The 223,963-nt window shown below is 61.6% G+C and carries 215 protein-coding genes, 4 tRNA genes, 1 other RNA gene and 3 pseudogenes (2 of these 223 only partly in view); 113 read left to right on the top strand and 110 right to left on the bottom strand.

Annotated features, from left to right (window positions below):
• A protein-coding gene (locus RPE78_RS02940; RefSeq protein WP_406721202.1) for an ATP-dependent RecD-like DNA helicase crosses the window boundary here: on the top strand, positions 1 to 1,400 show its 3' portion. It extends 154 nt beyond the left edge of the window; only the last 1,400 of its 1,554 coding nucleotides appear in the window; its start codon lies beyond the left edge, outside the window; it ends in the stop codon at positions 1,398 to 1,400.
• Between the two features lie 17 nt (positions 1,401 to 1,417).
• Here RPE78_RS02940 and RPE78_RS02935 read toward each other — a convergent pair whose 3' ends face one another.
• The 14 genes from RPE78_RS02935 to RPE78_RS02870 all read right to left on the bottom strand — a co-directional run bounded on the left by RPE78_RS02935 (position 1,418) and on the right by RPE78_RS02870 (position 13,967).
• Complete coding sequence (locus RPE78_RS02935; RefSeq protein WP_406721201.1) at positions 1,418 to 2,179, bottom strand: TIGR02186 family protein; 762 nt, start codon at positions 2,177 to 2,179, stop codon at positions 1,418 to 1,420.
• Positions 2,176 to 3,096 carry a sulfite exporter TauE/SafE family protein gene (locus RPE78_RS02930; protein ID WP_406721200.1) on the bottom strand — a complete coding sequence of 307 codons (921 nt, stop codon included), beginning with the start codon at positions 3,094 to 3,096 and terminating at the stop codon, positions 2,176 to 2,178. The genes RPE78_RS02935 and RPE78_RS02930 overlap by 4 nt, the downstream gene beginning before the upstream one ends.
• 74 nt (positions 3,097 to 3,170) lie before the next feature.
• The gene (locus RPE78_RS02925; RefSeq protein ID WP_406721199.1) at positions 3,171 to 3,974 is read right to left on the bottom strand and encodes a purine-nucleoside phosphorylase; all 804 of its coding nucleotides are present in this window, start codon (positions 3,972 to 3,974) and stop codon (positions 3,171 to 3,173) included.
• A complete protein-coding gene (locus RPE78_RS02920; protein WP_406721198.1) occupies positions 3,958 to 4,926 on the bottom strand; it encodes an ABC transporter permease in 969 nt (322 codons plus the stop codon). Before RPE78_RS02920 ends, RPE78_RS02925 begins: the two co-directional genes overlap by 17 nt.
• Positions 4,926 to 6,014 (bottom strand): ABC transporter permease, encoded by a 1,089-nt coding sequence (locus RPE78_RS02915; protein WP_406721197.1) that lies wholly within the window; start codon positions 6,012 to 6,014, stop codon positions 4,926 to 4,928. Before RPE78_RS02915 ends, RPE78_RS02920 begins: the two co-directional genes overlap by 1 nt.
• Positions 6,014 to 7,666, bottom strand: a complete 1,653-nt coding sequence (locus RPE78_RS02910) for an ABC transporter ATP-binding protein (protein ID WP_406721196.1) — start codon at positions 7,664 to 7,666, stop codon at positions 6,014 to 6,016. The genes RPE78_RS02915 and RPE78_RS02910 overlap by 1 nt, the downstream gene beginning before the upstream one ends.
• 4 nt (positions 7,667 to 7,670) lie before the next feature.
• Positions 7,671 to 8,660 carry a BMP family ABC transporter substrate-binding protein gene (locus RPE78_RS02905; RefSeq protein WP_339107997.1) on the bottom strand — a complete coding sequence of 330 codons (990 nt, stop codon included), beginning with the start codon at positions 8,658 to 8,660 and terminating at the stop codon, positions 7,671 to 7,673.
• A 156-nt stretch (positions 8,661 to 8,816) separates the two neighbouring features.
• Entirely contained in the window at positions 8,817 to 9,242 is a 426-nt protein-coding gene (locus tag RPE78_RS02900) for a GNAT family N-acetyltransferase (protein WP_339107996.1), read from the bottom strand.
• A gap of 11 nt (positions 9,243 to 9,253) precedes the next feature.
• Positions 9,254 to 9,931, bottom strand: a complete 678-nt coding sequence (tsaB, locus tag RPE78_RS02895; RefSeq protein WP_406721195.1) for a tRNA (adenosine(37)-N6)-threonylcarbamoyltransferase complex dimerization subunit type 1 TsaB — start codon at positions 9,929 to 9,931, stop codon at positions 9,254 to 9,256.
• Positions 9,921 to 10,490: a NifU family protein gene (locus tag RPE78_RS02890; RefSeq protein ID WP_339107994.1), complete on the bottom strand. Its 570-nt coding sequence runs from the start codon at positions 10,488 to 10,490 to the stop codon at positions 9,921 to 9,923. Before RPE78_RS02890 ends, tsaB begins: the two co-directional genes overlap by 11 nt.
• Before the next feature lie 389 nt (positions 10,491 to 10,879).
• Positions 10,880 to 11,314, bottom strand: a complete 435-nt coding sequence (locus RPE78_RS02885) for a hypothetical protein (RefSeq protein ID WP_406721194.1) — start codon at positions 11,312 to 11,314, stop codon at positions 10,880 to 10,882.
• A gap of 15 nt (positions 11,315 to 11,329) precedes the next feature.
• Positions 11,330 to 11,785: a universal stress protein gene (locus tag RPE78_RS02880; protein ID WP_339107992.1), complete on the bottom strand. Its 456-nt coding sequence runs from the start codon at positions 11,783 to 11,785 to the stop codon at positions 11,330 to 11,332.
• A gap of 109 nt (positions 11,786 to 11,894) precedes the next feature.
• Positions 11,895 to 12,761 carry a branched-chain amino acid aminotransferase gene (locus RPE78_RS02875; protein WP_406721193.1) on the bottom strand — a complete coding sequence of 289 codons (867 nt, stop codon included), beginning with the start codon at positions 12,759 to 12,761 and terminating at the stop codon, positions 11,895 to 11,897.
• 177 nt (positions 12,762 to 12,938) lie between these two features.
• Positions 12,939 to 13,967 (bottom strand): polysaccharide biosynthesis/export family protein, encoded by a 1,029-nt coding sequence (locus RPE78_RS02870; RefSeq protein WP_339107990.1) that lies wholly within the window; start codon positions 13,965 to 13,967, stop codon positions 12,939 to 12,941.
• A 192-nt stretch (positions 13,968 to 14,159) separates the two neighbouring features.
• Here RPE78_RS02870 and RPE78_RS02865 point away from each other — a divergent pair, with 192 nt between their 5' ends.
• The 3 genes from RPE78_RS02865 (at position 14,160) to RPE78_RS02855 (ending at position 17,702) form a co-directional block, all read left to right on the top strand.
• Positions 14,160 to 15,074, top strand: coding sequence for an NAD-dependent epimerase/dehydratase family protein (locus tag RPE78_RS02865; protein WP_406721192.1), 915 nt, complete (start codon positions 14,160 to 14,162; stop codon positions 15,072 to 15,074).
• Positions 15,071 to 15,676, top strand: coding sequence for a sugar transferase (locus tag RPE78_RS02860; RefSeq protein WP_339107988.1), 606 nt, complete (start codon positions 15,071 to 15,073; stop codon positions 15,674 to 15,676). The genes RPE78_RS02865 and RPE78_RS02860 overlap by 4 nt, the downstream gene beginning before the upstream one ends.
• Before the next feature lie 76 nt (positions 15,677 to 15,752).
• Positions 15,753 to 17,702: a nucleoside-diphosphate sugar epimerase/dehydratase gene (locus RPE78_RS02855; protein WP_339107987.1), complete on the top strand. Its 1,950-nt coding sequence runs from the start codon at positions 15,753 to 15,755 to the stop codon at positions 17,700 to 17,702.
• Positions 17,703 to 17,851: 149 nt separating this feature from the next.
• Here RPE78_RS02855 and truA read toward each other — a convergent pair whose 3' ends face one another.
• Positions 17,852 to 18,622: a tRNA pseudouridine(38-40) synthase TruA gene (gene truA, locus RPE78_RS02850; protein ID WP_339107986.1), complete on the bottom strand. Its 771-nt coding sequence runs from the start codon at positions 18,620 to 18,622 to the stop codon at positions 17,852 to 17,854.
• Between the two features lie 184 nt (positions 18,623 to 18,806).
• Between truA and msrA the strand changes: the two genes are divergently transcribed.
• From msrA to RPE78_RS02835, 3 genes are all read left to right on the top strand, one after another.
• Complete coding sequence (gene msrA / locus RPE78_RS02845; protein WP_339107985.1) at positions 18,807 to 19,442, top strand: peptide-methionine (S)-S-oxide reductase MsrA; 636 nt, start codon at positions 18,807 to 18,809, stop codon at positions 19,440 to 19,442.
• Between the two features lie 148 nt (positions 19,443 to 19,590).
• Positions 19,591 to 20,460, top strand: coding sequence for a 50S ribosomal protein L11 methyltransferase (locus tag RPE78_RS02840; RefSeq protein WP_339107984.1), 870 nt, complete (start codon positions 19,591 to 19,593; stop codon positions 20,458 to 20,460).
• Between the two features lie 109 nt (positions 20,461 to 20,569).
• The gene (locus RPE78_RS02835; protein WP_406721191.1) at positions 20,570 to 20,917 is read left to right on the top strand and encodes a hypothetical protein; all 348 of its coding nucleotides are present in this window, start codon (positions 20,570 to 20,572) and stop codon (positions 20,915 to 20,917) included.
• 187 nt (positions 20,918 to 21,104) lie between these two features.
• On the opposite strand, the gene RPE78_RS02830 is transcribed toward RPE78_RS02835, so the two are convergent.
• The gene (locus RPE78_RS02830) at positions 21,105 to 21,290 is read right to left on the bottom strand and encodes a DUF1127 domain-containing protein (RefSeq protein WP_339107981.1); all 186 of its coding nucleotides are present in this window, start codon (positions 21,288 to 21,290) and stop codon (positions 21,105 to 21,107) included.
• 238 nt (positions 21,291 to 21,528) lie between these two features.
• Here RPE78_RS02830 and ruvC point away from each other — a divergent pair, with 238 nt between their 5' ends.
• The 6 genes from ruvC (at position 21,529) to RPE78_RS02800 (ending at position 24,810) form a co-directional block, all read left to right on the top strand.
• Positions 21,529 to 22,068 (top strand): crossover junction endodeoxyribonuclease RuvC, encoded by a 540-nt coding sequence (gene ruvC / locus RPE78_RS02825; RefSeq protein WP_406721190.1) that lies wholly within the window; start codon positions 21,529 to 21,531, stop codon positions 22,066 to 22,068.
• On the top strand, positions 22,065 to 22,739 hold the full coding sequence (gene ruvA / locus RPE78_RS02820; RefSeq protein ID WP_406721189.1) for a Holliday junction branch migration protein RuvA: 675 nt from the start codon (positions 22,065 to 22,067) through the stop codon (positions 22,737 to 22,739). Before ruvC ends, ruvA begins: the two co-directional genes overlap by 4 nt.
• Positions 22,740 to 22,835: 96 nt before the next feature.
• A complete protein-coding gene (gene ruvB / locus RPE78_RS02815) occupies positions 22,836 to 23,867 on the top strand; it encodes a Holliday junction branch migration DNA helicase RuvB (RefSeq protein WP_406721188.1) in 1,032 nt (343 codons plus the stop codon).
• Between the two features lie 7 nt (positions 23,868 to 23,874).
• Positions 23,875 to 24,282, top strand: a complete 408-nt coding sequence (locus tag RPE78_RS02810; RefSeq protein WP_406721187.1) for a group III truncated hemoglobin — start codon at positions 23,875 to 23,877, stop codon at positions 24,280 to 24,282.
• On the top strand, positions 24,279 to 24,380 hold the full coding sequence (locus tag RPE78_RS02805) for a maltose acetyltransferase domain-containing protein (RefSeq protein WP_406721186.1): 102 nt from the start codon (positions 24,279 to 24,281) through the stop codon (positions 24,378 to 24,380). The genes RPE78_RS02810 and RPE78_RS02805 overlap by 4 nt, the downstream gene beginning before the upstream one ends.
• Positions 24,381 to 24,411: 31 nt before the next feature.
• On the top strand, positions 24,412 to 24,810 hold the full coding sequence (locus RPE78_RS02800) for a sugar O-acetyltransferase (protein WP_406721185.1): 399 nt from the start codon (positions 24,412 to 24,414) through the stop codon (positions 24,808 to 24,810).
• Here RPE78_RS02800 and RPE78_RS02795 read toward each other — a convergent pair.
• From RPE78_RS02795 to RPE78_RS02785, 3 genes are all read right to left on the bottom strand, one after another.
• Positions 24,807 to 25,793 (bottom strand): YcjF family protein, encoded by a 987-nt coding sequence (locus RPE78_RS02795; protein WP_406721609.1) that lies wholly within the window; start codon positions 25,791 to 25,793, stop codon positions 24,807 to 24,809. The two genes, RPE78_RS02800 and RPE78_RS02795, sit on opposite strands and share 4 nt — an antisense overlap.
• 11 nt (positions 25,794 to 25,804) lie before the next feature.
• Positions 25,805 to 27,205, bottom strand: a complete 1,401-nt coding sequence (locus RPE78_RS02790) for a YcjX family protein (protein WP_406721184.1) — start codon at positions 27,203 to 27,205, stop codon at positions 25,805 to 25,807.
• A 212-nt stretch (positions 27,206 to 27,417) separates the two neighbouring features.
• Positions 27,418 to 28,926: a 2-isopropylmalate synthase gene (locus tag RPE78_RS02785; protein ID WP_406721183.1), complete on the bottom strand. Its 1,509-nt coding sequence runs from the start codon at positions 28,924 to 28,926 to the stop codon at positions 27,418 to 27,420.
• Positions 28,927 to 29,128: 202 nt separating this feature from the next.
• Between RPE78_RS02785 and RPE78_RS02780 the strand changes: the two genes are divergently transcribed.
• Positions 29,129 to 30,793: an NAD+ synthase gene (locus RPE78_RS02780; protein ID WP_406721182.1), complete on the top strand. Its 1,665-nt coding sequence runs from the start codon at positions 29,129 to 29,131 to the stop codon at positions 30,791 to 30,793.
• An 81-nt stretch (positions 30,794 to 30,874) separates the two neighbouring features.
• On the opposite strand, the gene RPE78_RS02775 is transcribed toward RPE78_RS02780, so the two are convergent.
• Entirely contained in the window at positions 30,875 to 31,819 is a 945-nt protein-coding gene (locus RPE78_RS02775) for a 1-phosphofructokinase family hexose kinase (RefSeq protein WP_339107970.1), read from the bottom strand.
• Positions 31,820 to 31,964: 145 nt separating this feature from the next.
• On the opposite strand from RPE78_RS02775, the gene RPE78_RS02770 reads away from it, so the two are divergent.
• Both RPE78_RS02770 and RPE78_RS02765 read left to right on the top strand, forming a co-directional pair.
• A complete protein-coding gene (locus tag RPE78_RS02770) occupies positions 31,965 to 32,174 on the top strand; it encodes a hypothetical protein (RefSeq protein WP_339107969.1) in 210 nt (69 codons plus the stop codon).
• 14 nt (positions 32,175 to 32,188) lie between these two features.
• Positions 32,189 to 33,184, top strand: a complete 996-nt coding sequence (locus RPE78_RS02765) for a DUF6976 family protein (RefSeq protein ID WP_339107968.1) — start codon at positions 32,189 to 32,191, stop codon at positions 33,182 to 33,184.
• 119 nt (positions 33,185 to 33,303) lie between these two features.
• Here RPE78_RS02765 and RPE78_RS02760 read toward each other — a convergent pair whose 3' ends face one another.
• A complete protein-coding gene (locus RPE78_RS02760) occupies positions 33,304 to 34,257 on the bottom strand; it encodes an MBL fold metallo-hydrolase (protein ID WP_406721181.1) in 954 nt (317 codons plus the stop codon).
• Between the two features lie 237 nt (positions 34,258 to 34,494).
• Between RPE78_RS02760 and gltX the strand changes: the two genes are divergently transcribed.
• The 4 genes from gltX to RPE78_RS02740 all read left to right on the top strand — a co-directional run bounded on the left by gltX (position 34,495) and on the right by RPE78_RS02740 (position 38,071).
• Entirely contained in the window at positions 34,495 to 35,820 is a 1,326-nt protein-coding gene (gltX, locus tag RPE78_RS02755) for a glutamate--tRNA ligase (protein ID WP_406721180.1), read from the top strand.
• 577 nt (positions 35,821 to 36,397) lie between these two features.
• Positions 36,398 to 36,898 (top strand): YbjN domain-containing protein, encoded by a 501-nt coding sequence (locus tag RPE78_RS02750; RefSeq protein WP_339107965.1) that lies wholly within the window; start codon positions 36,398 to 36,400, stop codon positions 36,896 to 36,898.
• A 28-nt stretch (positions 36,899 to 36,926) separates the two neighbouring features.
• Positions 36,927 to 37,739 carry a pyrroline-5-carboxylate reductase gene (proC, locus tag RPE78_RS02745; protein ID WP_406721179.1) on the top strand — a complete coding sequence of 271 codons (813 nt, stop codon included), beginning with the start codon at positions 36,927 to 36,929 and terminating at the stop codon, positions 37,737 to 37,739.
• Positions 37,736 to 38,071, top strand: coding sequence for a tRNA-binding protein (locus tag RPE78_RS02740; protein ID WP_339107963.1), 336 nt, complete (start codon positions 37,736 to 37,738; stop codon positions 38,069 to 38,071). The genes proC and RPE78_RS02740 overlap by 4 nt, the downstream gene beginning before the upstream one ends.
• 117 nt (positions 38,072 to 38,188) lie before the next feature.
• Here RPE78_RS02740 and RPE78_RS02735 read toward each other — a convergent pair whose 3' ends face one another.
• From RPE78_RS02735 to RPE78_RS02700, 8 genes are all read right to left on the bottom strand, one after another.
• A complete protein-coding gene (locus tag RPE78_RS02735; RefSeq protein ID WP_339109535.1) occupies positions 38,189 to 38,767 on the bottom strand; it encodes a thymidine kinase in 579 nt (192 codons plus the stop codon).
• Between the two features lie 140 nt (positions 38,768 to 38,907).
• Positions 38,908 to 39,357: a D-aminoacyl-tRNA deacylase gene (gene dtd / locus RPE78_RS02730; protein WP_339109534.1), complete on the bottom strand. Its 450-nt coding sequence runs from the start codon at positions 39,355 to 39,357 to the stop codon at positions 38,908 to 38,910.
• Positions 39,358 to 39,455: 98 nt separating this feature from the next.
• Positions 39,456 to 40,592, bottom strand: a complete 1,137-nt coding sequence (locus RPE78_RS02725; RefSeq protein WP_406721178.1) for a primosomal protein N' (replication factor Y) - superfamily II helicase — start codon at positions 40,590 to 40,592, stop codon at positions 39,456 to 39,458.
• Positions 40,593 to 40,626: 34 nt separating this feature from the next.
• Positions 40,627 to 41,895 (bottom strand): SPFH domain-containing protein, encoded by a 1,269-nt coding sequence (locus RPE78_RS02720; RefSeq protein WP_406721177.1) that lies wholly within the window; start codon positions 41,893 to 41,895, stop codon positions 40,627 to 40,629.
• A 57-nt stretch (positions 41,896 to 41,952) separates the two neighbouring features.
• Positions 41,953 to 43,002, bottom strand: a complete 1,050-nt coding sequence (locus RPE78_RS02715; RefSeq protein WP_406721176.1) for a DUF2927 domain-containing protein — start codon at positions 43,000 to 43,002, stop codon at positions 41,953 to 41,955.
• Positions 43,003 to 43,004: 2 nt separating this feature from the next.
• Positions 43,005 to 44,180, bottom strand: a complete 1,176-nt coding sequence (locus RPE78_RS02710; protein ID WP_339107959.1) for a toxic anion resistance protein — start codon at positions 44,178 to 44,180, stop codon at positions 43,005 to 43,007.
• 32 nt (positions 44,181 to 44,212) lie between these two features.
• Positions 44,213 to 45,124 carry a 5-bromo-4-chloroindolyl phosphate hydrolysis family protein gene (locus tag RPE78_RS02705; protein ID WP_339107958.1) on the bottom strand — a complete coding sequence of 304 codons (912 nt, stop codon included), beginning with the start codon at positions 45,122 to 45,124 and terminating at the stop codon, positions 44,213 to 44,215.
• 319 nt (positions 45,125 to 45,443) lie between these two features.
• Positions 45,444 to 47,201 carry a pseudouridine synthase gene (locus RPE78_RS02700; protein ID WP_406721175.1) on the bottom strand — a complete coding sequence of 586 codons (1,758 nt, stop codon included), beginning with the start codon at positions 47,199 to 47,201 and terminating at the stop codon, positions 45,444 to 45,446.
• A gap of 102 nt (positions 47,202 to 47,303) precedes the next feature.
• On the opposite strand from RPE78_RS02700, the gene RPE78_RS02695 reads away from it, so the two are divergent.
• The 8 genes from RPE78_RS02695 to RPE78_RS02660 all read left to right on the top strand — a co-directional run bounded on the left by RPE78_RS02695 (position 47,304) and on the right by RPE78_RS02660 (position 54,247).
• A complete protein-coding gene (locus RPE78_RS02695; RefSeq protein WP_339107956.1) occupies positions 47,304 to 47,750 on the top strand; it encodes a nucleoside deaminase in 447 nt (148 codons plus the stop codon).
• A 125-nt stretch (positions 47,751 to 47,875) separates the two neighbouring features.
• An RNA gene (gene rnpB, locus RPE78_RS02690) (RNase P RNA component class A) lies at positions 47,876 to 48,285 on the top strand.
• Positions 48,286 to 48,476: 191 nt separating this feature from the next.
• The gene (gene rpmG / locus RPE78_RS02685) at positions 48,477 to 48,644 is read left to right on the top strand and encodes a 50S ribosomal protein L33 (protein ID WP_339107955.1); all 168 of its coding nucleotides are present in this window, start codon (positions 48,477 to 48,479) and stop codon (positions 48,642 to 48,644) included.
• A 254-nt stretch (positions 48,645 to 48,898) separates the two neighbouring features.
• Positions 48,899 to 49,057 (top strand): DUF2268 domain-containing putative Zn-dependent protease, encoded by a 159-nt coding sequence (locus tag RPE78_RS02680; protein WP_406721174.1) that lies wholly within the window; start codon positions 48,899 to 48,901, stop codon positions 49,055 to 49,057.
• Positions 49,058 to 49,367: 310 nt separating this feature from the next.
• Positions 49,368 to 50,651: an imelysin family protein gene (locus RPE78_RS02675; RefSeq protein WP_406721173.1), complete on the top strand. Its 1,284-nt coding sequence runs from the start codon at positions 49,368 to 49,370 to the stop codon at positions 50,649 to 50,651.
• Between the two features lie 113 nt (positions 50,652 to 50,764).
• Positions 50,765 to 52,180 carry a di-heme oxidoredictase family protein gene (locus RPE78_RS02670; RefSeq protein ID WP_406721172.1) on the top strand — a complete coding sequence of 472 codons (1,416 nt, stop codon included), beginning with the start codon at positions 50,765 to 50,767 and terminating at the stop codon, positions 52,178 to 52,180.
• Complete coding sequence (locus RPE78_RS02665; RefSeq protein WP_406721171.1) at positions 52,180 to 53,169, top strand: imelysin family protein; 990 nt, start codon at positions 52,180 to 52,182, stop codon at positions 53,167 to 53,169. The genes RPE78_RS02670 and RPE78_RS02665 overlap by 1 nt, the downstream gene beginning before the upstream one ends.
• Position 53,170: 1 nt before the next feature.
• On the top strand, positions 53,171 to 54,247 hold the full coding sequence (locus tag RPE78_RS02660) for a DUF1513 domain-containing protein (protein ID WP_406721170.1): 1,077 nt from the start codon (positions 53,171 to 53,173) through the stop codon (positions 54,245 to 54,247).
• Here the strand turns inward: RPE78_RS02660 and RPE78_RS02655 are convergent, their stop codons facing one another.
• From RPE78_RS02655 to choX, 4 genes are all read right to left on the bottom strand, one after another.
• Positions 54,248 to 55,273 (bottom strand): hypothetical protein, encoded by a 1,026-nt coding sequence (locus RPE78_RS02655; RefSeq protein ID WP_406721169.1) that lies wholly within the window; start codon positions 55,271 to 55,273, stop codon positions 54,248 to 54,250.
• Between the two features lie 304 nt (positions 55,274 to 55,577).
• A complete protein-coding gene (locus tag RPE78_RS02650; RefSeq protein WP_339107949.1) occupies positions 55,578 to 56,648 on the bottom strand; it encodes a hybrid-cluster NAD(P)-dependent oxidoreductase in 1,071 nt (356 codons plus the stop codon).
• Between the two features lie 4 nt (positions 56,649 to 56,652).
• A complete protein-coding gene (locus RPE78_RS02645; protein ID WP_406721168.1) occupies positions 56,653 to 57,888 on the bottom strand; it encodes an aromatic ring-hydroxylating dioxygenase subunit alpha in 1,236 nt (411 codons plus the stop codon).
• Positions 57,889 to 58,182: 294 nt separating this feature from the next.
• Entirely contained in the window at positions 58,183 to 59,103 is a 921-nt protein-coding gene (choX, locus tag RPE78_RS02640; protein ID WP_339107947.1) for a choline ABC transporter substrate-binding protein, read from the bottom strand.
• Between the two features lie 189 nt (positions 59,104 to 59,292).
• Here choX and betC point away from each other — a divergent pair, with 189 nt between their 5' ends.
• Positions 59,293 to 60,801, top strand: coding sequence for a choline-sulfatase (gene betC / locus RPE78_RS02635; protein WP_406721167.1), 1,509 nt, complete (start codon positions 59,293 to 59,295; stop codon positions 60,799 to 60,801).
• Positions 60,802 to 60,907: 106 nt separating this feature from the next.
• Entirely contained in the window at positions 60,908 to 61,738 is an 831-nt protein-coding gene (locus RPE78_RS02630; RefSeq protein ID WP_406721166.1) for an alpha/beta fold hydrolase, read from the top strand.
• 217 nt (positions 61,739 to 61,955) lie between these two features.
• On the opposite strand, the gene RPE78_RS02625 is transcribed toward RPE78_RS02630, so the two are convergent.
• Together RPE78_RS02625 and thyX are read right to left on the bottom strand one after the other, a co-directional pair.
• The gene (locus RPE78_RS02625) at positions 61,956 to 62,381 is read right to left on the bottom strand and encodes a DUF1810 family protein (RefSeq protein ID WP_339107944.1); all 426 of its coding nucleotides are present in this window, start codon (positions 62,379 to 62,381) and stop codon (positions 61,956 to 61,958) included.
• Positions 62,381 to 63,295: an FAD-dependent thymidylate synthase gene (gene thyX, locus RPE78_RS02620; protein WP_406721165.1), complete on the bottom strand. Its 915-nt coding sequence runs from the start codon at positions 63,293 to 63,295 to the stop codon at positions 62,381 to 62,383. Before thyX ends, RPE78_RS02625 begins: the two co-directional genes overlap by 1 nt.
• A 127-nt stretch (positions 63,296 to 63,422) precedes the next feature.
• On the opposite strand from thyX, the gene RPE78_RS02615 reads away from it, so the two are divergent.
• Entirely contained in the window at positions 63,423 to 63,857 is a 435-nt protein-coding gene (locus RPE78_RS02615) for a VOC family protein (protein WP_406721164.1), read from the top strand.
• A 40-nt stretch (positions 63,858 to 63,897) separates the two neighbouring features.
• On the opposite strand, the gene RPE78_RS02610 is transcribed toward RPE78_RS02615, so the two are convergent.
• The 3 genes from RPE78_RS02610 to ftrA all read right to left on the bottom strand — a co-directional run bounded on the left by RPE78_RS02610 (position 63,898) and on the right by ftrA (position 66,413).
• The gene (locus RPE78_RS02610) at positions 63,898 to 64,530 is read right to left on the bottom strand and encodes a hypothetical protein (RefSeq protein WP_406721163.1); all 633 of its coding nucleotides are present in this window, start codon (positions 64,528 to 64,530) and stop codon (positions 63,898 to 63,900) included.
• 62 nt (positions 64,531 to 64,592) lie between these two features.
• Entirely contained in the window at positions 64,593 to 65,282 is a 690-nt protein-coding gene (gene pth, locus RPE78_RS02605; RefSeq protein ID WP_406721162.1) for an aminoacyl-tRNA hydrolase, read from the bottom strand.
• Between the two features lie 120 nt (positions 65,283 to 65,402).
• Complete coding sequence (gene ftrA / locus RPE78_RS02600; RefSeq protein ID WP_406721161.1) at positions 65,403 to 66,413, bottom strand: transcriptional regulator FtrA; 1,011 nt, start codon at positions 66,411 to 66,413, stop codon at positions 65,403 to 65,405.
• Positions 66,414 to 66,478: 65 nt separating this feature from the next.
• Between ftrA and RPE78_RS02595 the strand changes: the two genes are divergently transcribed.
• A complete protein-coding gene (locus RPE78_RS02595; protein WP_406721160.1) occupies positions 66,479 to 66,874 on the top strand; it encodes a rhodanese-like domain-containing protein in 396 nt (131 codons plus the stop codon).
• Between the two features lie 72 nt (positions 66,875 to 66,946).
• On the opposite strand, the gene RPE78_RS02590 is transcribed toward RPE78_RS02595, so the two are convergent.
• The 3 genes from RPE78_RS02590 to trpA all read right to left on the bottom strand — a co-directional run bounded on the left by RPE78_RS02590 (position 66,947) and on the right by trpA (position 70,037).
• On the bottom strand, positions 66,947 to 67,570 hold the full coding sequence (locus RPE78_RS02590) for a 50S ribosomal protein L25/general stress protein Ctc (protein WP_406721159.1): 624 nt from the start codon (positions 67,568 to 67,570) through the stop codon (positions 66,947 to 66,949).
• A 110-nt stretch (positions 67,571 to 67,680) separates the two neighbouring features.
• The gene (locus tag RPE78_RS02585) at positions 67,681 to 68,844 is read right to left on the bottom strand and encodes an L-lactate dehydrogenase (RefSeq protein WP_406721158.1); all 1,164 of its coding nucleotides are present in this window, start codon (positions 68,842 to 68,844) and stop codon (positions 67,681 to 67,683) included.
• Between the two features lie 395 nt (positions 68,845 to 69,239).
• Positions 69,240 to 70,037, bottom strand: a complete 798-nt coding sequence (gene trpA, locus RPE78_RS02580) for a tryptophan synthase subunit alpha (protein WP_339107935.1) — start codon at positions 70,035 to 70,037, stop codon at positions 69,240 to 69,242.
• Positions 70,038 to 70,200: 163 nt separating this feature from the next.
• On the opposite strand from trpA, the gene ychF reads away from it, so the two are divergent.
• Positions 70,201 to 71,298: a redox-regulated ATPase YchF gene (gene ychF / locus RPE78_RS02575; protein ID WP_339107934.1), complete on the top strand. Its 1,098-nt coding sequence runs from the start codon at positions 70,201 to 70,203 to the stop codon at positions 71,296 to 71,298.
• Positions 71,299 to 71,559: 261 nt separating this feature from the next.
• On the opposite strand, the gene RPE78_RS02570 is transcribed toward ychF, so the two are convergent.
• The 11 genes from RPE78_RS02570 to RPE78_RS02520 all read right to left on the bottom strand — a co-directional run bounded on the left by RPE78_RS02570 (position 71,560) and on the right by RPE78_RS02520 (position 80,738).
• Positions 71,560 to 72,186, bottom strand: coding sequence for a ZinT family metal-binding protein (locus RPE78_RS02570; protein ID WP_406721157.1), 627 nt, complete (start codon positions 72,184 to 72,186; stop codon positions 71,560 to 71,562).
• A gap of 130 nt (positions 72,187 to 72,316) precedes the next feature.
• Positions 72,317 to 72,391 (bottom strand) — tRNA-Glu (locus RPE78_RS02565).
• A 25-nt stretch (positions 72,392 to 72,416) separates the two neighbouring features.
• A tRNA-Glu gene (locus RPE78_RS02560) sits at positions 72,417 to 72,491 on the bottom strand.
• 25 nt (positions 72,492 to 72,516) lie between these two features.
• Positions 72,517 to 72,591: transfer RNA gene (locus RPE78_RS02555), tRNA-Glu, on the bottom strand.
• Between the two features lie 116 nt (positions 72,592 to 72,707).
• Positions 72,708 to 74,462: a single-stranded-DNA-specific exonuclease RecJ gene (gene recJ, locus RPE78_RS02550; protein ID WP_406721156.1), complete on the bottom strand. Its 1,755-nt coding sequence runs from the start codon at positions 74,460 to 74,462 to the stop codon at positions 72,708 to 72,710.
• A gap of 109 nt (positions 74,463 to 74,571) precedes the next feature.
• Positions 74,572 to 75,543, bottom strand: coding sequence for a class II fructose-bisphosphatase (glpX, locus tag RPE78_RS02545; RefSeq protein WP_339107931.1), 972 nt, complete (start codon positions 75,541 to 75,543; stop codon positions 74,572 to 74,574).
• 337 nt (positions 75,544 to 75,880) lie between these two features.
• Positions 75,881 to 77,185 (bottom strand): homoserine dehydrogenase, encoded by a 1,305-nt coding sequence (locus tag RPE78_RS02540; protein ID WP_406721155.1) that lies wholly within the window; start codon positions 77,183 to 77,185, stop codon positions 75,881 to 75,883.
• 128 nt (positions 77,186 to 77,313) lie between these two features.
• Positions 77,314 to 77,559 carry a hypothetical protein gene (locus RPE78_RS02535; RefSeq protein ID WP_339107929.1) on the bottom strand — a complete coding sequence of 82 codons (246 nt, stop codon included), beginning with the start codon at positions 77,557 to 77,559 and terminating at the stop codon, positions 77,314 to 77,316.
• Between the two features lie 127 nt (positions 77,560 to 77,686).
• Positions 77,687 to 78,349, bottom strand: coding sequence for a TadE/TadG family type IV pilus assembly protein (locus RPE78_RS02530; RefSeq protein WP_406721154.1), 663 nt, complete (start codon positions 78,347 to 78,349; stop codon positions 77,687 to 77,689).
• Complete coding sequence (locus tag RPE78_RS02525) at positions 78,346 to 78,921, bottom strand: hypothetical protein (protein ID WP_339107927.1); 576 nt, start codon at positions 78,919 to 78,921, stop codon at positions 78,346 to 78,348. Before RPE78_RS02525 ends, RPE78_RS02530 begins: the two co-directional genes overlap by 4 nt.
• Before the next feature lie 17 nt (positions 78,922 to 78,938).
• The gene (locus RPE78_RS02520) at positions 78,939 to 80,738 is read right to left on the bottom strand and encodes a pilus assembly protein TadG-related protein (protein ID WP_406721153.1); all 1,800 of its coding nucleotides are present in this window, start codon (positions 80,736 to 80,738) and stop codon (positions 78,939 to 78,941) included.
• A 328-nt stretch (positions 80,739 to 81,066) separates the two neighbouring features.
• On the opposite strand from RPE78_RS02520, the gene dnaG reads away from it, so the two are divergent.
• From dnaG to fabI, 4 genes are all read left to right on the top strand, one after another.
• Positions 81,067 to 83,070, top strand: a complete 2,004-nt coding sequence (dnaG, locus tag RPE78_RS02515; protein WP_406721152.1) for a DNA primase — start codon at positions 81,067 to 81,069, stop codon at positions 83,068 to 83,070.
• 132 nt (positions 83,071 to 83,202) lie between these two features.
• Positions 83,203 to 85,203 (top strand): RNA polymerase sigma factor RpoD, encoded by a 2,001-nt coding sequence (gene rpoD, locus RPE78_RS02510; protein WP_406721151.1) that lies wholly within the window; start codon positions 83,203 to 83,205, stop codon positions 85,201 to 85,203.
• A 3-nt stretch (positions 85,204 to 85,206) separates the two neighbouring features.
• Complete coding sequence (locus RPE78_RS02505) at positions 85,207 to 85,698, top strand: hypothetical protein (protein ID WP_406721150.1); 492 nt, start codon at positions 85,207 to 85,209, stop codon at positions 85,696 to 85,698.
• Positions 85,699 to 85,858: 160 nt separating this feature from the next.
• Entirely contained in the window at positions 85,859 to 86,623 is a 765-nt protein-coding gene (gene fabI / locus RPE78_RS02500) for an enoyl-ACP reductase FabI (RefSeq protein WP_406721149.1), read from the top strand.
• 331 nt (positions 86,624 to 86,954) lie between these two features.
• On the opposite strand, the gene RPE78_RS02495 is transcribed toward fabI, so the two are convergent.
• From RPE78_RS02495 to RPE78_RS02485, 3 genes are all read right to left on the bottom strand, one after another.
• On the bottom strand, positions 86,955 to 87,611 hold the full coding sequence (locus RPE78_RS02495) for a 3-oxoacid CoA-transferase subunit B (RefSeq protein ID WP_406721148.1): 657 nt from the start codon (positions 87,609 to 87,611) through the stop codon (positions 86,955 to 86,957).
• Positions 87,611 to 88,264 (bottom strand): 3-oxoacid CoA-transferase subunit A, encoded by a 654-nt coding sequence (locus tag RPE78_RS02490; RefSeq protein WP_406721147.1) that lies wholly within the window; start codon positions 88,262 to 88,264, stop codon positions 87,611 to 87,613. The genes RPE78_RS02495 and RPE78_RS02490 overlap by 1 nt, the downstream gene beginning before the upstream one ends.
• A gap of 149 nt (positions 88,265 to 88,413) precedes the next feature.
• A complete protein-coding gene (locus RPE78_RS02485; RefSeq protein ID WP_339107919.1) occupies positions 88,414 to 89,265 on the bottom strand; it encodes an SDR family oxidoreductase in 852 nt (283 codons plus the stop codon).
• Positions 89,266 to 89,371: 106 nt separating this feature from the next.
• Here RPE78_RS02485 and RPE78_RS02480 point away from each other — a divergent pair, with 106 nt between their 5' ends.
• The 6 genes from RPE78_RS02480 (at position 89,372) to ribD (ending at position 92,784) form a co-directional block, all read left to right on the top strand.
• Positions 89,372 to 89,743 carry a winged helix-turn-helix transcriptional regulator gene (locus RPE78_RS02480; RefSeq protein ID WP_406721146.1) on the top strand — a complete coding sequence of 124 codons (372 nt, stop codon included), beginning with the start codon at positions 89,372 to 89,374 and terminating at the stop codon, positions 89,741 to 89,743.
• Between the two features lie 75 nt (positions 89,744 to 89,818).
• Positions 89,819 to 90,160: a hypothetical protein gene (locus tag RPE78_RS02475; protein ID WP_406721145.1), complete on the top strand. Its 342-nt coding sequence runs from the start codon at positions 89,819 to 89,821 to the stop codon at positions 90,158 to 90,160.
• 30 nt (positions 90,161 to 90,190) lie between these two features.
• On the top strand, positions 90,191 to 90,673 hold the full coding sequence (locus RPE78_RS02470) for a hypothetical protein (protein ID WP_406721144.1): 483 nt from the start codon (positions 90,191 to 90,193) through the stop codon (positions 90,671 to 90,673).
• On the top strand, positions 90,670 to 91,089 hold the full coding sequence (locus RPE78_RS02465) for a secondary thiamine-phosphate synthase enzyme YjbQ (protein ID WP_406721143.1): 420 nt from the start codon (positions 90,670 to 90,672) through the stop codon (positions 91,087 to 91,089). Before RPE78_RS02470 ends, RPE78_RS02465 begins: the two co-directional genes overlap by 4 nt.
• Before the next feature lie 145 nt (positions 91,090 to 91,234).
• Entirely contained in the window at positions 91,235 to 91,696 is a 462-nt protein-coding gene (gene nrdR / locus RPE78_RS02460; protein ID WP_339107914.1) for a transcriptional regulator NrdR, read from the top strand.
• Entirely contained in the window at positions 91,696 to 92,784 is a 1,089-nt protein-coding gene (ribD, locus tag RPE78_RS02455) for a bifunctional diaminohydroxyphosphoribosylaminopyrimidine deaminase/5-amino-6-(5-phosphoribosylamino)uracil reductase RibD (RefSeq protein WP_406721142.1), read from the top strand. The genes nrdR and ribD overlap by 1 nt, the downstream gene beginning before the upstream one ends.
• Here ribD and RPE78_RS02450 read toward each other — a convergent pair.
• From RPE78_RS02450 to RPE78_RS02440, 3 genes are all read right to left on the bottom strand, one after another.
• Positions 92,781 to 94,781 (bottom strand): capsular polysaccharide biosynthesis protein, encoded by a 2,001-nt coding sequence (locus tag RPE78_RS02450; protein WP_406721141.1) that lies wholly within the window; start codon positions 94,779 to 94,781, stop codon positions 92,781 to 92,783. The genes ribD and RPE78_RS02450 overlap by 4 nt on opposite strands.
• Entirely contained in the window at positions 94,781 to 95,884 is a 1,104-nt protein-coding gene (locus RPE78_RS02445) for a polysaccharide biosynthesis/export family protein (protein WP_406721682.1), read from the bottom strand. The genes RPE78_RS02450 and RPE78_RS02445 overlap by 1 nt, the downstream gene beginning before the upstream one ends.
• Positions 95,885 to 96,008: 124 nt before the next feature.
• Complete coding sequence (locus tag RPE78_RS02440; RefSeq protein ID WP_406721140.1) at positions 96,009 to 97,295, bottom strand: capsule biosynthesis protein; 1,287 nt, start codon at positions 97,293 to 97,295, stop codon at positions 96,009 to 96,011.
• 229 nt (positions 97,296 to 97,524) lie between these two features.
• Between RPE78_RS02440 and RPE78_RS02435 the strand changes: the two genes are divergently transcribed.
• Genes RPE78_RS02435 through nusB form a run of 4 tightly spaced genes read left to right on the top strand, consistent with a single transcriptional unit; the run spans position 97,525 to position 100,324 of the window.
• Positions 97,525 to 98,130 carry a riboflavin synthase gene (locus tag RPE78_RS02435; RefSeq protein WP_339107909.1) on the top strand — a complete coding sequence of 202 codons (606 nt, stop codon included), beginning with the start codon at positions 97,525 to 97,527 and terminating at the stop codon, positions 98,128 to 98,130.
• Positions 98,127 to 99,266, top strand: a complete 1,140-nt coding sequence (gene ribB, locus RPE78_RS02430) for a 3,4-dihydroxy-2-butanone-4-phosphate synthase (RefSeq protein WP_406721139.1) — start codon at positions 98,127 to 98,129, stop codon at positions 99,264 to 99,266. The genes RPE78_RS02435 and ribB overlap by 4 nt, the downstream gene beginning before the upstream one ends.
• Positions 99,267 to 99,278: 12 nt before the next feature.
• Positions 99,279 to 99,830 carry a 6,7-dimethyl-8-ribityllumazine synthase gene (locus RPE78_RS02425; protein ID WP_339107907.1) on the top strand — a complete coding sequence of 184 codons (552 nt, stop codon included), beginning with the start codon at positions 99,279 to 99,281 and terminating at the stop codon, positions 99,828 to 99,830.
• Entirely contained in the window at positions 99,827 to 100,324 is a 498-nt protein-coding gene (nusB, locus tag RPE78_RS02420; protein ID WP_339107906.1) for a transcription antitermination factor NusB, read from the top strand. Before RPE78_RS02425 ends, nusB begins: the two co-directional genes overlap by 4 nt.
• A gap of 60 nt (positions 100,325 to 100,384) precedes the next feature.
• Here nusB and RPE78_RS02415 read toward each other — a convergent pair whose 3' ends face one another.
• On the bottom strand, positions 100,385 to 100,777 hold the full coding sequence (locus RPE78_RS02415) for a hypothetical protein (RefSeq protein ID WP_406721138.1): 393 nt from the start codon (positions 100,775 to 100,777) through the stop codon (positions 100,385 to 100,387).
• 284 nt (positions 100,778 to 101,061) lie between these two features.
• Here RPE78_RS02415 and RPE78_RS02410 point away from each other — a divergent pair, with 284 nt between their 5' ends.
• The 6 genes from RPE78_RS02410 (at position 101,062) to RPE78_RS02385 (ending at position 106,471) form a co-directional block, all read left to right on the top strand.
• Complete coding sequence (locus RPE78_RS02410; RefSeq protein ID WP_406721137.1) at positions 101,062 to 101,388, top strand: hypothetical protein; 327 nt, start codon at positions 101,062 to 101,064, stop codon at positions 101,386 to 101,388.
• A gap of 93 nt (positions 101,389 to 101,481) precedes the next feature.
• The gene (locus tag RPE78_RS02405) at positions 101,482 to 101,946 is read left to right on the top strand and encodes a GNAT family N-acetyltransferase (RefSeq protein WP_339107904.1); all 465 of its coding nucleotides are present in this window, start codon (positions 101,482 to 101,484) and stop codon (positions 101,944 to 101,946) included.
• Between the two features lie 239 nt (positions 101,947 to 102,185).
• Positions 102,186 to 102,263 (top strand) — tRNA-Arg (locus tag RPE78_RS02400).
• A gap of 323 nt (positions 102,264 to 102,586) precedes the next feature.
• Positions 102,587 to 104,776, top strand: coding sequence for a TonB-dependent receptor domain-containing protein (locus RPE78_RS02395; RefSeq protein WP_406721136.1), 2,190 nt, complete (start codon positions 102,587 to 102,589; stop codon positions 104,774 to 104,776).
• Positions 104,777 to 105,004: 228 nt separating this feature from the next.
• Entirely contained in the window at positions 105,005 to 105,526 is a 522-nt protein-coding gene (locus RPE78_RS02390; RefSeq protein WP_406721135.1) for an RNA polymerase sigma factor, read from the top strand.
• Between the two features lie 9 nt (positions 105,527 to 105,535).
• Complete coding sequence (locus RPE78_RS02385; RefSeq protein WP_406721134.1) at positions 105,536 to 106,471, top strand: FecR family protein; 936 nt, start codon at positions 105,536 to 105,538, stop codon at positions 106,469 to 106,471.
• A 39-nt stretch (positions 106,472 to 106,510) separates the two neighbouring features.
• Here the strand turns inward: RPE78_RS02385 and RPE78_RS02380 are convergent, their stop codons facing one another.
• The 3 genes from RPE78_RS02380 to RPE78_RS02370 all read right to left on the bottom strand — a co-directional run bounded on the left by RPE78_RS02380 (position 106,511) and on the right by RPE78_RS02370 (position 111,056).
• Positions 106,511 to 109,015 carry a cation:proton antiporter gene (locus RPE78_RS02380; RefSeq protein ID WP_406721133.1) on the bottom strand — a complete coding sequence of 835 codons (2,505 nt, stop codon included), beginning with the start codon at positions 109,013 to 109,015 and terminating at the stop codon, positions 106,511 to 106,513.
• Positions 109,016 to 109,175: 160 nt separating this feature from the next.
• Positions 109,176 to 109,949 (bottom strand): Bax inhibitor-1/YccA family protein, encoded by a 774-nt coding sequence (locus tag RPE78_RS02375; protein ID WP_339107899.1) that lies wholly within the window; start codon positions 109,947 to 109,949, stop codon positions 109,176 to 109,178.
• 132 nt (positions 109,950 to 110,081) lie between these two features.
• Positions 110,082 to 111,056, bottom strand: a complete 975-nt coding sequence (locus RPE78_RS02370) for an NADPH:quinone oxidoreductase family protein (RefSeq protein WP_339107898.1) — start codon at positions 111,054 to 111,056, stop codon at positions 110,082 to 110,084.
• Positions 111,057 to 111,386: 330 nt separating this feature from the next.
• Here RPE78_RS02370 and RPE78_RS02365 point away from each other — a divergent pair, with 330 nt between their 5' ends.
• The gene (locus tag RPE78_RS02365) at positions 111,387 to 111,752 is read left to right on the top strand and encodes a helix-turn-helix transcriptional regulator (RefSeq protein WP_339107897.1); all 366 of its coding nucleotides are present in this window, start codon (positions 111,387 to 111,389) and stop codon (positions 111,750 to 111,752) included.
• Positions 111,753 to 111,898: 146 nt separating this feature from the next.
• On the top strand, positions 111,899 to 112,732 hold the full coding sequence (locus RPE78_RS02360; RefSeq protein ID WP_406721132.1) for an inositol monophosphatase family protein: 834 nt from the start codon (positions 111,899 to 111,901) through the stop codon (positions 112,730 to 112,732).
• A 62-nt stretch (positions 112,733 to 112,794) separates the two neighbouring features.
• On the opposite strand, the gene RPE78_RS02355 is transcribed toward RPE78_RS02360, so the two are convergent.
• Positions 112,795 to 114,738 (bottom strand): trypsin-like peptidase domain-containing protein, encoded by a 1,944-nt coding sequence (locus RPE78_RS02355; RefSeq protein ID WP_406721131.1) that lies wholly within the window; start codon positions 114,736 to 114,738, stop codon positions 112,795 to 112,797.
• Between the two features lie 183 nt (positions 114,739 to 114,921).
• Here RPE78_RS02355 and RPE78_RS02350 point away from each other — a divergent pair, with 183 nt between their 5' ends.
• The 8 genes from RPE78_RS02350 to glmM all read left to right on the top strand — a co-directional run bounded on the left by RPE78_RS02350 (position 114,922) and on the right by glmM (position 125,364).
• Positions 114,922 to 115,857, top strand: a complete 936-nt coding sequence (locus RPE78_RS02350) for a glycine--tRNA ligase subunit alpha (protein ID WP_339107894.1) — start codon at positions 114,922 to 114,924, stop codon at positions 115,855 to 115,857.
• A 2-nt stretch (positions 115,858 to 115,859) separates the two neighbouring features.
• Positions 115,860 to 116,297 carry a DUF6446 family protein gene (locus RPE78_RS02345; RefSeq protein WP_339107893.1) on the top strand — a complete coding sequence of 146 codons (438 nt, stop codon included), beginning with the start codon at positions 115,860 to 115,862 and terminating at the stop codon, positions 116,295 to 116,297.
• A 1-nt stretch (position 116,298) separates the two neighbouring features.
• The gene (glyS, locus tag RPE78_RS02340; RefSeq protein ID WP_406721130.1) at positions 116,299 to 118,359 is read left to right on the top strand and encodes a glycine--tRNA ligase subunit beta; all 2,061 of its coding nucleotides are present in this window, start codon (positions 116,299 to 116,301) and stop codon (positions 118,357 to 118,359) included.
• Between the two features lie 131 nt (positions 118,360 to 118,490).
• Positions 118,491 to 121,028 carry a putative PEP-binding protein gene (locus tag RPE78_RS02335; protein ID WP_339107891.1) on the top strand — a complete coding sequence of 846 codons (2,538 nt, stop codon included), beginning with the start codon at positions 118,491 to 118,493 and terminating at the stop codon, positions 121,026 to 121,028.
• Positions 121,029 to 121,260: 232 nt separating this feature from the next.
• The gene (locus RPE78_RS02330; protein WP_339107890.1) at positions 121,261 to 121,932 is read left to right on the top strand and encodes a cell wall hydrolase; all 672 of its coding nucleotides are present in this window, start codon (positions 121,261 to 121,263) and stop codon (positions 121,930 to 121,932) included.
• A gap of 110 nt (positions 121,933 to 122,042) precedes the next feature.
• On the top strand, positions 122,043 to 122,945 hold the full coding sequence (locus RPE78_RS02325; RefSeq protein ID WP_339107889.1) for a dihydroneopterin aldolase: 903 nt from the start codon (positions 122,043 to 122,045) through the stop codon (positions 122,943 to 122,945).
• Between the two features lie 53 nt (positions 122,946 to 122,998).
• A complete protein-coding gene (gene folP, locus RPE78_RS02320; RefSeq protein ID WP_406721129.1) occupies positions 122,999 to 124,021 on the top strand; it encodes a dihydropteroate synthase in 1,023 nt (340 codons plus the stop codon).
• A complete protein-coding gene (gene glmM, locus RPE78_RS02315) occupies positions 124,018 to 125,364 on the top strand; it encodes a phosphoglucosamine mutase (RefSeq protein WP_406721128.1) in 1,347 nt (448 codons plus the stop codon). Before folP ends, glmM begins: the two co-directional genes overlap by 4 nt.
• A 55-nt stretch (positions 125,365 to 125,419) precedes the next feature.
• Here glmM and RPE78_RS02310 read toward each other — a convergent pair whose 3' ends face one another.
• Positions 125,420 to 125,887: an NUDIX hydrolase gene (locus tag RPE78_RS02310; protein WP_406721127.1), complete on the bottom strand. Its 468-nt coding sequence runs from the start codon at positions 125,885 to 125,887 to the stop codon at positions 125,420 to 125,422.
• A 123-nt stretch (positions 125,888 to 126,010) separates the two neighbouring features.
• Complete coding sequence (locus RPE78_RS02305) at positions 126,011 to 126,886, bottom strand: DMT family transporter (protein ID WP_406721126.1); 876 nt, start codon at positions 126,884 to 126,886, stop codon at positions 126,011 to 126,013.
• 118 nt (positions 126,887 to 127,004) lie between these two features.
• On the opposite strand from RPE78_RS02305, the gene RPE78_RS02300 reads away from it, so the two are divergent.
• Positions 127,005 to 128,381, top strand: a complete 1,377-nt coding sequence (locus RPE78_RS02300; RefSeq protein WP_406721125.1) for a PLP-dependent aminotransferase family protein — start codon at positions 127,005 to 127,007, stop codon at positions 128,379 to 128,381.
• Here the strand turns inward: RPE78_RS02300 and RPE78_RS02295 are convergent.
• Positions 128,359 to 128,883, bottom strand: coding sequence for a MarR family winged helix-turn-helix transcriptional regulator (locus RPE78_RS02295; RefSeq protein WP_406721124.1), 525 nt, complete (start codon positions 128,881 to 128,883; stop codon positions 128,359 to 128,361). The two genes, RPE78_RS02300 and RPE78_RS02295, sit on opposite strands and share 23 nt — an antisense overlap.
• A 79-nt stretch (positions 128,884 to 128,962) precedes the next feature.
• Between RPE78_RS02295 and RPE78_RS02290 the strand changes: the two genes are divergently transcribed.
• Positions 128,963 to 129,841: an EamA family transporter gene (locus RPE78_RS02290; protein WP_406721123.1), complete on the top strand. Its 879-nt coding sequence runs from the start codon at positions 128,963 to 128,965 to the stop codon at positions 129,839 to 129,841.
• Positions 129,842 to 129,950: 109 nt separating this feature from the next.
• Here RPE78_RS02290 and RPE78_RS02285 read toward each other — a convergent pair whose 3' ends face one another.
• The 6 genes from RPE78_RS02285 to mgtE form a co-directional block, all read right to left on the bottom strand.
• Positions 129,951 to 130,691 (bottom strand): YebC/PmpR family DNA-binding transcriptional regulator, encoded by a 741-nt coding sequence (locus RPE78_RS02285; protein ID WP_339107881.1) that lies wholly within the window; start codon positions 130,689 to 130,691, stop codon positions 129,951 to 129,953.
• 88 nt (positions 130,692 to 130,779) lie between these two features.
• Positions 130,780 to 131,145, bottom strand: a complete 366-nt coding sequence (locus RPE78_RS02280; RefSeq protein WP_339107880.1) for a hypothetical protein — start codon at positions 131,143 to 131,145, stop codon at positions 130,780 to 130,782.
• A gap of 21 nt (positions 131,146 to 131,166) precedes the next feature.
• The gene (locus RPE78_RS02275; protein ID WP_339109532.1) at positions 131,167 to 132,945 is read right to left on the bottom strand and encodes an SLC13 family permease; all 1,779 of its coding nucleotides are present in this window, start codon (positions 132,943 to 132,945) and stop codon (positions 131,167 to 131,169) included.
• A 124-nt stretch (positions 132,946 to 133,069) separates the two neighbouring features.
• Positions 133,070 to 133,885 (bottom strand): TIGR00282 family metallophosphoesterase, encoded by an 816-nt coding sequence (locus tag RPE78_RS02270; RefSeq protein ID WP_339107879.1) that lies wholly within the window; start codon positions 133,883 to 133,885, stop codon positions 133,070 to 133,072.
• Between the two features lie 69 nt (positions 133,886 to 133,954).
• On the bottom strand, positions 133,955 to 134,533 hold the full coding sequence (locus tag RPE78_RS02265) for a 5-formyltetrahydrofolate cyclo-ligase (protein ID WP_406721122.1): 579 nt from the start codon (positions 134,531 to 134,533) through the stop codon (positions 133,955 to 133,957).
• Positions 134,530 to 135,915, bottom strand: a complete 1,386-nt coding sequence (mgtE, locus tag RPE78_RS02260) for a magnesium transporter (protein WP_339107877.1) — start codon at positions 135,913 to 135,915, stop codon at positions 134,530 to 134,532. Before mgtE ends, RPE78_RS02265 begins: the two co-directional genes overlap by 4 nt.
• 136 nt (positions 135,916 to 136,051) lie before the next feature.
• Here mgtE and guaD point away from each other — a divergent pair, with 136 nt between their 5' ends.
• Positions 136,052 to 137,332 carry a guanine deaminase gene (gene guaD, locus RPE78_RS02255; protein WP_406721121.1) on the top strand — a complete coding sequence of 427 codons (1,281 nt, stop codon included), beginning with the start codon at positions 136,052 to 136,054 and terminating at the stop codon, positions 137,330 to 137,332.
• A gap of 342 nt (positions 137,333 to 137,674) precedes the next feature.
• Here guaD and RPE78_RS02250 read toward each other — a convergent pair whose 3' ends face one another.
• Positions 137,675 to 138,589: an AraC family transcriptional regulator N-terminal domain-containing protein gene (locus RPE78_RS02250; RefSeq protein ID WP_406721120.1), complete on the bottom strand. Its 915-nt coding sequence runs from the start codon at positions 138,587 to 138,589 to the stop codon at positions 137,675 to 137,677.
• A gap of 128 nt (positions 138,590 to 138,717) precedes the next feature.
• Here RPE78_RS02250 and RPE78_RS02245 point away from each other — a divergent pair, with 128 nt between their 5' ends.
• The gene (locus RPE78_RS02245) at positions 138,718 to 139,473 is read left to right on the top strand and encodes an SDR family NAD(P)-dependent oxidoreductase (RefSeq protein ID WP_406721119.1); all 756 of its coding nucleotides are present in this window, start codon (positions 138,718 to 138,720) and stop codon (positions 139,471 to 139,473) included.
• Positions 139,474 to 139,646: 173 nt separating this feature from the next.
• Positions 139,647 to 140,219 carry an N-acetyltransferase family protein gene (locus RPE78_RS02240; RefSeq protein ID WP_406721681.1) on the top strand — a complete coding sequence of 191 codons (573 nt, stop codon included), beginning with the start codon at positions 139,647 to 139,649 and terminating at the stop codon, positions 140,217 to 140,219.
• Between the two features lie 46 nt (positions 140,220 to 140,265).
• Here the strand turns inward: RPE78_RS02240 and RPE78_RS02235 are convergent, their stop codons facing one another.
• Positions 140,266 to 140,421 carry a hypothetical protein gene (locus tag RPE78_RS02235; protein WP_406721118.1) on the bottom strand — a complete coding sequence of 52 codons (156 nt, stop codon included), beginning with the start codon at positions 140,419 to 140,421 and terminating at the stop codon, positions 140,266 to 140,268.
• A 123-nt stretch (positions 140,422 to 140,544) separates the two neighbouring features.
• On the bottom strand, positions 140,545 to 141,918 hold the full coding sequence (locus RPE78_RS02230) for an SLC13 family permease (protein ID WP_406721117.1): 1,374 nt from the start codon (positions 141,916 to 141,918) through the stop codon (positions 140,545 to 140,547).
• Positions 141,919 to 142,047: 129 nt separating this feature from the next.
• On the opposite strand from RPE78_RS02230, the gene RPE78_RS02225 reads away from it, so the two are divergent.
• Positions 142,048 to 142,761: a helix-turn-helix domain-containing protein gene (locus tag RPE78_RS02225; RefSeq protein WP_406721116.1), complete on the top strand. Its 714-nt coding sequence runs from the start codon at positions 142,048 to 142,050 to the stop codon at positions 142,759 to 142,761.
• A 521-nt stretch (positions 142,762 to 143,282) separates the two neighbouring features.
• On the opposite strand, the gene RPE78_RS02220 is transcribed toward RPE78_RS02225, so the two are convergent.
• Entirely contained in the window at positions 143,283 to 143,621 is a 339-nt protein-coding gene (locus RPE78_RS02220) for a LysE family translocator (protein WP_406721680.1), read from the bottom strand.
• Positions 143,572 to 143,751 (bottom strand): hypothetical protein, encoded by a 180-nt coding sequence (locus RPE78_RS02215; protein ID WP_406721684.1) that lies wholly within the window; start codon positions 143,749 to 143,751, stop codon positions 143,572 to 143,574. The genes RPE78_RS02220 and RPE78_RS02215 overlap by 50 nt, the downstream gene beginning before the upstream one ends.
• Positions 143,752 to 143,839: 88 nt before the next feature.
• On the opposite strand from RPE78_RS02215, the gene RPE78_RS02210 reads away from it, so the two are divergent.
• The gene (locus tag RPE78_RS02210) at positions 143,840 to 144,688 is read left to right on the top strand and encodes a helix-turn-helix transcriptional regulator (protein ID WP_330647118.1); all 849 of its coding nucleotides are present in this window, start codon (positions 143,840 to 143,842) and stop codon (positions 144,686 to 144,688) included.
• A 120-nt stretch (positions 144,689 to 144,808) separates the two neighbouring features.
• On the opposite strand, the gene RPE78_RS02205 is transcribed toward RPE78_RS02210, so the two are convergent.
• The 4 genes from RPE78_RS02205 to RPE78_RS02190 all read right to left on the bottom strand — a co-directional run bounded on the left by RPE78_RS02205 (position 144,809) and on the right by RPE78_RS02190 (position 150,813).
• On the bottom strand, positions 144,809 to 148,102 hold the full coding sequence (locus tag RPE78_RS02205) for an error-prone DNA polymerase (RefSeq protein ID WP_406721115.1): 3,294 nt from the start codon (positions 148,100 to 148,102) through the stop codon (positions 144,809 to 144,811).
• Positions 148,099 to 149,550 (bottom strand): Y-family DNA polymerase, encoded by a 1,452-nt coding sequence (locus RPE78_RS02200; protein WP_406721114.1) that lies wholly within the window; start codon positions 149,548 to 149,550, stop codon positions 148,099 to 148,101. Before RPE78_RS02200 ends, RPE78_RS02205 begins: the two co-directional genes overlap by 4 nt.
• A complete protein-coding gene (locus tag RPE78_RS02195) occupies positions 149,465 to 150,043 on the bottom strand; it encodes an ImuA family protein (protein ID WP_406721113.1) in 579 nt (192 codons plus the stop codon). The genes RPE78_RS02200 and RPE78_RS02195 overlap by 86 nt, the downstream gene beginning before the upstream one ends.
• 137 nt (positions 150,044 to 150,180) lie before the next feature.
• Entirely contained in the window at positions 150,181 to 150,813 is a 633-nt protein-coding gene (locus RPE78_RS02190; protein ID WP_406721112.1) for a tyrosine-type recombinase/integrase, read from the bottom strand.
• A 514-nt stretch (positions 150,814 to 151,327) separates the two neighbouring features.
• Between RPE78_RS02190 and RPE78_RS02185 the strand changes: the two genes are divergently transcribed.
• A complete protein-coding gene (locus tag RPE78_RS02185) occupies positions 151,328 to 152,359 on the top strand; it encodes a hypothetical protein (protein WP_406721111.1) in 1,032 nt (343 codons plus the stop codon).
• A gap of 525 nt (positions 152,360 to 152,884) precedes the next feature.
• On the opposite strand, the pseudogene RPE78_RS02180 reads toward RPE78_RS02185, so the two are convergent.
• The 5 genes and pseudogenes from RPE78_RS02180 to RPE78_RS02160 form a co-directional block, all read right to left on the bottom strand.
• Positions 152,885 to 153,370: pseudogene (locus tag RPE78_RS02180) on the bottom strand (transposase); the annotation flags it as partial.
• Positions 153,371 to 153,638: 268 nt separating this feature from the next.
• Positions 153,639 to 154,763: a sugar phosphate isomerase/epimerase family protein gene (locus RPE78_RS02175; RefSeq protein WP_406721110.1), complete on the bottom strand. Its 1,125-nt coding sequence runs from the start codon at positions 154,761 to 154,763 to the stop codon at positions 153,639 to 153,641.
• An 18-nt stretch (positions 154,764 to 154,781) separates the two neighbouring features.
• Entirely contained in the window at positions 154,782 to 155,603 is an 822-nt protein-coding gene (locus RPE78_RS02170; RefSeq protein WP_406721109.1) for an amino acid ABC transporter permease, read from the bottom strand.
• A gap of 4 nt (positions 155,604 to 155,607) precedes the next feature.
• Entirely contained in the window at positions 155,608 to 156,528 is a 921-nt protein-coding gene (locus tag RPE78_RS02165) for an ABC transporter substrate-binding protein (RefSeq protein WP_406721108.1), read from the bottom strand.
• 213 nt (positions 156,529 to 156,741) lie between these two features.
• A complete protein-coding gene (locus RPE78_RS02160; protein ID WP_406721107.1) occupies positions 156,742 to 157,446 on the bottom strand; it encodes a GntR family transcriptional regulator in 705 nt (234 codons plus the stop codon).
• A 238-nt stretch (positions 157,447 to 157,684) separates the two neighbouring features.
• Here RPE78_RS02160 and RPE78_RS02155 point away from each other — a divergent pair, with 238 nt between their 5' ends.
• From RPE78_RS02155 to RPE78_RS02125, 7 genes are all read left to right on the top strand, one after another.
• Positions 157,685 to 158,752: an ABC transporter ATP-binding protein gene (locus RPE78_RS02155; RefSeq protein ID WP_406721106.1), complete on the top strand. Its 1,068-nt coding sequence runs from the start codon at positions 157,685 to 157,687 to the stop codon at positions 158,750 to 158,752.
• Positions 158,753 to 158,755: 3 nt separating this feature from the next.
• Positions 158,756 to 159,787, top strand: a complete 1,032-nt coding sequence (locus RPE78_RS02150) for an extracellular solute-binding protein (protein WP_406721105.1) — start codon at positions 158,756 to 158,758, stop codon at positions 159,785 to 159,787.
• A 21-nt stretch (positions 159,788 to 159,808) separates the two neighbouring features.
• A complete protein-coding gene (locus tag RPE78_RS02145; protein ID WP_406721104.1) occupies positions 159,809 to 160,639 on the top strand; it encodes an ABC transporter permease in 831 nt (276 codons plus the stop codon).
• Entirely contained in the window at positions 160,632 to 161,456 is an 825-nt protein-coding gene (locus tag RPE78_RS02140; protein WP_406721103.1) for an ABC transporter permease, read from the top strand. Before RPE78_RS02145 ends, RPE78_RS02140 begins: the two co-directional genes overlap by 8 nt.
• A 53-nt stretch (positions 161,457 to 161,509) precedes the next feature.
• Positions 161,510 to 162,919 (top strand): M24 family metallopeptidase, encoded by a 1,410-nt coding sequence (locus tag RPE78_RS02135; RefSeq protein ID WP_406721102.1) that lies wholly within the window; start codon positions 161,510 to 161,512, stop codon positions 162,917 to 162,919.
• Complete coding sequence (locus tag RPE78_RS02130) at positions 162,916 to 163,569, top strand: flavin reductase family protein (RefSeq protein ID WP_406721101.1); 654 nt, start codon at positions 162,916 to 162,918, stop codon at positions 163,567 to 163,569. The genes RPE78_RS02135 and RPE78_RS02130 overlap by 4 nt, the downstream gene beginning before the upstream one ends.
• 267 nt (positions 163,570 to 163,836) lie before the next feature.
• Complete coding sequence (locus RPE78_RS02125) at positions 163,837 to 164,895, top strand: IS110 family transposase (RefSeq protein ID WP_406721100.1); 1,059 nt, start codon at positions 163,837 to 163,839, stop codon at positions 164,893 to 164,895.
• Positions 164,896 to 165,308: 413 nt separating this feature from the next.
• Here RPE78_RS02125 and RPE78_RS02120 read toward each other — a convergent pair whose 3' ends face one another.
• On the bottom strand, positions 165,309 to 166,343 hold the full coding sequence (locus RPE78_RS02120) for a DUF4238 domain-containing protein (RefSeq protein WP_406721099.1): 1,035 nt from the start codon (positions 166,341 to 166,343) through the stop codon (positions 165,309 to 165,311).
• Between the two features lie 302 nt (positions 166,344 to 166,645).
• Here RPE78_RS02120 and RPE78_RS02115 point away from each other — a divergent pair.
• The 7 genes and pseudogenes from RPE78_RS02115 to RPE78_RS02085 form a co-directional block, all read left to right on the top strand.
• A pseudogene (locus RPE78_RS02115) lies at positions 166,646 to 167,293 on the top strand (transposase); the annotation flags it as partial.
• A gap of 436 nt (positions 167,294 to 167,729) precedes the next feature.
• A complete protein-coding gene (locus RPE78_RS02110; RefSeq protein ID WP_406721098.1) occupies positions 167,730 to 168,488 on the top strand; it encodes a sulfite exporter TauE/SafE family protein in 759 nt (252 codons plus the stop codon).
• A gap of 82 nt (positions 168,489 to 168,570) precedes the next feature.
• Entirely contained in the window at positions 168,571 to 169,452 is an 882-nt protein-coding gene (locus RPE78_RS02105) for a TIGR01459 family HAD-type hydrolase (protein ID WP_339107874.1), read from the top strand.
• A gap of 224 nt (positions 169,453 to 169,676) precedes the next feature.
• Entirely contained in the window at positions 169,677 to 170,123 is a 447-nt protein-coding gene (locus RPE78_RS02100) for a MaoC family dehydratase (RefSeq protein ID WP_339109531.1), read from the top strand.
• A gap of 41 nt (positions 170,124 to 170,164) precedes the next feature.
• Entirely contained in the window at positions 170,165 to 171,085 is a 921-nt protein-coding gene (locus tag RPE78_RS02095; protein WP_406721097.1) for a bifunctional riboflavin kinase/FAD synthetase, read from the top strand.
• Between the two features lie 47 nt (positions 171,086 to 171,132).
• Positions 171,133 to 171,582, top strand: coding sequence for a YcgN family cysteine cluster protein (locus RPE78_RS02090; protein WP_339107872.1), 450 nt, complete (start codon positions 171,133 to 171,135; stop codon positions 171,580 to 171,582).
• Positions 171,579 to 172,718: a threonine aldolase family protein gene (locus tag RPE78_RS02085; RefSeq protein ID WP_406721096.1), complete on the top strand. Its 1,140-nt coding sequence runs from the start codon at positions 171,579 to 171,581 to the stop codon at positions 172,716 to 172,718. Before RPE78_RS02090 ends, RPE78_RS02085 begins: the two co-directional genes overlap by 4 nt.
• On the opposite strand, the gene RPE78_RS02080 is transcribed toward RPE78_RS02085, so the two are convergent.
• Entirely contained in the window at positions 172,665 to 173,495 is an 831-nt protein-coding gene (locus RPE78_RS02080) for a DMT family transporter (protein ID WP_406721095.1), read from the bottom strand. The genes RPE78_RS02085 and RPE78_RS02080 overlap by 54 nt on opposite strands.
• Before the next feature lie 103 nt (positions 173,496 to 173,598).
• Positions 173,599 to 174,618, bottom strand: a complete 1,020-nt coding sequence (locus RPE78_RS02075) for a ribose-phosphate pyrophosphokinase (protein WP_339107868.1) — start codon at positions 174,616 to 174,618, stop codon at positions 173,599 to 173,601.
• Positions 174,619 to 174,738: 120 nt separating this feature from the next.
• On the opposite strand from RPE78_RS02075, the gene RPE78_RS02070 reads away from it, so the two are divergent.
• The gene (locus tag RPE78_RS02070) at positions 174,739 to 175,338 is read left to right on the top strand and encodes a 2-hydroxychromene-2-carboxylate isomerase (protein ID WP_339107867.1); all 600 of its coding nucleotides are present in this window, start codon (positions 174,739 to 174,741) and stop codon (positions 175,336 to 175,338) included.
• Entirely contained in the window at positions 175,335 to 176,141 is an 807-nt protein-coding gene (locus RPE78_RS02065; RefSeq protein ID WP_406721093.1) for an alpha/beta fold hydrolase, read from the top strand. Before RPE78_RS02070 ends, RPE78_RS02065 begins: the two co-directional genes overlap by 4 nt.
• 36 nt (positions 176,142 to 176,177) lie before the next feature.
• Here the strand turns inward: RPE78_RS02065 and RPE78_RS02060 are convergent, their stop codons facing one another.
• From RPE78_RS02060 to RPE78_RS02050, 3 genes are all read right to left on the bottom strand, one after another.
• Positions 176,178 to 177,245 carry a 5-(carboxyamino)imidazole ribonucleotide synthase gene (locus tag RPE78_RS02060; RefSeq protein ID WP_406721092.1) on the bottom strand — a complete coding sequence of 356 codons (1,068 nt, stop codon included), beginning with the start codon at positions 177,243 to 177,245 and terminating at the stop codon, positions 176,178 to 176,180.
• Complete coding sequence (gene purE / locus RPE78_RS02055) at positions 177,242 to 177,733, bottom strand: 5-(carboxyamino)imidazole ribonucleotide mutase (RefSeq protein ID WP_339107864.1); 492 nt, start codon at positions 177,731 to 177,733, stop codon at positions 177,242 to 177,244. The genes RPE78_RS02060 and purE overlap by 4 nt, the downstream gene beginning before the upstream one ends.
• A 77-nt stretch (positions 177,734 to 177,810) precedes the next feature.
• Positions 177,811 to 178,029, bottom strand: a complete 219-nt coding sequence (locus RPE78_RS02050; protein WP_339107863.1) for a DUF465 domain-containing protein — start codon at positions 178,027 to 178,029, stop codon at positions 177,811 to 177,813.
• A 224-nt stretch (positions 178,030 to 178,253) separates the two neighbouring features.
• On the opposite strand from RPE78_RS02050, the gene RPE78_RS02045 reads away from it, so the two are divergent.
• The gene (locus tag RPE78_RS02045; protein WP_339107862.1) at positions 178,254 to 178,667 is read left to right on the top strand and encodes an Hsp20 family protein; all 414 of its coding nucleotides are present in this window, start codon (positions 178,254 to 178,256) and stop codon (positions 178,665 to 178,667) included.
• A 21-nt stretch (positions 178,668 to 178,688) separates the two neighbouring features.
• Positions 178,689 to 178,919 (top strand): DUF1150 family protein, encoded by a 231-nt coding sequence (locus RPE78_RS02040; RefSeq protein WP_339107861.1) that lies wholly within the window; start codon positions 178,689 to 178,691, stop codon positions 178,917 to 178,919.
• Between the two features lie 147 nt (positions 178,920 to 179,066).
• Here the strand turns inward: RPE78_RS02040 and RPE78_RS02035 are convergent, their stop codons facing one another.
• Both RPE78_RS02035 and trxB read right to left on the bottom strand, forming a co-directional pair.
• Positions 179,067 to 180,143, bottom strand: a complete 1,077-nt coding sequence (locus RPE78_RS02035; protein ID WP_406721090.1) for a Hint domain-containing protein — start codon at positions 180,141 to 180,143, stop codon at positions 179,067 to 179,069.
• Between the two features lie 206 nt (positions 180,144 to 180,349).
• Positions 180,350 to 181,303, bottom strand: a complete 954-nt coding sequence (trxB, locus tag RPE78_RS02030; RefSeq protein WP_339107859.1) for a thioredoxin-disulfide reductase — start codon at positions 181,301 to 181,303, stop codon at positions 180,350 to 180,352.
• Positions 181,304 to 181,540: 237 nt separating this feature from the next.
• Between trxB and RPE78_RS02025 the strand changes: the two genes are divergently transcribed.
• From RPE78_RS02025 to RPE78_RS02015, 3 genes are all read left to right on the top strand, one after another.
• Complete coding sequence (locus RPE78_RS02025; RefSeq protein ID WP_339107858.1) at positions 181,541 to 182,041, top strand: Lrp/AsnC family transcriptional regulator; 501 nt, start codon at positions 181,541 to 181,543, stop codon at positions 182,039 to 182,041.
• 156 nt (positions 182,042 to 182,197) lie between these two features.
• Positions 182,198 to 182,896 (top strand): molecular chaperone DjiA, encoded by a 699-nt coding sequence (locus RPE78_RS02020; protein WP_339107857.1) that lies wholly within the window; start codon positions 182,198 to 182,200, stop codon positions 182,894 to 182,896.
• 7 nt (positions 182,897 to 182,903) lie between these two features.
• Positions 182,904 to 183,938: an endonuclease/exonuclease/phosphatase family protein gene (locus tag RPE78_RS02015; protein ID WP_406721089.1), complete on the top strand. Its 1,035-nt coding sequence runs from the start codon at positions 182,904 to 182,906 to the stop codon at positions 183,936 to 183,938.
• Here RPE78_RS02015 and RPE78_RS02010 read toward each other — a convergent pair.
• Genes RPE78_RS02010 through RPE78_RS01995 form a run of 4 tightly spaced genes read right to left on the bottom strand, consistent with a single transcriptional unit; the run spans position 183,935 to position 189,552 of the window.
• Positions 183,935 to 185,488, bottom strand: coding sequence for a Ppx/GppA family phosphatase (locus RPE78_RS02010; protein WP_406721088.1), 1,554 nt, complete (start codon positions 185,486 to 185,488; stop codon positions 183,935 to 183,937). The two genes, RPE78_RS02015 and RPE78_RS02010, sit on opposite strands and share 4 nt — an antisense overlap.
• A gap of 42 nt (positions 185,489 to 185,530) precedes the next feature.
• Positions 185,531 to 187,696 carry an RNA degradosome polyphosphate kinase gene (locus RPE78_RS02005; protein ID WP_339107854.1) on the bottom strand — a complete coding sequence of 722 codons (2,166 nt, stop codon included), beginning with the start codon at positions 187,694 to 187,696 and terminating at the stop codon, positions 185,531 to 185,533.
• A gap of 46 nt (positions 187,697 to 187,742) precedes the next feature.
• Complete coding sequence (locus RPE78_RS02000; protein WP_339107853.1) at positions 187,743 to 188,435, bottom strand: DnaA ATPase domain-containing protein; 693 nt, start codon at positions 188,433 to 188,435, stop codon at positions 187,743 to 187,745.
• A 34-nt stretch (positions 188,436 to 188,469) separates the two neighbouring features.
• On the bottom strand, positions 188,470 to 189,552 hold the full coding sequence (locus tag RPE78_RS01995) for an AI-2E family transporter (RefSeq protein WP_339107852.1): 1,083 nt from the start codon (positions 189,550 to 189,552) through the stop codon (positions 188,470 to 188,472).
• A gap of 200 nt (positions 189,553 to 189,752) precedes the next feature.
• Here RPE78_RS01995 and RPE78_RS01990 point away from each other — a divergent pair, with 200 nt between their 5' ends.
• Both RPE78_RS01990 and proS read left to right on the top strand, forming a co-directional pair.
• Positions 189,753 to 190,268 carry a hypothetical protein gene (locus RPE78_RS01990; protein WP_406721087.1) on the top strand — a complete coding sequence of 172 codons (516 nt, stop codon included), beginning with the start codon at positions 189,753 to 189,755 and terminating at the stop codon, positions 190,266 to 190,268.
• Positions 190,269 to 190,350: 82 nt separating this feature from the next.
• Complete coding sequence (gene proS / locus RPE78_RS01985; RefSeq protein ID WP_406721086.1) at positions 190,351 to 191,691, top strand: proline--tRNA ligase; 1,341 nt, start codon at positions 190,351 to 190,353, stop codon at positions 191,689 to 191,691.
• A gap of 43 nt (positions 191,692 to 191,734) precedes the next feature.
• Here the strand turns inward: proS and RPE78_RS01980 are convergent, their stop codons facing one another.
• On the bottom strand, positions 191,735 to 192,511 hold the full coding sequence (locus RPE78_RS01980) for a hypothetical protein (RefSeq protein ID WP_406721085.1): 777 nt from the start codon (positions 192,509 to 192,511) through the stop codon (positions 191,735 to 191,737).
• Positions 192,512 to 192,640: 129 nt separating this feature from the next.
• Between RPE78_RS01980 and RPE78_RS01975 the strand changes: the two genes are divergently transcribed.
• The 5 genes from RPE78_RS01975 (at position 192,641) to RPE78_RS01955 (ending at position 196,619) form a co-directional block, all read left to right on the top strand.
• Positions 192,641 to 193,813, top strand: coding sequence for a cytochrome-c peroxidase (locus tag RPE78_RS01975; protein WP_406721084.1), 1,173 nt, complete (start codon positions 192,641 to 192,643; stop codon positions 193,811 to 193,813).
• A gap of 97 nt (positions 193,814 to 193,910) precedes the next feature.
• Positions 193,911 to 195,203: a lipoprotein-releasing ABC transporter permease subunit gene (locus RPE78_RS01970; protein ID WP_339107847.1), complete on the top strand. Its 1,293-nt coding sequence runs from the start codon at positions 193,911 to 193,913 to the stop codon at positions 195,201 to 195,203.
• Positions 195,196 to 195,873, top strand: coding sequence for an ABC transporter ATP-binding protein (locus RPE78_RS01965; protein ID WP_406721083.1), 678 nt, complete (start codon positions 195,196 to 195,198; stop codon positions 195,871 to 195,873). Before RPE78_RS01970 ends, RPE78_RS01965 begins: the two co-directional genes overlap by 8 nt.
• A 1-nt stretch (position 195,874) precedes the next feature.
• Entirely contained in the window at positions 195,875 to 196,201 is a 327-nt protein-coding gene (locus RPE78_RS01960) for an ArsC/Spx/MgsR family protein (RefSeq protein WP_339107845.1), read from the top strand.
• 130 nt (positions 196,202 to 196,331) lie between these two features.
• A complete protein-coding gene (locus RPE78_RS01955; RefSeq protein WP_339107844.1) occupies positions 196,332 to 196,619 on the top strand; it encodes a helix-turn-helix transcriptional regulator in 288 nt (95 codons plus the stop codon).
• Between the two features lie 179 nt (positions 196,620 to 196,798).
• Here RPE78_RS01955 and RPE78_RS01950 read toward each other — a convergent pair whose 3' ends face one another.
• Positions 196,799 to 197,005, bottom strand: a complete 207-nt coding sequence (locus RPE78_RS01950) for a cold-shock protein (protein WP_339107843.1) — start codon at positions 197,003 to 197,005, stop codon at positions 196,799 to 196,801.
• Between the two features lie 230 nt (positions 197,006 to 197,235).
• Entirely contained in the window at positions 197,236 to 199,182 is a 1,947-nt protein-coding gene (gene thrS / locus RPE78_RS01945; RefSeq protein WP_339107842.1) for a threonine--tRNA ligase, read from the bottom strand.
• A gap of 187 nt (positions 199,183 to 199,369) precedes the next feature.
• Between thrS and RPE78_RS01940 the strand changes: the two genes are divergently transcribed.
• From RPE78_RS01940 to RPE78_RS01925, 4 genes are all read left to right on the top strand, one after another.
• A complete protein-coding gene (locus RPE78_RS01940; protein ID WP_406721082.1) occupies positions 199,370 to 200,647 on the top strand; it encodes an MFS transporter in 1,278 nt (425 codons plus the stop codon).
• Positions 200,644 to 201,390 (top strand): alpha/beta hydrolase, encoded by a 747-nt coding sequence (locus RPE78_RS01935; protein ID WP_406721081.1) that lies wholly within the window; start codon positions 200,644 to 200,646, stop codon positions 201,388 to 201,390. Before RPE78_RS01940 ends, RPE78_RS01935 begins: the two co-directional genes overlap by 4 nt.
• Before the next feature lie 139 nt (positions 201,391 to 201,529).
• Complete coding sequence (locus tag RPE78_RS01930; protein WP_339107839.1) at positions 201,530 to 202,240, top strand: alpha/beta fold hydrolase; 711 nt, start codon at positions 201,530 to 201,532, stop codon at positions 202,238 to 202,240.
• Positions 202,241 to 202,508: 268 nt separating this feature from the next.
• Positions 202,509 to 202,757, top strand: coding sequence for a hypothetical protein (locus RPE78_RS01925; protein WP_339107838.1), 249 nt, complete (start codon positions 202,509 to 202,511; stop codon positions 202,755 to 202,757).
• 141 nt (positions 202,758 to 202,898) lie between these two features.
• Here RPE78_RS01925 and ilvN read toward each other — a convergent pair whose 3' ends face one another.
• Together ilvN and RPE78_RS01915 are read right to left on the bottom strand one after the other, a co-directional pair.
• On the bottom strand, positions 202,899 to 203,459 hold the full coding sequence (gene ilvN / locus RPE78_RS01920) for an acetolactate synthase small subunit (protein ID WP_339107837.1): 561 nt from the start codon (positions 203,457 to 203,459) through the stop codon (positions 202,899 to 202,901).
• 63 nt (positions 203,460 to 203,522) lie between these two features.
• On the bottom strand, positions 203,523 to 205,268 hold the full coding sequence (locus RPE78_RS01915; protein WP_406721080.1) for an acetolactate synthase 3 large subunit: 1,746 nt from the start codon (positions 205,266 to 205,268) through the stop codon (positions 203,523 to 203,525).
• A 586-nt stretch (positions 205,269 to 205,854) separates the two neighbouring features.
• Between RPE78_RS01915 and RPE78_RS01910 the strand changes: the two genes are divergently transcribed.
• The 3 genes from RPE78_RS01910 (at position 205,855) to RPE78_RS01900 (ending at position 209,185) form a co-directional block, all read left to right on the top strand.
• Entirely contained in the window at positions 205,855 to 206,433 is a 579-nt protein-coding gene (locus RPE78_RS01910; RefSeq protein WP_339107835.1) for a TRAP transporter small permease subunit, read from the top strand.
• A gap of 2 nt (positions 206,434 to 206,435) precedes the next feature.
• Positions 206,436 to 208,235 (top strand): TRAP transporter large permease subunit, encoded by a 1,800-nt coding sequence (locus tag RPE78_RS01905; RefSeq protein ID WP_406721679.1) that lies wholly within the window; start codon positions 206,436 to 206,438, stop codon positions 208,233 to 208,235.
• Between the two features lie 128 nt (positions 208,236 to 208,363).
• A complete protein-coding gene (locus tag RPE78_RS01900; protein ID WP_406721079.1) occupies positions 208,364 to 209,185 on the top strand; it encodes a pyrroline-5-carboxylate reductase family protein in 822 nt (273 codons plus the stop codon).
• 462 nt (positions 209,186 to 209,647) lie between these two features.
• On the opposite strand, the pseudogene phaZ reads toward RPE78_RS01900, so the two are convergent.
• Positions 209,648 to 210,889: pseudogene (gene phaZ / locus RPE78_RS01895) on the bottom strand (polyhydroxyalkanoate depolymerase); the annotation flags it as partial.
• Between the two features lie 127 nt (positions 210,890 to 211,016).
• On the opposite strand from phaZ, the gene phaC reads away from it, so the two are divergent.
• From phaC to phaR, 3 genes are all read left to right on the top strand, one after another.
• Complete coding sequence (phaC, locus tag RPE78_RS01890) at positions 211,017 to 212,807, top strand: class I poly(R)-hydroxyalkanoic acid synthase (RefSeq protein WP_339107833.1); 1,791 nt, start codon at positions 211,017 to 211,019, stop codon at positions 212,805 to 212,807.
• A gap of 171 nt (positions 212,808 to 212,978) precedes the next feature.
• Positions 212,979 to 213,437 carry a Phasin gene (locus RPE78_RS01885; protein ID WP_339107832.1) on the top strand — a complete coding sequence of 153 codons (459 nt, stop codon included), beginning with the start codon at positions 212,979 to 212,981 and terminating at the stop codon, positions 213,435 to 213,437.
• A gap of 143 nt (positions 213,438 to 213,580) precedes the next feature.
• Positions 213,581 to 214,129, top strand: coding sequence for a polyhydroxyalkanoate synthesis repressor PhaR (gene phaR, locus RPE78_RS01880; protein WP_406721078.1), 549 nt, complete (start codon positions 213,581 to 213,583; stop codon positions 214,127 to 214,129).
• Here the strand turns inward: phaR and RPE78_RS01875 are convergent, their stop codons facing one another.
• On the bottom strand, positions 214,130 to 214,792 hold the full coding sequence (locus RPE78_RS01875; RefSeq protein ID WP_339107830.1) for a thiamine diphosphokinase: 663 nt from the start codon (positions 214,790 to 214,792) through the stop codon (positions 214,130 to 214,132).
• 133 nt (positions 214,793 to 214,925) lie between these two features.
• Here RPE78_RS01875 and RPE78_RS01870 point away from each other — a divergent pair, with 133 nt between their 5' ends.
• Positions 214,926 to 217,340, top strand: coding sequence for a hypothetical protein (locus tag RPE78_RS01870; RefSeq protein ID WP_406721077.1), 2,415 nt, complete (start codon positions 214,926 to 214,928; stop codon positions 217,338 to 217,340).
• Between the two features lie 209 nt (positions 217,341 to 217,549).
• Here the strand turns inward: RPE78_RS01870 and RPE78_RS01865 are convergent, their stop codons facing one another.
• Both RPE78_RS01865 and RPE78_RS01860 read right to left on the bottom strand, forming a co-directional pair.
• The gene (locus RPE78_RS01865; protein ID WP_406721076.1) at positions 217,550 to 217,804 is read right to left on the bottom strand and encodes a DUF2842 domain-containing protein; all 255 of its coding nucleotides are present in this window, start codon (positions 217,802 to 217,804) and stop codon (positions 217,550 to 217,552) included.
• Between the two features lie 5 nt (positions 217,805 to 217,809).
• Entirely contained in the window at positions 217,810 to 219,102 is a 1,293-nt protein-coding gene (locus tag RPE78_RS01860) for an adenylosuccinate synthase (RefSeq protein ID WP_339107827.1), read from the bottom strand.
• A 241-nt stretch (positions 219,103 to 219,343) separates the two neighbouring features.
• On the opposite strand from RPE78_RS01860, the gene secG reads away from it, so the two are divergent.
• Positions 219,344 to 219,754 (top strand): preprotein translocase subunit SecG, encoded by a 411-nt coding sequence (gene secG, locus RPE78_RS01855; RefSeq protein WP_339107826.1) that lies wholly within the window; start codon positions 219,344 to 219,346, stop codon positions 219,752 to 219,754.
• 219 nt (positions 219,755 to 219,973) lie between these two features.
• Positions 219,974 to 221,617, top strand: coding sequence for a CTP synthase (locus RPE78_RS01850; protein WP_339107825.1), 1,644 nt, complete (start codon positions 219,974 to 219,976; stop codon positions 221,615 to 221,617).
• A 25-nt stretch (positions 221,618 to 221,642) separates the two neighbouring features.
• Here the strand turns inward: RPE78_RS01850 and RPE78_RS01845 are convergent, their stop codons facing one another.
• The 3 genes from RPE78_RS01845 to RPE78_RS01835 form a co-directional block, all read right to left on the bottom strand.
• Positions 221,643 to 222,338, bottom strand: coding sequence for a hypothetical protein (locus tag RPE78_RS01845; RefSeq protein WP_406721075.1), 696 nt, complete (start codon positions 222,336 to 222,338; stop codon positions 221,643 to 221,645).
• 118 nt (positions 222,339 to 222,456) lie between these two features.
• Positions 222,457 to 223,389, bottom strand: a complete 933-nt coding sequence (gene purU / locus RPE78_RS01840) for a formyltetrahydrofolate deformylase (protein WP_406721073.1) — start codon at positions 223,387 to 223,389, stop codon at positions 222,457 to 222,459.
• A gap of 151 nt (positions 223,390 to 223,540) precedes the next feature.
• On the bottom strand, positions 223,541 to 223,864 hold the full coding sequence (locus tag RPE78_RS01835) for a 2Fe-2S iron-sulfur cluster-binding protein (RefSeq protein ID WP_339107822.1): 324 nt from the start codon (positions 223,862 to 223,864) through the stop codon (positions 223,541 to 223,543).
• Positions 223,865 to 223,919: 55 nt separating this feature from the next.
• Between RPE78_RS01835 and RPE78_RS01830 the strand changes: the two genes are divergently transcribed.
• On the top strand, positions 223,920 to 223,963 hold the start of the coding sequence (locus tag RPE78_RS01830) for a peptidoglycan-binding domain-containing protein (protein WP_339107821.1). The gene runs 649 nt beyond the window's last position; 44 of the gene's 693 nt are visible here — the first part of the coding sequence; its start codon is at positions 223,920 to 223,922; the stop codon falls past the right edge of the window.

The raw sequence follows: 223,963 nt of genomic DNA, 5'->3' as shown, positions 1-223,963 counted from the left end.
CGGGGTCGGGTAAAACCATGCTGCTGTCTGCGCTGTATAAGGCGCTGGAAGAAGCGGGCGTCGAGGTCGTCTCGGGCGATTACGAGGGCAAGAAGAAGAAAGAACGCCGCACGCTGGCGATCCTTGCGCCGACCAACAAGGCGGCCTCGGTGCTACGGTCGCGCGGGGTGCCTGCAACGACCATCCACCGCATCCTTTACACCCCCGTCTATGACCCCGAATACGAGCGGATTGCCGAATGGCTGAGCGGGCAGGGCGAGCGCCCGAACCTTGATATCCTGAAGGTCGACGGGCTGACGGAAGAGATGCTCGACCGTGCCAAGGCGTTTTTCGACCTGCATAAATCCGTGCCGGCGGCGCTGGCCTCGGCAGGGCTGCGGGGGTCCGATTTCATTCAGGGCTGGAAACGGCGCGAGGACCCGCTGGATATCGGCTTTGTCGATGAGGCCTCGATGCTGGACGAACGCCAGTTCGACGACCTGCGCGAGATTTTCCCGACGCTGGTCCTGTTTGGCGATCCGGCGCAGTTGGCGCCTGTGAACCAGTCGGGGCAGATGAGCTTTGAAAAGCTGCCTGACGAGCGTAAACATGTGCTCCACCGCATCCACCGCCAGACGCAGGACAACCCGATCCTCGATTTGGCCCATGCGCTGGCCGATGAGGCGCTGACCTTCGACCGGTTCGAGCGGATGATCGAGGATCGCGCGGCCAATGATGACCGCGTGGTGTGGGCAGGGCGGGTCGAGGCCGACTTGATGGCGCGCTCTCCGGTGCTGGTCTGGCGCAATGCCACGCGCATCCGGCTGATCCATGCCTTCCGCGGGGCGTTCAGCGCGCCGGTGGACGAGCTTCTGCCCGGCGAGCCGCTGATCTGCGACGGGATCGAACTGCCCGCCAAGCATCGCAAGCGCCGGATCGATCTGGAAGCCCGGGGGCTGATCAAGGGCGCGCAGGTGATTTACCTTGGTCCGGGCAAGAAGCCCGGTTTCTCGCGGCTGCATGTGATCGGGTCCGAAGACCCGCGCCTGTCTGCGGCCTCGATCGTCAAGATCGAGCTGCCGGATGAAGAAGAGCCCTTCATCCCCTTTGCCGCCCGCATGGGGGCCACCTTTTTGCATGGGGCGGCGGTTACCATCCATAAGGCGCAAGGCTCGCAATGGCGCGATGTGCAGGTTTTCGCGCCCGACATCTATGCTGCCGCAAGGGCAGGGCGGGTCGAGGCGGGGATTGCGCTGTGGAAACGTCTGGCCTATGTGGCGATCACCCGTGCCGAGCATCGCCTGCTATGGGTGACGCGGGCGCGGCTGGCGCGGCCCAGCGGTCCGCTGGGGGTGGAGGATCTGCCAAAAGGCGCGGCGCAGGCGCTCAAGCTGGAAATGCAGGACCAGCCCGAGGGCTGATCGCGCGGGGCAGTGGATCAGCTGAGGAAGCGCCGGAACAGCGCATTGGCCGCCCAGCCCGCAAACACCGCAAGCGCCAGCGACATGATGCCGTAAAGCGGCGGATAGGTCTGTGACAGCATGAAAAGCCAGCGTTCCAGCCCGACTTTGCGCACCGTGACAGGGGCGGAATATTCGTCGATCACGCGGTATTTGCGCACCAAGAAGATGCGGACCGTGTAATCGCCTTCGATCAGGTTGGCAGGCAGCGAGAAATCGGCGCGGAAGAGCGTGTCATCCAGCAGCTTCACATCGCCCGGATTGTCCTTGTAAAGGCCGTGGCTCACACGGATGCGTTGCAACGCCTCGGCATAGGGGGCGGCATTGGCCCGCTCTGTGGCGTTGGTGTAGTTGCGCAAGGCCTGCGGGATGGTGATGCGGTAGATCTCGTCGACCTCATGGGCAAGGAAATCCCGTTCGGGGCGGGTGGTGGCCACGGCATAGTAGCTGGGGGCCGACGGGATCTCGACCGAGCCGGTATTGATCCAGATCCCCATCTGCCGCGACTTGCGGCGCACCGTCACGGGGCCTTGCGGCCCTTCGAGCGTCACGATGACATCCAGCGGGCCCTCCGGTTCGGGGGCATAGCGTTTGACCGCGCCGAAGATCAGGATTTCGGACCCGTCAAAGGAGGCCGTGATCCCGATGCTCTCGCGCGAGAGCCCCGCCACGACTTTTTCCGCCGCCTGTGCCGGCAGGGCCAAGAGAACGAACAGACAGGCAAGGAGGCGCAGGATCATCCTTTGGCCCCCAGACTGATCGAGTAAAGCTCGCTTGGCTGGACCACCAGATCATAGCCAAGCTTGAGCGCCACGAGAAGCACCAGAGAGGCCAGCAGGATGCGCAGTTGTTCGGCTTTGAGCCGCCCCCCGAGGATCGAGCCGATCTGTGCCCCGATCACGCCGCCCAAGATCAGCATGATGGCCAGCATCACATCCACCGACTGGTTGGTAATGGCATGCATCATCGTGGTGAAGGCCGAGGTGAACAGGATCTGGAACAGCGAGGTGCCGATCACCACTTTGGTGGGCATGCCCAGCAGATAGATCATTGCGGGCACCATGATGAACCCGCCGCCCACACCCATGACCGCGCCCAGAACCCCCACACAGAACCCGACCAGAATGGGCGGGATCACCGAGATATAAAGACCCGAGGCACGGAATTTCATCTTGAGCGGCAGCCTGTGGACCCAGCCGTGGCTGTGACGTTTGCTGCGCTTGGCGGCGGGTCGGCGGCTGCGCCCCAACGCCCGCAGGCTTTCGAGAAACATCAGCAGCCCCACGCCGCCAAGAAAGACGACATAGCATAGCTGCACGGCGAGATCGATCTGGCCCAAGGCCTGCAGGTAGTTGAAGATCGAGATTCCCGCGACCGAACCGGCAAGCCCGCCCACCAGCAGGATGAACCCCATAGGCACATCGACCGCCTTGCGTTTGAGCTGGCTCAGCACCCCCGAAACCGAAGAGGCCACAACCTGATTGGCGCCCGTGGCCACGGCAACGGTGGGCGGAATGCCGATGAAGAACAGAAGCGGGGTGATCAGAAAACCGCCCCCCACCCCGAACAGCCCCGACAGGATGCCGACCACCCCGCCGATGCCGAAGAGGACGAAAAAATTGACCGAGACTTCGGCGATGGGCAGGTAAATTTGCATGGGCTTCCGCGCGCTGTCAGTGACTTAATGTGAGCGCCTTGGCGTGGGCTGTCAAACCCCAACTCAGGCGGGCGTCATCGGGCTTGCAGATATCGTCGCAGGATCTTTTCAAGCTTTTCCGCCCCTAGCGGTGCCATTGCCTTGGTCTGGGCATGGCTGATCTGTTCGTCGGCTTTCATGCCCGCGCCCATATTGGTGATCACCGAAATCGCGGCCACTCTCAGCCCGAGAAACCGCGCAAGGATGACCTCGGGCACGGTGGACATGCCCACCGCATCGGCGCCAAGAATGCGGGCGGCGCGGATTTCGGCGGGGGTCTCGAAAGACGGCCCCGAGAACCAGCAGTAAACGCCCGTGGGCAATTCGATCCCCTCGGCCTTGGCCGCCGCCATCAGCCCGTCGCGCATCTGGGCGTCATGGGCGTCGGTCATCGGGACAAAACGCGCGTCCGTTGGCTCGCCGATCAGCGGGTTATGGCCCGCGAAATTGATGTGGTCTTCCAGCATCATCAGCCCCCCCGGCGGGATGTCGGGGCGCAGCGAGCCTGCCGCATTGGTCAGGATCAGCCGCTCGCAGCCCAGTTCGCGCAGGATCTCCAGCGGCAGGCGCATCTCGGCGGGGTTGCCATGTTCATAGTAATGCACGCGGCCCCCGAAGACGGCAACGCGCACCCCTTCAAGGTCTCCGATCACCAGCTTCGGGTTATGGCCCGAGACGCCCGCATGCGGAAAGCCGGGCAGGTCGGAATAGGGGATCGCCACACCGTCGATCTCTTCGGCCAGATGGCCCAGACCCGACCCCAGCACCAGCCCGAAAGCAGGCGGCGTATCGCCCGCCCGCTTTCGGATGACTTGGGCCAGTTCAGCGCTCTTTGACATAGGGTTGGCCTCCGGCCTTCGGGGGATGGGGTTTGCCGACGACGCCCGCCAGCACGATCACGGTCAGGATATAGGGCAGCGCATCCAGAAGCGCCCCCGGAACCGACATATGCAGCGCATTCTGCAGCACATCGGGACGCAGCGCCAGTGCCTGCAGGAAACCGAAAAGCAGGGTCGCCCAAAGCGCCGGCCACGGTTTCCAATTTGCGAAGATCAGCGCCGCAAGGGCGATATAGCCACGCCCTGCGACCATCTCGCGGCCAAAGCCTGCCTGAAGACCGGTGGCCATATAGGCCCCTGCCAGCCCGCAAAGAAGTCCGGTGATAGTTACCGCGCCATAGCGCAGACCAATGACGGAAATTCCTGCGGTATCAACGGATTCGGGGTTTTCGCCCACCGCCCGCAGCCGCAGCCCGAAGCGGGTGCGGTAGAGCACCCACCATGTCACAGGCACCGCCAGCAGCGCCACATAGACCAGAATGGAATGGCCCGAGAGCACATCCGAATAAAGCGGCCCGATGATGGGGACCTTGCGGAGGGCGGCCTCGAAGGGCAGGTGGAGTTCGTTGAAGCGTGCAGTGCCTGTAAGGGCGGGTGTGCGCCCGCCTTGGTGGAAGAGCGATTGGGCAATCAGCACCGTCATCCCCGAGGCAAGGAAGTTGAGCGCGACGCCCGAAATCAGCTGATTGCCACGGAAGGTGATCGAGGCCAGCCCATGCAGGAGCGAGAACAGGATCGAGGCGGCAATGCCTGCCAGACAGCCCAGCCAGACATTGCCGGTCATATAGGCCACAGCGCCCGAGGTCATCGCGGCCATCAGCATCTTGCCCTCTAGCCCGATGTCGAACACGCCGGAGCGTTCGGAATAAAGCCCTGCCAGACAGGCCAGAAGCAGCGGCGTCGCCAGCCGCAGGGTGGAATCCAGAATGGCTATTAGGGTTGCGTACTCCATCACTTGGCCCCCTGTTTCACGCGGAAGAAGGGCATGAGCATCATCCGCACCATCCCGTCCAGCGCGCCGGTGAACAGCACGACCAGCCCCTGGATCAGTAGCCGCAGCTCGATCGGGATCGAGGTCCACAGCCCCATCTCGGCCCCGCCTTGGTACAGAAAGCCAAAGAGAAACGCCGCCAGAAACACGCCCAGCGGATGGTTGCGGCCCATAAGCGCGACCGCAATCCCGATAAAGCCCGCCCCTTCGGCAGAGTTCTGCAACAGACGCTCGGCCTCGCCCATGACGTTATTGATCGACATCAGCCCCGCCAGCGCGCCGGAAATCAGCATCGACCCCAGAATGATCTTGGTGCGCGAGATACCGGCATAGCTTGCGGCCTTTTCGTTCAACCCGAAAGCGCGGATTTCATAGCCGAATTTGGTCTTCCACAGCAGCACCCAGACCAGCACACAGGCCGCCAGAGCCACGAAGAAGGTGACATTGGCCGGAACCGAGGGGCTGAACAGCCCCGAAAGCCCCGGAATATCGTGGAAGGTCGGCAGGCTGGCGCCCTTGGGAAAGCGCGCTGTTGCCGGATCCATCTGGCCCTCGGGGCGCAGGACCGTGACCAGCAGATATTGCAGCAGGCTATAGGCGATATAGTTGAACATGATCGTGGTGATCACGATATGGCTGCCGCGTTTGGCCGCAAGCCAGCCCGGAATGGCGGCCCATGCGGCTCCGAAAAGTGCCGCCCCCACCATTGCCGCAGGCAGCGCCAGCCACCATGCGGGCCAAGGCAGCGCAAGGCAGACCAGCGCCACGCCCAGCCCGCCCAACTGCGCCTGACCTTCGGCGCCGATGTTGAACTGGCTGGCGTGATAGGCAACCGTCACGGCAAGGCCGGTGAAGATGAAACTGGTGGTGTAATACAGTGTATAGCCCCAGCCATAGGCGCTACCCAAAGCGCCGTCGAACATCACCGAGATCACCTCGACCGGATTGCCGCCAATCGCCAGCACCACGATGGCCGAAATGATCGCCGCCAGCAGGATCGAGATCAGCGGCACAAGAACCAGATCGGCCCATGTCGGTAGTTTCTTCATCAGCCTTCTCCGCCGTCATCATCGGCTTCACTGTCTTCATGCGCCAGATCTTCATGGGCATCAGGGCTCGGGTCCCGCATCCCCGCCATCAACAGCCCGAGGTCTTTTTCATCGGTGGTGGCAGGGTCGCGGAAGCCCATGATCTCGCCATCGAACATCACCGCGATGCGGTCCGACAGGGAGCGGATCTCGTCAAGCTCGACCGAGACCAGAAGAATGGCCGCCCCCGCATCGCGCAGCTCGATGATGCGCTTGTGGATGAATTCGATCGCGCCGATATCCACGCCCCGCGTCGGTTGCCCGATCAGCAGAAGGGCGGGGTTGCGCTCGATCTCGCGGGCCAGCACGATCTTCTGCTGGTTGCCGCCCGAAAAATTCTTGGCGGCCAAGGACGGGATCGGCGGGCGGACGTCGAAACGCTCCATCGCGCCTTCGGTCGCCTTCACGATGCCCGCGTTATCCATCAGAAGCGCGTTCTTCTGGTATTCGGGCGCCCCGTGATAGCCGAAGATGAAATTCTCCCAAGCGGGGAAATCAAGGATCAGCCCGTGGTGGTGGCGGTCTTCGGGCACATGGGCGATCCCGTCGCGGCGGCGGCTTTGCGCATCCGCACGGCCCGTCAGATCCAGCACTTTGCCATTAACCTTAATCTGGCCCTTGGCCACCTGATAGCCGCCCAGAACCTCCAATAGCTCGGTCTGGCCATTGCCCGCCACACCGGCAATCCCCAGAATTTCGCCCGCGCGGATTTCCAGATCGACGCCTTTCAGACGGGCGACGCCTGCCTCGTCCGTCACCCGAAGGTCGCGGACCTCCAAGATCGGCTTGCCGGGCTGGGCCTTGGTCTTTTCGACATTCAGCAGAACCTTGCGGCCCACCATCAGCTCGGCCAGCTCGGTGGGCGAGGTCTCGGAGGTCTTCACCGTCGCCGTCATCTCGCCGCGCCGCATCACCGAGACGGTATCGGTCGCCATCATGATCTCGCGCAGCTTATGGGTGATCAGCAGGATCGTCTTGCCCTCGGCGCGCAGCGTATCAAGGATGCGGAACAGATGGTCGGCCTCGGCAGGGGTCAGCACGCCGGTGGGTTCGTCGAGGATCAGGATCTCGGCCTGACGATACAGCGCCTTGAGGATCTCGACCCGCTGCTGATGACCCACGCTCAGGTTCTCGACCAACTCGTCGGGGTCCACATCCATCTCGTAGTCTTCGGCCAGCCGCTTCAGCTCGCGCCGCGCCTTGGCGATAGAGGGGCGCAACAGGCGGCCATCCTCGGCCCCAAGGATCACATTTTCCACCACGGTGAAATTCGGCACCAGCTTGAAATGCTGGAACACCATGCCGATGCCCGCGCGGATCGCGGCCTGACTGTCGGGAATGGCGGTTTCGCGCCCGTTGATCACGATCTCGCCACGGTCGGCCTTGTAGAAGCCGTAGAGGATCGACATCAGCGTGGATTTGCCCGCGCCGTTCTCGCCGATAATGCCGTGGATCGTGCCGGGCATAACCTTGATGGAGATGTCCTTATTCGCCTGCACAGGCCCGAAGGCCTTGGAGATTCCGCGCAGTTCGATTGCGGGCACAGCACCGCCCTGTGGGGACGCAATCGCGGCAGGGGCCTGCCGCGTTGCATTCTGGGTCGGACCGCTCATCGCGTTACTCGACCGGACAGGTGCTATCCGTGGTGAAATCATGCACCGCGATTTCGCCGGAGGCGATCTTTTTGGCCGCGTCATCCACCGGCGCGCGCATTTCGGCGGTGACCAGATCGGCGTTATTGTCGTCCATCGCATAGCCCACGCCATCCTCGGCCAGACCCAGCACGACGGTGCCGGTCTGCATATCGGGGCCAGCCTTGAACATATCGTAGACAGCATTGTCGACGCGCTTGACCATCGAGGTCAGCACCTGACCCGGATGCAGCATGTTCTGGTTGCTATCGACGCCGATCGACAGGATTTTCTCGTCCGCGGCGGCTTGCAGGATGCCGATACCGGTCGCGCCTGCGGCCGCATAGATCACATCCGCGCCTTGGGCGATCTGCGCCTTGGCCAGTTCCGCCCCCTTCACGGGGTCATTCCATGCCGCAGGCGTCGTTCCTGTCATGGCCTGCACGACCTTGATTTCGGGTTTGGCGGCCTTGGCCCCTTGCACATAGCCACAGGCGAATTTGCGGATCAGCGGGATGTCCATGCCGCCGATAAAGCCGATTGTATCCGATTTCGAGGCCTCTGCCGCCAGCATCCCCACCAGATAGGAGCCTTGCTCTTCCTTGAACACGACCGAGCGCACATTGGGCAGGTCGACCACCGAGTCGATGATCGCGAATTTCGTGTCGGGGTAATCGGGGGCGACGGTTTGCAGCGTATCCGCGAAGGCAAAGCCCGTGGTGACAATCGGGTTCGCACCGGATTCGGCCAGACGGCGCAGCGCCTGTTCGCGTTGCGCTTCGGATTGCATCTCCAGTTCTTTGTAGCTGCCGCCGGTTTCATCGACCCAGCGCTTTGCGCCATTATAGGCCGCCTCGTTGAAGCTCTTGTCGAATTTTCCGCCCAGATCATAGATTAGCGCCGGATCGGCAAAGCTGCCACCTGCGGTCAGCGCGAGGGCTGTCGTGGCGCCGAAGATGGATTTCATAAGGCTCATGGCTGACTCCCGGTCAAATGTCTGACCGGCCCCTAAGGGCCGGGAAAGGGGTGGAAACCACCCGCTCCCGTGATCAATTCAGACCGGACTCGACTGGAGCCGTCAAGCAGGATTTCCCGCCGATAAGGGTCGCTATGGCATTTTTCGAATGTTTGGTCAGAAAATATCCGGTCCGTAGTCGCGCATCATCAGCACGGCATCGCTGCGGTGACCATCGGGATGGCGGTAGTAATTGTCGCGGATACAGCTGTCTTGCCAACCGCTTGCCAGATAGAGCGCATGGGCGGCGTGATTGTCCAGCGCGACTTCCAGATGGGCGATCTCGGCCTTGCGCGCCACCATCTCGGTATCGAAGCGCGCCATCAAGCGGCGGGCAATGCCCTGTCTGCGCGCCGCGGGGGCCACCGCAATGGTGGTCAGCTCTGCCTCGCCTGCGATCACACGGCCAATCAGGAAGCCCTGCTCTTCATGCAGGAGAAAATAGAATTTTTTGGCCAGCGTCTCGGCGAATTCTTCCGCCCGCCACGGGCGCGGGGTCGTGAAACATTGTTTATGGATCGCGGCCATCTGGGCGGGCGTCATCTGGGGCTACCTTAATCGAGGATCTTGGGCGGCGCATCCGAAGGCGGTGCGGCATCGGCGGCGCGGATATACAGGGGCGCGGGGCGCTCATGCTCGGGCAGGGTGGCCAGTTTGCGCGCCGCAATACGGGCGATACGTTCCGGTATCTGCGCCATCTCGCAGGGCTGTGCCTGCGCAATCCCCAGAAGGGCCGCAATCTTTTCGGCATGCGCACCGAGCACCCGTTGGGCCCCCAGTACGGCGAGGCCGGTGTCGGGGTTGGCCGGATCGAAATGCACGGGTTTGGCCGCAGGCGCGCCCTGATCGAAGAGTTGCAGATAGGCTTGATCGCGCGGGGCCGCGACCGAAACCAGCTCGCGCAGCGGCGTCTGGCCTTCGCGCAGGATCTCGAAATTCGACACGCCGATCGCGGGGATCTTGCGCGCCAGAGCCAGCCCGCGCGCCGCCGAGACCGAAATACGGATACCGGTGAAATTCCCCGGACCGATGCCAACGCCCAAGGCGTCCAGATCGGCCCAGCCTGCGCCGTGATCTGCCAGCAGTTCTTCAAGGATTGGCATCAGGCGTTCGGCCTGACCGCGCGACATCTCTTCGATGCGCGCGCCCAATAGGGTGTCGCCGCGCAGCAAAGCGGCCGCGCAATGCGCGGCCGATGTGTCGAAAGACAGGATCAAAGGCTCAGCCGGCAACGGGGCGGACCTCGGTCACTTCGGGGATGTAATGGCGCAGCAGATTCTCGATGCCCATCTTCAGGGTCAGCGTCGAGGAGGGGCAGCCTGCGCAGGCACCCTGCATATGCAGATAGACCACACCGCGTTCAAAGCCGTGGAAGGTGATGTCGCCACCATCCTGCGCCACAGCCGGACGCACGCGGGTGTCCAGCAGGTCCTTGATCTGCGCGACAATCGCCCCGTCTTCGGCATCGCCCGTATGTTCGGCATGGCCGCCCGAAGAGGCGCCTTCGCCCTCCATCACCGGCGCGCCGGATTGGAAATGCTCCATGATCGAGCCAAGGATCGCGGGTTTTGCATGATCCCAATCGGTCGCATCATCTTTGGTGACGGTGACGAAATCCGACCCGAAGAAGACGCCGGTCACACCGGAAACCATGAAAATGCGCTTTGCCAGAGGCGATTTCGCCGCCGCCTCGGCAGAAGGGAAATCCGCCGTTCCCATCTCCAGCACGGTCTGGCCGGGCAGGAATTTCAGGGTTGCGGGGTTCGGTGTCGTCTCGGTCTGGATGAACATGGGCGTGCTCCTTCGCTTGGGCACCTGATATGCGCCCTGATCGGCCAAATGTCAATGTTTAGAACGGTTCTAATCTGCGGGGCTATATGCGCGGATGAAGCCTTCGGGCAGAGGGGCTTCTGCGGCCCGTCAAACCGGTCGTCGTCGGCTATGACGCCATAATCATCGGGGCGCGACGGCTGCGGTGTCTGTCCGAGGTCCGGCAGGGCCGCCTTTAGCTGCTGATAGAGCTTCGGGCAGGGAGAGGCTTCGGGTGCTATCTCCGCCTCGGGCGAGGCAAGAATGTCAATCTCGAAGGGACAATGGCTCGATGGGACAATGGCCATCGCCGCATGTGCGCAGGCCGATAGCGCCGCTGCGAAGAACAGCGCGTTCGCCTTCATCGGCGGTTATTCTACAACGCTTCGGGTGAGCGCGGGCGTGAAAGCATAAGCCGGCACGCCTCGGCTGGTTTGCCCGTCAAACCACGTAAAACTGTAGATCGGGCAATGCGAGCAGGACATCAGCTCTTCCGGCGACATCTGTGCGGGGGCATTGGCGCGATCTGCCTGTGTGGGATGTTTCCATGCCTGCATCATCCGCGCATAGAGCCCGGGCTCCTGATGCGACCTCAGCGCGCCGCGATTGTTGTTGTAGCTGTGCTTGGCCTCGGAATAGACGACGCTGCCGTTTTCATAATATGCGGTGCGCTGCAGAGGGTAGAGGTTGTCTCCGGCGACCGACATCTCGAAATAAGGCGTGCCTTCGGGCGGCAACTCGACAGTGCTGCAACCCGCAGCCAGAACCGTTAGCCCGAGGGCCAGAGCGGTTGTAAAATGTTTCATATGAATCTTTGCGGTTCAGGTAATCTGTTCGAGCTTCTCTTTCGACATATCGCCCGGAACAATGGTCAGCGGGAAGGGCAGGGAGCCCGAATTCTTGACCATCTGCGTCACCAGCGGGCCGGGGCCGCCCTTGCCTGCCCCCGCGCCCAGCACGAGCACGCCGATCTCGGGATCTTCCTCGACCAGCTTGAAGATCTCTTTCACCGGCTCGCCCTCGCGGATCACCAGTTCGGGATTCACCCCCTGACGGTCGCGCATCCATTTGGCGAAGACCTCGAAATGGGCCTCGATCCGTTCGCGGGCTTCCTCGCGCATCAGCTCTGCGACGCCCATCCAGTGCTGGTATTCCTCGGGGGGGATGACCGAGATAATGGTCACGCCGCCGCCGGTATGGCTGGCGCGCATGGCCGCGAAGCGCATCGCGTTCAGGCATTCGCGGGTGTCATCAAGAACGACAAGGAATTTGCGCATGAAGGCTCCGAAAGGTTGGGCCGAAAGCTCTCGGGCTTGGCCGGTAAAGCAGGCGGGTGCATGATTGCCCGCCTGCCCTGTCTTTGCAACGGCTTTGCAACCGCCAGTGTCAGAGCGGGCAGCTTGTGGCCCAATCCATATAGATTTCGCGCGCCTTGCGGGTCAGCGGGCCGTAGGCATAGGTCACATCGTCGAAGGCCTTCACATATTGCACCTTCGAGAAATTGCCGGTCAGGAAGACCTCATCGGCGCGACGGAAATCCTCCAGCGTGAGAACGGCCTCATTCACGGTATAGCCCGCCTCGCGCAGGTTTTTCATATGGCGTTTGCGGGTCAGCCCTGCAAGGAAAGTGCCATTGGCGACGGGGGTGAAGAATTCACCGTCCTTGACCATCCAGACATTGGCCGAAGCGGTCTCGGCCACATTGCCAAGCGCATCCTGCACCAGCGCATTGCCAAAGCCCTTACGCTGGGCCTCGACCAGCATCCGCGCGTTATTGGGATAGAGGCAGCCCGCTTTCGCATTGCAGACGTTATCGGCCAGCACGGGGCGGCGGAACTGCGTGGTGGTCAGCGTGGTGGCGGCATCCTCGCCGGGCATGGGCACCTCTTCGAGGCTGATCGCGAAGCCCGTGGAATTGGGGGCAGGGGCGACGCCCAGCTCGGACCCGTTCACCGCCCAATACATCGGGCGGATATAGACGGCGGTGTTGCGCCCATAGGGCTTGAGCCCTTCGCGCACGATCTCGACCATCTCGCCCGCATCCATCGTGGGCGTGATCATCAGCGCCTCGGCAGAGCGGTTCAGGCGGGCGCAATGCGCATCCAGATCGGGGACCAGCCCGTTAAACAGCCGCGCGCCGTCAAAGACGTTGGACCCCTGCCACAGACCGTGATCGGCGGCCCGCATCACCATCGCGTCGCCATCCTGCCATGCGCCTTCAAACCAGGTGCGGATATTCTTCCCGAATGCCATGTCTCTATGTCTCCAAACTTCGGGCCCAAGCAATCACCCCGCGCGGGAAAGGTCCAGAGCGGGCGGGCGTAAAATTTGTCTGCCGATCCGTCATGTATCTGTCTTGCGCCTCTGTCCGGGGCAGAGGCGCAAGACAGAGGCGCAAGACCGATACATGACCGGACGGTTTGCGGGCGTTTAGAGGTTCGAGACGCGATAGGCCGAGGAGACCGTCGTATTGAACAGGCCGAACAGCGTCTGGGCCTTGACGACGGGGCTTTCGGTGGCCAGCACGACATCTTGCGGCTGCAGATAGAAGTTCTGCGCCGAGAAGAGGCCGTCGGTCGTGGTCAGATCGATCGAGAAGATCACCCGCGTATGGGTCGGACCATTGGGGCCGACAGCTGTTGACGGATATTCGCGCAGGATCAGGATGCCCTTGGGGTCGGCGCGGCTGTCATTGACCCCGCCTGCAAGGGTGATGGCTTCGAGGGCTGTCACCTTGTCGCGCGGGAAGGGCACGATTTCCTCGCGGCCTGCCGCCCCGAGCGACAGGAAGTAGCGCGGATCTTCGGTGATGATCAGCTTGTCGCCGCGACGGATGCCGGTATCGAGCGTCGGATCATCCGTCAGCCGTTTCATCGAGATCTCGTAGACCGTCTTGCCGCGCATCAGCCGCACTTGCGGGTTTTTCAGCGCGGTCGATACGCCGCCCCCTTCGGTGATCGCGCTCAACACGGTCATCGGGCGTTGGGACAGGTCGATCGAGCGGGGCGAGGCAACGCCGCTGACCAGATCGGCGGTATTGCGCATCCCCGGCTGGCGCGAGAGCTGGACCTGCGCGGCAGGCAGCAGGGCGGTCAGCGCATCCTGCACCCGCTGGCGCGCGGTTTCGATGGACAGGCCGGCCACATGCACCGGTCCGGCATAGGGGACGAAGAGCGTGCCGTCATCATTGATCTGTGTGGCCTGAAGCGCCACCGAAGGCGCGCCTTCCGAGGTCAGCAGCTTGTTGTCGCCGTTTTCCCAGACGGCCAGCCCGACCATGTCGCCCGCGCTCAACGTGCCGGCCTGTGCGCTGGCACCGCCGCGCAGCCATGCCCGTGGCGGCAGCGCATGGGCACCGGCAGGCCAGCTCTGGATCTGCGCCAGATGGGCGCGGTCAATGGCATAATGGGCAAATTGCGCGTTCGCGCTGTCTTCGTTCTTCAGGATTTCCGAACGCATCGCAGCGCCTCTTGGGAGCGAGCAGGCACCAAGGGCAAAGAGGGCTGTAACCATGATTACAGCGCGACGACTTTTCGAACTCATACAGTTCCCCCGTTTCGCATCGTCTTGGCGGATGCTAAGGCTTTGGCAGACTTCAATCGCTAGAGGCGAGCATGGCCTTTAATGGCCTTTCTGAAAGGGATTTACAAGTTGGCACTGACACGAGCCCCGCTTTCTCAACGCCCGCTCCGGCTTTTGGCCATCGGTGCGACAGGCCGACTGGGTCGGGTGCTGGTTCCGGTCTGGCGGCGGACGGAATTCGGGCAGGCTGCGGCGGTCGAGCTGGTGGTGCAGGCCCGTCGCGAAGGGCGGGGCGGCGATGTGGTCTTTGACCCTCTGGCCGAGCCGGACGCCCTGCAACGGGCGGTCGGGGCTGCCGATGTGGTGCTGGGGCTGGCCGGTGTGACGGCAGGATCTGCCGAGGATATGGCGCTGAATGTCACCTTGGCGCAGGCTTTTTGTGCGGCGGCCCAGCAGGCGGGAAAGCCTGTCATTCTGGCCTCGTCGGCTTCGGTCTATGGGCGCCCGTCCACCGAGGCGCCGCTGGCTGGACGGCCTTTTCCGGAGGCCGCGCCACTGGCTCCGATCTCGGAATACGGGCGCGCCAAGCAGGCGATGGAACGGATGGCGCAGGACTATCCGGCCTGCTGTTGCCTACGTATCGGCAATGTTGCAGGGGCGGACGCGCTGTTGGGGCATGCCGCGCCGGAAGGCGGTCGGGTGCTGGATGTCTTCGCAGAAGGGGAGGCCCTGCACGGGCCTTTGCGCAGCTATATCGGCCCCGTGACGCTGGCGCAGGCCATTTTGCGGCTGGCGCGTTTCATGGCGGCAGGGGCCTCCGTGCCGCAGGTGATCAATCTGGCCGAGGCGGGCGTGGTCGATATGGCGGCCCTGCTGGCCGCAGCCGGGATTTCCTATCAGACCCGTCCTGCCCCCGACATGGCGATCGCGCGGGTCGAGCTGGATGTGTCGCGGGCTCTGGCTTTGGGGCTGGTCCCCGAGCGGCCCGTGCGTGCCGACCGTCTGGTGGGCGAGGTGATCCAACTGCGCGGAGAACTGTCATGACCTTTGGCAAACGTCTTTTCGATCTGGGGCTGGCGCTGTGTCTGGCACCCATCCTGCTGACCCTGATCCTTGTGGTGCTGGTGACGCTGGCTTTCACCGAGGGGCGCCCCTATTTCTACGTTGCCGAGCGGATGAAAACTCCCACGCAGAGTTTCCGGCTGTGGAAATTCCGCACCATGAGCGTGGTCGCCGCCGATAGCGGGGTCTCGGGCGGGAACAAGGCGGCGCGGGTGACGCGCATCGGGCGTATCCTGCGCAAGACCCGTGGCGACGAGTTGCCGCAACTGTGGAATATCCTGAAGGGCGATCTCAGTTTCGTCGGGCCACGTGCGCCCTTGCGGGAATATGTGGAGCGGTTCCCCGAACTCTATGGCGAGGTTCTCAAATCGCGCCCCGGTGCGACGGGGCTGGCCTCGCTCTACTATCATCGTCACGAAGAATGGCTGCTGGCGCAATGTGATACGCCGGAACAGACCGACCGTGTCTATTGCGAGACCTGCATTCCGGCCAAAGCCAGGCTCGATCTGATGTATCAGCGCCATCAATCTGTCTGTTTTGATGCAAAACTGGTATGGGACACCATCAAAAAAGTGTTGAGCTAACCTCTGCGTGTCTTACATTGTTGTGCAAAGGCAGGGCTATTGGTAGAAATTACCACAAAGCGACCCTGAGACAAGCATGGCTTCTTTCACTCGGCGCCTCGTGGCGCTGGACCAAAAGACTAAATTCTGCATTCTGGCAGTGATCGACCTGCTGATGGTCCCGCTGACCTTCTGGGTCGCGCTGCTGCTGCGCTTTGGTGTCGATCAGGCGGCCGTGACCTTCAAGCTGACGCTGATCTATCTGCCTTTCCTGCTGATGGTCAGTGTGGGGCTTGGCTCTGTGCTGGGCATGTTCAACCGCAAGCTCAAGGATTATGACGGCGAGGCGGTGCTGCGCAGCCTCGCCATTTCTGCCGCACTTGGGGTCAGTTCCTATCTGCTGTCGCTGATTTCCCATGCCGATAGCGGGTTGCGGCTGCATATCCTCTTTGCCATCACCCATTTTATCGGCACGCTGGGGATGCGGCAGGGGCTATATTATCTGCTGGTGCAGATCTACCGCCAATCCAATGTGGTCAGTCGCATCGCCATCTACGGGGCCGGGCGCACCGGCATGGCGCTTGCGCATGAGCTGCGCAACCGTCCCGGCATGATGGTCTATGCGTTTCTTGATGATAATGGCACGCTGGACGGGATGAACCTCAATGGTGTGCCGATCTTTTCGGGGGTGCATGCCGACCGCGTGCTGGACCGTTACAAGATCAACAAGGTCATTCTGGCGATGCCGTCGGTGTCGGTGCAGAAGCAGACCTTTATCTCCAAGCGTCTGGCGCGGTTCGGGGTTGATGTCGAGACCCTGCCGGCATTCGCCCGTCTGAGTGGCGAGACCAACCTTCTGAACAAGCTGATGCCCGCCGGGACGGCGGCGCTTTTGCCGCGCGAGAATCTGGAAAAGAAGATCAGCAACAGCCATACCGCCTATCGGGGGCGCACCGTGATGATTTCCGGCGCGGGCGGGTCGATCGGGATCGAACTCTGCCGTCAGGTGATGACCAGCCGCCCCGCCAAGCTGGTGCTGTTCGAGCTATCGGAATACGCGCTTTATCTGGCCGAGGCCGAGATGCGGGTTCTGGGCGAGGCGATCGGCTGCGAGATCGTGCCGGTGCTGGGGTCCGTCTGTGATTCCGTGCATGTGACCGAGACGCTGTCGCGCTATGGGGTGGAGGTCGTGCTGCATGCCGCCGCTTACAAGCATGTGCCGCTGGTGGAAGGCAATGCGCGGGTCGGGATCTCGAATAACGCGCTGGGGACGGCGGTGCTGGCACGGGCCGCGCGCGATTGCGGGGTGCGGCGTTTTGTTCTGGTCTCTACCGACAAGGCGGTGCGGCCCAGCAACCTGATGGGGGCATCCAAGCGGTTTGCCGAGCTGACGGTGCAGGATCTGGCCGGACGGTCGCAGGGCACGATCTATTCCATCGTGCGCTTCGGCAATGTGATGGGGTCGTCTGGCTCGGTCATTCCGCTGTTCAAGGAGCAGATCGCACGGGGCGGGCCGGTGACGGTGACCGACCCGCGTATGACACGGTATTTCATGACCATCCCCGAGGCGGCCCGTCTGGTGCTGGCGGCGGGGGCCTTTGCCGAAGGGGGCGAGGTCTATGTGCTGGATATGGGCCGCCCGATGAAGATTGTCGATCTGGCGGGCAAGCTGATCAATGCGGCGGGGTTCAGCGTGCGCAGCGAGGACAATCCCGAAGGCGATATCGAGATCACCTTTACCGGCCTGCGTCCGGGCGAAAAGCTGCATGAGGAGTTGATGGTGCGCAAAGGTGCGCAGACCACCGACCACCCCAAGATTATCCGTGTGCGCGAGGATATGCTCTCGGAGCTGGAAATGGCCGCCGCCTTGCGCGATTTGCGCGATGCGGTGGATATGGGCGATACGGCGGCTGTGCTGGAGGTGATCCTGAAGGCGGTGCCCGATTATGTTCCGCGCAGCCTGCCCGAGGATGCGCTACAGCTCCGCTTGGCACGCCAGCTTCGCGACAAGCGTCAGGAGCGCTCGGGCGATACGCCGGCGGAGTAATCGCCGGATGCAACCGAGCGCGAACCGGACTGGCGCGATAGCGTGAAACCTGCCGGGATGCGGTCCCTCGTTCCTCTTGAGCCACTTGAGCCAGCAGGCATTCCGCCTGCGCGGGCCCTCGAACAGGTCAGAGCCCGGGCGGCGTGTGGTTAATCCTCGAACGGGTCCTGCGGATAGCCTACGCCGCACAGATACAGCCCTTGCGGCGGGCAGACCGGCCCGCAGGCCGCGCGGTCGCAGGCCTCCAGCGCCTCTTTCACGCGCGAAGGCTCCCATGCGCCGCTGCCGACCTTTTCCAATGTCCCGACAATCGAGCGCACCTGATTATGCAGGAAGCTGCGGGCGCGCAGGAAAAAGCGGAATTCCTGCCCGTGGGGGATGGCGATTTCCTCGATGGTGATCTCGTCGATGGTTTTCACCGGAGATTTCGCCTGACAGATCGAGCTGCGGAAGGTGGTGAAGTCATGCAGGCCGATCAGATGGGAGGCGCCCTCGCGCATGGCCTCCAGATCCAGCGGGTTCAGCACGCGCCAGACCTGACCCGCCTCATGGGTCATCGGCGCACGGCGCACCACCAGCCGGAAAAGATAGCGCCGCTCGATCGCGCTGAAACGGGCGTGGAAATCATCCGCCACCCGCGCGGCCTTCAGGATGGCCACAGGTGCGGGTTTCATATGGAAATTCAGCGCCTCGGACAGGCGGAAAGGGTCCCAGTCCTTCTCCAGATCGAAGGTCGCCACCTGCGCCGTGCCATGCACGCCCGCATCGGTGCGCCCTGCGGCGGCGATGGTGTGGTCGCGCTTTTCCAGCTTGGCCAGCGCGGCCTCGATGGTGCCTTGCACCGAAGGCTGGTCGGCCTGTCGTTGCCAGCCCGCGAAGGGCTTTCCGTCATATTCGATCTTGAGTGCATATCTGGGCATGGCGCTTTCCCTAGCGAGGCCCGCGTGCCCTTGCAAGCGCCGTGATGGTCTGGGCGCGGTTTGACCGATATGGCGGAAGCTGGCCCGACGTTGCGTTGCGTGCTAACCTTACTGTGAGCTAGGGCTGGCAAATGGGGGGAGGATGCCTATCTTTGCAGCGCGACCAGAAGGGGAGGAACCAGACATGAAGCTTAGCCGCATACCATCCGTCAACGAGGCCCTGCCCGGTCGGGAGATGCCGATGCCGGTCACCGAGCCGCATTTTCTCACGGGCCGCAATCTCGAAGCGCAGCGCCCCGAGGGAATGAAAGTCGCCATGTTCGGGATGGGGTGTTTCTGGGGAGTCGAGCGTCTGTTCTGGCAGTTGGACGGTGTCTGGTTGACGATGGTCGGCTATGCGGGCGGCCATACGCCCAACCCGACCTATGACGAGGTCTGCACCGGCATGACCGGCCATAACGAGGTCGTGCGGCTGATCTTCGATCCGGACAAGATTTCCTATGAAGAGCTGCTGCGGGTGTTCTGGGAGGGGCATGATCCGACACAGGGGATGCGGCAGGGCAATGACCGTGGCACGCAATACCGGTCGGGGATCTATACGTTCTCGAACGAACAGGCGCAGGCCGCCGAAGAGAGCCGCACGGTTTATGCCGCGCGCCTTGCCAAAGCGGGCTATGGCGCGATCACCACAGAAATCTATCCCGCGCCGTCCTTCTTCTATGCCGAGGGCTACCACCAGCAATATCTGGCCAAGAACCCGCGTGGCTATTGTGGCATTGGCGGCACCGGTGTCAGTTGCCCGATCGGTCTGGCGGTCTGATCCGGCCATAGGATCGCAACGGGAGGGGCGCGCGGGCGCCCTTTTTCTTTGGCGCTTTCGTGCGGGCCCTGCGGAGCCTGCGCTTGACGGAGGCCGCAAACCCCGCCAAAGCAGGACAAAACCCGCAAGGGGTCGAAAGGAGACAGCCATGCCGACATATACCGCTTTCACCACGCTGGCCGACCGTGCCGAGGCCGATGCACTTGAGGCGCATGTGGCCGAGATCGATCCCGCGCCCTATGGGACAGGGGTTTTCGAGATCGAGGACGGGTCGGGCCGCTACGAGATCGGGGCCTATTTCACCGAAAAGCCCAACGAGGTCGCGCTGGCCATTCTGGCGGCTGTGCATGGCGCGCAGGATTTCGCGGTTTCCGAATTGCCCGATCAGGACTGGGTGGCGCATGTGCGCCGCGAGCTTGCGCCGGTCGCGGCGGGACGGTTCTTCGTCTATGGCAGCCATGATGCCGATAAGGTGCCCGCGGAGGCGATTGCCCTGAAGATCGATGCGGCGATGGCCTTTGGCACGGGCCATCATGGCACGACGCTGGGCTGCCTGCTGGCGCTGGATGCGCTGGAAAAGGCGGGGTTCCATGCCAAGAACACCGTTGATATCGGCTGCGGCACAGCGGTGCTGGCTATGGCGGCTGCCAAGATCTGGCCGGAGACGGTTCTGGCCTCTGATATCGACCCGATCGCGGTCGAAACGGCGCAGGCCAATGTCGACAGCAATGATCTTGCCGGACGGGTGGTCTGCCTAGAGGCGGCTGGTTTCGGCAATCCGAGCTTGGCGCAGGCGGCCCCTTTCGACCTGATCTTCGCCAATATCCTCAAAGGGCCGCTTCTGGCTCTGGCACCCGATATGGGGCGGAGCTGTGCCGAATCGGGCTATGCCATCCTGAGTGGTATTCTGCATGAACAAGCCGATGATGTGATTGCGGCCTATGAGGCCGAGGGCTTCGGTTTGCAGCATCGAAACGAACATGGCGACTGGACGACATTGGTTCTGAAGAAGAGCTAATTGCCAAGAATTTAAGGCGCATTTCTCTAAAAATGCTCGCAATGCTTTAACACAATCTTCATAACTGACTTAGCGGCACAGCGCCGCTTGGCCGGTTATGGAGTGCGTCGTGGCATCGCATGTTTCGAAAGAGTTCGAGGATCGCCTCGGTCGTATCGCCCGCCGCCATAAAGCCGGTGGTGGGTTCGAGGCCGCAGGCGCTCTGGGGCGGCTGGACCACGCCAAACCGCCGGTCCATCGCCGTTTGGCCTTTCCGCTACAGGCCAGCCTGTTCCTGCTTCTGGGCTTTTTCCTGTTCAAGGCCGCGTTGATGATGCAGGCGGGGGCCGATGGCTATGCCCTGCGTCTGACGCATTTGCGGATGGATGGGGGGATTGATGCCGTGGTGGCGGTGCTGATGGAACCCGATGTGATCAGCCGCAACCTCTCGGGGCTTCTCGCGCAGGTTCTGCGCTAAGCATTGCGGGCGCGGGGCGCTTTCTTCACAGACAGTGTTTGTACAGGTTCTGCCAATGGCGTGCCTGATGGCCTGCAGGGCTATTCCGCCGTGGTACAAAGAAAAAAGCCGTGCACTCAGCGTTGCACGGCTTGTCTTTCTGTATCGCTGGCGACCGGCGGGAGGGGGAGCACCCGAGCGGCCATTCTCAGCGGATATTCGAGATATCGATGCGGGTCAGGCCGATATCGTTCAGTTCACGGTCGGTCAGTTTCGACAGCGCGATACGGGTCATGCGGCGGTCATTCCAGTTTGCGACCAGATCAATGATCTGTTGGAAGAAGCCCGGACGGACGGTGCGCAGTTCGATACGGTTGGTGGATTGCAGCGACATGGGTCACCTTTTCTTTTCGTGCTAGTTGTTGATCTTTTCTCTTACGAGGATGCACATAATGTGGGCGGTTTGCGAAAACAAACGTAGCTTTGGCAGTCCCGTCATGCGATTTTTGCATGGCAGGAATCCTTCTTTGTAGGCTTTATTTCTTGCCATTTATTGCGTTACGGCGCGCAAGCCCTTCCGGATGTTCCTGTTTCGTGCTAGGAAGTGTAAAAGAATGGTAAAAGGGCAGGCCATGCGGGTGATCGGAATCGATCCGGGATTGCGGAATCTCGGTTGGGGCGTGATTGAGGTGGACGGGTCGCGCCTGCGTCATCTGGCCAATGGTACGCTGCATTCGGCGGGTGATTCGCTTGCGCGCCGGTTGATGGAGCTGCATGCGGGGCTGACGCGGGTCTTCGAGATCCATTCCCCCGAAGCCGCCGCCGTCGAGCAGACCTTTGTCAATAAAGACGCGGTGGCCACGCTGAAACTGGGGCAGGCGCGGGGGATTGCGCTTCTTGTTCCGGCGCAGGCGGGGTTGGATGTCGGCGAATATGCCCCCAATGCAGTCAAGAAGACGGTTGTGGGCGTGGGCCATGCCGATAAGGTTCAGGTGCAGCATATGGTGAAGCACCAGCTTCCGGGGGTCAGCTTTGACAGCCCCGATGCGGCGGATGCTTTGGCGATTGCGATCTGTCATGCCTTGCATCTGCAATCGGCGCGCCGCATGACGGCGGCGCAGCTGTCCCGTGCCGCGACAACGGGCGGGCGGATCAAAAGGAGCGTGTCATGATCGGACGTCTGGCCGGAACCATCATCCATCGCGGATTGGATCAGGTGATGATCGATGTGCGCGGCGTGGGCTATGTGGTGCATGTCAGCGCGCTGACCTCGCAGAGCCTGCCGCGGGTGGGCGAGCCCTGCGCGCTTTATACCGATCTTCTGGTGCGCGAGGATCTGTTGCAGCTGTTTGGCTTTTCCAGCCTGCTGGAGAAAGAGTGGTACCGTTTGCTGATTTCCGTGCAGGGGATCGGCTCGAAAGCGGCTCTGGCGATTTTGGGGACCTTGGGGCCGGAAGCTTTGGGGCGCTCGATTGCTTTGGGGGATTGGTCTGCGGTGAAGGCCGCCCCCGGAGTTGGTCCGAAGATTGCCCAGCGGGTGGTGAACGAGCTGCGCGACAAGGCGCCTTCGATCATGGCGATGGGCGGGGATCTGACGGTTGAGGCGGCTCCGGTGATCGAGGTCGAGGAGGGGGCGGTCGCGGTGCCCAAAGCCCCGCGTCCCGCACCGGCGGCCACGCCCAAGACGAATTTTACCGCCGAGGCGCTATCGGCGCTGACCAATCTGGGCTATTCGCCGACCGAGGCGGCAGGGGCTGTGGCGCAGGCGTCGGAGGATCCGGCGGCGGTGGATACCGCCAAGCTGATCCGTCTGGCGCTGCGTCTGCTGGCCCCGAAAGATTGAGGGGCGTGCGATGCTTGCGGGCATTGAGCCCCCTTCGCATCGCGGGCGGCGGGGCCGCCCATGGACAGACCTCCGAGGTTGCGCGAGAATGACGAAATGAGTGATCCAGATCCCACCCTACGCCCCGACCGTCTGCCCGAGGATGCGGATCGCGCTTTGCGTCCGCAGGGGCTTGATGAATTTGTCGGGCAAGCCGAGGCGCGGGCCAATTTGCGGGTGTTTATCGCCTCGGCCAAGATGCGTCAGCAGGCGATGGATCATACGTTGTTTCATGGCCCTCCCGGTTTGGGGAAGACCACGCTTGCGCAGATCATGGCGCGCGAGTTGGGGGTGAATTTCAAGATGACCTCTGGCCCCGTGCTGGCCAAAGCGGGGGATCTGGCGGCGATCCTGACCAATCTGGAAGCGCGGGATGTGTTGTTTATCGACGAGATCCACCGGCTTAATCCGGCGGTGGAAGAAGTGCTTTACCCCGCGATGGAGGATTTCGAGCTGGATCTGGTGATCGGCGAGGGGCCTGCCGCGCGCACCGTGCGGATCGAGTTGCAGCCCTTCACGCTGGTCGGTGCCACGACGCGGTTGGGTCTTTTGACGACGCCTTTGCGCGACCGCTTCGGCATTCCGACGCGGCTGCAATTTTACACCGAGGACGAGCTGGACCAGATCGTGACGCGAGGGTCGCGGCTGTTGGGTATCCCCTCTGATCCCGAAGGCACGCGCGAGATTGCCAAACGCGCGCGTGGCACGCCACGGATTGCGGGGCGTCTTTTGCGCCGCGTGGTGGATTTCGCTTTGGTCGAGGGCGATGGCCGTTTGACCCGCGAGATTGCCGATGGTGCCTTGACGCGGCTGGGGGTGGATAACCTTGGTTTGGACGGGGCGGATAGGCGGTATATGATGCTGATGGCCGAACATTACGGTGGTGGTCCGGTGGGCGTAGAGACGCTTTCGGCGGCGCTGTCGGAAAGCCGTGATGCGATTGAAGAGGTGATCGAGCCCTATCTTCTGCAGCAGGGCCTGATCCAGCGCACGCCGCGCGGGCGGATGCTGGGGCAGCGCGCGTGGCGTCATCTGGGGCTGGCCGAGCCGCAGGTCGCCCCGCCCGCGCAAAGCGATATGTTCGAGTGAGGCACTGATGACCGAACCTTTAGCCCGTTTCCCGATCACCGGCCCCGAGATTGACCATGTCGTGGCGGCCTTTTACGCCCGTGTGCGCGACCACCACATGCTGGGTCCGGTCTTTGCCGCCCATGTCACCGACTGGCCCGAGCATGAGGCCAAGGTGGCGGCGTTCTGGAAGGGGTCCATTCTGCACGAAGATGGCTATGACGGCTCCCCCATGCGCGCCCATCGGCAGGCCGGAGATGTCAGACCCGGCATGTTTCCTGTCTGGTTGGGGCTGTTCGATGATACGCTCAGGCGCGAGCTGGACCCGCTGGCGGCGGCTGGCTGGTCGGCGCTGGCGCACCGGATCGGCACTAGCCTGCGGGCGGGTGTGGTGGACCGCGAGAAGCTGCCGGGCGGCATCCCGAAGCTGCGGTGAGACGCGAGAAACAGAAGATGCTGGCGGGAGAGCTGTATCACGCCGATGATCCCGAATTACAGGCGGATATGGTGCTGGCGGCGTTCAGCACGGATTGATGCCGACGCCTGTGACGAGCTGCTTGCGCCTTTGCTGGGGGCTTTGGGCGAGGGGGCGCAGATCAAGCCGCCCTTCCGCTGCGATTATGGCCAGAATATCCGCTTGGGCGCGCGGAGTTTTGTGAATTACAACTGCACCATTCTTGATTATGCGCCCGTCAGGATTGGCGAGGAGGTGCTGATTGGCCCGAATGTGCAGATCTTTGCCGCGACCCATCCGTTAGAGGCCGCGCCGCGTCGCGCGATGCTGGAAATGTCGAAGCCGGTCCGCATTCACGATGGTGTCTGGATCGGGGGCGGGGCAATCCTCTGTCCGAGGATGACCATTGGCGAGAATGCCGTTGTGGCGGCGGGGGCTGTCGTGACCCGCGACGTGGCACCGAACGCGCTGGTGGCGGGCAATCCCGCGCGCCTGATCCGCCCGCTTTAGCTCTTTTCGCGGGAAAACAGCCCCGCAAGGCTGCGCGAGAGGATATTGGTCACCTTGGGTTTGCGCAAAGCGGTGAAGGGCATCGGGCGGCAGACCTCCATCGCGGCAATACCGACACGCGCGGTCAGCGCGCCATTGACCACGCCCTCGCCAAAGCGGCGCGAGAGTTTTGCGGCCAGATGCCCGCCTGCCACCGTCTCGATCAGGTCATCGCCTGCGGCCACAGCGCCCGTGGCCACCAGATGCGTCATCACCGACCGTGCCAGCCGGATCGACCCCAGACTGCCCGCGCGGCCCCCGTAAATCTCGGCAATGCGGCGGATCATCCGCACATTGGCAATCAGCGCCGAGCCCACATCCGCCAAGGCCAGCGGCACCAGCGCCGTGGTGGCGGCCACCGTGCGCGAGGCGGCCTCGATCTCCAGACGCACGGCTTGGTCCAGAGGCTCCATCAGGGTCGTCTCGGTCAGGCCCAGAAGGGTCTGCACATCCAGCTGGTCGGGTGCCTGTTCGGCCAGACGCGCGCGCGACCAGTCCATTTCCTTCCGCGCGGCGTAAATGGAGGACACGCGGGCCGAAACCTTGCGGGCGCGGGCCAGATCCTCGGCCTGCAGGCTTTGGGTGACCTCGTGATGCACCGTATCCAGCCGTTTCAGCCGCGAGAATGCGGCGATCTCGCGCATGGCGACCAGAAGGGCGGCCAGCACGAACAGACCCAACAGCCCTGCACCGACCCAGCCAAGGAGCGGATTGGCGGCAAAAAGCCCCTCGACAAAGCGCCAAGCCGCGACCGAGGCCAGAAAGCCTATCAGCGCGATTAGGCTGCGCCAGAAGAAGCGCCCGATCTTTGAGGGCGGGCGCGCCGCAAGCCGCGCGGCAATCTGCATCGCGCGACCTTCCAGCTGTTCGGTGGTGGCTTCGGGCAGATCCGTTACCGGCGGCGCATCGGCAGGGCTTTGCGGGGCCTCGTCCAGCTCGATCATCACGGGTTTTCTCACAGGCGGTCTCCCAGCAGGAATTCGGCGGCGCGGTCAAGGCGGATATGGGGCGGGCCATCGCCCGGACGCAGGGCCAAGGGGGCAGGGGCGAAATTCATGATCGAATAATCGCCCGCCAGCCAATCCTCGCGCCCGCGCCGTGCGGCCGACAGAAGCTGCGCGGGGTCTTCAGGTAGTTCCCCCGGATAAAGCGCCACATTCCGCCCGTCGGGCAGCCGCCCGCGTACCGCAGGCAGCAGGCTATCGCCTTGGGGGATCTCGGCCTCGGTGGTGGCGCGCAGGGCGGCAATGGCAAGCGCCTGCGTCTTGGCACCTGCGAAATCGGCGCGGTCCTTGGCCTCGCGTAGAAGCGCCTGCATGATCTGGCTCAGCCGCGCGTGCTGGCTGTGGTGCAGATGGTCGGCCTTGGTTGCGGCAAAGAGGATACGCTCCACCCGATGCCCGCCAATCAGGCTGGTCAGCCAACTGGCCCTGCCCGGACGGAAGGCGCCCAGAATATCGGCCATGGTCTGGCGCAGATCCTCCAAGGCGGCAGGCCCCGCATGGATGGCGCTCAGCACATCCACCAGAACCACCTGCCGGTCGATACGGGCGAAATGGTCGCGGAAGAAGGGGCGCACGATCTCGCGCTTATAGGCGTCATAGCGGCGCTCCATCTCGCGGGCCAAAGATCCGCGTGGCGCTTCCGAGGGCGGCAGCGGCGCGAAGGTTAGCGCGGGCGATCCGGCCTTTTCTCCGGGCAAGAGGAACCGCCCCGGAGAGCAATCGGAAAAGCCCGCAGCCTTCGCCGCCTGTAGATACTGCGTAAAACTGCGTGCCAAAGCATCGGCCACAGGCTCGTCATGGCGCTGGTCGGGGTCGGTCTGACGGGCCAGTGCCAGATAGGCCTCGCCCCCGCGCATGGCGAGGCGGTTAAAGGCCTCATCCGCCCATTGTCGGTAGCTCTTTTCCATCAGCCCCAGATCCAGCAGCCATTCCCCGGGATAGTCGACAATATCCAGATGCACGGTGCGCATCCCCCGCATCCCCGCCAGCATCCCGCTGGGCGCGACACGGAAACTCAGCCGCAACTGCGAGACAGCCCCCGTACCCTCGGGCCAATGCGGGTTTTGGCCCGTCAGGTCGGCCAGATGGCTCTCATAGGCGAAACGCGGCAGGGTGTCATCGGGCTGGGGCTGCAGAAAGGCGGCCCGAATGCGGGACTGTCCGGTCAGCGCGGGCATCTTCCCACGGTCCAGCAGATTGGCCACCAGCGAGGTGATGAACACCGTCTTGCCCGCGCGCGACAGGCCGGTCACCCCCAAGCGGATGACGGGCTCGAACAGGCTCTCGCTGACCGAGGCCCCAAGGCCCTCGATCCGCCGCGTCAGCCCGTCTGCAAGATCGGAGATACCCAAAATCCGCGCCCCTATGCGATTGATCTCGCGTAGATATAGGAGGAGGCCGGAGGGGGTTCAATCGTCGTGGCCCGTATTCCATCAGGCGCTTGCGCGGGACGGGCGGTTGATGGGCGTGCCGCAGGCCGCCCATCCGCGTGCGAGGGGGTTCGATGCCCCCGAGCGCGCGGCTCCCCCCCCGCACCATCGCAGCCCGAGGCTCAGCGGCAGTCTCAGTCTGGCAGGCCATTTGCAGACGGGGCCGCCATTTCGGGGGCGGGGGCCTCCTCGGCGGGGGTGCTGGGCTGGGCCGGCACCGCTTTGGCCTCGCCGCCCGCTTCGGTCAGGGTGTTATCCGACCAGCTGCCCGAGGCCGTCTGCCCGTCGGCATATTTCATCACGCCCGCGCCCTGACGCTTTCCTTGCGCGAAATGGCCCGTGTAGACATCGCCATTGGCATAGCTTGCCACACCTTCACCATCGATCTCGCCCTCGCGCCAGTCGCCCTCATAGGTAAACCCGTCCGGCATCGTCAAACGCCCCTTGCCCGAGCGCTGGCCGTTCTCGAAGTTGCCCTCATAGACCGTGCCATCGGCATAGGTCGCGCGGCCTTGGCCCTGCCGTTGCCCGCCTTTCCATGCGCCCTCATAGACATAGCCGTCGGGATAGGTCATCCGGCCCTGACCCTCGTTGCGGGCATTGACGAAATCGCCCTCATAGGTCAGCCCGTTGGCATAGGTGGCGCGGCCACGGCCCTCGATCTGGCCCGCAGCCCATTGGCCCTCATAGCTGGACCCGTCGGGATAGGTGATCTTGCCCTGACCATCGGGCAGATCATTGACGAAGGCGCCCTCATAGACTGACCCGTCGGGATAGGTCACGCGGCCCTGACCCTCGATCCGGCCCTCGACCCAATCGCCCGAGTAGACATAGCCATCCGTCCCGCGAAAGGTCCCTTTGCCCTGACGGCGGTCCATGACGAAAGTTCCCTCGTAGACGTCGCCATTGGCATAGGTCACCTTGCCCTGACCATTGCGCCGCCCGTTCTCCATGCCGCCTTCATAGAGATCGCCATTGGCCTGTGACAGATGGCCCGTGCCATTCATCTGGCCCGCTTTCCACATGCCCGAATAGCTCAGCCCGTCGGCCATGGTCAGCGTGCCCTGACCGTCGCGCTGGCCCGCCTTCATGCCGCCCTCATAGGTGGCGCCATCGGGATAGGTGATCTTGCCGGTGCCTTCCTTGACGCCATTGACCCAGTCGCCCTCGTAGCGATAGCCGTTCTCGCCGGTCAGCACACCTTTGCCATCATGGCGGGCATTCTTGAAACGGCCTTTATAGGTTGTGCCATTGGCATAGCGTGCCACACCCTCGCCGGTAATCTCGCCTGCCTGCCACTGGCCCTCATAGGTGCCACCGTCAATAAAGGTGATCTTGCCGGTGCCATCGGGCTTTCCGGCGGTGAACTGGCCTTCATAGACCGAGCCATTGGGAAACCGCGCCCGACCCTCGCCCTGAATCTGGCCGGCCACCCATGCGCCTTCATATTCATAGCCCGAGGGCAGGCTATATGTTCCGTGCCCGTCCTGTTTGCCGTTGCGGAAGGTCCCCGTATAGATGCCGCCATCGTCATATTCCTTTGTGGCGACATCGCCAGCCTCTTCCTGTGCCACCACCACGCTGGCCGTGCCAAGACCGATCGCGATGACAAGGGCAAGATTGCGAAGCTGGGGCAGGGTCATGGAAGCGGCTCTCCTGAAGATAGGCGTTCGGGTGGTCTGTTTCCCGACCGGCCTGCCCAAACTACGTGGATGTGCATGGTGAGACAAGGGCAGGCGCGGCCTGCAAGCCATTGTGATTTTGCCCCATACTCTTTCCCGATGCTCTTCCCCTTGCGCGCGCTTCCCGATACACCATCCCCCGTACTTTATGAGGATCTGTCCTATGGCCGCGACCTTCCGTCTGACCCTTGCCCAGCTGAACCCCACGGTGGGGGCGCTTGATGCCAATGCCGCCAAGGCCGTGGCCGCTTGGGAGGAAGGCCGTGCCGCAGGGGCCGATTTCGTGGCGCTGCCCGAGATGTTCCTGACCGGCTACCAGACGCAGGATCTGGTGATGAAGCCCGCCTTCATTGCCGATTGCATGGCGCGGATCGAGGCTCTGGCCGCCCGTCTGGCCGATGGTCCGGCTCTGGGGATCGGCGCGCCCTATCAGGACGCGACCGGCCATTATAACGCCTATTGGGTGCTCAAGGGCGGGAAGGTTGCGGCGCGGGTTCTCAAACATGACCTGCCGCATAAGGAGGTCTTTGACGAGCATCGTATCTATGATGTGGGTCCGATCTCCGGCCCCGTGCAGATCGGGGCGGCGCGTATCGGCCTGCCGATCTGCGAGGATGCATGGCATGCGGATGTCGCCGAGACGCTGATGGAGACCGGCGCGCAGATCCTGATCGTGCCCAATGGCTCGCCCTATCATCGCGGCAAGCACGAGGTGCGGCTGAACCATATGGTGGCGCGGGTCGTGGAAACCGGCCTGCCGCTCGTCTATCTGAATTCGGTTGGCGGGCAGGACGATCAGGTGTTTGACGGGGCGACATTCGTTCTGAATGCCGACCGCTCGCTGGCGGCGCAATTCGCGCCCTTCGACGAGATCATCGACCATATCACCTTTACCGAGACGCCTTCGGGCTGGGTCGCCGCCGAGGGCCGCTTTGACCCGCAGCCCGACGCTTGGGAGCAGGATTACCGCGCGATGGTGATGGCGACCCATGATTATCTGGCGAAATCGGGGTTCAAAAAGGCGGTGCTGGGCCTGTCGGGCGGGATCGATTCCGCCATTGTGGCGACCATTGCCGCCGATGCCTTTGGCCCCGAGAATGTGCATTGCGTGATGCTGCCTTCGGAATACACCAGCCAAGGGTCTCTGGATGATGCGGCGGAACTGGCGCGGCGCGTGGGCACCAAGCTTGATACTGTGCATATCGAACCCGCACGTGATGGGGTGACACAGGCGCTGGCCCATGTGTTCGAGGGCATGGCCCCCGATGTGACCGAGGAAAACATCCAGTCGCGCCTGCGCGGCACGATCCTGATGGCGATTTCCAACAAGTTCGGGGCGATGCTGCTGACCACCGGCAATAAATCGGAAATGGCCGTGGGCTATTGCACGATCTATGGCGATATGAACGGCGGCTATAACCCGATCAAGGATCTCTACAAGACCCGCGTCTTCGAGACCTGCCGCTGGCGCAATGTCAATCACCGCCCGTGGATGAAGGCGCCCGAGGGCGAGGTGATCCCGACCGTCATCATCGACAAGCCGCCCTCGGCAGAGCTGCGCCCTGACCAGAAGGATGAAGACAGCCTGCCGCCCTATCCGGTGCTGGATGATATCCTTGAACGTCTGGTCGAGGGCGATCAATCCGTGGCCGAGATTGTGGCCGCCGGGCATGACCGCGAGACGGTCAAGCGGATCGAGCATCTGCTGTATATTTCCGAATGGAAACGCTTCCAGTCAGCGCCTGGCACCAAGCTGACGCGCAAAGCCTTCTGGCTCGACCGCCGCTATCCGATGGTCAACCGCTGGCGCGACCAGTCGGGCCAGTAGCTGCCGGACAGTAGGCGATAGGGTGCGCGCCTGCGCGCCCTGTCCGCTTCGGGTCTGCTGCGCGGTGCAGGCGGATGGCCGCTAGAGGGCCGATACCTCCAGATCCAGAAGCGCCTCGACATCCGTGCCACGGCAAAGCTCCGTTGCAGGGGTCATCACGGCGGCCGCTGCGGCTGCGGCACCATATCTCAGGGCGTCGGGCAGGGGGGCCCCGCGAGATAGCGCAAGGGTGAAACCTGCCACGAAGCTGTCGCCCGCGCCGACTTTCGACACGACCGGCACCTTTGGCGCTGTGGCAAACCAGCGATGGCTGGCGGTTGCCAGCACATTGCCCTCTGCACCACGGGCAATCAAAACCGCATGGGCCAAGCCCTTGGCCACCAGGTGTTGTGCGAAATCTGCGGTATCCGTGCGGGCGGGAAGGGGGTGGCCTGCAAGGTCTTCGGCCTCCAGATCATCCATCCGCAGCAGATCCGCTGCCTGATGCCGCCCGTCCAGAAGCTGGCGCAGGGCAGGGCCGGAGGTGTCCAGAAACACGCGCGCATGATGCGGTGCAACCAGCGAGGCAAGGCGGGCGGGAAAGTCCTCGGGAAAGCCCGGCGGCTGGCTGCCCGACAGCACGATAATGCCGCTCTCGGGCATGGCTCGGGCGATCTGTTCCAGCACCTGCCCCACATCCGCCGCCGACCAGTCCGGCCCCGGCATGACAAAGCGGTATTGCTCGCCGGTGCTTTCATCCGTGACCGTCAGGCTCTGGCGCGTTTCCCCCGGCGCGGCAAAGGGCACCAGCCCGATGCCTTGTGCCGCCAGAAGCGCGGCGACCTTCGTGCCGGTTGCCCCGCCAAGCGCGACAAAGGCCGTGCTCTGGCCGCCCATCGCGGCAATCGCGCGGCTGACATTGATGCCGCCACCCCCCGGATCTTCGGCAGGGTTGGTGCAGCGCAGCTTGCGTTCGGATTGCACATGGGCCGTGGCGATGGACAGATCCACGGTGGGGTTAAGCGTCACGGTCAGGATCGGGGTCATGGCAATTTCCTGATGATTGAAGCGTTTACCTTAAAACAAGAAAACCCTCTGGGAAATGGGGCGATTCATAGCTGAGCTTACCTTGCGAAAGCAAAACTTAAGAGTGTGTGGTTTACATGGCGGCATAAGGTTGAGGAGAGACGTTATGATCCCTGATACGAATGACCCGCGCTGGAAGCGCGTTCTGACTTCCGAGTCCGATTTGTCTGCGACCTCGTTGGCGACCCGTCTGATGGTCTCGCGGCTGCGTCGTGAAGTTGCCGCAAGTCCCGCTGCTCTGGCGGCCAAAATCGGGGAACTGCGTGATTTCGTCGCGAAGAATCCCTTTGCTACTGCCGATATGGCGAAATTCTGAAGCTGGAGCCTCCCATGAAAAATGAAATGCTGACTGTGGCGGATGTTGCCGCACGGATCGAAGACGGTGCCACGATGGTCATTGCCGGGGCGGAAGAGCTTCTGCGCGAGTTGCCCAAGGGGAATTGGATCGGCGGGACGACGGTGTATTTTGTCACCGATCAAGGCGGCGCCGTGGTGCGTGACAAGCTGTTCTGCACAACCTTCGATCGCGCTGCCGAAGTGGCTGTGCGCTATGTCGGGGTCGACGGGCTGAACACCATTGCCGAAGGCTATAAGCCCAATGGGTTCACGATGATCATGATTCCGGCCTTCTCGGTGGCGCATTCGAATTTTGCCGTCGAAGGCCAGACCTATGACAACCTGTTCAACCAGCCTCTGGCGGGCTGGATTACCGGCGTGCATCTGGATGATCTGGGCAAGAAGGCCCCGATGATTTTCGATGGTGCGACGGGTAAGGGCTATGACGAAGGGGCGGTGCTGCTGCATGTGGGCCTGCCGGCGGATGCCAAGGCCGATCTGGATATCCTCAATATCTTTGCGCAAGGCGACCAGAAAGACCTGACCTTCCGCTTCCAGAAAGACGGGTTCTCGGCGGTAACCGCTGAGGTGAACGGTCAGCAGGTCGATTTCGCGCAATATATCGAAGACAATAAAATCGATACCCGTCTGCCTCTGGTGGCCAATTACTCCGGTGCGATGGTCAATGTCTCGATCCAGTCGGTCGATACGCAAAGCGGCGAGGTGAAGTTCTACGCGCCGGTGGTCGAAGGGGTGGAATACCGTATGGCCAATGCGCTTGGCAGCTATGCGCAGGCCTTTGCCGATGGCGCGGGCAATGCGGGAGAGGGGCAGTATTCCTGTAATTGCATCCTCAACTATCTCTATGGCGAGCTGGAAGGCCAGCGCACCGGCAATTTCACCGGTCCGGTCACCTTCGGCGAGATTGCCTATATCCTTCTCAACCAGACACTGGTGCGTATGGATATCACCGATACCGACGCTGCCTGAGAGAAAACGTAAAGAAGGCCCGCCGGACTGGCGGGCCTTTCGCATTGGCTCCTGAAGTGCCCCTTACCTTTCGAGAGGGGGATGTCCGGCCCATAAGGCTGCCCCCAAGGCCATCGGGTTCAGACGTCCTTCGGCAGGTTGAACTGGTAACTCGCAGGTACGAATTCGTAGCCTTCGTCCTTGGGATGTAAAAAGCCCAAGCCGGGGAAGGGCATGTGATAGCCGATAAACGGGACACGGGCTTCGGCCACGCGTTTGAGCAGCCGGTCACGGGTTTCTTTGGCCTTTTCCTTGTCCATATCAAACCGCACCTCCCAGTCGGGGCGTTGCAGGGACCAGACATAGTGATTGGCCGTGTCCGCCGTCAGGACAAGCTGCTGCCCGCCGCTGGTGATCCAATAGGCCAGCATTCCGGGCGTATGCCCGTAGGCGTCGACGGCCTTGAAACCGGGCAGGAATTCATCGTCAGGATTGATGAACTGGAAGCGATCCTCTAGCGGGCGCAGCTTTGCATCAAATCCGGCATTTTTGGTCTGTGACCAGTAATCCCATTCGACCTGACCGGTGATATGGGTTGCATCGGGGAAGGTCGGTCCGTCTTCTCCCATCAAACCGCCGATATGGTCGCCATGCATATGCGTGATCACCACATGGGTGATGCTTTGCGGTGCAACTCCGGCGGCCTTCATGGCGCCGGTCAGGCCCTCGACGTCCAGCCCCGTGTCAAACAGGATCTTTGCATCACCTGTTTCCACCACGACCGGCGTAAAGCTGTTCAGCGCGCGGTCCGTGGGCAGGAAATTGGCTTCGGACAGGGCGGTGAATTCCCCATCCGAGGCATTCAGGCCGAAGGTGCCATGCGGCTCCGGCAGCAACTTGGTGCCTGCCAGAAGCGTGGTGACGGTCAGATCGCCGATCACGAAGCGGCGATAGGCCGGAATGGCCGCAGGTTGGCTGGGCATGCTGGCCTCGTCTGTCTGGGCAAAGGCTGTTGTGGAGGTGAGTGTTGCACCAGCAACCGGCGCTACCGCGACCGTCAGCAAGGCGTTGCGGCGTGTCAAATGGGTGCTCATGGGTCTTTTCCTTCAAAACCAGTTGCATGACCAACTTAGGGGCGCGGCGCTGAATTGCGACTCACGCCTGCGTGACGCATTCAAAAAGGCGAAGTCTTTCCGGAGCGCTTAACCCTGGGTGGTCTGGATGTCTGTTAAGGCGTGGGGCGCAGGGCGGGTTTGAGCTATGGTTTGTCTTGAGGATATGGACAAATTCGCACTTTTATGGAAGACGGAAGCCGCATCAGGAGACTTTGAATGACCGTTACACGTTTCGCCCCGTCGCCCACCGGCTATATCCATGTCGGCAACCTGCGCACCGCGCTGATGAACTATCTCATCACCCGCAAGCAGGGAGGCACGTTCATTCTGCGCCTTGATGACACCGATCAGGAACGGTCCAAGCAGGAATATATCGATGGTCTGAAAGAAGATCTCGAATGGCTCGGCTTTACCTGGGACCGCGAGGAATACCAGTCCAAGCGCTTCGACCGCTATTATGCCGTGGCCGAAGAGCTGAAGGCTGCAGGGCGTCTGTACGAATGTTTCGAAAGCCCGACCGAGCTGGACCTCAAGCGTAAGAAGCAGCTCAATATGGGTAAGCCGCCGGTTTATGACCGCGCGTCGATGAATCTGACCGAAGCCGAGAAACAGGCCTATCGTGACGAGGGCCGCCAAGGCTATTGGCGCTTCCGGTTGGATCTGGAACGCATCGAATGGCATGACGGCATCTTGGGCGATCTGTCGATTGACGCGGCGTCGGTCTCGGACCCGGTGCTGATCAAGGCCTCGGGGCAGATCCTTTATACGTTCGCATCCTCGGTCGATGACACCGATATGCAGGTCACCGATATCGTGCGCGGGGGCGACCACGTCACCAATACGGCGACGCAGATCCAGATCATCCGTGCCATCGGTGGCACGCCGCCGAATTTCGCGCACCACTCGCTGCTGACCGGTCCGCATGGCGAAGAGCTGTCCAAGCGTCTGGGCGCGCTGTCGATCCGCGATCTGCGGGCATCAGGTGTGGCCCCCGAGGCGCTTCTGTCCATGATGGCGCGTCTGGGCTCCAGCCAGCCGGTCGAGTTGAAAATGTCGATGGAAGAGCTGATTGACGGCTTCGATCTGAGCCATTTCGGGTCGGCACCGACGAAATTCGACAGCGCCGATCTGATCCCGCTGACCCGCGCCCGCAATCAGCAACTGCCCTTTGCGGATGTGAAGGACCAGATCCTTGCGCTGGGCATTCCTGCCGAGCAGGCCGAGCAGTTCTGGAAGGTCGCCTCGCAGAATATCGACAAGCTGTCCGATCTGGCGGGTTGGGCGGATCTGTGTCTCAACGGTGCCGAGCCGATGATTGCCGAGGAGGATCGCGCGTTCGTGGCCGAGGCACTGGCTGAACTGCCCGAAGGCCCCTTCACCGAGACCACTTGGAAAGAGTGGACCGGCGCGATGAAGGAGAAATCGGGCCGGAAGGGCAAGGGCCTCTTCATGCCGCTGCGCAAGGCGATCACCGGCATGGATCATGGTCCCGATATGGGCGAGCTGATGCCGCTGCTGCACAAGGTGCGCGCCCGCGCGTAAGCGTAACGACCGCATGGATGTTTCTGAAAGCCCCCGAACAGGTTTCGGGGGCTTTTGCATGTGCTACGGCCTTGTGCATCGGGCGGGTCCCGTTCGGCCAAAGCCGAAAGGGGCGATATTTCAAACGGGGCACGAAAAAGTGACAGGCGCTCTGATCCTGTGTCGTGCTGGTGATGTGCCGCGTGGAACCCTGGCGTGTTCCGTCAGGCGGAGAGGTGGCGGATTCGTCACAGGCGAATCGGCAAGCTTTTGAAGTTTCATAAAAAAACGATTCGGTGGTTGCGAATCCCCCGCGAGTCAGGCGATCCCTAGTCCCGTGAAACATTCCGGAGAAGGCCGCGTGGAGTTATCCACAGGTTCGCACCGGGATTCGTCCAGATATGCGGGGGGTAAGGGTTTTTATCCCCAGATATCGTAGGCGGAGCAGAAGTTATCCACTACTATCTCGTTTACACCCTGTTTCACACAAGTCACGATATCTGGTATGAATAGGAAACGGCCCCGCCGCTTCTAGTATGCACGACAACCCGTTGCGGTTCATCGCAGGGGAATGAACAAGAGCAGAAGGACCAGACATATGGCACTCAGCGACGATTATATCGGCGACGACGCCCACCCGATCGATGTGGTCGAGGATCTGGCCGAGGCCCATGCCTGGGAATTCAATCGTGTGACGGATGACCAGATCGCAATGGTCGTCGAGGGCCAATGGCGCAGCTATTCGCTGACGCTGGCATGGTCCGATCAGGACGAGATGCTGCGCCTGATCATGACCTTCGAGATGGACCCGCCTGCCGAGCGTCTGCCGGTGCTTTACGACATGCTCAACCGTGCCAATGATCAGGTCTGGTCGGGGGGCTTTGTCTATTGGCCCGAACAGCGTCTGATGGCATGGCGCTATGGTCTGGTGCTGACCGGCGGGCAATGCGCCTCGATCCAGCAACTCGACGAGATGATCGGCACCGCGCTGATGTCGGCCGAGCGTTTCTATCCGGCCTTCCAGTTGGGGTGCTGGGGCAATCGCACGGCGGCAGATGCCATTCAGGTGGCCATTGCAGAGGCCTACGGACGCGCCTAATCTTTGCCCCGATAAAGAAGGGGGCAAAATGGATTTTTCCGATATTTCCGAACGTGGTCTGGTGCTTCTGGGCTGTGGCAAGATGGGGTCGGCCATGCTGGCGGGCTGGCTGAAAGGCGGGCTTGATCCGCAATCGGTCACCGTAATCGCGCCGCGCCCTTCGGACTGGGTCAAAAGCACCGGTGTGCGGATCAATGCGCCGCTGCCGGCCGCGCCCGCCGTGGTGCTGCTGGCGGTGAAGCCGCAGAAGATGGGTGAGGCCTTGCCGCAACTGGCCGCGCTGGGAAATGGCCATACGCTGTTTCTCTCGGTCGCGGCGGGGCTGACCTTGGCAAAATATGAGGCGATTCTGGGGGAGAAGACCCCGATCGTGCGGGCGATGCCCAATACGCCTTCCGCCATCGGGCGGGGGATCACCGCGATTTGCGGGAATGCGATGACGCAGGACGCCGATCTCCGGATTGCCGAAGGGTTGCTCGGGGCAATCGGGCAGGTCGTCCGGCTGGAGAGTGAGGGGCAGATGGATGCGGTGACGGCTGTGTCCGGATCCGGTCCGGCCTATGTCTTCCATCTGATCGAAACGCTGGCGGCGGCGGGGGTATCGCAAGGGCTTCCGGCGGAGCTGGCCATGACGCTCGCCAAGGCAACCGTTGGCGGGGCAGGGCAACTGGCAGAAGACTCGCCCGAGGATCCGGCCCAGTTGCGGGTCAATGTGACCTCGCCGGGTGGTACGACGGCGGCGGCTCTGGCTGTGTTGATGGACGAGGCGCAGGGGTTTCCGGCATTGCTGGAGCGGGCGGTCAAAGCCGCTGCCGACCGTGGGCGGGAACTTGGCGCATGAGCGCGACCTTCGACGATTTTCTGAAGCTTGATATCCGTGTGGGGCAGATTACCCGCGCGGAGCCTTTCCCCGAGGCCCGCAAGCCCGCGATCAAGCTCTGGATCGATTTCGGGGCAGAGCTCGGGGAAAAAAGGTCTTCGGCGCAGATCACCAAATATTACGAGCCACAGGATCTGGTCGGGAAGCAGGTTCTGGCAGTTGTCAATTTTCCGCCGCGCCAGATTGGTCCGGTGAAGTCGGAGGTGCTGGTGCTTGGGGTGCCGGATAAGGAGGGCGGCGTGGTGCTGATCGGGCCGGATCTTGCTGTGCCTCTCGGGGGGCGTCTCCACTGATCTTTCGCTTCGAGTGCATGGCCTGCCAAAGGGTTGCGCGCCGCGAAGCGGCGCGCCCCGGGGCGCGCGAGGCGCGGCTTCGCCGCGCTCGCGCGCAACCTGCCGGAGGCGTTTGTTTTATTGGCCCATCTTTTCGCGCCAGTGGCGTCGGCAGAGGGAGACATAGGTTTCGTTGCCCCCGACCTGTACCTGCTCGCCGCCCTTCAGCGCCTGTCCATCCGGTCCCATCCGCACCACCATCGTCGCCTTGCGCCCGCAATGACAGATTGTCCGGACCTCGCGCATGTCGTCGGCCAGAGCCAGCAATGCAGCCGAGCCCGGGAAAAGCTCCCCCATGAAATCAACGCGCAGTCCGTAGCACATGACCGGAATGTCAAGATCGTCGCAGGCGCGGGCCAGTTGCCAGACCTGATCGCGGGTAAGAAACTGCGCTTCGTCAAGAAAAACGCAGGCACAGGGCCCCTCTTCGAGGCGGTCGCGGATCAGGGTGAACATGTCGGTTTCGGGCGTGAAGCAGGCGGCATCCGCGCCGATGCCGATGCGGCTGCCGATACGGCCCTGACCCGCGCGGGTATCCAGCTTGGCCGTTACCAAGAGCGTCTGCATCCCGCGTTCGACATAATTGTAGGAGGCCTGCAGCAGCATCGTGCTTTTGCCGGCATTCATGGTTGAATAATGGAAATACAGCTTGGCCATAGTTGGGGGATAGCCCTGTGGGGGCTGCGGGGCAAGAGGACGCAGGGCGGTGCCGGACGGCGGATGCGGGGCCGCGCGGGTATCGAACCCCCGCGGCCCCGCCACATCCCTGCAGGGATGTGTGACCCGTGTGGCGTGTTTCAGCCGCGATCCGCCGTGTCGAGCCAGATGGTAACGGGTCCGTCATTTGTCAGGCTGACCGCCATATCGGCGGCAAAGATGCCGTTTTCCACCGGCAGCCCCAACGCGCGCAGTGCCTTGCTGAAATGTTCGTACAGATGTTTGCCGGTGTCGGGGGCGGCTGCCGTCGAAAAGCCCGGGCGGTTGCCTGTGCGTGTATCGGCAGCCAGCGTGAACTGGCTCACCACAAGGCAGGCCCCGCCGATATCGCTGACGGAACGGTTCATTTTGCCCGCCTCGTCCTTGAATATCCGTAGCTTGGCGACACGCGCGGCCAGTTTCTCGGCCTGGATTTCGCGGTCCCCCTCCATCGCGCAGACCAGCACCAGCAGGCCGGCCCCGATTTCGCCGGTGATCCGGCCTTCCACTTCGACTTTGGCTTGGGTGACACGTTGCAGCAGGGCGCGCATGGGTTTGACCTTCATATAGGTGTGTTCTGGGATATACTGCAGGGCGCGCGCCGTCACGCGTGCCCTGCATGCGGCATTCGGCAGCCGGATGCGACAGGCTAGCGCGAGAAATAGAGCACCAGCCCCGCAATCACCGCAACCGCGACGGCCGCAAGCGCGATTTTCCACACCGACCACGGCCGGTCGCCCGAGACGCAACCGGTTTGGCCATTGACGATGAACCGGTAGCTTTTGCCTTGGAACCGGTAAGCGGCGGACCAGATTGGCAACAGGATATGCTTGAAGGTCTCGTCAGAGAATTGCGGGTCCATTGCCGCGATCCTTTGTGTGTCACCGCCGATATCGCGACGGATATCGCTCTGGATCACCTGCAGCATCTTTGCTTGGGCCTGATGATGCGCTTCCGGCACTTCGACGGTATAATTCTCGGCAGAAAACCCCGCCAGAAAGCTCGCATCATAGCCTGCCACATGCGAGAGGTTCCAAGGCATCAGCTTTCCCACATGCGGGGCGGGCAGGGAGCGTGCCGCATAGACCAGCACGTCGTCGAAATCGCGCCCCACCTGACCGGCCACCGGTGTCCAGCGGATACGGCGCTCCTGTTGCTCGCGGCGCACGGTCTGGCCGTTCTCGTTGACGGTAACCAGACGGGTCTCGTAATAATAATCGCCGCGTTGTCCGGAATAACGGGTGCGGGTGCGGGCATCGAAGGTCCAGAACGGTGCGTAGACGCCGGTCATCTTACGCCCTTTTCGCGCAAATTCGGCCAGACCATTGGGGGCAAACCAGCGCCCCTTTAGCCATTTGGTCAGGGCTGCGCGGGCTTCCGTTTCGGTGACGGCAAAGGGCAGGACCCCCTGTGGGCGGAACTGACGGATATCGCCGGCATCCGTCACGATCGGGGTCGCACAGAACGGACATTCCGTGGCGTGCTGGTCCGGCCCCAGCTCGATCTGGGCCGAGCAGTTGGGGCAGGACAGATGGCGGCTTTCATGGCTTTGGGTTTCGGGCAGACCATTGGCCAGCACCGGTGCCAGCGGGAGCTCACGAAGACCGCTCTCCCCGCGATGGAGAATGGCGGGAATGTCCTGCATGTGGCCACAATGGTCACAGACCATCCGTGTCTCGCCGGGATTGAAGCGCAGATCCGCGCCACAGGCCTCGCAGGGATAGATCTGGGGGGGCTTTGCACGCGGCTTGTCTGCCGTCGGGCGGGCCACTCGGGGCAGTTTCATCGGCTCGGGCCTTTTCTCTTGGCAGGACGTTCGCTCAGTGACCGGGCGGGGGAGGTGGCGGCTCGATCGTGAAAAGCTGCGCCAGTTCGGCGATCTCTTCTGCCGTTTTCCAACCATCCTGTCCGGGGGCCCAGACAAGCGAGCTGCGTGAGAATTGTCCGTCCGTTTTCATCTGGGCCAGCTGCCCGCGCCCGTAAGGTCCGAGTGTCTGTCCGTTGACGGCCATATGCCACACCTTCTCTACGGCGGGAGGTGGGGGCGGAGGCGGCGCGGCGACAGCCGCGCCGCCTCCGCCCTGGGGCGCGCGGGCTTGCCCGGGCGCAACCCCTTGCTGTGATACTGGCATCTGGCCCCACGGCCCCGTTTGTGTCTGCGCCGGCCCTGCCTGAAGCTGCCCGGCCTGAAGCGTCCCTGCCTGCCCGTATCCCCAAGGTCCGGCCAAAGGCTGGCTGCCCAGTTGCTGGCCCATCGCCATGCCCATTCCCGCGCCAAGGCCCGCCCCCATGGCCGCGCCCATGCCGCTTGCGGCCCCCGAGCCCGGCTGCCCCATCGCCTCGGCCGCGTTAAACTGCATATAACGGTTCAGATCGCCCACGATGCCCATCGAAGTCCGCTTGTCGAGCACCTTCTCCACTTCGGACGGCAGTGAGATATTCTCGACATAGAACTCGGGCAGGCTCAGCCCGTATTCGGCAATGGTCGGGGCAATCGCCTCGGCCACAAGCTGGCCCAGATCCGCCGTATTGGCCGCCATGTCCAGCACCGGAATATTAGACCCCGCAAGTGCGCGCGAAAACTCCTGAACGATGATATTGCGAAGCTGATAGCTTACCTCGTCCGAGGTGAATTCGCCATCCGTCCCCACGATCTCGGTGATAAACTTGCCCGGATCGCTCACTCTGGCGGCATAGGTGCCGAAGGCGCGCAGCCGCACCGGCCCGAATTCGGGATCACGGGTGATGACAGGGTTCTTGGTGCCCCATTTCAGATCGGTGAAACGGGTCGTATTGACGAAATAGATCTCGGACTGGAAGGGGGATTTGAACCCGTGATCCCAATGCTGGAGCGTGGTCAGGATCGGCAGGTTGTTGGTTTCCAGCAGATAGAGACCGGGGGTGAAGACATCGGCCAGCTGGCCTTCATGGATGAAGACGGCGGCCTGCCCCTCGCGCACCGTCAGCTTGGCACCATATTTGATGGCATGGCCCTGACGTTCAAACCGCCAGACCATCGTGTCGCGGGTGTCATCCACCCAGGAGATGACATCGATGAATTCGCCGCTGAGGAAATCGAGAATACCCATTATCCGGTCTCCGGTTCATAAAATCGACGGGGCGGGTGAACGGCCTGCCCCGATAGGTCAGTCATTCGGGGTCAGCTCTGCCGCGATCTCGCGGATGGCGGGCATCGCCTCGTCCTGTGTCATGCCCGGTCGTAACCGCGGGTCATAAAGCATCTTCAGCATCAGCTCGTCCTGATGGGTCAGCCGTGCAAATTCCTCGTCATCATTGAAAATCGAGGGACGGGCGCGGGGATAGTCATTGGCCAGCCCCAGGCCCTGCGCAAGCTCTTCGTCAAAGCAGCTCTCGCGCAGCGCATCGGGATGTTCGCCGCGGATAATGGCCACCGCGCGCGAATAGGCGGATTTGTCGCCCTCGGAAAAGGCGAAGACCACGCAGAAGGTGGTGGTGGGCAGATTGGTGATCGCATTGACCGAACTGTCATCAATGCCCGGCACCATCTTGCGCAATAGCGCGGCAGAGCCCTCGCGTTCGTCCTCGTTCAGCACCAGCACCGAGAAATTGCCCCGATCGGGCACAAGGCTGACCGGATGGCGGGTAATCTGCGCCAGCTTTCCGGCATAGGCGCGCACGGTTGCGGTGTCTTTCTGGCGCTGCGCCTCGGGGATCGAGGCCCCGAAATGCAGATCCATCCGCACCGGTTCTTCCCAGCGGCGCAGCTTCGAAGCGGTCTGCTTTGCAACAAAGGCGCCATTGCGATGCTCGTATTCATCATAAAGCGCGATATTGACAAAATTGTCGATCAGCTGCCTGCGGTGGAACGGGGCATCGCGGGGGGCCACATCGGTGCGCATCAGCCCTTGTGACAGCAGATTGTCCTGCACCTGCTGGAAATAAGCGGCCAGCGCGATGCTGTCGGGGGACCGCGGGGCGACCTTCGCGCCGTTCAGGTCCTGCGGGGCGGTTTGCGGGCGGGGCGTCTTGCGCGGGCCCTGCGCGGCAGGGCCGGAAAAGGGCAGGGTCGAACATCCGGCGACGGCCAGCAGGCAAAGCCCCACACCCATCGCCCGCAACATGCGGCTATGGCGCGAAGAGACCACCGCCCCGAGCGGATGGGGCAGGCGGGATAGGGCACCGCGCCGGAAGGTCTCGCTTGCGCCGCCGGTCATTCTTAACGCGCTCCCTGTTGCGCGGCGGGACGCGGGCTGCGGGCCGAGGCCAGCGTGTCACGCAGACGCCCCTCCATCTCCACCAGTTCCCGTTCGGCCTCGGCGCGCTGGCGCTTGCCCTCATCGGCAATCGAGAGGCTGTCCTCGATGGTGGCAATCAGGGTCTCGTTGGCCTGTTTCACGGCCTGAATGTCAAACACGCCGCGTTCCATTTCCTGCCGCACGGTCTGGTTGGCCTGACGCAGGTTCTCGGCATTGGCGGTCAGCAGGTCATTGGTCAGGTCATTGGCGGCCTTCACCGCGCCTGCGGCCTCCGCCGAGCGCTGGATCGTAACGGCCTGTGCCAGTTGGGTTTCCCACAGCGGCACGGTATTGACCAAGGTCGAGTTGATCTTGGAGACCAGTGCCTTGTCGTTTTCCTGTACCAGCCGGATCGAGGGGAGCGACTGCATGGTGACCTGACGGGTCAGCTTCAGGTCATGCACGCGGCGCTCCAGATCATCGCGTGCGGCACGGATATCGCGCAGCTCCTGGGCACGGATCAGCTTGTCGCCCTCGGCGGCCTGCGCCACTTCCGCCTCTTTGGCGGGAATGATCGTGGCATCGGCCTCGGCCAGCTTGGCTTCTCCGGCCGCGATATAAAGCGCCAGTTCATCATAGAATTTCAGCGTCTTGGTATAAAGCAGATCAAGCGATTTGACATCCTTGAGCAGCTTCGTTTCATGCGAAAGCAGCACATCGCTGATCTTGTCGATCTGGCTTTGCACCTGTTCATAGCGCGCAAGGAACGAGGCAAAGGGCGCCGCGCGCCCCATCAGCCGTTCCCACCAGCTTTGCTTGCGGCGCACATCCAGCTCGCTGACCGAAAACCCGCGCAACGTGGTGACGATCTGGCGCAGGCTATCACCGGCAGGGCCGGTATCCTTGTTTTTCACATCCACCAGCATCGCCTGACTGATCTCCTGCAACTCCGACTGGGCGCGGGTGCCAAAGCGCAGAATGGTGTTGGAATCGGTCAGGTCGACCTCGTTCATCCGTGACCGGATCTCGATGGCGGTGGGGGCCTCGGCCTTGTCGAGCGCCAGACCGACCTCTTGCGGATCGGGGAGGCGCAGGGCCGCAACCTGTTCGATCTCGCTGATATTCTTGGCGGCCGCTTCGCGGGTCGTGTCGCTCATCTTATCGGTCTCCTTGGCAGGACGTAATAGCGTTAGTCATGATGTCGGGAAAAGGTCGGGGCGATGCCGTCGCGTTCCAGCCGTTCGCGCAGCACGTCGATCTCGATCTCCAACCCTTCGCGCCCGCTTTCGATCAGCTGGCGCGATTTGGCCGTGAAATTGCGTTCGAGATCGTCGAGCAGGCTCTCGTAGCGGCTGCGGGCGGCGGGATCGGGGCTTTGGGCGTAGAGATCGGCAAAGCGGATGGTCGCATCACGTGCGCCTTCCAGATAAAGGGTCAGGTAGCGGCGTGCGGCGCGCAGATCGTTGGGGTCTTCCTCGACCGCACGGAACAGATCGCGGGCGCGGGTGGCAAACATTTCCACACGGGCCTCAAGCTGGGGGGCATGGGCGCGGGCAATGGCCGCCCGCATGGCCGCCAGATGCTCCTCGCCAATCGCCACCGCCTCGGCGGCGCGTTCCTGCTGGAACGGGTCTATACCATCCATGCCCTTGTTTTTCAAAGGGTCCAACCCGAAAGCCACGATTCCCAGCGCGGTGCCGATAAGGCCGCTGCCAAGCGCACCCAGCAGGCCCATCTCCTGCGCCCCGAGCGCCAGACCCAGCCCGATGCCCATCGCGCCAAGGATCTTGCGCGGCAGGGCGGGACGGCGGGCCACACGGCGCGCCTCATAGGCGGCCTGCGCCCGTAACCCTTCGCGGATCAGGAACGCGGCGCCTGCACATAGGCCGAATGCCATGATCGCGCGCGCCAGAGCCACAGGCCCCGCCCCGAATGCCCCGAACAAAAAGGGCAGGGCGCAGATGGCCACCCAGAACGGACGGCCCTCATAGGGGTGTTCCGGTCTGGGCAGGCGCTCGGTCGGAATGTCTTCCTGCCCGTTCAGACGGTCGGGATGGTGCGGGGCTTCGGGGCTGTATTTGCCAGAGAAACGGCGGGCCATCGTCAGACGCTGCCTGTCATCGCAATTTTCAGCGTCAGCGCCAGCATCAGCAGGAATGCGATGCGCTGAATGGCTTTGTGCGACATAGGGCCCCCTTTTCTTCGGTTCAGCAGGTTCGGTCAAGCGATCATCAGCGACGCTCATCTTAAGCGAAGAATAGGTATAATGGCACGGCTCTGCCAGAGGGGGGTGGCAGAAAAGCGCGTATCGGGGCTGCAAGAAACCGGCATTGCAGCGTGGCCCCAGCGCTTTGCCTCAAAAGAACCTGCGCTTTGCCCAAAAGAAACGGCGCCAAATCGGGTTTGGCGCCGTAACAGGATTATTCGCTACGCGGTTTGCGCGGCCCTTTGGGGCCATCGCCGCGCTGGCCGTCGCGTTTGGGGCCGCCCTTGAAGCCCCCCCCCGACTTGCCGCCAAATTTGCTTGCGCCCGGCTTGCCACCGAAGTTGCGTTCGCCACGCTGGCCGTCACGTTTGGGGCCGCCCTTGAAGCCGCCGCGCTCGTTGTCGCCGCCGCCGAAGCTGCGCGGCTTGTTGCCACCATCGCGGTTGCCGTCACGGCGCGGACCACGGTCGTCGCCGTTGTCGAAACGCGGTTTGCGGGGCTTGTCCCCGAAACGGGCCTCGCCTTCTTCGCGACGCGGCTTGCCAAAGCTTTTGCCATCGCCGCGCGGGCCACGATCCTCAAACTTCTTGTCGCCAAACTTGCGCTCGCCGAACTTCTTGTCGCCGAAGGTCCGTCCGCCGCGGTCGTCGCGCTCGCCGAACTTGCGATCCCCGAATTTTCTGTCCCCACGCTCGCCGCGTTCGCTGCGCTCGCCGAATTTCTTCTCGCCGAAGCTGCGGCCTTCGCCTCCGTCGCGGCGCGGGCGATCCCCGAATTTCTTGTCGCCAAACTTGCGATCGCCGAACTTGCGGTCATCGCCGTCGCGGCGCGGGCGGTCGGCGCGGTCTTCGCGCGGTGCGTTCCGCTCTTCCTGCCGCTTGTCGGGAGACCAGCGCTGCTTGCGGGGACGGTCTTCCCCTTCGGCCCGCGGGCCACGGTCCGCGCGTTCGAAACGGTCGCCGCGCTCGGGGCGGTCCCCACGGGCGCTGAAATCTTTCTGGCGGCCAAAGCTGCGTTCGGGTTTGCCGCGCCCGTCGCCGCGCCCGTCTTCGTTGTCCCGCGGTGCACGGTCGAAGCGTTTGCCACCCCGTTCCCCGCGATCCCCCCGCTCCCCGAACCGGCCACGCGGGCGCTCGCCGTCGTCGCGGCGGCCTGCGGGCTTGTTGCGGTCGGCAGGTTGTGCGCCGGGCGTATCCTCCAGCAGGCTGCCCAGCTGGTCATGCAGGACGCGGCGTTTGATTTCCATCACATCGCCGGGCTGCATTTCGTTGAGGCGGAAGGGGCCGTAGCTGACGCGGATCAGGCGGTTCACCGTCAGGCCGATTTCGGCCATGGCGCGGCGGATCTCGCGGTTCTTGCCTTCGCGCAGGCCGACGGTCAGCCATGCATTCGCGCCTTGCTGGCGGTCAAGCGTGATGTCCATCGGCTGGAATTCGGTGCCGTCGATGGTGATCCCCGCGCGCAGCGGGTTGAAGGTGTCAGGCGTGGGGCGGCCATTGACCCGCACGCGGTATTTGCGCAGCCAGCCGGTTTCGGGCAGTTCGAGGCGACGTTTGAGCGCCCCGTCATTGGTCAGCAGCAGCAGGCCTTCGGAGTTGAGATCGAGGCGGCCGACATTCAGCACGCGCGGCATGCCTTCGGGCATCTCGTCAAAGATGGTGCGGCGGCCCTGCTCGTCTTTCTCGGTGGTCACCAGCCCCAGCGGCTTGTAATAGAGCCAGACGCGGGTTTCCTGCGGTGCATCGATCGGCGTGCCGTCGATGGTGACCTTGTCTTTGGGGGTGACATCCAGCGCCGGAGATGCGGCCTGTTTGCCATTGACCGCCACACGGCCTGCAAGGATCAGTTTTTCGGCATCACGGCGCGAGGCGACGCCCGAACGTGCGATGACCTTGGCAATACGCTCGCCCCCAGAGCTTGCGGCAGAGGGCGTATTGTCCGGTTTCGGCGTATTGTTGGAATCATTGGTCATGGCAGGCGGCTCCCGAGGCGGTCTTGAAGGCGCCTCTCTATAGTGTCTTCTCTCCTGTGGGAAGAGCCTTGCATATAAGAAGCTTCGCGTCCAAGAGGAGATATGTTCAGAAGTTTCATGGATCAGGCGCTGGAAGAGGCGCGGGCGGCGGCTTTGCGTGGCGAGGTTCCGGTGGGAGCCGTGATCGTTTCGCCTGCGGGCGAGGTGGTGGCGCGCGCCGGAAACCGCACGCGCGAACTCTGTGACCCTACCGCCCATGCCGAGATTCTGGCTTTGCGCGCGGCCTGTCATGCCGTCGGGTCGGAGCGGCTGGTGGGGTATGATCTCTATGTCACGCTGGAACCCTGCCCGATGTGTGCGGCGGCGATTGCGGCGGCGCGGGTCGGGCGGCTGTATTATGGTGCGGCGGATGTGAAATCGGGCGGGGTGGCGCAGGGCGCGCGGGTGTTCTCGCATCCGCAATGCCATCATGCGCCCGAGGTTTATGACGGGATTTCGGCGGCGCCCGCAGAGGCGCTGTTGCGTGCTTTCTTTGCCGCGCGGCGATAGGGGGCGGGGTAAGGGGCTTTGCCCCTCTTCGACTGCGTCGAATTCACCCCAGGATATTTCGGGCAGCTGGAACGCAGGCGGTTTTGCTTGACGCTGTTGCGCGATCCGGCATATGGCGGGCTTGCGCAGGGGGTCGGATGACCGCGGCGATTACGTAGCTCTGTGTCTGCAGACAGCCGGATCGCCGAGGAAAGTCCGGACTCCATGAAGTGACGGTGCCGGGTAACGCCCGGCGGGGGTAACCCTAGGGAAAGCGCCACAGAGAACAGACCGCCCTGCTTTGGCACGGGTAAGGGTGAAACGGTGGGGTAAGAGCCCACCGCGGGACTGGTAACAGGACCGGCATGGCAAGCCCCACCGGGAGCAACGCCGAATAGGGATCGCGTGCCGCAGGCATCTGTCTGACGGTAGGGGAGCTTCGCCCCGAGTGATCCGGGTTGGCAGCTTGAGCCTGCAGGCAACTGCAGGCCTAGAGGAATGGTCATCGACGGGGGTAACCCCTGAACAGAATCCGGCTTATAGACCGCCTGCGCAAATTCTGCCCTTTTCCGCCGTTTGCCAGAGGGGGCATGTCGTGAGAGAGCGGCTTCGGGGATGTGTTGTGTCGAATTTCTGGAAGATCGCGCATTTGGCTGTTGACTCTGGGGTGAGTCTGACTAAAAGGCGGGCTTCAAGGATTTCGATGGTGGTCGCGCGATGCTGGCTGCCTGACTCAGGAGATGAAACATGGCGAAGCCGACGACGCAAAAGATCCGTCTGACCTCGACGGCGGGCACCGGGCACTTCTATGTGACCAAGAAGAATGCCCGTACCATGACCGAGAAAATGGTCGTGAAGAAATACGACCCGGTTGTGCGTAAGCACGTCGAATATAAAGAAGGCAAGATCAAGTAAGATCTGTCTTTCTGACGAAGCGAAGGCCGCCCTCGGGCGGCTTTTTGCTGTTTGGCGGGGCGGGGTCTTGCGGGGGCGGGCCTTTGGTCCAGTCTGGCAGGATGCCCGACGCCTTTGCGCCATTTTCTGGATGCCCGTGATGCGTGTGGTTGACTGGCTGCCGGAGCGATTCCGTTGCAGTGGCTTTGCTCCGGCGTCCGGTCTGATCGAGGTCTATCTGCCTGCATCCCCAAGTGTTACAGGACCCAGCGACCTTGCGGGGCGATCTTTTGCGGGTGCTCTTGCATGAATATCACCACGTCCTGCGCGGGGACGGTCCGGGCTATGGCCGCAGTCTGGAGGAAGCTCTGGTGAGCGAAGGGCTGGCGCAGCTTTTCGTGCATCAGGTGCTGGATGTGCTGCCTGCGCCGTGAGAATTTGCAGTGAGTGAGGCCGAGCAGCGACCCTATATTCCGCGGGAACTGGAGGGGTTTGGCCGTGCCTACGATCCTTCGGAGTGGTTCATGGGGAGGGGGCTGCCGCGTTGGCTGGGCTAGGCTTTGGGACGGCGGATTGTGGCGGCGGGGCTGGGCCATGCCACGCCCTACAAGGCACGACATCGGGCGGCAGGCACATTCCGTCCGGAGGTGCTGGCGCTTCCCGAGTAAAATAATCGGATTTACAAAGCTGACAAAATAGGTCACTTATGCGTGAAGTAGAAGTTTCACTGATATGAGGAATCCTATGTCCTGTCGTCTGCACGCGCTGATCACCAGTACTGCTCTTGTTGTGGCCCCTCTTATGGCTCCGGTGACGGCCTATGCGGACGCGCCAAGCGCGGAGGCGGTGATCAAGACCTATGCCGATATCGCACAGGCGGGCTATGAAGACAGTCTGTCGACGGCTCAGGCATTGGAAGCGGCTGTGGACACGCTGGTCAAGGCCCCCACGGAGGCGCATCTGAGCGCCGCGAAAGAGGCGTGGATCGCCGCCCGTAAGCCCTATCAGCAGACCGAGGCCTTCCGTTTCGGCAATGCGCTTGTGGATGACTGGGAGGGCCGTGTGAACGCCTGGCCGCTGGACGAGGGGCTGATTGATTATGTCGATGAGGATTCCGCCGCCAATAACGAGGAAAACGATCTGGCGCTGGCCAATGTGATTGCAAATAAATCGCTGACCATTGGCGGGCAGCCGGTGGATGCCGGCACGATCTCGCCCGAATTTCTGGCCGAGACCCTGCAGGAGGCCGAGGGCGTCGAGGCCAATGTGGCCACCGGCTATCACGCCATCGAATTCCTGCTTTGGGGGCAGGATCTGAACGGCACCGAGGCAGGGGCCGGTGCGCGCCCCTATACCGACTATGTTCAGGGCGAGGGCTGCACGGGGGGGAATTGCGACCGCCGTGCCGATTATCTGCAGGCCGCTTCCGCCTTGCTGGTCGCGGATCTGAAAGAGATGGTCGGTCATTGGGACGAGGACGGGGCGGCGCGCAAGGCCCTGACCGACGATGCCGAGGCGGGGATCACGACGATTCTGACCGGCATGGGGTCGCTGTCTTATGGCGAGTTGGCGGGCGAGCGGACCAAGCTGGGCCTGATGCTGCATGATCCGGAAGAAGAGCATGATTGCTTCTCGGATATGACCCATCTGTCGCATTACTATGATGCTGTCGGGATTCGTAACGTCTATACCGGCCAGTATACCCGCGTGGATGGTTCGGTTGTGGAAGGGGCATCGCTTTCGGGGCTGGTTGCGGCCAAGGATGCGGATGTGGATGCGCAGCTGACCAAGGATCTTGATGCGTCGGTGGCGGCCGCTGCCGCGATCAAGGCCAAAGCCGAAAGCGGCATGGCCTATGACCAGATGATCGCTCTGGGCAATGACGAGGGGGCGGCATTGGTGACCGGCCTAGTGGATGCGCTGGTTGCCCAGACCCGCACCATCGAACGGGCGGTGACGGTGCTGGGGGCCGAGGTCGAGATCGAAGGGTCGGACAGTCTCGATAATCCCGATGCGGTGTTCCAGTAAAAGGGCAGGGTTGCCGGAAGATAGGCCCATATTTTCCGGCATCACGGTCCTGAATGTCCCGCGGCAGCGATGCCGCGGGCTTTTGTGATGTGAGGGTCATGATCAGGTCTTTGTTGTCCGCTTTTATTGCACCGGCCGTGCTTGTGCCCGTTCTGTGTCTGCCGGTGGCCGCCTGTGCGGGCGGGACGGAGGCGATATCGGTTGTGCAGCCTGCCCGCCAGTTCACGACCGCCGAGCGTTACGAGGCCAATCCGGGCGGGGCGGGCAGCCTTGCGACCCGCCGTTTTGACAGGCCTGCAGCCAGTCTGCCCGCTGCGCAGCGCATGACCTTCACCTTGGGCGAGGCGCTGTTTGAAAAGCTCTGGGTGCTCGCACCCTCCAGCACGCGCGCCTCGGACGGGCTGGGGCCGCTGTTCAATGCCCGCGCCTGTGCCAACTGCCATCCGGGCAACGGGCGGGGCTGCCCCGAGGACGGGCAGGGGATTTCGGGCATGGTGCTGAAACTCTCGCGGCGTTATCGCGCGGAAGACGGGGCCTTCGGGGTCGAGGGCTGGCACGGGATGATCCCCGATTATGACTTCGGCTGGCAGTTGCAGGATCGGGCGGTGCCATCGCTGCAGCCCGAGGGGCGGCTGGAGCTGGAGTGGATCGAGGCCCACGGCCTGCGCTATCCCGCGCCGCGCATTGATCTGCCGCCCGAGGTGCTGACCTCGCTGCGGGTGGCACCGCAGATCATCGGCTTGGGGCTGCTGGAGGCGATCCCCGAGGCGGATATTCTAATGCATGCCGACCCCGAGGATGCCGATGGCGACGGGATCTCGGGGCGGGCGCAATATGCCCCTGGCCCCGATGGTGCGGTCCGGTTGGGGCGGTTCGGGCATAAGGCAGGCATGGCGCGGCTGGTGGATATGACGGCGCAGGCGTTCAGTCAGGATATGGGCCTGTCGAGCGTGCTTTTCCCCGAAGGCTCGGGCGATTGCACCCTGACGCAGACGGACTGTCTGGAGCTGCCCGACGGCATCGATGTGGGGCTGCGCGACAATGCCGAAGTCTCCACCGAGGCGCTGCAAGCGGTCACTGATTACGTGACTTGGCTGGGGGTGCCCAAGCGCCGCGATGTGGCGGACCCGCAGGTGCTGCGCGGCAAGCAGGCCTTCTATCAGGCGCAATGCCATGCCTGCCATGTGCCGAAATTCGTCACCGCGACCAGCGAGGATCCGGTGACCTCTCATCAGCTCATCTGGCCCTATAGTGACCTGCTGCTGCATGACATGGGCGAGGGGCTGGCCGATCACCGCCCCGAAGGGGTGGCCTCGGGGTACGAATGGCGCACGGCCCCGCTTTGGGGGATCGGGCTGACACAGGAAAATACCGGCCATGCGCCGCGCTTTCTGCATGATGGCCGTGCGGCCACATTGGACGAGGCAATCCGCTGGCATGGTGGCGAGGCAGGGGCTGCCCGTGATAGATATCTGGCGCTGCCTGCCGCATCCCGCGCCGACCTGATCCGTTTTCTGGAGACCCTGTAATGCGTTCTATCCTGCTTTCCCTGCCGTTTCTTGCCTTGGCGCTGCCTGCTGTGGCCGATGTGCGCGCGACGGTTACCGATGATGTGCTGCCCGCATATGCCGCGCTGTCGGATGCGGCGGTTGCCCTGCAGAAAGGGGCCGAGGCGGATTGCTCGATTGCGGCGATGCAACCGCTCTGGAACACGGCCTTCGATGCATGGATGGGGGTCAGTTTCCTGCGTCTGGGGCCGGTGGAAGAGCAGGGGCGGGCGCTGGCCTTTGCGTTCTGGCCCGATGCCAAAGCCACGGGCCGCCGCCAGCTTTCGGCGTTGATCAAGGCGCAGGATCCGCAATTCACCGATGCCACGGCCTTGGGCAAGGCCTCGATCGGGGTGCGGGGGTTCTTCGGGTTGGAACATCTGCTTTATGGCCCCTTGGCAAGCGATGAGGCGTATACCTGCAAGCTGCGCGCCGCGATGGCCTCCGATCTGGCGCAGATGGCGATCGACACCGAGGTCGGCTGGCAGAACGGCTTTGCCGACGAACTGCTTACCCCCAGTGCCGAGGGGCACAGCCTGTATCTGACCGAATCCGAGGCGCGGCAGGCGCTTTATACCCAGCTTGTGACGGGGCTCGAATTTGACAAGGATATCCGCTTGGGGCGTCCTTTGGGCAGCTTCGACCATCCGCGCCCCGAACGGGCCGAGATGCTGGCCTCGGGGCGGTCTTTGCGCAATGTGATCCTGTCGCTGGAGGCGCTTAAAGGTTTTGCCGATAAGCTGGCGCAGGGCATGGGCGAGACCCCCAAGACGGATGCGGCCTTCGCAAGGGCGATCGAGCTGGCGCAGGAGCTGGATGATCCGGTTTTTGCCGGTGTGGATGACCCGATGACGCGGCTGAAGGTCGAGATCGTGCAACAGCAGATCGGGCTGACGGTCGATGCCATGCAGGCCGAGCTGGGGCCTTTGCTGGGGGTGAATGTGGGCTTTAACGCAGCGGATGGAGACTAAGATGAAACGGCGTCATTTTCTTGCAAGCCTTGCCGCAGCGGTGAGCGTTCCACGTCTGAGCTGGGCCGATGCAGGCAGCCCCGCCTTTCTGGCCGCCGCGAAATCGCCCGATGGCAGCTATGCGATCTGGGGGCTGACGGCAGAAGGCGCACCGCTTTTTACGCAACCGCTGCCCGGTCGTGGTCATGCCGCCACCGCCCATCCCGACCGCCCCGAGGCCGTGGCGTTTGCCCGCCGTCCGGGAACCTTCGCGCTGGTGATCGACTGTGTGACGGGCGGGCTTGTGGCACGGCTGACCCCGCCCGAGGGGCGTCAGTTCAACGGTCATGGCGCGTTTTCGGGGGATGGGGCGCGGCTTTATACCTCCGAGGTGGTGGCCGAAGGCTCCGCAGGACGGATCGGCATCTGGGATGTGGCGCGCGGCTATGTGCGGGTGGGGGAGTTCGCCTCGAACGGGATCGGCCCGCATGAAATCCTGCGCCTTCCCGGGCAAGAGGTTCTGGTGGTGGCCAATGGCGGGATCCAGACCGACCCCAGCGACCGCACGCCGCTGAATATCGACACGATGCGCCCGAACCTGAGCTATCTTTCGCCCGAGGGGGAGGTGCTGGAGGTCGTCGAGCTAGCGCCCGAGCTGTGGCAGAATTCGATCCGCCACCTGTCGGTGCGCGGTGACGGGCGGGTGGCGTTCTGCATGCAGTGGCAGGGCGATCTGATGGAGCCGGTGCCTTTGCTGGGCCTGCATGACCGCGGCCAGAAGGTGGTTCTGGCCGACCCCCTGCCGGGCGAGGAATTTGCCATGAAGGGCTATGCCGGATCGGTGGCTTTCGGGCAGGGCGGGCGCGAGGTGGCGATCACCAGCCCGCGTGGCGGCATGGTGCAGGCCTATTCGGCGGAAGGCGAGGCGCTTTGGTCGGTGCGCCGTGCCGATGTCTGCGGCCTTGGGGTCTGCAAGCAGGGCGGGTTCACCGCAACCGATGGCGCGGGGCTTGTGTCGCAGATCACCGCTCAGGGTATCGTGCCGCTCAAGCGCTCGGATGTGGCATGGGATAACCACCTGATCCCGATCGGGATCTGATTACAGCTTGCGCTCGAATTTCAGCGAGAGGTGGATCTGGTCGGTCAGATCCCCCTCGACCCCGTCCAGCCCGATGCGGGTGCTCAGATTGCCCAGCCCCTTGCGGTCCAGATCCAGCCCCAGCTCGACGCGCGAGGTAAACCAGTCGGTCGAGGGGTAGGCCTCGTCCAGCAGACCGGTGCCGACACTGTGCTGGGCCACAAGCGCGAATTGTCCGGTCAGCCCCATCTTGGCCCAGTTGCTTTCGAGCGGATGCGAGAACTCCACCCCTGCCGAAAGCTGTGACAGGGACAGCCGGTCACCATCCACCAGTGCACCGCTGGCAATCTTGAACTGGTGGGCCACCTCATTGACATGGCTGGCGAAAATATTCGGCGTCAATTCTGTTGTGCCCATTTCAAAGCGGCCTTCCATACGGGCCTGAAACAGCGTGCGTTCGGCGCGGGCACGGCGCTGGATCGAACCGTCGGGCGCGAACTGGTTGTTGGTGGCCCCGTGCAGCAGCCGCATCGACCAGTCCAGCTCGGTCTGTGGCACCTTGCCCGCCAGATAGGGGCCGACCAGAAAGCCATAGCCTTCGCCCGAGGCCCCATCATCGATACGGCGCTCTGCCGCATCCAGCTGGGCCATCGCGCCGACATAGATCTGCTCGTTCAGCTTGGTATGCCCGCCAAAGGCGACAAAGCTGTATTGCAACGCGGTCTCATCGCTGCGGGTCCAGTTGGACTCGACCACCGCCCAGCTGCGCTGCCCCTTGGCGGTATTGAATTTCAGATCGCCGAGATCATCGGTCAGATGGGCATCGAAGATCCGGTCCTTGCTGTTTTCAAACATGAAATCCAGCACATTGGGCTGGCGCGCCAGAAGCCTGTCCTGACGCATCTTCTGCAATCCCGCAAGCGCGACAGAGGTTTCGCGCGCCGTCGGCCAATCGGCCTCGCTGGCTGTCGCCCTGAAAGGAGAAGCCATGATCCCGAATATGATCGCGGGCAAAAGAATGCCGCGCGCAAGCGTCCGTCCGTTCATGGAACGCCTCACTGGTTGCTTCGTGCCTGATAACGGATTGCGCAGGGCATGATGCCGAAATCTCTGCCACGCGCATGGCAGATCTGCGGGTCCGTTTTGTTATCGTCTTTTGGTATAAGCAGAAGGTAACAAAAACTCGGGGCAGGTGGCAAGTTTTCGCCGGACCGGAAGGGAAATTGTGATCGCGGCTGATGATCTTTTGGGCGCGGCGTCGCATTTTCTGCGATGATTCACGTGAAATGGCCGCACGGCACTGCCGCACGGCCTGACAGGTTGATCTGCCGTTGCTCAGGCCCTCAGGCCTTCAGGCGTCAACAATGACATGCCCGCGCGGATTGGAGCAGCAGGCGAGAATGTAACCTTCGGCAATATCGTCTTCGGTGATGCCGCCATTATGGACCATATGCACCTCGCCCGAGACCTTCTTGATCTTGCAGGTGCCGCAGACGCCGAAGGTGCAGCCCGAAGGAATATTCAGCCCCGCCTGACGGGCAACCGCCAGAACCGTATCGGTCTCGGCGCATTTCTGTGTCACGCCGGAGCCGGAGAACTCGATTTCGGCGGTGGCCCCTTCCTCGGGCAGCTCGTCTTCGGGGATGTCGCGCACTTCCTCGATCGGGGCGCTGAAGCTTTCCTGATGGTAGTGGTCCATATCGAAGCCAAGGCCCGCCAAGGCTTCGCGCACGGCGGTCATAAAGGGTTCGGGGCCGCAGCAGAAGACCTCGCGCTCGAGGTAGTCGGGCGCCATAAGGCCCAGCATCAACTGGTTGAAAAAGCCCTGATATCCGGTCCAGGGTTCGTATTTATCCGCCCCTTCGACAACCCATTTCAGGTCGATCCCGTGTACCCGTGAGGCCATATGTTCCAGCCGTTCGCGGAAGATGATCTCTGACGGGCGGCGGGCGCAATTCACAAAGACAATGTCGCAATCGCGGCCCAGATCATACATATGCGTGGTCATCGACATCATCGGCGTGATGCCCGACCCTGCCGAGATAAAGAGATATTTTTCGGCAGGGTAATTGGCGTTGGTAAAGCTGCCGGTGGGGCCGATCGCCTTGATCCTCATCCCCGGTTTGAGGTTGTCGAACATCCAGCGGGTCCCGATGGACTCGGGCTGGGCCTTGACCGTCACGGTGATCGACATCGGCCGCGAGGGCGAGGACGAGATCGTATAGGTGCGGTACAAAGGCCCACCCGGCACCGGAATTTCCAAGGTCAGGAACTGGCCGGGCTGGTAGTCGAAGATCGCCCGTGAAGGTGCCTGAAAACAGAAGGTCATCACATTGGGCACCTCGGGCAGCACCGAGACGCATTCCAGCTCTTCTGAATCGTTCCAGATCTTGATCGCGGTTTCGCCGGGGATGAGGGTCATTAACTTACTCCGCTGCGAGCTTCACGGGGCCCACCCGCGAAGTCATGGTGTCACAATACCAATTCACGAACTGGATCACGCCATCCTCATGGGTTGGCGAATAGGGGCCGGGCTCATAGGCGGGCGAGTTGATGCCCTGCTGGTTGTCTTCGACCACGCGGCGATCCTCGTCATTGGTATGTTCCCAGACGGTGGTGAGGTTCTTGAGGTCATAATCCTGCCCCTCGACCGCATCTTTATTCACCAGCCATGTGGTGGTGACCTCGGTCTCGGTCGGGCTGATCGGCGTCACGCGGAAGGTGATCGAATGGTCCGACAGGAAGTGGTTCCACGTGGTGGGGTAGTTGAACAGCAGCAAAGTGCCCGCATCCAGCACCGGCACGCGGCCCAGACGTTTTTTCACGGCGATCTTGCCATTCATCGTATAGCTTTCGGCACCATCCAAGAGCGGCATACGCGCCACGCGATATTCGCCGTTATCGGCCATCTTGAAGCGCGAGGGCGCACCCATGGCTTCCAGACGGTTGAAGTGGTTTTCAACCTTCTCTGGGAAGGTGCCATCGGCGCTGACACCGGTGATCGAGGGATCTTCGGGGTAGGTGCGGCACAGGTCGGGGTGGTTGCCCGCGCAGTGATAGCATTCGCGGTTGTTTTCCCACACCAGCTTCCAGTTGCCATTCTCGATGATGGTGGACTGGAAGGCGACCTTGGCATTGGACAGGTCATGCACCTCCAGATAGGGAGTGACGGTCTCGGCAAACGTGTCGAAATCGGGCGCATTCTCGGCCAGACAGATATAGATCAGCCCCGAGACCTCACGGCAGTTGACGGGCTTCAGCCCGTGTTTCGAGGCATCGAACTCCGGCCCCATATCGCGCGCCCATAGCAGGCGGCCATCCAGCTCGTAGGTCCATTGGTGATAGGGGCAGACCAGCTTGGCAGCGGTGCCCTTCTTGTGCTGGCAGATCACCGAGCCACGGTGGCGGCAGGTGTTATGGAAGGCGCGGATGACATCATCCTGACCACGCACGATCACCACCGTATAGGCGCCGACCTTATGGGTGACATAGGCGCCTTTCTTCGGCAGCTCGGCGCGCGAGGCGGTAAAGAGCCATTCCTTGTACCAGATCTGGTCGAGATCGGTCTGGAAGATCTCGGGAGAGGTGTAGAAGGCCTGTTCGAGCGCATGGCCGGGTTTGCGGCGGGCGAGAAGCTCGGGAAGGGAAGCGGAGGGTTGCATGGCCTTGTCTCCATGGCACGCTAGTGCTGCGCGGCTGTGGGTTTCAATGGACCCAGAGTAGTCACGATTAAGATTTGGCGAAGGCGCATTTGCGACCCCTGCGACGGGGATTTGCGACATAAGGGAAAAACTTGTCGCAAAAATTGCAGGATCGACCCTGTCGGGCAGGGGGCTGGCACGTGCCGCCGACTCAGGGGGCGTCGCCTCAAGCGGTTGAAGTTCTTGGAAGAACAGCGGGCCGCAAAAAGCCGCGCAAAGCGGGGCTTGCGCGGCTTTGTCGTTTTGAGAGCGGGGTCACAGACCCAGCGCGTCTTTCACAACCGGCAGGCCCTCTTTGCCGTCAATGGTTGTCACGCCGTCCAGCCACGGGGTGACAACATCGGGATGCGCTTTCAGCCATGCCGGAACCGCCTCGTCGGGGTCTTTGCCGTCATTGAGGATCGCCCCCATGATCTCGTTTTCCATCGGCAGAGTGAAGGTCATGTTTTTCAGCAGCTTGCCGACATTCGGGCATTCGGTCGCATAGCCTTTACGGGTCACGGTCTGCACCGTGCCTTCGCCGCCAAAGAAATCCTCGCCGCCGGTCAGGTATTTGATGTCATAGGTCGAATTCATCGGATGCGGGGCCCAGCCAAGGAACACCACCGCCTTCTTTTTCGGATAAAGACGCCCCACCTGCGCCAGCATGCCCTGTTCCGAGCTTTCGACAATCTGGAACCCCTCCAGAACCTTGCCCTTCTCGGTCAGGTCCATCAGGTAGCCATTTCCTTCATTGCCCGGCTCGATGCCGTAGATCTTGTGATCCAGCTCGTCGGCGAATTTCGGGATATCGGCATAGCTATGCAGCCCCTTGTCGTAAAGATAGGTCGGAACGGCCAGCGTGTAGTTGGTGCCGGTCAGGTTGGTGGTGACCACATCGATCGTGCCTTTGTCGAGATAGGGGCCGATGGCGGCCTGCTGCGCGGGCATCCAGTTGCCAAGGAAGACGTCGATATCATTCGAGGCCAGCGACGAGAAAGTGACCGGCACGCCGAGCACATCGACATTGACCTTATAGCCAAGAGCGGTCAGCACTTCTTTCGCGGTTTCGGTGGTGGCGGTGATATCCGTCCAGCCGACATCGGAAAACCGCACGGTGCCACAATCGGCAAAAGCGGCAGCGGCATTGAGGGCGATGACAGAGGCGGTCACACCGCCCAGAAATTTGGCTTTCATTGTTACTCCCGGTTGCTTTGTGTTTTTTTGATTGACGAGTCAATTAGTGCATTCCTACCCTAACATGGCAATCCGTTTTTGTCATGCACATGGGTGGAACTGCGCAATCCGGTCAAAGAAAGCCGGTTCAAGCCTGCTTTCTGGGCAGGTCTGATGAGATTTTCAAATCAACGAGGAGTGGCCCCCGCGATGTCGCAACCGAATATCCTGATCTTTATGGTGGATCAGCTCAACGGCACCCTGTTCCCCGATGGTCCGGCAGAGTGGCTGCATGCGCCGAATCTCAAGAAGCTGGCGGCACGGTCGGTGCGCTTTGCCAATGCCTATACGGGCTCGCCGCTTTGCGCTCCGGGGCGGGCGGCCTTCATGTCGGGGCAGCTGCCCAGCTCGACGGGGGTGTATGACAATGCCGCCGAGTTCCGCTCGGATATTCCGACCTTCGCGCATCACCTGCGTCGGGCAGGCTATCAGACTTGCCTCTCGGGCAAGATGCATTTCGTGGGGCCTGACCAGCTGCACGGGTTCGAGAGCCGCCTGACCACCGATATCTACCCCGCTGATTTCGGCTGGACGCCGGATTACCGCAAGCCGGGTGAGCGGATCGACTGGTGGTATCACAATATGGGCTCGGTCACCGGCGCAGGCGTGGGCGAGATCTCCAACCAGCTGGAATATGACGATAATGTCGCCCATGAGGCGAAGATGAAGGTCTATGATCTGGCGCGCGGTCTGGACAGCCGCCCGTGGATGCTGACCGTCAGCATGACCCATCCGCATGACCCCTATGTGGCGCGCAAGAAATATTGGGACCTCTATGAGGATTGCGAGCATCTGATGCCCACGGTCCCCGATATGGGCTATGACAATCAGGACAACCATTCCAAACGCATCTTTGACGCCAATGACTGGCGCAATTTCAACATCACCCAAGAGGATATCCGCGACAGCCGCCGCGCCTATTTCGCCAATATCTCGTATTGCGACGATAAGATTGGCGAGATCATGGAGGCGCTGGAAAGCACCGGCCAAGAGGCGATCATCCTGTTCGTCTCGGATCATGGCGATATGCTGGGCGAGCGCGGGTTGTGGTTCAAGATGAACTTCTACGAGGGCTCGGCGCGGGTGCCTTTGATGATGGCGGCCAGCGGGGTCGAGCCGCGTCTGGTCAAGACGCCTGTCTCTACCATCGATGTGACGCCGACGCTATGCGATCTGGCGGGGATCGACCTGCAGGAGATCGCGCCTTGGCTGGATGGCGAAAGCCTGCTGCCCTTGGCCAAAGGCGGCACGCGCGAGTCGTCGGTGAAGATGGAATATGCCGCCGAAGGGTCTTACGCGCCGCTCGTCAGCCTGCGGCAGGGGGATTACAAGCTGAACCTGTGCAAGCTGGACCCCGACCAGTTTTTCCATCTGGGGGCCGACCCGCATGAACTGGTGAACCTAGCAGGTGACCCTGCCCATTCGCAGGCCTACAGGGCGATGAAAGCCGAGGCTGAGGCGCGCTGGGATCTGGACCGCTATGATGCGGATGTGCGGGCCTCGCAGGCGCGGCGCTGGGTGGTCTATGATGCGCTGCGTCAGGGCGGCTATTACCCGTGGGATTACCAGCCGCTGAAGGATGCCTCCGAGGCCTATATGCGCAATCACATGGACCTCAATGTGCTGGAATCCAACAAGCGCTTCCCGCGCGGCGACTAGGCGTCTGAAGCCAACGTGAAGTCGAAGGGGCGGCGGACCGCCCCTTTTTCATGGCGCTCGGGGCGCGCAGGCCTATCCTGAGCATAGGACATAGGAGGATTTCCCGATGACGCAATTCTTTACCGCCGCCGATGGTGCGAAACTGGCCTATCGTGACGAGGGGCAGGGGGTGCCGGTGCTGGCGCTATCGGGGCTGACCCGCAATATGGCCGATTTCGACTATGTGGCGCCCTATCTGCTGGACATGGGCGTGCGGTTGATCCGCATGGATTACCGCGGGCGCGGGCAGTCGGAGTTTACGGAGGCTGCTACCTATACCGTGCCGCAGGAGGGGGCTGATGCGTTGGCGCTTCTGGACCATCTGGGGTTGGAGAAGGCGGCGATTCTGGGCACCTCGCGCGGGGGGCTGATCGCGATGTATCTGGCGGCTGTGGCGCATGACCGGCTGCTGGGGGCCTGCCTGAATGACGTGGGGCCAAAGCTTGAAACGGCGGGGCTGAATGCGATTTTCGACTATCTCGGGCGCAATCCTGCTGCGAAGACCTATGATGCTATGGCCGCGCGTCTGCCCGATCTGATGGTGGGCTTTGCAAATGTTCCCGCCAGCCGCTGGGCGCAGGAGGTGCGTCACCATTATCTGGAAACCCCCGAAGGCCTGCGCCTGCGTTACGACCCTGCGTTGCGCGAGCCTTTCCTGAAGGACTTCAAAGGTGATCTGCCCGAGGCTTGGCCGTTCTTCGAAGCTTTCGCAGAGCTGCCGCTTTGTCTGATTCGCGGAGCGAATTCGGTGCTGTTGAGCGCGCAGACCGCAGCAAAAATGCAGCAGCTCAGGCCGGATATGATCTTCGCGGAGGTCGCGGATCGGGCGCATATTCCGTTTCTGGACGAGCCAAAATCGCTTGCGGCGCTATCAACATGGGTTGCCAAGCTGGCTTAACGTAACCCTGATAAGTAACTGAAAATTAAGCATTTTAATTGTTTTAATTTTACAAAACTTGTTTGCAGATGCTAAAACAAACATGCCTCGGAAATATATCGGGGCGGCGGCGGAGGCAATGTTTCAAGTGTTAACGAGTAACGCCTCCGCCGTGTGTCACGAGTAGACCGGTATGTGTGTATGTAGCCAGTGCAGGGGAAGATATCGCCCCTGAAGGTTAAAGCTGCTCGAGCGTGCGAGGGCAGCGGCTGCCATTGTAAAAAGTGACAAGAACACGAGTGAATATGGCACCGCTGTCCGACTTCGCGTCGGTTTCAGCCATTTCGAACAGCGTCATGCAGGAGCGTAACTTGCGCGCATCGACCGTTCCCAGAATGTCGTCTATATCTTTTTCTGGATGTTGCAGCACGGCTTTGCAAGCGGCGCTGAGCCGTGTTTGCAAAGTCTGGTTGTCCAGATAGGCGCGGGCTTCCGACATATCGGCCAACCCGAATTCCTTTGATCGCGGCGATATGCCCAGACTGGCCAGTTGCGGAAAAATCCACCACATCCAGTGGCCGCGCTTGCGACCGGCCTGCAATTCCGAAAGCGCGACCGGAAAGTCGCGCTCCTGTTCTTTCAGAAAGCGTTCAAGCCCCGCCATCAGCCCCAGATGGCTTCGAATTCGCGCCATTCGCCTTTGGACATGCCCGAAGTCTCGGCGGTGACGGTTTCGCCCGCAAGGCGGCGCTTGAGCACCTCGACCGCGCGGCCTGACAGGTTGACCCCGCCCAGACGGTAATCCTCGAAGGCCTCATAGGCGGCAGGCACCCAGTCCTTGACGATATCGCACATGGTCTCGGCATAGACGCGGATCTCATATTGCGCATGGGCATCGGCACGCAGGCGCAGGAAGTGGAAGAGATTGTGCAGGTCCACCTTCCAATACCATTGGGTATAGATATTGGTGGGCAGGTTCATCCGCGCCAATTCGCGCGCCAGCCCCTGTTTGCCCGCCTCCTCATCGGCGGTCAGCATGTCCTCATAGTGGTCGTAGGACCGCATCGCATCCTCGCGCAGCATGTCCAGCACGCGTGCTGCTTCGGCGCCTTGCAGAACCGCGCCACGGCCCTGATGGTTGACGGTGGATTGCGCTGCCAGCTGGTCGGGCTCGGGGATATAGAACTCGCGGTCGAGGATCGAATAGCGCGCCGAATATTCATTCACATTGGCGGTGCGGTGGCGGATCCACTGGCGGGCGACAAAGACCGGCAGCTTCACATGGAACTTCACTTCGCACATCTCGAAGGGGGTCGAGTGCCAGTGGCGCATCAGATAGCGGATCAGCCCGCGGTCATCCGAGACCTTCTTCGTCCCACGGCCATAGCTGACGCGCGCGGCCTGCGTGATGGCATTATCATCGCCCATATAGTCGATGACGCGGATCAGCCCGTGATCGAGCACCGGATGCGCGGTATACAGGCGCTCTTCCATCCCCGGCGAGACCGCGCGGCGGGTCGGCTGCGACAGCGCGCGCTGTTCCTCGATATCGGCAAGCTGTTCGGGGGTAAGCGTCATGGCGGTCTCCGTAAACTCTACAGGCGGATTCGATTGGCTCTCTGTATCGCGGGAAAAGCCTCGGGGGGCAACTGCTTGCTCTTTCAAAGCTGTGGATTACCTTGCATCCAAACGAAAGGAGGCCGCTATGAAGGTCGAATATCTGCACACTATGGTCCGCGTGCTGGATCTGGAAAAGACGATCGGGTTTTTCAAACTTCTGGGTCTGATCGAGCGCCGCCGTGTCGAAAATGAAAAGGGCCGTTTCACGCTGGTCTTCATGTGCCCGCCGGGCCAAGAAGATGGCCGTGCCGATGTCGAGCTGACGTGGAACTGGGATGGTGATAGCGGTCTGCCCTCGGACAGCCGCCACTTCGGGCATCTGGCCTATCGGGTCGAGAATATCTACGACATGTGCGCCAAGCTGCAAGAGGCGGGCGTGACCATCAACCGCCCGCCGCGCGATGGCCATATGGCCTTTGTACGCTCGCCCGATAATGTGTCGATCGAGCTGCTACAAATGGGCGATGCCCTCGCCCCCGTCGAGCCTTGGGCCAGCATGGAAAACACCGGCCATTGGTAAGGTGATCCTTTGGCAAGCTCTGCCGCTTCGGCGGAGCTTGTTAGTCTGCCTTCCGTGTCAAAAGGTCTTTGTGGCGGCTGTCGCAGATTTCCATAGCGGCAAGCTGTCTGGCATATTTGCCATGTCGACTTCGCTGCACGCCGCTGTGATTGGTGCCACCGACAATTTGATCGCAGGCCTTTGCTGCCGAGAAAAGCGTTACGTAGCCAGCGGCAAGTGCAGCAGCAGCTTCGTGTAGTGCGAAATAGGACTGTGCTACGGGTTTTGGTTTGGTCGAAAACTCGTCTTTTAGTTGCCGCAATGTCTTTAACGAACCTGTGCCTAGTGCGCGAGACACATTGGAAAGTTCCATGGCCAAGTTGGTCACTAGAGGTGGGGCGCCCGCTTCAAGATAAACTTCGTGCCGCGCAGTTAGCAAAGCCTCGACATGCCGTGCTGCATCCGAAACTAGCCCCATTGCTTCAGATGTACGCGCAGCCCTCATGGCTGATATCCATGCAGCCGCGCCGGCTATCAGCGTAGCCCCTGCGCCGATGAAGGTTGTCCATTGAGAGAAGAGTTCTGACTGGAAATGGCTATCTGCCAGCGCATAGGTGGTGATGGCCAGCAAAAAGCCAATCAGAAGTCCGCTGACAAAGGGCGGGGTGTCTTTTAAGGCTTTGAGAAAATGCACTTGGAGCGATCCTTTTTTCTAACTGCTCCGAGCATAGATCAACGGCAGTCCTTGTTTGAGGACTATCTCCCGAACTTGTCTTTCAGCTTTTCCAGCGGCGAGCGGGTGTCTTCCGGCGCGGCGGCAGGTTTGGCGGGGCGCTCGGTCTGGATCTTTTCGGGGCGGGTGCCGGTGGAGCTGCGCGGCGGCGCGGTGCGCAGGCTGACCGCATTGAGGAATTTCTGCCCGTCGCCCGAGGCCAGAGCTGTGGCGCCGTCCGAGAGGCCGCGCTTCAGGTCATCCAGCATCTGCTCTTCGGATTTGGCAAAATCGGCCAGCACATAGCCCGCCACGCGGTCCTTATGGCCCGGGTGGCCGATGCCCAGCCGCACGCGCTGGTAATCGGGCGAGAGATGCGCATGGATCGAGCGCAGCCCGTTATGGCCCGCATGGCCTCCGCCCTGTTTCAAACGGCATTTCCCCGGGGCAAGGTCAAGTTCATCATGGAAGACGGTCAGGTCTTCTACGGTGAATTTGTAGAAATCGGCTGCCGCGCGGACCGACTGGCCAGAATTGTTCATGAAGGTCTCGGGCTTGAGCAGCACGATACGCTCGGAGCCCAAGCGGCCCTCGCTGATCTGGCCTTGGAATTTGGATTTCCACGGGCCGAAGCCGTGGTCTTCGGCGATGCGGTCAAGCGCCATGAAGCCGATGTTATGTCGGGTTCCGGCATATTTCGCACCGGGATTTCCGAGGCCCACCCAGAGTTGCATGTGTTCTGTCCTTCGGTTCATGCGGCCCGTTGCCGTGGCGGGGCTGGGGGCTCTGCCCCCTCTGGCGCGGTGCCCGCGCCATTCACCCCCGGGATATTTCGGGCAGCTGGAAAATAAGCGTCAGGCGCTTTCTATCTGGCCGAAGCGCTGACGCCAAGTGGCAGGGGCCACGCCATAGCGTTTGCGGAAGTGGTGGCGCAGGAGCGCGGCGGAGCCGAAGCCGCAGCGCTCGGCGATCTGGTCGATGCTTGGGGTGGGGGCTTCGAGGAGGAGGGCGGCCTGTCTGAGGCGCTCTTCGTTGAGGAAGCGGATCGGGGTGGTGCCTGTGGCGTCGAGGAAACGCCTGAGGAAGGTGCGCTCGCTCATGGCGCAGGCGTTTGCGAGGCTGCTGATGGTGGGGGTATGGGTGAGGTTCTGGCGCAGCCGGTCCAGCAGGGGCGCAATCCTGTCGGCCTCGGTGGCGCGCGGGACAGGGCGGGGCAGGAACTGGTTCTGCCCGCCATCGCGATGGGAGGCGATGACGAGGCGGCGGGCGACCGAATTGGCGGCCTCCGCGCCGAAATCCTGCCGTACGATATGCAGCCCCAGATCCAGCCCCGCCGCCGAGCCCGCAGAGGTATAAAGCGGGGCATCATCGGTATAGAGATTGTCGGCCCGCAGGGTGACATCCGGATAGCGGGCCGCAAAATCTTTGGCATAGCGCCAGTGGGTGGTGGCGCTGTGGCCGTCGAGCAGCCCCGTCTGGGCCAGCACAAAAGCGCCCGAACAGATCGTGGCAATCCGCGCGCCGCGCGCATGGGCTGCAATCAGCGCGGCTGTCAGTGCGGGCGGGGCGGGGGTATGCGCGCCGCGCCAGCCGGGGATGACAATCAGGCCTGCCTCCTCCAGCAGTTCCAGCCCGCCATCGGTACTGACCCTCAGCCCGCCATGCGCGCGGAGCGGGCCCGGCTCGATCGCCGCTGTGCGGAACCGGTACCAATGCGGGCCCATCTCGGGACGCGGGAGGCCGAAAATCTCGGCGGTGACACCGAATTCAAAGGTGCATAGCCCGTCATAGATCAGCGCCACGACACGGTTATTGGCGATCGGCTGCAAAGGCAGAAGTGGCAGGATATTGTCTTGCGTTGTCATTCCGCCATCTTACGCGATGGGGCAGGGTCTGGCAATCTGGCCTTATCGAGAAAAGGAGTTTCGAAATGAATGCTGTTCTGTCCCGCCCGCCTGTTGCTGCCGCCGATGTCGTGGCGCTGCTGGAACCCCAATGCGCGCTGCATACCGATTGCCATGATGTGCACGACGCCGATGGCGGCTTCGTCCTGTTGCATGTGATGGGGACGCCGGACACCTATGCCCGCCGCCATATCCCGAACGCGGTGTTCATGCCGCATCGCATGATCACGGCAGGGCGGCTGGCTGACTGGCCGCAAGACACCCTTTTTGTGGTCTATTGCTCTGGTCCGCATTGCAATGCTGCCGAGCAGGCGGCGCTGGCGATTGCGCGGCTCGGGCGGCCCGTGAAGATCATGCTGGGCGGCTTGATGGGCTGGGAATATGAGGGGCTTGCCTTTGCGGGCGAGGCAGCGCTGGCCTGATCGCCTTCTCTTGCAATGCAAAACGCGGAGCCATTGGCCCCGCGTTCCGTCAGACAGAGGTCTGCGCGCAGATTATTCAGCTGCGGCTTCGCCTTCGGCTTCTTCTTCGTCGTCACCACCGCCAAGGCCTTTGGGCGCTGCGATGTTTGCGATGACGAAGTCGCGGTCGATGGTCGGTTTCGCGCCATTGGGCAGCGAGACTTCGGAGATGTGGATCACGTCGCCGATTTTCTTGCCGGTCAGATCGACAACGATCTGCTCGGGGATATCACCGGCCAGAACTTCCAGCTCGACTTCCTGACGTACGATGGTCAGAACGCCACCGCGCTTGAGGCCCGGTGCGGCTTCGTGGTTCACGAACTCGACATGCACGAAGAGTGCGATGCGCGAGTTGCGGTGGGTGCGCATGAAGTCGACGTGGGTCGGCAGGTCTTTGACGACGTCTTTTTGAACGCCGCGGCAGATCACGCGGACGTCTTCCTGACCTTCGACCTTCAGGTTGAACAGGGTCGACAGGAAGCGGCCTTTGCGCAGACGGGTCAGAAGCGGGTTGAACTCGAGGTTCAGTGCCAGCGGTTCTTTACCATCGCCGTAAACGATTGCAGGTACTTTGCCCTCACGACGTGCTGCGCGAGCGGCCCCCTTGCCCGTCCCCGAACGCACGACGGCTTTGATCGTTTCGATCTCTTTTGCCATTTTGCTATCTCCGAATATGGAATGTAAAAGGGCCGCCTCCAAGGGTGCGACCCATGAGCGCCTGCCATTAGGCGAGAATCCCCTTTATGGCAAGCCCCAAAACGGCCGTCTCAGGCGTATTCGTCCAAGAAGCCCGTGGGCAGAAGCACGTTGTGACGCCCGAGATCGTGCACGTTCTTCTCGCCGCACAGGGCCATGGTGATATCCAGCTCCTTGCGGATGATCTCCAGCGCCGTGGCCACGCCCTGCTCGCCCATCGCGCCCAGCCCATGAATGAAGGCGCGACCGATGAAGGTGGAATTGGCCCCCAAGGCCAGAGCCTTGAGCACATCCTGCCCCGAACGGATGCCGCTATCCATAAAGATTTCCATCTCCGGCCCTACGGCCTCGCGGATCTTCGGCAGCATACGGATGGCGCTCAGCGCCCCGTCCAGCTGACGCCCGCCATGGTTCGACACGATCATCGCATCGGCCCCGAAATCGCGTGCCAGTCGGGCATCATCCTCATCAAGGATCCCCTTCAGGATCAGCTTGCCGCCCCATTGGTCACGAATGCGGGCGATTTTCGACCAGTCGAGCTTGGGGTCGAACTGCTCGGCGGTCCAGCTGCCAAGGCTCGAGGCATCGCTCACGCCCTTCGCATGGCCCACGATATTGCCGAAGAAGCGCCGCTTGGTCTGCAGCATCTCGAAGCCCCATTGCCATTTTGTGGCCAGATCCAGCAGAACGGGCAGGGTCAGTTTCGGCGGGGCGGTCAGACCGTTTTTCAGATCCTTGTGCCGCTGGCCGAGGATCTGGAGATCCAGCGTCAGCACCAGCGCACTACAGCCCGCCTTTTTAGCGCGCTCCAGCGTGGCATCCACGAAGTCTTCGTCCTTCATCACATAAAGCTGGAACCAGAACGGATCGGTCGTATGGGCGGCCACGTCCTCGATCGAGCAGATCGACATCGTCGACAATGTGAAGGGGATGCCGGCCTTTTCCGCTGCCCGGGCCGCCTTGATCTCGCCATCGGCGCGCTGCATCCCCGTTAGCCCGACAGGGGCCAGGGCGACAGGCATCGCGACATCGCGCCCGATCATTTTGGTCGCGGTCGAGCGCCCCTCCATATCTACGGCCACTTTCTGGCGCAGACGGATCTTCTGGAAATCGGTGGTGTTCTCGCGAAACGTCTGCTCGGTATAGGAGCCGCTCTCGGCATAATCGTAAAACATCTTCGGCGTGCGGCGTTTGTGAAGACGTTTAAGATCGTCGATGCAAGTGATAACGGCCATGGAAAACACTCCGAAAGTTAATTTTGCTCATGGCTTAGCAATGCCGCTCGGAGATGGCAATTAAACAATGCTGCATGGCAGAGATGTTGCGAAAGGGGGCTGTCTGCCCCCTTCTTGCGGCTGAAGCCGCAATTCATCCCCCGAGGATATTTCGGGCAGCTGGAAACATTAGGGTAAATTTAAGACTATTGTTTCAAAGTTGAGAGGCGGAACAGGCGGGGACGCCGATGGCCGTGCAGATGGACAGACGGGAGGCGCATGGGATTGCACCGCCGATGTATCAATGAGGCGGCCGATACGCTCATGCGTCTTTCCTGTTTTCCAGCTGCCTGAAATATCCCGGGGGAGGCGCCGTCAGGCGCTGGGGGCAGAGCCCCCTTTTCTGACGCGATGGATCAGGCGGAATGGGCACCCGCAGCAAGCGCTGCGACAAATGTTGCGATGTCTTCTGTGCCTTTGCCCGCGGCAACTTCCTTGACAATAGCTGAGCCGACCACACAGCCGTCTGCAATAGCGGCAATGTCGCGGGCTGCATCGGGGGTGTTGATGCCAAAGCCCACGATCACCGGCAGATCGGTCGAGGCCTTGATGCGGGCCACTTCGGGGGCTACGTCGCGCGGTTGGGCTGCCGCGGCACCGGTGATGCCGGTAACCGATACGTAATAGACAAAGCCGGAGGTGTTCTGCAGCACTTTGGGCAGGCGCTTCGCGTCAGTTGTGGGGGTGGCCAAACGGATGAAGTTGATTCCGGCTTTCTGCGCCGGAATGCACAGCTCTTCATCTTCTTCGGGCGGCAGGTCCACGACGATCAATCCGTCAATCCCTGCCGCTTTGGCGTCGATCAGGAACTTGTCCACGCCGCGCGAATAGATCGGGTTGTAATAGCCCATCATCACGATCGGGGTGGTATCATCGGTTTTGCGGAATTCCGTTGCCATATCCAGCGTTTTCTGCAGCGTCATGCCGCCATCCAGCGCGCGTTGGCCGGCAAGCTGGATGGTGGCCCCATCCGCCATCGGATCGGTGAAGGGCATGCCCAGTTCGATAATATCCACGCCGGCGGCGGGCAGGGCTTTCATGACCTCGAGAGAATGCGCCACATCTGGGTCGCCGCCCATGATATACGCGACAAAGGCTTTCTTCCCTTCGGCTTTCAGGGCCGCGAACTTGGTATCGATGCGGGTGGTGGTCATGACATGCTCCCTAAGCTTTGCGCCTCTTTTCGCGCAAGGCGCGGGGCTTGTCTAGCGCCCGCAAGGCCGGATTGCCTTCAAGCGCGGGTCAATCTTGCATGAAATGCGCCTGCGCTTTACTAGGGGGCGAGAATTTCAGGACCGTTTTGCCAAGGAGAGCGTGATGGGCTTCAAGATGGGTATCGTGGGTCTGCCGAATGTCGGCAAGTCGACCCTGTTCAACGCGCTGACCAAGACGGCAGCGGCGCAGGCGGCGAATTTTCCGTTCTGCACGATCGAACCGAATGTGGGCGAGGTCGCAGTTCCCGATCCGCGTCTCGATAAGCTGGCCGAGATCGCGGGGTCGAAAGAGATCATCCCGACCCGTATGACCTTTGTCGATATCGCGGGTCTGGTGAAGGGCGCGTCCAAAGGCGAAGGTCTGGGCAACCAGTTTCTGGCCAATATCCGCGAGACCGATGCCATTGCGCAGGTGCTGCGCTGTTTCGAGGATGACGATGTGACCCATGTCGATGGTCGCATTGATCCGGTGGCCGATGCCGAGACCATCGAGACCGAGCTGATGATCGCCGATCTCGAGTCGATCGAGAAGCGTCTGGCCAATCTTGTGCGCAAGATCCGCGGTGGCGATAAGGAAGCGAAAGAGCAGGAGAAACTGCTGCTGGCCGCGAAAGAGGCGCTGGAGGCGGGCCGTCCGGCACGCACGGTGCAGGTTTCGGAAGACGACCAAAAAGCGTGGCGCATGCTGCAGCTATTGACCTCGAAGCCGATCCTCTATGTCTGCAACGTGGAAGAAAGCTCGGCCTCCACCGGCAATTCTCTTTCAGCCAAAGTGGCCGAGATGGCCGCGGCACAGGGCGCGGGCACGGTGGTGATTTCGGCCAAGATCGAGGAAGAGATCAGCCAGCTCGAGGCCGAGGAAGCCGAGATGTTCTTGGGCGAAATGGGGCTTGAGGAAGCGGGTCTCGACCGTCTGATCCGCGCAGGCTACGAGTTGCTGGGGTTGCAGACCTATTTCACCGTTGGGCCGAAAGAGGCGCGTGCATGGACGATTCCGCAGGGCACGCTGGCGCCGCAGGCGGCAGGCGTGATCCACGGCGATTTCGAACGTGGTTTCATCCGTGCCGAGACCATTGCCTTTGATGACTATGTCGCGGGCAAAGGCGAGGCGGGGGCCAAGGAGGCTGGCAAATTCCGCGTCGAGGGCAAGACCTACGAGGTCAAGGACGGCGACGTTCTGCATTTCCTTTTCAACGCCTGAGTGAAGTGCGCTGGCGGTTGGGCGATCGTCCTTGTGAAATCACCCGCGTAATTTTGCCATTCGGGGGGGGCGGCTGTCACTTGACGGGGGCTGCTCTGTCATCGCTGGCGAAGCTATCGGTTTCGGGTGAACCAGAAAACGCCGCTCCGGTTGGGGCGGCGTTTTGCATGAAGGCGATCTGTGTTGGCCACGCCCGCCTGAGGGCCATTGGTCCGTGCTGGGGGCAGAAGGAGAAGGCCGGAGATGTTCCGGCCCTTTGGTTCAATGGGCCAGCATATCCTGCACGATCTGCGCACCGCTGAGCGCGGTGGGATAGTAGGTCGGCCAATTTGTCAGCTCCTTGAGGACGCTGGCGCGGTCATTGCCCCAGAACAGATGGAAATGGACCGCGTTCTGCGGTGCAATGGCATGGTCGGAAAACTGGATGTAGTCAGGGGCTTGCATATCACCTGCGGCTTTCTTGAAGATGAAGCGCACACCGCGATTGCCCTTTGCATAGGTCAGGGTTTCATGCCCATCGGCGCGATAGGTGCCGCTATAGGACGAGGTGCCGGTATGGAAGGTCACGGTGTCGCCCTTGATATCAATTTGTTCGACGTCGGTCTTATAGCCTGTATCGTAATAGGCGCGGTACTCGGCGGCGGATTTATCTCCGCTTTCGGCTTTATGGGCAATGACGGGATCCAGTGTGCCATCCTTGAGGTAGGGATAGACCGATTGCCAGCTTCCGTCCCAGTCCGAAAGGTTGCGATCTGCAATTTGCGAATCCTCGAAATAGCCATGATAAATATCATCCGAGGCATGGGTATGCGTATGGCTCTCGGCGGCGGCTGTATGGGCAAGGCCCAAGGCGAAGATGCCAGTGAGGGCGAGGCGGAAGAGGGTCATGAAAAGCTCCGTTGGTCAATATTTTGCAATGTAATTACATTACTAAAATTTGACGTAAGGATCCGCAATGTGCAAATAGTGCCAAGGCGTGATTTGCTATTGTTTTCATAGTGGTGAGAGTGAAATGCGCTGGCAGCCCGTAGGGGAATCGAACCCCTCTTTCCAGGTTGAAAACCTGGCGTCCTAACCGATAGACGAACGGGCCACTCTGGCGTGTTCGGCGGTGTCAGTGGCAGCCCGTAGGGGAATCGAACCCCTCTTTCCAGGTTGAAAACCTGGCGTCCTAACCGATAGACGAACGGGCCATTTCTGACACGCCTGCGTTGCAAGTGGCAGCCCGTAGGGGAATCGAACCCCTCTTTCCAGGTTGAAAACCTGGCGTCCTAACCGATAGACGAACGGGCCATGCTTGCGGCGTGGGGCGGTAGATAGTCGAGGTTTCTTCGCCGCGCAAGAGGTTTTTTCACGATATTCTCACCTGTCGTAGCGCGCGGGGAAAACACCCATGAAAATATGCGCTTTCAAAGGGTTTCAATAGCGGGTGCGGCGTCCTCCAGCCGCAGTTGAACCTTGCTTCTGCCGCCCCAGGTGTTGATTTCCAGTCGGCCGGCCAGATGGAATCGTGTCGCCCCCGGCTTGGCAAGGGCCGGACCGATGGCGCTATCAAAGGCCCCGAAGGCTATGGCATCGCGTTTCTGGCCCAGACCATCCCCGAAAGAGAATCGCAGATGCGATTCGCCAACCTGACGCGCGCCGGTAATTTCCATCGCGGGGAAGGCAAAACGCGGGGCAGGGGCGCCCTGACCGAAGGGGCCGGCCTGTTCGATCTGCTCGATCAGGTCGGTTGTGGCCGCGCCGGGCATCAGCAGCGTGTCGATGCGCAGATCACGCGGCCCACCGGCCCCCGCGCCCTGCTTGGCCAACAGCTCTGCCAGACGCTCCATCGCGGCCTCCAGCTTGCCTTCCTCGACCGTCAGACCTGCGGCCATTTTATGCCCGCCGCCTTTCAGCAACAGCCCCTCGGCGGCCACACGCTGGATAGAGGCACCAAGGTCCACCCCGTTGATCGAGCGCGCCGAGCCCTTGCCGATGCCCTTATCCAGCCCGATCACCACGGCGGGGCGGTTGGTGGCCTCTTTCAGGCGGGCGGCGACAATGCCCACCACGCCCGGATGCCAGCCCTCGCCTGCGGCCCAGACCAGAGGCGCATCCAGCCCGCGGTCTTCCGCCTGTTTCAATGCGGCCTCGCGGACGCGGTTCTCGATGTCGCGGCGGTCGGTGTTGAGCTGGTCAAGCCGGTCGGCCAGCGCCTGCGCCTCGGCCTCGTCGGTGGTCGATAGAAGACGCGCGCCCAGATCGGCGGCACCGATCCGGCCCCCCGCATTCAGCCGTGGCCCCAGCAGGAAACCCAAGTGATAGGCATTGGGCGCCTGATCCATACGCGAGACATCCGCCAAGGCGCGCAGCCCCACGCGGTCGCGCCGCCCCATCACCTTCAGCCCCTGCCGCACCAAGGCGCGGTTGCAGCCGATCAGCGGCGCCACATCGGCCACCGTGGCCAGCGCCACCAGATCCAGCATGGCGATCAGATCGGGGCCCTTCAGGCCCTCGCCGCGCATCAGCCGGTTCACATCGACCAGCATCAGGAACACCACCGAGGCCGCACAGAGATGTGCCAGATCCTTGGTCTCGTCCTGCCGGTTGGGGTTCACGCAGGCCACGCAATCGGGCAGGGTCTCACCGCCCAAGTGGTGGTCAAGGATAATCACATCCGCGCCCTTGGCGGCTGCGACCGGCTCATGCGAAAGCGTACCGCAATCGACGCAGATGATCAGGTCATGATCGCGCGCAAGGGTTTCCATCGCGGGTACGTTCGGGCCATAGCCCTCGTCGATCCGGTCGGGGATATACAGCGTCGGGTCCAGCCCCATCTGCCGTAGCCAGACCAGCAGCAGGGCGGCAGAAGAGCCGCCATCCACGTCGTAATCGGCAAAGATGGCGATGCGCTCGCGGGCCTTCACCGCGGCCAGAAAGCGGGCCGAGGCTTTCTCCATATCCAGCATCTCGCGCGGATCGGGCAGCAGGTCGCGCAGGGTGGGCTCAAGGAAGCTTGCGGCCTCCATCGGCGGCACGCCACGGGCGACAAGAATACGGGCAAGGGGATGGGGCAGGCGGGTTTCCTGCACCATGGCTTCGGTCAGCCGATCGGATTCGGGGCCGGGGCCCACCCAATGGCGATTGGTCAGGGATTGTTCGACATTCAGAAAGGCGCTCATGGCGGCAGTCCTAGCCAAAAGGGGCGCGCGCCGCCAGAAGAAACCGGCAGGCGGGGGGGATCGCCGCCTTGGCAAAGTAAAACGGCCCCCTGAGGGGCCGTCTGTGGGGTTACTTGCGCTTGGTGGGGTTGCGATAGATCATCCGGCGCACGGAGCCGGTTTTCGAACGCATCAGCACCGTTTCGGTTTCGATGTAATCGGGCTCGCGCTTGACGCCCTTCACGATCGAGCCATTGGTCACGCCGGTCATGGCGACGATCACATCCGAGGTGACAAGCTCGTCACGCGAATAGATCTTGTCGAGATCGGTGATGCCTGCCTTGGCCGCGCGGCCTTTCTCGTCGTCATTGCGGAACAGCAGCTTGCCCCACATCTGGCCGCCCATGCATTTCAGGGCCGATGCCGCCAGAACGCCCTCGGGCGCGCCGCCGGACCCCATATACATGTCGATGCCGGTGGCCTCGGCTTCGGCGCAATGGATGACACCTGCCACATCGCCATCGGTGATCAGGCGGATCGCCGCGCCGGTCGAGCGGACTTCCTTGATCATCTCCTGATGACGCTCGCGGTCGAGAATGCAGACGGTGATATCGCGGGGGGTGACGCCTTGCGCCTTGGCCAGCGCGTTCACCCGCTCGGCGGGGGACATCTCGAGCGAGACCACGTCTTTCTCGTATCCCGGACCGATGGCGAGCTTTTCCATATAGACGTCGGGCGCATGCAGCAGCGTGCCGCGCGGCGCCATCGCGATGACGGTCAGCGCGTTGGGCATGTCGAGCGCGGTCAGCGTGGTGCCTTCCAGCGGGTCAAGCGCGATATCCACAGCGGGGCCTTGGCCGGTGCCGACTTCCTCGCCGATATACAGCATGGGCGCTTCGTCGCGCTCGCCTTCGCCGATCACGACCACGCCTTTGATGTCGAGCATGTTCAACTGCTCGCGCATCGCATTCACGGCGGCTTGGTCGGCGGCTTTCTCGTCGCCACGACCGATCAGGTCGGCGCTGGCATGGGCGGCCGCTTCAGACACACGGGCCAAGCCCAGCGAAAGCATACGGTCATTGAAATCTACGGGAGTGTTCATTTCTTGTCCTGTTTCTTGCGCGTATTCGCGCAGTGCAAATGGGCCAGCGCCAAGAAAACCCGTTCCGGCAGGTAGGGCAACCCCCGTGATCGCTAACAGAAGAAAGTTAATTCAGGGACTTGGCGGTTTTTTGCAGGTCGAATGTTTTGTGACGCTGCGACGGGCCATATTGCTTCAAGGATGGGCCGAAGAGAATCGTCGGACCGGTTGGTCCGGGCAAGAAACCGAACGCAGGAGACTGGGCTCAGGAAACTGGGCGCAGGAGACTTGCGCAGGGGGGGACGCAAAAGGGCGGGATCGCCCCGCCCTTGTTCCGCCCTGTTTCAGGGGATGTCTTTCAGAGATCTTCGATACGCAGCGCCACGGGGTCGCCCTGAACCACGCCGGTTTGCGGGAAGGTGGCGATGGCGTGCTCGATTGCATCGCTGGTGGTCTTATGGGTGACAATCAGCACCGGAGCGGCGCTGTCGGCATGGCCATATTGACGCATCCGCGAAATCGAGATGCCTGCATTGCCCAGAGCCTGCGCAACCTTGGCCAGTGCGCCGGGTTTGTCGGACAGGTTGATGCGCAGATAATAGGAGGCGGGCGCGGTGGCGACCGCTGCGGTGGCCTCGGTCAGTTGCGAGGCCGGAATGCCGAAGGTGGACAGGCGCAGGCCCCGCGCGATATCGGCGACATCGCCCATGACGGCGCTGGCGGTTGGGCCTTCGCCCGCACCCGCCCCGCGCAGCACGATCTGGCCGACGCTATCGCCTTCGACGACAACCATATTGGTGCCACCGCTCAGTTGCCCCAAGGGCGAGGTCGCGGGCACAAGGCAGGGGGTCATCCGCTGTTCCAGCCCGCGACCGGTCATTTGCGCCACGCCCAACAACTTGATCTTATAGCCCATATCCCCCGCGCGACGGATGTCGTCGATAGAGATGCGGCCGATGCCTTCCAGTTGCACATCATGGAAAGCGACTTTTGTGCCGAAGGCGATCGAGGCCAGCAGCGACAGTTTATGGCCCGCATCGATGCCCCCGACATCAAGGTTGGGATCGGCTTCCAGATAGCCCAGCTGGCGCGCCTCTTCGAAAACGGTGGCATAGGGCAGGCCCGCATCTTCCATCCGCGTCAGGATGTAGTTGCAGGTGCCGTTCATGACGCCCATCACACGGCGGATCTGGTTGCCTGCCATGCTTTCGGTCAGGGCCTTGATACAGGGAATGCCACCCGCCACCGCGGCCTCGAAACGGATCACGCGGCCAAGGCTTTCGGCCATCTCGGCCAGCGCCTGACCGTGATGGGCCAGCAGGGATTTGTTGGCGGTCACGACATCCTTGCCGCTGGCCAGCGCGGCCTCGGTGGCATCTTTGGCCACGCCTTCATGGCCGCCCATCAATTCGACGAAGACATCGATATCCTCGCGCTTGGCCAGATCGACGGCGTCGCTCTCCCATGCATAGCCGGACAGATCCGCATCGCGGTTCTTGTTGCGGTCTCTTGCGCAGACGGCGGTGATTTCCACCTTGCGGCCGGTGCGGGCGGCCAGCAGGTCTGCATGGCGCTGGACGATTTTGACCACGCCGATGCCCACTGTGCCAAGGCCGGCAATGCCTAGACGAAGAGCGGGGCCGGTCGAGCGTTGTGCGGACATGAGATACCTCATCGGGATTGGTCTGAGTTGTGGTCTGTTAGCCGGAAATCCCCCTTGGTGCAACGCGCATCCGGTTCTGGGGCATCCGGTTGGCGCAGGCGGCAGGGAGGCTTTGGCGCAGGGGGCGCTTAATTGGTGCCCTGCGACGTGCCGTCTGTGGGTTCTGCGCGCAGGGCTGCGGCCTTGGCGCGCAGGGCGGCGGCGCGGGACTCCAGCGTGCTGGTGCCCGCGTAATCCGGTTCGCTTGTGTCGTTAAGAAGTTGATCGAGCGGCAGAAGTTCGGGGTATCCGCCTTCCATCATCGGGCCGCCGCCACAAGCTGCAAGCGTCGCGCAAAGCAACGGGACCAGAGCGAGGCAGGGCAGATGTCGCATCGATTCTCCTTTCGACGGGGCAGGGCAGACCATAGGCAGGCGCGGATTGCTTGACCAGCCCGTTTGCATGGCCTCCGGCGATCTGCGCGGCCTGTGGCCTTGGGGGAGGGGCTGGGGCGCGCAGGCGTCAGGAGGACGGGTCCCACTGGATGGGGGTGCCACGACGTCGGGTCACGACGAAATTGCCGATTGGAATGCCGTCTTTGGTTTGTGCCATGCCGACCTTTACGGCATCCGAGCTGCCATTGCCGCCCGGCAATAACAGTGTGAGATTGCCGATATTGAACGGAGGACGGTAGCGGTAGAGTGTTTCCACGATCACCGCCGTATCGCCCGCTCCCATGATCGGGATGCGGTCGGCCTCGTTATCCAGTGAGGCCTGTGTTTGCGCTTTCAGCCCGCCCGTGGCAGGCACAGGATACGAGCCGATCAGGGTGGCTTTTTTCGTGACCCCGTCGCAGTTGTCCGTATCCTGGGCGGTTGTGTGGCATTCGATCAGGGTGACCCGCATCATGGTCTGCCCGTCGAAGCTTTTGCGGGAGGCGAAATCATAGACCTTCTTCATGCCGGCCAGATAGCTGGGGCCGATGGCCGAACGTTCGCGCGACAGAATATCGGCCACGGCATAGGCGGCACGCGATACCTCGCCTTTTTTGCGGAAGGCGTCGTAGAACTGGAAGGCCAGAAAGATCCACACGGTCAGGATCAGATAGGCGAAGATCGCTTCGATCGGGATCGAGCCGTCTTCATCGCGGTGCATCTTGTGCAGGGACAGGCGCAGAGGGGTCATTGCTGGATCGGTTCGTTGGCAAAGACGGTGGTCGAGATGAGATTGAGTTCGCCGTCATCATCCTTGGCCAGCATTGCCCATCGCAGCAGGCCTGCGGCAGAGGCGGACATGATCGTGTCGCTGACAAGGGCGGGCACTTTCAGGCAGGCGCGCATCAGCATGATCTGGTTATCCGTGCCTTTCTGCAGCACGGGTTCCGCATCAAGGGCCTTGCCGTCACTATAGTCGTGGCAAAGGGCCTGTCTGTTCCAGTTCGGCGCGGTCCATGTGCTGCGGTCTACAGCCACCATCTCGATGGTCAGCTGGTTCATGCAGTTTTTGATAAAGCCGATATTGCGGCACATATTGCTTTTGATCTGGTTCTGCGTCGGAAAAAGGGTGCCATAGGTTTGTAGCCTGAGGTTGCGCGCGGTGATTTCCAGCCCGCGATCAAGCATGGTCTGTTTGCTCTGCAAGACGAAGATCTGGGCCGCAGCGACCACGAAGATCAGGAAAAAGGGCAGCATGATGACCGCCGCCACCGTTCCGGCACCGGTATCGTCACGAAAGAACTTGCGTAGGAAAGAGGTCATGACGCGCCTTGCGGTTTCTAGTTTGTCAGCCGGAGCGAGTTGATCGAGGCGGCGATCTTCGAGAAGGCATTGGTCAGCTCGTCCGAGGTGATGTCGTAATAGAACCCGTCCCCCGAAGAGCAGGATTTCAGCACTGCGGCACCGTCCGAGGGCGCATCGACCGCGAGTGTATAGATCAGGATGTCATTGGCCTTGGCCGCCGTGCAGACCGCATCAAGGGCGGCATCCTTTTCATGCTGGTCATCGGTGATATTGCTGTAGGTCGCGGCCCGTTCAGATTGCTCCGAGAAGAGTTCGTAGATCTCCTTGCTCGATTTATTGGCCCCCAGCGCATCGTAGAGCGGTTTCATGAATGTCTTGATGACATATTCATGCGGCACGCTGTTCCGGCTCCAGACGGTGCTCCATGCAATCTGGCGCAAGGTGCCGGGGCTATTGGTGGCCGACCACTGGCCGCTATAGGGAGAGCCCGATTTGCGATACCATTGCGAGCCGTATTTGTAATACCAGTAACGGTCGGAATACCGGTAATAGAGATTGGCGTCGATCGCGGTCATATTGGCAAAGAGCGCGTTATAGGAGTTCTGGTCCGTGCCGAAGGCGGTCGAGGACGCGGTGGAATAGAAGAAAGATCCGCCGGAGCGATAGGCAGATTTGATACTGTAAGAGCCGGTATTCTGGCCATCGGTCATCAGCACCATCACCTTGATCGCGCGGTCATTCGAGGCCTTCGACCCTGTCAGATCATACGCGTAGGGGCGGGCGGACAGATCGGAGCTGACCGCGCCCTTGTTGATCAGGCTGTTGACAATGGGTTTGGCGGCAGGGTCCAGCAGCGCCAGCCCCCAACGGGCCCCGACATCGATTGCCGTATCGCCGCCGGCCTGCAAGCCGGAGATCTTGTTCTTGATGGCCGTTTGCGAATTCGAGAATGGCAGCACGGTCGCATAGCTGTTTTGCGGGCAGTTCAGGACGCTGATTTCGTCGCTGATATACCGGTCGTCGTTATATTGGCGCGTGTAATCGAAACTGTCGCCATACATCGTGCGCTGGATGGGCGTGGTGGGGCTGATGGCGATGCTGGAGCTGGGCAGCAGGAAAACATCGCCGCAGGTGGTCTGGGTCTGGTCGGTCGAGAGGTTGAACTCGTCGGCAAGCGTGCTGCCCAGCACCACTTGCTGGTTATAGGGGATGATCGAAATCGAGAGCCTGCCCGCCGGAGCGGAGGCCGGCTGAACCTTGGTGAACATCAGGTCGACAAAGGTCGAGGCGCTGCTGCGCAAGGCCGAGATACGGGTGGTGTTCCGGCCCACCGAAGTGCCCATAGACCCGGAGACGTCCAGCACCATCGAGACTTCGACATTGCCAATCGCCTCGGTGGCTTGGCTTGAAATATGGGTGGATAGCGTCTTGATGCCGATCTGGCTGAGCTTGCCCATGAAGCTGGTATCCATCGTATCGACCGCATCGATACGGACCTGACGCCATTCGCCCCATGTGCCCTGTTCAACGGTGACGGTGGTGTCCAGCCCGTCAAGTCCGGCCTTCTTGAGATAGTCCTCGACCACCAGTTTCGGATCCAGATCCTGGCTGAGCGAGGCCGCCGCCAGAGATGCGCGGTCGAGAGCGGCCAGAATTTCCGTGCGCCGTGCCTCGAACCGCATGAAATCCAGTGCGACGCCGGACAGCACCAGCAGCACGGTCAGCAGCACGATGGTCATGGGGAGGATGGCGCCGGTTTCATCGTGATGCAGGCGCAGGGGCCGCCGCAGGCTCCGACGGGCGAGACCGGTCAGACAGGGGCGGCGATGGGCCATAAGCAAACTCCGGAAACTGGAACAGGGACTGCCGGTCAGCAGCAAACATTCACAAGTTCTTAATCTTTAAGCTGCGGCGAAATTGGGGCAATTCTCGGGCGGGATTCGTGCGTATGGAAAAGATGGCCTGAAATGATTACGATTGGGCGAATTTTGCCATGATAGTGTTTAGGATTTTCTATAATTTGTAACCGCTTGCAGGGGAACGCGGCATCGGGTGGCGAATCATCCTTCCGTGAAAATCCATTGCGTGTCGCAAACATTTTTTTGCGTGGACAGGGGGGCTGCCCCTCTGGACAGGGGCGCAAACTGGGCCGATATACTCTGTATGAGCTTGCCACCCGGATTCCTTGATGAACTGCGTACGCGCATCTCGATCACTCAGGTGGTCGGGCGCAAGGTCATGTGGGACAATCGCAAGTCCAATCAGGCCAAGGGTGACATGTGGGCCCCTTGCCCCTTCCATCAGGAAAAATCCGCGTCTTTCCATGTGGATGACCGCAAGGGATATTATTACTGCTTTGGTTGCCATGCCAAAGGGGATGCTGTTACTTTCGTGCGTGAAACCGAGAATGTCGGGTTCATGGAGGCCGTCGAAATTCTGGCGCGGGAGGCAGGCATGCAGATGCCTGCCCGAGATCCGCGTGCACAGGAAAAGTCGGACCGTCGCACCGAGCTGGCCAAGGTCATGGATGAGGCCGTCAAATATTATCGCCTGATGCTGAATACGCAGGCAGGGCAGGCCGCGCGCGACTATCTGGCCAAGCGCAAGCTCGACCCCGCCGCGCAGGCGCGCTTCGAGATCGGTTTTGCGCCGGATGGCTGGCAGGGGCTTTGGGACACGCTGCGGGCCAAAGGGATTGCCGAGGATCTGATCTTGGGCGCTGGGCTGGCCAAGGCGTCGACCAAGGGCAAACAGCCCTATGACGTCTTCCGTAACCGCATCATCTATCCCATCCGCGATCCGCGCGGGCGCTGCATCGCTTTTGGCGGGCGGGCGATGGACCCTAATGATAATGCGAAATATCTGAACTCGCCCGAGACCGAGCTCTTCGACAAAGGGCGCTCGCTTTACAACCACGGACCTGCGCGCGAAGCCTGCGGCAAAGGTGCGCGCTTGGTGGTCTGTGAAGGCTATATGGACGTGATCGCGCTGGTCGAGGCAGGCTTTGGCGGCGCGGTGGCCCCTTTGGGCACAGCGGTGACCGAACATCAGCTGCAACTGCTATGGCGTATCCATGACGAGCCGGTGATCGCGCTTGACGGCGATACGGCGGGCATTCGGGCCGCGCATCGGGTGATCGACCTTGCCTTGCCGCTTCTGGAGGCGGGCAAGGGGCTGCGTATCGCGATCATGCCGGAGGGGCAGGACCCCGATGACCTGATTAAGGCCAAAGGGCGTGAGGCGATGGCCGAGGTGCTCGAGACCGCCCGTCCGATGATTGACCTGATGTGGAACCGCGCGATCGAGGGCAGGGTCTTTGACAGCCCCGAGCGCAAGGCGGCTCTGGATAAAGAGCTGCGCGCCGCGATCTCGCAGATCAGGGACCCCTCGATCCGCGCGCATTATGGCGAGGAGATCAGGGAAAAACGTCTGGCTCTTTTCGGAATGGGCCGCGGCCGCGACGAGGGCGGCGGCGGGGCCTCGCGTGGGAATTATCCACAGGCTTACCAACAGGGCTCTGGGGGTAACTTCCGCCGGAGTTATCCACAGGGGCGCGGGGCTTGGGGAAAACTGCCCGTATTGCCGCTGGAGCAGACCCGCAATTCCATGCTGGCCGTGGCGCAGGATGCTGCCGTGGCCGAGCGTCTGCGTGCCGCGATGGTGCTGGCGATCTGCGTGTCGCATCCCGCGCTGGTGGCGGAGTTCGAGGCGCAGCTGGAAAATGCGCCGCTGGCGGATCCCGATCACGACCGTTTGCGCAATCTGATGTTGCGAAACCTGGGGACAGGGGCCGAAGAGATGGCACGGCTCTTGCAAAATCAGATGGGAGACTATCTTGAAAAAATGATGAGATTGCCCCATCTCCGAAGCGCACCACCTGTTGTAAAGGTGACAGATACGGCACTTGCGCGTATGTGCTTGGCCGAAGAACTGGCCAAACTGGATGCAGACCGTGCTGTACGCGCCGAGGTGGAAGATGCGATGGAAGACTTGGAGGGCGCCGCCGATGAAGGGCTCACATGGCGTTTGAGCCAAGCAACGCGACAAAGACAGAAGGCGTCGCGATCCAAGCTGGACGATACGAGTGATATGGGGGAGGACAGGGCAGCCCTCTCCGCCTATTTGCAATCGGTGATCGATCAAGAGATATGGCGGAAGAAAAAATGACGCCGTGATGCAACGCCCTGAATATGATCGATTCACCCCTCTGTGATTCGGTTCAATGATTCGATAAAACAGCGGGATATGATTCGTTCCCGCCCTAGCCGTGCTACAGCCCAAGCCGATCAAGGAGCGCCCATGGCCGCCAAAGACATCGACGATAACAAGCCTAATACCGCCAGCGACGATGGTACGTCCTTCGACATGTCGAAGACGGCGGTCAAACGCATGATCGCCGAGGCCAAGGAAAAAGGTTACATTACCTATGACCAGCTGAATGCGGTCATGCCGCCCGATCAGGTATCGGGCGACCAGATCGAAGACGTCATGTCGATGCTGTCCGAAATGGGCATCAACGTGATCGAGGACGAAGAGGCCGATGAAGACGGCTCTGACGATAATAACAGCTCGTCGGGCGGTGCGCTGGCCACGACCGGTGGCGGCTCGCGCGAGGTTGCGCTGTCCTCCGGTTCGGGCGAGACGCTGGACCGCACCGATGACCCCGTGCGGATGTATCTGCGCGAGATGGGGTCGGTCGAACTGCTGTCGCGCGAAGGCGAGATCGCGATTGCTAAGCGCATCGAGGCAGGCCGCAACACGATGATCGCGGGGCTGTGCGAAAGCCCGCTGACCTTCCAGGCGATCACCATCTGGCGGGACGAACTTCTGGAAGAAGATATTCTTCTGCGCGACGTGATCGACCTTGATGCGACTTTCGGGCGCTCGCTTGATGAAGAGGGCGAGGATGACGAGCCCGTGGTCGGCACGATGGGCGAAGAGCAGCCGCGCCAGACCGAGAAATCGCAGGAATTCGATGCCGACGGCAATCCGATCGACTCGGATGACGAGGATGATGATGACGCGCCGAACATGTCGCTTGCCGCTATGGAAGCGACGCTGAAGCCGCGTGTCCTCGAAACGCTCGAATCCATTGCGCTGCTTTATGACGATCTGGCCGAGATGCAGGATATGCGGATGTCGGCCACGCTGAACGAGGATGGCACTTTCTCGGTCTCTGACGAGGCGGCCTATCAGAAGAAGCGTTCCGAGATCGTCGAGCTGGTGAATTCGCTGCATCTGCATAACAACCGGATCGAGGCGCTGATCGACCAGCTTTACGGCATCAACCGCCGTATCATGTCGACCGACTCCGCGATGGTGAAACTGGCCGATCAGGCCCGTATCAACCGCCGCGAATTCATCGAATCCTATCGCGGATACGAGCTTGACCCGACTTGGGTCGATGCGATGGCCGCCAAGCCCGGTCGTGGCTGGCAGACCCTGATGGAGAAATATCGCGACAAGGTCGAAGACCTGCGTGGCGATATGGCCCAGATCGGGACCTATATCGGTGTGGATATCACCGAGTTCCGCCGCATCGTGAATCAGGTGCAAAAGGGCGAGAAAGAAGCCCGCGCGGCCAAAAAAGAGATGGTCGAGGCGAACCTCCGTCTGGTGATCTCGATTGCCAAGAAATACACCAACCGTGGTCTGCAATTCCTCGATCTTATCCAAGAGGGGAATATCGGTCTGATGAAGGCTGTGGATAAGTTCGAATACCGCCGCGGCTACAAGTTCTCGACCTATGCGACCTGGTGGATCCGTCAGGCGATCACCCGCTCGATCGCGGATCAGGCGCGCACCATCCGTATTCCGGTCCATATGATCGAGACGATCAACAAGCTGGTCCGCACCGGTCGCCAGATGCTGCACGAGATCGGCCGCGAGCCGACGCCGGAAGAACTGGCCGAAAAGCTGCAGATGCCGCTGGAGAAAGTCCGCAAGGTGATGAAAATCGCCAAGGAGCCGATTTCTCTGGAAACCCCGATCGGGGACGAGGAAGACAGCCAGCTGGGCGATTTCATCGAGGACAAGAATGCCGTGCTGCCCTTGGACAGCGCCATTCAGGAAAACCTCAAGGAAACCACCACGCGGGTTCTGGCCTCGCTTACCCCGCGCGAGGAACGGGTTCTGCGGATGCGCTTCGGCATCGGTATGAACACCGACCACACGCTGGAAGAAGTGGGTCAGCAGTTCTCGGTGACCCGCGAACGTATCCGGCAGATCGAGGCGAAGGCGCTGCGCAAGCTCAAGCATCCGTCGCGCTCGCGCAAGCTGCGGTCCTTCCTCGACCAGTAAGCTATGTGGCCTGAAACGATTGATGGCCCGCTAGATCGTATCGCGCGCGTGGTGGAAGCTGCGCGCGCGGCGCATTTTAGCGAAGAGGTCGTGCTAGAAAATGCCCATTGGGGCGAGGACCTGGATGCGCGCTTCCCGTGGGAATGCGGGGTGATCTATTTGATCGAGGATCTGGGTGACCCTGCCGAGACCGCCGAGGCCTTCACCCGCTACCGCCAGAACCTGACGCCGCAGAGCCGCCACCGGTTGAAGATCCTGCAGCCCACCGGCAGCGGGTCGCAGGTGCTGCATGTGGGGGCCTGTAGCCGTAATCTGCGCGGTGCGCTGCGCCAGCATGTGATGTCGATCACCGCCGCGACGCCTGCGCTGAAACTCAGCTGGTGGTTTGCGCCGCGCCCCTACCGCATCCACCTGCGCCGCTATGATGCGGAGCCGCCCGTGCTGGATCTGATCCGCTCGGCTATGGTCGAGGATCTGCGCCCCGCTTTTGCCTGATCCGCTCGGGTTTTCTGCAATGCAGCAAAAACAGAGTAGCATTTTTCGCGACTTCGGGCATGATACGGCCATCCTATCGGGTTTGGTTTTACGATGTTTCAGGGCAGAGGCTGCGGCGTTTGCGATCCAATTTCAGGACATGCCACCACGGGAGCAGACCATGTTTTCATTGAAGGGGCAGAAGGCGCTGGTTGTCGGGGTCGCCAATGAGACCTCGATCGCCTATGGCTGCGCGCAGGCGCTACGGGCGCAGGGTGCCGATCTGGCGATAACCTATCTCAACGCCAAGGCTGAGCCCTATGTTCGGCCTCTGGCGCAGGCGCTCGGGGCCGAACTGATTGCACCGCTGGATGTCGGGATGCCGGATCAGATCGAGGCGCTGTTTGCGCAGATCACGCAACAATGGGGGCGGCTTGATACGCTTGTGCATTCTATCGCCTTCTGTCCCAAAGAGGATCTGCATGGGCGGGTCACCGACTGTTCCCGCAGCGGATTGGCGCAGGCGATGGATATCTCGGTGGGCAGCTTCATAGAGCTGGTCCGCCGTGCCGAGCCGCTGATGGAAGGGGGCGGCACCTGTATGACCGTCAGCTTTTACGGCGCCGAGAAGGTCGTGCGGGATTACAATATCATGGGGCCGGTCAAGTCGGCGCTGGAATCTGCGACACGCTATATGGCGGCAGAACTGGGGCCGAAGGCCATTCGCGTGCATGCGCTGTCGCCCGGGCCGCTGAAAACCCGCGCAGCCTCCGGCATTGCCCATTTCGACGAGATGATGGAGGCCGCCAGCGCCCGTGCGCCCACCCATCAGCTGGCCACCATCGAGGATTGCGGGGCCTTTGCCGCCTTTCTGGCAAGCCGCGAGGCCGCCAATCTGACGGGCGGGCTGCATTATATTGATGGCGGGTTCAATATTACGGGCTAGGCAGCAGGTGCGGGGCGTTTATGGCAGCATTTGTGGCGGCGACCCGAAAAAGCCGCGGGCGTCCCGTTACAGGTCGGGGAAGCGCAGGCTTGATCGCGCGGCTCGGGGCACCAGCCGCAAGGCGGCATTCGGCCACGGGTTTGGCGGTTGCCATTGGCTGGAGGTCCGCGAAATCGGCATTGGGGTACAGGTCCGGAGCCTCCGGCCCTGCTGCTGCTCTCAGCAAGCGCGTGATCCGTCATCGGGCCCTTTTCACCATAGGGGAGATTCCCCCAGATCTCGCAAGGAAGGTCCAGTGGCAGGGGCATCACGGCTGCTGGATCGGGGGGGGCTACGGCCGGAGGTGCATCTCCGGCACTTCGCCTGCATGGATCAGCGGGGCCTCGGTCTGGGCTTCGATCTCGGCCACACTGACGCCGGGGGCGCGTTCCAGCAGATGCAGGCCGTTTTCCTGTGGCGCAATCACCGCGAGTTCGGTGACAATCAGGCTGACACGACGTTCCGCCGTCAGGGGCAGGGTGCATTCGGTCACGATCTTGGCCTCGCCCTTGGCAGAATGCTGCATGGCGACGATGACCCGTTTGGCCCCCGCCACCAGATCCATCGCCCCGCCCATGCCGGGGATGCGCTTGCCGGGCACCATCCAGTTGGCCAGATAGCCGCGCGCATCCACCTGCAGCCCGCCCAGCACGGTCACATCCAGATGGCCGCCACGGATCAGTCCGAAGCTCATTGCGCTGTCAATCGAGGCCGCCCCCGGCACGGCGGTCACAAAGCCGCCCCCCGCATCGGTCAGATCGGGGTCTTCCATCCCGTCTGGCGGACGCGAGCCAAGGCCGATCACGCCGTTTTCGGCCTGAAAGAACACATTCATTTCCTGCGGCACATAGCTTGCCACCAGCGACGGCAGCCCGATGCCCAGATTGACCAGCGATCCGGGCTGGATTTCCTGTGCGACACGGCGGGCGATCAGTTCCTTGGCATCCATCAGTGCAGCCTTTCCAGCAGGTGGTCGACCAATACGCCCGGGGTCTTGACCCCATCGGGCGGGATCGCGCCCACAGGCACGATCAGCCCCGGCTCGGCGATCACCGTAGTGGCGGCCATCGCCATGACCGGATTGAAGTTATGCGCGGTCATCGAATAGGTGAGATTGCCGACATAATCGGCCTCATGCGCGGCAATCAGGGCAAAATCCGCCGCCAGCGGCTTTTCCAGCAGGAACGCCTTGCCGTCGATGGTCAGGACCTCTTTGCCCTCGGCGATCTTGGTGCCCACGCCCGTAGGCGTCAGCACGCCGCCCAAGCCTACGCCCGCGGCGCGGATACGTTCGACCAGAGTGCCCTGCGGCACCAGTTCGACCTCGATCTCGCCCGCGATCATCTGGGCTTGGGTCTCGGGGTTCAGCCCGATATGCGAGACAATCGCCTTGCTGATCGCGCGGGCCGTGATCAGCCGGCCAATACCGTCATCGGGGCGGGCGGTGTCATTGGCGATCACGGTGAGGTCCTTGACACCGGCTGCCACAAGGGCATCGATCAGGCGGCGCGGTGTGCCCACGCCCATGAACCCCCCGATCATTACAGTGGCCCCGTCAGGGACAAGGGCTGCGGCTTTTTCGGCAGTCAGGGCGGGCTTCATGGCGATGTCCTCCGGTCTCGCTGCGGGCGATATGTCAAATGAAACGTCTGAAATAGGTGCTTTGACTATTCTCGAAGAGCCCGCATATTTCAACGCATGATTGACCGGATGTGCAGGAGGGGCGCATGGCCCCCCTCCTTCATGCGTAATTATAGCGCATTGCGGACCGTGACGGCCATCGGTTCGGTCGGGTGGCCCAGCAGGCGCGACAGATCCTTCGAGCGGTCGTCGAGCCAGCCTTCGCCCGCACGTACAGAGCTGTCGACCAGCACGTCGGCAAAGCCGTCCGGAATGCCTGCGCCCACAAGCGCGGCCTTATACTCGGTGGGGGGCAGGTCGATATAGGTCACAGGTTTGCCGGAGGCCTGCGCGACCATCCCGGCCAGTTCCGCGCCGGTATAGCTTGCATCGCCGGCCAGTTCGTAGATCTTGCCTGCATGGTCGCCGCCTGCAAGCACGATTGCGGCGGCCTCGGCGTAATCGTGGCGCGGCGCAGAGGCATAGCGGCCTGTGCCGGAGGCCCCGATCATGGTGCCATTGGCAAGCGCATGATCCAGCCCCGCCAGCATGTTCTCCGAATACCAGCCATTGCGCAGCAGGGCATGCGGCACACCCGAGGCCGCCAGTGCCTCTTCGGTGGCCTTATGCTCGGCGGCAAGCAGCATGGGCGAGCGATGGGCCTGCAGCAGCGAGGTATAGGCAACAAAGCCCACGCCCGCCGCTTTGGCCGCAGCGACCACATTGCCATGCTGGCGGGCGCGCTGGCCAACTTCGGACCCCGAGATCAGCAACAGCCGGTCGATCCCGTCAAATGCCTTGGTGAGCGCGTCGACATCGTCATAAGAGGCAATGGCGGTGTGGTAGCCCTGTGCCGCCAGCGCCGAGGCCGCATCCTCGCGGCGCACCAGCGCGGTGATGTCGGCTTTCGGGATGCGCGCCGACAAGGCGGCCAGAACATGTGTGCCCAACTGCCCCGAGGCACCGGTGATCATATAGCGCATTATCTTTCCCTTCGGTTGCAACAAGAGTATAGGTCTCGGATAGAGACCTTTTCCTGCGCTGTGAAGGAGGCAGGTTTTCGGTACAAGGTAACAGGAAGGGAACCCCATGCTGCAAGAACGGCTGTTCGATCCTCAGGGGCGTGATCTGGCCGATTGTCCGGTGCGCCATGTGCTGGACCATCTGGCGGCGAAATGGACCACGCTGATCGTGCTGGAGCTGGCCGCCGGCCCCCGCCGGTTCTCGCAGGTGTCAAAGGCGCTGCCGGATATCTCGAAGCGGATGCTGACCCAGAGCCTGCGGGATCTGGAGCGCGACGGGCTGATCCGGCGCACGGTCTTTCCGACCAAGCCGCCCAGTGTGGAATACGCGCTGACCGCGATGGGCCAGTCATTGCTGCCGCCGCTTCTGGGGCTGATCGAATGGGCGCAGGCGCATGAGGTGCAGATTGCAACGGCGCGGCAGGCCTATACGGGCTGAGCGGATGTGCGGGCTAAGGCTTCCCCTTGGCCTCCGGTCTTGCTATGCCGGAACCATTATAGCTTCGAGGTGAATATGTCCCGCAAGATTATGTCTTTGCTCGGTCTGCTCGTGCTCTCTGCCTGCGTGGTGGATGAAAACGGGCATCCGGTATTTGCGACCCGCCCGACCGGGCCTTCGATGGATCAGGCTGGCACCTGTTTTCTGTATGTCGAAGATGCCAAGGACGGTACCTATAATCTTGTGAACGGCATCGGCAATGGCACCAAGACCCCGCTGGCCACGCGCCAGACAGGTCTGGATGCGGCGGCTTTGGATGCGGCTTGGGCAAAAGAGCGCAAGATCATGGATGTCAACCCCGAATGTCTTGCGATTTCGGCGCGTGATCGCAGTGCGGCGCGTCCGGTTTCGGGCTAAGCGGTGACAGTTCGCGGGCGGCGGGGGCCTATGCTGGCCCTGCTGGTGGCCGGAATGCTGGCGCAGCCCCTGGCCGCGCAAAGCCTGCTGGATTGCCGGATCGAGGGGAAGGCGGCGCAGCTGTCGCTCACGCTGGAGGGCGGGGTGCTGACCTATCGTTACGGGCCGCAGGCCGCCCCCGATCTGGTGCTGACCCGTCCGGTCGAAGAGGTCACCTATCAGCCCTGGCCCGGTGTCGGCGCGACCATCTGGGAGCAGGTGACCCTGACCAATAAGGGCGTCGATTACAGTGTTTTCGATTTCGTCGAGCGCGCTGTCCAAGGGGACGAGGTCCGGCTGGCGCGGGGAGCGGGCGTGGATGTGTCACGCGGGGGGCAGCCGCTTGCGCGACTGGACTGTGCCGGTACGCCCGAAGCCGATTTTTCCGCGATCGGCGAGGCGCTGATTGCAAAAGGGTATTGCCATGCGCCGGACGGCTGGCATTTGGGCGCAGGAGGGTGGTTCTGCCAATGAGTACACGCGAATTCCGGATCGGCACGAGGGGGCAGGGGCTATACGAATTTACCCGCGACGTGGCCGAATGGGTCGAGGAGGACGCGCCCGATGAGGCCGTGCTGACGCTGTTTCTCCGTCATACCTCGGCCAGTCTTGTCATTCAGGAGAATGTCGACCCCGATGTGCAGACCGATCTGCACGGGTTTTTCAACAGGCTGGTGCCGCCCACAACCCATCCCAGCCAGTCCTGGATGGTCCATACCTATGAAGGCCCCGACGATATGCCCGCCCATGTGAAGGCGGCGCTGCTGCCTGTTTCCTTGCAGATCCCCGTGGTCGCGGGGCGGATGGTGCTGGGCACGTGGCAGGGGATTTACCTCTTTGAACATCGCGACCAGCCCCATAGCCGCCATGTCTTCGCAATGCTGCGCTGAGTCGGATCGGCCACAGGTTCCGCCTTCCCGTATTTGGTAGACGCACTTTATGGCTACCCAATGATTCGCGTCTCGCCTATAGTCTTGTGGATAAGTGGGGCATGAGACCCCATAGAGGCGGATTTTACAGGAAAAGGGGGACGCGATGCGCTGCCCGTTTTGCGGAAATGTTGATACCCAGGTGAAGGACTCGCGTCCGGCCGAAGATCATGTCGCGATCCGGCGCAGGCGTTTTTGTCCCGCATGTGGCGGACGATTTACGACCTATGAGCGGGTCCAGTTGCGCGATTTGGTGGTGGTGAAGACCTCCGGCAAGCGTGAGGATTTCGACCGTGACAAGCTGGAGCGTTCCATCCGGATCGCCATGCAGAAACGTCCGGTCGAGCCGGAACGCCTTGACCAGATGATCTCGGGTATTGTGCGGCGGCTGGAAAGCATGGGCGAGACGGATATCCCCTCCAAGACAATCGGCGAGATTGTCATGGAAGCGCTCGCCCGTATCGACACGGTGGGCTATGTCCGCTTTGCCAGTGTATACAAGAATTTTCAGGAAGCGGATGATTTCGACAAGTTCGTATCGGAACTGCGCCCGGGCGCGCCGGACTGATGCAGCCTGACGAACGATTCATGCGGTTGGCCTTGTCGCTTGCGCGGCGGGGTCTTGGCAATACATGGCCCAACCCTGCGGTGGGCTGCGTGCTGGTCAAGGGGGGCGTCATTGTCGGTCGGGGCTGGACCCAGCCGGGAGGCCGCCCCCATGCCGAGCGCCGCGCATTGGCGCAGGCAGGCGCGGCGGCCCGAGGGGCTACGGCCTATGTCACGCTGGAACCCTGCTCGCATTATGGCAAGACCTCCCCCTGTTCGCTGGCCCTGATCGAGGCCGGTGTGGCGCGGGTGGTCTCGGCGCAGACAGACCCCGATCCGCGGGTTGCCGGACGCGGCCATGCGATGCTGCGGGCGGCGGGGATTGCTGTCACGGAAGGCACATCGGAGCCCGAAGCGCGGGCGCTACAATCCGGTTTTCTGTCACGGATCGAACATGGGCGGCCTTGGCTGGCCTTGAAGCTGGCCACGTCCTTCGATGGCCGGATCGCCCTGTCCAACGGGCAGAGCCAATGGATCACCTCGGCGCAGGCGCGTGCCCATGTGCATGCGCTGCGCGCCGAGTTCGATGCGGTCATGGTCGGGGGAGAGACGGCCCGCGCCGATGATCCGCTTTTGACCGTGCGCAATTTCACGCCCGTTCAGCAACCCGTGCGGGTGGTTGCGGCCTCGCGGCTGGACCTGCCGCGCGCCCGATTGGCCGGTTCGCTGGATCAGGCGCCCCTGTGGCTGGCACATGGGCCGCAGGCCCCTGAACAGGCGTGCGCCTATTGGCAGGGGCGCGGGGCCAATCTGTTCCAAGTGCCGCTTGCCGAAGGCGGGATGGACCCGCATGCGCTTTTGCAGGCGCTCGGGGCGGCTGGGCTGACGCGGGTCTTCTGCGAAGGGGGCGGGCGCTTTGCCGCCGCGCTGATGCGCGCGGGGCTGGTGGACGAGCTGATCGGCTTTACGGCTGGGATGGTTCTGGGCGGCGATGGCCGTGCCGCGATCGGTCCGATGGGGATCGCGCAGTTGGCTGGGGCACCGCGCTACCGGCTTGTCTCTCAGCGCGAGATCGGCGGCGATGTGCTGCATCGCTGGCGGCGCGATTAACGGCGGACCGGTTTCGCAAGATCCTGCAGCCTCGACAGGAGGCGAAGGGAAAGCCCTGTGCGCAGAGGCTGGGCCAGCCGCTCTACCGCGATTTCGGGCGGACAGGGCAGGCCGGTCAGCGGGTCCATATAACGCGGATAGGCAATCAGCGCCGCATGGGCCAGTTGCCACAGGTCGGGCCGTGCCTGACGGCGTGGGGGCTGTGGCATCAGATCGCGGGTCAGGCCCCAGCCCGCATAGAAGGGCATCCCCAGACAGGTCACAGGCTTGCCGCGCAGAAGGGCCTCGAACCCCATCAGCGAAGTCATGGTCCAGACTTCGTCACAGGCCTCGATCAGCGCAATCCCGTCGGTCTTTTGGCACACCAGATCGGCCAGCCGCGCCAGATCATCGGCGGGCACGCTGCCTTTGCGCAATCCCGCCTCGACATCGGGATGTGGCTTATAGATGATCACGGCATCCGGATTTTCGGCACGGGCGCGGGTGAGCAGGGCCAGATTGCTGCCGGTTTCGGGGCTGCCCATGCGGATCGAGGCATCATCCTCGACCTGACCGGGCACAAGGATGCGATGGCCGCGCGGCAGGGCGGGGGCGGTGCCTGCAAGATTGTATTTCGACAGCCGCGCCTTGCGGATGTCGCGCAGCAGCCGCTCGATGCGCAGCCGGTCGTGATCCGGCAGCGGTTGCGCGATCAGTGCTTCCAGATCGGAAGGGGTGGTCGGGTCATAATAGATCCCCTGCCGATCCGTCACCAGAGACAGGGGGGGCGTCAGCTTGGCCCCCAAACCGCGCGAGCGTAAAAAGCCGTCCTCCATCCGCCACGCGCCGGTCGGGCGGTCGGGCTTGCTGGCCCAATGGACAGGCTGGCCCGCGCCTGAGCCTGAGACCGCGCCTGAGCCTGAGCCAAAGCGCACCGGCCCGTATCCGCCATAGAAGCGGCGCAGGTGTTTGTGTTTCCAGCGGCTCATGCCGGTCATCGCATAGCCGTGGCCGTCCTCGCGATAGGCGCGGGTCTGGGCGGCAAGCTGGTCCACCGCCTCTTCGAAGCTGCACAGGCGCGCGCGGCAGGGGTCGAACCATGTGGGCGCAAGCAGATGCGAGACGGCAAAGATCTGGGCACGTGTCAGGCGGCGCTCGCGCCGTGGAGGCGGGGCCTCGTCTTGGCTCAGTCCCCATCCGGCATAGAAAGGCTGGCCGAAAACGCGGGGGCGGTGCCCTGCAAGAATGGCCTCGTAGCCCATCAGGGACGACACGGTATAGACCGCGATCGCCCCCTCCAGCAGCGCCCAAGGGGAATGGGGGGCGGTGACAATCTCGGTCAGGGCATCGCCATCTGCGGCGCTGTAATGCCCGGCCCTGAAGCCTGCGCGGGTTTCGGGATGGGTCTTGATCAGGATGCGGGCCTTGGGGTTTTCGATCCGCGCCACGGCCAGCATTTCGCGGAAGGTGCGGGCGGAGGCCGCGCCATGCGTGATCGAGGCATCGCCCCGCGTCTGGTCGATGACCAGCACATAGCCCGGAGCGGGGGGCGGCAATGCGATGTCGAAATCGTTGTATTTCGAGAGGTCGAGCGCCTTGAGGCGGGCGATCCCCTGCCGTGCGCGTGCCAGAAGCGCCGCGTCATCCAGAGCGGCTTTCTGCAGCAGTCTTTCGATCCGCGAGGGGCGCGCGCCATCGAAATGCACCCCGACAGGGTCGATGATCAGCCCCAAGGGGGGCTCTCCTGCGCGCCCCGTGCGGACCGAACGCAAAAACGCATCTTCCAGCCGGATCAGCGTTGCGCCGGTTCGCGCGGCGACAGCCTCGCCGCGATTTGCATAGGGCGAGCGCCCCCAGACCACGACCCCGTCTTCGGCGCGGGGCAGGCCCAGATGCAGGCTATGGCCTGCCGCCTTCAGAATGTGGCGCAGACGCGGCTGACGCAGAAAGCCGCCGTTATAAAAGAAAAGCCGCCGGGGCACCCCGGCGGCCATATCCTCTGCATCAGACAGCGGCATTAATTGGCCAGATTGCTGATCGTATTGACCGGACCCAGCGACCCTGTCAGCGCCGAAAGCGTTTTCGACCATTGGACATAGGGCGCTTCGGTCACATAGACGGTATCGCCGTCACGGATGGCGAAATCGCGCGCCATGAACATGCCGTTGGGCTCGGTCAGGTTGAGCACATAGACCATACGCTGATCCCCCACGAGGTCATCGCGGCCCAGCACGGCGCGGGCGATCTCTTGCGGTTCGTTGCGGAACACGAAGACACCGGTCGGGTCGGCGGTCTGCGTCTGCAGGCCTCCGACGGTGGCAATCGCCTCAAGCGCGGAAAGGGTTTTGGTTTCGAAGGGCACGCGGGCTTGCGTGCCGGTCGCGCCGAGTGCGGTAAAGGCGCGGGTGTCCTGTTCCACAAGGATCTTGTCGCCATTGCGCAGCGCGATATCCATCTGTGGATTGTCGTAAAGATCCGACAGCCAGACAGTGCCGCTCTGGCCGTTTTTGCGCGTGACGGTGATTTTGGCGATATCGGGGTTGATCGACACACCACCGGCGCGGGCAATCATGGCCGAAAGCGTGCGGGTCGGGCGTTCGATCGCATAGACACCCTGACCGCCAATGGCACCGGTCAGCGACACGGTCGACCCGTCGCCTGCCACGCGTGACACGGCCACCTGCGGATCGGGGGTCTGGGCATCCAGCTTTTCGGTGATCAGGCGGCGCAGCCCGTCGGGGGTGTTCCCCGCCGCCTTGATACGGCCTGCATAGGGCACGAAAATATAGCCTGCGCCATCCACCTGCACCTCGGTGAGCTGGGTGGCGTTGGTGCCTTGCTGGACCAGAAGCCCGTCATCGACGTTTTCCCAGATGGTCAGCGAGAGCGTATCGCCGGCATTGATGGTATCCGACCCCAGAACGCCAGCGTTGCGGAAGCTCGAGGAGAATCCCAGAGCCGGCTGGACGGCGGTTGCGCGGGCAACATGGTCATTGACCGAGACGATGAAAGCATCGCCCTTGCGCATGACCGAGCCTGCAAAGATTTCACGCTTGTTCGGGCCCGAGCGCGGCAAAGCGCAGGCGGCCACGCTGAAGACCAACGCAGACAGAACCAGCACACGCGTGGCTTTGGAAAAATTCGTCGTCACTGCTCGAGCTCCTCTTTCGGGATGCTTCTCATAGATATGCGTTATGCATTTTGACGGGCAGCGTGGCAGAAAGCCTGAGTAAAATCCAGTTGTGTCACTTGATTACGCGCAACTGTTGCCGTGGTGCCGCTGTTCCCGAGGTCAGGGCGTCGTAAGGGTCTTCGGTGGAGAGCATCATATCCACGACCTGCCGCAGCAGCGTGCGCCGCCCCTTGGCGGAATAGAACCCGCCCGGAATCTGGCTGGTTTCCAGCAGATAGTGGCGATAATCGCGATAGGCACGGGTATCGGGGCGTGCGGGGGTCGCGAAGAATTCGGGCAGGGGCTGGGTCGAGACGAATTCGGGTTTGTCGAACACCGCCCGCCCGAATGCCTTGAGCGGCAATCCCCGCCAGAGCACCTGCTGCGCTGCGGTCGAATTGACGGTAACGGCAGAGCGCGCTTGCGCCAGAAGATTGGCCAACTTGCCGCCGCGCACGAAATGCACGCGCCCCCTGAGCCCGTAGCGGGCAACGCCCTCGCGGATGGCGGCCTCGATGGGCGCGCGCCCGTCTTCCAGCGGATGGGCCTTGAGCACCAGATGGTGGTGCGAGGGCGCCCCTTCGGCAAAGCCCTTCATCACCAGATCCAGAAATTCGGTCTGGCTTTTGAACGGGGAATGCATGACAAAACTGCTGTCATGTTCCAGTTGCATCAGAACGAGGTGATAGGGAAAGCCGCCATATTTCACCTGAGAGGTCGCGATCCAGCGCTGCACCATATGCAGGGGCATGCGGGTCATGCGGCGCAGATAAAGGCGGAATTCGTCCAGCACGCTGACCCCGCGATGGGGGCGGAAATTGGGCCAGCGCCGCGCCCCCTTCATCACAAGGAAATGGTAGAGCGCGCCATAGAAGACATGCTGGCGCATATCTCCCCAGCGGGGCGGGGCATCGGGGAAGTCGATATCGGATTGAGCAAGGGCTGTGCGCATCTCGGCCACGCCCATGTCCATCAGCCGCGAATGCCCGTTCGAGCCGCCGCGCTCGTAGGTGACCCAATAGGGGCGCAGATAGCCTTCCTCGAAGACATGCACACGCAGGCCCTGCGCCCGTGCGGCAAGGATGGCCTGCGCGTGGATGGCGCGGGTGTCGCCATATAGCACGATATCGGTGATCCGTTTTTCCAGAAGCAGGTCCGAGACCGCTTCGGGCCAGTCCTCGGCTTTGCCCTGCCACGGGATGAAGCGGGCATCATCGTTCCAGAAGGCGGCATCCCCGCCGTTGAACCCCACACGCCAGACCGTGGCACCGGCGCGGCCCAGCATCTCGCCCAACTGGCGGAAGAAGGGGCCGTGCGGCCCTTGCAGAAGCAGGAAATGACGGTTGTCAAACAGGGGCATAGGCGGGACGGGTCCGGAACTGGTGACAGGCGGTACAACGGAGAATCGCGACAATTCCCTTGGGTAAGGTGAATATGTGTCATAAATCGGGCGGCTTGTAGATTATTATTTAGACATTCCGCCCGAAGGCGCGGTTGTGCCCAGATGATGTGCACATATGTAACGGCAGCAGTTCTTGCACCGCCCCCCTTGCCAAGTTAGGGGAAAGGGGACCGAAAAGGAGATCAGGATGTTCACCGGGATCATTACCGATATGGGCGAAGTTCTTGCGCTGGAACAGCAGGGCGACCTCTGGGCGCGGATCGGCACCTCTTACGATGTCGACACGGTGGATATCGGCGCGTCCATCGCCTGTGACGGGGTCTGCCTGACCGTGATCTCCAAGGGGAAAGACCCGCAGGACTGGTTCGATGTGCAGATCTCGGCGGAAAGCGTCGCCAAGACCAATATCGGGCGCAATTCCTGGCATGTCGGGCGCCGTTTGAACCTGGAGCGCGCGCTGAAGGTGGGCGACGAGCTGGGCGGCCATATCGTGGCGGGCCATGTCGATGGCGTGGCCGAGATCGTGTCGATCCGCGACGAGGGCGACAGCTCGCGCTTTACCTTCCGCGCGCCTGATGATCTGGCGAAATTCATCGCGCCGAAAGGCTCGGTCACGCTGAACGGCACGTCGCTGACGGTGAATGAAGTGTCGGGCGCGGAATTCGGGGTGAATATCATTCCGCATACCAAGGAAGTGACGACATGGGGCGCGGCCAAGGCCGGTGACCCGATCAATATCGAGATCGATACGATGGCGCGTTACGTCGCGCGCCTGCAGGAGTGGAACGCATGAGCGAGATCAAACCCGTAGACAAATCCGGCACCCATGATGTTCCGGGCCCCGTCGAGGAAAGCTATCGCGAGGCGATCTCTTCCATCGAGGAAATCATCGAGGATGCCCGCAACGGGCGCATGTATATCCTTGTTGACCACGAAGACCGCGAGAACGAGGGCGATCTTTGCATTCCTGCGCAGATGGCGACCCCCGATGCGATCAATTTCATGGCGACCCACGGGCGCGGGCTGGTCTGCCTTGCGCTGACCTCGGATCGGGTGGATGCGCTGGGGCTGCCGTCGATGGCGGCCTCCAACAGCTCGCGTCAGGAAACCGCCTTTACCGTCTCGATCGAGGCCCGCGAGGGGATCTCGACCGGGATCTCGGCGCATGACCGTGCGCGCACCGTGTCGGTGGCGATCGACCCGATGAAAACGGGCGCCGATCTTGCCTCGCCGGGCCATGTCTTTCCGCTGCGCGCCCGTGATGGCGGGGTGCTGGTGCGGGCAGGCCATACCGAAGCCGTGGTCGATGTCTCGCGTCTGGCGGGGCTGAACCCGGCCGGTGTGATCTGCGAGGTGATGAAGGAAGACGGCACCATGGCCCGCCTTCCCGACCTGATCGCCTTCGGCCAGAAATACGGCATCAAGATCGGTACGATCTCCGATCTGATCGCCTATCGCCGCCGTTACGATAACCTTGTGACCCAGACGGCCCAGAAACCCGTGACGTCGGTGCATGGGGGCGATTGGGCGATGCGCGTCTTTACCGACGATCTGGAGGGCGCGGAACATATCGTGCTGTCCAAAGGGGATCTGACGGGCGGGACACCGGTGCTGGTGCGGATGCATTCGCTGGACCCGCTGGGCGATGCGCTGGGTCTGGTGCCGGGACGCGATGGCGATATCGGGCGCGCTCTGGAGGCGATTGCCGCCGAAGGCCGCGGTGTCTTTGTGGCGCTACGCGATCCGGGAATGAAATTGCCGCTGGTGGGCGAAGACAGCCCCAGCACGCTGCGCCAATATGGTCTGGGGGCGCAAATTCTGGCAGCCCTCGGCCTGTCGAAAGTCGAGCTGCTGACCAATTCCCCCATGCCCAAAGTCGTCGGGATTGATGGCTACGGGCTCGAAATCTGCGCGACGCGTAAATACTGATAGGACAAGACGATGGCCGAATCCGAGACCCATTACACCCTTCCTGCGCCAAGCTTCGACAAGCCCGTGCGTATGCTGATCGTGGTGGCCCCTTATTACAAGGAGATCGCCGATAATCTGGTCAGGGGCGCGCGCGAGATGGCCGAAAGCTGTGGCGCGGTGGTCGATGTGATCGAAGTGCCGGGTGCGCTGGAAATTCCGACGGCAATCAAGCTGGCCGCCCGTATGGCCGATTACGACTGTTTCACCGCTCTTGGCTGTGTGATCCGTGGCGAGACCACGCATTATGAGACGGTCTGCAACGACAGTTCGCGCGCGATCCAGTTGATGGGGCTTGAGGGGATCCTGATCGGCAACGGCATTCTGACGGTGGAAAATTACGAACAGGCCGATGTCCGCGCCGACACCGCGCGGTCAAACAAAGGTGGCGGCGCGGCTGCTGCGGCCTTGCATTTGCTGGCTCTATCGCGCAAATGGGCGAACCGGACAAAAGGGATCGGCTTCCGCCCGCAAGGCGAGTCGTTCCGCATTGCCGGTGAAGCCGAAGGAAACCAGACCGCATGACCGAAGATATGCCCGCCGAAAAACCGCGCAAACCCTCGCTGGAGGAGAAGCGCCGTATGAAATCCGCAGCAAGGCTGTATGCCGTGCAGGCTCTGTTCCAGATGGAAGCGGGCGGGCTGTCTGTTGATAAGGTGCGGGCAGAATTCGAGAATTTTCGCTTTGGGGCGGTGATCGATGATGTCGAGATGTCCGAAGGCAATGTGGATCTGTTCCGTCGCATCCTCGATGATGCGGTGATGTGGCAGGGCAAGATTGATAAGGCCACCGATAAGGCGCTTCTGGAGAGCTGGCCGCTGAACCGGATTGATTCGGTTCTGCGGGCGCTGTTCCGTGCGGCAGGGGCCGAGCTGGTCAATCCGGCGACACCGCCGAAAGTTGTGATCAATGAATTCGTCGAAGTCGCGCGCGCTTTCTTCCCCGATGGTCGCGAGCCGAAATTCGTCAATGCGGTGATCGACAATATGGCCCGCCAGCTGCGCGACGATCTGGTCTGATCGCCCCTGAGGCAGAATGACAAAGCCGGAGCATGCCTCCGGCTTTTTGCATTTCGCGGGTTAGATCTGCGGGATCTGCAACAGGTGGTAGTCATAAAGAAGATAGGCCGAGAGGCAGATCAGGGCGATGCAGGCCAGATTGATCACGATAGCGGCTTTAGCTGTGATCCGGCGTTCGAAATAACGCTCGAGGTCGCTGGTGAAATAGAGACAGGGCAGGGCAATCAATGCCGCCGAAGGGACGATTGAGGCGTTGATCTCATGATAGCCTGTCCAAGGAGTATAGAACATCGTCCCAGGCGGCCCGCCCGAGAAAGTTACCACATACACCCAATTCCAAAGCGTTACAGGCAGAAGAACACAAAACGCAGCGATTGTGATCAGCTTTTTGTGCCGATAGCGCAGTCCAGCGATCGAGAGTATCAGCGGTACGACCAGCAGGAAGATCGCCAAGAGGGCGACCTCGAAATGAGACGTAAGCAGAACCCAGCCTGCCGAGAAGGGGAAGCTGCAGAGGGTTGCGTAAAGCATGAGGGGAAGCAGCTTCATGCTGCAGATGAAACGAGAGGGTGACATATTTTCGAATTCTTAGGGTGTAAAAGGTTTTGCGCTTGGGCCATTGAAGAATCTCACAAAATGTAACGAAGAAGCGTCTAATTTCTAAGCAAAAACAAAATCGGCTCTTGGTTTTTGAAATTGATGCGTTACATTGAATGTAACAACCGGAGGGAGCTGTCATGCCGCAACTCGTTCGTCTGTATATCCGTAACGTCCTGTTCGGATTTGCCCTTGCTGTTGCCTTTGTCGCAACGCTCCTGGCCTTTAACGTGGCCAATCTTTGGCAGCTAGTCTCGACCTCGGATATGGGCGTTCTGGCCGTAGTGATGCTGGTGGTTTTCAACACGATCGTTTTTGCGGGCGTGCAATTCGCGATCAGCATCATGGCGATGGCCGAGGATAAGGATATGCCGGCAGGTGGTCTGCGTCAGCACGATATGCAGTTGCAGCCGATTCCGGTTCGGGTTGACCCGCCAAGCCGTCTGCAACGCCAGCTCCGTCGCTGAGATATCCCTTTGTTCAAATTATAGGGCGCGCCTTGCGGTGCGCCTTTTTGCTGTGCAAAACTGGACGGGCAATGTTCGGCAGAGGAGGCGGATATGATTACCATTTTGCGTGAACATCCGGTGCAGGAAAATCTGGCGCTTTTGCATAAGCGACATTCCGACGCGATGCATGCCGATACACCTCCTGAGTCAATCCATATGCTGCCGCCCGATGCGCTGGCGGCACCGCAGGTCCGCTTTTTCGTCATGCGTCAGGAAGGCCGGGCAATTGGCATGGGGGCGTGGAAGGCGCATTCTGCCACGCTAGCGGAACTGAAATCCATGCATGTGCTATATGAAGAGCGCGGGCGCGGTCTGGCCCGTATGATGCTGCGCCACCTTCTGTCCGATATCCGCGAGGCGGGCTTTGCAGAAGTGCGGCTGGAGACAGGGTCGCAGGAAAGCTTTTCCGTTGCGCGTGCCCTGTACGAATCGGAGGGCTTTGTGACCTGCGATCCTTTCGCCGATTACCGCCTTGATCCGATGAGCGTCTATCTGGGACTGTCGCTGCACGCCTAGCCTTGTGTTTCGCACAAGACTTGCCGTGCTGGCAGGTCTTAGGGGCTGGGGCGCATTTGCGGGCGGGTCTAAAACAAGACCCGTGGCAGGCGATCTGCTGCATGGGGCAGGCCTGCGCGGTTTCCCAGCTCATGGAACCCAGAGGTCCAGTTCCGGTGGGGTCCATTTCTGGCGGGGATCCTTTTCCCTTGGCAAGTTGACAATATGCGCGTTTTGTCTGATACGCTTTGAGAAAGTGCGGGCCGTTAGCTCAGCTGGATTAGAGCAGGGAACTTCTAATTCTCAGGTCGGGGGTTCGAGTCCTCCACGGCTCGCCAAAATTCCTCTTTTCTGCAAAGAGACCCGAGTGGCTGACGCTTCGTGTCTTTGCGCCCCAAAGGGCCTCTGACGTCTATCGGGTTCCGGTCGTCGCGGGGCACAATCCCTGCGGTTTTTCAGAAAATTTCAAATTCAGGCTGAGGTGGCGGGCTGTGGCAGACGTCTATTCTCCAGCAACGCTCGTATGTCTGCGCGCGCGAAGATTTTGAACTGGGACCTATCCATGAAACTGAGCCGTCTTTCCTGCCGCCCTTATAGCCGTTTCTGCGCGAGTCTGGGTTTTCGAGTCATGGCGTCCACGGCCATACTCGGGGGGGCTGCCGTGATTTCGCCCGCAGGGGCACAGGTGACAGTGTCCTATGCGATTGCGCCGGGTCCGCTTGGGTCCGTGCTGACGCAATTCGGTCAGGCATCGGGGCTACAGATTTTCTATCCGGCGGATCTCGTTCGCGGGAAACGGTCATCGGGGGTTTCGGGGGCGCTGTCGGTGGATGCCGCTTTGGCAACTGTCCTGTCGGGGACGGGCCTTGTGTTCCAGTATACCAGCGAGAGCACCGTGACGCTTGTCGGCAATACGGGGGCGGGCACTCTCGGGGACGATGGCGCGGTGGCGCTTGATCCGATTCTGGTCGAGGGGGGCGGTCTTGCGCCTGCAACGCCGAATTCCGCGCTGATGTCGGATGATCCGCGTCTTCAGGCGGGGACAAAAACCGTTGTGACGGCAGAAGATCTGGCAAATAGCGGCAATACGAATGTGGCCGAGGCGATGAAAAGCGTGCCGGGCGTATTTGTGACAAATAACCAGATCAACATCGGGGGGGCGGGCACCGATTACACCAAGATCATGATTGATGGTGTGCCGGTCACCACAGAGGAACTCAAGCAGAAGGGCGCATCCTATAAAGGCGATCTGGAATGGGTGCCGATGGATGCGATCGCGCGGATCGAGGTCATTCAGGGGCCGGGGGCTGCGCTTTACGGGTCCGGCGGTATCGGGGGGGTGGTCAATATCATCACCAAGAAGGACGATCAGGAGCGGCTGAAAGGCGCGCTTACGGCAGAATATTACGCCGCAACCGGTGGTGAGACGGGATCGACCAAACGTGTCAGCGGCTCTGTCTCGGCACCTCTGGTCAAAGGCGCTCTGAGCATGTCTTTATGGGGTGATTTTACCCGCCATGATGACGATGAAGATGGCGGGCAGCGCGAAAGCAAGGATCTCAAGGCACGGGTCCACTGGCGCCCTGATGATGCGCAGGATCTGACATTCGAAATCGGCCATTCCGACCAGAGCTATATGAAAGATACCGCAGAGGATGACGGTCTTAACGGGGTTGTCCGTGATACGCTGTCCCTGCGCCATAGCGGACAATGGAGCTTTGGCGAGGAGGCCCTGAGCCTGTTCTGGGAAAAATCGACAACGGATCTGGCGGTCAGCAATACCGATACCGTCACCACCTTGCAGCAGTCGGAAGACTATCGGACCTATGGTCTGGAAGGCACGCTGACCGATACCTACACGCTGGGCGGCATCGACCATGCGGTGGTCTTTGGTCTTGAGGCGTCGCATGCGCGGCTGGCAGATGGCGGGCAGGGGAGCCTTTATTACAGCCCCGATGGCAGTGTTGCCGGCGGGGGAAGCACCTCGGATATGACCAAGCTCGGCCTTTATGCCAAAGACCAGATGTCGATCACCGACCGCTTCCGCATCGATACCGCATTGCGCTATGACTATAACAGCATCTACGGCGACCATCTCTCGCCGGTGGTGAATGCGGCCTATGACATCACTGATGCGCTGACCTTCAAAGCGGGGATTGGCAAGAGCTTCAAGGCACCCAATCTGCGCCAGTCGAATGAAGACTACCTCTATGCCGAATATAAGGCCAATCGCGGCATTATGACCTACTGGCTGGGAAATGACGATCTCAAGCCGGAACTGGCCACCAATTACATGGCCGGTTTCTATTATGATCAGGGGCCGATCACCGGCAGCGTCAGCGGTTTCCTCAATAACATTACCAACCGCATTCAGGGCAACGAGATCGGCACGTTCAACGGTGTGCGGGTCAAACAATATGTCAATGTCAACGAAGCCCGCACGAGCGGGATACAGGGCAATCTGAACTATGCGCTGAGCGACAGGCTGCAATGGAATACCACATTCTCGAAACTGCTTGAATCCAAAGACCTTGCAAGCGGGTCGGTGCTTTCGGAAGAGCCCGATATCAAGATCCATACGGAACTGTCATGGCAGGCGACGGACCGGCTGATGCTGACCGGCTCGATTGACCATTATGGCAAGCAGGTTGAAGTGACCGGCGAGGATAGCAGCGGTGAAGAACGTATTCCGGCCTATACCGTGGCCAATGTTCTGGCCAAATACACCCTGACGGACCATGCCTCGCTGAAAGCAGGGGTCAATAATATCTTTGATGAACAGCCCGACACCGATGCAGATTACACCGAGGATTCCCGCACCTACTTTATCTCGGCATCGCTTGATTTCTGACCGGAATACCGGGGCATGGCAGAGTGCCTGTCAGAGTGTTTTTGTCGGGAATTTCGGTCGAAAATCTTGCAAACAGGCTTATGATAAGATAGCACATAGAAACCGGAGGAGCCTGACGCCACTTCAAACATTCGGGTGTTCTGGTGTCCAGCTTCCTTGCATCTTCAGGCAGGTCCGTGTCGGGTGTCGTGTCCCTTTCTCAGGGGGGCGCGTCAGGGCGATTGTGCCATGCCGGATGATCTCTCCCGTCGAAAGATACTCGGGGTTTTTCTGTCCAACTATCGGGCGATAACGCGGCGGGTGGCGGCAAGGTTGGGCAGTCCTGCGGATGCGGAAGATGTCCTTCAGGAAAGCTGGTTCAAGCTCCAGCGGCTAGGGGACGCCTCGCATGTCGCGCATCCGGCTTCCTTCGTCCATAGCGTGGTCAATAACGTCGCGAATGACTTCCTGCGGGCGCATAGCACGCGGGTGCGATACGAAACCGCACCGGAGATGGAGACCCAAAGCCGCCACGTGCCCTCGACGGAACAGGTCTATGATTACGCGCAAAGGCTGCGCAGGCTGCAAAGGGTGATCGCGTCCCTGCCACCGCGGCAAAGGCAGGCGTTCACGCTCCATAAGTTCGACGGGTTGTCGCATTCGGAGGTGGCTGCGGAAATGGGGATCAGCCGCAGCGCCGTCGAGAAACTGGTGATGAAATCCTTGCAGCGATGCCGTGACGAATTGGCAGGCGATCTACAGGAAGATTAGGACACGGATGTGACGCATGTCATGAAGGAAGAGAACGCTGTGAAATCCGAGGCCCTTCATTGGTTCGTGACGCTCCATTCCAAAGAGGCGACAGAACAGGACCGGCAGGCTGCGGCGCATTGGTTGGCCCAAGATCCTGCGCATCGTGCCGAGTTCGAGGCCCTTGGGGATGTCTGGCGGGCTCTGGATGATGTGAAGGATCTTCCGGCTCCGGTGTTCCGAAGGCCGGTCAGCGCCAGTCGACGGGCCTTTCTTTCGTCAGGTCTGGCGGCAGGGTTTGCGGCGGCAGGGCTGGGCTATGTGCACCACCGAATGGCCGCGCCGGTCCTGCAGGAGACCGGAATCGGGGAAATCCGTTCGGCGCAGCTCAGCGGTGGCACCGCAGTGGATCTGGATGCCGGAACAGCGCTTGCCGCCGAAGATCACGGCGGCGGCTGGCTGCGTCTGCGTCAGGGCCGCGCGCGGTTCCGCGTGGCCGAGAACGCGTCGCCGCTGCATCTGAAAGCCGGGCATGTCAGTCTGCAGGCGGGGGCAGGGGCGTATCAGCTGCATCTTTGGAAACATGCGCTGGCCGTAAGTGTGCAGGAGGGCGAGGCCCGTCTGGCGCATCCCCATGCGGGCGATCTGAAGATTGGCAGGCACCAGCAGGTGCTGCTGGAGGGCCATCACTGGGGCGCATGCCAACAATGGAGCCCGCAGACCGGAAATGCCTGGATGTCGGGGCGGTTCATTTTCGAGGATCAGCCTTTGGGCAGGGTTCTGGACGACCTTGGCCGCTATCGGCATGGCAAGGTGATCGTGATGGAACAGGCGCTGTTGCAGCTGCCTGTCAGCGGCGTCTTTGCCACACATCGCCCCGAGGACGTGCTCGCCGCCATCGAGGCAACCCTCCCCGTCAGACGCTACGCGCTGACCGACTATCTTGTTGTCTTGCGCGCGGCCTGAGGGCGGCGGGCATGTGTCCGGCACATCCCCGCTGCGCCCTCAGCTTGTTTCCTCCAGCAGCGCGTCGATAGAGACCCCGCGTTTGGCGGCCGCAATCTTTGCCGCTTCGCGGATCGCGGGACTGCGGCGCATCAGTTTACGGAAGCGTTTCTCGTCGAGTTCCAGAATGGTCGAGGGCGTGATCGCGCGCACATCGGTGCGGCGCGGCTTGCCTGTCAGCAGGGCCAGTTCGCCGAACATGTCGCCACGGCCCAGACGCGAGATCTGCCCCGCGGTTTCAAGCTCGACCGCGCCGGAGGCGATAAAGAAGACGCTGCGGGCATGGCTTTCCTTGCGCATGATCTTGTCGCCCGGGTCGAAATAGCGCGTGCGCAGGCTGCGGCCCAGAGGTTTGCGCACCGCGTCGTCGAGATCCTCGAACAGTCGCATCCGGCGCAGGATATCGGCCCGCTGCACCTGTAGATCCAGCATCGGGCGCTCTTCGGCCTGAAGCCTGCGCGCCGAGATATCCTGTATCAGCGAAATGAAGACTTCCTCGCTGATCAGGCCGTCCTCATGCATGATGTTATATTCGCGCTCTTCCATCCGCAGCGCGGTGCGGCGGATCAGGCGGCGCTCCAGTTCCTCGGCATAGCCGGGATATTGCAGCCTCAGGCCGAAGAGGGCGGTTTCGATATTTTCCACCCGACGGCCCAGCAATTCGCGCAGAAGGTCGGCCACGCGACGCCCGTGGATCCGGCGGATGCGGGCGTCGATGAAGGTGTCCAGATCACGCAGGATCATCCGTTCCGAGATCAGGCGTTCGAAACGGTCGGCGGTCAGCAGGGCCAGCGGGGCGGAGAAATGCGCGCGGTTATGCAGGAAGCTTGCGATGCGGAAGGCGCGCCCGTAAGACACCGCGCGTCGGGCGGCACGTTGATAGCCGGTCCGGCCATGCGTGCGGGCGCCCTCGATCAGATGGTCGGTCTGGCTCAGCGCGGCCTCGCCGATGCGCGCGGAAATCGAGCGGTCGCGCAGGCGGATCAGCACCTGTTCGCGCTCGAACCCCGCCAAGGCGATCAGACCCAGCGTGATGCGGTCACGGTCAAGGATATTGGCACCGGCCTCGGCCGAGCGCACGACCTCGTCCAGCCGCTCGCCGAAGCGCTTGGCCTCGGCCCGCACGATCTCGTGGTTCAGCTTGTAGTTGTCGCTGGATTTGGCGACATCTTCCCGCACGGTTTGCAGCGAAACGGCGATCACCTGATTGGCCAGCGCCTGATCCAGCGGGGACAGCTTGTCCAGCCCCAGCCGCCCGATCACGCTGCGCAGGGTTGTCCCTTGCACGATCAGGGTGAACAGGGTGAAGCCGGTGGCCAGAATGCCGACCACGCGCTTGATCTCGACAGGGACCAGCGCGTTTTCGGTGACCGCCAGCGCCAGCGCCAATGTGACCGCGCCGCGCAGCCCGCCCCACAGGATAGCCACCCGATAGGGGCGTTCCACGACCGGCGAAAGGCGCAGCAGGGTCAGCACCGGCAGCAGGCCGAACAGGATCACCGCACGCGCCAGAATGGCGGCAAGCACCACGACCCCGATCAGCAGGAAGTCGGTGACTGTCGTGCCTTCCAGCAGCCGCGGGATCAGCAGCGCGGCGAGAATGAAGATCAGCGCCCCTGCCCAATGCGCCACCAGATCCCATGTCTCGCGCATATTGGTCCATGTCGTCGGCTCGATCCGGCGCGGGCCCGCCAGATTGAGCGTCAGCCCGGCGGCGACAACCGCAATCACCCCCGAGGCCCCGACAAGCTGTTCGGCGATGATATAGGCCAGATAGGGCAGCGCGACCGAAATCGACATCTGGGCCTGTTCATAGCGCGGAAACAGGCCCATGATCCGCAGGCCGATCTGCGACAGGATCCAGCCCGTCATGACGCCTCCGGCGATCAGCATCGGAAAGCGGCCAAGCGCCTCGCCCAGTTTGGGGTCCGGTACTCCCAGCATGACATAGCTGACAAACAGCCCGAAAAGCGCGATGGCGGCGGCATCGTTCAGCAGGCTCTCGCCTTCGATGATCCGCGCCAAGCGTTGCGGGGCCGAAAGCGAGCGGAAGATGCTGACCACAGCCGAAGGGTCCGTGGTCGAGACAATGGCACCGACCAGAAGGCAGGCGGCCAGCGGCAGACTGGAGGTATAGGACAGCGCATAGCCCACCGAGAGTGTCGCCACCACCACCGCCACCACGGCCATGACCAGAATGGGCACCCAGTCATCCAGCATCCGGCGCAGGTTCATGCCCAGCGTAACCTGAAACAGCAAGAGCGGCAGGAAAATATAGAGGAAGACATTCGCCCTGATCGGCAAATTCAGGATCGCCTCGGCCAGCGGGTTCAGCGCGTCGGTCAGGGTGGTCTGCAAAAAGAAGATGGCAGCGCTGCCGATCAGGATACCCAGCAGCGCGATGATCACGGAATAGGGCAGGCGCAAACGCGCGGCCAGAGGTTCGGCAATGCCGATCACAAAGAAAAGCGATGCGATGACCGCGACGATGATAACGATTTCCATGACCCGAATGATAGCGGCTGACAATGGCCCTTTGAAGGCGGTTTCGCAGGGCCTTCTGGCAGGCAGGGGAAAGGGGGAGGGGTGGCTAGATATGAAAGCAGCCGCCGAAGATCGGCGGCTGCGCTATTGGCTTTCCGGCCGAGACAGGCAGGTAGGCGCCTTAGTCGCGGTTCCCCATGAGCTGCAAGAGCATCATGAACAGGTTGAGGAAGTCCAGATAGAGGCTCAGCGCCCCCATGATGGCCGCTTTGCCAAGGAAGTCCTCGCCCGAATGGGCCATTTCGATATAGGTCGCTTTGATCTTCTGGGTGTCATAGGCGGTGAGGCCCGCGAAGATCAGCACGCCCAGCACGGACACCGCAAAGGCAAGCGCCGAGCTGGCGATGAAGATGTTGACGATCGAGGCCACGATGAGGCCGATCAGGCCCATCATCAGGAACGAACCCATAGCCGACAGGTTACGTTTGGTGGTGTAGCCATAAAGCGAGAGCGACGCGAAGGCGATGGCCGTCACGAGGAAGGTCTGCGCAATGGAAACGCCGGTGAAGACAAGGAAGATCGACGAGATCGAGGCACCGACAAGGGCGGCATAGACCCAGAACACCAGCTGCGCCGCACCAACCGACATGCGGTGGATCGTGGCCGAGAACAGGAAGACCACGGCCAGCGGGGCCAGCATCACCACCCATTTCAGCGGCGAGGTGTAAAGTAGCGCGCCGAACTGGGTCAGCATGGTGCCATTGCGCATGGTGCCGACGGCCATCGACGGATCATTGGTCATTGCAAGACCGGCCAACGCCCATGCCACGACCCCGGTGATCAGCATCGCTGCCGACATCAGCCCGTAGACCTTGTTCATATGAGCGCGCAGACCTTCGTCGATCAGCGCCTGACGCGTACCGGCATTGGTGCGCATCGTGTTAAAACCAGCCATCAAATCCCTCCATGAAGCGGCGCGCGCCTCGTGTGGCACGCTTGTCGTCTGCCGATATTGGCAGGCTTGCTGATCATTTCAAGAGAGAGTCGCTGCGGTTTTGGCCGGAAAAGAGGTTAACCGGAGAGTTTTTCACGCGGATGTGGAAGGTGCCATCCGGATGACCAGCTTTCCGGTCGAGCGGCGGCTGCGCAGCATTTCAAAGGCCTCCTCGATCTGGGCAAGATCGAAGACATGCGAGATATGCGGGGTCAGCAGCCCCTTGGCGTGATCTTGCATCACGGCTTCGACAGAGCTGCGGAACATCTCCGGATCAATCTGCCGCATTCCGCCCCAATAAAGGCCGAGAATGGAGATGTTCTTGACCAGCGCGTGATTCAGCGGCAATTCGGGCGGAGTGCCGCCCGCAAAGCCGATCAGCAGAAAGCGTCCACCCGGTTTGAGCGCGCGAAACGCGGCCTCGCCCAACGCGCCGCCCACGGCATCATACACGACATCCACACCGCCCAGTTCTTTCAGGCGGGCTTTCAGGTCGGCGCTTTCGCTATCCAGCGTGATCGCCGCGCCTGCTGCGCGCGCCACCGCGCATTTTTCTGCCCCGCGGGCCACGGCAATGACCTTTGCGCCAAGCCTTGCGCCGATTTCCACGGCGGTCAGCCCGACCCCGCCAGCCGCTCCGATGACGGCCAGCGTCTCGCCGCTACGCAAGCCCGCCTTCCGGTCCAGCGCGAGATGCGAGGTGCCATGCGCGATCAGCAGGCCCGCGGCCTCCAGATAGGATGTGCCCTGCGCAAGCGGAATGCAGCTTTCTTCGGGGAAGCAGCCATAGTCCGCCAGCCCCCCCTGACCGGCATAGATCACAACGCGCGTGCCCAGCGGGGTCGATGTGCCTTCGCCGCAGCCCACGACCTCGCCCGCGCATTCCAGCCCCAAGGTGAAGGGCGGGGCGGGGGTGTCCTGATAACGCCCCTGCATCATCAGCAGATCGGCGAAATTCAGACCACAGGCATGGATGCGGATTTTCAGCTCTCCTGCGGCGGGAACCGGATCAGGCAGGGAGCGGACCTGCGGCGCCGCAGAAAAGTCGTGAATTTGATAGGCTTTCATAGGGCTCTTCCGTCGCATTCGGGATCGGGCAAGCCTATAATCTGAGTCGCGCAGCGCAAGCGGTTTAGAATGATTCGTATTGGAATTACGTATAACCAAAATTTTGACACATTTGCATTTTGCGATGCAAATTGCGAAACACGCTGAGGGAGAGGGGGGTAAATTAGGCTCGCTTTAAGCTTCGCGACGATAAAATTTAAGAAAGCGACGCAAAGATTAACTTTGTTTAGGCTTTTTATACCAGTTTTGACGACCATTTGTGAGGAAATGCCGCCCTATGCGTGTGCGTACGTGCTAGGTTCCTTTTTGTAGTGTTGTAAGGACGATTGAATGAAACACCCAGTTGATGCCCATGTGGGCAAACGTATTCGCCATCGTCGCTGGATGATTGGCGTTACGCAGCAACAACTTGCTGACAAGGTTGGAATCAAATTTCAACAGATCCAGAAATACGAGACCGGCATGAACCGTGTTTCGGCATCGCGTCTTTGGGACATCTCGGAAGCGCTGGATGTGCCGATTTCCTTCTTCTTCGAAGGGCTGGAAGGCCGTGTCGAGAAGAAAGAGGTCGAAGGCGATATCTTGGCGGATAAGGAAGCACTGGCTCTGGTGCGCTCCTATTACGCGATTCCGGAAGAGCAGCGCCGCCGCCTGTTCGATCTGGCCAAGGTTCTCTCGGCGTCTTCTGCCGCGTGATCTTGCGATCCTGCGCGTTATGTCGTCCGGCCTGTCTGGGCCGGGCTAGGGCGTGGGGTGGCACTTCTTACGAGGCGCGGCATCATGCCTTGCCTTGACCTCCCGAAGGTGGCTCTGTACCGCTTGAACAAAAGCGGGAGTGCGCGATGAAAAAGCCTTTGGATATCACATCTCTTGAAGCCGATGCCTTGCTTGATCTTGCGCAGCGGCTTGCGGATGCGGCGCGTGTGGAAACATTGGCGCGGTTTCGTCCGCTTGGTGGCATTGCTGCGGCCAATAAGGATGCGGGCGGCTTCGATCCGGTGACAGAAGCGGATCGCGCGGCAGAAGCCGCGATGCGCGCCATTCTGGCAAAAGAACGTCCGAATGATGGTATTTTCGGGGAAGAGCAGGGGCAATCGCTTGGCACAAGCGGCTATGTCTGGGTGCTTGACCCGATTGACGGCACGCGTGGTTTCATGTCGGGCACACCCACTTGGGGCGTGCTGATCGGTTTGGCGCAGGTGGTTGACGGTGCCTTGGGCGCGCCGTTCCTTGGGGTCGTGGACCAACCCTATATTGGCGAGCGGTTTATCGGCGGTCTGGGGCAGGCGCGGCTGATCGGGCCGCATGGAGAATTTCCGCTCAAGACGCGCGCAGCGGCTCCGCAGGCGCTGGCCGATGCGGTGCTGTTCACGACGTTCCCCGAAGTGGGCACGGCCGCAGAAGGCGCGGCTTTCCGGCAGGTATCACAAGCGGCCAAGCTGACCCGTTACGGGATGGACTGCTATGCCTATGCGCTTCTGGCGGCAGGGCAGATCGACCTGGTGATCGAGGCCCAGCTGCATCCATACGACATTCAGGGGCCGATGGCCGTGGTCGAGGCAGCAGGCGGTCTGGTGACCGACTGGCAGGGCGGTCCGGCGCATCTGGGCGGGCAGGTGATTGCTGCGGCAAACCCCGAGGTTCATGCCGCAGCACTGGCGCTTCTGAACGCCTGATCCCTTTGCCCTGCACGCTTTCCCCTGCAAATGTGCAAACGGCACTTGCAGGGGGGGCTCCCTTATTTCCAGCAGCTTACATGAACAACCAGACCTTGCGCCGCCCGCGTGAGGTCTTCGGTGGCAATGGCCCCATGAGGCTCTGCGGCGTCCGGGGCTGTGCCCATGCGGGCCATCGCATCGGCCATTGGCTGGGCTTGTAGTGCCACCGACAGATCTTCGGGCAGGATCTTGTCGTCTACGGTGGTCTTGGGCAGCACCATGCCGATCACCGCGCCCGAGCTGTCCAGCACGGGGCCGCCGACATCGCCAGGCAGGCTGCGCAGGGCCAGACGTGCCTGCTGGGGTTCGTTCTCCAACCCCTTGAGCGCCGTGAGCGTTCCGAAGCTGAGCACCGGTGCCGAAAGCGCCTCGGGATAGGAGAACCCTGCCACGGCGATATCGGCCCCCGGCGCGGTTTGTGCCGTCTGGAATTTGGCAACCTGACGGGGCGATAGCGGTTTTTCCGGCGTCAGCAGGGCCAGCCCCAGATCCTTGTCCTGTGCCGTCAGCTTGGCCTTGCCATCCTCGATGGTCAGGCGCGTGCAACTGTCGATACCGGCGGCGGCGGTGGCGACCGTTCCGTGGCTGTCCACATAAAAGCCTGACCGCGCAAAGGCCGGTTTGCGGATGTCGAGCCCGCTGGTCAGGTCTTCGCGGCTAACGGTCATCGGCTTGCCCAAGGTCGGGTCCAGTGCCTGATTGCCGAAGGGCTGGAAGTTCTGCTGCATGGCGTTCAGCACGCGCGCGCGCTGTGCCATATCGCCATTTGCGGGCCAGACCAGCGTAAAGCCCTTGATCAGACCGCCTGATAGAGCCGCCTGTGTATAAGAGACAATCCTGTCGTTTCGTCCCTCGATATGGAACGCGGTCGCGGTCCGGGCGCGCGGCCCTTCCATCGGGACCATTTCCAGACGCTGCATCACATCATATAGCGCGCCGAGGTTCTTGGCGTCGCCCTGACGCGAGATCAGCAGCACCGACACCCCCGATCCGTCCTTCGGGCCATAGGTCACGAACGGCGCGTCATAGCCTTTGAACGCCACCAGACCGGTGGGCAGGGCAATACGGATGCCGGCATCGTTATTCTCGACGATCTCCAGCCCGAGTTCGGCGCGTTCCTTTTCGACTTGGGCCAGAAGGGCGGCCTGCTGGGCGGATGTCAGCACGCCTGTCGGCTCTTCGCCCTGTGCGCTCTGCCAAGCGGCAATCGAGCTGCGCGTGCCCGGACCGAAAGACGCATCCAGTCGACCGGTATAGACGCCCTGCCACGAGAGCGCATCCTGAATGGCCATCTTCTCGTCGCGCGTCAGAAGGGATTCGCGCTGACGGGACTGGGCCAGCGTTTCGACCGGCGGGGCCTCTTGTGCCACAGCAGGATCGGGCTGTGCGGGGGACGGCTGGACAAGAGCGGGCGTTTCAGACGGGCTTTGCGCGGGCGCGGGCTCTGTGCCCGTTTCGGTGGCCGGTGTGGTGGCCGGTGTGGTGGGTGTCGCAGGCTGCGATGCCGCGGCCTCGGGAAGGGCGGTCATCTCGCCCACGGGGGCAATCGGATCGCCCGCGCTAACGGGTGCATCCTGCGGGGTCTGTGGGGCCGTGGCCTGAGACGTTGGAACTTGCTGGAAGCGCGCGCCGACTGGCCAGAACTGCTGGCGGTAATTGGCCCCGTCGGTGACATAGGAATCAGAGGGGATCAGCCCCTCGCGTTGCAGCAGGCGGCGGCGGTCATTGGCGGCCTCGCGTGTGTCGAACGGACCGACGGAAATGGCATACCATCCGGTGGTCATCGCAAAGCCCGCCAGATCGGGCAGGCTGGACCAACCGCGTGCCGATTGTTCGGCCTGTGCCAGCGAGGGCTGGGCTTCGATCTGCAGCCACAGGGGGGCCGCCCATGCTGCGCCTGCCCAGACCATTCCCGTCAGGCTGGCCCCGACCATCATCGACACAGCTTTGCGCATAACCCTCATTATAATTCCTGCCCTGTTCAAAATTGCAAAGTTGGCGCAAATTAGCAGGGTTTTCGCCCGCGTCATCCCTTAAAGCCGGTGCGGTTGTCCAAGGCTGCGTGTTGTTGCACGTTGACCCCGCTTGCGGGCTTGCCTATCAGGCATAGGCAAGTTTCGATGACAGATCCGTCTGGGAGAGTTCGCATGTCAGATGCCACCGCCACCAAACCCGCCGCGCCGCGGTCGTTTCAGGAGATTATCCTGCGGCTGCAAGCCTATTGGGCGGGCAAGGGCTGCGCGATCATGCAGCCCTATGACATGGAAGTAGGGGCGGGCACCTTCCACCCTGCGACCACGCTGCGTTCGCTTGGCTCCAAGCCTTGGGCCGCCGCCTATGTGCAGCCCTCGCGCCGTCCGACCGATGGCCGTTACGGGGAAAACCCCAACCGCCTGCAGCATTACTACCAGTATCAGGTGCTGATCAAACCCAGCCCGCCGGATCTGCAAGAGCTCTATCTGGGCTCGCTGCGCGCGATTGGCATCGATATCGACCTGCATGACATCCGTTTTGTGGAAGACGACTGGGAATCCCCGACGCTGGGCGCTTGGGGTCTGGGCTGGGAAGTCTGGTGCGACGGCATGGAAGTGTCGCAATTCACTTATTTCCAGCAGGTCGGCGGCCATGACTGCCACCCCGTTTCGGGCGAGCTGACCTATGGTCTGGAGCGTCTGGCGATGTATGTGCTGGGCATCGACCATGTGATGGATATGCCCTTCAACGACCCCGACGCGCCGATTGCGCTGAAATATGGCGATGTCTTCAAGCAGACCGAGCAGGAATATTCCCGCTGGAACTTCGATGTGGCCGATACCGATATGCTCTTGCAGCACTTCAAGGATGCCGAAGCCGAATGCGAGCGTATTCTGGCCCAAGCCGATGAAGACAGCGCCGAGCGCCGGATCATCATGGCCCATCCCGCCTATGATCAATGCATCAAGGCCAGCCACCTCTTCAACTTGCTGGATGCGCGCGGCGTGATCTCGGTCACCGAGCGTCAGGCCTATATCGGGCGGGTGCGGGCGCTGGCCAAGCAATGCGCCGATGCCTTTGTGCGCACGCCCGCAGGCGGTGCGGCCTGATCATGGCGGCTTGGCACAGGATACTGGCCCTTGTGGCTCTGGCGGGGGGAACCGCCTCTCTCGCGCTTGCGGCGACCCCGCAGGCGCAGGAGATCCGTCTTGTGTCGATTTCGTCAGGCCAGCCCGAGCCGATCCTGACGGACGGTCTCAAAACCACGCAGGATGCCTTGGCCGCGGATTATCGGGGCTGTTTCACCACGCCCCTCAGCCTTGGCATGCTGACCGAAACTTTCACCGTAGACCCTTTGGCCAAGCCCGAGCCGGACACCCGTGGGCTGTCCTGCTATGATCCGGCCCGCCTGACCGAGGATCTGCGCACAGGCGAGGCTGTGGCCTTCCTGTCCGAACCCGACATCACCCCCGGTATGGACCGGGTGGTGGCCATTTATTCCGATGGCCGGGCCTATGCCTGGCATCAGCGACACGCCGCGGAGAATTGACATGCCCGATCTTCTAATCGAACTCTTTTCCGAGGAAATTCCCGCGCGGATGCAGGGCCGCGCGCGCGAGGACCTCAAGAAGCTTGTGACCGACGGGCTGGTCGAGGCGGGCCTCACCTACGCCTCGGCGGGGGCGTTTTCCACCCCGCGTCGCCTTGTGCTGACGCTGGAGGGCCTGTCGAAAGAGAGCCCGACCCTGCGCGAGGAACGCAAAGGCCCCAAGGTTGGCGCGCCCGAGAAAGCGGTTGAGGGCTTCCTGCGCTCGACCGGTCTGACGCTGGACCAGCTGGAGATCCGCGACGAGAAAAAGGGGCAGGTCTATTTTGCCGTCGTCGAGAAAGAGGGCCGTCCGGCACCTGCGATCATTGCCGAGGTGCTGGAAAAGACCATCCGCAATTTCCCTTGGCCGAAGTCGATGCGCTGGGGCGCGGGCTCCTTGCGTTGGGTGCGCCCGCTGCATTCGATCCTGTGCCTTTTGTCCGATGAAAGCGGCGCCGAAGTGGTTGATCTGGATATCGACGGCATCAAATCCGGCAATACGACCGAAGGCCACCGCTTTATGGCGCCGGGCCGTTTTGCTGTGACGGGCTTTGAGGATTACTGCGCCAAGCTGGCGGCGGCATCCGTCGTGCTGGACAGTGCCGAGCGTGAACAGACCATCTGGCATGACGCCGAGCAGATGGCCTTCGCCCGTGGGCTTGAACTTGTGGCCGACCGTGGCCTGCTGACCGAGGTGGCGGGGCTTGTCGAATGCCCCGTGGCGCTGATGGGCGAGATTGATGCGGAATTCCTCGAACTGCCGCCCGAGGTGCTGCAGACCTCGATGAAAGAGCACCAGAAGTTCTTCTCGGTGAAAAACCCGAAGACCGGCCGGATCGAGGGCTTTGTCACCGTGGCCAACCGCCAGACGGCGGATCATGGCGCGACCATCCTGAAGGGCAACCAGAAGGTGCTTTCGGCGCGTCTGTCGGATGCCAAATTCTTCTGGGAAAACGACAACCGTCTGGTGAAAACCGAAGGCCTGTCGGGCATGGGCGCGGGGCTGGCCGATGTGACCTTCCATAACGCGCTTGGCTCTCAGGCCGACCGCATCGCGCGGATCGCGGCACTGGCGGGTGAGATTGCGGATAAGGTCGGCGCGTCGCCCGATCTGGCCCGCGAGGCCGCCCAAGTCGCCAAGGCCGATCTGCGCTCGGAAATGGTCTATGAATTCCCCGAACTGCAGGGGATCATGGGGCGCTATTATGCGCAGCGTGCGGGTCTGCCCGAGGCCGTGGCCGATGCCTGCCGCGACCATTACTCGCCGCTGGGTCCGTCCGATGATGTGCCCACCGCGCCGGTGACGGTGGCCGTGGCTCTGGCCGACAAGATCGACACGCTGACGGGCTTCTGGGCGATTGACGAAAAGCCCACCGGCTCCAAAGACCCCTTTGCGCTGCGCCGTGCGGCTTTGGGGGTGATCCGCCTGATCCTGACCAATGAGCTGCGTCTGAACCTGCTGGAGGTCTTTGCCAAAGGCTATGAGGGCGCGGACGGGGGCGATCTTCTGTCCTTCTTCCATGACCGTCTGAAGGTCTATCTGAAGGATCAGGGCATCCGCCATGATGTGATCGATGCGGTTCTGGCGATGCCCGGAAATGATGACCTGACGCTGCTGGTCAACCGTGCCGAGGCGCTATCGGGCTTCCTGAAAACCGATGATGGCGAGAACCTGATCCAGGGCTATAAGCGCGCCAATAACATTCTGGCGCAGGCCGAAGAGAAGGATGGCGTTGAATACAGCTTCGGCGCGGATGTGAAATTTGCCGAAGGCCCCGAGGAGAAGGCGCTGTTTGCCGCCCTTGATAAGGCCGAGGCCGAGATCACGCCCGCGATGAAAGCCGAAGAATTCGCAAGCGCGATGGGGGCGATGGCCCAGCTTCGCGCGCCGATCGATGCGTTCTTCACCGCCGTGCAGATCAATTCCGACAACCAGATCGTGCGCCGGAACCGTCTGAACCTGCTCTCGCGTATTCGTCAGATCTGCCTGTCGGTGGCCGATCTGAACCGAATCGAGGGCTAAGTGCTTTATCTGCCTGCTATTTTTCAAGCGGGTTGGTTTGGTAAAAAGTTGTTCATGCGAAACCGGCGGCACATGCTTTGCGTGCCTCCGGTTTTCATGTATGCTGCACCTGCAAAATAGGGCGTGCTGCGATGCAGAAATTCTATGATTTTCCCGAATTCGTCGAGTTGACCCCGACGGCCAGAGTTGAGAAATCGCGGCACGGCTGGCGGGCAAAATGCCTGCAGCGGCTGATCCGGCTTGATCTGCCGGTGCCGCCGACGGTTGCGCTGCCGGTTGAAACGGTGAAGGCGATTGCCACGGGGCAGATGCCCGATCTGGCGCCCTTGACCAATGTTTTCGGGCAGGATTTCCTGATTTCCGTGCGCTCCAGCCCCGAAAACCCCGAATGGGGCGGGCCGGGGACGGTGCTGAATGTGGGCATGAATGACGCCATGCATCAGCGTCTTTGCGCCAGCCACGGGCAGGAGGCGGCGGATGCGCTCTATCTGAATTTCGTGCAAGGCTATGCGATCCATGTCGCGCGGCTTGACCCCGACATGTTCTCGGCCGAGGCGGGCGACGGGGCGCTGGAACAGGCGCTTGCCGCATTTGCCGAAGAAATGGATGACGATTTCCCGCAAGATCCGTTGCTGCAACTGCGCGAGGTTCTGCGCTCTATGGCGCGGGCGTGGGAAGGCACAACGGCGCGGCTTCTGCGGCAGGCCAAAGGCGCGCCCGCCGAGGCGACGCTGGGGCTTGTGCTGCAGGAGATGGCACTTGGCATCGGTCCCGGCCTGTCGGGGTCGGGGACGATCCAGTTTGTTGAAAGTGTCACCGGTCAACCGCAGATTACGGGGCGGTTCCGTGGCCAGTCGCAGGGGCGGACCAATGCGGTGGACACCCATTATCTGACCAGCGACCCGCGTGGCGCGGCACTGGAGGATGTGGCCCCCGATGTGTTTGCCCAGCTTTGCAGCTATAGCCCCGTCTGCCGGACCCGCCTGCGCGAGGAGATGCAGATCGAGTTCACCATCGAAAGCGGGCGGATTGCGGTGATTGATGCGGTGCGGGTGCAACGCTCGGCCCGCGCGGCGGTGCGGATCGCCGTGGCTTTGGCCGAGGACGGGGTGATCCCGCGCGACGAGGCGCTGTTGCGGGTGGAACCGCGTGCCCTGACCGAGCTCTTGCACTATCAGGTGGACCCGCGCGCGCCCCGCGATGTGATCGCCAGGGGAATCGCGGCCTCGCCGGGGGCGGCGACGGGCAAGATCGTGTTCTCGGCCTCGGCGGCGCAGGCGGCGGCGGCGCGGGACGAACCCTGCATTCTGGTGCGCCGCGAGACCCAGCCCGAGGATATCCGCGGCATGCATGCGGCCAATGCGGTGCTGACCGAACGGGGCGGCATGACCAGCCATGCGGCGGTGATTGCGCGCGGTCTGGGGCTGCCTTGCATCGTGGGCTGCAATTCCATCACGCTCAATTCGCGCGACCGTAGTTTCACCGGCCCCAAGGGGCGGGTGTTCCGCGAGGGCGATATCATCACGGTCGATGGCTCCAGCGGTGAAGTGCTGCTGGGCGAGGCCGAGATGCTGGAACCCGCGCTGGATGACGGGTTCCGCACACTTCTGCGTTGGGCGGATAATGTGCGCGACATCGGTATCCGCGCCAATGCCGACACGCCCGATGATGCCCGCACGGCGCGCAACTTCGAGGCGGACGGGATCGGGCTGTGCCGGACCGAACATATGTTCTTCGATGAAGACCGGCTGACCGTGATGCGCGAGATGATTTTCGTGGACAGCCCCGAGGATCGCGCGGCCGTGCTGGAACGTCTGCTGCCGATGCAGCGCAACGATTTCATCGCGCTGTTCGACATTATGGCGGGGGCGCCGGTCTGTATCCGGCTGTTCGACCCGCCTTTGCATGAATTCCTGCCGCATGACCGCGAAGGTCTGCGCGAACTGGCCGAGGCCGTGGGGCGTCCGCTTTCGGAGGTCACGCGGCGCTGCGAGGCGCTGAACGAGTTTAATCCGATGCTTGGCATGCGGGGGGTGCGCCTTGGGGTGACCCTGCCCGAAATCTACGACATGCAGGCCCGCGCCATTTTCGAGGCGGTGATCGAGGCGGGGCGGCGCGGGTCGGTTATCGTGCCCGAGATCATGATCCCGCTGGTTTCGGCCTCGCGCGAGGTCGAGCTGGTGAAGACGCGGATCGATGCGGTGGCAGCGGCTGTCCGCACCCAGCAGAAGGCGCAGTTTTCCTACCGTCTGGGCGTCATGATGGAGACCCCGCGGGCGGCGCTGCGCGCGGGCGAGATTGCCGAACATGCCGAGTTCATGTCCTTCGGGACGAACGACCTGACCCAGATGACCTATGGCTTGTCGCGCGATGATGCGGGGCGCTTCATGTCGACCTATGTCAATCAGCGCGTCTTTGCCGAGGACCCGTTCCATATTCTCGACATCGAAGGGGTGGGCGAGCTGCTGCTGATCGGGGCAGGGCGGGGGCGTGCGACGCGGCGCGATATCACGATTTCGGTCTGTGGCGAACATGGCGGAAACCCCGAATCGATTGCCTTCTGTCGGGCTGCGGGCTTCGATTATGTGTCCTGTTCACCATTTCGTGTGCCGGTGGCGCGGCTTGCTGCGGCGCATTTTGCGCTCTTGGCTCCGAAACAGCAACAATGATGGCTCTCCGTTTCGTGACCTTAAAACTTGATGTAAATCAGTCAGTTTTCAGGATTCCGCGAAACTTGATAACGTCAAGGTTACGTTAAGGTAGGCGGATTTTCGCCATTTATTTGACGGAAATGCTGGGAAAATCATCTGGTTGTAGATTTTTAACGATTTAGGATGTACCTCCGCCGGGTCGTGATGGGCCCGGGTCCGTCAGGGCGTGTAACCACTGCGAGACGGACTCATGACGAAACTGGTCGGTAAGATTGTTGCGATTTTTGCCCTGACGCTTTGTGCTGGCTTGGGCTCTGCGCAGGCGGAAGTGACCGTCAGTGGTTCCAATGATCCGACAATCGATATCGACGCGCCGCTGGCCTCGATGCTCTCGGGCGAGCGCGACACTCTGGGCAGGTTCTCGGCCTCGCAGATTTCCAAGATGCTCACCCCGCCGGAAGGTGCGACCCCGCCCGAGCTGACCGCCGCATGGCTGGCGGCACAGCCGGTTGCCAAAGGGGGCGACCAGTTCGACTGTCTGGCGCAGGTGATCTATCATGAAGCGCGGGGCGAAAGTCTGGCGGGGCAGCAGGCCGTGGCCGAGGTCGTGCTCAACCGTGTCGATGACCCCGCCTTCCCGAATACCGTCTGTGGCGTGGTGCATCAGGGCGGCAAGCGCTCGTGCCAGTTCAGCTGGACCTGCGATGGCAAGACGGATGCCATTGCCAACCGCGCCAGCTATGCCCGCGTGGCAAAGGTGGCCCGTGCGATGATGGATGGTGCGCCGCGCAGCCTTACCCAAGGGGCGACCTATTTCCACACCCCCGCCGTGCGCCCGTCCTGGTCGAAGCGTTTTGTGAAAACCACGCGTGTCGGGGCGCATATTTTCTACCGCAAGCCGGTGCGCACCGCATCGAACTGAGGCATAAGCGCGTGATGGTGTCGTTTCTCGCCGGCATCTGACGTTTCGGGGTGGGCAAGGGCCCGCCCTTTTTCTATTTTCCGCGCCATCCGCAGCCTGAAAGAACCGACATGTCCAGCGATATCGCCCAAGCTTTTGCTCACCCCGAAGAGCGTTCTATCGCCTCGGCTCCGGCGGATCCCCGCGACCGGATCAGCCTGCGCGACCATATCGTGACAGCCGATATCGGGGCCTTCCAGCAGGAGCGCGGGCATGGCCAGCGGCTGCAGTTCAACATCGTGGTCGAGGTGCGGCCGGTGACGGCGCCGCTGGAGGATGATGTGGACCGCATCCTGTCTTATGACCGGATCACCGAGGCCGTGGCCGCCGAGCTTGCCGCCGAGCGTCTGAACCTGCTGGAAACGCTGGCCGAGCGCGTGGCCGAGCGTATTCTGGCCGCCCCTCAGGCGATGCGGGTCTTCGTGCGGATCGAGAAGCTTGACCGTGGTCCGGGGGCTCTGGGCGTGGAAATCGTTCGCTCGCGGGCGTCGGTGCCGGTGCAGGCGGAAGGCGAGGCCGTGCATCCCGTGCTGGCCTATCTGTCCAATGACGTCATTCAGGCCCCCGATCTTGCCGCACGGCTTGATGCGCTGGAGGCGGGGGCAAAGGCTGTGGTTCTAGTGGTTGGTCTGCCCGAGGCCACGCCGCCCCAATCGGCGCAAAAGCCCACCCAGCGCCGGATTGACCTGCTGGCCATCGAGCAGAACGCCTGGGTTCTGGCGGGGCGCGATGCGCGCTGTGTGGTTGTGTCGTCGCGCACCGAGCTTGATTGGGCGATGAAACACGGCAAGACGGTCGTCTGGGCGCCCTCGAAGATTGTGCTGGATGCGGTGGACGGGCCCAAGGGGGCTGCGCATGATGCGGTGGCGCTTGCCGTCTGGCTGGCCGAACAGCTGGTGGCCGAGCGGTTGGAACTTCACGGAAATATTGCAGCGCCGGCAGGTTCCCGCGTGAAGGTTCTGACCCACGCCTGAGCGCCGCGCAAAGACGGCTTGCCAAATCGCGGCACATGCGGTGAATGGAGGCCATGGAAAAGCTCTATTATCGCCCGATCCCGCGCACGGATCTTGCCCGCCCCGACACCGCCCTCCGGCTTGCCGGTGGCTGGTGCTGGTTTGATGAAGTCGAGGTTCTGCGCCGTGGATTGCCGCCCGAGGTGATCCCTGCGCAGCATTGCCCCGAAGAGGTGCTGGAACGGCTGACCGCCAAGCGCCGGATGATCGGGTCGATGAACCTCGAGGTGCCGCGGGTGATGGGCATCCTGAATGCCACGCCCGACAGTTTCTCGGATGGCGGCGATTATTTCGATATGCATGCGGCGATGGAACGCGCCGAAGCGATGGTCGAAGAGGGTGTCGATATCTTTGACATCGGCGGCGAAAGCACCCGTCCGGGCGCCGAGACCGTGCCCGAGGATGAAGAGATCGAGCGCACCGTGCCGCTGATTCAGGAGCTGCGCGATATGTTCGACCTGCCGATCTCGATTGATACCCGCAAGGCGCTGGTGGCGGATGCGGCGGTCGAGGCGGGCGCCGATATGATCAACGATGTCTCGGCGATGGAATATGATCCGGGCATGGCGGAACTGGCGATGGTGTCGGGCCTGCCGATCTGTCTGATGCATGCCCAAGGCGACCCCGAGACCATGCAGGACAAGCCCGAATATGATGACGTGCTGCTGGATGTCTATGACCATCTCGAAGAACGAATTGCGCTGGCCGAGGCCGAGGGGATCGACCGCGCGGCGATCATCTCGGATGTGGGGATCGGCTTTGGCAAGACGGTCGAACATAATCTGACGCTTCTGCGCGGGCTGTCGCTGTTCCACAGCCTTGGCTGCCCGATCCTGCTGGGCGTCTCGCGCAAGCGCTTCATCGGCACCATCGCGGGGGTCGAGGCCGCCAAAGACCGCATGCCCGGTACTCTGGCTGTGACCCTTGCGGGCATCGCGCAGGGCGTGCAGATCCACCGCGTGCATGATGTGGCGGAAATCAAACAGGGGGTAAACCTCTGGGCGGCCCTGACCCTGGGCTGGGAGGAAGAGAAATGAGTAGAAAACTTTTTGGCACCGATGGCGTGCGCGGCGAGGCCAATCAGGGCCATATGACCGCCGAGATGGCTTTGCGTCTGGGCGCGGCGGCGGGGCGCTATTTCCGCCGTGCAGGCACCAATGGCCATCGCGTGGTCATCGGCAAGGATACGCGGCTTTCGGGCTATATGTTTGAAAACGCGCTGACCGCCGGTCTGACCTCGACGGGGATGAATGTGCTGCTGCTCGGGCCGGTGCCGACGCCGGCTGTGGGCTATCTGACGCGCTCGATGCGCGCCGATCTTGGGATCATGATCTCGGCCAGCCATAACCCCGCCAAGGATAACGGGATCAAATTCTTCGGGCCGGACGGGTTCAAACTGTCCGACGAGGCCGAGATGGAGATCGAGGCTATGCTGGAGGGCGAGATCCGGCTGGCAATCCCCGATAATATCGGCCGTGCCAAGCGCATCGACGACGGTCTTGGGCGCTATGTCGAATATGCCAAGACGACCTTCCCCGCGCGCGACCGTATGTCGGGGCTGAAGGTTGTGGTCGATTGCGCGAATGGGGCCGCCTATAAGGCCGCGCCGCAGGTGCTATGGGAGCTGGGCTGCGAGGTGATCCCCGTGGGTGTCTCGCCCAATGGCTATAACATCAACGATAGGGTCGGCTCGACCCATACCGAGACCTGCGCCGAAGCGGTGGTGGCCCATGGCGCCGATCTGGGCATCTCTCTGGATGGGGACGCCGATCGCGTGATGATCATCGACGAGACGGGCCGCGTGGCCGATGGTGACCAGATCATGGCGCTTTTTGCCCATCGCTGGGCCGAAAAGGGCATTCTGCGCGGCGGGGCCTTGGTGGCGACAGTAATGTCGAACCTCGGTCTCGAGCGTTTCCTGCAAGGGCATGGCATCGGGCTTGAGCGGACCAAAGTGGGTGACCGCTATGTGGTCGAACGTATGCGCGCGGGCGGTTTCAACTTGGGGGGCGAGCAATCGGGCCATATCGTGATGACCGATTACGCCACCACCGGCGATGGTCTGATGGCGGGGCTGCAATTCCTGCTGGCGATGGCCGAGACGGGCAAGCGCGCTTCGGATCTGGTGCGCCAGTTCGACACGGTGCCGCAGCTTCTGAAGAATGTGCGCTATCAGGCAGGGCAGGAGCCCTTGAATGACGCTCGGGTGCAGAAGGTGATTGCCGAGGCCGAATCCCGTCTGGCGGGGCAGGGTCGGCTGCTGATCCGTAAATCGGGGACCGAACCTCTGATCCGCGTGATGGCGGAATGCGAGGATGACAAGGTGCTGGAGGCCTGCGTGGATGCGGTGGTCGAGGCCGTGACAGTGGCCGCAGGCTGAGGGCAGGAAAAGCTTCGGGCGGCGTGCGGGCCGCCCTTCGGCATGAAGGCCGGTTTCAGACGGCCTGCGTCTGGGCGGATTGCAGGCGCGCTTTCAGCCCTGCCGGATAGAGCGAAGGCTGGTTCGGGCCATCCAGCCCGTCCAGCGCGAACCAGTCGGCGTGACAGGCTGTGCCGCTGTCTTCGTAAAAGGTAAAGCCGCCCGTTGCGGGCAATCTCTCTACGGGCAGATCCACCGGAAACAGGATCAACAGCTCGTGGCCCTGCATCCCTTCGTGGTGATAGAGATTTTCCATGAAAAGCGGCGGCCCGATAATTGTTGCGGTCACACCCAGCTCTTCGCGAAACTCGCGCATCAACGCGCTCTCGGCGGTTTCGCCAAATTCGACGGTGCCCCCCAACGGGCGCACCCCCTTTAGCGTCCCATCATCGTTGAAGACACAGGTCGCCAGAAGCCGCCCCTCGCGCCAATGCAGGCCAAGGGTCTTTATGCGGATGGTCTGGGCAGGGCGCCAATATGTCATACGGGCAGAGTATCAACGATGTCCGGGCGGGGCAATGCGCGCAGAACGGGCGGGCGTCCTCACTGTCTGCTTATGGCTGTGGCGACCAAAGGCCCTGCCGCGCCTGAGGCGGTTTTCATGCGCTCAGGCAAAGCGGCGGGCACCGGCGACGCAGAGTACGGTCAGGCCCGTGCAGGCCAGCATCGGCCAGACAACCGGTTCCCGCAGGAAGAGCGCCGCCAGCAGGAGGCCGAAGAAAGGTTGCAGAAGCTGTAGCTGCCCGACGCGGGCAATCCCTCCGAGGGCCAATCCGCGATACCAGAAGACAAACCCCACCAGCATGCTGAATATGGCCACATAGCCCAACCCTGCCCATGCCGCAGGCGAGACCCCGCGCAATCCGGCGGCAGGCCATGTGGCGGTGGCCAGCAGGCCCGTCACGGGGGCGGCCAGCACCAGCGCCCATGAGATGACCTGCCAGCCGCCCAGATGGCGCGACAGGCTTGCCCCCTTGGCATAGCCCAGTCCGCAGATCAGGATTGCCGCGCACATCAGCAGATCGCCGCGCAGGGCACCGCTTGTGCTATGTGTCAGGGCAAAGCCGGACACGCTTGCCGCCCCTGCCAGCGAAAACAGCCAGAAACGGGCGCGCGGACGCTCGCCTTCCAGCAGCACGGCAAAAAGCGCGGTGGCCAGTGGTAAAAGCCCGATGAATACCGCTGATCTGGCAGCGGTGATCGATTGCAACGCCAAGGCCGATAGCAGGGGAAACCCCACGACAACCCCGAGGGCCACCACGGCCAGCCCTACCAGATCGCGTGCCGCAGGGCGTTTCTGGCGCAGGACCGTCAGGCAGACAAGGGCCAGCGCCGCCGCGATCAACGCACGGATTGCCGTCAGGAAAAGCGGCGAGAAATCCGCCACGGCCAGTCGTGTGGCCGGTAGCGAGCCGCTAAAGATCAGCATGCCCAGACAGCCGCTGCCCCACCCTTTGTTCCAGCCCCGAAGTCTTTGATCCATAGCTTGGTCTCCTTTTGGGCTGGGTAATGCCTGTCCGGCGATATAGACAGGCACAGTCCAGTACAATTCTGTCAAACTGTACTGGATCAGCGGGGCATACAGTTTGAAGGAGCATCCTATGGCGGGCACCAAGACCGAGCGCCTTATCGAGGCCCTGCGCGACAGGATCGCGGCGCGTGCCTTGGGGCCGGGGGACCGTATGCCCTCGATCCGCCGGTTTGCCGAACAGATGAAGGTCTCGCCGTCAACCGTGGTCGAGGCCTATGACCGTCTCGCGGCAGAAGGGGTGATCCGTGCTCGGCGCGGGGCGGGGTTTTACGTGGCCGAAAGCCCGCCCGCACTGAGGACGCTGGGCACGGCCACAACGCCCAAGGCACGCGCTGTCGATCCGTTCTGGGTGTCGCGCCAGTCGATGGATGCGCGGGCCGGCAGCTTGCAACCGGGCTGTGGCTGGCTGCCCGAGGACTGGATGCCGCATGAGGCACTGCGGCGGGGCTTGCGCCAGCTTGCCAAGGCCGAGACGACGGTGCTGACCAATTACGCCACTGCGCGCGGCTCTCCGGCATTACGGCGCTGCCTGCTGGGCCGATTTGCGGCAGAGAACCTGCAGGCGACGCCAGATCAACTGATGCTGACGGCATCGGCGTCGCAGGCTATGGACCTGATCTGCCGGTTGCTGCTGCGTCCGGGGGATACGGTGCTGGTGGATGATCCGGGATATTTCAACTTCCGTGCCCTTTTGCGGGCCCATCAGGTGGAGGTGCTCGGCGTGCCCTATACGCGGGACGGGCCCGACCTTGTGGCTTTCGAGGCGGCGCTGGCCCATGCGCCGCGCCTGTATCTGACCAATTCCGCGCTGCATAATCCTACAGGGGCCACGCTTGCCCCGACGGTGGCCCATCGCGTGCTGGGGTTGGCTGCGGCGCATGATCTGACCATCGTCGAGGACGACACCTTTGTGGATCTTGATCCCGACCCGACACCGCGCCTTGCCGTTCTGGACGGGCTGGAGCGGGTGCTGAGGATTGGCGGCTTTTCCAAGACGCTTTCGGCCTCGATGCGCTGCGGCTATATCGCGGGGCGCGCGGACTGGATCGAGGCGTTGGTCGATTTGCAGGTGGCCACCAGCTTTGGCGGGCCAAGCCCTGTGACCACAGAGCTGCTGTCCAGCGTGCTGGCAGGGGGCGGGTATCGCAGATATATTGCCGATCTGCATCGCCGCCTGAATGGGGCCCGTAAAACCGCTGTATCGCGGCTGGCCGGATTGGGGATTACCCCTTGGGTTCTGCCGCGCGGCGGGTTCTACCTGTGGTGCCGTTTTCCCGACGGCATCGATACGGGCGATTTTGCCCAAGGCGCGATGCAGAAAAACCTGATGCTGGCACCGGGCAATGTGTTCAGCCCATCGCATTCGGCCAGCCGTTTCATGCGGTTCAATGTGACGCAGATGCAGGACCCGCAGATCTACGAGGTCATGCGGGAGGTGCTGGGGTGACGGGGGGCTCTCCTTTGGGGGGATCGATCCGGGCCAGCCATGCGCGCAGCGCCTCGTCCATCGCAGCCCGCAGGGGCGGCGGGAGATCGTTGATCAGGCGGTGCTGGTTGGCCACATGCTCGGTCACCACCTGATCGATCAGCCGGAAGCCCATATCGGTCAGCGCCACAACCGAGCCGCGCCCGTCCTCGGGGTTGCTGCGCCGCTCGATCAGCCCGCCGGCTTCCAGCCGGTCCAGCCGGTTGGTCATCGTGCCCGAGGTCACCATCGTCCAGGAAATCAATGCCGAAGGGCTCAGCGCATAGGGCGGCCCCGCGCGGCGCAATGTCGCCAGAACATCAAAGCTCGCCGCCGTCAGGTCATGCTGTCTGAACAGCTGTGCCATCTCTTGGGACAGGTGATCGGTCAGCCGTTTGAGCCTGCCGAAGATCCCCATCGGCCCGACATCAAGATCGGGGCGCTCTTGGTGCCACTGGGCGAGAATAGTGTCGACTTGATCCATAAAACAGCGGATAGGCGGTTTTTATCTTGACGTCAAGTTTCTCTCATTTATCTCGACATCAAGATAGATGGAGAAACCAATGTCCGCCAAGACCGATATGCTGCTGACCGCCCTTGCGCCGGTGATCTGGGGCAGCACCTATATTGTCACCACCGGGCTTTTGCCCGCAGGCTATCCGCTCACCGATGCCGCTTTGCGCGCGCTGCCTGCGGGGCTTTTGCTGATGGCGCTGACCCGGCAATGGCCCCCAAGGCGCTGGCTCGGGCGCCTGCTGATCTTGGGGGCGTTGAACTTTGCGCTGTTCTGGGGCGCGCTGTTTGTGGCGGCCTATCGCCTGCCGGGCGGGGTGGCCGCCACATTGGGGGCGGTGCAGCCGTTGATCGTGCTGGTTCTGGCCCGCTTTATGCTGCAGGTTCCGCTCTCGCAGCGTGGAATTCTTGCCGCGCTGACAGGATTGGGGGGCGTGGGCCTTCTGGTACTGGGGCCGGGGGCGGATTTCGATCCGGTCGGAATGGGCGCGGCCTTGCTGGGAGCTGTCTCTATGGCCGCGGGGGTGGTGCTGACGCGCAAATGGCACCCCGACGTATCGGCGCTGACCTTCACCTCGTGGCAACTGACGGCCGGGGGGATATTGCTGCTGCCCTTCGCCCTTCTGGCCGAGCCCGCGCTTCCCGCGCTCGGGGCGGGGGCGATTGCGGGCTTTCTCTGGTTGAGCCTTGCAGGGGCGGCGCTAAGCTACTTTTTCTGGTTTCGCGGGATCGAACGCCTGGGGCCTGCGGCGGTAACAGGGCTGGGCTTTCTCAGCCCGCTCACGGCGGTCTTGCTGGGCTGGCAGCTGCGGCAGGAAACGCTGTCAGCGGCACAATGGGCGGGGGCGTGTGTGGTGCTGCTCAGCGTCTGGTTGGGAACCCGCCCTGCGACAGGGGCACAGCGTGGCGCGGGTCTGTCCCGTTCCTGAACGGCACAGAGGCGTGGCAGGCGTCACGCCGTGCCTTCCCTGCTTCAAAAAACAAACGGCTACCGGAAGCAATCCGGTAGCCGTTAGAATTCAGGCGGAAGGGCCTCATTTACAGTTGGGCGGCCACGTCTTCCGGCACGTCGAAATTGGCGGTGACGTTTTGCACGTCATCATCGTCTTCCAGCGTGTCGATCAGCTTCATCAGCTTCTGCGCGGTCTCGAGATTGACCTCGGTGCGGTTTTGCGGCTTCCAGATCAGCTTGGCTTCTTTTGCCTCGCCCAGTTCCTTTTCCAGCGCGTCGGTCACCGTGGACAGATCTTCCATCGGGCAGTAGATCCAGTGGCCTTCCTCGTCGGATTCCACATCTTCCGCACCCGCTTCGATGGCCGCCATCATGACGGTATCGGCATCGCCTACGGAGGCGTCATAGATGATCTCGCCGAGGCGGTCGAACATGAAGCTCACCGAGCCGCTGGTGCCCAGATTGCCGCCGCATTTGGTGAAGGTCGAACGCACGTTCGAGGCGGTGCGGTTGAGGTTGTCGGTCAACGCCTCGACGATTACCGCGATCCCCTCGGGGCCGTAGCCTTCATAGCGGATCTCGGTATATTCATCGCCGTCACCCACCTGCGATTTCTTGATCGCGCGGTCGATCACGTCCTTCGGCATCGATTGCGACTTGGCGGCTTTTACCGCCAGACGCAGACGCGGGTTTTTCTCGGGATCAGGGTCGCCCATCTTTGCGGCCACGGTGATCTCTTTCGAAAGCTTCGAAAACATTTTCGAGCGGATGGCATCCTGCTTGCCTTTACGGTGCTGGATGTTTGCCCATTTTGAATGGCCTGCCATGAGCCGTCTTCTCCGTCAGATGTTCATATAATTTGGCGCTGATATAGGACAGACAGCGCCCAATCTGCAAGATGCCGCGCGAAAACGCTTAGTGCAGCGCCATTGGCGGGTCGACATTGTCGCCTGTGGTGTCGCGCAGCGAGGGGGTGTGGAAGGTCCAGGTGCGGCCCGCGCCATTAGACAGGACCACAGTGGATTGCGTCTGCAAGATCGCCGAGGCTGCGGGCACAAGCGGGTGGCTCTCGATCCGGACCTCGTAGTGCAACGGGTTGGAACAGTTGGACAATGTTCCCGAATGCGCGCCACCCATAGTCACGCGGCACACCTCGCCGTTGAAAAAGCTTACCGCAAGCTGTTCGCCATGCAGCGTGACGCCTTGCGGGTTGGCCTTCCAGCCGGTTTGGGCACAGGCGGCGAGGCCGAGAGCCAGCCCCAGACCAATCAGATATTTCATGGGACGTTCTCCCGAAGTGAATCAAAGCGGCCAGATCAAAGGAATAATCAGGCAAGCGGTCAGGCCGGTGACAATATCCAGCGGAATCCCCAGACGCAGGAAGTCGTTGAAACGGTAGCCACCCGGCCCGTAGACCATCATATGGGTCTGATAGCCGATCGGCGTCGCAAAGGCCACCGATGCCGAAAACATTACCGCGATGGCGAAGGGGCGGGGGTCATAGCCCAACGAATGGGCCAAGCTGATGGCGATCGGGGCATAGATCACGGCCACGGCGTTGTTGGACAGGAATTCCGTCATCACCAGCCCGATGAAATACACCGCCATGAGGGTGGCGAAGGGCGGCAGATGGGTCAGCCAGGGCGAGATATAATCGACCAGCAGTTTCACCGATCCCGAAGCCTCAAGCGCGTCACCCACGATCAGCATCGAGAAGATCATGGCCAGAAGGCGCCCGTCGACAAAGGTGAAGGCTTCATCGGCATCAATGCATTTGCTGACCAGAATGATGGCCACGGCCACGCCCGCCAGCACCAGAATCGGGGCGATGTCAAAGGCGGCCAGCCCGACAACGCCCAGCAGCGCCCCGATCGCCAGCGGCATATGGCTGCGGCGATAGGCTTTGGCGGTGGGCTTGGAGACATCCACCAGATCCATATCCGAGGCCAGACGCGCAATGTCTTCCGGCGCGCCTTCCAGAAGCAGCGTGTCGCCCACGACAACCACCAGATCATCCAGCTGGCGCCCGATATTCTGGTTGCGGCGGTGGGCGGCCAGAACATAGACCCCGTAGCGGCGGCGCAGGCGCAGCTCGCCCAAGGACCGCCCGATCATCCGGCAACCGGGCGAAATCAGCACCTCGACGGTTTCGGTCTGTACCGAACTCAGCTTGTCGATCATCCGCAGATCGGGGTTTTTCTGCATGCCCAGCAGCTCGGTCATCTCGGTGCGCAAGACCACGCGGTCGCCCTGTTCCAGAACGGCATTGGGCAGATCGCGGCGCAGCGAGGCATCGCCGCGCAGCACATCCACCACGCGCACGCCCTCGCGTTTGAAGGCATCCACCTCCAGAACCGGCGTGCCCAGAAGCGAGCTGTCCTCGGGGATGGCCACCTCGGTGAAATATTTCATCTTCGGGCGCTGGCCCAGCAGGAAGGCCATCGACTGGCGCTCGGGCAGCAGGAATCTGGTGGTCAGCGCCATGAAGAGCGAGCCTGCCACAAGCACCGCGATCCCGACCGGCAGGATCTCCAGCACGCCGAAAGGCTCCAGTCCGCTGCGCCGCGCGACCCCGTCAACGAGGATGTTTGTCGAGGTGCCCAGAAGCGTCAGCATGCCGCCCATGACGGTGAAGTAACTGAGCGGCAAAAGGAATTTCGAGGGCGACTTGCCCAGTTTGCGCGCCACCTGAATGAAGACGGGGATCATCACCGCCACGACGGGGGTGTTGTTCATCACCCCGGATGCGACGGCGGTGATGGCAAACATCAGCCCGACCGTGAAGACGGGGCGCTTCGAGATATGGGTCTCGGCATAGCGGGTCATCGCATCCAGCGCGCCTGTGCGCACCAGCGCGCCCATGATCAGGAACATGAAGGCAATGGTCCAAGGTGCCGAGTTCGACAGGCTTTCGGTGGCCTGTTTCACGGGCTCGAAGCCAAAGATGACCATCAGCGCCGCACCCGCAATCGCGATCACCTCGGGCGGGCGCGTTTCGCGGATGAACATGACGAACATCCAGACCACGATCAGCAGCGGCAAAATGGCCCGCACCGTATCGGAAAGCGGCAGATCGATCATCATGACCCCAAGAATTTTTCAAGCGTCTTCGGGCGGATACTAATCAGCACGGGACGCGGCACAAGCAGAGTTTGAAAATCAGGAGCCTTTCCGCCGCAACGGAGCAAAAGGCAACCGGATCCGCTCAAATCGGCGTCTGTTCGGGAAGACGTCCGCCCACCCGCACCGGCTGGCAGCGTTTGGCCAGCCCCGTGCGGTCATCGGTTTCGACGAAGAACCCCGAAAGGGAGGCCTCGCCCTTGGCAGGGGTGAATCGGTCCCGTGCCATGCCGGTGATGAAGCGGCGCATGGGCTCGGCTTTTTCCATGCCGATCACCGAGTTGTAATCGCCGCACATACCCGCATCGGTCAGATAGGCGGTGCCTGCGGGCAGGATCATGGCATCGGCGGTGGGCACATGGGTATGGGTGCCCACAACCATGCTGGCCTTGCCATCGCAGAAATGCCCCATCGCCATCTTCTCCGAGGTTGCCTCGCAATGGACATCCAGCAAGATCGCCTGTGCCTGACCGCCCAGAGGATAGGATTTCAGTACCTTTTCGACAGCGGAGAAGGGGTCGTCGAAGGGGCGCTTCATGAAGACCTGTCCCAGCACCTGCGCCACAAGGATCTTGCGGCCACGACGATCCTCAAACAGCCGCGCTCCTGCACCGGGGGCATCCTTGGCGAAATTGAGTGGGCGGATCACCCGTTTTTCCTGCGCGATGAACGGCATCATGTCCTTCTGGTCGAAGGCATGATCGCCCAGCGTCACCACATCGGCACCCGCATTCAGCAAAAGCTTGGCATGATCCGCCGAGAGCCCCATCCCGTTCGAGGAGTTCTCGCCGTTGACCACGACAAAATCCAGCTTCCACGCCTCGCGCAGACCCGCAAGACGCTCGCTGATTGCCGTGCGCCCCGCGCGGCCCATTACATCGCCAAGAAAGAGTATTTTCATGGGGTCCTGCCTTAGGGGGTCGGGCGTGAAAGGGCAAATGTTTTCACCCGTTTCCCCCGATTTTTGGCGTTACGGCGCCTCGGAGCGGGTGGGGAAAGGACCGAAAACGCCGGTTTCGGTCACCATCAGGTCCAGCGGCTGGTCGGTGGCCTCGACGGGAACCCGCGCCATTTCCTGCGCGGCAAAGGCGAAACCGATCACCGTGACGGGGCCGCGCTGGCGCAGGCCCTCAAGGGTACGGTCGTAAAACCCGCCGCCATACCCCAGCCGGAAGCCGCGGCGGTCGAAAGCCAGAAGCGGCACCACGACCACCTGCGGGCAGACCGTCGCCGTAGCGGCGGGAATGGCCGCGCCGAATGCGCCGGGGATCATCTCGGCTTCCGCCGACCAGGGTCGGAAGGACAGTGGTCGGGCCTCGGCTTCGACCACGGGCAGGCAGAGCGGGCCGTCATGGCGCAGCAGGGCAGGGCGGGGGTCAAGCTCGGTGCGGATCGGCATGTATCCCGCCACGATCTGACCCGCATAGCGGCGCAGGACCTCGCTCAGGCGGGCATTGGCCTGCAGCGCCAGCCCCTGCGTGGCGAAGGCGGCCTTGCGGGCGGCGAAGGCGGCTTTGCGCGCGGCCTGCTTGTCCTCGCCCGAGCTCATAAAAGCATAGTCCCCGCAAGGCCCAGAAAGGCGAAAAACCCCACGACATCGGTGACGGTCGTCACGAAGGTCCCCGAGGCCAGTGCAGGGTCGGCCCCGAGTTTCTCCAGCGCCAGCGGCACCAGAATGCCGGCAACCGCCGCCACCACCAGATTGATGACCATCGCAATGGCAATCACCGCGCCAAGCGTGGCCCCGTCAAACCAGACCCATGCGACGATCCCCATGACAAGCGCGAAGGCCAGCCCGTTGAGCAACCCCACAATAGTTTCCCGCCTGACCACACGCCAGACGTTGCTATCGGTCAGGCTTTTGGTTGCCAGCGCCCGCACGGCCACGGTTAGTGTCTGCGTGCCCGCATTGCCGCCCATCGAGGCGACAATCGGCATCAGCACCGCCAAGGCGACGATTTTCTGGATCGTGCCTTCAAAGACCGAGATCACCAGCGAGGCCAGAATGGCGGTCAGCAGGTTCACCATCAGCCACGGCAACCGCTGGCGCAGGGTTTCCAGAACGGTGTCGGAAAGCGAGGATTCATCCCCCACACCCGCCAGACGCAGGATGTCTTCCTCGTGTTCCTCATCCAGCACGGACATGGCGTCGTCGATGGTGATCACGCCGACAAGGCGGTCATTCTCGTCGACCACGGGACAGGAGATCAGGTGGTACTGGTTGAAGGCATAGGCCACATCCCCTTCCTCCTGATAGACGGAGATCGTGCGGAACTCTTCCTCGGCAATATCCCTGAGGCCGGAATCGCGCGGCGCCGACAGAATGCGCCCCAGCGTGACATTGGCCAGCGGGTGATGTGCGGGGTCCACCAGAATGACGTGGTAGAACTGGTCCGGCAACCATTCCGACGAGCGCAGATAGTCGATGGTCTCGCCCACGGTCCAATGCTCGGGGGCGGTGACCACCTCGCGCTGCATCAGACGACCGGCAGAATATTCGGGATAGGTCAGCGATTTCTCGACCGCGATCCGGTCACGGTCATCGAGGATGTCGAGAATCGCTTCCTGCTGCGGTTCTTCGAGATCCTCGATCAGGTCGACCACGTCATCGGAATCAAGCTCGCGGACTGCCTCGGCCAGAACCTCGGGCTCGAGGCTCGACAGCACTTCCTCGCGGATCGATTCGTCGATCTCGGTCAGGATCTCCCCGTCGATCTCGCGGCCCCAGAGGCGCAGGATCCCGCGGCGTTCATTCCCCGAGATCTGTTCGAGAAGGTCAGCGATATCTGCGGCGTGCAAAGGCTCCAGCAGGCGTTTGAGCGCCTCTGCGTCCTCGTCTTCCACGGCCTGCAGGATCGTCTCGACCAGCTCGCCATCCAGCCGGTAATCCTGCTCTTCGCGCTCTTGGTCCTCGATCAGATCTTCTGCCATCCGGCCCCCTTGGATTTTATTGGCCCGCAACTCGGTATTCAAACTAGCCTATCCGCTGGGCGGGCAGAAGAGGCTGGTATCCCGTTTTCGCTCATGCCTAAGATGGTGCGTCTTTTGCGAGCGGAAAGGAATGGTGATGGTCGATCTTCTGTTGGGACAGGTGATCCGTTTTTGTGACATCCCCATGACAGATCAGGCGTTCGGGATGGAGCATTTGACCCAAGGTGCCGTCGTTGTAAAGGACGGTCGGATCGTGGCAGTCGGCCCTGCCGAAGATGTGAAGCGCGCCTGGCCGCAGGCGCGCCTGCACGACTACGGGGACAAACTGATTTCGGCAGGGTTCATCGACGCCCATGTGCATTTTCCGCAAACCGCGATCATTGCCAGCTGGGGAAAGCGGCTGATCGACTGGCTCAACGCCTATACCTTTCCGGAGGAAATGCGACTGGCCGATCCGCTCTATGCCAAGACGATTGCCGAGACCTATATGGATCTGGCGCTGGCCAATGGCACGACAAGCATGTGCAGCTTCTGTACCGTCCATCCGGCAAGCGTCGACGCTTTTTTCACGGCGGCACAAAGGCGTGGTCTGCGCGCGATGGGCGGCAAGACCTGTATGGACCGCAACGCCCCCGAGGGGCTGCGCGACAGCGCCCAATCGGCCTATGATGACAGCAAGGCGCTTTTGCACAAATGGCATGGGGTGGACCGGCTGTCTTATGTGATCACCCCGCGGTTCTCGCCCACATCCACGCCAGACCAGCTGCGCGCTCTGGGGGATCTATGGGCCGAACATCCCGACTGCCTGATGCAGACCCATCTTTCCGAGCAGACCGACGAGATCGCCTGGGTCAGATCGCTTTTCCCGCAGGCCCGCGATTATCTCGACACTTACGAGGCCTTTGGGCTATTGGGTGAAAACGGTCTCTATGGCCATGCGATCCATCTGGAGCCGCGCGAGATCGACAGGTTGTCCGAGCTGAATGCCGGGATCGCCCATTGCCCGACCTCGAATACCTTCATCGGCTCGGGGCTGTTCGATATGGCGGGCATGGTGGGTCGCACCCGCGTAGGTCTTGCGACCGACACGGGCGGCGGGTCGAGCTTTTCCATGCTACGCACGATGGCTGCAGCCTACGAGATCGGCCAGCTGCGGGGAACGCCGCTGCATCCGGCATTCCTGTGGTGGCTGGCGACCCAAGGCTCCGCGCGCAGTTTGAAGATCGATGATCGTGTGGGGAATATCGCTGTTGGGCTGGAGGCGGACCTGATCGTGGTGGATCTGGCCTCCACCCCCGCCATCCGTCAACGCATGTCCCGCGCGGACAGCTTCACGGAAGCCCTTTTCGCCACCATCATGATGGGCGACGACCGCGCCATCGCATCTGTCTGGGTGAACGGGGAAAAGCACCACTAACGCCGTTTAGTGTGTGTAATTTGAAGCATATGAGTGCGAATTTAAAGCATATCCTTACCTGACAAAAATACTTTATCCATATAATTCAGAAATTTATTAGCACGCAATTACAATCAAAGCTTCACCTCGCTTACGTGCTTCAGATCCTCTGAAGCTCGTAGGCGTTAAATGCGACAAGGTCGTTTTCGGCCCTCTCATAATGTCCGCAAGGCTGGCCATCACTGCGTCGCAGCTTGACCGGGCCGAAGGTTCTCTTGTCGCGCGGTATTCTTGATGGATGAAGGTCGGCAATGCGGGACGAAGCTGCCGCTCATTTCATGCACAGGGGAGCTTGCCAAGCGCTCAGGCGACGGCAGTTGCTTTGCGTATATCCTTTCCGGGAGGCGCACCGAACAGTCGGGCGTAGTCCCGGGTGAAATGCGTCACGCTAGCATAGCCGACTGAGTGAGTTGCCTCCGCGATCCTCGCGCCCTCTGCCAGCATGAGCCGCCGCGCTTCGATGAGACGAAGTTGTTTCTGGAACTGGAGCGGCGACAGGGTCGTGATGGCGCGAAAGTGCTTGTGGAACGCGGGCTCGCTCATCGCAGCGGCCTCGGCGAGTTCCCCTGTCCTGATCGCACGGGCGTAGTCCCGCCGCAGGATGTCGACCGCGCGCGCAATCCGGGCCGTGTGGCTGTCCGGTGCGCCGAGAGCAGCTATGGCCGGGCCGTGAACTCCCATCAGGAGCCAGTAGTGCAGCTCCCGCAGCAGGCCCTCTCCGAGCACAGCCAGGGCCTGAGGCCGATCCAGCAGTCGTGCAAGGCGGAGGGAGGCGTCGATAACCTCCGTGCCGATCGGCTCGACCCTGACGGGCCGGGCTTCCGCCGACGGCACGGAGACCGTCGGGCTGAACGCGCTCAGGATCACGGGATCAAGCTCGAGCACGAGCGCATAGTAGGGTGCCGCGATACTGGCGCGGGTGATCCTGCTGACGGTGGGGATATCCGCTGCGACCACCATTGCCTCTCCCGGCGCGTATTCGAAGGACGCGCCCAGTGTTGTCACGCGCTTGCCCCCCTGAAGAAGCATGGCGATCACGGGCTTCTGGACGGCAATCAGCAGTTCGCCGGGATGCAGGGCGCGCACCACGGTCAGGCCCCGCACCGTGGTCGGCGCGACCCCGTCGGGCCCGGCATTGGCGTCGGCGAACCGGCGGCAATGGACAAGCAACTTGGCAAGCGGTGGAATGTTTTGGGCAATGTTCATGAAGTTATTCATGGCTCATCCGAGCTTGCCATGGAAGAAGGAAATGGGAATAGGCAAGATTTGACGAGGAACGGGCAAAATCAGGCGTCGGCGTTCCCCTATCTCAGGGAGACCACAAGACACCCTGAAAGGATAGTCCCATGACCAAGATCTCTCTCGTCACCGGCGCAAATCGCGGCCTCGGTCGCAACACCGCGCTCGCCATCGCCGCGAGCGGCGGCGACGTCATCGTCACCTATCGATCGGACGCCGCGCAGGCGCAGGAGGTCGTTGCCCTGATCCGCGAGATGGGGCGCCAGGCCGTGGCGATGCGCCTCGACGTGGCCGACATCGCAAGTTTTCAGGCCTTCGCCAAGGACCTGCGCGCTGAACTGCACACCATCTGGGGGCGTGACAGATTCGATCACCTGATCAACAATGCCGGGCATGGCGAGTTCGCCGAGATCGAGGAAACCACCGAAGCGCAGTTCGATGGATTGTTCGCGGTTCATGTGAAAGGCGTCTTCTTCCTCACCCAGACCCTTCTGCCGCTTCTGGCCGGTGGCGGGCGGATCGTGAACTTCTCGTCCGGCCTGACGCGGGTCTCCTTCCCCGGGTTCGCAGCCTATTCGGCGGCGAAGGCGGCGGTCGAGATGCTGACGGTCTACATGGCGCGGGAGTTTGGCGCACGGGGTATCGCGGTGAACACGGTCGCGCCTGGCGCGATCGAAACGGATTTCGGTGGAGGGCTGGTGCGTGACAATGCCGAGGTGAACGCGCAGTTCGCCGGAATGACGGCGCTTGGCCGCGTAGGGGTGCCGGACGACATTGGTCCAATGATCGCAAGCCTTCTGTGCGATGAAAATCGCTGGGTCACGGCTCAGCGTATCGAAGTGTCGGGCGGCCAGACGATCTGATCCCCTGAGCGACGCGCGTGGCCGCGGGGGCCGCAGTCACGACCTCGGTTCCCCGTGCCTAGCGCCGCGCCAGCCCCCCGGTAGGGCGGCTGCGGACGAAGCGGTCGTTGACATGTGGCCGAATTGTTGCGACGAACCCTGCATGAGGATGAAAGCCACTCGCTTCGTAACCTATTATTGCCACCTCATCTGAGCGCGGTGCACATGAACATGCTGTCGCCGTATGGTGGCAGATAGTTGGCTCCTACGGCGACAAGGAGCCAGTAATACTAAAGAGCCATTTACCCCTAACAACCGATTTCGGACTGGTCCGCTTTGCTCGGCAAAGCGACGCAGAGCGCATTGTCGAGATGGCCGGAAAGCTCGCCAATCATCATGGGGATACGCCAACCCTGACGGTAGACGACCTTATCCGGGACATTTCAGGAGAAAATCCATGGCTGTATGTCCTTGTCGCGGAATCAGATGGTGAACTGGTCGGCTATGCCGCCCTTTGCCAACTGACCCGACTTCAGTTCGGATTGCGCGGGATGGACATGCATCACTTATTCACCGAAGCCTCGCTCCGGAGGCAAGGCATTGGGCATAGCCTCGTGAACGCCTGTAAGATCATGGCACGCGCCCTGTCTTGCAGTTACATGACGGTCGGCACCCATCCAGATAACCACAAGACACAAGCGTTCTATGAAAAATTGGGGTTCGAGCGTAGGGATGCCCATCCTCCCCGCTTTGCGATCCAGCTTTGAGATTGAAGGGCGGTTAAGGGCTCAAACCAGACATGCGGCAGCACCATCACGAGGGCCGCACCACTGTATCGACGTCTTCGGCCCTCTCCGGACATTCGCCAAGCTGGCTCCGCTGCAGAGCAGCTTCCTTGGACCGGCCATTCGTCACACAGCGCAGCATAGTTGGGCAGGCCATGGCCAGCAATGCGGACTTTCCGGTCATTAGGGGATCAGCACGTACAAATACAGCATGATACGGTTCGTAGTCGCAGCAAGAAACGCTTCGTGCCGCAGCGCAGAACGCAATTACGGTCGTTCAAGAATGCATTAAAGGCGGGAGCCTATCTTATAATACGCCCAGAAATTTCCACCAAAGGAAATCTACGGGAATGAGTATCAGGGCGGTGATAGCGAAAAGCGCCAACGTCACCTTAAGGAGCGGGCGGGTGCTTTCTCCTGCAAGACCCATGGCGACAATCAGTGGGCCGACCTGGTAAGGGAAGAGAACGCTGGAGAAGCCAATGACCTGAGTCATCAACACTGCCTCCTGCGAAAGACCCGTCGCCTTCGCGAGTTGTGGGACCAGTGGCGTCAGGACTGCCGGCACACCCGCCATGGTGGTAAAAATTGACGTAACTACTGACAACAGGCACAGAGATACAAAATTCAGGAAATCGGCTCCTTCCTCGAAGGGAAGCGCATCAAAGACACCGCCAGCAATCAGCGCGCCAAGACCGCTAGCATTCACCACTGTCCCAAGCGTCAGCGCTCCCGCCACGAAGAGTAGCATGGAGAAATCCACCGACGTGCGAAAGACGGGAGGTGGCACGAAGCCAAATTGTGGAATCATCAGGACGAGTGAAGTTCCCAGGCCGATCCAAGCGGGATTTAGCCCGTGTAGCTGATCGGTCGACCACAGCAGCAGCGTGACCAGAAAGATAGCGATCAGTGCGGCTTGGCGGCCAGCGGCAGCTGACGTCACAGTATGTGGTGCGTCTCCTTGGGTGATCCGGGCCGGAAAGAACTTCAGCACCAGCGCGACGATTGCAACGGATTTCAGCAGACCCAATACGGGGTAATGCAACAGCAAGTAACGGCCGTAGCCGAAATGAGTACCAAGGCTTGCCTCGGCTACGCCGGCGAGGATCACGTTGGGAATATTGGAGGGCAGGATCGCGAAGCTTGGCATGTTGGTTCCGATGGCGATTGTGATCGCGACCCCAGTGCGGCCCGCGGTGCCCTTTTCAAGGCCAAGGGCATCAGCCAGAGCCATGCCGATCGGCACGAGGACCGCCGCGCGGCCAAGTGACGACGGCATTACGAAGCCGAGCGCCATCCCTAGAACCATAAGGCCTGCGATCAGCGCCGTGTAACTGCGCGACAAATAGGGCCGCGCTAGGTCACCTAGACGTGCCCCGAGGCCTCCGTGACTAATCGCGGCACCGATGACGAAACCCGTGACCACCAGCCAGATAGCCGAGGAGGCAAAGCTGGAGAAAACCAGTTGTGGCGCTGCAGCTCCTGTTAGGATGAGCGTGCTAAACAGGAAGGTCGATGCCACGTAGCCTGGGACAAGCCCCGTCCCCCAGAGGACCAGAGTGACTAGGACGATGGCGGCGACCAGTCCCTGATTGCCGGTCATGCCCATCGGCAGGGCAACAAGGCTCCAACCAGCGATCAGAATAACGATAGCAAGAATACTCTCTTTGGCGCGAAACATTGCGGCCCTCCGTTTTCAGCAGGCCTATCCTGTTCAGCGTGTTCGACATATAACGACAAAATGACAAAAGATATCGAATTTCTGCCAAATCCCAATCTTCCCCTCCGGGCTTGGTCCGGAGCCTTAGCCATGACCGAAGCCGTGCCCCGCATCGCTCCAGAAGCTTGGCCCCGCGCCTTGTTCAGTTACGATGGGATGATGCGCATCGAGGCCGACCTGGACCGATGGTTCATTCCAGATCGCCATGGCATCTGGATCCCATCCGGCACCTCCACCAAGGCCTCGCTGATCGCGGATCTGGAATACCAAGCCTTTCTCATTGCTCCGAGATTCGCGGCGCGTCTGGCGATGCCCGATCGACCAACGGTGCTGCATGCCTCCCCGCTCATTCGGGGGATCGGTCGTCGGTTGATGCTAATCGATGGGGGGGCCGCCTTGCGCCGTCCGGCCGAGTGGCGGCGTCTCTGCTGGGCCGCTCTGGATGAACTAGCCCGGCTCGAGCGTCCGGACTTTGCCTTGCCTGGCAGCGGCGACCCCCGTCTGGCTCAGGTAATGACACGCCTGCTGGTTAGCCCTGCCGAGACGAGCAATCTCGGCAGGCTGGCCGCCAATATCGGCACCAGCGAACGCACTCTCTCGCGTCTGTTCCAAAAGGAAACCGGCCTCAACTGGCGCGAATGGCGTGACCGGCTACGCTTCTTCCTGGCGATCGAGGGTTTGCAGTCCGGTAGGAGCAGTACGGATCTGGCCAACTGGCTCGGCTATTCAAGCCCTTCGGCTTTCGTCGCCGCCTTTAAACGGCGAAGTGGCAATTCACCGAAGAGCTGGCGGCGCGGCCTCTGAGCCACTTCTTCCAAGGTTCCACTGGCCCGGCCATGGGCCATGCCCTGGCCCAGTGCTCGCTCATTCGCCCAACTGAGCGGCCAGATCAGGGAATGTACGGTATGGACAAAAATGGCGGCCCCGAACAGCACAATTAGATCTACAGGACCGTCGATGTCGGACAGTCTTGAGTGAGCCATCACGAGAAAAGCCTATATCGCAAAACACTATTTTCAGAATAGCGCACGGCAACGCGGTACATTTCTAAAAGACAGCAGCTCTGAGCCGATCAAAAAACTGAGCGCATCGCTGCATGTGCAAAATCCGCTTGGCAGGTTCAGGTCAGTTTGGGCTCTGAACGGACTTGCGGCGGCGTAGTGTGCTGGCCGCCGAGGTGAGTTTGGCTGCCCGGGAGAGATGCCCCTCTCCGGACCTTCATCGGGCCAGCCTACGCGGCGATGCAGTTCACCGAACCGGCCGTTCGCAGCGCTGTGCAGCATGACCCGGCGGCCCGATGTAGGTAGAGCGGACAAAGCGGACAGTTAGGGTACGGCTTGCACCAGCATCCACGTAACCGACAAAGCGAGGATCAGTGCCATGATGCCGTTGAACACACGCATCTGGCTTTGTCCGATCCGAGCTCCGCCCCATGCCCAACCTGCGAGGGACAACCAGCAGATCGCACCATACAGGATCGTGAAAACGGCCATTCCGCTGGTGCGGTCCTCTAAAGGCAACACGAAGGTTGAGAGTGATGAGAACACCGCAAGCCAGGCTTTCGGGTTAAGCCCCTGCACCATGACCCCGGACCAGAAGCCGGGAATCCTGGGGTCACTGTCCGCAGGGTTTCCGCCACCGCCTCGAAGCAGCCCGCATGCCATCCACAAGAGATAGGCGGAACGGCAACGCGACGTTCACCACGAACAGATCGAAGACGGTGATGAAGCCACCAAGCAAAAGGGCGAAAAGCGGGAGCATGCCAAGGTGGCGAGGGGCGGGTTCGGTCGTCATGTCAACTCCTTCTTCGAGATCATGACGTCTTTTCGCGCACCTCTCATTCTGTTACTATGGGGGAAGTTATCCTATTACTGGCAGCACCATGAACACCCGTCTATTCCGTACTCGTCAGGATCTGGCGGATTTCCTGCGCCGCAAACGCGCCAGCGTACAGCCTGAGGAGGTCGGCCTGCCGCGCAGTCCACGCCGCCGCACCCCCGGCCTGCGGCGCGAGGAGGTCGCGACCGTCGCGGGGATCGGCCTGAGCTGGTATACGTGGCTGGAGCAGGGACGAGACATCCGTGTTTCTGCTCATCTTCTCGACAGCGTCGCGCGCGCCCTTCGGATGAGCCCCGAAGAACGCCAGCACCTGTACCTTCTTGCGCAGAACCGTCCGCCCTCGGCCCCGGCAGATACATGGTGCGAGATGCCGCCGTTGATCCGGGTGCTTCTGGACGACTTGACGCAGCGACCTGCATTCGTGATGAACCTTCGCTGGGACGTGATCGGATGGAATGCCGCGGGCGACGGCCTGTTCGGGTTCTCGGACTACCCGAAGGGCCAGCGGAACATGCTCTGGATGTATTTCGCAGATGAACGGCTGAGCTGTCGCGTGCAGGACTGGCCCCGGCAAGCGGCCCAGATCGTCGCCAGCTTCCGACGTGACTATGCTGCCGGACATCACCGGAGCGACATGCAAGACTTGGCAGATCATTTGCAAACGGCGTCCCGCACCTTTCGTCGCCTGTGGCGCGACCATGACGTGCAGGGCCAATGTGAGGGGCGTCGCAGTTTCGAGATGCCAGACCGAGGTCAGGTTGCATTCGATCATACAACGCTGATCGTCGATCAGGACCGGCATCTGCGCCTCGTATACTACGTGACGGTGGAGGGAAACCCTGCGGACACCCTGTCGATAAGACGTAGTGCTATCGATCTTGCATCTGAATGAACGTTTTGGGCTCGAAGCGGTCATACGGCGGTGCGGCAGGTTGTTTTCGAGGGTCGCGACACCGTATCGACGCGATCGGCCCTATCCGGACATTCGCCGCGATGAACATGAACGGCGGCTTCAATGGAAATCGCGGCTGGGGAAGAGGCGTTTGGCTTGTTCGCGGGGGTGGTGGGCCGTGCGGCGCGGGCGGGGGGCGTCATCGGCGGGCGGATGGGTTTGGCCGACGACCGCGCCCATCGGGTGGCCAAGGTTGGACAGCCGCGCCGAGATATCCTCGATCCTGCTGGCGATCACATGGGTGACGATGCCTTCGCGCTGTAACATTCCCGTCACGCGCAACAGCCGCCCGCCCATCACCGCATGGCGGAAGGCCGCGTAGATCTTGGGCCAGACCACCACATTGCACACCGCCGTTTCGTCTTCGAGCGTCAGGAACACCACGCCCGATGAGGTGCCGGGGCGCTGGCGGGTGATAACCAGCCCGCAGACGGTGACGCGCTGCAAGGGCGCGTGAACCAGATCGCTATGCTGGGTCAGGCCGGGCAGTGCGGGGCGCAACAGCTCCATCGGATGGGCGCGCAGCGTCAGGCGGGTGGCGATATAATCCTCGACCACCTCCTCGCCCAAGTGCATCTGCGGCAGCGCCACCGCCGGCTCGCGCAACCCCTCGCCATCCAGCGGATCGGAAAACAGCGGCAGCGGCGCGGGCGCACGGATCGCCTTCACTGCCCAGAGCGCATCGCGGCGGTTGAGCCCCATCGCGGCAAAGGCATCGGCCTCGGCCAGACGTTCCAGCACCGCAGGCGCGATCCCCGCGCGCAGCCACAGGGCTTCGGGGTCGGGATAGCCATTGCCGCGCGCAGCCACGATCCAGCCCGCGTCTTCGGCCCGCAAGCCCTTGATCTGGCGAAACCCCAGCCGCAGGGCCAGTGTGCCGTCACTGCGCCGCTCAAGGCTATTGTCCCAGCCTGAATGGTTGACGCAGATGGGGCGGACCTCGACCCCATGCTCGCGGGCATCACGCACAAGCTGTGCGGGTGCGTAAAACCCCATCGGCTGGGAATTCAGAAGCGCACAGGTGAAGACCGCCGGATGATGGCATTTCAGCCAAGACGATACATAGGTCAGCATGGCGAAGGCCGCCGCATGGCTTTCGGGGAAACCGTAATCGGCAAAGCCCTCGATCTGGGCGAAACAGGCCTCGGCCACCTGCATTGGATAGTCGCGCGCCATCATCCCACGCAGAAAACGGTCGCGATGCTCGCCGATCGTGCCCATCCGCCGGAAGGAGGCCAGCGAGCGGCGCAACCGGTCGGCCTCTTCGGGACTATAGCCCGCGCCGATCACCGCGATCTGCATCGTCTGTTCCTGAAACAGCGGCACGCCCAATGTTTTGACAGTCACGGCTTCCAGTGCGGGGCCGAAAGGCTCGGGGGCTTCCAGCCCCTGACGGCGGCGGATATAAGGTTTGACCATGCCGCCCTGAATCGGGCCGGGGCGGACAATCGCCACCTCGATCACCAGATCATAGAAGGTCGCAGGCTTCATCCGCGGCAGGAAATTCATCTGCGCGCGGCTTTCCACCTGAAACACCCCCACCGCGTCTGCACGGGTCAGCATGGCATAGGTGGGCTTGTCTTCCTGCGGCACGGTATCGAGCGTGTGATGGATCCCCTCATGCTCGGCCAGCAGATCGAAACTTTTGCGCAGGCAGGTCAGCATACCCAAGCTGAGCACATCGACCTTCAGGATGCCAAGCGCGTCGATATCATCCTTGTCCCATTCGATACAGGTCCGCCCCTCCATCGCGGCATTCTCGATGGGACACAGATCATCGAGCCGCCCCTGCGTGATGATGAACCCGCCGACATGCTGGCTGAGATGACGCGGAAAGCCGATGATCTCGCCAATCAGCTTCAGCGTCAGCCCCAGCCGCCGGTCGGAAGGGTCAAGCCCCAGTGCCCGCACGCGGTCGGAGTCCGCCCCACCATTTGACTGCCCCCAGATATCACCCGACAGCCGCGCGGTCAGGTCTTGGGACAGCCCCATGACCTTGCCCACCTCGCGGATGGCGGCGCGGGTGCGGAAATGGATGACGGTGGCGCAAAGCCCTGCGCGCTCGCGCCCGTAGCGGTCATAGATCCACTGGATGATTTCCTCGCGGCGCTCATGCTCGAAATCGACATCGATATCGGGCGGCTCCTTGCGGTGACGCGAGATGAAGCGTTCGAACACCATGCCGATCATATCGGGGGAAACATCGGTGATGCCCAGCAGGTAGCACAGGATGGAATTGGCGGCCGACCCGCGTCCCTGACACAGGATGCCGCGACGCCGTGCCTCGGCCACGATATCATGCACGGTCAGGAAATAGGGCGCATAGCCCAGTTCCGCCACAGTGCCCAGTTCCTTGGCCATCAGCAGATGCACCCGTTCGCTCGCGCCCTGCGGATAGCGGCGTTTCAGCCCCTCGCGGGCCAGCCGGTCCAGCCGCGCCTGCGGGGGGTCGCCATCGCTGCCCTCATCGGGATAGTCGTAGCGCAGCTCTGACAGATTGAAACTGCAGCGCCCCGCGATCTCTAGCGTGCGTTTGATCGCTGCCGGATGATGGCGGTAAAGCCGCGCCATATCTTCCGCGCCCTTCAGGCGGCGTTCGCCATTCAGCAGCGCCCGCGTGCCGATCCGGTCGATGGTGATCCCTTCGCGCAGGCAGGTCAGCACATCGGCCAGCGGGCGGCGGGCGGCGCGGTGCATCAGCACATCGCCCACTGCCACCATCGGCGTGTTACAGCGCAAAGCCTGCGCCGCGCAGGCCCGAAACCACGCCTGATCGGAGCCATCATAGCGCGGCGCGGCCCCCAGAAAGACATAGCCCGGATAGCGCCGCGCCAGCTTTTGCACAGGTTCGGGCGCAAGATCGGCATCCGGCAGCGCGATCAGGATCATCCCCTGACATCTCGTTTCCAGATCGGCCAGATCCAGATCGCAGCCGCCTTTTTCCGCCCGCCGCTTGCCCAAGGTCAAAAGGCGCGACAGCCGTTCATAGGCGGCGCGGTCGGTGGGCAGCGCGACCCAGTCCACCGGACAATCGCGCAGCACCAGCCGCGCCCCCACGATCAGCTTGGGCAGGCGCGGCACCTCCGGCACGGGCAGATCCTGCGGCAGGCCGACCTCCTGGCGCGAGCAGCTATCGACCTGATGCGAAGAGCGCACGCGCAGGCTTTCGGTCAGTTCCTCGCGCAGCGATTTTAGCGCCGAATAGGCCCGGACCACCCCCGCCAGCGAATTGCGGTCGGTGATCGCAATGGCCGAAAGTCCCAGTTCGGTGGCGCGCAGAACCAGTTCCTCGGGGTGGGATGCCCCTGTGAGGAACGTAAAATTCGAGGTCACACAGAGTTCGGCATAGCTCATGCGAATTCTCCCTGCACATACCAGCCGGGCTTTTGCGGCGTGTAGAACAGCCACAGCCTGCGGCCCTCGCGCGTGTCGATCTTCCAGTAATCGCGCAGCCCCGAGGCCCAAGCCGGATCCTCGCGCCACCATTCCGGCGCGATCCGTTCGGGGCCCGTGGCGCGCCCTGTCGTGAAGGTCATCCGCCGCCAGCGGAAGCGCGCGGGCGGCTCTGCCCCTTTGGCCATGATAGGCTCGGGCGGGAATAGGGTAATCGGGCGTGGGCGTGGCACATGCCAGTCGCTGGCGGGCAGGCTATGGGCGGCGGGCACCGTCATAAAGCTGCGTTCGGGGATATGGCTGTCGGTCGGTTGGAAACGTTGGATATTCTCCAGTCCAATGCGTGTGCCGATCCGCGTGATCAGATCGTTCAGCCGGTCCGCGCTGTGGTCTGCACTGCCGATCTGCTGCACGGCCAGTGGTTCGACCTGCACGGCTTCCAACCGCATCATGTCGATGCCGAACCCTGCATCGACCGTATCGACCCCGCGCTGGAACAGCGGCAGGATGCGGGCGGCATCGCGCATGGGGGCGGCCAGACGCAGTTCGACCTGCTGGCTGGCCTGATCGACGCGGCGCAATGTCAGCATCAGCCGCCGCGCGCCCATATGCTGTGCCAGAAGCTTGGTGCAGAGCGGCTCCAGCAGGCGCTCGGTTACGCCCATCACATCGCTCACCAGCCCGATCGGTTCGGGCAGGGTCATGCGGGTGGCGTAATGCGGCGGCTCGGGCTCGGGGGTGACAGGCTCGGGCACCGCGCCCATCGCCTGATCCAGCCGCAACAGCAGATCCGGCCCGAAACGGCGGGCCAGTGGCGCGCGGGTGGCCCCCTGCAGATCGCCGATTGTGCGCAGGCCAAGCCGTTGCAGCGCGGTGACGGTTTCGGCCCCGACCCGCAGAGCGGCCACCGGCAGATGCGCCAGATCCTCGTCCTCGCCATAATGCGCCCGCGCCCAAGCCGCTCCGCGCGTGGCCGCAAGACCCAGCCGCAGCGCGACACCCGCCCGCGCCATGGCCGCGCGCATATCCGCCAGCATGGCCTCTTCGCCGCCCCAAAGATGGGTCGAGCCGGTCACATCCAGCACCAGCCCATCCTCGCCCTCGCGCCCGACCCATGGGCAATAGCGCATCGCCCAACGGCGCAGCACGCCCAGAAACCGCGCATCCAGATCGGGGCGCGCAGGCTTTATGCGCAGATCGGGGCAAAGCGCGCGGGCATCTGCCAAGCTCATGCCGCGATGCAGGCCCAGCGATTGCGCGGCCTCGTTCAGACAATAAAGGCGCTCGGCATTTCCCTCCTTGCGGATCAGCGCGAAAGGGGCCTCATTCGGGCAGCCCCGCAGAACCCGGTTGGAAGCCAACCGGGGGAACCACATGCAGATGATGCGTCTGCGGGTCCCAGCGAACATACCAGACTCCAAGTGTTCCTGATTTGTTCTTAATAATTTCCCAGTGCATCAGAGTCGAGTCTTCCTGCGCGGGATCGAACACCGGCGTCGCGCGCCAACGGGTCTCGGCGGCATTCGACCCCATACCCTCGGGAATGATGCATAGCCCCGTCGTACCGCCTGCTTTCGCCGCCAGCTGCAGCCTACGGCCTTCGCGCAGATCCAGCGGGCGGGTGATTTCCAGCACGACAAAGGGCACCACCCCGTCCTTCAGTGCTTCTTCGGCCACAGCCAGCGCGTCAGTCTGGCTGTCGGGCCGTGCGAGAAGGATGTCCGATGGTGCCCCGTAGGCCTCCATCCCCTGCGGCAAAACGATATCCGCCAGCCATGCCTCCCTGATCCAGAGCCCATTCGTGCCCGCACAGAGCGCCGCAAAGGCAAAGGCCGCTGGACCACAGACTTCGTGGACCCGTGTCGATCGTAAGGAGGGGTGAGGAGTTATCAAGGGGTGCATTGGGGCAGTGTAAGGCCAAAGCCCCGCGACTCCAAGGATGGTGTCGCGCCATGATGATATATGCTTTGCAAGCGGACGTTTATGTTGTGCTTTGCAAATGTTCGGAGTGGGCCGTCTGTTACGACGGCCCAAGGCCTTCAGATTTCTACCGCCTCTGCGATGGTCAGCGCATCTTCGAGTTCAACGCCGAGATAGCGCACCGTGCTATCCATTTTCGTATGGCCCAACAAAAGCTGAACCGCGCGCAGGTTGCCGGTTTTGCGGTATATCTGCGCCACCTTGGTCCGCCGCATGGAGTGGGTGCCATATGCGCTCGGCTCTAGGCCGATTGAGGTCACCCATTCACGCACCAGACGAGCGTATTGCCTCGTGGAAATATGAAGGCGCTCGTGGAAGCGGCCTGGCCACAAATGTTCCGATCCGATCATCAAGGGATCCTCGAGCCAAGCCACGACAGCCTTTCGCGTGCCCTCGGTGATCTCGAAGCTTACCGGCTTACGCGTCTTGCTCTGGACGATGGAAGCGCGGTGCTTGACCTGTCCGGCAGCATAGACGTCAGCGACCTTTAGTTTCACCAAGTCGCAGCCCCGCAACTTGCTGTCGATGGCGAGATTGAAAAGCGCCAGCTCTCGGATTTTCTGCGCGATCTCAAGGCGAACTCGGATCGCCCATACGTGTTTTGGTGCAAGCGGTCGCTTCTGGCCGACGATCCGCCCCTTGTTCCAAGCTGGGCGACATGCACGAATGGCAGGCAGATTTGTAGTTGGCATAGTGGTTCCTCCCATCCACCACGCCCACCACGTCCTCGGCAGATTGCCGATCCCCGATCATAGCACACTCGCTGCATTTAGAGACGATCAAGTCGAACAAGACACGCCGCGCCGCCGCAGGTCCGGTTTGACCCAAACCACCGTATGCCGCTGGCGCAGCGTTTCGCAGGTGCAAACAGGCCGCACCGGAAATTTCGACGCAATACTGTCATTCGCCACCCGCCGTTAGAGCGGTTTTGCTTTTGCTATCGCGTGCATTCAGCGCGTGCTTCCGCATTGTCTTGGTCTCCAGATGTCGCGGGCTTGACAGGACGGAGCTAAGGCGGAAAGCTTCTGATAAGCTTTATTTTATCGGTATTTTGATGAACGGAATCATCGTTTCCTTGGCTTTGGCCGCTAATGGCTTCGCCTCGTCTGGCTGTGCTCTCACGGAGGGGATGCGAACTCCTACGCCCTCGCAACAGCTGGGAGCGGATCTCTACCACGAACTTCGACAAATTGTACGGAGGTTTATTTGATGGATGCTGGGCGGCGCGTTTTCAAAGTGTGGTTGGGCCGCGTGCTGTTTGTCCTGTTGCTTTTCTTTGCAAATGGGAGTTTGGCACAGGTCGCCGATACGGATACCCAAGCGCGTTGGCTTTCCTTTGCTAATCGAGTTGAACGAGTTCTCGATAATGGCCGTGCCTCGGTTGCAACGCTGAGGCGAATGCGCGAAGAGCTCATCGCCCAGCAAGGCGCGACCGAAGCGATCATCCGGACCGGCAGTGTACGCGCCCGTGCTGCACGTGCCAGTCTCGAGGCACTGCCGCAGGCGCCGGACAATGATCGATTTGAAGCCGATGACATCGCACTCCGACGCGCAAACCTGCAGGCAGAGGTTGCCCAAGCCGAGGCGCCGATACTCGCGGCGCAGCAGGCCCATGATCGCGCCGGGCTTCTGGTTCACGAGATAGACGCGGCCATCCTGAGACAGTCGCTAGGGGCCGCCCTGACCCGCAGTCCGACTGCGCTCGAAGCGGCCACCTGGACCGCAGCCACCCAAGAGGCGCACAGCTATTTCACATCCTACATTACGCAACTGCGTGGGGAATATGCTGACCCGGATCATCGTGCGCTTCTGCGCGTGACGCTGCCATTCGGCTTGCTCTGCGTTGCGCTAGGGGCAGTGATGATTTTCTGGCTGGACCCCTGGATCGGGCATCGGTTGCATGTGGTTGCCAAACGGCAATCATCCGTCGCTCGTCAAAGGACGATGTTGTTCGGCACCTTTATATTGCACGTTCTGTTGGTGGCCATTGGGGCCTTCTCTATCAGTCTGTTCCCTTCTCTGGTCGATATTTCAACGCCGGTTTCCGCGAGGCTCGTTGGCATCTTGCCGATGATTGTACAGGGCCTCCTGCTCGTTCATGTTCTTGGGCGGGCCCTTTTCCTCTCCCCATTGTCGACCTCGGCTCTTGCGACAAGTGATCACCATCGGGCTTGGACCGGCTACCCTTCGCGAACGGTTTATTCTGATCCATATGACCGCTGGGGGACCACAGGATGAAGACATGGCAGCTTTGCTCCTTTACTCGTGCGATTAGGTGGCAGCGCCGTAAGCCAGCTGTCCGCCCTTCCAGCAGAACAGTTCGCGATCGCGGCGCAGATCTGACCGCCAGGCGAATGACGGGAATGTCCGCATTGCCGACCTTCATCCATCAAGAATACCGCGCGACAAGAGAACCTTCGGCCCGGTCAAGCTGCGACGCAGTGATGGCCAGCCTTGCGGACATTATGAGAGGGCCGAAAACGACCTTGTCGCATTTAACGCCTACGAGCTTCAGAGGATCTGAAGCACGTAAGCGAGGTGAAGCTTTGATTGTAATTGCGTGCTAATAAATTTCTGAATTATATGGATAAAGTATTTTTGTCAGGTAAGGATATGCTTTAAATTCGCACTCATATGCTTCAAATTACATGTCAGTTAAGCATATGAATGCGAATTTTTGAGGCTGGATAAAATTCAGGCCTGTAACGCACTGATGAGCATCATGAAAAATACGGCCTTCCAAGTTTGAAAGCATATGCGTGCTTCCGCCGCGATGGAGCGGATCTTGTTGGCATCTGCCGAGATCAGGCTCGCATCGACCGCGAAACCTTCGCCCGACACCAGATTTTCTTTCAGGCAGCGTTCAACGGTTGTCTCGAAGACCTGACGCAGCAGCCCGCTTTCCCTGAACTTGCCGTGGCGATAGCGGGAGAAGGTCGAGTGATCCGGGACATTGCCTTCCAGACCCAACCGGCAGAACCAGCGGTAGGCCAAGTTCAGATGGACCTCGTCACAGAGCCGGCGCTCAGAACGGATCCCCATGACATATCCTATCACCAGCATCCGGATGATCAGTTCGGGGTCGATCGAGGGCCGGCCAAGGTGGCTGTAGAAGGGACGCAGCGCCTCGCGCAGGGAGTCGCCATTCAGGAACAGATCGATCTCGCGCAGCATGTAGTTGGCCGGGACGTGGCGCTCCAGATCGAAGTCGTAAAACAGCTGCGCCGGTGCTTCTTGCCTGCCCATCATGCCGAAATCCTCCAATCCCCTCATAGTCGAGTGAATCGAAAGACTTGCCGCAGCGCAACAAAGACTTTTTCAACAGTATCGGCGGGAAGCTGCCATTCGCTGCGCGTGCCTATTTCGGCTTACTTGAAGCGTAAGCAGACATTGGGCTGGTCGTTGCTTGGCAAGCCGTGGTGATCGACAAGTAGGGCAAGATCTCTTCAATCTGCGCGCAGATATACGGCATTACTCTACATGCTCGGTAATTTCCGCCCCAAACCGATACGATTTTCTATGCAAGATCCCTTTGGAGCATCTCGAGCACGATCCCCGCTTCCGATGCCTTCCTCCGGATGTGATCCGCAGAGCGCCGAATATAGGATCGGGCCTCGGAATAGCGGTAGCTTTGCTGGGAATAGCTCGGATAGCCGTAATTGCGCGCCTCATAGGCCGCCCAATCCTCGATCTTGCCCTCCGCGATCCTCATCTCGTAGCTATCCACTAGCGCCATATAGGCGTCATATTCCTCGGCACTCAGATCAGGATGGGCGGCGCGCCAGACAGGATCGTCAATCTCGATACATTGGCGCGGGTTCGCGGCGCGGGGTTTGTCGTCGCAAGAGGCGGCCATTTCCAGCGAAAGGTTGAGCGACGGATTGGCCTCGGCCAGAATGGGCAGGATTGCGGCGAAATCCACGATCCCCTCGCCACAGGCGCGGCCCTGGAAGTCGAGCCCCCCCGGAGCACGGGCGACATAGGCATCCTTGATATGGGTCTGGCGGATATGGGGCGCGAGCCTGCGCGCGGCCCAGACCGGATGCTCGCCACGCTGGAGCCCGTTAGCCGTGTCGAAAACGGCCCCAGTAACATCCTCGCCCACGGCCTCGATTAGGTGCAGGATCTCGAAAGAGGTGATCTCGTCATGGGTTTCCATATTCATATGCGAGCCATGGGCGCGCAACACGGGCGCAAGGCGATGCATGATCTTTTCCATCGCCGCCAGTTGATCGACCCAGTCGATATCGGTGCGGAAACGGTCATTGGCCAGACGGCCGGGATATTGGCCCTTGAAATTGCCCGGCGAGATCCACAGCTCATGCAACCCGATCTCGGCGGCACGCTCCACCATGCGGGTCAGACCCGCCATGATATCGCCATTGCCTGCTGCCCGCAGCTCGGTCGCCTCGGCGCTGCAATAGGGGTTGATCTTGCCAAGTCCCGCTTCGAGATAGAGCCCCATCTCGTCGGCCTTGGCACGCAGCTCTTTCAGGAAGCCCGGATCGAGTGTGGGCGACATGTCCAGAACGGTCGGGAAGAAGATCCCGCCCAGATCCATTTCGCGCACATGGTCAAGGCTGGCCATCGGACCGCGCTTGAGGGCTTCGGGAAGTTTTTGCCAGTCGATACCGAGTTTCATGAGAGGGTGTCCTTCAGATCAGGCTCCGCGGCCCTTGGGCGCAAAGCGTTTTTCAAGATAATGCTGGCCGATCTGCGCCACCGTCGTGATAGCGAGATACCAGATGGAGGCCACGAACAGGAGTTCGATGACGAGGAAATTGGCGGAATAGATCTGCTGCGCCATGGTCAGCAGGTCGCGCATCCCGATCACCGAGACGATGGCCGAGGCCTTGAGCATGCCGATCGCTTGATTGCCGGTGGGCGGAATGACCAGCCGTACCGCCTGCGGCAGGATGATGGTGCGCATGATCTGCAGGGGCTTGAGGCCAAGCGCCTGCGCAGCCTCGCGCTGGCCATTATCGACCGCCTTGAGCCCCGCGCGGATGATCTCGGACATGTTGGCTGCCTCATGCAGGCCAAGCGCCAGAAACCCGGCCACTGCGGGCGTGATCAGCCGGTTGATGTCCCAAGGCCCCAGTGTCGGCACGAAGAGTGCGATATTGAACCACAGGAAGATCTGTACGATCAGCGGTACGCCACGGAACCACCAGACAAATCCTGCCGAAATCGCTCGCAGCACCGGATTGTCGCTGATGGCCATCGCAGCCATAACGCAGCCCGTTGCTATCCCGAAGACCATGGCGCCCACGGTCAGCTGCAGCGTCAGGACCACGCCGTTCAGGATGCGTGGATCGACCAGATAGGTAGGGATCTGCCCCCATTGGATGCTCTGGCTCTGGGCCACAACGCCCGCCAACCCCAGCAGGATCGCAATCGCGATCCCGCCTGTCGTTACCTGCCCCCAGCGGATTTTTCGTACACGGGGCGGTGCGCTGAAATCTCTGTCGATGGAGGCCATGGGCTTATTCCACCGGCAGGGAGGCCGCGTCATTGACCTTCACGGTCTCGACGGCCAACGGTGCAAGGCCCCATTTTTCCATGATCTTGCCATAGGCCCCTTCATCGACCATCTGCTGAAGGGCAGCCACGACGGTATCACGCAATTCGGGGTTATCCTTGGCGGTCAGCATGCCCAGATAGCCTACCGCCAGCCGGATTTCCGGTAGCGCCTCGAGGCCTACGCCTTTGCCCACTTGCTTCTCGGTCGTATAGACGCTGGTGGCATAGCCGTTCACCGTCGCATCGGCGCGGCCCGTACGCACCGATTGCAGCACATCGGGCATCTTGGGCAGCGACATAATCTGCATCGGCTCGGTACAGCTTTCGGCAAATTTCGTTACCAGACGGTTCTGGAAGGTGCCCACCGGCACGGCCACGCGCTTGCCGCAGAGATCGTCCATCGAGGCGATTTTTAGCGGATTGCCCTGTGCTACCATGATCGTGGTCGCATCATACATATAGTCGATCACATCGACCTGTTTCTGCAATTCTGGGTCATCATTGATACCCGAGATGGTCATATCGAACCGTTTGGACAGGATCGCGGGCACGATGCCAGCGCCCGCACCCAGATCGGTCATCTCGACCTTGATCCCGAGGATCTCGCCCAAGGCGGCCGCGATATCGGCATCAATCCCCACGAGCTTGCCCGCATCATCGTGAAAACTGATCGGCGGCGTCATATCGGTGGCCACACGTAGCACACCTGCCTCGCGGATCGCCTCCGGCAGTTTGGCCGCAAGTTCGGGCGCAGCCGATACGCCGGACATGGCCTTGAGATCGTCGGAGGCGGTCATCACCTCGGTCATGCCTTGCGCAGACGCTACAGTGGCAAGCGTGAGACCGAGGATCGGGCCAAGGGCGAAACGTGCAGTCAATGTCATGGCAGGTATCCCTGTTGGAGGAGTGGTATCGGGCTCTGATTGGCCTCTATAGCCTCACAATGAACTTCACGAATGAACTTGCGCAAGTTTTTCCGAAACTTTGTGCGGGCATTCTCATTCAAAAATGAAAATGCGCCCGACGGGACTGGCGGGCGCATAGTAGCTGAGCAGCCTTGATGGATAATCAGGCAGAATAAAAACGAAGTGAGTCGCTCACCCTTTGCCGGTCATCCGTTCAAGGATCGCCAGAAACTCATCCTTCTCGCCGTCCACCCCATTATAGCTGATACTGCTTTCCATATCATCCAGATGCACGGCCATTGCCTCGCGGGCCGCATCAAAATCGCCAGATTTAAGATGATTGAGGATCAATTCGTGATGAGAGGTGCCGCAGGTGCAGCCCGTTTGGCGCTCATACATCGCATTAACCAGCGACAGTCGCGTCAGCACATTTTCCAGCATCGCAAGAAGGACGGTATTTCCCGAAAAACCTGCCAGAATATGGTGAAAATCACCGGCAATCCGCTTTTTCTCCGTCTGGTCGGCGCCTGCATGTACGCGTGCTTCATTCTCGATCGTCTTACCGAGAGTTTCGAATTCCTTCTTGCCAAGCTGCCCGTTCAGCGTGTCCATCGCCGCCATTTCCAACACACGCCGCGTAGCCAGAAGGTTCTTTGCCTCTTCCGGTGTTGGGGAGGCCACGAAGGACCCATGGTTGCGGCGGCGTTCGGCCAGATGCTGCTGGGCCAGCATAGAAAGCGCCCCGCGCACCACTGTGCGTGAAGCTCCGAAATGCTGGGCCAGAATGTCTTCTTTCAGTTTGTCGCCTGGCTTCAATGCGCCTTCAAAAATCGCCGCACGCAAAGTTGCGCAAATCACTTCGGAGATGTCGTCAGATAGAATCATGGTGTCTTTCATCGAGAAAGCTCCGCAGCAACAGCGTTTCAAATCATCGAAAACTTAGCGCTTTGGGCGGGTGAAATACAAGAAAACGTTCGCATGACGCTCACTTCAGTTGCAGCCCAAGCTAATATGCACAAATAAAATGCGCAATATTTGCGATTAAATTTCTGAACATACTTTCGCATTGATTTGCGAAAGTATGTCGCGCAACGGTAAATGCATCCCCAGTCGCAACCAATGGAGCACCGGCAGAATGGTCGATATCGGATTGCAGATCTCAGACGTAAATCACAGCTATGACGCCAAGCAGGTGCTGCATGATGTCAGCTTCAATGTGCCCGACGGTAAGGTCGTGGCGCTGCTCGGCCCCTCGGGTTGCGGAAAATCCACTATCCTTCGCGCTATCGCAGGGCTTATCTCGCCAGACCGTGGGCAGATCAGCCTGCACGGGCGGGACTTGACCCGTATTCAGGTGCGCCATCGCAATCTGGGCATGGTCTTCCAGAATTTCGCGTTGTTCTCGCATATGACGGTGGCCGAGAATATCGCCTATGGCCTCAATCATCTGCCCCGCGCCGAACGTAAGGAACGCGTGGCAAAGCTCATGCGCCTCGTGCGTCTGGACGAATTCGCCAACCGCTTTCCGCCGCGCCTTTCGGGGGGGCAACAGCAGCGCGTGGCCGTGGCCCGTGCGCTCGCCACCGATCCGGCAGCCCTTCTGATGGACGAACCCTTTGGGGCGCTCGACCGCGCCTTGCGCGCCGAGTTGCAGGCCGAGTTGGTGCGGATGCAGGAAGATGTGGGCATCACCACCGTCATGGTCACCCATGATCAGGAAGAGGCACAGGCGGTGGCCGGCCAGCTCGTAGTGATGAACGCCGGCCGCGTCGAGCAGGTCGGCAGCCCCGAAGAGATCTATGACCATCCGGTCAGCCTGTTTGTGAACGGGTTCATCGGCCATGCCAACCAGATTGCGGCGACCGTCATCGGCGGCTCAACGCTGCGCACCCGCTCTGGTGCCGAGATCACGCTGAACCGCCCGCTGCATTTCGTGCAGGGCGCAGAGGTGGTTGTCACCTCGCGCCCCGAAGACCTGACGCTTTCACTCAGCGAGATTCCCGCCGCTTTGCCCGCGCGGTTCGAGCGCGCGGTGGTGATGGGACGCTTCCTGATGATCGACGCGACGCTTCCCTGCGGCACCGCCATCAAAGCGCAGATCCTGCGCGACGATGCCGCCCGCCCCGAAAAGGGGCAGGCCATCTGGCTGATCCCCGACACGACCCGACTTCATGTTTTCCCTGCCACCACCACTGGAGCTTGACCCATGACCCATCTGTCCCGCCGTGCCTTCACGATTGCCGGCCTTTCGGCCCTTGCCACCCCCGCGCTGATCCGTAGGGCCTCTGCCGCGACGACCAAAGTGGTGGCCGCAACCTTCCCCGGTAGCTGGGAGGATGCTTATCGCTCGACGCTCACGCCAATGCTGAAAGACGCGGGGTTTGATCTGACCATCGCGCCCTCGCTCGCGCAGGACCAGATCGCCAAGCTGATGGCCTCACCTGGCAATCCGCCCTATGACGCGATCCTCGTCTCGCCCGGTCAGACCGATACGCTGATCAAAGCGGGGCTGATCGAGAAGATCGATCCGTCGCGCCTGAAGAACTGGGACAAGCTGATCCCGGCGGCCCAAGACGAATGGGGCCCGCATGTCACCATCGAGATCAACGGGATCGCCTATAATCCCGACATGGTTGACGAGCCCTCGGGCTACAAAGCGCTGTTTGAGGACCCACAATATGAAGGTCTCGTGGCCTTTACCGGCTTCGAGCAGAATACCGCCGTCATGGCATGGACTGAGATCAACAAGATCTATGGCGGCACCTACGAGAACATGCAGCCGGTCTGGGATCTGATCGGCAAGAATATCGACAAGCTGACCATCGCCACCTCGGGCGATAACCAGATGGCGCTCTACCAGCAGGGCGAGATCGGTGTCTTCATGTGCTCGACGGGCAATGTGGCGCGCCTCAATGATCTGGGCATGAAATGCAATTTTGCCAAGCCCGAGAGCGGCTGCCCCGCCGTGCCAGTCTCGATCCATCTGGTGAAAGGCGCGAAAAACCCCGATGGCGTCTATGCCTATATGGATGCCGCGATCTCGGCCGCCGCCCAAGCGAAAATGGCCGAAGCGCCCACCGCGATGATCCCGATGAATGTCGATGTGCCATATTCGGCGGAAGTGTCGAAATTTATCACCCCCGAAGAGGTGGCCAAAGCCGCCTATCCGGATTGGGTCGCCATCAATCAGCATCGCGCCGAATGGACCGAGACTTTCGACCGCATCGTCGCAATGTAATCTGAACGCAAGGAGGTCACGATGATCCGTAAGGATATGATAGCCGCCTGGCCGCTCATTCTGGCCATGATCCTGTTCTTTGCAGGGCCGCTGCTTTTGCTCTTCGGCATCAGCTTGCGGGGCGAGGATGGCAGCTGGGGGGTGGGAAATTTCGTGACCTTCCTTTCGGACGGGTTCTCGCGCAAGGTGCTCTTTGACACGCTTTGGCTGGGGGTGCGGGTGACCGCGCTTGTCAGCCTCGCCTGTCTGCCGCTGATCATGATGTATTGGCACGCGGGCCGCCGTCTGCGTCAGGTGATCCTGATCGGGGCGCTCCTGCCGATGCTCACCTCGAATGTGGTGCGCACCTTCGCATGGGTCGTGCTTTTGGGACGCAATGGCCCGATCGCGCAATTCCTTGCGGGGCTGGGACTTACCGAGCGTCCGATTTCGCTTCTCTATAGCGAGTTGGGGCTGATCACGGCGCTTGTGCAGATCGAGATGCCGTTCCTATTGCTGCCGGTCTTTGCCGTGATCAACCGCGCTGATCGCGCCACGCTCGATGCCGCCGAGACAATGGGCGCGGGCCCCTGGCGGGCCTGGTTCACCACCATCCTGCCGCAGATCGTGCCAGCGGTGCTGGCGGGCTGGGTGCTGGTCTTTGCGGGGGCGGCGACCTCCTATGTGACGCAAAGCGTCATCGGCGGCGCGCGCCTGATCTTCTTGCCGCAATATGTCTTCCGTCAGGTGGGCGTGCTCTATCAATGGCCGATGGCCGCGACGATCTCGATCCTGCTTCTGGCCTCGACCGGCCTTGTGATGCTGGGTCTTGCCCTTCTGTCCCGCAATGAAAGGCTCCAGAGCCATGGCTGAGAAACGACTGATGGAACACGGATTTTCCGCATGGAGCTACCGGATTTTTGTCTGGGGGGGAGGGGTGTTGATGCTGGCCTATCTGGTAGCCCCGATCCTCACCGCGCTTCTGATGTCCTTCAACAGCGGAGCCACTCTGGCCTTCCCGCCCAAGGGCCTCTCGCTGCGCTGGTATGCGGCGCTTTTCGATCCGGCGGAATCTGCGCCCTTGCATCTCGCGGCGCTCAACTCGCTCAAAGTGGCCGGTGCGGCGGTGGTTGTGGTCACGCTGATCGCAGCGCCCGCCGCCCTTGCCATGGCCCGCGCGCCGCGCCGCGTGGTCACCGTCGTCGAGCCGATGCTGCTCGCGCCCCTCGTGCTGCCCGCGCTCGTCTATTCGCTCTCGGCGCTTCTGGCGCTCAGCCTTCTGGGGCTCGGGACATCGTTCTGGACCGTGCTGATCGGCCATGCCATCGTCTTCGCGCCCCTGATGTTCCGCACCGTGCTGGGGCTTGCCCAACGCCAGAGCGTCTCGCTTGAGGAAGCCTCGGCCACGCTCGGCGCCTCGCGTACCCGCACCTTCCTGAAGGTTAGCCTGCCGGGCATCCTTCCGGGGATCTTTGCAGGGGCCTTCCTTGTCTTCATGCAGTCGCTCGACAATGTCGATGTAACACTCTTCCTTGGCAATCCGGGCGAGGCGATGCTGCCGATGCGGCTCTTCGCGATGCTGCAGGAAAGCCTTGATGGCCGCGTGGCCGCAGTGTCCGGCGTGCTTATTCTGGCGGCCGCACTGCTCCTGATCACCCTTGAATGGCTGAACAAACGCGGCGCCCGCTGAAGTTTCAAACCACCACCACTCACGACCCTGATACCCTTCCGAAAGGACATCCCATGAACGCGCAAATCCCCCGTGCCATGCCCTCGATCGAGCGGCTCCTTGGCGATTTCGCACCCGATTTCGACTTCACCCCTGCCGCCCCGATCCCTGTCTCCGAATATGCCGAGCGGATGCGCAAGCTCAAACGCGAGGCCGTCTCGGCAGGGCTCGATGCGGTGGTGGTGCATTGCGACAGCGTGGGGTGGTTCCATGCAGCCCATGCCTATCTGCGTTACTTGTGCGACTGGATGCGTGAGGGCGTGCTGATCATTCCGATGGATGAGGACAAAGAGCCGGTGCTTCTCTCCTTCTTCACCCAATCGGTGATCCTGCCACCCGGTGGCGAGCCGGTGGGCGTGGACCGTATCCTGCAGATCGGCGCGGTGGGGCGCGAATATGCCGATATTCCGGGCGATAGCATGGCCAAAACGGTTGCCGCCACGGTGGCCCGCCTGACCGAGATCGGCGCGGGGGCCGTGGGCTTTATCGGCGACAAACGCTCGGCCACGTTCCGCTCGGCGCTGGTGGCCGAGATGCCCAAGGCCAAGGTCTCCGACCAGCATGGCATTCTCGACCGGATGCAGCGCACCCGCACCGAAGCCGAGATCGCCCAGTTTCGTACGGCGGCGCAGCTGATATCGATCGCGACGCAGGCCGCCTATCATGTGGCCCGCGAGGGCGTGTCGGATTACGAGATCTACGCCGCCTTCACCATGGCGCAGATGGCGCGCGGCGGCGAGACGGGCGATGGCTACCAGATCGGCGCGAACCAGTGGGGCACCCATTGCGGCAAGCCCTATGGCCATATCATGCGCAAGGGCGATCTGGCCAATCTCTATGTCTCCAATGTCACCTATCAGGGCTATACCGCCCAGACCGCGCGGATGTTCGCCTTCGGCGATCTGACCGAGCGGCAGGAGCTCGTGCTCGATGCCTGCACGCGCGGCGTGAAGGCCGCCGAAAAGCTCATCCGCCCCGGCACGCTGATCCGCGATCTCAATAACGCGGCCTTCGAGAGCTATATCGAGGCAGGCATGCTTACGGATGCGGAGGCGCGCACCATGCCCTATAACTGGTCCACCGCCCCGGGCGGCGGCCCGCGCGAGATCCCTCGCCAGTATATCCCCGATGCGGATCTGGAGGCACAGGGGCGCAAGCTGATGCATGTCTATCCGGCAACCTTCGGTCCGCATAACCCCAATTTGGGCCATTCGGTCGGCATGGCGGGCGGGCAGAACGCCTTCAATATCTCCTCGCATAACTACGACAAGCTGGAGGAGGGCATGGTGTTTGTCATGCATTGCCAATGGCTCGAGCCGATGTCCGCAGGCGCCAATATCGGCGATATGTATGTCGTAACCAAAGACGGGTTCGAGAACCTCTCGCGCCATACCCCCCTCGAAACGCATAGGATTCCGGCATGAACGAGACCATGAACAGCCGCGCTTTCGACTTTGCGGAACTGAGCCCCAAAGAGCGCTACAAGCTCCTGATCGGCACCGTGATCCCGCGCCCCATCGCGCTGATCACCACCCTCTCCGAGGAGGGTATCCCGAATGCGGGTTCGTTCAGCTTCTTCAACATCCTCACCCATGATCCCGCGATCATGGCCGTGGGGATCGAACACAAGCCCGATGGCAGCCCCAAGGATACGGCCGCCAATATCCTCGCGACCGGCGAGTTTACGGTGCATATTTCCGACCATGCCTTGGTCGACCAGATGGAGATCTGCTCGATCAAATTCCCCGCCGATGTTGACGAGCTGGCGCTTGCGGGGCTTGAAACCGTGGCGGGCGAGAGCGTCAGCTGCCCGCGTATCCTTGCGGCCCCTGCGGCTTTCGAATGCCATTTGACGCAGACCGTGCCCGTCAGCCCCGCGCGGACCATCGTGCTGGGGCAAGTGAAGCGGATGTTCGTGCGCGAAGCTTTGATCGATCCTGATACCCTCTATGTCGACCAGATCGGGATCGATGCCGTGGGCCGCTTGGGCGGGCACCTCTATGCCCGCCAGCTTGACCAGTTCGAGCGGATCACACCGAGCGTCGAGGAATTCATGGCCAAGGATGCCCTATAGATCGTCAATCGGTATCTACGGGTGATGACTTTTGCAGAGAGATCGTTCCAACGGCTCCTGAAGCAACGGCTGGCAGTGCTTTCGTCCTCAATTTGACACGATCTGGACCTTGGCCTGCCGATGATGCTCCACGATGCCCTCTTTGACCGCTTCCGTTCAGCCGCATCGTAAGGAACTTCTGCCTATCGCACGTCTGCTAATGGGATGTACCGGCTGCTTCACCCAGCAGGTTAGGCTGAGCCTATGTCTGTAAGTTGGAGAAGTAGCATGGATAAGAAGACGTTCGATCAGCTGATGTCCATCGGAATCGACATTGGCAAGGACACGTTCCACCTCGTCGGGTTTGACCGAGATGGTCAGTTGGTGTTGCGTAAGCAGATTAAGCGATTGGCACTCGTCACGACATTCGAGAAGCTGCCGCGATGCATCGTCGGCATGGAGGCTTGCCTGAGTGCCCATTTCGTCAGTCGGACCCTACGCCAGCTTGGTTTCGAGCCGCGCATCATCCCCGCGATTTATGTGAAGCCTTTCGTCAAGGGGCAGAAGAACGACTACAATGATGCCGAGGCCATCGCGGAAGCGGCGCTGCGCCCGAACTTACCAATCGTGCCGGAGAAGAGCCAGGACCAGCTCGACCTGCAGGCCCTTCACCGGGTGCGCTCGCGTCTGGTGTCGCGCCGGACCGCGACTATCAACCAGATCCGCGCCTTCCTGATCGAGCAAGGCATCACTGTGCGCAAAGGGCTTCGGGCTTTAAAGAACTCCTTCGAGGCCATCCTCGAGGAACGCAAAGACGAGATATCGCCGCGCATGCGGGCCATCCTGATCGGTCTAAACGGCGACTGGCTCTGGCTGGATGACCGGATCGACGCGGTCTCAAAAGAGATCGAGCAGATCAGCCGCACCGAGGAGAACTGCGTCAACGTCATGACCATTCCTGGTATCGGACCGATGATTTCGACGGCGATGGTTGCCGCGATTGGCACGGGAGAGGCATTCGGGCGTGGACGGGATTTTGCGGCATGGGTCGGCTTGGTTCCCAGACAATACAGCACGGGTGGCCGAACGGTGCTCGGCCGCATTTCCAAACGTGGCAGTCGATACCTGAGGATGCTCTTCGTTCAGGCCGCCAAGGTCATTCTAATGCGGGCCAATCGATGGCCTGACTTCAGCTTTGGCGATTGGTTGATCCGCGCATCGGAGAGGATGAACAGAAACAAGCTGGCCGTGGCGCTGGCCAACAAACTGGCGCGCATGGCCTGGAGTATCCTCAGACACAGAACCGCGTTTGACGCACCGAGAGACGAGGTCACTGCCGGTATTTGAGCGGGGGCGACCCAAAGGAGTTCGCGACAGATCGAAAGCATGGAACGGAACAATTACGCCCCCAGAATCTGACGGCCCTAACGGTCCTTGAGGACCTTTCCGCTAATTAGATCACGGCGCGTGCGTAACCCCAACAAGGCCACGACCCGCGTGTCGATCAACAGGCCGGATACATATGAGCGACTTCCGAGATCATGCCAGAAATCATTTGCGAACAGCAGCCGTTACATACATAGGGCCGAACACGTCGACGGCTTATCGCGGCCCTCGTATCGGGCTGCCGCACCGCCGCATGACCAGTTTGAGCCCGAAGTGTTCGATGCTGCGCATTGCCTAAATGGCAGTTTTGCGAGTGTCCCTAGCCGTAACAACTCGCAGTAGCAAGCAAGTTAAGTTCGAGGATAGGCAAGCTCTCACGAAATAGAAATACGACCACCTGTGAAATTTGGATTTTCCGCTACGAACCGTTTCGCGAGATCAAAATCTGCTTTCTGGCATATGAGGTGCTCCCGGGCCTGACCTATTTGCAATGCGTTCAGGAAGTCCATGTTTTCATTGCTGGCAGACAGAGGAACGCCTTCGGCAGCCCGACTAAGCGTATTTTCGAAATTCGCGCGATATTTCCGAAGTTGGGCGAGTTGCTCCTGCAGCAAAGTCGGGTTTGCGACGTTGACCATTGCTGGTGACAGAATAATAGTAGCCAATTGACGATTGGATTCCACGTTTCTTGCTTTAATATTTTCCAGTATGCTTGGGCACCATGCACACAGTTGTAGATCGGAAGTCAGCGGCATGTAGATTTCAATGCCTTCACACGACAGCCCCATGTTGCTCCGAAGGCCATCCTGAGGCTGATTATTGTGTATCGTGACTGGATTGTCCGACAAATAAAACTGACGCCCTTTTGGGGCTTTGATCAACAGGAAGTCTTTTGCACCAATTATCTGAGCGAACTCACCAGCAGCATCACGCATGAACCTGATGTGCTGCTCGCGCAGAACATCATCGGTAAGCGGTTCATACCCTTCAATGTCCTCTATCGAGACGCCACGCTGATTTAAGCGATCCGCGAGCTGACGTTCCAAATGTGCAAATTGGTCGCGCTGAGAACGAGTGCGTAGAAATTGGAACGCCATGAGCATTGCCAGATGAGCCTTCTGGTCAGGAGTTCCATCGAAACGGCGGTTTTCAACAACGCTTCGATAGGCTGGAAGAAGCATGTCTTCCACCCGGCACACTGATTCTTCGAAACTCGCCAAGTAGTTCTCATCAATGCTAAATTCGTGAAAGCGCCTCTCTGCCATGATGTTTTTAATTGAGGTCGTAAAACCCCTCCCAGAACTCTTAGAAAACACATGAACCTGCTCCTTCTTCGGGTCGACTAAGAAGTTCCGAAGAAGGAATTTGGGGACATAGTGCTGATTCTGTGCGGCTTGGACTTGCGTCATCGTAGTAGCTCGTGAAAATACAGATGATATCCTATCCCAGACGTCATATACGGGCAATGTTGTGCGAAGCGAAAGCAGCCATTGGCGCTACTGCCGCGAAAGTTCACTTTGTCCCGCACTGCCGACCGTCATCCTCCGAAAATGCTGCGCGATGGACGAAAGACTGGTCTGGTGAAGCTGCACCGCAGCGATCGGCCAAGGACTGAACGGCAGGTTTGGGCCGATGCTGTTGAAAAAGTCAATGTTGCGCTGCGGCAAGTCTTTCGATTCACTTGACTATGAGGGGATGGGAGGATTTCGGCATGATGGGCAGGCAAGAAGCACCAGCGCAGCTGTTTTACGACTTCGATCTGGAGCGGCACGTGCCGGCCAACCACATGCTGCGAGAGATCGATCTGTTCCTGAATGGCGACGACCTGCGCGAGACACTACGCCCCTTCTACAGTCACCTTGGCCGGCCCTCGATCAATCCGGAACTGATCATCCGGATGCTGGTGATCGGGTATGTCATGGGGATCCGTTCGGAGCGTCGTCTCTGTGACGAGGTCCATCTGAACTTGGCCTACCGCTGGTTCTGTCGGTTGGGTCTGGAAGGAAAAGTCCCGGACCACTCGACCTTCTCCCGCTATCGCCACGGCAAGCTCAGGGAAAGCGGTCTTCTGCGGCAAGTGTTCGAGGCCACGGTCGAGCGTTGCCTGAAGGAAGACTTGGTCGCCGGAGAGGGTTTTGCGGTCGATGCGAGCCTGATCTCGGCTGATGCCAACAAGATCCGGTCTATCGCAGCGGAAGACTGGAGCCCCGAGGCCGCACGCGAAGCCGGCAACAGGGCTGCACGGGAATATCTGGAGGCACTGGATGACGCTGCTTTTGGCGCGGCATCGCCTGTCCAGCCCAAGTTCGTGGCCAAGTCCGATCCGGCAGCACAATGGACCCGCGCCGAGGAAAGTCGCCCCTATCGACCAACCCCGAACCTCGGTTTTCTGCATGCATATGCTTGAAATCAGCACGCATATGCTTTCAAACTTGGAAGGCCGTATTTTTCATGATGCTCATCAGTGCGTTACAGGCCTGAATTTTATCCAGCCTCAAAAATTCGCATTCATATGCTTAACTGACATTTAGTGTGTGTAATTTGAAGCATATCCTCACCTTATAAAAATAACCGGTTTGCACTCGCAGCTTCACCTTGCTTGCGAACTTCAGATCCTCTGAAGCGCATAAGCGTTAAGTGCGACAAGGTCGTTTTCGGCCCAAAGCGTGTCGGCCTGAACATGAGGGCGGAGATGTGTTCGCGCGGCCTTGCGAGAAATGCGCTGGTTCTTCGGGGGGGATCGTGGGAAGAAGCAGGCGCTCGCCTTTGGGTGGAGTTCGGCCTTGGAGGATGACATGGACCAGACCGTTCTTTTTATCATCGCGGCGCTGATCGTGGGCATGTCGAAAGGCGGTCTGGCATCGGCTGCGGCGATCGCTGTGCCTTTGCTGGCTTTGTTCATGAACCCCGTGACCGCCGCTGCGACGCTTCTGCCGGTCTATATCGTGACTGACTGGATCGGGGTCTGGCTGTTCCGGAAAGAGTTTTCGGGTCGCAACCTGCTGATCTTCACGCCTGCCCTGCTGTTCGGGGTGGGGGTGGCAACCTTTATCACCCCATATACGCCCGAGCCTGTCCTGCTGCTGTTTACCGGAGGCATCGGGCTTTGGTTCTGTTTGCGCGCATGGTGCGGGCGCGGTGGCACAAAGGTCACGCAGCCTGCGCTTTTGCCCGGGCTTTTCTGGGGAACTCTGACAGGGATCGCAAGCTTCATCACCCATTCCGGCTCGCCGCCCGCGCAGGCCTATCTTTTGCCCCAGCGCCTGCCAAAGCTGAAATTTGCGGGTACCATCGCGATTTCCTTCGCGATTGGCAATCTGGCGAAGCTTCCGGCCTATTTTGCGATCGGACAGCTTGACGGGCTGAACTGGGGCCTGATTGCCGCATTGGCCGCCACCGGTATTCTGGGGACGTTTATCGGGCGCTGGCTGACGGTCAAACTGTCGGATACGCATTATGTCTGGGTGATACAGGGGATGCTGTTCCTGCTTTCGGTTATTTTGCTGGCGAAAGGCATAATGACGCTGATCGGCGGTCAGGCCTTGCTTTCGTAACTGTTACAGACATGTCATAGAGCAGCCCTAAGAGAGCCCTGCGCACGTGACGCGCCACAGACTTACTGCCCGAAAGGTTGCTATGACCCGTATCGTCCAATCGCTTGCCGAGATTTCTGCCTCCTATGATGCGCTGTTTTGCGATCTGTGGGGGTGTTTGCATAATGGCGTGACGGCCTATCCTGCGGCTGTCGCAGCCCTGCAGGCGTTTCGTGCCAAAGGCGGACGGGTTGTCTTGCTGACCAATGCGCCGCGTCCGGCGGAATTCGTGAAAGAACGCTTTGCCAGGATGGCGATCCCCGACGATGCGTGGGATCTGATTGTCAGCTCGGGGGATGCCGCGCAGGATGCGATGTTTGCCGGTGCCGTAGGGCGCAAGATCTGGCATCTGGGGCCGGAGAAAGACAACGGGTTCTTCACGTCCATTCCCGCCGAATGGGAAGGCCGTGCCAAGATCGAACGCGTGTCTTTCGAAGAAGCCGAGGGCATTGTGTGTACGGGGCCTTTCGACGAAGAGACCGAAACCCCCGAGGATTACCGCGCGACGTTTCTGGCCGCCAAGACCCGCGGGCTGAAGATGCTTTGCGCCAATCCCGATCTGGTGGTGGATATGGGCGACAAGCGGATTTACTGCGCGGGTGCGCTGGCCGAGCTTTATGAGGACATGGGGGGCGATGCGATCTATTGCGGCAAGCCCCATCCGCCGATCTACGATCTGGCCCGCCGCAAGCTGAGCGCGTCCTTCGGTCTGCCGGAGGATGGCCGCATTCTGGCAATCGGGGACGGGATCCTGACCGATGTCGCGGGGGCGGCGGGTGAGGGGCTTGATTGCCTTTTCGTGACCGGTGGTCTGGCCGCCGAGGCTTTCGGGCCGGATGTGGAGGCCCCCGATTCCGACAAGCTGGAGCCGTGGCTGGATGACCAGCAGCAGGCACCGCTTTATGCGATTGGAAGACTTCGCTAACCAGTTGAATCGAATTTTAGTGATTTGAGCGCCCCTTGGAACGTAGTGTTTCAGGGGGCGTTTTGCTATGCGGAGTTCGGATTGAAACAATCTTTCGCACAAGAATATTATCATTTGGTAGTAGTTGGTAATATATTATTGCTATTGCGATTGATATTGACGCGGGGATGCGCTATGCTGCGATGCAACATAACCAGTTTGGAAAGGCCACGCGGATGACGCTGATGAAGGAAATCGAAGGCTCCACGATCTTCATCGAAGATCTTCAGGAAGGCATGTCGCGCCAGCTGGTGAAGACGGTGACTGACCGTGACATCGAGCTTTTTGCCGAAGTCTCGACGGACCGGAACCCTGTGCATGTCGATGACGATTACGCCCGTACCACGATGTTCAAGGGCCGGATCGCCCACGGCATCCTGTCCGCTGGTCTGATTTCGGCCGTGATTGGCGAACAGCTTCCGGGGCATGGTGCGATCTATCTTAAACAATCGCTGACTTTCATGGCGCCGGTGCGTCCGGGGGATGAAGTTTGTGCAACTGTCCGCGTGGCGGCGATTGATCGGGTTAAGCGGCGTGTCACACTTGCAACCCAATGCACGGTGGGCGATACGGTTGTTCTGAAGGGCGAGGCCGTGGTGCTGGCTCCGTCGCGGGATATCTCGCGCGGCTGAGGCAGACCCGTTCTCGCGGGAATGCGGGAACGGACGGCTTTATGCGAGTTTACGACCACTGGCAGATTCCTCCGGAGGCGCGCGGCGCCTCCATTGCCATGGGCAATTTCGATGGTGTGCATCTGGGGCACCGCTCTGTGATCGATCTGGCGCGTCGTGACGGCGTGCCTTTGGGGGTTGTGACGTTCGAACCCCACCCGCGCGAGTTTTTCCGCCCCGAAGATCCGCCTTTCCGTCTGATGAATGCCGAAGCCCGCCGCAACCGGCTGGAAAAGCTGGGCGTCGACAGTCTTTATGCGCTTCCGTTCGATGCGCTGCTGGCGTCGATGGAGCCGGAACCCTTTGCCCGCGATGTGCTGGCAGAGGGGCTTGGCGTGTCCAATGTGACGGTCGGGCGCGATTTCCGCTTTGGCCGCAAGCGGGCAGGCGGGGTAGAGGAGCTGGCGCTCTTTGGCCAGAGATTCGGGTTTGACGTGACTGTGGCGCCGCTTCTGGAAGTGGAGGGGGTGCATGTGTCCTCCACCGCGATCCGCAATGCGCTGTCCGAGGGCCAGCCGGAACTTGCAGCCGCCATGCTGGGCCACCTGCACCGGATCGAAGGGGCGGTCATTCATGGCGAGAAACGCGGGCGCGAGTTGGGCTTTCCCACGGCCAATATGTCGGTGGACGGGCTGCATCTGCCGAAACTCGGCGTCTATGCGGTGAAGGTCGATGTGATGACCGGTCCGCAGAAGGGCAGCTATATGGGCGCGGCCAGCCTTGGGGTGCGACCGATGTTCGGGGTCAATACGCCCAATCTTGAAACCTATCTGCTGGATTTCAAGGGCGATCTTTACGGCCAGCATCTATCGATCGCGCTGGTCGAGTATTTGCGCCCCGAACTGGCCTTTACCGGCATCCCCGACCTGATCACGCAGATGGATCGTGATGTCGAACGCACCCGCGAGATCTTGACCGCCTGAGCCAAGAGACGCATTGCCTTTCCCAGCCAAATGATGAGTCTCCTTCTATGTCCAAGCTACGCAAGAAATTCTGGGAACTGCCGCTCGGGGATCTGAATGCCTCGGAATGGGAGGCGCTGTGCGACGGGTGCGGCAAGTGCTGCCTCAACAAGCTGGAATTCGTTGATACCAACGAAGTCGAGTTTACCCGCGTTGCCTGCCGTCTGCTGGATGGGCAGACCTGCCGCTGTGCGCAATACGAGATCCGGCACCATTTCGTGCCCGAATGCGTGCGTCTGACACCGGAGTCGATCGAGCAGATCGCCTACTGGATGCCACGCACCTGCGCCTATCGGTTGCGGTTTGAAGACAAGCCGCTGGAAAGCTGGCACTATCTTCTTTCCGGATCGAAAGAGACGGTGCATGAGGCGGGCCAGTCCGTGCGTGGCTGGACCGTGCCGGAATACGAGGTGCCGGAAGAAGACTGGGAAGATTATGTGATCGAGGATCTTTCATGAATTTCGGCTCCGACAACACTTCGGCGGTGGCTCCTCGCATTATGGAGGCCATTCAGGCCGCCAATGAAGGCCATGCGCGCCCCTATGGCGGCGATGCCCTGACGCCGGTTGTCGAAGCCCGTATCCGCGATATTTTCGAGGCCCCAGAGGCGCGTGTTTTTCTGGTGACCTCCGGCACGGCGGCCAATGCCCTGTCCTGCGCGCTTCTGACCCGACCGTGGGAGGCGATTTTCTGCCATCGCAACGCCCATATCGAGGAAGACGAATGCGGCGCGCCGGAATTTTTCACCGATGGGGCCAAGCTGGTTCTGGTGGAGGGCGAGGATGCCAAGATGGAACCGCAGGCGCTTCGGGACAAGATCCGCCATACGGGGGCGGCAATCCATAATATCAAGCGCGGTATGGTCTCGATCACCAATGCGACCGAATTCGGCACTGTTTACACGGTGGACGAGGTCAAGGCGCTGTGTGATGTGGCCCGCGAATTCGATCTGCCGGTGCATATGGATGGGGCGCGCTTTGCCAATGCGGTGGTGCGTCTGGGCTGTAGCCCTGCCGATCTGACATGGAAGGCGGGGGTGGATGTGCTCTCGTTCGGTGGCACCAAGAACGGCTGTATGGGGGTCGAGGCGGTGGTGGTTTTCGACCCCGCCCGGGCGCAGGAATTCGAGATCCGGCGCAAGCGTTCGGGGCAGTTGATGTCCAAACACCGCTATCTGGCGGCGCAGATGATGGCCTATCTTTACGGCGATCTGTGGCTGTTGCTGGCACGTCAGGCCAACGCGATGGCGCGCAAGCTGGCGGATGGTCTGGCAAGCCTGCCCGAGGTGCGGATGCTGCATCCCACGCAGGCCAATGCGGTTTTTGTGGCCATGCCGCGCCATTTGCACCAGAAGCTCCACGATCACGGTGCCTATTACTATTTCTGGCCCTTCGATCAGGATCTGGAAGGCGATGCGGAAGAGGTGCTTTCGGCGCGGCTGGTATGTTCGTGGTCGACCACGACGCCCGAGATCGAGACCTTTCTGGGGCTTCTGGACTGGGTTGCGCCTGCCAGATCGCTGCCCGAAGCGCCGCGCAGCCTAGCGCCGCAGGAGGCCGAGCCCGATCCCGCCCAGCACGAGGGCTCCCGCTAGCCAGAAGCGTGGGCCGGGCAGTTCGGCCAGAAACACCGCGCCTCCCAATGCGGCGATCAGCGGCACGCTCAACTGTGCGAGAGCCGCCTGCGTCGCGGGGATCTGCGGCAGCACCCGATACCACAGCGCATAGCCTAAGCCCGATGTTATCGCCCCCGACGCCAGTGTGGCCCAAAGCCCGTAGGAGGCCCCCGCCATCGGGCCGCCGGCCCCGAGCCACCAGAGCAGCGCAAGAGGCGTGGCAAGGGCGAAGTTGAACGCCGTGGCCGTCAGCGCATCGCGTGCCTTTGCCCCGTTCAGCGAATACAGCCCCCAGCCCATGCCTGCCGCCATCATCCATGCCAGTCCGGTCATGTCGATACGCAGATCTCCTTGCGGCCACAGCAAAACCGCCAGCCCCGCGAGCGCCATGCCTGCCCCCAGCCAGCGTAGCGGGGGGATGTGTGTCTTGCGGAAGACCGCGGTCCCGAACATGGTGATCTGCACGGTGCCGAACAGCGTCAGCGCGCCCACACCGGCATCCAGCCGTCCGGAGGCGCGTGAAAAGCCCCAGATATACAGAAACAGGGTCGCCACACCCAAAGCCAGCATGGCAGGCGGGGGCGGATGGCGCAGGCGCATCCCGCTGAGCAGGCACAGCACCACCGCCCCCGCCCCAAGCCGTAGCACCCCGACAAGCGCCGGATCCCAGCCCGCCCCGAACACGGCCATCCGGTTCAGCACCGAATTGGCCGCAAAAGCGATCATTACAAGGCAGGTGGTCAGAAACAGGCGCATCCCGTCACTCTGCCGGTCCTAAGCCAGCTTGGCAAATGCGACTTTCGGGCAATGAAAAAGCCCGGCACTTTGGCCGGGCTTTCGGATCGTATCGGAGGCGGTCTTACGACTGGCTATACATGCCTTCGTAGATCGGCTTGATGGTTTCGGTTTCAAACAGCGACGAGACCGAGGTGCCCGACCATGTGTTCAGGATGGCTTGGGCAAACATCGGCGCGGTCGGCACGATGCGGATATTGGGGCATTTCTTCACCGCTTCGGTCGCTTGGATCGAGTCGGTGATCACCAGCGATTTCATGACCGATTTCGACACGCGCTCGACAGCGGGGCCCGACAGGACACCGTGGGTGATATAGGCATGAACCTCGACAGCGCCCGCTTCCATCAGCACTTCGGCGGCTTTGCACAGCGTGCCTGCGGTATCGCAGATGTCATCGACGATGATACATTTCTTGCCGGTCACATCCCCGATCACGGTCATGCCGGCCACTTCGCCCGCTTTCTCGCGGCGTTTGTCGACGATGGCCAGCGGCGCACCGATGCGCTTGGCGATCTCGCGGGCACGGGCCACACCGCCGACATCGGGGGAGATGACCATGACATCATCCATATCGCCTTTGAAGTGGTGCATGATATCGAGCGAGAAGACCGGCGAGGCATAGAGGTTATCCACCGGAATATCGAAGAAGCCCTGAATCTGGGTCGCATGCAGATCCAGCGTCAGGATACGGTTCACGCCGGCTTCGGTCAGCAGGTTCGCCACCAGCTTGGCCGAGATCGGGGTGCGGGCCTTGGTGCGGCGGTCCTGGCGGGCATAGCCGAAATAGGGGATCACGGCGGTGATACGATCCGCCGAGGAGCGTTTGAGCGCATCGGCCATGATCAGCAGTTCCATCAGGTTGTCATTGGCCGGATTGGAGGTGGGCTGGATGACATACATGTCTTCGCCACGAACGTTCTCGTAGACTTCGACGAAGATTTCCTGATCGTTGAACCGCTCGACGCGGGCATCGACGAGGCCCACGGACATTCCGCGATGCATCGACATCCGGCGGGCAATGGCTTCGGCCAACGGGCGGTTGGCATTGCCGGCGATCAGTTTGGGTTCAGTCATGGCGGACATGGGCTTTGGCTCCGGGCAGCGCCGCAAGGGAAGGTCGCGGCAGAGATTCGCTTACATTGCGCCTGCCTTAGCACCGAGGTAGCGTCTGGGCAAATCCAAGGGTGCAAGGGAGACATGCGAATGTCACATATTGATTACTACTTCTCGGTTTTTTCGCCTTATACCTATTTCGCGGGGCTGCGTCTTGAAGAGATTGCAACCCGTCACGGGGCGCAAGTGACCTATCGGCCGCTGGACCTGATGGCGCTGTTCGATCGCACGGGGGGCACCCGTCCGGCGGACCGCCATCCGTCGCGGATGCAATATCGCAATCAGGAGGTCACGCGCTGGTCGCAGAAACTGGGGCTGCCGATGCCCAATATATCGGTGCCCGTGCCCAATGCCGCCCCCGCCTCTTATGCGATCATCGCGGCCCAGAAGGCCGGTGGCGGCGATCTGGGGGGGCTGGTCCATGCCATTGCCCGCGCCCGTTGGGCCGAAGGGCGCGACATCGCCGAGGAAGGGCTGATCCGCGCGGCGCTGGAGGCCAATGGTTTTGACGGCAATCTGGTGACGACGGGGTTGTTTGACGGGGCGATTGCCTACGAGAAAAACCTTGAAGACGCGGTGGCCGCAGGGGTCTTCGGCTCGCCCTTCTATATCGTGACCGACACCGACCAGCGCTTCTTCGGGCAGGACCGGCTGGCGTTTCTCGACAGCTATCTGGGGACATGTGCATGATCGATGACCGCAGGGGCGTCCAGATCGCCTCGGAATTGCTCGGGGGCGGCGAACGCCCGGCTTTGGCGATCCATTGCATGCTGGGCAATGCCCGCGCATGGGAGCCGTCCTTCGCGCTGCTGGAAGACCGGATGACCGCGCGGGTCTTCGACCTGCCGGGGCACGGGCGGTCGGGCGAATGGGCCGTAGAAGAGGCCGCCGGTGCCTTCGAGAGGCTGGTGACACAGATTGCGGCCAGTTTCATCGACCGCCCGCTTGATCTGATCGGGCATAGCTTCGGCTCCAGCGTGGCGCTGCGGCTGGCGGTTGCGGCCCCCGAGGCCATCCGCAGCCTGACGCTGATCGAGCCCATTCTTTTTGCCGCCATCGAAGGCACGCCGGAATATGATGCGGTGGCCAAGGACCAGAAACATCTGATGCAGCTTCTGGCTGCAGGAAAGCGCGAAGAGGCGGCACGGGCCTTTCTGGCGCAATGGGGCAGCGGTGTGCCTTGGGAGGCTTTGCCAGAGCATCAACGCGCGCGTTTCATGGAGCAGATGCCCATTCTGGCCAATACGACCACAGCAAATTTCGCCGACCCCGGGCAGATCCTGCGGGCGGACGGGATCGAGGCGATTGACGCGCCGGTCCTGCTGGTTCACGGCGACCAGACCCACCCTTCGGTGCCGCTGGTCTGTGCCGAACTGGCGGTGCGGATGCAGAATGTCGGGACGGCGACGGTGCCGGGGGCAGGGCATATGCTGCCGCTGACGCATTTTGAAAGTCTGGCCGATCTGATCGGCGTCAATCTCGACCGCTCCTGAAGCGGACGCCGCGCTGATCGGGCGCGGCGTTCACTCTCATATCAGCCTGTTTACATGGCCCATCTTGCGGCCCGGCTTGGCCTCGGCCTTGCCGTAAAGATGGATCTGCGTGCGCGGGGTCTTGGCAAATTCTGGCACGCGCAGCACATCATCGCCGATCAGGTTGAGCATCTCGACATCGGCATAGCGCGCGCCATCGCCCAAGGGCCAGCCCGCGATCGCGCGGATATGTTGCTCGAACTGGTCGACGGCACAGCCCGCCTGCGTCCAGTGGCCCGAATTATGCACACGCGGCGCGATCTCGTTGACGATCAGCCCCCCCTTGGTGACGAAAAGCTCGACCCCCATCACGCCGACATAGTCCAGCGCATTCAGGATCTTTGCCGCCATCAGAACGGCATCCATGCGCAGGCTGTCAGGGATTTGCGCCGGCACGGTGGTGGTGTGCAGAATGCCGTTCTTATGAACATTCTGACCGGGGTCGAAACAGGCGACCTCACCGGTGGTGCCACGCGCGGCAATCACCGAAATCTCCATCGAGAAGTCGATGAACCCTTCCAGAACCGCCTCGGCCCCTGCCATCGCGGCCAGCGCCTCGGGGGCATCTTCGGGCGCCATGATCCGCGCCTGACCCTTTCCGTCATAGCCCAGACGGGTGGTTTTCAGGATTGCGGGCGTGCCGATCTCGGCAATCGCCGCGTCGAGGCTGGCCGTATCGGTGACCTTGGCCCACGGCGCGGTCTTCAGCCCGATCTCACCCAAGAAGCTCTTCTCGATAATCCGGTCCTGCGAGGTCGCCAGGGCGCGCCGGTTGGGATGCAGCGGGCGGATGGCCTCGAGGATATCCAGCGCCGAGGTGGGGATGTTCTCGAACTCATAGGTGATCACGTCCACCGAGCGGGCGAAGGCGCGCAGGGCCTCGGCATCCTCATAGGACGCTGTGGTCACCTGATGTGCCACATCGGCTGCGGGCGGATTGGCGCCGGGTTCGAAGATATGGGTCTTGAAGCCCAGACGCGAGGCCGCAACCGAGAGCATGCGTCCCAGTTGTCCGCCGCCCAGAATGCCGATCATGGCTCCGGGTTGCAACGAGATGTCGGTCATGGATGAACGTCCTGCGGCTCGTCAGGGATCGAGTCGGACAGGGTCGTGCGCCATGTGTCCAGCCGCTCGGCCAGCGCCGCGTCCTGAAGCGCCAGAATGCCCGCTGCCAGAAGGGCCGCATTGGGCGCACCGGCAGAACCGATCGCCATTGTGGCCACAGGGTAGCCTTTGGGCATCTGGAGGATAGAATAGAGGCTATCGACCCCCGAAAGCGCCTTTGTCTGCACCGGTACACCGATCACGGGCACACGGGTCTTGGAGGCCATCATGCCGGGCAGGTGGGCCGCGCCGCCTGCACCTGCGATGATCACTTGCAGCCCGCGCTCGACAGCGGTCTTGCCATAGGTCCACAGGCGATCGGGTGTTCTATGTGCCGAAACGATCTTCGTCTCGTAGCTGACCCCGAGATCGTCAAGGATCTGTGCTGCGCCCTTCATGGTCGGCCAATCGGACTGGCTCCCCATGATGATTCCGACTTTTACGCCCAATGGTACCTCCTGAAACTTTGAAAGCGCACTATAGGCGCGCAGCCGTTCTGAGCAAGACCAAAGGGGGGATTCGGGGCTTAGGCGAGGATGTCGGGGATCAGTTTGTCTTCGATACGGGCGATCTCGTCTTTCAGTTGCAGCTTCTGCCGCTTCATGCGCGACAGACGCAACTGGTCGCAATGGGCCACAGCCTGAAGGGCTGCAATGGCTTCATCAAGATCGCGATGTTCCTGACGTAGCACCGCAAGTTTGACCCGCAGGACTTCTTCGTGTTCCATTTCGACATGCGCATTCATGATGGCGTTCCGTAGATTGCTGTATGGCGCCGGCCTCAAAGGGTGACTCGGCAGGTGTTCATTTTTATTAATACACGATTTTTTGGAATTTCGGAAGAAAATCGACGTTAATCCTTCTCTGGCAGGGTCTTGCGGTATGCGCTGCGGCTGACCATATTCATAGGGAAGGGCCGCCGGTGCATGGGGCCCGTTCGCTGCACGTCGCTTTGAAAAGGGCTTGCCTGATGACGAAACTAGGCTTTGGGTCGCATCCGTATCTGCTGGGCTTTGACCAGCTGGAACGATTGGTGGAACGGACGGCCAAAACAGGGTCGGATGCTTATCCGCCCTATAATATCGAACAGTCGGGGCCGGATTGCTACCGGATCACTCTGGCGGTGGCGGGATTTGCCGAAGAGGATCTGTCGATCACGATGGAGGATCGCGCGCTTGTGATCCGTGGTCGGCAGGGTGAAGACGGTGCGGACCGCGTTTATCTTTACCGTGGAATCGCTGCACGCGCCTTCCAGCGCAGCTTCGTGCTGGCGGATGGGGTCGATGTGGCGGGCGCGTCGATGGAAAACGGGCTCTTGCATGTCGATCTGCGGCGGGTGGTGCCCGATCCCGTCGTGCAGACGATCCCGATCTCGAAAAAATAACATCAGGCAGGAGGACTTGCGATGCATACGAAATTCGACTTTGCGCCCGAAGGCCAAACGGACCGGATTGCCTATATCCGTGCGGTGGATGCGGGCGATCTGCCCGAAGAGGTGAAAGCCCAGCTGGGCGATGTCAAACAGCTTTACGCGCTGCATTCTTCTGACGGCGAGCGGCTGGCCTTGGTCCGTGACCGCGAAATGGCCTTTATCCTTGCGCGGCAGAACGACCTTGCGCCTGTGACGGTGCATTGATCGCAAGGGCCGTCGGCAGAAGACAAATCCGGCCTCTGGAGGCGGGAGGCTGACTGATATCGGGGTGCCGCATAGGCGCCCCGTTTTATTTCGGTGTGAGGCGTGTCCGGCGGCTGGTCCCAAAGGGGGGCATGACCCGCCGGACCCTCAGGCCACGCCTTTTTCCAGGCCCCGCGATTGGTTATGTGGCAGCAGCGCCGGACCCAGTTCGCGGCAAACTCTGCCGGAGAGGGCCGGATAGGCCAGCGGGCCGTAATCTGCGGGTAGGCGGGAAAGCTGGGGCAGCGATTGCCGGATCAGCTTCTGGCAGGCGGGGCCGAGCATCGCCCATGCCTCGGTGCCGGGATAGAGGGTTTCGGCCCATGCGCCTTCGGCCATGATGACCTGATGATGCTCGGTCAGGATGTGCCAGTATCGCAGCCGCGGATAGGCGACGGGCTGGATACCGGACCTGAGCCCGACAAGGTGATGCGCCGCAGCCAGACCCTGCCTGTATCCCGTAAGGTCTTCTAAGGCGGGATGGCTGACCAGCACCCGATGGTGGGCCGAAACAAGCAGCGCCCGCGTGTTGCCCAATATGCCTTTCGCAAAGCGGATAGGCGCGGCGCGCCCGAGGGCCGCGACCTCGCGGCAACCGATCCAGAGAATACGGGCGGGCGGACCGTGAGGGGTGATCAGCCTGTCGCGCGGGGTCAGGTTTTGCACGGGGCGGGGGCCATCGACTGTCATGATGCGGGTGTCCTGCGCAAAGCAGACGAAGGGGGCATCGACATGGGCGATGGTCACGCCATCATATTCGACCCCGTCCCATGTGCCCAATGTGATGGACTGGACATTGCTGTAATGCACCCCCGCCGGAATGGAGCTGTCCATCAGGCGGGCGCCCCATGTGCCATCGGTGAACAGCGTGACCTCGATCTCCAGTCCGCTATAGGTGACCCCGTTCACCACCATCGTCGAGTTGGTATAAAGCGCGATTTCCTGCGGATAGAGGTTGAGCGAGGGGCCCGAGATATATTCGGCGGGATCGGGGCTATGCACGTCATCGGTGTCATAGTCCCAGATAATTCCGTCGTTATTGGTGTCATGTAGCGTGATTTCGGTATAGCCCGCCGGATCGACCGAGCGGCCATTTCCGTTGGCATTGAGGTTGTCTTGCGAGGCTGCGGAATAGCCCGGCCATGTGCTGGAGGAATACCATCCCCAAGAAGATGTATCTGCCATAGGTTACAATCTATGCTTCGAAATCCCGTTCTTCGGGAGATTGGCAAACAAAGCTTAAATTGCGGTGAAATGCGCCGGAGGCCGCAGGCCATAGGGGGCGGCAGAACGGAGCGGGCCTGAACAGGGCAGGGGAAACCGGAAGGCAAAAAACCGCCCCGAGGGGGGGCGGCTTTCCAGAGGTTTGTCAGGTTCCGTGTGTGACAGGGTTATTCGGCCAGACCCTGCTCGGCCAGCCAGCGTTCGGCATCCAGCGCGGCCATGCAGCCCATGCCTGCCGAGGTGACCGCCTGACGGTAGGTGTGATCGGTCAGATCGCCTGCGGCAAAGACGCCCTCGATCGAGGTGCGGGTCGAACCCGGCTCGACCCAGACATAGCCGCCCTCCTGCAGTTTGAGCTGGTCCTTCACCAGTTCCGAAGCGGGCGCATGGCCGATGGCCACGAAGAAGCCGTCACAGGGGATTTCGCGCTCGGCGCCATCGGCGGTGGATTTCACCCGCACGCCGGTCACGCCCAGGGGCGCCTCGGTGCCAAGAACTTCTTCAACGGTGTGGTTCCAGACCACCTCGACCTTGGGGTTCTTGAACAGGCGTTCTTGCAGGATCTTCTCGGCGCGGAAGCTGTCGCGGCGGTGGATCACGGTGACCTTGGAGGCGAAATTGGTCAGGAAGAGGGCCTCTTCCACCGCCGTATTGCCGCCGCCGATCACCACGACCTCCTTGCCGCGATAGAAGAACCCGTCGCAGGTGGCGCAGGCCGAGACGCCGAAGCCCTGGAACTTGTCTTCCGAGGGCAGGCCCAGCCATTTCGCCTGAGCGCCGGTGGCCAGCACGACCGCATCGGCCACATAGGTGGTGCCCGAGTCGCCTTGCGCGGTGAAGGGGCGTGCGCCCAGATCGAGCGAGGTGATGTAATCGCCGATGATCTCGGTGCCCATCGCGCGGGCATGCTCTTCCATCTGCACCATCAGGTCGGGGCCTTGCACCTCGGTATGGCCGGGCCAGTTCTCGACCTCGGTGGTGATGGTCAGCTGGCCGCCCGGTTGCAGGCCCTGCACCAGAACGGGCTGGAGCATGGCGCGCGAGGCATAGACGCCTGCGGTATAGCCAGCGGGGCCGGAGCCGATGATGAGCAGTTTTGTTTTCTTGGTCGTCTCGGACATGCCGGTCTCCTGAGATTCCTGTCTTGCAGCGCATTTGATGCGGATATAGACACCGCAACCTGCGACGAAAACCCCCCGCCGAGCTCGACGGAAGGATTGATGCGATTGTGCCGCGCGGCGGATCGGGTCCGCCTTTGCGAAATCAGGGTGCGATTGCGCTTGCAGATAAAGATGTGAAATATTATTGCGCAACTGCGATATTTTCGATAGTTTTCGGCGCAAGGCGGAGGTGTGATCATGGCCAGTTCAAAGCTTGACGAAATCGACCGGAAAATCTTGGCCGAGTTACAGGCCGACGGGCGTATGACGAATGTGGAGCTGGCAAAGCGTGTGGGGATCTCGGCACCGCCCTGCCTGCGGCGTGTGCGCACGCTGGAAGAGGCGGGATATATCCGCGGCTACCATGCTGATGTGAACCCGCGCGAGCTGAATTTCGAGGTGCAGGTTTTTGCCTCGGTCCGGCTGCATTCGCAATCCGAGGCCGATCTGGCGCAGTTCGAGGCGCGTTGCAATACCTGGCCGCTGGTGCGGGAATGCCATATGCTCAATGGCGAGATCGATTTCATCCTGAAATGCGTGGCCCCCGATCTCTCGACCTTCCAGAGCTTCCTGATGAGCGATCTGACCGCTGCGGAAAACGTGGCCAGCGTGAAAACCTCGCTGGTGATCCGCTGTGCCAAGGACGAGCCCGGTGTGCCTTTCGACGTGCTGGAAAGCCGTCTGGCCAAGCAGGCCTGAACCTGTCTTGCCACGGGGCGGGGCGCGTGAAGCCCCTGACGGCCAAGAAGGTAGCCCCGAGCGAAGGGGCCGCATCTGGCAGCCGCGCATAAATTCGTGAGCCTCTGTGCAAAAATCGCGGTGTGCAGTCGGGCTGTTTCGAGCTAGACTGGCTGCATGGACAAGCCTCTTTCTCTATGGTCGCGCATCGCGGCGGCACTTGCTTCCCTGACGCGGGGGGAGGCGCTTTCGGATGTGTTCGACCAACTGCGCGCGCCGCCCGAACGGTCGGTTGCCTTCACCATTGCGGTGATCGCGCTGGGGGCAAAGATGGCCAAGGCAGACGGGCAGGTGACCCGTAACGAGGTCGAGACATTCCGCCGGATTTTCTCGATCCCGCCGGGCGAAGAGACCAATGCCGCGCGTGTCTTCAACATGGCGCGCACCGATGTGGCCGGTTTTGATGCCTATGCGCGCAAGATCGCCGCGATGTTCGGTCCGGGCAACGGGGTGTTGAAAGACGTGCTGGAGGGACTGTTTGCCATTGCGGTGGCCGATGGTGATTTCCACGAGAATGAAGAGATCTTCCTGAAAGAGGTGGCGCGGATCTTCGGTTTGAAGGACTGCTGCTATAGCGCCATCCGTGCCAGCTACGTGGCAGGGCCCGATCCGGACCCTTGGGCCGTGCTGGAGGTCGCGCCGGATGCGAGCCTTGACGAGGTGCGCAAGGCGTGGAAGGCGGCGATACGCGAGGCCCATCCCGATCGCGCGATTGCCCGCGGGATGCCGGAAGAGGCCGTGCGTCTGGCCCAAGACCGGACAGTGGCGCTGAACCGTGCGTGGGAAGAGATTCGCACGCGGCGGGAGATGGCCTAGGGGCATCATGCAGCGCGATATCAATTTGCGGATCGCGACCTATAATGTGGAGTGGTTCACCAATCTGTTCGATGCGCAGGGCGAGCCGTTATTTGACGGGCGGCCTACGCGCCACGAGCAGACGACCGCCGCCGGTCAGGCGCGGGCGGTGGCGCGGGTGATGGCCTCTGTCGATGCCGATCTGATGCTTGTGGTCGAGGCCCCCGATGACGGGGTCGGGCGGCATACACGGGTCAGTCTGGAGCTGTTTGCCGAGTATTTCGGGTTGCGCACCCGTGCCTGTCTGCATGGGGCGGCCAGTGTGACCCAGCAAGAGATCGCCTTGCTCTATGATCCTGATCGGGTGGCGGTGAGGCTTGATCCGGAACCGGGAAGCCATCCGGTGCCGCGCGTGCACGGGCTGAGTGCGGCCGATCATGTCTTCGACAAGCCGCCGCTTGAAGCGATCATCGAGAGTGCGGGCAGCACCTTCCATCTGATCGGGGTGCATATCAAATCGAAGGTCTCGCATGGCCAGACCGCGCGGAACATGCACCGGCAGGCGTTGCGTAGCCGTCGCAAGCAGCTTGTGCAATCGCTCTGGCTGCGCGAGCGGGTGGAGGACCTGCTACGGCAGGGGAAGTCACTGATTTTGCTGGGAGATCTGAACGATGGTCCGGGGCTGGACGAATATGAAGAAGTGCTGGGCCAATCCGCGCTGGAAGTGATTTCGGGGCAGCTCGGGCCGGGGCGGTATCTGCTGCATGATCCGCATGCCCGCCTGCAGGTCGGGCCGACGCTTGCCCAACCCGCATCGGCGCGGTTCTGGTCTGTGGCCGATCAGCATTATTTCGGCGCGATGGTCGATTACATCATGGTGTCGGGGGATCTTTGCGCCAACCGGCCTGCATGGCGGATCTGGCATCCGTTCGACGACCCCGCCTGTTATCGCAATGCCGAATTGCGGGAGGCGCTGCTGACCGCTTCGGACCATTTTCCGGTATCGCTGGATCTGGTGCTGCATGCCCCCGCCGAAGCAGGGGCAGCACAAGGCCGCCCTTAGGCGGGCTGGCGGATGACCGGCTTCACGCCAAGCGAATTGCATAGCGAGGTGAAGCGCGATTCGGTGACTTCGCCAAACAGGTCCGCGCCCTTGCGGGTCAGGCTGAGTTCCAGCCGCTTGTCCTCGCGGTGATGGGTCAGCACGCCCGCCTCGGTCGGGTCGTCAATCGAGAACATGGCCGCAAAGCGCATGGCCTTGCCCAAGATTTCGGCCTCGCGGATCTGGTCTTTCGAGAGCAGTTTGAAAAGGGCCTGATGCGCCGAGTTCGAGCGGTTGTTCTTGTAGCGATGCAAAAGCGCCAGCCCGACCAGAATCCGCTCCGGATGGGACAAGGCCGCCATATTGGCGCGGGTGACGTTTTCGAAACAGGCATCGGCGCGGTAATCGGGATGGGTGCGCCATGTCGTGTCATGCAGCAGGCAGGCCGCACGGATCAGACGGTAGGTTTCGGGCGGCACCTCGCCCCAGATCGGCTGGATGAAGCTGTGCATCTTCTTGCCAAAGCCGGGCAGGCGGGCGGCACGGCGTTCGGCATGACGGCACGCCTCGATCAGCGGATCGCGGCGGCGCAGACGGTCGGGCATCTGTTCGTAAAGCAGCCCCTCGCGGATCCCGTAAGAGGACACGTCGATTTCGGCGGGCTGGAACAGCGCGACCAGTTCGCGCAGCACGATGGCCGCATAGGGCACCAGATCCATCCGTGCCGAACCGATGCCGGTGCGGGTGCGCAAATCCGAGAGATTGGTGCTTTCGATCATCTCGAGGGTTTTGCCCACCGCCTCCGGTGTCATCCGGTATTCATGCAGCACCAGAAGCGGATAGGCCTCGCGCTCCATATCGATGCGGGCAATGGCGCGCCACGATCCGCCAACCAGATAGATCCGCTCGTAATCGGTGCCCACCTCGGCGGCCAGCCGCTGCATGGTCTCTTTGACATGGGCAATCTGCGCCGCACGGTCGCCCACAAGCTGCAAACGGAACGGCCCGAGCTGCGAGGAAACCCGCCGCCAGACCTTGCCATCTCGCACCTCTGCCAGTTCCATCGAATTGCCGCCGATATCGCAGATGAGACCGTTGGCATCGGGCCAGCCCAGCAGCACGCCCTGTGCCGACAGTCGCGCCTCTTCGGGACCGTCCACCACATGGATGGTCAGGCCGGTTTCCTGCTCGATCAGCTTGTGGAAGTTCGGCCCGTCTTCGGCATCGCGCATGGCGGCGGTGGCCACACAGGTCAGTGAATTGACCTTCATCCCCTTGGCCAGCGCGGCAAAGCGGCGCATCGCGGTCAGGGCGCGGATGCGCCCTTCGGGGTTCAATCGGCCCGTTTCGGCCAACCCCTGTCCGAGCCCCGCCATGACCTTCTCATTGAAAAAATAGGCAGGCGAACGCGCCGCGCCGTCAAAGACGACCATGCGGATAGAGTTCGAGCCTATATCGACGACCCCAACACGGCTGAGCGCGCGAATCGAGGGGTCGTCAAAGAGCGGTTTTCCGAAGGGATCCCACTCGTCATTGTCAGTGCTGCTACCGACGGCCACCATATCTGCCATCTGTGCCTTCCGGGCTAAACAAACATCGCCCAAATTCTAGGCTCAGTCGAAGCTATGAGCAAGCTTTGGCACGTCGCTTGCCCCCGCGGAACCCCGTCCCGAAAGCGACGGGTTTTCCATGAAGAAGCGGTGACAGCTGAACAGCGTCTGATTGTCCTCGGGCAGATAGCGGATGAATTTGCCATCGGGCTGCAAAATCCAGCTTTGGGCCTCATCGGCCATATTCGCCGCCATGATCTGTTCGGTGATCTGCGCCTTGACGGTGGGGTTTGTGGTCTCCACCAGCGTTTCCACGCGCCGGTTGAGGTTGCGCCCCATCCAGTCGGCCGAGCTGAAAAAGACCCGCGCCTTTTTCGAGGGCAGCCCGTGGCCATTGCCAAAGCAGACGATCCGCGAATGCTCCAGATAGCGCCCGACGATGGATTTCACGCGGATATTCTCCGACAGGCCCTTGATGCCGGGGCGGATGCCGCAGATGCCGCGGATCACAAGGCTTATCTTCACGCCTGCATTCGAGGCGGCATAGAGCGCGTCGATCACCTCGGGGTCGATGATCGAATTCATCTTCGCCCAGATTTCGGCGGGTTTGCCGGCTTTGGCATGTTCGGCCTCACGGGCGATCAGCTCCAGCAGGCGCGGCTTCAGCGTATGGGGCGAGATTGCAAGGTTCTCGAGATTTTCCGGCTGCACATAGCCCGAAAGATAGTTGAAAACCTTGGTCGCATCGCGCCCGAGCGCATCGTCACAGGTGAAGAAGCTGAGATCGGTATAGATTTTGGCCGTGATCGGGTGGTAGTTGCCGGTGCCGTAATGGGTATAGGTTACAAGGCTGTCTCCCTCGCGGCGCACCACGGTGCTGATCTTGGCGTGGGTTTTGTAATTGGTGAAACCATAGACCACATGCGCGCCCGCGCGTTCCAGCATCCGCGACTGGCGGATATTGGCGGCCTCGTCGAAACGGGCTTTCAGCTCGACCAGTGCCGTGACCATCTTGCCGTTCTCGGCGGCCTCGCAAAGCGCGGCGACAATGGGGGAATCCTTCGAGGTCCGGTAGAGGGTCTGCTTGATGGCCACCACATTGGGGTCATTGGCCGCCTGTGCCAGAAACCGCACCACCATATCGAAGGTCTCGTAGGGGTGATGCAGCAACATGTCTTTCTGGCGGATCGCCGCGAACATATTGCCTTCATGGTCCTGCACCCGTTCGGGAACGCGGGGGGTGAAGGAGGGCCAGAGCAGGTCGGGGCGGTCGTCAAGGATCAGCTCCTTGAGATCGGCCACGCCCAGAAGGCCGCGCACCTCAACCACCTCGTCTTGCGTGACATGCAATTCCTCGCGGATCACCTGATGCAGGCTTTCGGGCGCACCTGCCGTGATTTTCAGCCGGATCACCTGACCGCGCCGCCGCCGCTTCAGGGCGGTTTCAAACTCGCGCACCAGATCCTCGGCCTCGTCCTCGATCTCGAGATCGCTGTCGCGGAGCACGCGGAAGGCACAATGGCCGCGCTCGCGGAAGCCGGGGAAGAGCGAGTTCAGGTGCAAGAGCAGCACGTCTTCCAGCGGCAGGAAGCGCGCCTCTCCGGGCAGGCGGACAAACCGGTCGATCTGCTGCGGAATCGGCAGAAGCGCCTGCATGCGGCGCTTGTCGCCGGGGCGTTCCAGCTCCAGTGCCAGACAGAAGCCCAGATTGGGGATGAACGGGAAGGGGTGGGCCGGATCAATCGCCAGGGGCGAGAGCACCGGAAACACCTTTTGCAGGAAGTGATCGCGCAGGAAAACCAGATCGTCTTCGGTCAGCGTCGCGCGGGTCACCACATGGATGCCCGCCTCGTCCAGTTCACGCCGGATGGTGTTCCAGCTCGATTGCTGCATATCCATCAGCTGGCGGGCGTCTTCATTGATCAGTTGCAGCTGTTCGCGCGGGGTGAGCCCGTCATGCGAGGGGATATTATTGCCCTCGCGGACCAGTTCGCGCAGACCGGCCACGCGCACGGTGTAGAACTCATCAAGATTGGTGGCCGAGATCGAGACGAAGCGCAGCCGTTCCAGCAGCGGAACGCGCGGATTGGTGGCCTCTTCCAAGACCCGCCAGTTGAACGCGAGCCATGACAGCTCGCGGTTGAAGAAACGTCCGGGACCGGAGATGACTTCCTCGGGAAGTTCGACGGGCACGGGAAACGGGGTTTTGAGAAAATCAGCCTGTGTCATGACCGCGGTTATTGCCCTGAAATGTATCGGAAAGATGACAGTTTGATCAATCTTCCTCGTGAAGACCAAGACTGTCCAGAACGTCCGAGGCCAAAGAGCGGGTAATCGCGCGTTTTTCCGACAGTGACCTTGCGTCAAGAGCGGCCACCAGTGCCCGCGCCGTCGCCAGAGACCTGTCCATCCGGCTGACAAGCCACGGGATCAGCGTCACCGGCACATGAATCTGGCGGTCTGCAAACATTTTCACCAGAACGGCAGCCAGCAGTGCATCATCGGGTGGCATGATCTTGGCGCTGGTCGTGGCCTCCATACGCGAGCGCAGGTCCGGCACCACAAGCCCCCAGTCACGCGGCGCGGTGCGGGCGGTCAACAAAAGCTTCACCCCCTCCGCCTGACACAGATTGCACAGGTGGAACAGCAGTGATTCGCGTTCGCGGGTGCCCGCGATGTGATTGGCGTCATCCACGACGATTGCGCCCGCTGTTGCCAGCCAGGGCGCATCATAGTTCTGCAATTCGGCGGCGGGGATCAGCGGCGCGCGGTTCGCATCGGCCCAGATCTGCGCCAGATGGGTTTTGCCCGCGCCGGCATCGCCGGTCAGGATCATGCGCCCCGAGGTCCAGCTTTCGGGCGTGTCGAGCATCGCCAGCGCCAGCGCGTTGGCCTGTGCGACATAGTAATCCTCGCGCCCCTGCGACTGGCGCAGCGGCAGGTCGAATATCAGCTGTTTGCCTGTCATCCTGCCTCCCCCGGTCTGGCCGGGTCGTGCCTTTTCACTTGGTGAAATCTTCCGGCGGAAGATCCTTGGCGCCGACCCCTTTGTAAAGCGGTCCTTGCATGTACTGCTGGATGCCAAAACGTGCAAGCACACCCAGCATCGCCGCGACAGGCACCGCAACCAGCATCCCCACAAAACCGAACAGCGTCCCGAAGGCCGACAGGGCGAAGATCAGCCACAAAGGATGCAGCCCGATGGAATTGCCGACAAGCTTCGGCGTGATGATATTGCCTTCCAGAAACTGCCCCAGCGCGAATATGGCCGCCACAATCGCGATATGGCCCCATTCGCCCCAGAACTGGAACAGCGCAAGCCCGATGGCAAGGCTGCCGCCGATAATCGCACCGACATAGGGGATAAAGGTCAACGACCCCGCAATCGCCCCCGCGATCAGGCCGAAGTTCAGCCCCGCAAGCATCAGCCCGACGGCGTAGAACGTCCCGAGGATCAGGCAGACGGTCACCTGCCCGCGCACGAAGCCCGACAGGACGCGGTCGATATCGCGCGCGAGGCTGCGGATGGTGGCGGCATGTTCGCGCGGCAGCATCCGGTCGACCTTGGCCACAATCGGGTCCCAGTCGAGCAGCATATAGAAGGCCACCACCGGCACCACGACGATGAAGACGATGAAATTGACCACGCCCATAGCCGAGCTGAGCAGGGTGCTGGCCAGCTCGCCGCCGCGCTCCTGAATGGTCTGCCCGATCGAGACCAGCGCCTCGTTTACCGGCGAGCCGCTTTGTGCCAGTTCGGGGAATTGGGTCGTCAGGAAGTCTTTCAACTGGTTGAAAATCTGCGGCGCCGTTTGCACAAGTTGCGTCAGCTGGTCGACCAGAAGCGGCACGATGGCCAGCGCCGCAATCACGAAGATCAGCGTGGCGGTGACGGCAATCACGGTGGTGGCCAAGGCGCGCGACATGAATTTTTCCAGCCGGTCGGCCACGGGATCAAGGAAATACGCGATGGCACCGCCCACGATAAAGGGCAGGATCACATCTCCCATCAGCCAGAGCGCCAGCACGAAAACGACGATGACGATGGACCAGATGAGCGCTTGGTTGCGCATGGTAAAAGACATGATTGCTCCTGATATGGGTCTTGCGCAGAATGACGAAAAATCGGGCAAAGGCAACCGCCCGCACCGGACAGTGTCCCCGACGCCCTCGCGGTTGCGCATGTCAGGGCGCTTGAGAAGACGTGAACATAAGATAGGCGGGCGGGGCTTGCATCCAAGGGCGGCGGGCGTCACTCATGACGCGCCACAAACAGGAGCGTAAAATGAAGACCTTCTTTGTGATGGCGATGGTTTCGCTGGGGCTTGCACTTCCAGCCGCCGCAGAGACGGCCCGCGCCGATCTGGTCGATGCACAGGGGCAGGCATTGGCCTCTGTGACGGTCGCCGATCTGGCCCCCGAGGAGGGGTCTGTGCGTCTGGCGCTGGCCACGGTCGAACTGGCGGCAGGCGACAGGCTCGGGGCAGGGGTCGAGCTGGCCTCGGCCAGCGCCTGTCCGCGTGGGGCGGCGGGCACGCTGCTGATCCCGCAATCGGATCTTCCGTCCGACCCCAAGGCACAGGCCGACCGCCAAATGCAGGCGCAGGGGCAGGCACCGAAATTGCTGCTGCCTGCCGCCGGTCGTCAGAAGGCCGAATATCTTCTGCCCGATACCGATGTGCGCAGCGCCTTCCTTTCGCGGCAGCCGCGTGCGGTCAGCCTGCGCCAGAACGGTGTGCAGCTTGCCTGTGCGCTGTTCCAGACCGTGCCGGACACTGCGGAGCAGGCGCAAGATCTGTGATGCGCGTGGTTGCTCTTGCCTGACCGCGCCGAATGGGCTAGCCCGAAGGCCAGTTTCACCTAACCGACAGGGGCCGTCCCTCATGCGTCTTTCCCGTTACTTTCTTCCCGTTCTGAAGGAAAACCCGTCCGAGGCGCAGATTGCCTCGCACCGGCTGATGCTGCGTGCCGGCATGATCAAGCAACAGCAGGCCGGTATCTATTCGTGGCTGCCGCTGGGCTATAAGGTTCTGCGCCGTATCGAACAGATCGTGCATGAGGAACAGATCCGCGCGGGCCATATTCCGGTGCTGATGCCGACGATGCAATCGGCGGAACTCTGGCAGGAATCGGGCCGCTATGACGCCTATGGCCCCGAGATGCTGCGCATCAAGGACCGTCATGGCCGCGACATGCTGTACGGGCCGACCAATGAGGAGATGATCACCGACATCTTCCGCGCCCATGTCGAAAGCTACAAATCGCTGCCGATGACGCTGTATCAGATCCAGTGGAAATTCCGCGACGAGGTCCGCCCGCGTTTCGGTGTGATGCGTGGCCGCGAATTCTTCATGAAAGACGGCTATAGCTTCGATCTGACCCGCGAAGACGCGCTGCATGCCTATAACCGCCATATGGTCTCCTACCTGCGCACCTATGAGCGTATGGGCCTGACCGCGATCCCGATGCGCGCCGATTCCGGCCCGATTGGTGGCGACAATACCCATGAGTTCCTCGTGCTGGCGCCTACGGGCGAGTCGGAGGTGTTCTATGACAGCAATGTCACCGACCTCACCTTGGGCGACCGTGAGGTGGATTACGACAACCGCGAAGAGGTGGAAGCGATCTGCAAGGAGTTCACCACGCTTTACGCCCGCACCGACGAGACCCATGACGAGGCGATCTTCAACGAGGTCCCCGAAGAGCGCCGCAAATCGGCGCGCGGGATCGAGGTTGGCCAGATCTTCTATTTCGGCACCAAATATTCGGAATCGATGGGCGCTGTTGTCCAGACGCCCGACGGGTCGAAAGTGCCGGTCGAGATGGGCTCGCACGGGATCGGTGTATCGCGTCTGGTCGGCGCGCTGATCGAAGCGAACCATGACGACAAGGGCATTATCTGGCCCGAGGGTGTGACCCCCTTCCACGTGGGGATCGTCAACCTCAAGCAGGGCGATGCGGCCTGTGACAGCGCCTGCGACGCGCTTTATGCCGCGCTGGTGAAGGCGGGTCTGGACCCGCTTTACGATGACCGCAACGAACGGGCGGGCGCGAAATTCGCCACGATGGACCTGATCGGTCTGCCGTGGCGGATTACCGTGGGGCCGCGCGGTCTGGCGGCCAATAAGGTCGAACTGACCTCGCGCCGTAGCGGCGAAAGCGAGGAGATGTCGGCAGAGGCCGCCGTGGCCAAGATCATCGAGATCTACGCCCCCCACCGCTAAGGTTCAGGCCCCCGCTTCCTGCAAGCGGGGGTTTTTCATGCGGTCATCCGTCTCGGGGCGCCAGTTGCAGATGCAGGTGGTCGTCATGGCGCGCCGCCCGACAGCCCTGAAAACGGATCTTGGGCTCGTTTGCGCCGATCTCTGCCACCAGATGCGGTTCCAGAAAGACCTTGCCGATGGCAGGGTCGGCCTGAAGAACCGCCAGCAGGTCACGGGTCCGCTGAGGGTCCAGCTGATAGTCGGGAAAGAGCCCCTGTAGCCAGCCCATATCCCAGCGCAGCGTCGGCCATTTGCGCGGGCAGTCCGAGGGCCCCTGCTGGAAGGCGAAATATCCCAGAGGCGAGCGGGTCTTGCCCGCCAGATACTGGCCATCGCGCATATAATACAGCGCCAGATCCGCCTTGCGCCCGTCCTTATGCGACAGGTGCGGCAGCAGCGGAAAACCGTCGATAAAGGGGAAATTGGCGTCCAGCACCTGCGTGATCGTTCCCGGATGGCGGTCCTGCATGGTCTGGGCCGTGCGTTCCAGTGTGGCTTTCAGATCGGGCGTCACATAATTGCGGTTGAGTGCACAGGTCAGCCAGCTACGCATTTCCAGCGGGCCAGTGGCGTGGCCAGTGCCGTGGCAGGGGAGGGCCACCCGACCGCCCAGCGGTGCAAGCCACAGGCAGGCCGCCCATAACACCAGATAGCTCAGCGCAAAGAGCGCCAGACGCAGAGTGCGCCGTGGCATGGACAAAGAAAGCAGCCACGCCACCCCGCCGATCTGGGTCAGGAATGTCAGTCCGAGAATAAGAAAACCTTGCAGAATATAGCGCATCAGAAACAGCCCGTCATTGCTTTGTGGCATCTGGCACAGGGTGGGATCGCAGGCAATATGCAAGATCTTGATTGAAAAAATCAGGAAAATGCGGCATGGGCTTGGTCTGTAGGTTTATAACATCCCGTGATGCCGATGCCCGTTCTGTTCCGTCTGTCCGCGTTTGTCCTTGGCGTTGCCTGTGCGGCACCGCTTGCCGCGCCACTTGCCGCGCAAGAGGCGGCACCCGCGCCTTGGGCCGCGTGGGGCGAGATGCTGTTTCACGACACCGAGCTGTCGCAGAATGGCACGCAATCCTGCGCTACCTGCCATGATCCGGCGCTGGCCTTCACTGATCCACGTGAATCACAGGCGGGGCGGGCGGTGTCTTTGGGCGATGACATGACAAGTCTGGGCGACAGGAACGCGCCGACTTTGGGCTATGCGCGCTTTTCCCCCGCCTTCGGTCAGGATGGCTCGGGGATCTATCGTGGCGGGCAGTTCCATGACGGGCGTGCCAAGGATCTGACCGAGCAGGCGCGTGGCCCGCTGTTCAACCCGATCGAGATGGGGCTGGCATCGGCGGGGCTGTTTGCCCGGCGACTGGCTGAAAACCCCGATCAGGCGCGGCTGGCCCGCGATCTGGCGGGCATTGCCGACCCCGAAGCCGACCCCGAAGCCACTTTGGCCGCCGCCACCAAGGCGATTGCCGCCTTCGAGGCCACGGACGAATTCGCCCCTTTCGACAGCCGCTATGACCGTTTTCTGCGCGGCGAGATCGACTTGACGGATGAAGAGGAACTGGGGCGCATCCTGTTCTTTTCGCAGCAGTTTACAAATTGCAACCAGTGCCATCAGCTGCGCGCGACACCGGGCGAGGCGGGGGAGACCTTCTCGAATTACCAATACCATAATATCGGTGTTCCGGTGAATATTGCCGCGCGCGGGCTGAATGGTGTGGCCAGCGATTTCCACGATCAGGGGCTTCTGGCCAACCCCGCCATCACCGACCCCGCACAGGCGGGCAAGTTCAAGGTGCCGACCCTGCGCAATGTGGCGGTCACCGGCCCCTATATGCATAATGGGGTGTTCTCCGACCTGCGCACGGTGATCCTGTTCTACAACACCTATAACACCAAACGCCCCGAGCGGCATATCAACCCCGAAACCGGCAAGCCCTTTGCGCCGCCGGAGGTGGCGGGGACGCTGTCCCTTAAAGAGCTGGAGATCGGGCCTGCGCTGGATGACCAGCGTATCGACGCGCTGGTGGCGTTTCTCAAGACCCTGACCGATGCGCGCTACGAGCCGCTGCTGGAGCCGTAATATCGGCAGTTTGATGCAGGTGGCACCGGCCAGCGCTTGACCTTTCCCCCGCGTGCCGCAACTGTGCCGCGCGATTACGATTATCCGGAGAGACCATATGGCTGGCCAAAGCAGGCCCTTCTCGGCGTTTGAATTCATGATTGCCTGGCGCTACTTGCGGGCACGTCGGGCCGAAGGCGGGGTCTCGGTGATGACCTGGATCAGCCTGATCGGCATCACGCTGGGGGTGGCTGCGCTGATCATCACGCTGGCCGTGCGCGCGGGCTTCCGCGCGGAATTCGTGGATACCATTCTTGGTGCAAACCCCCATGTCACGGTCTATTCGGCACCAACCGAGGTGGTGGAGGGCTCGGGCGTCTATAGCCGGATCATCCGTGATTATGACGCACGCGCCAAGCGCATCGCCGCAATTCCCGGTGTGACAGATGCCGCGCCCTTGGTGAAAGGGCAGGTGATGGCCACGTTCAACGACCGCAACAATGTGGGCGAGGTGTTCGGCATCCGCAAAGCGGATCTGGAAAAAATCCCCGGCGTGGCGCATTCGGATCAGGCCATTGGCAGTCTGGACAATTTCGATCAGGGCATCGCCATCGGGTCTGGCATGGCGCGCGACCTTGGCATCGGTCTGGGGGACAAGCTGCGCCTTCTGTCGCCCGAAGGGGCCAAGACCGCCTTTGGCACCAGCCCGCGGGTCTCGGCCTATACGGTGACCTATATCTTCTCGGCGGGGCGCTATGACATCGACCAGACCCGCATCTATATGCCTTTCACCGAAGCCCAGAGCTATTTCAACCGCGAGGGTGGGGCCGACGAGATTGATGTCAGTGTGACCGACCCCGAGAATGTGGATAACTGGACGCCCCAGCTTATGGAGGCGGGCGGCGAGGGCACCATGCTCTGGACATGGCGCGACAGCTCGGGGAGCTTTCTCAAGGCGCTGACGATGGAGGATAATGTGATGTTCATTATCCTGTCGGTGCTGGTGCTGATTGCCTCGATGAATATCACCTCGGGCCTGATCATGCTGGTCAAGAACAAGGGCCGCGACATCGGGATCTTGCGCACGATGGGGCTGACCGAAGGCTCGATCCTGCGGGTGTTTTTTCTGTGTGGTGCCTTTACCGGTGTGATCGGCACCCTTGCGGGCCTGGTCGTGGGGGTGGTGTTCTCGCTGAATATCCAGCACATCATGGACGGGCTGAATGCGCTTAATGGCGGCGATGTCTGGGATGCCTCGGTGCGCGGCATCTACGAGCTGCCCGCCAAGCTGCAGGTGATGGATGTGGTCAAATCCGTGGGTCTGTCGCTTGGGCTCAGCTTTGTGGTGACAATTTTTCCGGCCCGTCGTGCGGCGCGTCTAAACCCTGTGGAGGCCCTGCGCTATGAGTGATGTGTTGAAGCTCTCCGGCATCGAGAAAATCTATAACCGTGGCACGGCCAAAGAGATCGCTGTGCTGCGGGGCCTTGATCTGGCGATTGCACCGGGGCAGGTGGTGGCACTGGTCGCGCCTTCGGGCACCGGTAAATCGACGCTTCTGCATATCGCGGGGCTGCTGGATACGCCCGATACCGGCGAGGTGGCGATTGACGGTGAGGATCTGGGGCGCGCCTCCGACAAGCGGCGTACGGCGGCACGGCGGAATTCGCTGGGCTTTGTCTACCAGTTCCATCATCTGCTGCCCGAATTTACCGCCGAGGAAAATATCGTGCTGCCGCAATTGGCCAATGGGGTCGCTCGTGCCGAGGCGGTGTCTCATGCCCGCTCCCTGCTGGAGCGCGTCGGCCTGAAGGACCGCGCCAGCCACCGCCCCTCGGCGCTTTCGGGCGGCGAACAGCAGCGGGTAGCGTTTTGCCGCGCCTTGGCCAATAAACCGCGCCTGCTTCTGGCGGATGAACCCACCGGTAATCTTGATCCGGCGACCTCGGATACGGTATTCGCGGCGCTGATGGATCTCGTGCGCGAGACGAATCTTTCGGCGCTGATTGCGACCCATAATATGGAGCTTGCACAGCGTATGGATCGGGTGCTCCGGCTGGATGGGGGGCTGTTGAGGGACTGATATGGATCTATATGGCATCAAGACCTGCGATACCTGCCGCAAAGCGCGCAAAGCCTTGGAGGCCGCAGGCAAGACCGTGATCTTTCACGATATTCGCGAAACGCCTCTGTCGGCGGAAAAGCTGGCGGCCTTTTACGAGGCTTTCGGGGACAAGCTGCTGAACCGATCCTCCACCACATGGCGGGGGCTGGACGAGGCCGAACGCGCCACGCCCGTCAAAGACCTTCTGGCCCTGCACCCTACCTTGATGAAACGTCCTGTGCTTGAGGAGGCAGGGCAAATGACGCTGGGCTGGGCGAAAGATGTTCAGGGGCTCTGGCTGGCATAAAAATTTGGGCTGGGCGGGAACTTTATTTACCAGCTTATGTTTCTTTCCTGATGTATCAGTTTTCCGCGTCGGAATTTTTAACCTCTGTCGTTCAGAGTAGTGAAAAGACGCAGTAACGGAAGGATTCCGTATGGTTCAGCTTGCAAGCCCCGCCCAGCTTATGGGTGCGCCGGTTACCCGTGTGACTTCCGTCCGTCCCGATTATTGGGTGCATCTTGCCTGGATTACTGCGGGCGCAACGCCGCTTTGCGCATGGCGTCATGCGGCCAATCTGTCGACTGCGGGGCTGGCAGATGCGGTCGGGATTTCGCCGGAACAGCTCGCGCGGATCGAATGCCGCAAAGAGGCGCTGGGATCCGATCTTCGGCTGCGGGCGGCTGCGGCTTTGGGTGTGCCGGAAGGTGATCTGCGCGAATAAGCCTTGGCCTGTCGATACTCTGCTTTCTGGACTAGCTCCTAGACCTGCGCGCCTGATCCGGCGCGCTTTTGCTTTGTTCCGGAGCCGCAGGGGCAGGTGTCTTCGGGGCAGGGAGGGTGCCGATAAAATAAAACGGCCCGATGATGGAATCGGGCCGTCTCGTCATCTGACTATGAAGCTCAGAGAACCTTGAGCTCACCAGCAGAGGCACGACCGTCACGGCCGCTGATCAGTTCGTATTCGATCTTTTGGTTGTCGGCGAGGCCGGTCAGCCCTGCGCGCTCAACTGCAGAAATATGGACGAACACATCTTTGCCGCCTTCATCGGGGGCGATGAAGCCGTAGCCTTTGGTGGTGTTGAACCATTTTACGGTGCCAGTGGCCATTCCCGTAGTCTCCTTCAGGTCTTCCCGGCGGCGAGATTGCAACCGGGCCGTGCTGCCTGGTCTTCCAAGTCGCCCGGCAGCCCTTAGGACACGGGGTAGAAAGTCAGCGTTACACGCGAGTACGAACATGAACCATGCGTATGAAAATGCAATGACGAAATGGCGAGAGAGCGAACTCTCTCACCTTTCTGTGATATGGCGTCACGGCGCGTGGCATTTTGCCCGAAAAATTAGCGCAGATCGGGGGCCAGGGCTTCCGATGCAAGCGTTGCGATAATTTCGTCCAATGCGACGGTCTCGGTGCGGTTTTCCCCCAGACGACGCACCGAAACGGTCCGGTCCTCAACTTCTTTCATCCCGATGGCAAAGATATAGGGCACTTTGCCAAGGCTGTGCTCGCGCACCTTATAGTTGATTTTCTCGTTGCGCGTATCGGCTTCGGCACGGATGCCACGGGCCGTCAATGCAGCAGTGACCTCGCGCACGAAGTCATCGGCATCCGACACGATCGAGGCCACAACCACCTGACGCGGCGCCAGCCAGAGCGGCAGCTTGCCGGCGAAGTTCTCGATCAGCATGCCGATGAAGCGCTCGAACGAGCCCAGAACCGCGCGGTGCAGCATGACGGGGCGGTGGCGCTCGCCATCCTGCCCGATATAGCTGGCATCCAGACGCTCGGGGAGGTTGGGGTCCACCTGCAGCGTGCCGCATTGCCATTCGCGGCCAATCGCATCGGTCAGGGTGAATTCAAGCTTCGGCCCGTAAAACGCCCCTTCGCCTTCCTGAATCTCGTATTCATAGCCTGCGTGGTTGCACGCATTGCCAAGCGCCGCCTCGACGCGGTCCCAGCTTTCTTCCGTGCCGATGCGCTTTTCGGGGCGGGTCGAGAGCTTGATCGTCCAGTTCTCGAAGCCCAGATCGGCATAGATGCCCGCAAGGAAGCTGATGAACTTGGCGGTTTCTTCCTCGATTTGCGCCTCGGTGCAGAAGATATGCGCGTCATCCTGGGTAAAGCCGCGCACCCGCATGATGCCATGCAGCGCCCCCGAGGGTTCATAGCGGTTGCACGACCCGAACTCGGCCATACGCAGCGGCAGGTCACGATAGGATTTCAGCCCCACGTTGAAAACCTGCACGTGGCAGGGGCAGTTCATCGGCTTCAGCGCATTGACGGTTTTCTCGCGGGCATGATCCTCGTCCACTTCGACGATGAACATGTTCTCCTGATAGTTTTCCCAATGCCCCGAAGCTTCCCAGAGCTTGCGGTTCACCACCTGCGGGGTGTTCACCTCGACATAGCCGTCAGTGCGCTGCTTGCGGCGCATATAATCCTGCAGCGTGGTGTAGATGGTCCAGCCATTGGGATGCCAGAAGACCTGACCGGGGGCCTCTTCCTGCATGTGATAGAGGTCCATCTCGCGGCCCAGACGACGGTGGTCGCGCTTGGCGGCCTCTTCCATCATGGTGGTCCAGGCGTTCAGGTCCTTCTTGGTCTTGAAGGCCACGCCATAGATCCGCTGCAGCATCGGGCGGCTGGAATCACCCAGCCAATAGGCGCCCGCCACATGGGTCAGCTTGAAGGCATCGGCGGGCACTTGGCCGGTATGGACAAGGTGCGGGCCACGGCAGAGGTCCTGCCAGTCGCCATGCCAATACATCCGCAGGTCTTCGCCTTCGGGGATGCGGTTGACCAGCTCGACCTTGAAGGGCTCGCCACGGTCTTCGTAATATTTGATGGCGTCTTCGCGCGACCACAGCTCGGTTTTCACCGGCTCGCGGGCGTTGATGATGTCGCGCATCTTCTTCTCGATCACCGCGAGGTCTTCGGGGGTGAAGGGCTCGGCGCGGTCGAAATCATAGAACCAGCCGTTGTCGCGGACCGGACCGATGGTCACTTTCACATCCGGCCAGATCTCCTGCACGGCGCGGGCCATGATATGGGCCAGATCGTGGCGGATCAGTTCCAGCGCGGGCGCATCATCGGACATGGTGTTGATGGCGATCTGCGCATCTTCCTTGATCGGCCATTGCAGATCCCAATGCTGGCCATTCACCTGCGCAGAGATCGCTTTTTTCGACAGGGATTTGGAAATGCCCTCGGCGATTTCCATCGGCGTGATGCCGGCATCGACCTGCTTCTGATTTCCATCGGGGAAGGTGAGGGTAATCTGGGACATCTGAGTCCTCCTCGTCGGTTTGGCGCCCACGGAACGCCCGGTTGCAAGTTATGTATTCGGGGGCCTTGTGGAACCCGCAGGAAACGGTGTCAAGTCTTCGATAAAGAATGTCCATAAAAACGGGTGCCTATGGCGGAACTTCCCCATTCACAGCACCGTTATCTATGGAAGTCTCAGCGAGGTCTACATGCCCAGCCAGTTCAGCCGTTCCCTGTTCCGCCGCCTTGTGGACGACGCCGACCGCGACGGCGGCCTGAAACCCGCCCTCCGCAAGGCCGAGCCTTCGAATTTTCTGCGTCATATCGTGGGGTTGGCGGGGACGAAATCGGCGGATGGGCTGATTGACCCGAAGCTGGTGCTCAGCTGGCTTCTTAGCCATCTGGGGGCAGGGGCCTTCTACACGGGGCTTCTGGTGCCCGTGCGCGAGGCGGGGGCGCTTTTGCCGCAGATCTTCACGGCAGCGCTGATCCACGGGCGGGGACGGCGCAAATGGGTCTGGGCTTTGGGCTCGGCGGTGCAGGGGCTTGCAGCGGGCGGGATTGCGCTGGCGGGGCTGCGGCTTGAGGGCGCTCTGGCGGGCGCGGTGATCGTGGCGCTTCTGGCGGTGCTGGCGGTGGCGCGCTCGGCCTGTTCGGTGGCCTATAAGGATGTGCTGGGCAAGACGATTGGTCAAAGCCGCCGCGGCACGGTAACGGGCACGGCCTCGACGATCGGCTCGGCGGCGGTGGTGATCTTTGCGCTGGTGCTGCTGTTTGTGCCGGTGGATCGCTATGCCTTGGTCGAATGGGCGATCTTTCTGGCCGCGATCGGCTGGGGGATTGGCGCGGTGATGATGGCGCTGATGGTCGAGGATGATGATGGCGGCACCGGAGAGTCGGGCCTGCCCAATCCGTGGACCCTTTTGAGCGAAGACCGCCAGCTGCGGCTGTTCATTATGGCGCGCGCGCTTCTGGTCGGTACGGCTTTGGCGCCGCCCTATCTCGTACTTCTGGCCTCCAAGGGCAGTCAGGATTTTGCCGAGTTGGGCGGGCTGGTGCTGGCCTCCTCCGTGGCGGCCTTCCTGTCGGCCTATATCTGGGGGCGGCTGTCGGATCGGTCTTCGCGCCGCGTGCTGATCTATGCTGGGCTTGCGGCGGCGGTCAGCTTAGCGCTGGCTTTGGGGATCAACGCTATGGGGCTGGCGCAGACCATCTGGGCGATGCCTGTCGTGCTGTTTTGCCTGATGCTGGCCTATCACGGGGTGCGTCAGGGGCGGTCTACCCATCTGGTGGATATGTCGGGGCCGGGGGAGCGGGCGGATTACACGGCGGTCTTGAATACGGTCGTGGGTCTCTTCCTGCTGGTGGCGGGGGCAGGGGCTGCCGCACTGGGAAGTGTCTCGGTGCCCCTTGTCATCGGGGTGTTTCTTGTGATGTCTGTGGCAGGCGCTTGGATTGCAACGAAATTGACCGAGGTTCAGACATGACCGATTTCCTGACCACACCCGAAGGCCGCAAGATCGGCTATAACCGTATCGAGGGCAGCGAGCCGGGCATCGTGTTTCTGGGGGGCTTGCGCTCGGATATGGAGGGCACGAAGGCGCTGGCGCTGGAACAATGGGCGAAGGCTCAGGGCAAGTCCTTTCTGCGGTTCGATTATTCCGGCCACGGGGTGTCGTCGGGGACCTTCGAGGAAGGCGCGATTGGCGATTGGTTCGAAGATGCGATGGCGGCGATCACCACGCTGACATCGGGGCCGCAGGTTCTGGTGGGCTCGTCGATGGGTGGCTGGGTCTCGCTTCTGGTGGCGCGCACGATCCCCGACCGTGTGGCCGGTCTGGTGACGATTGCTGCGGCGCCTGATTTCACCGAAGACGGCTATTGGGCCAGTTTCGACAAGGACACCAAGCATAAGCTGGAAGCCGAAGGGCAGATCGCGATCCCCTCGGACTATGGCGAACCGATGATCATCACGCGCCGTCTGATCAATGAGGGCCGCACCCGTCTGGTGCTGCGCGACCCGCTGTCGCTGCCCTTCCCGACGCGGCTTCTGCAGGGCACCAATGACGAGGCTGTGCCCTATGACTGGGCGATCCGGCTGCTGAATCACGCCGATTGCCCCGATATGACGCTGCAACTGGTGAAGGGCGCCGATCACCGCTTCTCGGATGAGGATTGTCTGAAGATGATCGAGCGTGCCGTCGCCGATGTGCTGGCCCGTATTCCGTAAGGGATCACCCCTGATCCGGTCACTTGCGGCCGCCGTTATAACCCCGAGATGACATTTCCGCTTCAATCTCCACCGCCCTTGCGTCACATTGGCGTCAAGAGCGGTGAAGCCGCCACAAGAGGAAGAGGGAATTCGAGCGATGACAGCTGAACCACTGGTTCTGCTTCCGGGCTTCATGTGCGATGCCCGTATGTATTGGCATCAGGTTGCAGAGCTTTCCGCAGAACGATCGGTGATGGTCTGTCCGCTGCGGGGCGAGAGCGTCGAGGCGATGGCGCAGGCGGTGCTGGCGGATGCGCCGCCGCGTTTTGCTTTGGCAGGGCATTGGCTGGGCGCGCTGGTGGCGATGGAAATGCTCAAGCAGGCCCCAGAGCGGATCAGCCGTATTGCCCTGATGAACGTGTCGCCCCTGACAGAAACGCCCACAATGGCGGGGTTGCGCGAGCAGCGGATCCTGCGGGCCAAAATCGGGCGTCTGGATGATGCCATGCTGGAAGAGGTGCCTGCGGAGGCTCTGGCTGCGGGCGAACATCGCGCTACGGTTCAGGCGATCTTGCTGGATATGGCAGGCAGCCTGGGCGCTGACCGGTTTGCCGCCCAGTCGCGGGCGCTGATGCGCCGCCCCGACCAGCAGCGGTCGCTGCGCACGGCCCGCCTGCGAGCGCTTTTGCTCTGCGGCGAGGCCGATACGATTTGTCCGCCGCGCCGTCACCAGTTTCTGGCCGAACTGATTCCGCATGGCGTTTACAAGGAAATCCCGCAGGCGGGGCATCTGGCGCCGCTCGAGCAACCGGAGGTGGTCACCGAGGCGCTGCGGGACTGGCTCAACCTGCCAGAATCTTTCAAATAATAGATACTTTCTTTGGGTTTTTTTAACGTTTGCACTGGAACATCTTCCTGAGAGGCAGAAAGAACTTTTGCGCCTCTATTCTCTTGTCTACGGTGAATAGTGGGTTCGGTTATTTCAATTGCCTTGCACGAAGGCGATCGATGGCAGGGAGGGCCTGATGATCCGTATCGTGAGTTGCACTTTCAAAGCGAACGACCCCGTTTACGATCATCGATATTTTCAGGGCAGCTCTGTGCGCATTGCTTCCTTGGAAAAGGGGTGTGATCTGGTGAGCTACAGCGCACCGCAATATGAAAACGACGCGGCGCGTCCACAGCCTGCAAATGATGCCGTGGCGCAAATGGCGCGCCTGAGCCCGCCGGCGCGGGGCAGCAGCAGGCGTGGGGCGATCCGTGTGGAAGCCGATGCGGGCGCGGTTCTGGAACGTCACATGGCAGAGGCGCGGCGGGCGGCCGCTTTGGTCAAAATGATCGAGGGGGCGTTGATGGGCGATGTCTTCTTGCAAGATCCGCCCTGATCGGTTGCACAGACATTTCGAAGCCAGACATTCTGAAGGCGTCATTCCGGAAGCGGGTGTGCCGGAATAGACTAAAGGCGCGGCAGGACAGCCGCGCCTTTGTGTATTTCGGGGCCAGTGACGCGGTGGTCGACGCGGTGGTCAGATCCCGCGCGACAGCGCCGCAACACCGGTGCGGGCCACATCGCTGAGCCCCAGCGGACGCATCAGCTCTGCAAAGGCGTCGATCTTCTCGGGCGCGCCGGTCATCTCGAAGACAAAGCTCTCCAGCGTCGAATCCACCACATTGGCGCGGAAGATCTCGGCCAGACGCAGCGCCTCGATACGCTTGTCGCCCGCGCCCACCACCTTGATCAGCGCCAGTTCGCGTTCAACGGCCTGACCTTCGATGGTCAGGTCGATCACCTCATGCACCGGCACGATGCGGCCAAGCTGGGCCTTGATCTGTTCGACGACGGCCACGGTGCCGCGGGTCACGATGGTGATGCGCGAACGGTGGCCCTTATGGTCGATCTCGGCCACGGTGAGGCTGTCGATATTATACCCGCGACCGGCAAACAGCCCGATCACACGGGCCAGAACGCCCGCTTCGTTTTCCACGATCAGCGCCAGCGTGTGGCTTTGCACGACCTCGGAATGGAAATCCCGTAGGTCATAGGCCGAATGGCTCGTCGAGCCCTTTTTGATGTTCAGAGCGGCCATAGCCTGTCTCCTTTCAATCCATGCATTTCAGCGCTCGGGCGGGGCGGACCCGCCCGATCAGGCTTACACGAGGGCTGCGCCCTCTTTGAAGGCCTGCGCATCGGCGGCCAGTAGCATCTCGTTATGCGGCTTGCCCGAGGGGATCATCGGGAAGCAGTTCTCGTGCTTCTCGACAAGGCAGTCAAACAGCACCGGACCATCGTGGTTGAGCATCTCCATGATGGCATCATCCAGATCGGCGGGGTTGTCGCAGACGATCCCTTTCCAGCCGAAAGCCTCGGCCAGCTTGACGAAATCGGGCAGGCTTTCGGACCAGCTGGAGGAATAGCGCTCGCCATGCAGCAGCTCCTGCCACTGGCGGACCATGCCGAGGCGCTCGTTGTTCAGGATGAACTGCTTGACCGGCACGCGGAATTGCGAGGCGGTGCCCATTTCCTGCATGTTCATCAGCCACGAGGCCTCACCGGCCACGTTGATCACCAGCGCCTCCGGATGCGCGATCTGCACCCCGATCGAGGCAGGGAACCCATAGCCCATGGTGCCCAGACCACCGGAGGTCATCCAGCGGTTCGGTTTGTCGAAATGCAGATATTGCGCAGCCCACATCTGGTGCTGGCCCACTTCGGTGGTGATATAGCGGTCGCGGTCGGCGGTCAGCGCCTGCAGGCGCTCAAGCGCATATTGCGGTTTGATGGTCTTTTCCGAGCCGGTATAGGCAAGGCAGCGCACGGCACGCCATTCGTCCACCTGCTTGTGCCATGCGGCCACGGCCTCCTTGTTGGTCTTGCGGCCACGCGCCTTCCAGACCTTCAGCACGTCTTCCAGCACATGGCCCACATCACCCACGATCGGCAGATGCACGGGGATGATCTTGTTGATCGAGGAGGGGTCGATGTCGATATGCACCTTGGTGGACTCGGGCGAGAAATCCGCCACGCGGCCGGTGATCCGGTCATCGAAACGCGCGCCGATATTGATCATCAGGTCGCAGTCATGCATCGCCAGATTGGCCTCGTAGAGACCGTGCATCCCCAGCATGCCCAGCCAGTTCTTGCCCGAGGCCGGATAGGCACCCAGACCCATCAGCGTCGAGGTGATCGGGAAATCGGTGCCATCGACCAGTTCACGCAAGAGCTGGCTTGCCGCCGTGCCCGAGTTGATCACGCCGCCGCCCGTGTAGAAGACGGGCTTCTTGGCGGTTTCGATCAGCTCGACCAGCTTGGTGATCGCCTCGATATCGCCCTTCACCTTGGGGGCGTAATGGCTGACATCCACCTGTTTCGGCTCGGAATAGGTGCCAAGCGCGAATTGCACGTCTTTCGGCAGATCCACCAGCACCGGACCCGGACGGCCCGAGGTTGCCACATGGAAGGCCTCATGCAGGGTCGCGGCCAGTTCCTCGGTCTCTTTCACCAGCCAGTTATGCTTGGTGCAGGGGCGGGTGATGCCCACGGTGTCGGCTTCCTGAAAACCGTCGGTGCCGATCAGGAAGGTCGGAACCTGACCCGAGAGAACCACCAGCGGGATGGAATCGAGCAGCGCATCGGTCAGGCCGGTGACGGCATTCGTCGCCCCGGGACCAGAGGTGACCAGCACCACGCCCGGCTTGCCGGTCGAGCGGGCATAGCCTTCCGCCATATGGACCGCCGCCTGTTCGTGGCGGACAAGGATATGGCGGATGTCGTTTTGCTGGAAAATCTCGTCATAAATCGGTAGGACAGCGCCGCCCGGATAGCCGAAGATAACTTCGACACCCTGATCCTTGAGCGCCTGAACCACCATTTTCGCGCCAGTCATCTGCCGTGACATCGCATACTCCATCCATTGCCCAATATCGGGCCCGTTCCAATCCAACCCAGTGTGTCGATACGAAAAAGCCCCCGACCTGTGGCGGGGGCGCATGGGAACCATCATGGTCTAACCGCTTAACGGCCCATGCGCTTCCTTCTAATGACGACGAGGAGCGAGTTCATCGCTAGTCCTTTCACTGTGGTTGCTGGCACATTATGTCCCCGCGCAAGGGCCGTCAATCTCAAAATCGGAAATAAAGTAACTCTGCGGGCATATAATTCGGTTCTTTATTGCGTAAATGCCGGGTCTTGTCGGAACAATCGCAAATTGACCACGGCTGGGCGGGCGGATTTGCGGCAGATTCGGAGAAAGGCCACGCGCTCGGCGGCGAATGGGTGTAAAACGGCGCCGGACGTGGTAATCGGAAGGTATGCGCCTGAATGGGGAGCAAACGGCCCGATTGGTTGCGGTAAAAGTGCAAAGTGGTCAATTAATCTCACCAGATTTAGGCATTCCCCTTGACCTGAGACGGCTGTCTGCACCAAGAGGGGGGGTGTCATAGTGCGGTCCTGCCCATCGGGACCCGATGTGAGGGAGGAAACTTATGGGTGCCATGTTGGCATTCGCGCGGGCTGTTGACCGCGTGAATGAATTCATCGGAAAATCTGTGTCATGGTTGATCCTGCTGGCAATCCTTGTCAGCGCGGTCAATGCGGTGGTGCGCAAGGTGTTTAGTGTCTCGTCCAATGCGTGGCTTGAACTGCAATGGTATCTTTACGGGGCGGCTTTCCTGCTGGCGGCGGCCTATACCCTGCAAAAGAACGAACATATCCGGATCGATATCCTTTATGGCGCGCTGAAACGGCGCACCCAGAACTGGATCGACCTGTTTGGCCATGTCTTCTTTCTGCTGCCGTTCACATCGCTGATGCTGTATTTCCTCTATCCCTATGTGATGCTGTCGATCCGTTCGGGCGAGGTTTCGACGAATGCGGGCGGGCTGATCCTGTGGCCCGCAAAGCTTCTGCTCCTGATCGGCTTCGTGCTGCTCTTTGCGCAGAATATCGCAGAAATTATTAAGAAGATCGCCATTTTGCGCGGTCTGACCGAAGACCCGCATGCGGGTCAGTCCAGCCACGGCGATATGTCCGATGAGCCTGTCGTGAAAGAGGAGGCTCTGTAATGTTGATGGAGCTTATCGCGCAGAACCTTGCGCCCATCATGTTCGCCTCGCTGGTGATCTTCCTGCTGCTGGGCTATCCGGTGGCGTTCTCGCTGGCGGCCAATGGTCTGCTGTTCTTTGTGATCGGGGTCTATCTGGCGCCGATGTCGGGCGGCTCGATCCATCTTAGCTGGCCGCTTCTCAACGCGATGCCGGAACGGATGTGGGGGGTCTTGTCGAACGAGACATTGCTCGCCATTCCCTTCTTTACCTTCATGGGGTTGATGCTGGAGAAATCCGGCATGGCGGAAGACCTGCTGGACACCATCGGTCAGCTGTTCGGCCCCGTGCGCGGTGGTCTGGCCTATGCCGTGGTCATCGTGGGCGCGCTTCTGGCGGCAACCACGGGGGTCGTTGCGGCCTCGGTGATCGCGATGGGGCTGATCTCGCTGCCGATCATGCTGCGCTACGGCTATGACCGCAAGATCGCCTCGGGGGTGATTACCGCCTCGGGGACACTGGCGCAGATCATCCCGCCGTCGCTGGTGCTGATCATCCTCGCCGACCAGCTTGGCCGGTCCGTCGGCGATATGTATAAAGGCGCGCTGATCCCCGGTATGATCCTGATGGGGCTCTATCTGGGTTATGTCTTCGTGATGTCGATCATCCGCCCGAACGCCATGCCGGCGCTGCCGAAAGAGGCGCGTACGCTGGGCTCTGGTGTCATGTCGCTGGTTGTCGTGCTGGCGATCGCGGGCGCGGTCTTCTATGGCACCGATCTCTATCTGGCGACCAATCACGCGGCCAATGATGCGGGCATTCTGGCGGTCTTTGCCGCTGTGATCGTGGCCTATGTCATCGCGCTGGCCGATCGCGGGCTGAAGACCAACCTGATGAGCCGTCTGGCGCAACAGGTGGTGATCGTGCTGATCCCGCCGCTGGCGCTGATCTTCCTCGTGCTTGGCACCATCTTCCTTGGCGTGGCAACGCCCACCGAGGGTGGGGCGATGGGCGCGGTTGGCGCGCTGATCCTCTCGGCGATGAAGGGGCGGCTGAAGCTGGATGTGGTGCGTGACGCGCTGACCTCGACCACGCGTCTGTCGGCCTTCGTGATGTTCATCCTGCTTGGGGCGCGGGTCTTCTCGCTGACCTTCTACGGCGTGAACGGGCACCTCTGGGTCGAGCATCTGCTGACCTCGCTTCCGGGCGGCCAGCTTGGCTTCCTGCTGGTGGTCTCGGTGATGGTGTTCTTCCTGGCCTTCTTCCTCGATTTCTTCGAGCTGGCCTTCATCATCGTGCCGCTTCTGGCCCCTGCGGCAGAAGCCATGGGGATCGACCTGATCTGGTTCGGCGTGATCTTGGGCGTGAACATGCAGACCTCCTTCATGCACCCGCCCTTCGGTTTCGCGCTGTTCTTCCTGCGCTCGGTCGCGCCGAAAGTGCCCTATCTCGACCGGATCACCGGCAAGACGATTGCGCCGGTGAAGACCTCGCAAATCTATTGGGGGGCGGTGCCCTTCCTGTTCATCCAGATCGCGATGATCGGGCTGGTAATCGCCTTCCCGCAGATGGTCATGCATTACAAAGGGCCGACTATCGATCCGTCGACGATCGAGATGAAGCTGCCCGATATGCCGGGTCTTGGCGGAATGGGCGGCCTTGCGCCGCTGGGCGGGGCGCCTTCGGGCGGTGATAGCAACCCGCTTGGCCTGCCGCCGCTGGGCATGCCGGGTGCGCCTACGGGCCAACCCGCCACGCCGCCGCAGGGCGGGGATGCCAGCTTGGGCATTCCGGCTCCGGCAGGTCTGGGTGGCCTGAACTAACCCGCCCGGACGCTTTCAGACCAGAACCGGCGCTTGCAAAGGCGCCGGTTTTTTCGTGGGCTGGCAGGACGGGCGGCAGGCAGGCGATGCGCCCGCATGATTTGGCCGCCAGACCAGGGAGGACGCGAATGCAGGATATGAGAGTGGCGCTTGTCGGAGGGCGGGGAATGCTTGGGCGCGCTTTCGGGCTGGGGCTGATGCGCGCGGGGATGCCGGCGCGGAATATCACCGTTTTCAGCCGCTCGGAGCAACCGCTGCCAGAGGGGCTGGAAGCGGTTGCCCTGATGCAGGATTACCGACAGCTTGCGGCGCGATGCGATCTGGCGGTGCTGTTGCTGCCGCCCGCACAGGCGCGGACATTGCGTCTTGATCTGGCGGGCAAGCCGGTTCTGTCGGTCATGGCCGGAATAGATCTGGCCCAGCTTGCACGGATCGCCCCCGAGGCCCAACTGGCCCGTGCGATGTCCAGTCCGGCGGCAGAGCAGGGGCTTGCCTATTCGCCCTGGGTGGCGGGGGCAGGGCTGAGCGCGCGCGGCATGGCGCAGGTCGGGACGTTTCTGGGGGCTTTGGGGCAGGCGGAGCGTCTGGAGAACGAAGAGCTTCTGGCGCTTTTCACCGCATTGACCGGCCCGGTGCCGGGATTTGTCGCGCTTTTTGCCGAAATGATGCAGGACTATCTGGTCGCGCGCGGGGTCGCAGAGGCGGTGGCGGACCGTGCGATCCGTCAGCTCTTTCTAGGGGCGGGGCAGATGATGGCGCACCAGCCCGCCACCGCCTCGGCCCATGTGCGGGATATGCTTGCCTATGGCGGCACGACAGCGGCGGGGTTGCAGGTGCTGCGCGACGCGCCGCTGCGCAGGATGCTTTTTGAGGGGCTGGATGCGGCGGCAGAGCGGGCCCGCAGCATCGGCCTGCCTTCGGGGGAAACCTCCCCAAGCCGTGAAGCCTAGGGCGTAAAAAAAGGGCGCGGTGTGGCGCGCCCTTTCTATGGAGTTATGGTCGAGGCTGTCTCAGGATTTGTTGCCCTCGGCCTTTGCGGCAGGAAGCGGGTCTGCCGCCTTGGTGGCAGAGGTGGCCGGAGCGGCTTGCGGCGCTGCGGCTGCGCCCTCCGGTTTCTGGGCGACGGTCTGTGCCACAGGTGCCGGCATGGCGGTTACTACAGGCGCTGCAGCGACAGGGGCCGCCACAGGCGCGGCCTCTTTGGCGAGCTCTTTGATCGGCGCGGTTTTTGCCGGTTCTGCCTTGGTTTCGGGGGGCTTGGTTTTGGGGGCCTCGGTTTTGGAAGCGGCGGGTTTGCGCCCGCGACGGGTCGCCGCCTTGGGGGCTGCCGTTTCGGAGGCCGCCGCCTTGCGGACCGCAGCTTTGCGCGGTGCCATCGGAGTGACCGCGCTATTGCCCTTGATCTCGCGATCCGCATCTTCTGGCGCGGCATGCTCGTCGATGAATTTCAGCACGATCGGGCGGATATTGTTGCGCCATGCGCCGCCTGCAAAAATGCCGTAATGGCCGGCATTCGGCTCCAGATGCTGGCCTTTCATATGGTCGGGCACGCCGGTGCACAGATCCAGCGCCGCCACACATTGACCGGGGGCGGAGATATCGTCTTTCTCGCCTTCGACCGTTTTGACCGCCACTGTGGTGATCTTGCCGATATCGATCTTCTTGCCATCGATGCTGAACCGGTTGCGGGCCACTTCCAGCCCCTTGAAGATCCGCTGCACCGTCGAAAGATAGAATTCCGCCGTCATATCCATGACGGAGAGATATTCATCATAAAAGCGGTTGTGGCGGTCACGCTCGGCAGGGCCGGTTTTCGCATCGGCCATGATCTTGTCGAAGAAGGACTTGGCATGGGTCTCGGCATTCATCGAGATGAAAGAGGCAAGCTGCATCAGGCCGGGATAGACCATGCGGCCCACGCCCTTGTAACGATAGCCCACGCGCTGGATCACGCTATGTTCCAGCTGGCCCATCGTGATGCGGCGTCCGAAATCGGTGACCTCGGTATCGGCGGCATCGGGGTCGATCGGCCCGCCGATCAGCGTCAGGGTGCGCGGCTGCGCCTTGGGGTCTTCCTCGGCCAGATAGGCGGTCGCGGCTAGTGCCAGCGGGGCCGGTTGGCAGACCGCGATCACGTTGATATCGGGGCCGAGCTTGCGCATGAAATCGACCAGATAGCGGGTGTAATCCTCGACGTCGAACTTACCCTCGCTGACCGGAATGTCGCGCGCGTTCTTCCAGTCGGTCACATAGACCTCTGCATCGGGCATCAGCGAGATGACCGTCGAGCGCATCAGGGTCGCGTAATGGCCCGACATCGGGGCCACCAGCAGGATGCGGCGCGGCATAGGGTCGCGGCCCTGCACCTTGAAATGCACAAGCGACCCGAAGGCCTTGTCCATCAGGGTTTCTATTTCCACTATGTGATCGCGCCCGTCGGCAGCGGCGATGGCACGGATGCCCCAGTCGGGTTTCATGACCATGCGCGAGAAGCTGCGTTCGGTCACCGCACCCCATGATTCCATGATGCGGAAAGCGGGGTTGGGCGAGAGGCCGAACACCGGGTAAGAGGCGATGGCACGGGCGGAGGCGCCGATCCATTCATTGGTGTTTCTGATGCTCTCCATCAGATCGTAGCTGTAGATGCCTTTCATCGTGTCGCTCCTTTGGCCGACCAGTCCGGACATTTCACACGCCTGAGGTGAAAATCTGCTGAATGCCCGCTTTACCCTAGAGAAGAGAGGTCTATGGTTGGGAAAAGGATAGGAGGAGCGAGAAGGCATGACAACAGGGGAGGCGCAGGTTTCTGCTGCATCGCAGAAAATGCAGGAAAATCTTGCAAAGATAGAACAGCTTTCGCAGCGACTTGTCGATGCGTTAAGCCATCGGCGCATGCCGAATCCCTCTTTGGAAGGACCCGGCGTCGATTTGTATATGTCGACGACCGCGGCGCTGATGCGGGAATTGTCGGATAAGCCGGCTCAGATTCTCGAAGCGCAGGTGAAATACTGGGGCGATGCGATGAGCCATTATATTCAGGCCACGCATGCTCTTGCCACGCAAGGCTTCCGTCCGCCCGAGGATCCGGGTCCCGAGGACAAGCGCTTTTCCAATCCGCTCTGGACGACCCATCCCTATTTCAACTTCGTCAAACAGCAATATATGATCGCCTCGCGGGCCATTGACGAGGGCACCGACGCCCTGCCGGGCCTTGCCGATGTAGATCGCAAGCGGCTGAAATACTTCACCAAGCAGTTGGTGGATATGATGGCCCCCACCAATTTCTTCGCCACCAATCCCGACGCGCTGGAACGCGCCATCGAAACCGAAGGCGAAAGTCTGGTGCGGGGATTGGAGAATCTCGTGCATGATGTCGAGCGCAATCACGGCGATCTGCTGGTGACATTGGCAGACCGCACCGCCTTCGAGGTCGGGCGCAATCTGGCCACGACCGAGGGCAAAGTGATCTACCGCTGCCGCATGTTCGAACTGATCCAGTACACGCCGCGCACCGAGAAAGTGTATCGCACGCCTTTGCTGATTTTCCCGCCCTGGATCAACAAATACTACATTCTGGATCTGAAAGAGCAGAACAGCTTCATCCGCTATGCGGTGGAGCAAGGGTTCAGCGTGTTTGTCGTGAGCTGGAAAAACCCCGATGCCAGCTTTGCCGATGTGGGCTTTGACGATTATGTCGCCAGCTATCTGGAGGCCATTGCGCAGGTCAAACAGGAGACCGGCGTCGCCAAAATCAACGCAATCGGCTATTGCATCGCGGGCACCACTCTGGGGCTGACGCTGTCTTTGATGAAAAAGCGCGGTGATCATTCGATCAATAGCGCGACCTTCTTCACGACACTGACCGATTTTTCCGATCAGGGGGAGTTTGTCTCGTTCTTGCAGGATGATTTCGTGGACGGGCTGGAGGTGCAGTGCCGTGTGGACGGTGTGCTTTCGAGCTATTTCATGTCGCGCACCTTCTCTTTCCTGCGCTCGAACGACCTGATCTGGCGTCCGGCGATCCGCAGCTACATGATGGGCGAGGCCCCGCCCGCCTTCGATCTGCTTTACTGGAACGGCGATGCGACCAACCTGCCGGGCAAGATGGCAATGGAATATCTGCGCGGCCTGTGCCAGCAGAACCGCTTTGCCGAGGAGACCTTTACCCTGTTGGGCGAGGATCTGCGACTGGCTGATATTGATGTGCCGCTTATGGCGATTGCCTGCGAGACCGACCATATCGCGCCGTGGCGTGCCTCGTTCAGGGGGGTGGCGCAGATGGGGTCGAAAGACAAACAGTTCGTCTTGGCAGAATCGGGCCATATCGCAGGGATCGTGAATCCGCCCGACAAGAAGAAATACGGCCATTACACCAGTCCGGCCCCGATCGAGGATGCCGACGACTGGCATGCGGCTGCCGAATATCACGAAGGCACGTGGTGGCCGCGCTGGTCCGAATGGCTGGCCGGACGGTCGGGGCGGCAGGTTGCCGCGCGCGTGCCCGGAGCAGGCGGGCATGAAATTGTGGCGGATGCCCCCGGAAGTTACGTTCGCGAGACAATTTTGTTGTGAAAATTTTTCCGAGTGGTTTAAGACTTGTCCTGTGCTTTACCTAGTGTAAATTTTCTGCAACGCAGCATAAAAGACTTGATTTTCTGCGCCGCAGCATATACTCTTCATTGTAGCGAATAGGGCCGCGCAGACCGAACCCCTGGCCCTTCTATCTCAGATCGGAGCGACGAAATGGCCGCAACTACCCAAGATTTCACCAAGATTATGCAAGATATGATGTCCTCGATGCCGATGGACATGTCGAAGTTCCAAGAGGGCTTCAAAGCGCAAGCGGCTTTCGGTGAGAAAATGTCCAAAGTGGCTTTGGATGCTGCCGAGAAATCGACCGAGATTTCGGCAAAATGGACCAAAGAAACGCTCGCCAAAATGAGCGATATCGCAACCACCAAATCCGAACCGGCAGACTATGCTAAAGCTGTCAGCGACTTCGCGTCGGCTTCGGCAGAAATCGCGTCGGAAAACATCGCCGCTTTCGCAGAAGTTGCGAAAAAAGTGCAGATGGAAACCGTCGAACTGATGCTGGCCGCCGGCAAGGATTTCTCGGAAGATGCCACCGCTGCCATGAAATCGGCAACGTCTTCGGCAACTTCGGCTGCGAAAAAGACCACCGCAGCAGCGACCGCGAAGTAATCTCTTCCTCCCGGGTCTCTGGCAAGATCCTCCCAGTCAGGGAACGGACTTAGGGGCGGGCTTCGGCTCGCCCCTTTCTTATTGATTTTATGGCATTTGCGCCTCATGATAGCGTTTCATACGATATCCTGGGGAGGATCATCATGGCCGATGCGGAAAAGCCTCTACTGATCAAACGCTACGCGAGCCGTCGTCTGTATAATACGGAGACGAGCGATTATGTGACGCTGGAAGATATTGCCCGCTTCATTCGCGATGGCCGCGAGGTGCAGATTGTCGATCTGAAGTCGGGCGACGATCTGACGCGCCAGTATCTTCTTCAGATCATTGCCGAACATGAAAGCCGCGGCGAGAGCGTTCTGCCGGTGGATGTGCTGACCGATCTCGTGCGCTCTTACACCAGTTCGGCGCAAAGCGTTGTGCCGCAGTTTCTGGCGGCAAGTTTCGACATGCTGCGTCAGGGCCAGTCCCAGATGATGGAGAATATGGGCCGTATGCCGATTGCTTCCATGCCGGGGTTCGAGGCGCTGCAAAAACAGCAGCAGGCGTTCTTGCAGACGATGATGGGGGGCTGGCCCAAAGCGGGCACCGGCCCCGAGCGGGAAGCCCCCGCCGCTTCCGAGGACCGCGAGGAACTGGAAAAGATCAAGAAACAGCTTTCCGAATTGCAATCGAAGCTGTCCAAGCTCTGATCATACGCATCCCAGCGCCCTTAGCGCTTCGCCAAGGGCGGTTTTGGGCAGAAGGACCAGACAGGGGCCTGTCATCTGCAAGGTGACGGGCCCTGTGACTTCATTCGAGGTGCCGATCTGGCCGCAAGGCTCCAGCGTCAGGCCGTCGATGGGCCAGCGTAGCCCCGTGGATGTTCCGGCAGAGGGGCCTAGCGGATAAAGGGAAAAGCGGCTTTGGACCGGCAGGGTCAAAGCCATTTCCGGTGGCGCGCAGAACACGATATCTTCCGCGTCGATCAGGATGATCTTTTTGCGTGGCGGGTGGGCCAGCGCCGACAGGGCCGCCAGCGTATGGTCGAGCCGCCGCCCCGTAAAGCCGAGCCCCAGATAGAAAGGGGCTTGTGTCAGGCGCAGGCATTTGCCGAAATCGGTGCTGTCCTGTTCGGCGATGTGGTGCAGCCGTTCTGCCGTGATTCTGCCGCGATGGGCCGGATCGAAGCTATCCATATCGCCGATCACGGCTTCGGGCATCAGTTCCAGCGCCAAGGCCTGATTTGCGCCGCCATCTGCCGCGACCAAATGTGGCGCGATTGTCATGGCATGGTAAACGTCCCGAGGGTCGATTTGCCCGCCACCCAGCAGCGTAATGCCGGTTTTTCTTGATAATACAGGCGATTCCGTCATTATTTGATCCTGTCAGGGGCGCTGGATTGGCCTCTGAATAGGTAAAATTCCTTGTAATTGCCATTATTCGTTCACTGAATGGCACCAATTTCGAAACATGGTTAGCCGAACAGAAGTCCAAAGAGGCGAGCAAATGGTCGGTGCAAATAAGATTCTCACTGTTTCTTACGGGACATTCTCCTGCACGCTTGAGGGCTTTGACGAGCCGTTCCAGACGATGCAGGCGATTGCGGAATATTTCCGCGACCTCGCCGCCGAGGACCGATATTTCGGTGCCGAGCCTCCCCAGCCCGATGCGGAGATGCTGCACCGGATTGCCGAGCGCGAGATCCAGCGCCGCGTTGATGCCAAGATCCAGAAAAACGGGGTGATTCTGCGTGCTTCGGAAACGGGCTCTGTGCCTTCTGTCGCCGCCAGGTCCTTGGCACCGGAGAAGCCCGAGGCTGCTGTCGCCGCGCCGGAAGAGGCCGCGGCAGTTCAGGTGCCCGTGCAAACACCTCTAAAAACGCCTGCGCCGATGGCGGCCCGGATGGAGGAGTCTGTGGCTGCGAAGCTGGCGCGCATCCGCGATGTCGTGGCCCGTTCCAAAGCGGAGGCCGCGGCGGCTGAGGCTCCGGAGCTTTCGGGAGCCGAGTTCATGGAAGATCTGGCCGGTGTGCCGGAGGATCAGGACTATATCGGGAAAGGGGGATTTGGCGATCCGCTCGATATTTCCGGGCCGGTATCGGATGACGAGTTGACACAGATGGCCGAGAGCGACCGCACCTCGCCCGACGAGCTGGAAGCCTCTGCCCGTGCCGAGGCCGAGGCGCTGCAGGAGGCGGCGCGACAGGCCGAAGAGGCAGAGGCAGAGGCCGCGCGTTTGGCTGCGGAAGAAGCGAAAGCCGCAAAAGAGGCCGCACGGGTTGCCGCAGAGCAGGCTGCGCAGGCGGCAGAGGCAGAGGCCCGCGCGAAAGCCGAGGCCGAGGCAAAGGCAGCCGAAGAGGCCGAAGCAGCGGCCAAAGCCGAAGCCGAAGCCAAGGCCAAAACCCTTGAAGCCGAAGCTGAGGCCCGCGAGGCAGAGGCCCGTGAAGCAGAGGCCCGTGAAGCAGAGGCCCGTGAAGCTGAAGCCCGTGAAGCTGAAGCTCGTCTGGCAGCAGAGCTTTCGGCCTTGGAAGAAACGGCGGAGGATGCCGAGCACACGCCGCAGACGGTTGAAGCCCCTGCCGCGCCGGAGGTTACGGAGGACGATGCTGCAGAGGCCGCGCCGCGCCCTGTGCGTCCGCAGCTTCGGACCCGCGTGATCAAGGTGCGGCGCGTTGCCCCGCCCCCTGCGGCAGAAGAGCCTGCGCCTGCTATGCCCGCAGCCTTGCCGAATGTGCCGACCAATGATCTGCCGGGGGCCGATCTTTCGCCCGAGGATGAGGAAGATCTGCTCAAGACCTTGGCCGAGCTGGATGTCCCCGAAGAGGCGGCAGACCTGCCCCCGCAAGAGGTGGTGCCGCAGCCGCGGATGCCCGAAGAGGATGCAAGCGAAGCCGCAATCGCCGACTTGCTTGCAGATGAGGCTGCGGATCAGGTTGCGGATGCGGGGGAAGAGGTTCCTGCGGGCGACGCTGACGAGGCATCCGCGCCGGTCGAAGAGCCCGCGCCTCAATCTGCCGAGACAGAGCGGGCACAAGAGCCCGAGGATGCGGCCAAGGTCACGCCGCGGCGTGGCCCCAGCTTGACCGATATCCTGCGCCGCCGCCGCGCCGATGACAAACCCGCCGAGGCTGCGGCAGAGGAGCCCGTGGCGGAGCCGGCTGTGGTGAAGGCGGGCATGGGGGAAGGGGCCTCGGAGGCGGATGTCTCGCGTCTGATGAAAGAGGCCGAAACCCAGTTTGCAGGGCGTGACAACCGGCGCAGATTGTCGGCGATTGCGCATCTGAAAGCCGCAGTGGCTGCGACGGTGGCAGAGCGCCGTCTGAAAGGCGAGAAAGCCCAGCCCGACGAGACGAAAGCCTATCGCGAGGATCTCGACCGTGCGGTGCGCCCGCGCCGTCCGGTTGCCGGAGAGGATCGCGACAACCGCCCCGAAGCGCCGGAAGCGGTGCAAACGGCCGCCGAGCCGCGTCGTGAGGCACCGCTGGTGCTGGTATCGGAGCAGCGGGTGGATGATCCCACGGCCACGGCCAAAGCGGCGGAAGAGGCGATCCGCCCGCGTCGGGTGACCACCGCCGAGATTGCGCAGCAGATCGATGACGCTGCGGAGGACATTCAGGACAGTCTCCCGCAAGGGGGGGCAACCAGCTTTGCCGAATTTGCGGACCGTGCGGGGACGCGTGGTCTGGCCGATCTTCTGGAGGCCGCAGCCGCCTACACCGCACAGATCGAGCAGCAGCCGCATTTCACCGCGCCGCAGATCATGCGCAAGGTGACCGCATTGGAGGAAGGGGCAGGCTATTCGCGCGAGGACCGGATGCGCAGCTTTGGAAAACTCCTGCGGCAGGGGAAGATCGCCAAGATTAATCGCGGTCAATATGTGGTCTCCGAGCAGTCGCGCTTTCTCGAGGAAAAACGCGCCTGAGAGACCGGCACGCAGGCCCTGAAGCCGACTGGAAAGCCAGAAAAGAGCCCCGAAACGGTGCGTGCCGTTTCGGGGCTTCCGCATTGGACGGGGCGCGCCCGTGCGCGGGCGGCGGCATGCCGTGTCTTTGCTGATGGTCTCGACAGGGGGGAATGTGAAAAAGCTCCCGAAGCGGTTTCGGGAGCTTTTGAAGAGGTCTGATGGCCAGTTTACGGCGTGGTATCGGACTGTTTCGCGGGATCGGCCTTGCCGACCCCTATGAAGACCGGCTTGCACGGGAAAATCCATGCGACGCCAAGGCCGATATACAGTGCCAGTTCGGCCCAGAGCGGCAGACGCCCGAAGCGGGCCTCCAGCCAGTTGGCCAGTGTCACCGCCACCACGACATAAAGCGGCAGGGCGATGACCAGCACCAGAATCGCCAGCCTGCGCCGCGTCGTCCAGCTTAAGTGTCGCCCCGCCATCGCGATCAATCCGCGAAGGGGTCGGTGACGAGGATCGTGTCGTCGCGCTCGGGCGAGGTGGACAGCAGGGCCACGGGACAGTCGATCAGCTCTTCGATGCGGCGGACATATTTGATGGCCGCGGCCGGCAGGTCAGCCCAGCTCCGCGCACCTTCGGTCGAGTCGCTCCAGCCTTCGATCTCTTCATAGATCGGGGTGCAGCGCGCCTGCTTGTCGGACGCGGTCGGCAGATAGTCCAGACGCTCGCCGTCCAGTTCATACCCCACGCAGATCTTGATGGTCTCGAACCCGTCGAGCACGTCCAGCTTGGTCAGCGCGATCCCGTTGACACCCGAGACCGAGCAGGTCTGACGCACGAGAGCTGCATCGAACCAGCCACAGCGGCGCTTGCGGCCGGTGACCACGCCGAATTCATGACCACGGGTGCCGAGGCGCTCGCCATCATCGTCTTTCAGCTCGGTCGGGAAGGGGCCTTCGCCGACGCGGGTGGTATAGGCCTTCACGATGCCCAGCACGAAATCGATCGATCCCGGACCGATACCAACGCCGGTTGCGGCCTGACCTGCGATCACGTTCGAGGAGGTTACAAAGGGATAGGTGCCGAAGTCGATATCCAAAAGCGAGCCCTGCGCACCTTCAAAGAGGATGCGTTTGCCGGCTTTGCGCTTCTCGGCCAGAACTTTCCAGACGGGGGCGGCATATTGCAGGATTTCTGCCGAAATCTCGCCCAGCTTGGCGATCAGCGCATCCTTGTCGATGGGCTCAAGCCCCAGACCGGCGCGCAGCGCGTTGTGGTGCACAAGGGCGCGATCCACACGCAGTTCCAGCGTGGCGGGGTCGGCAAGGTCCGCGACGCGGATCACGCGGCGGCCAACCTTGTCTTCATAGGCCGGACCGATGCCGCGACCGGTGGTGCCGATCTTGGCCACTGCCACCTGCGCCTCGCGGGCACGGTCAAGCTCGCCGTGGAAAGGCAGGATCAGCGGCGTGTTCTCGGCGATCATCAGCGTCTCGGGCGAGATATCCACACCCTGTTCGCGGATTTTCTCGATTTCCGAGATCAGATGCCAAGGGTCAAGCACGACGCCATTGCCGATGATCGACAGCTTGCCGCCACGCACTACACCCGAAGGCAGCGCGTTCAGCTTGTAGACCTTGCCGTCGATGACAAGCGTGTGGCCGGCATTATGCCCGCCTTGGAACCGTGCGATGACGTCGGCACGTTCCGACAGCCAATCTACGATCTTGCCTTTCCCCTCGTCACCCCACTGGGCACCGACGACGACGACATTGGCCATGAGACTCTCCTTGGCGCTGCGAAAAACCTCGGGCGGTATACAGAAGCCAAGCCCGAGGGGGAACCAGTTTCTTGGGAAAACTGCCGTGAATGCGGTGAAAAAACATCTCGGGGGGAGGGGCGCGCATATATAAGGAGTGCGCAGCCCTCCTGCGGGGCCCCTCTGCTGTGGGATAAGGGGTTGCGCGATGGGCGGCATATGAATAAGTAGGCGCAAGCTTTGCAAGAAGGTCCGTCTCCATATGCAGAACATCATCCTTACCGTTCATCTGATCCTCGCGCTGTTGATGATCGGCGTTGTTCTGTTGCAACGCTCCGAAGGCGGTGGCCTCGGGATGGGCAGCTCGGGCGGTGGCGCGGGCGGCGTGATGACCGGTCGTCAGGCGGCCAATGCCCTGTCGAAAGCGACATGGGTTCTGGCGGCGGGCTTTCTGTGCACCTCGGTGGCGCTGACGGTTGTTGCCGCACGCGATGCGGGCGAATCTTCGGTTCTGGACCGTCTGGGTGCTGGCAATTTCACCGTTTCGGGCAAGGACGAGGCCAAGCCGGATGCCGCATCCGAAAGCAAGACCGATGATGCCGCGATCCCGAGTGTTGACCTGACCCCGCCCGCCGCGACGGATTCCCCCGTCACGCCTCCGGCCGCGCAGTAAGACATCTCACAACTTCTGTGCGCCCCTTTGTCGGGCGCACAAGTGGTAGCGTAACCACATAAAATTTACCCAACTGCTTGCGGTCCGATTGCGGGCTGGCCGCGAATCATGTAAGCATCAAATCCCGTGATCCCGAAGCCTTTGGCCTCGGGAGTGTTTATAATTTTTGTCAGGTCCGCTGCTGGACCGGCAAACCCAAGCAAACTCACGGGGGCTTTCATGGCACGTTATGTCTTCATCACCGGCGGTGTGGTGTCTTCTTTGGGGAAGGGGCTGGCATCGGCGGCGCTGGGGGCTTTGCTGCAAGCTCGCGGCTTTTCGGTGCGGCTGCGCAAACTCGATCCCTATCTGAACGTCGATCCGGGCACGATGAGCCCGTTCGAACATGGCGAGGTTTTCGTGACCGATGACGGCGCGGAGACCGATCTGGATCTTGGTCACTACGAGCGGTTCACCGGCGTTCCGGCCCGCAAGACGGATTCGGTTTCGTCGGGGCGTATCTATTCCAACGTTCTGGAAAAGGAACGCCGTGGCGAATATCTGGGCAAGACCATTCAGGTCGTGCCGCATGTCACCAATGGCATCAAGGACTTCCTCGCCGTGGGCGATGACGAGGTCGATTTCATGCTCTGCGAGATCGGTGGCACGGTGGGCGATATCGAAGGTCTGCCCTTCTTTGAAGCCATCCGTCAATTCGCGCAGGAACGTCCGCGCGGCCAATGTATCTTCATGCACCTGACCCTGCTGCCCTATCTGGCAGCCTCCGGCGAGCTGAAGACCAAGCCGACCCAGCACTCGGTCAAGGAGCTGCGCTCCATCGGGTTGCAGCCGGATGTGCTCGTCTGCCGCTCGGAACAGCCGATCCCCGATAAGGAACGCGCCAAGATCGCGCTGTTCTGTAATGTCCGCCCCGATGCGGTGATTCCGGCCTATGACCTGAAAACCATCTACGAGGCCCCCTTGGCCTATCACCGCGTGGGTCTGGATCAGGCGGTTCTGGATGCCTTCGGGATTTCGCCCGCGCCCAAGCCCGATCTGTCGCGTTGGGAAGACGTGATGGACCGTCTGGAAAATGCCGAGGGCGAGGTGAAGGTTGCCATCGTCGGGAAATACGTCCAGCTGGAAGACGCCTATAAGTCGATCGCCGAGGCGCTGACGCATGGCGGCATGGCCAACCGCGTGAAGGTGAAGGCCGAATGGATCGATGCCGAATTGTTCGAGAAAGAAGATCCGGCCAATTTCCTGAGCGATTATAACGCGATCCTCGTGCCGGGCGGCTTTGGCGAACGCGGCACCGAGGGCAAGATCCGCGCGGCGCAATTCGCCCGCGAGAAGAAGATCCCCTACCTGGGCATCTGCCTTGGTATGCAGATGGCGGTGATCGAGGCCGCGCGCCACCTTGCAGGCATCGAGGATGCGGGGTCGGAAGAGTTCGACCACGAGGCAGGCAAGCGCCGCTTCGAGCCGGTTGTCTACCACCTGAAAGAATGGGTGCAGGGCAATCACCGCGTCGAGCGCAAGGTCAGCGACGACAAGGGCGGCACCATGCGTCTGGGCGCCTATTCCGCCGTGCTGAAGGCCGATTCGAATGTGGCGGCTGTCTATGGCACCACCGAGATCGAAGAGCGTCACCGTCACCGCTATGAGGTCGATGGCCGCTACCGCGAGAAGTTGGAGGAATGCGGTCTGGTGTTCTCGGGCATGTCGCCCGACAACCGCCTGCCCGAGATCGTCGAGCATAAGGACCACCCGTGGTTCATCGGCGTGCAGTTCCACCCTGAGCTGAAGTCGAAACCTTTCGCGCCGCACCCGCTCTTCTCGGGTTTCGTGAAAGCCGCGAAAGAGCAAAGCCGGTTGGTATAAGGAAAGGGGCCCTCGGGCCCCTTTTTCATTTGGTGGTTGGTGTGACGAGGTCGAGTAGGGCGGCGTGGTGTGCTCGATACAACTCAACGTCGTCGTTTACGTCTCGGACTGCCAGTTCTTTCCATTCTCTTGAAGATAACGTGTCTTCTGAAGTGCTGCGACAAAGCCGGAGGAGCCAAGAGAGTAGAACCATTCCTTCGAGGCATTGATCGAAGATCTCGCGGTGCACTCCGATATATTTTCCCTCTTTATTGCCTTCGAAATCCTTGTAAGCGGAGAGTTTGGAGCGTTTCGAGCCCCCGCCCCGTGCCAGATTGTGCGCAAGTTTCTCATCGCGAAATATTTTTAGCGTTGCGGCCTTCTGATCCCATTTTCGGAAAGATTTCTTCCACTTTTTAAACGGCCTATCAGATGGAAAATCTTTCCATCCTGCATAGCGCGTTTGATGCTCGATAAACTTAAGCAGAGAAATTGAGCCTTTGCCGCCGTCAAGAAGTTTGGCGACACCGAGCACGAGGCTGTTTTTATAAGTGAAAAATGTCCATTGAGCAGACATTTGTGCAGGGTTTAGCCTGTCTAGAGCCCAGAGCGTGCGACGATCTAGATATTCGGTGACATAAGCGTAATCGACGCATAGAGCGCGCAGAATACTGCTAAATGTCTCGGTGAATTCTTGTAATGACGGAATGCTTTCATCTTTTTGTTCGTTAGCTTCTTCCATCTCCCAGCACCCTCAAAATTTATCAATTAGCTAAAGCACATGGATATTTGAACTAAGCACTTCAAGAAGCATCGAGCCCCTCCCCAAATTGAAAAGGCGCCCGAGGCGCCCCTTCTATTCAGCCCATTCGTTCCGAGGCATAGGAGCCCGGGGAGGCAGGGAAGACCACCGTTTTATTGCCATTGATGAAGGCGCGGTGGTGGATATGGGCGTGGATGGCGCGCGATAGGACCTGTGCTTCGACATCGCGGCCCAGCGATACGTAATCGGCGGCCGATTGGGCATGGGTGATGCGCACCGTGTCCTGCTCGATGATCGGGCCTTCATCGAGATCGGCGGTCACGTAATGCGCCGTCGCGCCAATCAGCTTCACGCCGCGTTCATAGGCCTGTTTATAGGGGTTCGCGCCTTTGAAGGACGGCAGGAAAGAGTGATGGATATTGATGATCCGCCCCGACATTTTCTGGCACAGATCATCCGAGAGCACCTGCATATAGCGCGCCAGCACGATCAGGTCGGTGCCGGTTTCCTCGACCAGCGCCAGAAGGCGGGCTTCGGCCTGGGGCTTGTTCTCCTTGGTGACCTTGATGTGGTGGAAGGGGATGTCGTAATTGACCACGACCTTCTGGTAGTCGAAGTGGTTGGACACGACGCCCACGATATCCACCGGCAGCGCGCCGATGCGCCAGCGATAAAGGATGTCGTTGAGGCAATGGCCGAAGCGCGACACCATCAGCATGACCTTCATCCGCTGCGACGGATCGTGGAATTTCCAGACCATAGCGAAGGGGGCCGCCACCGGATCGAAGCCTGCCGAGATATCCTCCAGCGCCATACCGTCCTCGCTGCGGAAGGTCATGCGCATGAAGAACTGCCCCGTCAGCGCATCGTCATATTGCTGCGCGTCGATGATATTGCAGGATTTTTCTGCCAGATAGGTGGTGACGGCGGCCACAATTCCGCGGGCGGTCGGGCATTGCACGGTCAGGACAAAGGTCTGTTCGGCGGTCTGTTCGGCGGTCTTTCCGGCTGTTGTCTCGGGGGCGGTCATCGGATGTCCTCTCGCATGGCTTGTTGCCATGACCTTCATCCGAACGGCCATTCCCTTCGCGGTGATTTGCGACAGGCTAACGGGAAAAGGCGACGCCCGCCTGCGACATTGCCAAAAGAAACGCCCGAAGCGGGGGCCTCGGGCGGGGAGCTTAGATCTGTTTCTCGGGCAGCTGCACCACAAGGCCGTCCAGATCCGGCGTGACCTTGATCTGGCAGGTCAGCCGCGAGGTCTCGGGGTCGGGCTGATAGGCGAAATCGAGCATGTCCTCTTCCATACTGTCTTTCGGCGGCAGGCGGTCGACCCATTCTTTGGCGACATAGACATGACAGGTCGAGCAGGCACAGGCCCCGCCGCAATCGGCATCGATGCCTGGCACGCCGTTGTCGCGTGCGCCTTCCATCACGGTCAGACCGGGTTTGACATCGATTTCATGTTTCGTGCCGTTATGTTCGATATAGGTGATCTTTGCCATGGCTGTGCTTTGCGCCCCAAACTTGCTTTGGTTGTCAGTGGAACTGGTGTAGGGCATGACGGAAGGCTTGACCAGTGCGCGGGCAGGGGCTCTGTGGTG

Source organism: Thioclava litoralis (assembly GCF_045278885.1).
GTDB classification, from domain to species: Bacteria; Pseudomonadota; Alphaproteobacteria; order Rhodobacterales; family Rhodobacteraceae; genus Thioclava; species Thioclava litoralis.
The sequence above is the reverse complement of the archived record's forward strand: the minus strand, read 5'-3'. Positions and strand labels throughout refer to the sequence as shown.

Bases quoted from the DNA above. Each gene is read 5' to 3' on its own strand.
- RPE78_RS02890 (WP_339107994.1), bottom strand. From the start codon at position 10,490: ATGTTCATCCAGACCGAGACGACACCGAACCCCGCAACCCTGAAATTC.
- RPE78_RS02660 (WP_406721170.1), top strand. From the start codon at position 53,171: ATGAAACGGCGTCATTTTCTTGCAAGCCTTGCCGCAGCGGTGAGCGTT.
- purU (WP_406721073.1), bottom strand. From the start codon at position 223,389: ATGACCGCCCCCGAGACAACAGCCGGAAAGACCGCCGAACAGACCGCC.
- RPE78_RS02770 (WP_339107969.1), top strand. From the start codon at position 31,965: ATGATCCCTGATACGAATGACCCGCGCTGGAAGCGCGTTCTGACTTCC.
- RPE78_RS02150 (WP_406721105.1), top strand. From the start codon at position 158,756: ATGACCCATCTGTCCCGCCGTGCCTTCACGATTGCCGGCCTTTCGGCC.
- ftrA (WP_406721161.1), bottom strand. From the start codon at position 66,413: ATGACAACGCAAGACAATATCCTGCCACTTCTGCCTTTGCAGCCGATC.
- RPE78_RS02530 (WP_406721154.1), bottom strand. From the start codon at position 78,349: ATGACCCCTCTGCGCCTGTCCCTGCACAAGATGCACCGCGATGAAGAC.
- glyS (WP_406721130.1), top strand. From the start codon at position 116,299: ATGCCCGATCTTCTAATCGAACTCTTTTCCGAGGAAATTCCCGCGCGG.
- RPE78_RS02295 (WP_406721124.1), bottom strand. From the start codon at position 128,883: ATGGATCAAGTCGACACTATTCTCGCCCAGTGGCACCAAGAGCGCCCC.
- secG (WP_339107826.1), top strand. From the start codon at position 219,344: ATGCAGAACATCATCCTTACCGTTCATCTGATCCTCGCGCTGTTGATG.
- RPE78_RS02495 (WP_406721148.1), bottom strand. From the start codon at position 87,611: ATGGATGCCAAGGAACTGATCGCCCGCCGTGTCGCACAGGAAATCCAG.
- RPE78_RS02025 (WP_339107858.1), top strand. From the start codon at position 181,541: ATGGCCAGTTCAAAGCTTGACGAAATCGACCGGAAAATCTTGGCCGAG.
- RPE78_RS01900 (WP_406721079.1), top strand. From the start codon at position 208,364: ATGCAGGATATGAGAGTGGCGCTTGTCGGAGGGCGGGGAATGCTTGGG.
- ruvC (WP_406721190.1), top strand. From the start codon at position 21,529: ATGCGGGTGATCGGAATCGATCCGGGATTGCGGAATCTCGGTTGGGGC.
- RPE78_RS01935 (WP_406721081.1), top strand. From the start codon at position 200,644: ATGACCGATTTCCTGACCACACCCGAAGGCCGCAAGATCGGCTATAAC.
- RPE78_RS01860 (WP_339107827.1), bottom strand. From the start codon at position 219,102: ATGGCCAATGTCGTCGTCGTCGGTGCCCAGTGGGGTGACGAGGGGAAA.
- RPE78_RS02195 (WP_406721113.1), bottom strand. From the start codon at position 150,043: ATGCACCCCTTGATAACTCCTCACCCCTCCTTACGATCGACACGGGTC.
- gltX (WP_406721180.1), top strand. From the start codon at position 34,495: ATGACCGTTACACGTTTCGCCCCGTCGCCCACCGGCTATATCCATGTC.
- RPE78_RS01950 (WP_339107843.1), bottom strand. From the start codon at position 197,005: ATGGCCACTGGCACCGTAAAATGGTTCAACACCACCAAAGGCTACGGC.
- recJ (WP_406721156.1), bottom strand. From the start codon at position 74,462: ATGAGCGCCTTTCTGAATGTCGAACAATCCCTGACCAATCGCCATTGG.
- RPE78_RS01990 (WP_406721087.1), top strand. From the start codon at position 189,753: ATGAAGACCTTCTTTGTGATGGCGATGGTTTCGCTGGGGCTTGCACTT.
- RPE78_RS02595 (WP_406721160.1), top strand. From the start codon at position 66,479: ATGAATGCTGTTCTGTCCCGCCCGCCTGTTGCTGCCGCCGATGTCGTG.
- RPE78_RS02740 (WP_339107963.1), top strand. From the start codon at position 37,736: ATGAGCGCGACCTTCGACGATTTTCTGAAGCTTGATATCCGTGTGGGG.
- ilvN (WP_339107837.1), bottom strand. From the start codon at position 203,459: ATGGCCGCTCTGAACATCAAAAAGGGCTCGACGAGCCATTCGGCCTAT.
- RPE78_RS02125 (WP_406721100.1), top strand. From the start codon at position 163,837: ATGGATAAGAAGACGTTCGATCAGCTGATGTCCATCGGAATCGACATT.
- RPE78_RS02310 (WP_406721127.1), bottom strand. From the start codon at position 125,887: ATGACATATTGGCGCCCTGCCCAGACCATCCGCATAAAGACCCTTGGC.
- RPE78_RS02110 (WP_406721098.1), top strand. From the start codon at position 167,730: ATGGACCAGACCGTTCTTTTTATCATCGCGGCGCTGATCGTGGGCATG.
- RPE78_RS01865 (WP_406721076.1), bottom strand. From the start codon at position 217,804: ATGGCGGGGCGACACTTAAGCTGGACGACGCGGCGCAGGCTGGCGATT.
- RPE78_RS01980 (WP_406721085.1), bottom strand. From the start codon at position 192,511: ATGCGCTATATTCTGCAAGGTTTTCTTATTCTCGGACTGACATTCCTG.
- RPE78_RS02140 (WP_406721103.1), top strand. From the start codon at position 160,632: ATGGCTGAGAAACGACTGATGGAACACGGATTTTCCGCATGGAGCTAC.
- RPE78_RS01835 (WP_339107822.1), bottom strand. From the start codon at position 223,864: ATGGCAAAGATCACCTATATCGAACATAACGGCACGAAACATGAAATC.
- RPE78_RS01910 (WP_339107835.1), top strand. From the start codon at position 205,855: ATGGGTGCCATGTTGGCATTCGCGCGGGCTGTTGACCGCGTGAATGAA.
- RPE78_RS02210 (WP_330647118.1), top strand. From the start codon at position 143,840: ATGAACACCCGTCTATTCCGTACTCGTCAGGATCTGGCGGATTTCCTG.
- RPE78_RS01930 (WP_339107839.1), top strand. From the start codon at position 201,530: ATGACAGCTGAACCACTGGTTCTGCTTCCGGGCTTCATGTGCGATGCC.
- pth (WP_406721162.1), bottom strand. From the start codon at position 65,282: ATGCAACTCTGGGTGGGCCTCGGAAATCCCGGTGCGAAATATGCCGGA.
- RPE78_RS02485 (WP_339107919.1), bottom strand. From the start codon at position 89,265: ATGCGCTATATGATCACCGGTGCCTCGGGGCAGTTGGGCACACATGTT.
- RPE78_RS02720 (WP_406721177.1), bottom strand. From the start codon at position 41,895: ATGGGTATTCTCGATTTCCTCAGCGGCGAATTCATCGATGTCATCTCC.
- RPE78_RS02710 (WP_339107959.1), bottom strand. From the start codon at position 44,180: ATGAGCGACACGACCCGCGAAGCGGCCGCCAAGAATATCAGCGAGATC.
- RPE78_RS02520 (WP_406721153.1), bottom strand. From the start codon at position 80,738: ATGGCCCATCGCCGCCCCTGTCTGACCGGTCTCGCCCGTCGGAGCCTG.
- proS (WP_406721086.1), top strand. From the start codon at position 190,351: ATGCGTCTTTCCCGTTACTTTCTTCCCGTTCTGAAGGAAAACCCGTCC.
- RPE78_RS02625 (WP_339107944.1), bottom strand. From the start codon at position 62,381: ATGGCGGGGCTTGAACGCTTTCTGAAAGAACAGGAGCGCGACTTTCCG.
- RPE78_RS02795 (WP_406721609.1), bottom strand. From the start codon at position 25,793: ATGATCGAGCTGGACGAGGCCCCGCAAAGCCCTGCCGATGCGCCGCCG.
- RPE78_RS02090 (WP_339107872.1), top strand. From the start codon at position 171,133: ATGTCCAAGCTACGCAAGAAATTCTGGGAACTGCCGCTCGGGGATCTG.
- fabI (WP_406721149.1), top strand. From the start codon at position 85,859: ATGTTTTCATTGAAGGGGCAGAAGGCGCTGGTTGTCGGGGTCGCCAAT.
- RPE78_RS02215 (WP_406721684.1), bottom strand. From the start codon at position 143,751: ATGACGACCGAACCCGCCCCTCGCCACCTTGGCATGCTCCCGCTTTTC.
- RPE78_RS02345 (WP_339107893.1), top strand. From the start codon at position 115,860: ATGGCGGCTTGGCACAGGATACTGGCCCTTGTGGCTCTGGCGGGGGGA.
- phaC (WP_339107833.1), top strand. From the start codon at position 211,017: ATGACAACAGGGGAGGCGCAGGTTTCTGCTGCATCGCAGAAAATGCAG.
- ychF (WP_339107934.1), top strand. From the start codon at position 70,201: ATGGGCTTCAAGATGGGTATCGTGGGTCTGCCGAATGTCGGCAAGTCG.
- ribB (WP_406721139.1), top strand. From the start codon at position 98,127: ATGAGCGAGATCAAACCCGTAGACAAATCCGGCACCCATGATGTTCCG.
- RPE78_RS02390 (WP_406721135.1), top strand. From the start codon at position 105,005: ATGCCGGATGATCTCTCCCGTCGAAAGATACTCGGGGTTTTTCTGTCC.
- RPE78_RS02170 (WP_406721109.1), bottom strand. From the start codon at position 155,603: ATGGCCTCCATCGACAGAGATTTCAGCGCACCGCCCCGTGTACGAAAA.
- ruvA (WP_406721189.1), top strand. From the start codon at position 22,065: ATGATCGGACGTCTGGCCGGAACCATCATCCATCGCGGATTGGATCAG.
- RPE78_RS02760 (WP_406721181.1), bottom strand. From the start codon at position 34,257: ATGAGCACCCATTTGACACGCCGCAACGCCTTGCTGACGGTCGCGGTA.
- thrS (WP_339107842.1), bottom strand. From the start codon at position 199,182: ATGTCCCAGATTACCCTCACCTTCCCCGATGGAAATCAGAAGCAGGTC.
- RPE78_RS02475 (WP_406721145.1), top strand. From the start codon at position 89,819: ATGTCCCGCAAGATTATGTCTTTGCTCGGTCTGCTCGTGCTCTCTGCC.
- RPE78_RS02330 (WP_339107890.1), top strand. From the start codon at position 121,261: ATGACGAAACTGGTCGGTAAGATTGTTGCGATTTTTGCCCTGACGCTT.
- RPE78_RS02000 (WP_339107853.1), bottom strand. From the start codon at position 188,435: ATGACAGGCAAACAGCTGATATTCGACCTGCCGCTGCGCCAGTCGCAG.
- RPE78_RS02885 (WP_406721194.1), bottom strand. From the start codon at position 11,314: ATGAAACATTTTACAACCGCTCTGGCCCTCGGGCTAACGGTTCTGGCT.
- RPE78_RS02280 (WP_339107880.1), bottom strand. From the start codon at position 131,145: ATGAAATATCTGATTGGTCTGGGGCTGGCTCTCGGCCTCGCCGCCTGT.
- RPE78_RS02250 (WP_406721120.1), bottom strand. From the start codon at position 138,589: ATGAATAACTTCATGAACATTGCCCAAAACATTCCACCGCTTGCCAAG.
- RPE78_RS02360 (WP_406721132.1), top strand. From the start codon at position 111,899: ATGAAAAAGCCTTTGGATATCACATCTCTTGAAGCCGATGCCTTGCTT.
- RPE78_RS02120 (WP_406721099.1), bottom strand. From the start codon at position 166,343: ATGACGCAAGTCCAAGCCGCACAGAATCAGCACTATGTCCCCAAATTC.
- RPE78_RS02785 (WP_406721183.1), bottom strand. From the start codon at position 28,926: ATGACCCTGCCCCAGCTTCGCAATCTTGCCCTTGTCATCGCGATCGGT.
- RPE78_RS01940 (WP_406721082.1), top strand. From the start codon at position 199,370: ATGCCCAGCCAGTTCAGCCGTTCCCTGTTCCGCCGCCTTGTGGACGAC.
- RPE78_RS01915 (WP_406721080.1), bottom strand. From the start codon at position 205,268: ATGTCACGGCAGATGACTGGCGCGAAAATGGTGGTTCAGGCGCTCAAG.
- RPE78_RS02190 (WP_406721112.1), bottom strand. From the start codon at position 150,813: ATGCCAACTACAAATCTGCCTGCCATTCGTGCATGTCGCCCAGCTTGG.
- RPE78_RS01875 (WP_339107830.1), bottom strand. From the start codon at position 214,792: ATGACGGAATCGCCTGTATTATCAAGAAAAACCGGCATTACGCTGCTG.
- RPE78_RS02160 (WP_406721107.1), bottom strand. From the start codon at position 157,446: ATGAAAGACACCATGATTCTATCTGACGACATCTCCGAAGTGATTTGC.
- RPE78_RS02435 (WP_339107909.1), top strand. From the start codon at position 97,525: ATGTTCACCGGGATCATTACCGATATGGGCGAAGTTCTTGCGCTGGAA.
- betC (WP_406721167.1), top strand. From the start codon at position 59,293: ATGTCGCAACCGAATATCCTGATCTTTATGGTGGATCAGCTCAACGGC.
- RPE78_RS02905 (WP_339107997.1), bottom strand. From the start codon at position 8,660: ATGAGCCTTATGAAATCCATCTTCGGCGCCACGACAGCCCTCGCGCTG.
- RPE78_RS02450 (WP_406721141.1), bottom strand. From the start codon at position 94,781: ATGCCGCTGTCTGATGCAGAGGATATGGCCGCCGGGGTGCCCCGGCGG.
- RPE78_RS02020 (WP_339107857.1), top strand. From the start codon at position 182,198: ATGGACAAGCCTCTTTCTCTATGGTCGCGCATCGCGGCGGCACTTGCT.
- RPE78_RS02425 (WP_339107907.1), top strand. From the start codon at position 99,279: ATGGCCGAATCCGAGACCCATTACACCCTTCCTGCGCCAAGCTTCGAC.
- phaR (WP_406721078.1), top strand. From the start codon at position 213,581: ATGGCCGATGCGGAAAAGCCTCTACTGATCAAACGCTACGCGAGCCGT.
- RPE78_RS02275 (WP_339109532.1), bottom strand. From the start codon at position 132,945: ATGATCGATCTGCCGCTTTCCGATACGGTGCGGGCCATTTTGCCGCTG.
- rpmG (WP_339107955.1), top strand. From the start codon at position 48,477: ATGGCGAAGCCGACGACGCAAAAGATCCGTCTGACCTCGACGGCGGGC.
- RPE78_RS02065 (WP_406721093.1), top strand. From the start codon at position 175,335: ATGATCGATGACCGCAGGGGCGTCCAGATCGCCTCGGAATTGCTCGGG.
- RPE78_RS02085 (WP_406721096.1), top strand. From the start codon at position 171,579: ATGAATTTCGGCTCCGACAACACTTCGGCGGTGGCTCCTCGCATTATG.
- RPE78_RS02700 (WP_406721175.1), bottom strand. From the start codon at position 47,201: ATGACCAATGATTCCAACAATACGCCGAAACCGGACAATACGCCCTCT.
- RPE78_RS02375 (WP_339107899.1), bottom strand. From the start codon at position 109,949: ATGGCTGGTTTTAACACGATGCGCACCAATGCCGGTACGCGTCAGGCG.
- RPE78_RS02935 (WP_406721201.1), bottom strand. From the start codon at position 2,179: ATGATCCTGCGCCTCCTTGCCTGTCTGTTCGTTCTCTTGGCCCTGCCG.
- RPE78_RS02410 (WP_406721137.1), top strand. From the start codon at position 101,062: ATGCCGCAACTCGTTCGTCTGTATATCCGTAACGTCCTGTTCGGATTT.
- RPE78_RS02860 (WP_339107988.1), top strand. From the start codon at position 15,071: ATGACCTTTGGCAAACGTCTTTTCGATCTGGGGCTGGCGCTGTGTCTG.
- RPE78_RS02930 (WP_406721200.1), bottom strand. From the start codon at position 3,096: ATGCAAATTTACCTGCCCATCGCCGAAGTCTCGGTCAATTTTTTCGTC.
- RPE78_RS02015 (WP_406721089.1), top strand. From the start codon at position 182,904: ATGCAGCGCGATATCAATTTGCGGATCGCGACCTATAATGTGGAGTGG.
- RPE78_RS01850 (WP_339107825.1), top strand. From the start codon at position 219,974: ATGGCACGTTATGTCTTCATCACCGGCGGTGTGGTGTCTTCTTTGGGG.
- RPE78_RS02200 (WP_406721114.1), bottom strand. From the start codon at position 149,550: ATGTTCGCTGGGACCCGCAGACGCATCATCTGCATGTGGTTCCCCCGG.
- RPE78_RS02305 (WP_406721126.1), bottom strand. From the start codon at position 126,886: ATGGATCAAAGACTTCGGGGCTGGAACAAAGGGTGGGGCAGCGGCTGT.
- dtd (WP_339109534.1), bottom strand. From the start codon at position 39,357: ATGCGCGCCCTGCTGCAACGTGTCACCCAAGCCAAAGTCGAAGTGGAA.
- trpA (WP_339107935.1), bottom strand. From the start codon at position 70,037: ATGACCACCACCCGCATCGATACCAAGTTCGCGGCCCTGAAAGCCGAA.
- guaD (WP_406721121.1), top strand. From the start codon at position 136,052: ATGGTCGATCTTCTGTTGGGACAGGTGATCCGTTTTTGTGACATCCCC.
- mgtE (WP_339107877.1), bottom strand. From the start codon at position 135,915: ATGGCAGAAGATCTGATCGAGGACCAAGAGCGCGAAGAGCAGGATTAC.
- RPE78_RS02325 (WP_339107889.1), top strand. From the start codon at position 122,043: ATGTCCAGCGATATCGCCCAAGCTTTTGCTCACCCCGAAGAGCGTTCT.
- RPE78_RS01975 (WP_406721084.1), top strand. From the start codon at position 192,641: ATGCCGATGCCCGTTCTGTTCCGTCTGTCCGCGTTTGTCCTTGGCGTT.
- RPE78_RS02875 (WP_406721193.1), bottom strand. From the start codon at position 12,761: ATGGCATTCGGGAAGAATATCCGCACCTGGTTTGAAGGCGCATGGCAG.
- RPE78_RS02925 (WP_406721199.1), bottom strand. From the start codon at position 3,974: ATGTCAAAGAGCGCTGAACTGGCCCAAGTCATCCGAAAGCGGGCGGGC.
- RPE78_RS02855 (WP_339107987.1), top strand. From the start codon at position 15,753: ATGGCTTCTTTCACTCGGCGCCTCGTGGCGCTGGACCAAAAGACTAAA.
- RPE78_RS02465 (WP_406721143.1), top strand. From the start codon at position 90,670: ATGAGTACACGCGAATTCCGGATCGGCACGAGGGGGCAGGGGCTATAC.
- RPE78_RS02130 (WP_406721101.1), top strand. From the start codon at position 162,916: ATGAACGAGACCATGAACAGCCGCGCTTTCGACTTTGCGGAACTGAGC.
- RPE78_RS02840 (WP_339107984.1), top strand. From the start codon at position 19,591: ATGCCGACATATACCGCTTTCACCACGCTGGCCGACCGTGCCGAGGCC.
- RPE78_RS01955 (WP_339107844.1), top strand. From the start codon at position 196,332: ATGGTTCAGCTTGCAAGCCCCGCCCAGCTTATGGGTGCGCCGGTTACC.
- RPE78_RS02750 (WP_339107965.1), top strand. From the start codon at position 36,398: ATGGCACTCAGCGACGATTATATCGGCGACGACGCCCACCCGATCGAT.
- RPE78_RS02705 (WP_339107958.1), bottom strand. From the start codon at position 45,124: ATGGCCCGCCGTTTCTCTGGCAAATACAGCCCCGAAGCCCCGCACCAT.
- RPE78_RS02735 (WP_339109535.1), bottom strand. From the start codon at position 38,767: ATGGCCAAGCTGTATTTCCATTATTCAACCATGAATGCCGGCAAAAGC.
- RPE78_RS01870 (WP_406721077.1), top strand. From the start codon at position 214,926: ATGGTCGGTGCAAATAAGATTCTCACTGTTTCTTACGGGACATTCTCC.
- RPE78_RS02590 (WP_406721159.1), bottom strand. From the start codon at position 67,570: ATGGCAAAAGAGATCGAAACGATCAAAGCCGTCGTGCGTTCGGGGACG.
- RPE78_RS02440 (WP_406721140.1), bottom strand. From the start codon at position 97,295: ATGCCCCTGTTTGACAACCGTCATTTCCTGCTTCTGCAAGGGCCGCAC.
- RPE78_RS02265 (WP_406721122.1), bottom strand. From the start codon at position 134,533: ATGAGCTCGGGCGAGGACAAGCAGGCCGCGCGCAAAGCCGCCTTCGCC.
- dnaG (WP_406721152.1), top strand. From the start codon at position 81,067: ATGAGCTTGCCACCCGGATTCCTTGATGAACTGCGTACGCGCATCTCG.
- RPE78_RS02920 (WP_406721198.1), bottom strand. From the start codon at position 4,926: ATGGAGTACGCAACCCTAATAGCCATTCTGGATTCCACCCTGCGGCTG.
- RPE78_RS02570 (WP_406721157.1), bottom strand. From the start codon at position 72,186: ATGACCCTCTTCCGCCTCGCCCTCACTGGCATCTTCGCCTTGGGCCTT.
- RPE78_RS02175 (WP_406721110.1), bottom strand. From the start codon at position 154,763: ATGAAACTCGGTATCGACTGGCAAAAACTTCCCGAAGCCCTCAAGCGC.
- RPE78_RS01965 (WP_406721083.1), top strand. From the start codon at position 195,196: ATGAGTGATGTGTTGAAGCTCTCCGGCATCGAGAAAATCTATAACCGT.
- RPE78_RS02585 (WP_406721158.1), bottom strand. From the start codon at position 68,844: ATGGCCGTTATCACTTGCATCGACGATCTTAAACGTCTTCACAAACGC.
- RPE78_RS02350 (WP_339107894.1), top strand. From the start codon at position 114,922: ATGTCAGATGCCACCGCCACCAAACCCGCCGCGCCGCGGTCGTTTCAG.
- RPE78_RS02525 (WP_339107927.1), bottom strand. From the start codon at position 78,921: ATGACCTCTTTCCTACGCAAGTTCTTTCGTGACGATACCGGTGCCGGA.
- RPE78_RS02900 (WP_339107996.1), bottom strand. From the start codon at position 9,242: ATGACGCCCGCCCAGATGGCCGCGATCCATAAACAATGTTTCACGACC.
- trxB (WP_339107859.1), bottom strand. From the start codon at position 181,303: ATGTCCGAGACGACCAAGAAAACAAAACTGCTCATCATCGGCTCCGGC.
- RPE78_RS02135 (WP_406721102.1), top strand. From the start codon at position 161,510: ATGAACGCGCAAATCCCCCGTGCCATGCCCTCGATCGAGCGGCTCCTT.
- RPE78_RS02100 (WP_339109531.1), top strand. From the start codon at position 169,677: ATGAAGGAAATCGAAGGCTCCACGATCTTCATCGAAGATCTTCAGGAA.
- RPE78_RS02040 (WP_339107861.1), top strand. From the start codon at position 178,689: ATGCATACGAAATTCGACTTTGCGCCCGAAGGCCAAACGGACCGGATT.
- RPE78_RS02155 (WP_406721106.1), top strand. From the start codon at position 157,685: ATGGTCGATATCGGATTGCAGATCTCAGACGTAAATCACAGCTATGAC.
- RPE78_RS02270 (WP_339107879.1), bottom strand. From the start codon at position 133,885: ATGAAAATACTCTTTCTTGGCGATGTAATGGGCCGCGCGGGGCGCACG.
- RPE78_RS02675 (WP_406721173.1), top strand. From the start codon at position 49,368: ATGTCCTGTCGTCTGCACGCGCTGATCACCAGTACTGCTCTTGTTGTG.
- RPE78_RS02650 (WP_339107949.1), bottom strand. From the start codon at position 56,648: ATGACCCTCATCCCCGGCGAAACCGCGATCAAGATCTGGAACGATTCA.
- RPE78_RS01970 (WP_339107847.1), top strand. From the start codon at position 193,911: ATGGCTGGCCAAAGCAGGCCCTTCTCGGCGTTTGAATTCATGATTGCC.
- RPE78_RS02245 (WP_406721119.1), top strand. From the start codon at position 138,718: ATGACCAAGATCTCTCTCGTCACCGGCGCAAATCGCGGCCTCGGTCGC.
- glpX (WP_339107931.1), bottom strand. From the start codon at position 75,543: ATGAACACTCCCGTAGATTTCAATGACCGTATGCTTTCGCTGGGCTTG.
- RPE78_RS02645 (WP_406721168.1), bottom strand. From the start codon at position 57,888: ATGCAACCCTCCGCTTCCCTTCCCGAGCTTCTCGCCCGCCGCAAACCC.
- RPE78_RS02695 (WP_339107956.1), top strand. From the start codon at position 47,304: ATGTTCAGAAGTTTCATGGATCAGGCGCTGGAAGAGGCGCGGGCGGCG.
- RPE78_RS02810 (WP_406721187.1), top strand. From the start codon at position 23,875: ATGACCGAACCTTTAGCCCGTTTCCCGATCACCGGCCCCGAGATTGAC.
- RPE78_RS02335 (WP_339107891.1), top strand. From the start codon at position 118,491: ATGCAGAAATTCTATGATTTTCCCGAATTCGTCGAGTTGACCCCGACG.
- RPE78_RS02165 (WP_406721108.1), bottom strand. From the start codon at position 156,528: ATGACATTGACTGCACGTTTCGCCCTTGGCCCGATCCTCGGTCTCACG.
- RPE78_RS02095 (WP_406721097.1), top strand. From the start codon at position 170,165: ATGCGAGTTTACGACCACTGGCAGATTCCTCCGGAGGCGCGCGGCGCC.
- ruvB (WP_406721188.1), top strand. From the start codon at position 22,836: ATGAGTGATCCAGATCCCACCCTACGCCCCGACCGTCTGCCCGAGGAT.
- RPE78_RS01845 (WP_406721075.1), bottom strand. From the start codon at position 222,338: ATGGAAGAAGCTAACGAACAAAAAGATGAAAGCATTCCGTCATTACAA.
- RPE78_RS01885 (WP_339107832.1), top strand. From the start codon at position 212,979: ATGGCCGCAACTACCCAAGATTTCACCAAGATTATGCAAGATATGATG.
- RPE78_RS02145 (WP_406721104.1), top strand. From the start codon at position 159,809: ATGATCCGTAAGGATATGATAGCCGCCTGGCCGCTCATTCTGGCCATG.
- RPE78_RS02285 (WP_339107881.1), bottom strand. From the start codon at position 130,691: ATGGCAGGCCATTCAAAATGGGCAAACATCCAGCACCGTAAAGGCAAG.
- RPE78_RS02830 (WP_339107981.1), bottom strand. From the start codon at position 21,290: ATGTCGCTGCAATCCACCAACCGTATCGAACTGCGCACCGTCCGTCCG.
- RPE78_RS02655 (WP_406721169.1), bottom strand. From the start codon at position 55,273: ATGAACGGACGGACGCTTGCGCGCGGCATTCTTTTGCCCGCGATCATA.
- RPE78_RS02665 (WP_406721171.1), top strand. From the start codon at position 52,180: ATGCGTTCTATCCTGCTTTCCCTGCCGTTTCTTGCCTTGGCGCTGCCT.
- nusB (WP_339107906.1), top strand. From the start codon at position 99,827: ATGACCGAAGATATGCCCGCCGAAAAACCGCGCAAACCCTCGCTGGAG.
- RPE78_RS02205 (WP_406721115.1), bottom strand. From the start codon at position 148,102: ATGAGCTATGCCGAACTCTGTGTGACCTCGAATTTTACGTTCCTCACA.
- RPE78_RS02045 (WP_339107862.1), top strand. From the start codon at position 178,254: ATGACGAAACTAGGCTTTGGGTCGCATCCGTATCTGCTGGGCTTTGAC.
- RPE78_RS02505 (WP_406721150.1), top strand. From the start codon at position 85,207: ATGTGGCCTGAAACGATTGATGGCCCGCTAGATCGTATCGCGCGCGTG.
- RPE78_RS01960 (WP_339107845.1), top strand. From the start codon at position 195,875: ATGGATCTATATGGCATCAAGACCTGCGATACCTGCCGCAAAGCGCGC.
- RPE78_RS02075 (WP_339107868.1), bottom strand. From the start codon at position 174,618: ATGTCCGCCATGACTGAACCCAAACTGATCGCCGGCAATGCCAACCGC.
- RPE78_RS02910 (WP_406721196.1), bottom strand. From the start codon at position 7,666: ATGAGCGGTCCGACCCAGAATGCAACGCGGCAGGCCCCTGCCGCGATT.
- RPE78_RS02370 (WP_339107898.1), bottom strand. From the start codon at position 111,056: ATGAAAGCCTATCAAATTCACGACTTTTCTGCGGCGCCGCAGGTCCGC.
- RPE78_RS02300 (WP_406721125.1), top strand. From the start codon at position 127,005: ATGGCGGGCACCAAGACCGAGCGCCTTATCGAGGCCCTGCGCGACAGG.
- RPE78_RS02225 (WP_406721116.1), top strand. From the start codon at position 142,048: ATGACCGAAGCCGTGCCCCGCATCGCTCCAGAAGCTTGGCCCCGCGCC.
- ribD (WP_406721142.1), top strand. From the start codon at position 91,696: ATGCAGCCTGACGAACGATTCATGCGGTTGGCCTTGTCGCTTGCGCGG.
- RPE78_RS02050 (WP_339107863.1), bottom strand. From the start codon at position 178,029: ATGAATGCGCATGTCGAAATGGAACACGAAGAAGTCCTGCGGGTCAAA.
- RPE78_RS02775 (WP_339107970.1), bottom strand. From the start codon at position 31,819: ATGACCCCGATCCTGACCGTGACGCTTAACCCCACCGTGGATCTGTCC.
- glmM (WP_406721128.1), top strand. From the start codon at position 124,018: ATGAGTAGAAAACTTTTTGGCACCGATGGCGTGCGCGGCGAGGCCAAT.
- thyX (WP_406721165.1), bottom strand. From the start codon at position 63,295: ATGACGCTTACCCCCGAACAGCTTGCCGATATCGAGGAACAGCGCGCG.
- RPE78_RS02490 (WP_406721147.1), bottom strand. From the start codon at position 88,264: ATGAAGCCCGCCCTGACTGCCGAAAAAGCCGCAGCCCTTGTCCCTGAC.
- RPE78_RS02880 (WP_339107992.1), bottom strand. From the start codon at position 11,785: ATGCGCAAATTCCTTGTCGTTCTTGATGACACCCGCGAATGCCTGAAC.
- RPE78_RS02080 (WP_406721095.1), bottom strand. From the start codon at position 173,495: ATGCGCCTGTTTCTGACCACCTGCCTTGTAATGATCGCTTTTGCGGCC.
- choX (WP_339107947.1), bottom strand. From the start codon at position 59,103: ATGAAAGCCAAATTTCTGGGCGGTGTGACCGCCTCTGTCATCGCCCTC.
- RPE78_RS02915 (WP_406721197.1), bottom strand. From the start codon at position 6,014: ATGAAGAAACTACCGACATGGGCCGATCTGGTTCTTGTGCCGCTGATC.
- truA (WP_339107986.1), bottom strand. From the start codon at position 18,622: ATGCCCAGATATGCACTCAAGATCGAATATGACGGAAAGCCCTTCGCG.
- RPE78_RS02870 (WP_339107990.1), bottom strand. From the start codon at position 13,967: ATGCGTTCGGAAATCCTGAAGAACGAAGACAGCGCGAACGCGCAATTT.
- RPE78_RS02355 (WP_406721131.1), bottom strand. From the start codon at position 114,738: ATGAGGGTTATGCGCAAAGCTGTGTCGATGATGGTCGGGGCCAGCCTG.
- RPE78_RS02470 (WP_406721144.1), top strand. From the start codon at position 90,191: ATGCTGGCCCTGCTGGTGGCCGGAATGCTGGCGCAGCCCCTGGCCGCG.
- RPE78_RS02765 (WP_339107968.1), top strand. From the start codon at position 32,189: ATGAAAAATGAAATGCTGACTGTGGCGGATGTTGCCGCACGGATCGAA.
- RPE78_RS02535 (WP_339107929.1), bottom strand. From the start codon at position 77,559: ATGCGACATCTGCCCTGCCTCGCTCTGGTCCCGTTGCTTTGCGCGACG.
- RPE78_RS01995 (WP_339107852.1), bottom strand. From the start codon at position 189,552: ATGTCTTTTACCATGCGCAACCAAGCGCTCATCTGGTCCATCGTCATC.
- RPE78_RS02105 (WP_339107874.1), top strand. From the start codon at position 168,571: ATGACCCGTATCGTCCAATCGCTTGCCGAGATTTCTGCCTCCTATGAT.
- RPE78_RS02235 (WP_406721118.1), bottom strand. From the start codon at position 140,421: ATGACCGGAAAGTCCGCATTGCTGGCCATGGCCTGCCCAACTATGCTG.
- RPE78_RS02380 (WP_406721133.1), bottom strand. From the start codon at position 109,015: ATGGAAATCGTTATCATCGTCGCGGTCATCGCATCGCTTTTCTTTGTG.
- RPE78_RS02010 (WP_406721088.1), bottom strand. From the start codon at position 185,488: ATGGCAGATATGGTGGCCGTCGGTAGCAGCACTGACAATGACGAGTGG.
- RPE78_RS02725 (WP_406721178.1), bottom strand. From the start codon at position 40,592: ATGAAACTGCCCCGAGTGGCCCGCCCGACGGCAGACAAGCCGCGTGCA.
- RPE78_RS02230 (WP_406721117.1), bottom strand. From the start codon at position 141,918: ATGTTTCGCGCCAAAGAGAGTATTCTTGCTATCGTTATTCTGATCGCT.
- RPE78_RS02615 (WP_406721164.1), top strand. From the start codon at position 63,423: ATGAAGGTCGAATATCTGCACACTATGGTCCGCGTGCTGGATCTGGAA.
- RPE78_RS02365 (WP_339107897.1), top strand. From the start codon at position 111,387: ATGAAACACCCAGTTGATGCCCATGTGGGCAAACGTATTCGCCATCGT.
- RPE78_RS02780 (WP_406721182.1), top strand. From the start codon at position 29,129: ATGGCCGCGACCTTCCGTCTGACCCTTGCCCAGCTGAACCCCACGGTG.
- msrA (WP_339107985.1), top strand. From the start codon at position 18,807: ATGAAGCTTAGCCGCATACCATCCGTCAACGAGGCCCTGCCCGGTCGG.
- proC (WP_406721179.1), top strand. From the start codon at position 36,927: ATGGATTTTTCCGATATTTCCGAACGTGGTCTGGTGCTTCTGGGCTGT.
- RPE78_RS02480 (WP_406721146.1), top strand. From the start codon at position 89,372: ATGCTGCAAGAACGGCTGTTCGATCCTCAGGGGCGTGATCTGGCCGAT.
- RPE78_RS02035 (WP_406721090.1), bottom strand. From the start codon at position 180,143: ATGGCAGATACATCTTCTTGGGGATGGTATTCCTCCAGCACATGGCCG.
- RPE78_RS02005 (WP_339107854.1), bottom strand. From the start codon at position 187,696: ATGACACAGGCTGATTTTCTCAAAACCCCGTTTCCCGTGCCCGTCGAA.
- rpoD (WP_406721151.1), top strand. From the start codon at position 83,203: ATGGCCGCCAAAGACATCGACGATAACAAGCCTAATACCGCCAGCGAC.
- folP (WP_406721129.1), top strand. From the start codon at position 122,999: ATGGAAAAGCTCTATTATCGCCCGATCCCGCGCACGGATCTTGCCCGC.
- RPE78_RS02715 (WP_406721176.1), bottom strand. From the start codon at position 43,002: ATGACCGGCGGCGCAAGCGAGACCTTCCGGCGCGGTGCCCTATCCCGC.
- RPE78_RS02630 (WP_406721166.1), top strand. From the start codon at position 60,908: ATGACGCAATTCTTTACCGCCGCCGATGGTGCGAAACTGGCCTATCGT.
- RPE78_RS02220 (WP_406721680.1), bottom strand. From the start codon at position 143,621: ATGGCATGCGGGCTGCTTCGAGGCGGTGGCGGAAACCCTGCGGACAGT.
- RPE78_RS02070 (WP_339107867.1), top strand. From the start codon at position 174,739: ATGTCACATATTGATTACTACTTCTCGGTTTTTTCGCCTTATACCTAT.
- RPE78_RS02540 (WP_406721155.1), bottom strand. From the start codon at position 77,185: ATGTCCGCACAACGCTCGACCGGCCCCGCTCTTCGTCTAGGCATTGCC.
- nrdR (WP_339107914.1), top strand. From the start codon at position 91,235: ATGCGCTGCCCGTTTTGCGGAAATGTTGATACCCAGGTGAAGGACTCG.
- RPE78_RS02060 (WP_406721092.1), bottom strand. From the start codon at position 177,245: ATGACCGACATCTCGTTGCAACCCGGAGCCATGATCGGCATTCTGGGC.
- RPE78_RS02405 (WP_339107904.1), top strand. From the start codon at position 101,482: ATGATTACCATTTTGCGTGAACATCCGGTGCAGGAAAATCTGGCGCTT.
- RPE78_RS02290 (WP_406721123.1), top strand. From the start codon at position 128,963: ATGTCCGCCAAGACCGATATGCTGCTGACCGCCCTTGCGCCGGTGATC.